Raw genomic sequence first — 228568 nt, 5'->3', positions numbered from 1 at the left:
CGACCCACTGGACCGCGTGATCACCCTCTCGCCAAAGGGCACGCTGCGCAACTGCTGGATGCTGGTGTGCCTGATGATGGGCACCACGCTGTTTCCGCTGCGCTATACGCTGATGTTTCCCATCTACGGCGCGTTGACGCTCAGCCGCTGGCTCACCTTCAAGACCTGCCGTGCGCCGGTGTTTCCGCCTGAGCTGGAGGCCGAGTGCGCCATTGCACCGGGTGATCCCTATGCATTGCCGGAACCGCGCTTCATGGCCGAGTTTGCCAGCGATCCGGCCATCTACGCACGGGCGCTGCAGCGGCATCGGGAGCGCATGTTGTGGCGTTGAATGTGTTCAGTTCCCTCACGCCAGACGATGGTCCATTGACGTGTTGACTGGCTGGAATCCCACTTTCAAGTATCACCGCGCATTGAGTCCGGATGAACTGGCACGGGAGCTACCCCAGAACGATACGCGCAATCTTTCACCGGACGACGCCTTGGGCCTGGTTCGATTCAACTCAACGTTCATGGAGTTTGTCGACAGGACGTTCAAATCCAAGGGGATGGTGGCTACTCTGTCAGCGATAGTCATCTCGTCGTTGCTACTCTTCGGGTTGTCGGCTCTTCTAGTCAAGGCCCACAAGATGCCGGGTGGATTGATTGCAGAAGCTATCCCCGTAGCCATCGTTGCAGCGGTTGTGCTCGGTGCTATGGCCATCTTCTGGACACTGCACTTGAAGAGGGATCTCTTCCAGTACACCCACTACCCGGTTCGCTTCAACCGCGTCACCCGCAAGGTCTACTTCTTCCGCCACAACGGTCCCGGTGGCGTGGTCGTCATGCCTTGGGGATCGCCGCATGCGTTCTTCCACATCGGCCGAGGCAGACAGGACCCCAATCTGCGCGATCTCCGCTGCCATCTGCTCGACCGCCACCGCCAGGTGCAGCAGACCTTCACGGTCGGCCACTTCTGGAACCACGACGACGACATCCGCGAGCAGTGGGCGCTGATCTGCCGCTACATGCAGGATGGGCCAGAGCATTGCTTCGACGATCCACTGGACCGCGTGATCACCCTCTCGCCAAAGGGCACGCTGCGCAACTGCTGGATGCTGGTGTGCCTGATGATGGGCACCACGCTGTTTCCGCTGCGCTATACGCTGATGTTTCCCATCTACGGCGCGTTGACGCTCAGCCGCTGGATCACCTTCAAGACCTGCCGTCCGCCGGTGTTTCCGCCCGAGCTGGAGGCCGAGTGCGCCTTTGCAGAGGATGATCCGCACGCCTTGCCGGAACCACGCTTCATGGCAGAGTTCGCCAGCGATCCGGCCATCTACGCACGAGCGCTGCAGCGGCATCGGGAGCGCATGTTGTGGCGGTGAATGTGTTCAGTTCCCTCACGCCAGACGATGGTGCATTGACGTGCTGACGGGCTGGTATCCCGTCTTCAGCTACGCCAGGACACTTGAGCAGATCGAGTTGGCGTTTGAACTTCATCAATTCGATCATGGCGAATTCTGTCCTGACGACGCGGTTGGAATGACGAGGCTGAACTCAACGTACCTTGAGTTTGTCGATCGAACTTTCAAGATCAAGGGGATGGCAGCCACGGCTATGTCTGCTGCCGGATCCATCTTCATGATTGCTGTGCTGGTGCAGGTCGCCATCACATCATTGGGTATGGAAGATGACGTCATCAGTTCTCTGATTGGAATCGCTGTGTTATCCGTGCCGGCGCTTGGCTTTCCGTTCTACTTCTGGCATGTCCACCTCCGAAAAGACCTCTTTCAGTACACTCACTACCCGGTTCGCTTTAACCGCGTCACCCGCAAGGTCTACTTCTTCCGCCACAACGGTCCAGGTGGCGTGGTCGTCATGCCTTGGGGATCGCCGCATGCGTTCTTCCACATCGGCCGAGGCGGACAGGACCCCAATCTGCGCGACCTGCGCTGCCATCTGCTCGACCGCCACCGCCAGGTGCAGCAGACCTTCACCATTGGTCACTTCTGGAACCATGACGACGACATCCGCGAGCAATGGGCGCTGATCTGCCGCTACATGAAGGACGGACCGGAACACTGTTTCGACGATCCGCTGGACCGGGTGATCACCTTGTCGCCGAGGGGCACGCTGCGTAACTGCTGGATGCTGGTGTGCCTGATGATGGGCACCACGCTGTTTCCGCTGCGCTATACGCTGGTGTTTCCCATCTACGGCGCGTTGACGCTCAGCCGTTGGCTCACCTTCAAGACCTGCCGTGCGCCGGTGTTTCCGCCCGAGCTGGAGGCCGAGTGCGCCATTGCACCGGATGATCCCTATGCACTGCCGGAACCACGCTTCATGGCAGAGTTCGCCAGCGATCCGGCCATCTACGCACGGGCGCTGCAGCGGCATCGGGAGCGGATGCTGTGGCGGTGAATGTGCACGCTTCCTTCATGCCGGACGTATGGCTGGCCAAGCGCCGGGCTCAGCCTGACTGCAGATGCTCCTGCGGTAGCACACTTGAGTGCCGGCCAAGATTGAGGGACGAGCGCCATTGCGCAGAAGGGAATAAATGCAGACCGTATGAGAAGGATAGCGGTGCACTGGCATGATGACCGGGTGGTATCCAGCATTCACGATGGAGCGTTCGCTGCTCCCTAGCGAAGAAGAATCTCTGCTTCTGAAAGACTCGCCAGGATCGCATGTTCCGGACGATGCGTTTGGAATGATCTCCTTCAATTCGACCTATCTTGAGTTCGTTGATCGTTCCTTCAAAGTAAAGGGCATGGCGTCAACGCTTTTGTTAATGGCGGGAGAGGTATTCCTGGCGTGTGTCTACATCTACTTCATTGCGCATATGGATGGGCGAGTGAGTGACTATGGTGACTGGGCAGCACTGGCTATGTTCACGCTGGGGCTCGCGACGTGCGTCGCCCTCCTATGGAATCTTCACCTTCGCAAAGACCTCTTCCAGTACACCCACTACCCGGTCCGCTTCAACCGCATCACCCGCAAGATCTACTTCTTCCGCCACAACAGACCGGGTGGCGTGGTCGTCGTTCCTTGGGGCTCGCCGTATGCGTTTTTCCACATCGGCCGAGGCGGGCAGGACCCCAATCTGCGTGATCTCCGTTGCCATCTGCTCGACCGCCACCGCCAGGTGCAGCAGACCTTCACCATTGGCCACTTCTGGAACCATGACGACGATATCCGCGAGCAATGGGCGTTGATCTGCCGCTACATGAAGGACGGCCCGGAACACTGTTTCGACGATCCACTGGACCGCGTGATCACCCTCTCGCCAAAGGGCACGCTGCGCAACTGCTGGATGCTGGTGTGTCTGATGATGGGCACCACGCTGTTTCCGCTGCGCTATACGCTGATGTTTCCCATCTACGGCGCATTGACGCTCAGCCGCTGGCTCACCTTCAAGACCTGCCGCGCACCGGTGTTTCCGCCGGAGCTGGAGGCCGAATGCGCCGCTGCCCCGGATGATCCACATGCATTGCCGGAACCACGCTTCATGGCCGAGTTCGCCAGCGATCCGACCATCTACGCACGAGCGCTGCAGCGGCATCGGGAGCGCATGTTGTGGCGGTGAATGTGTTCAGTTCCCTCACGCCAGACGATGGTCCATTGACGTGTTGACTGGCTGGTATCCCGCTTTCAAGTATCGCCGTGCATTGAGTCCGGAGGAGCTGCAGTGCGAGTTGCCTCAGATCGAGACGGGCACTCTCACACCAGATGACTCCCTAGGCCTGGTTCGATTCAACTCAACGTTCATGGAGTTTGTCGACAGGACGTTCAAAATCAAGGGAATGGCGGCGACTTTGTGCGCCATGGTGGTCTCGTCCATAAACATCTTTGGACTATCCGCCCTTGTGGTCAAAGCCCACGGGATGTCTGGCGGATTGATGCAAGAGGCGATTCCCGTGGGCATCGTTGCTTTGGCTGTGTTCGGTGCGCAGGCGCTCATCTGGACAGTTCACTTCCGGTGCGATGTTTTCCAGTACACCCACTACCCGGTTCGCTTCAACCGCGTCACCCGCAGGATCTATTTCTTCCGTCACAACGGTCCCGATGGCGTGGTCGTCGTACCCTGGGGCTCGCCGTACGCGTTCTTCCACATCGGTCGTGGCGGCCAGGACCCCAGCCTGCGGGATCTGCGCTGCCATCTGCTCGACCGCCACCGCCAGGTGCAGCAGACCTTCACCATTGGCCACTTCTGGAACCATGACGACGATATCCGCGAGCAGTGGGCGTTGATCTGCCGCTACATGAAGGACGGCCCGGAACACTGTTTCGACGATCCACTGGACCGCGTGATCACCCTCTCGCCAAAGAGCACGCTGCGCAACTGCTGGATGCTGGTGTGCCTGATGATGGGCACCACGCTGTTTCCGCTGCGCTATACGCTGATGTTTCCCATCTACGGCGCGTTGACGCTCAGCCGCTGGATCACCTTCAAGACCTGCCGTGCGCCGGTGTTTCCGCCCGAGCTGGAGGCCGAGTGCGCCATTGCACCGGATGATCCCTATGCACTGCCGGAACCACGCTTCATGGCCGAGTTCGCCAGCGATCCGGCGATCTACGCACGGGCGCTGCAGCGGCATCGGGAGCGGATGCTGTGGCGGTGAAGGCAAGGCGGCTCGCGCCGATCGGCGCAGGGCATGCGGCAGGCGCTGGAACGAAGAAGCCCGGCGGGTGCCGGGCTTCTTCAGGGGTGCTGCGTGCCGATCAACCGCCTTCCGGGGCGAATGCCAGGGTGCGGCGGGTGGTGACCGGGGCGCCGACGGGTTCAAACTTCCAGCGCTTCACGGCGTTGAGTGCCTCGCGATCGAACACGCGCGCCGGGTTGGCACGGAGCACGCGGGCGTTGGTCACCGAGCCGTCGGTACCGACGGTGATTTCCACCAGGACTTCGCCCGAGGTGCCCGAGCGCAGTGCGTCGGCCGGGTAGCGCGGTGCCGGGGTGCTGACCGGACGCAGGCTCGGCGCAGCGGCCGGGGTGGCCCGTGCGGCGGCGGCCTGCTGGGCGGCGGCCTGCTGCTGGCGCTGTTCGGCCTCGCGCCGTGCGGTGGCCTGGCGTTCGGCGTCCTGGCGGTCGGTATCGCGACGGGCAGCTTCCTGCTGGGCGGCAATCTGGCGTGCTGCTTCGGCTTCGCTGGCCTGCTGCTGGGCCTGGCGCTGCTGCTCCACCAACTGCTTGGCGCGGGTTTCGGCGTCCTTCTTGACCTTGTCGGTCTCTTCCTGCGTCCGCTTGAGCGCAGTCTGCATGCCGCCGGTGATGCCCTGCTTCAGACGCGGCAGCGCCGGTGCGGTGGCGTCGACCTTCTCGATCAGCGCGACCAGGCGCTGGGCTTCGTTGAAGTCTTCGCGGGTGAGGTTCTGTTCGGCCGCGATCAGCGTGTACGGCAGCAGGTCGGTCAGCGCGCTCTTCACCGATGCATCGTCCGGGGTCTTGTCGCGCAGCGCCAGGTAGTACTCCATCGCGTTGTCGCCCGCCGGGGCATACATGCGGTTCTCGCGCAGCGCCTTGCTGGCCAGTTCGCGCAGCTCTTCGGTGCCCAGCGACTGCACCTTGGCCGACACGGCCGGCGCGGCCGGTGCCGCTGCGGTGCCGGTGGCGGCGGGCGTGGCCGGTGCATCGGCGGGTTTCGGTTCGTCCTTGCCGGAGCAGGCGGCCAGCGCCAGCAGCAGGGTGACCGGCGCGAGCAGGCGCGTTTTGGCAAACGTGGTGACGTGCGACATCCAACTTCCCCTTGAATACGACGGTACGTAAGACCTGAAGCGGTCAGGCCGGCCGACGCCCCTGGACGTTTCCCGGCGTCCACGGCGCTGCTGCAGGTGTGCAATCTAGCATCACCGGGGCGGCGCAGGGGCCAGGCCGGTGGGACCAGCCGGCATCGTCGCCGATGCCGGCCGGGGGGCGCAACGTCAGTGCGCGTGGGCCTTGGACGACGAACCGGACATCAGCTTGTCGGTCCAGGCGATGCCGATCGCCGAGAGGATGAACACGCAGTGGATGATGGTCTGCCAGAGCACGCCGGCGCTGGTCATCGAGCTGCACTTGCTGGCACCGATGTTGGAAGCGGCCACGTTCATCAGTTCCGGCGGGCACAGCGGCAGACCGTCCAGGGCACCGGCGGCAATGAAGGTCTTGAGCAGGTGGATCGAGGAAATGCCGATGATCGACAGCGCCAGCTTGACCTTGAGCACGCTGGCGTTGACATGGCTCAGCCACTCCGGCTGGTCGGGATGGCCTTCCAGGCCCAGGCGTGACACGAAGGTCTCGTAGCCACCCACGATCACCATCACCAGCAGGTTGGAGATCATCACCACGTCGATCAGACCGAGCACGATCAGCATGATCTGCTGCTCGCCCAGGCTGTTGGCGTCGTGGATGAGGTGCCACAGTTCCTTCCCGAACAGGAATACGTAGACGCACTGGGCCAGGATCAGCCCCAGGTACAGCGGCAGCTGCAGCCAGCGCGAGGCGAAGATCAGGGACGACATGGGGCTGAGGCGGCGGGGCGGGGAGGGAGACATGCTGGAATGCTGCGTTGCGGGAGAGGCGGCAGCGTACCGGGCCGGATTGACCCTGCCAACCCAACTCACGCACTACACTCGGCCTTCGCCTTCGCCGAGCCCACGACATGATCGACCTGTACTACTGGCCCACCCCCAATGGCCACAAAGTCACGCTGATGCTGGAAGAAACCGGCCTGCCGTACCAGATCAAACCCGTCAACATCGGCGCCGGCGACCAGTTCAAACCCGATTTCCTGACCATTTCACCGAACAACAAGATGCCGGCCCTGGTCGACCACGAGCCGACGGACGGCGGTGCGCCGCAGAGCGTGTTCGAGTCCGGTGCCATCCTGCTGTACCTGGCCGAGAAGACCGGCCGCTTTTTGCCGGCCGACAGCCGGGGCCGCGTGGCGGTACTGGAATGGCTGTTCTGGCAGATGGCCGGGCTGGGGCCGATGAGCGGGCAGATGGGGCATTTCAATGTGTACGCCCCCGAGCGCATTCCCTACGCGATCGAACGCTACAACAACGAGGTGCGCCGCCTGCATGGGGTGATGGACAAGCGCCTGGCGGCCAGCGCCTACCTGGGCGGGGACAGCTACAGCATCGCCGACATGGCCAGCTACCCCTGGATCGGCGCCTACGACACGCTGCCGGTGGACTTCGCCGCCTTCCCCCACCTGAAGCGCTGGCACGACGCCATCGCCGCGCGTCCGGCCACCCGGCGTGCCTTCGCGCTGCGTGCGCAGGTCAATCCCGATGCCGGCAAACCGCTGGGCGAGGAAGAACGCAGGCACTTGTTCGGCCCGCGTTGAGGCCGGGTCGCGGCGCGCGCGGGTCCAAGGTCATGCTGCCTTCCCGCGCCGGCTTGGTTAGGATGAGGCGTTCCCTGCCGCGTGCGCGCGGTGGGGAGTCGCCCAGACGCTGCCGGAACCCTCCATGCGCCACCTGTTTGCTTCGCTCGCCCTGATGCTCGCCACGACCTCGCTCGCTCACGCCGAAAAACTCACGCTGGAGGCCATCACCGGTCCGCTGCCGCTGTCCGGCCCGACCCTGATGAAGCCCAAAGTGGCCCCGGACGGGTCGCGCGTCAGCTTCCTGCGCGGCAAGGAGGCCGACCGCAATCAGCTGGACCTGTGGGCCTACGACATCGCCAGCGGACAGACCCGCCTGCTGGTGGATTCCAAGGTGGTGCTGCCCGGTGCCGAGACCCTGAGCGACGCCGAGAAGGCCCGCCGCGAGCGTCAGCGCATCGCCGCGATGACCGGCATTGTCGATTACCAGTGGTCGCCGGACGCGCGCACGCTGCTGTTCCCACTCGGCGGCGAACTCTACCTGTACGACCTGGGCAAGCAGGGCCAGGCCGCCGTGCGCCAGCTCACCCACGGCGAGGGCTTCGCCACCGACGCCAAGCTCTCACCCAAGGGCGGTTTCGTCAGCTTCGTGCGCGCGCGCAATCTGTGGGTGATCGACCTGGCCAGCGGCCGGCAGATCCAGCTCACCCGCGATGGCAGCGACACCATCGGCAATGGCGTGGCCGAGTTCGTCGCCGATGAAGAGATGGATCGCCACACCGGTTACTGGTGGGCGCCGGACGATTCGGCGATCGCCTTCGCACGCATCGACGAAAGCCCGGTGCCGGTGCAGAAGCGCTACGAGATGTATGCCGACCGTACCGAGATGATCGAGCAGCGCTACCCGGCCGCCGGCGACCACAATGTCACCGTGACGCTGGCCGTGATCGCACCGCAGGCCGGTGCCGCGCCGCGCTGGATCGACCTGGGGCGCAACCCGGACATCTACCTGGCCCGCGTGGACTGGCGCGATCCGCAGCGTCTCACCTTCCAGCGCCAGTCGCGCGACCAGAAGACCCTGGAGCTGATCCAGGCCGACCTGGCCTCCGGCCGCCAGCACACGCTGGTCACCGAAACCTCGCGCACCTGGGTACCGCTGCACAATGACCTGCGCTTCCTCAAGCAGGGCGGGTTCCTGTGGTCCTCTGAACGCAGTGGCTTTGAACACCTGTATCGCGTGTCCGAGGATGGCAGGACGGTCACCGCGCTGACCAGCGGCCCGTGGCCGGTCGATGAACTGCTGGCCGTGGACGAGGAGGCCGGCAAAGTCTATTTCCGTGCCGGCATCGACTCCGCCCGCGAGAGCCAGATCTATGCCGTGCCGCTGCAGGGCGGTGCACTGCAGCGCCTGTCGCAGGCTCCCGGCATGCACAGCGCCAGTTTCGCGCGCAACGCCAGCGTCTACGTGGACAGCTGGTCCAGCACCACCACACCGCCGCAGATCGCGCTGTTCCGCGCCAACGGCGAGAAAATCGCCACCCTGGTCGAGAACGACCTGTCCGATCCGGCCCATCCCTACGCGCGCTATCTGGATGCACAGCGCCCGGTCGAGTTCGGCACGCTCACCGCCGCCGACAACCGCACCGCGCTGCACTACAGCCTGATCAAGCCGACCGGCTTCGACCCGGCCAAGCGCTACCCGGTGGTGGTGTACGTGTACGGTGGACCGGCCAGCCAGACCGTCACCGACAGCTGGCCCGGGCGCGGCGACCACCTGTTCAACCAGTACCTGGCCCAGCAGGGCTATGTGGTGTTCTCGCTGGACAACCGCGGCACCCCGCGCCGCGGCCGTGATTTCGGCGGCGCGCTGTACGGCGTGCAGGGTACGGTGGAAGTGGACGATCAGCTGCGCGGCGTGGCCTGGCTGAAGCAGCAGCCCTGGGTGGACCCGGCGCGCATCGGTGTGCAGGGCTGGTCCAACGGCGGCTACATGACTCTGATGCTGCTGGCCAAGGCATCCGACACGTACGCCTGCGGCGTGGCGGGCGCACCGGTCACCGACTGGGGCCTGTACGACACCCACTACACCGAGCGTTACATGAACCTGCCCGGCAACAACGCCAAGGGTTACGAGGAGGCCCGCGTGCTGTCGCACATCGACGGCCTGCGCTCGCGCCTGCTGTTGATCCACGGCATGGCCGACGACAACGTGCTGTTCACCAACGCCACGGTGCTGATGAGCGCGCTGCAGAAGCGGGGCCAGCCGTTCGAGCTGATGACCTATCCGGGCGCCAAGCATGGGTTGTCGGGCAGCAACGCGCTGCACCGCTACCGCCTGGCCGAGGATTTCCTGGGGCGCTGCCTGGCGCCCTGATCGCGTTGCCCCGCCACCGGCTCGACAAGGAGTACGCCGATGACACCGTCGCCCCCGATTCCCCCCGCCATCGCACGACGCAGCTGGTGGGCGCGCCACTGGCGCTGGGCCATGCCCGCGCTGGTTCTGCTGGTGGCGCTGGGTGCCGTGCTGGCGATCGGGTTCGCACTGGACCGCTGGTCGCAGTGGAGCCGGGGCAGCGAGCCGTACGTGGAGGCGATGCGCCGCGCGCGGTGCAGCATCGAGCTGGTGCAGGTGCTGGGGGAGCCGATCGACGACGGCTACCTGCCGGTGGGCACGCTGCAGCAGGGCAGCGACGGCAGCGGCCGGGCCGACCTGGTGCTGAAGGTGCGCGGCCCCCAGGCGCACGGCGACCTGTTCCTGGCCGGGCGCCGCCAGCAGGCGCAGTGGGACTACCCGGTGATGTACGTGCTGACCGGCGACACCCACACCATCGACCTGACGGCGCTGGATGACGCCGAGGCGGTGACCCGCTGCGAGCTGGCCGACTGCCGGGCGCAGGGCGACTGCCCGCCCGCGCCGGCGCATCCGCCCTCGGTCCCGCGGCAGGCGCTGGAGGCCTGAGCGGCGCATGACCTCCGGCCGATTGCCGCCCGTGCCCTGAGTGCGTAGGGTCGCAGGCATCTCTTCGCTGGAGTTCCCGCATGAAGCCGCTCGTCCTTGCCGTTGCGCTGGCCCTCTCCGTTCCCGCCGCCTTGGCCGCGCCGCCGGCGCTGGCCGCCGCGCCGGCCGCCGGCAAGGCACCCGCCAGCCCGGCCTGGGTGGTCCGCAGCAATACGCTCGCGCAGATCCTGCTCGATGCCCAGGGCCCGTTCCAGCCCGAGGAGACCGGCTTCTTCGGCGTGCCGGGGTACGACGACAAGGTGGCCGACTTCGGTCCGGACAACGGCGCGCGCTACCGCGCGGCAATGGCCAAGGCGCGCGCCGAGCTGCAGGGCAAGCTGGCCACCGAACGCGATCCCAACGTGCGCCAGGACCTGGCGATCATGATCGCCGCGGCCACCCAGAACATCGAGGGCAGCGAACTCAACGAGAAATATCTGCTGCCGTGGACGGACACGCCGCAGACGGTGTTCAGCGGCCTCAACCTGCTGCTGTCCGATCAGGTTCCCGCCGAGCGCCGCGCCAAGGCGCTGGACCGCCTGAAGCGCTACGCCGGCCTGGTGCCGGGCAGCCAGCCGGTCACCACGCTGTCGCGGCAGCGCTATGAAGAGCGCCTGGCCGACACGTCCCTGCTGCAGCCGACGAAGATCGAGGTCGAGCAGTCGCTGGCCAACGTGGACACCTACATCAGCGGCATCGAGCAGCTGTTCGGCAAGTACAACGTGGCGGGTGCCGATGAGGCGTTGAAGACCATCGCCACGCAGCTGCGCGAGTACCGCGACTGGACCCGCAGCGAGGTGCTGCCCAAGGCCCGCACGGATACCCGCCTGCCGGCGCCGTTGTACGCCTTCCAGCTCAAGCGCGTGGGCATCGACATCGCGCCGGCGCTGCTGGTGCAGCGCGCGCAGCTGGAGTTCATGGAAACCCGTTCGGCGATGCGCCAGCTGGCGCCGCTGGTGGTGCAGGCCAAGGGCCTGAAGGTGACCGACCCGACCGACCCGGTCGCGGTGGTGCGCGCGCTGAAGGGCGACAAGATCGCCGATGACCAGCTGGAGCACCATTACCGTGGCGTGATCGATGCCATCGACCCGATCATCCGCCGCGAGAAGATTGTCGATGTGCCGCAGCGGCCGATGCAGATGCGGCTGGGGTCGGCGGCCGAGAGCGCCGCTTCGCCGGCGCCGCACTTCCTGCCCGCACCGCTGGTCGGCAACACCGGTCAGCAGGGCACCTTCGTGCTGCCGCTGGGCAATCCCGCCGCCGGCGACAAGGCGGCGCAGTACGACGACTTCAACTTCGGCTCGGCCGCATGGACGCTGAGCGCGCATGAAGGCCGCCCGGGCCACGAACTGCAGTTCACCGCGATGGTCGAGCGCGGCATTTCGCTGGCGCGCACCATGTTCGCGTTCAACTCGGTCAATGTCGAAGGCTGGGCGCTGTATGCCGAAGCGGAGATGGTGCCGTATGAACCGCTGGACGGGCAGCTGATCGCCCTGCAGTTCCGCCTGCTGCGCGCCGCACGCGCGATGCTCGATCCGATGCTCAACCTGGGGCTCACCGATCGCGCCAACGCCGAACGCGTGTTGATCGACGAGGTGGGGCTGTCCAAGGCGATGGCCACCCAGGAACTGGACCGCTATACCGTGCGCGCGCCCGGCCAGGCCGGCAGCTATTTCTACGGTTACACACGGATCCTGGAGCTGCGCATGCAGACCGAGCTGGCGCTGGGCAACCGCTTCGACCGGCTGGCGTTCAACAACTTCCTGCTCGACCAGGGCCTGCTGCCGCCGGACCAGCTCACCGACGCGGTCAATGAGGTGTTCGTGCCCAAGCACCGCCAATGACCCTGCGGGCGAGGCCGGCCGCTGGCCGGCATCCCCGGGGGCGCATCACTTCTGCGGTGTGATCGTCTGCGCCGGCAGGCGGGCCGCCGGCGGCGGATTGGGTACCCAGATGGCCACGCCGGCCGCGCGCTTCTGCGTGGTCGGAATGCCGATACCCACGCCGCCGCCCACGTGCGAGCCGTAGCTGCCCGCACCCACGGACATGCCTACCGGCGAGCCGCTGGAGCCCACGCCCATCAGGATCACGCCGTTGGCGCCGAGCGCGGCCGCTTCGCGCTTGAGTCGCATCACGGCCGCGTCGGTCTGGCCCTGCGTACCGAAACCGACCGCGCTGGACGACTCCAGCTGGGCGATCTCGACCGACCCGGCCGGTGGCGTCGAATAGATCTGCACGGTGGCCGGGTCGACCGGCGCGCGCGCCTGGCCCAGCATCACCTTGGACGTACTGGCGCAGCCGGCCACGGACAGCAGCAGGCCCAGCAGTGCGATGGATCGGATGTTCATGGCATCACCCCTGATGGTATGGGCCGGTCGGCCTGTGGCGCGATCATCCGGGCTGGCAACTGAATCGGTGCCAACCTCGTGACCCGCACGCTAGCACCGTCGGGGTGACGCCGTCGCAACGGTTCCCTGGTCGGTGCGGCCCACGCGCGCGCAGGCCGGGCTTTAGGCTATGGTGGGCCAGGCAACCATCACAAGGAATCGCGGCATGGGATTGATCAGTCTGTTGTGGGGCATCCTGGCGCTGCTGTGGATGATCCTGGCGCTGATTCCGCTGTTGGGCTGGGGCAACTGGTTCCTGATTCCCTTCGCCGCGGTGGGGGCGATCATCGCCGCCATCGGCATCCTGTTCACGCATCCAAGCAAGCGCGGCCGGGCCTGGGCCGGGCTGGTCCTGAACGGCATCGTGGTGGTGGTGGCGATCCTGCGGCTGGGGCTGGGCGGCGGCATCGTCTGAGCCGGGTCCGCGTCGCCTGCGGCGGTGCGACAGACGGTCGCACCGTCATGGGCCCCGGCGCGCATCGGCGTAGAATGCCCGCTGCCGCCCTGGCTGCTGCCGGCGGCGCTACGCCCGTCCGGGCGCTTTTCCTGCACCGATGATCATTCGCCCTCGTCCCCACGGCTGGCAACTGCTGTACATCCTGCGCGGCTCCATCGTTCCGGCGGTGGCGCCCAAGGTGCTGACCATCCTGTTGCTGGCGGTGGCCGCGGCCACCCTGGCCGAGGTGTGGCATCCGCCGGGCATCGAACGCGTCTCGGTGGCCCCGTTCACCCTGCTTGGCCTGGTGCTGTCGATCTTCCTCAGCTTCCGCAACAACGCCTGTTTCGAGCGGTGGTGGGAAGGGCGCAAGCTGTGGGGCCAGCTGGTCTATGAATCGCGCAGCCTGGCGCGACTGTGCACCGCGCTGCTGGCCGACGACGCGCCGCGCCGCGATCGCATCTGCCGCCTGGGCATTGGTTTCGCACACGCCCTGGCCGCCAGACTGCGCGGGCGCGACGTCGCGTTGGCCGCGTTGCCTTGGGTAGCCGAGGCCGACCAGACGCGTTTCGGCGAGCGCCTGAACGCCCCCGATCAACTGCTGGCGATGATCGCCGCCGACTTGGCCGAGCCGCTGCGTGCCGGCCGTCTGGACCCGATCCTCTACGCCCGCTTCGAGACCCGCCTGCACGCGATGTCGAGCGTCCAGGCCGGTTGCGAGCGCATTCTGTCCACGCCGCTGCCATTCGCCTACACATTGCTGCTGCATCGCTGCGCGTGGATGTTCTGCGTGCTGCTGCCCTTCGGCCTGGCCAGTTCGCTGGGCTGGGCCACGCCGGTGGTGTCGGCGGTGCTGGCCTATGCCTTCTTCGGTCTGGATCAGCTCGGCGAGGAGATGGAAGAGCCGTTCGGGCTGGAGCCCAACGACCTGCCACTGGATGCGCTGGTGCGCACCATTGAAATCGACCTGCTCGACAGCCTCGGGGTGCAGCCGCTGCCCGAGCCGCTGCAACCGCGGCAGTACCTGCTGCAGTAACCCCGCATCCCGCCCCCGGAGCACTTCATGGCCCACCCCGACTATCGCCCCCGCCGCATGCGTCACGACGAATTCTCGCGCCGGCTGATGCGCGAGAACACGCTGACCACCGACGACCTGATCTACCCGGTGTTCGTGCACGAACTGGATGGCCGCGCGCCGGTGGCCTCGATGCCGGGCGTGGAGCGTCTGTCCATCGACGAACTGCTCAAGGTCGCCGAAGAGGCGCTGGAACTGGGCATTCCGGTGATCGATCTGTTCCCGGTGATCGACCCGGCCGGCAAGTCGCTGGATGCGGCCGCCGCGTGGGACGACAACGGCCTGGCCCAGCGCGCCATCCGTGCACTGAAATCGCGCTTCCCGGAGCTGGGCGTGATGACCGACATCGCGCTGGACCCGTACACCACCCACGGCCAGGACGGCATCATCGACGGCAACGGCTACGTGCTCAACGACATCACCGTCGAGGCGCTGGTCAGGCAGTCGCTGTCGCATGCGGCCGCTGGCGTGGACATCGTGTCTCCGTCGGACATGATGGACGGCCGCATCGGCGCCATCCGCCGCGCGCTGGATGCCGACAATCATGTCAACGTGCGCATCATGGCCTACTCGGCCAAATACGCCTCGGCGTTCTATGGCCCGTTCCGTGATGCGGTGGGCAGCTCGGCCAGCCTCGGCAAGGCCGACAAGAAGACCTACCAGATGGACCCCGCCAACGGCGACGAGGCGATGCGCGAGATCGCGCTGGACCTGGAGGAGGGGGCGGACATGGTGATGGTCAAGCCGGGCATGCCGTACCTGGATCTGGTGCGCCGGGTGAAGCAGCAGTTCGGCGTGCCGACCTTCGCTTACCAGGTCAGTGGCGAGTACGCGATGATGAAGGCCGCCTTCGCCAACGGCTGGCTGGACGAGCGCGCCTGCGTGCTCGAATCGCTGATCGGCTTCAAGCGGGCCGGCGCCGATGGCGTGCTGACCTATTTCGCCCCGCAGGTGGCGCGTTGGCTGCGCGAACGCTGACAATACGCGTCGACACGCGAACAGGACGACGATGATGCAGACGATGGGGTGGGTGCAGTGGATCACCTGGGGCACGGGCGTACTCGCCTTCGCGGTGGTGATCGGCCTGGTGATCGGCGGCGTGCGTCGAGCCGCCCGACGGGCGCCCGAGCAGCCATCGGCCGCCGCGCGCGTGGCCCGCGAAGCGCAGCTTTCACCGGCCCTGCAGGCACGACTGGCCGCGTTGAACCAGCGCAAGGACAACGGCGAGATCAGTGAAGCCGAGTACGAACGGCTGCGTGCAGACCTGTTGCAGCAGCCCTAGCGGCAGCGTGGGCCGGCCGCAGGTCGGCTGCTCCGCCCCTCACCGGCACCCGGCTACCGACGGTGTCCGGATCCGATACAGATCCACTCCGCCCGCCCGGGGCGCCCGCGCCTGACCCGCCAGCACCAGCTCGGATGGCTTGGACGCATCCACCACCGGCGCGCCGGTCTGGCCCTCGGCGGTGTTGAACGAGAGCGTCAGCGGCACCGCGGCCTGGCGGTGATCGCAGCCCACCAGCCACACCTGCGACTGGCCGTCGGCCACGCGGGTGATGGCCAGCGCACCGTCGTTGCCCAGCCATTCGCCACCCAGTTCGTCGGCTGGGCCATTGAGCGGGGCTGGCAACGCGGTCACCGCAGCGAAACCGCTGCCCTGCACCGCCGCCTGGAACAGATCGAACCCGCCGCGGGTGCCGGCGCCATCGCGCGCGAACAACAGGGCCTGCCCATCCGGGCGCAGTGCCGGGCGACGCTCGTTGGCCCGGGTGTTGATCGTGACCGGCAGCGCCATCACCGGCCCGAAACCGCCGTTGGCCTGTACCGCCACGGTGTACAGATCGACGCCGCCGCGCCCGCCGGGCCGGTTGGAGGCGAAGTACAGCCAGCGCCCGTCGTGGCTGAAGTAGGGATCGATTTCATCGCTGCCGGTGTTGAGCGCCAGCGGGGTGGGGTCCTGCCAGCGCCCGTCGCGCAGCACGGCCTGCCAGAGGTCCCAGCCCCCGGCGCCGCCGCTGCGGTCCGACGCCCATACGATGCGCTGCCCGTCCGGCGCGACGGTGGCCTGGGCCTCGTTGGCCTTGGTCGAAACCACGCCCATGCCTTCGATGCCGAACTCGGAAAGCGCCATCGCACCCGGTACGAAGAGTAAACTCAGGCTCAGCGCGAGCAGTGACAGGGGAGTGCGCATCGTCGCTTCCGTTGGGGTTTGCGTTCCAATCCAGGCCCGGAGTTTAAGACACCCATGACCGCCCGTTACGCCGTATTCGGCCAGCCCATCGCCCATTCGCAGTCGCCGCACATCCATGCCGCCTTCGCGCGCCAGGAAGGCATCGCGCTGGACTACCGCGCCATCGAGGCGTCGCCGGCAGGGTTCACCGCCGCGCTGGAGGCATTCGCCGCCGATGGCGGTGTGGGCGCCAACATCACCGCTCCGCTCAAGGAAGCGGCGTTCGCGCTGTGCCAGACCTTCACCTCGCGGGCCAAGCTGGCCGGCTCGGTCAACACGCTGCTGCGCAAGGGCGATTACTGGCACGGCGACACCACCGACGGCGTCGGCCTGGTCCGCGACCTCACCGAACGCCATGAGCTGGACCTGCGCGGCCGCCGCGTGCTGCTGCTCGGTGCCGGCGGCTCGGCGCGCAGCGTGGCGCCGGCCCTGCTCGATGCCGGCATCCGCGAGCTGGTGGTGGTGAACCGCACCACCGAGCGCGCCGACGCGCTGGTCGATGCCATCGGCGAACCGGGGCGCGCGCTGAGCCGCTACTGGGACGACCTGCGCGACCTGGGCGACTTCGAGCTGATCGTCAACGCCACCTCGGCCGGCCGCGACCGCGAGGCGAAGTTCGAGCTGCCGCTGTCGCTGGTCAACAGCATGACCACCGCGGTTGACCTCAATTACGGCGACGCGGCCATCGCCTTCCTGGCCTGGGCGCGTGCGGCGCAGTGCCGCAACACCGTCGATGGCCTGGGCATGCTGGTGGAGCAGGCCGCGGCCAGCTTCCAGCAGTGGCACGAGGTGCGCCCGCAGACCGACGCCGTGTATGCCGAGCTGCGCACCACGCTGGCGCCGCTGGCCGGGCAGGACTGACCGGACATGGATACCGGGATGTTGATGACGATGCTGAGTCTGGTGGGCGTACGCCTGCCGATCCTGATCGCGCTGGGCGTGGCCCTGGTGTGGGTGGTGGACAGCCCGCGCGGCGCGGTCCGCACCGCGGCGCTGTCCGGGCTGGGCATCCTGGCGGCCACCTGCATCCTCGGCATGGTGGTGTCGCTGCTGCCGGTGTGGTGGATACAGCAGAACCAATACGAGAACCTGCAGTCGCTCAGCCTGTGGCTGGGCGTCGCCCACTTCGGCCTGTCGCTGGCCGAGGCATTCGGCCTGGTGCTGGTGGTCTGGGCGATGACCCGCGCCCTGCGCCAGCGCGGCACGGCCGGCTGACCCTGCGTGCGTGGCGCCGCCGGCTGTGCCGGCGTGCGCCGCGTCGCGGAACTGAACCAATGCCGGCCACGGCCATGCCCTGGGCATGAGAAAATACCGGCCGTGATTCAGGCAGGACCCTCCCGGCGTGACCGAAAAAGTTGAAGCCCCGCGCGCGCTGAACGACGAGCTCAAAACCGTCATCCGCGATGCCTACGCCAAGCTGCAGGCCAATACCCCCGGCTTCAGCACCCGGCGTTCGCAGAGCCAGATGATCGGCGTGGTCTCGCGTGCGCTGTCGCACAGCGGCGGCGTTGGCGTGGTCGAAGCGCCCACCGGCGTGGGCAAGTCGCTGGGCTACCTGACCGCCGGCGTGCCGATCGCACTGGCCACGAAGAAGAAGCTGGTGATCAGCACCGGCACCGTGGCGCTGCAGTCGCAGCTGTTCGAGCGCGACATTCCCAATTTCCTCAAGGCCACAGGCATTGAAGCCACCGTGGCGCTGGCCAAGGGACGCACCCGCTACCTGTGCACGCGCAACGCCGCTGAGGCGCATGGCGATGGCGCGCAGGAAGGCATGTTCGAGGACGAGCAGCCGCTGTTCGATCGCCCGCTGGCACCGATCGAGATGGATCTGGCGCAGTCGCTGAGCAAGGCCTTCCTCGAAGGTCGCTGGAACGGTGACCTGGACAACGCGCCGGAATCGATCAGCAACACCCTGCGCTCGCGCATCACCACGCCGGCGTCGGGCTGTGCCGGGCGCAAGTGCGCGTACTCGGCGCAGTGCGCGGTGCTGCGCTCGCGCAACACGGTGCGTGAGGCGCAGATCGTGGTCACCAATCACGCGCTGCTGCTGTCGGCGCTGTCGATCGGCGACAGCGACAACGGCCAGCCGCTGATCGCCCCGCCCGGCGACATGCTGCTGGTGCTCGACGAAGGCCATCACATCGGCAATGTCGCCATCGATCAGGGCGCGGCCAGCCTGGCGATGGACGAGATGGCCAAGCGCACCGGCCGGCTGCAGATCGTGATCGCGGCGGCCTACCGCGCCGTGGACAAGGACAAGCTGGGCAATCTGCTGCCCAACGAAGCGATCGAGGTGGCGGCGCGCGTCAGCAAGCAGCTCAAGGCCTTCCGCGATGTGGTCGGACGCAGCTGGCAACCTGATCCGTCGGCGCAGGAGCCGATGTGGCGTGCCCCGAACGGACGCCTGCCGGACATCTGGATGGCCGACATCGAGGCGCTCGCCGACGACACCCGCGCGCTGTTCAACTGGGCCCATGCCGCGCATGCGCAGGTGGCCAAGGGCAAGCCAGAGGATGCCGCGCGCGAGCGCCTGCAGCGCACGCTGGGCATGGCGTTGGAAATGATCGAGCAGCAGCACAACCTGTGGGCGGCTTGGCGCCGCGAGGACAAGGACGGCCAGCCACCGACCGCACGCTGGGTCACGCTGTCGCGCGACGGCGACCTGATCCTGCACGGCTCGCCGGTGTCGGCGGCCAACGTACTGCGCAAGCTGCTGTGGGACGAGGTGGATTCGGTGGTGATGACCTCCGCTACCCTCACCGGCGGTGGCGACTTCCAGGCGCTGGCGATCGACAACGGCATCCCCGCCGAGGCGGAGATGGTGTCGCTGGCCTCGCCATTCGACCTGCCCAACCAGGCCGAGCTGATCGTGCCGGCATTCCCGGTGACGCCCGACGACCGCGAGCGCCACCCCAAAGAGGTGGCCAAATACCTGGTCAGCGAACTGGATTGGGGCAAGGGCAGCATCGTGCTGTTCACCTCGCGCTGGAAGATGGAGAAGGTCGCCGAGCTGATGCCGGCCGCCGAGCGCAAGCGGGTGCTGGTGCAGGGCGAAAGCGCCAAGCAGAAGATGATCGATGAGCACCTGCGGCGCACGGCGGCGGGCGAGGGTTCGGTGCTGTTCGGCCTGAACTCGTTCGGCGAAGGCCTGGATCTGCCCGGCGAGGCGTGCACCACCGTGGTGATCACCCAGGTACCGTTCGCGGTGCCGACCGACCCGCAGACCTCCACGCTCGGCGAGTGGTTCGAAAGCCGCGGGCTGAACGCCTTCAACCTGATCGCCATCCCCCACGCGCTGCGCACGTTGACCCAGTTCGCCGGCCGCCTGATCCGTACCTCGACCGACACCGGCCGCGTGATCATCCTCGACTCGCGGCTGCTGACCCGTCGATACGGCAAGCGCATCATCGACGCGCTGCCGCCGTTCAAGCGGGTGATCGGGTAACACGCGGCGCTTCGCGCGCACCGGTCCGGCGGCGCAGGCAAGGCGGCGAGCGTCGCGCGGGCGGGGGTCAGGGCCGGGCGGACCTTCTCGACGCAGCCGGGCTCAGTCCTCCAGCTTCGCCAGATCCCGCACCGCGCCCTTGTCGGCACTGGTGGCCAGCAGCGCATACGCCTTCAGCGCGCCGGTGACCTTGCGCGGGCGCGCCTCGCGCGGTTTCCAGCCCAGCGCGTCCTGTTCGGCGCGGCGTGCCGCCAGCGTGGCGTCATCCACCCGCAGATCGATGCGCCGTGCGGGGATGTCGATGCGGATGCGGTCGCCGTCGCGGACCAGGCCGATGGTGCCGCCCGAGGCTGCTTCCGGTGAGGCATGCCCGATGGACAGGCCCGAGGTGCCGCCGGAGAAGCGGCCGTCGGTGAGCAGGGCGCACTGCTTGCCCAGCCCCTTGGATTTCAGGTAGCTGGTCGGGTACAGCATCTCCTGCATGCCCGGGCCACCGCGTGGGCCTTCGTAGCGGATCACCACCACGTCGCCGGCCATCACTTCATCGGCGAGGATGCCGCGCACGGCGTCGTCCTGGCTTTCGAACACGCGCGCGGTGCCTTCGAACACGTGGATGGATTCATCCACGCCGGCGGTCTTCACCACGCAGCCATCCACGGCCAGGTTGCCGCGCAGCACCGCCAGCCCGCCTTCGGCGGAGTAGGCATTGGCGACATCGCGGATGCAGCCTTCGGCACGGTCCACGTCCAGTGTCGGCCAGCGCGTGGCCTGGCTGAAGGCGACCTGGGTCGGGATGCCGGCGGGACCGGCGCGGAAGAAGTCGTGGACCGTCGCATCGTCGCTCACGGCGACATCCCAGCGTGCGATCGCCTCGGCCAGCGTGCGGCTGTGTACGGTGGGTACGTCGGTATGCAGCAGTCCGCCGCGGGCGAGTTCGCCGAGGATGCCGTACACGCCGCCGGCGCGATGCACGTCTTCCATGTGGTACTTCGGCGTGTTCGGCGCGACCTTGCACAGCTGCGGCACGCGCCGCGACAGCGCATCGATGGCATGCAGATCGAAGTCCACCTCCGCCTCCTGCGCTGCGGCCAGCAGATGCAGGATGGTGTTGGTCGAGCCGCCCATCGCGATGTCCAGCGTCATCGCGTTCTCGAACGCGGCACGCGTGGCGATGCCGCGCGGCAGCGCGCGCGCATCCTCGCCGCCGTACCAGCGGTGGCACAGTTCCACGATCAGGCGCCCGGCGCGGCGGAACAGCTGCTCGCGGTCGGCATGCGTGGCCAGGGTCGAGCCGTTGCCCGGCAGCGACAGGCCCAGCGCTTCGGTCAGGCAGTTCATCGAGTTGGCGGTGAACATGCCCGAGCACGAGCCGCAGGTGGGGCAGGCGCTGCGCTCGTACTCGGCCACCTTCTCGTCGCTGGCGCTTTCATCGGCTGCGATCACCATCGCATCCACCAGGTCCAGCTTGTGCTCGGACAGCCGCGTCTTGCCGGCTTCCATCGGCCCGCCGGAGACGAACACCACCGGGATGTCCAGGCGCAGCGCGGCCATCAGCATGCCGGGGGTGATCTTGTCGCAGTTGGAGATGCACACCAGCGCATCGGCGCAGTGCGCGTTGACCATGTACTCCACCGAGTCGGCGATGATCTCGCGGCTGGGCAGCGAGTACAGCATGCCGTCGTGGCCCATCGCGATGCCATCGTCCACCGCGATCGTATTGAACTCCTTGGCCACGCCGCCTACCTGCTCGATCTCGCGCGCCACCAGCTGGCCGAGATCCTTCAGGTGGACGTGCCCGGGCACGAACTGGGTGAACGAGTTGGCGATGGCGATGATCGGCTTGTGGAAGTCGCCATCGGTCATGCCGGTGGCGCGCCACAGGGCGCGGGCCCCGGCCATGTTGCGGCCGGCGGTGGACGTGCGGGAGCGGTATTCAGGCATGGGGGCTGGCAGGATCTGGCGGGCGGTGGGGGCGCGTTTCGCCTCGATTCTGCCCAAAAATTGCGGTTGCGTTTGCAACCACCTGCCCCCGGCAGGCGACCGCTCCGATAGGCTGCATCCTGAAATGCCGTTCATCTTTTCGGCTTTGCCGATTTCGGTTGTTCGCGGCGATGAGGCATCATGGAGCGGATAACCGCACGAGGGGGCATGACGCCATGAAACGTTCCAGGACCACCGCGCTGCTGCTGATGAGCGCCGCGCCGCTGCTGTTCACCGCCTGCCAGAAGGACGAGGCCGTCCAGGTGCAGGAAGGGTTGTACACCTCGGTGCAGGCCTGCACCGACGCCACCGGCGACCCGTCCAGCTGCCGCGCGGCTTTTGCCGAGGCACAGAAGCAGTCGGCCGACGCCGCGCCGAAGTACGCCTCGCGCGAGGCCTGCGAGGCCGACTACAACGCCGAGCAGTGCGTGGAACAGAAGACCTCGACCGGCCACTCGTTCATCGGCCCGATGATGATGGGCTTCTTCATGTCGCAGATGCTCAGCAACCGCGGCGCCGGTCTGGCGCAGCAGCCCTCGGCGGCCCCGGCCTACCAGGACAAGGCCAAGGGCTGGGCGCGTCCGGCCCCGGGCGGCAGCGGCGGGCTGAATACCGCCAGCGGCATCGGTGCCGGCAAGGCGGGCCTGGCCCCGGTCAGCGCCACCCCGAACCGCGCGGTGACCGCCAGCCGTGGCGGCTTCGGCAGCACCAGCAGCAACCGCAGCAGCGTCGGCGGCTGATCGATGCAGCGCGTCCGTATTGCCGAGCGCAGCCAATGGCGCGCCCGGGCCGAGGAGTCGGGGTTCGCCTTCCACACCATCGATGGCCTGCCGTACTGGGATGAGAGCGCGTACTACGCCTTCACCCTGCGCCAGATCGAGCAGGACATCGAAGACCCCAGCGCCGAGCTGCATGCGATGGCGATGGACCTGGTCGAGGACGTGGTGGGCAGCCAGCAGTTGATGGAACAGCTGGCGATCCCGCCGGCGTTCCGCGACTGGATCGCCGACAGCTGGCGTCGGCGCGAGCCGCACCTGTACGGTCGGCTCGACTTCGCGTACGACGGCACCGGTCCGGCCAAGCTCTACGAGCTCAATTACGACACCCCGACCTCGCTGTTCGAGGCGTCGTTCTTCCAGTGGCAATGGCTGGAAGACCAGCGCAACCAGAACCGTCTGCCGCCGCACGCCGATCAGTTCAACGCCATCCACGAGGCGCTGGTCGAGCGCTTCGCCGCGCTGTCGGCGCAGCTGCCGCCGCCGCTGTACTTCAGTGCCGTGGGTGCCTCGGTCGAAGACCAGGGCACGGTGGCCTACCTGCGCGACTGTGCGGCCCAGGCCGGGCTGCGTGGCGAGTCCATCGCGATCGAGGACATCGGCCTGTCCGAGGACGGCCGCTTCACCGCGCTGGACGACACGGTGATCGGCAGCCTGTTCAAGCTGTACCCGCTGGAAGACCTGATGACCGAATCGTTCGGCCAGGCGCTGCCCGGCTCGGGCGTGCAGCTGCTGGAACCGGCGTGGAAGGCGATCCTCAGCAACAAGGGCGTGCTGCCGTTGCTGTGGGAGCGCCATCGCGGCCACCCCAACCTGCTGGCCGCCGACTTCGACGACGGCAGCGCACTGCCGGCCGGCTGGGTGCGCAAGCCGCTGTTCTCGCGCGAAGGCGCCAACGTGGCCATGCACCTGGCCGATGGCAGCTGGCAGGAAAGCGAAGGCCCGTACACCGGCCCGGCGATCCGCCAGGCCGCCCATCCGCTCACTGCGTTCGAGGGTGGCTATCCGCTGGTTGGCAGCTGGATCGTGGGCGACCAGGCCTGTGGCATGGGCATCCGCGAAGACAACAGCCGCATCACCCGCGACAGCGCCCGCTTCGTCCCGCACGCGATCATCGACGAAGCGCCAACCCGCATCTTCGTCTGATGGCGGTGGCGCGCAACCGCAGCCTGCGCCCCGGGCCAGTGGCGGGGCGCCACCTGGACGACGGGCATGGCTTGTGGCGCTACGCCGACCGCATCGCCGTGCGCTGCCACCGGTGTGCCGCGCCCGGCTGGGTGGTCAGGGGATCCAGGACGGCCGGCTTCCGCTGCCTGTCCTGCAGTCTGGTGCTCGAAGAAGGAAACGCCTGCGGCTGCGGCTGCTGTGGCGCCGGGACGTGGGTGGGGCCGGTGCGCTACAGCGGGCGGCGGCCCTGCGGCTACTGCGGGCACCAATGGCTGCACGCGCAGGCGCATCGCGCGGTGGCCTCCCCGCCCCTGGAGGCGCTTCCGGTTGCCTGCGCCCAATGCGGGCGCAGCAGCGATGTCAGTGTGAGCGTGCAGCCGGTGCGCGATGCCGAATCGAATGACCCGTACTTCGGCATGCCGCTGCTGCTGGTCGAGCGCACCCGCGCCGGGCTGCTCTGGGCCTACAACCAGGCGCATCTGCAGGCGTTGCACGACTATGCCGGTGCCGTGCTGCGCGAGCGCGCCGGTGTCACCAATGGCTCGATGTTCTCGCGCCTGCCGCACTGGATGAAGCTGGCCCGCAACCGCGCGCTGCTGCAGAAAGCCACCGCGCGCCTGATCGCCAAGGCCAACGCCATCCGCTAGGTACCGACCGCCCTAGAGCAACCCGTCGCGCTTGACCGCCAGATACCGCTCCACCAGTGCGCCAGGCAGCGCATCCGCAGTCACATCCAGCACCATCACCCGATGGCTGCGCAGCGCCTCATGCGCTTCATTGCGCTGTTGCAGGTAGCGCGCGATGGCGCCGGCCCGGATGGCGTCCTCCATGCTCTCCACCGGCTCGGCGAGCGCATCATCCAGTTCCCGCTCGCGCAGGCTGGCCACGCACACCAGGTGCTGGCGCTGCAGCAGGCGCACGGCCGCCAGCAGGTCTTCGATGTCTTCATCGCGCACGTTGGTGACCAGCATCACCAGCGAGCGGCGGCGCTGGCGCAGGCTCAGCTCGGTGGCCGCGGCCAGATAGTCGGTCGCTACCGGGCGTGCCTGCAGGTCGTGGCTGGCGCGCAGCAGCGTATCGATCGCGCCCATGCCGCGTTGCGGCGCGACCCAGCGCTGGTCGCCGCCGCTGGCGAGCAGCCCTACGCCGTCGCCCTGGCGCAGCGCCAGGTAGGACACCACCAGCGCCGCGTTGAGGACATGATCGAAGTGCGACAGACCGCCCTCGCTGGCCATCATGCGACGACCGGTATCGATCATCAGCACCATCTGCTGGTTCTTCTCGTCCTGGTACTCGCGCGAGATCAGCTTGCGCGCGCGCGAAGTCGCCTTCCAGTCGATCTGCCGCAGGCTGTCGCCGACGCGGTACTCGCGCATCTGGTGGAAATCGGTGCCTTCACCACGGCGGCGCTTCAGGTGCGCCCCGACCAGTCGCGAGGCCTGTTCGGCGCTGAACAGCGCGAAGCGGGTCAACGGCACAAAGTTGGGGTACACCCTCACCGCCAGCGTTGACGGCAGGGTGCGCCGTTGCCGCCACAGACGCCACGGCGCGTGCACGCGCAGGTGTACGCCGTCGAACAGGAAGCGGCCGCGCGCCGTCGGGGTCAGCGTGTAGTCCACGCTGCTGGCCACCATCGGCTTGAGCGACAACGCGCGCGGCAGGCCCTTCACGGCCCACGCGCCAGGAACCAGATCGAACACGTCCACGCGCTGGCGCAGGCTCGATTCCAGCCGCAGCGTGACGCTGCGGTCCACGTTCAGCGCCAGCGCTTCGGGCAGTGCGCGCTGCACGCTCGGAGAGGGCTGCCGCCACAGGCGCACCAGGTCGATCAGCGCGAGCCCGGCGATGCCGGCGGCGAGCATCCACCAGACGCGCACGGGCCACAGCCCGAACGCGACCGGCAGCCCGCACAGGCCCCAGCCGCACAGCAGTGCCAGCAGCGGCGGGGCCGGCCTCATTTGCGCGGCGCTTCCACCTTGGCCAGCAGCGCGCCCAGCGCGTCGTCGGCGGACTGGCCTTCGATCTGCAGTTCGGGGGCCAGCGCGATGCGGTGGCGCAGGGCGGGCTTGGTGATGTCGCGGACATCATCGGGGGTGACGAAATCGCGACCGGACAGCACTGCCTGTGCACGCGCGGCACGCACCAGCGCGATGCTGCCGCGCGGCCCTGCACCCAGCGCGATGCCCGGCCATTGGCGCGTGGCGGCAACGATGCGCACCGCATAGTCGATCACTTCGGGGTCCACGGTGATCGCTGCGGTGGCCCGCTGCAGTTCCACCACATCGGCCGCGCCGAGCACGCGGGGCACCTGCGACAGATCGAAGTCGCCAGCGCTGCGGCCGGTGGTGATCGCATCGACCATGCGCTTCTCGTCTTCCAGCGCCGGGTAGTCGATGATCACCTTGAGCAGAAAGCGGTCCAGCTGCGCCTCGGGCAGGGGATAGGTGCCCTCCTGCTCCACCGGGTTCTGCGTGGCCAGGGCCAGGAACGGCGGCGACAGCGTGAACGCCTTGCCCTCGATGGTGACCTGGCCTTCCTGCATCACTTCCAGCAGGGCCGACTGGGTCTTTGCCGGCGCGCGGTTGATTTCATCGGCCAGCAGCAGGTTGGTGAACACCGGGCCGCGGCGGATCTTGAAGCTCTCGGTCTTCGGGTCGTACACCGCATGGCCGCTGACGTCGCTGGGCATCAGGTCCGGGGTGAACTGCACGCGTCCGTAATCCAGCTCCAGTGCCTGGGCCAGCGCGCGTACCAGCAGGGTCTTGCCCAGGCCCGGTACGCCTTCGATCAGCACGTGGCCGCCGGCCAGCAACGCGATCAGGATCTGGTCGAGCACGTCGGACTGGCCGATGAACGCGCGGCCGACCGCCTCGCGCACGGCGTCGACGCGGTCGATCAGCGACGTGCCGGACACGGAGGCAGGTGAGGCATCGAGAGACGGTGGCGTGGAAGCGATGGGATCGGTCATAGCAGGTTTCTCATCTGGATCAGCAGGCGGATGCGGTCGCGCAGGCCGGCGACGTCGTGGGCAGCGGGCGGCTGCAGGGCAATGCGGACGCGGTCGTGCGACCACTGCAGCAGGGTGGCGATGGCGTGGATCCGGGCGTCGCCCCCCAGCGCCGCGGCGGTCGGTGCACGTCGGCGCAGGCGGTTGAGGAAGGCCTGCCGCACGGCGTCGTACAGCAGCGGTGCCTTGCCGTAGCGGAGCAGGTGCTCGCCGCTGGCGCGGACATGTTCGAGCAGCGAGCGGCGTTCGACTGCAGGCGAGGGCAGCAGGCTGCCCATGCGTTGCGCGCGCAGCCACAGCCAGCCCAGCAGCGCCAGCAGCAACGGCACCCACACCGGCCAGCCATCATGGAACACGCGCTGCCACAGCGAGGGCGGGCGCGTGCCATATACCAGCCATACCGTGCCCTTGCCGTAGTTGGGCGCGAGCACGTAGCGGGCAAGATCGCGATGGGCCTTGTCGTGGAGGCCGTCCACGCCCGGTGCCGCGCTGTTCTTCATGAAGTTCAGGTCGGCGAGCACATCCACGGTGCCGGCGGCACGGCGCAGCCGGACGAACACGTGGCCGTGCTCCTCATCGCGCCACGCCTGTGCCACCCGGATGCCGGTCGGTGGATCGACGTCGAAGCGTCGGCTGTCGCAGAACTCGACGTGGTTGACATCGTCGGCCACATGGAATGGCGCGCACGCGTTGCGTCGCGACGTCCCGTCGACGCCGAGCATATCCAGCAGCGGGCCATTGTCCGCTGTGTCGTCCGCCGCGTCGTCGGCGGTGAGCGGGGTCGTGCGGACGATCAGGTGACCGCCGCGCTCCACCCAGTCCAGCAGGGCGCGCGCCGTGGTCGGCGGCAGCGCGGCACTGTCCTGCAGCAGCACCACGGTGTCGTGCGGCTGCAGTGCCATCGCCGTCAGGTCCAGTCGCGGTCGCGCATTCGCCTCCAGGCCGTCGGCGCGCAGCGCCTGGCCGAGCACGTACAGCGGGTTGTAGCGGGCTTCGCCCTGCGGCGGCAGCGTCTCCACGCGGGTCACGCGCTCATGCGTGCGCAGGAACAGGATGGTCAGCGGCACTGCCACGACCAGCAGCAGGGCCACCGCCAGCAGCCAGCGCAGACGCGTCCTCATGCCTGCCACCGGAACTGCTCGCGCAGGCTGCCGGCGAGCGCATCGAACTCGGCGTCATCGGGCAGGCGGCCGGCGTACGCCGCGTACTGCCAGACCCGCACGACGCGGGCGAACGCTGTGCGGTCGCCTTCGTCGGGCATGCGTCGGGCCGCGCGCAGGCACTGCGCTTCGGTGGCGCCGGGCGGCAGGCTGACCTGCGCACGCTCGCTCATGCTCTCCACGCTGGCCCGGTACAGCAGCGCCAGGGCCTGGCGCGGCCGTCCCTGCTGCCACAGTGCGCGCGCGCGCGTTGCCACATCCGGCGGCACCACGTCGGGCAGGGTGATCGCGTCCTCCTGCACGGGCGTTGCCTCCTTCTCGCGCCGCCGACGGCCGCTGCCGCGCAGCCACGGCAGCCAGCGTCGTGTAGTCAACAGCAGAATCACCACCAGCACGCCCACGAACGCCCACAGACCCCATTCGGCGATCTGCGCCGACCACTGTGCCGCCGTTTTCGTGCGCGCGCTGCGTTCGGTCGGACGGGCATCCAGTTCCTTCTTCTTCTTCTTTTTGTCCGCAGCGTCGTCGGGAATGCGCCGCCATTCGGTGACGGTGCGGGTCGGATGCTGCAGCGGGTCCTCGTAGGCGCGCTCCACGGCCTGGCGGAAGCCGGCGGTGTCCACCGGATCGTTGCCGAAGATCGATGGTGCGTCGCGCGGCGGGGTCTGCCCGCCCTCACGGCGCTTCTGGATGCGCTCGCGGATCTGCGCCTCCTGTACGTCGGCATCGCCGCCGGTGGTGTCCGTATCGGGCGCGGTGTCGTCGACCGTGTCGGCGGGGGGTGCCTGCTGGGCATGCAGCACGCTGGCCGGCCAGGCAAGCACCAGCGCCAGCATCAGCAGCGGCGCGGCCTGGCGCAGGCGTTCGCGCAGACGTCGGAAGGCGATCTCCACATCCCACGCTTCCATCTCGGTGCGGCGGTTGAGATACAGCCCGAAGCCGGCGCCCACATGGAACGGGCCGATCAGCGTGGCGGCTGCCCAGCACAGCAGGTTGAAGCAGAGTTTCGCCCAGGCTGGCGTGTCTTCACCCACCATCGCCCATGCCGCACGCCACGAATCGGGCAGCTGTTCGAACGGCACCAGCATGAACACCCCGGCGATCGCGCCGACCACCAGAACCACCTCGAACGTCATCGCCACCAGGGTCAGCATCAGGCTGTGGCCGAGCGTGCCATTGAGGATTGCGCGGCGTCGGTCGCGGCGATGCACCGGGTCGGCGCCTTCAAGCAGGTTGACCGGCAGCATCACCGTGCGCATCGGACTCGGCCGGCGCCAGCCCAGGTAACCCCAGAAGCCCTGCCAGCCCCAGTGCCGCTGTGCGCGCAGCGTATCGAGCGTTCCGGGTGTTTCGCCGAACACGCCGCGGGAGATCACGTACAGTGCCACGCGCTCGAACAGGGGCTTGAGCCACCACATCGCCAGCCACGCCAGCGCGAAGGCATCGGCCCACCAGGCCAGGGTGTTGAGCGCCACGAACACCGGCAGCGCCAGCAACAGCCAGGGCGTCCAGATCGCCACGGCATGCCGGCGCACCAACGCCGTGCCCAGTTCCATCGCCTCCCAGCCCGAGCGCGCACGCAGGACCACGTTGAGCTGGTCAATCCGCACGCGCACCTCCGCGTCCGCCACGCCAGAGCCACAGCAGCACCAGCGTCCACAACACCGCGGCCACGCTGTACTTGCCCCAGGCCGGCACGTCGGCGATGGATGACCAGAACGCCTCGATGAAGGCGGCCACGAGCAGCATCGCCGCCACGCCCAGGCAGAGCCGGGCACCGATCACGCCACCCTCGACCAGCGCGTCGATGCGCCGTCGGCGGCCGGGCGCCAGCAGTTTCATGCCCAGCTGCAGACCGGCGCCACCGGCGATGACGATCGCGGTGAGTTCGAACGCGCCGTGGCCGACCACGAAGCGCCAGAAGGGATCACCGTGGCCGACCTGCTGCAGGTGGCCGGCGACCGCGCCGATGGTCAGGCCATTGAACAGCAGCACCAGCAGGGTGCCGACGCCGGCCAGCAGGCCGCTGGCGAAGGTGCGCAGACCGATGCTGATGTTGTTCATGATGTAGTAGCCGAACATCATCCAGTCCGTACCGCTGTCGCGCCCCAGGTGTGGCGATGACGGGTCGTACATGCGCTCCATGCGGGCGATCTCGTCGTTGCCCATCAGCAGATGGATCAGCTCGGGGTGCCATTGCAGCGCCGCGAAGGTGCCCACCAGCGGGATCACGAATACGGCGGTGGCCACCCACATCGCACGGGCCTGGCTGCGTACCAGCTGCGGGAAGTCGGCGAACAGGAATTCCACCGCACGTCGCCAGCGTGGTGCGGGCGTGCGGTAGAGCACGCCGTGGCCCTGCTGCATGAGCGACTGCAGGCGCGCCACCAGCTGCGGGCTGTAGCCGCGCCTGCGCGCCAGTGCCAACTGCTGACAGAGGCGACGGTAGCGCTGCGGCATGTCCGCATCGTCCAGGCCATCAGGGTCGGGGGTACGCCGCGCCCGGCGCGGATCGCGGCCGCGGATCGCCAGCCAGCGCTCCAGCGCCTGCCATTCGGGCTGATACCGGGCGACGAACTGTTCCTGCTTCATCGGCGACCCAGCAGCCAGTTGGCCATCGCATACAGGCGCAGCACGCCCACCTGGCCGTGGCCGCCGCTCAATGGCGTGAGCAGCCCGGCCAGTTCCTGCTGGCGCGGGCCGGGCAGGCGCGGTGCGCGTTCAGCGAAGGCGATCAAGGCAGCCTGTTCGGCCGGCTGCAGCGGCTGCGGCGGCGGCAGCACGCTGTCGATGGCCAGGGTCCCGCCATCTGCCGGCGCGCCGATGTGGATCACCACAGTGCGCGCCACCATGTCGCCCAGCCGCCGGCCATGCGCGTCGAACAGGCATGACAGCAGGCCCAGCGCGTAGCCGAACGGCAGCATGTCCACGGTGCGCAGGAGATTGCGGGTGATGGCGGCCATCCAGCCCACCGGTGCGCCGTCCTGCGCGACCACGCGCAGGCCCATCGCGCGCTTGCCGATGGTCTGGCCCCACAGCGCTTCCTGCACGATGGTGTAGGCCCAGAACATCAAAAACAGCAGCCCGAGGTACAGGCCCTGGCCGAAGTCGCCAAGGAAGGCCAGTGGAACGCTCATCACCGACAACGCGCCGAAGCGGATGGCGAAGTCGATGGCCCAGGCCAGCGCGCGCGGCAACGGGCCGGCGGCCGGCAGGTGCAGCGGCACGCCTTCGGGCGTGATCACTTCACGGTAGGTGTCCAGCATCGGTACGCTCATCGGCGCGCGCACCGGTGGGGCATGGCTCGACAGTGGTGGAAGGCGAAATGCCGGAATCCTCTCCGGTCGGCTGCCTGCACGGGCATGCGGTTCTCGACTGCGTCCTGGTCGGCTGAGGACTTTACCGTGCGCGACCGCCGATGCCCAGCGATGGCCAGGACAGCGAACGCAAGCCGACAGCGTGCGTCGCGATCAGGCCAGATACTTGTCCTTCAACCGCACGTAGTGATCGGCCGAGTAGTGCAGCGCCTCGATCTCTTTGTCGCGCAGCGGGCGTGCCAGGCGGGCCGGATTGCCGAGCCACAGCTCGCCCTCGCCGACCACCTTGCCCGGCCCGAGCACCGCACCGGCACCCAGGAAGCCGTGGGGCTTCACTTCGGCGCCGTCGAGAATGCACGCGCCCATGCCGATGAGGCTGTAGTCGCCGATGGTGCAGGCATGGATGATGGTGCCGTGGCCGACCGTGACACCTTCGCCGATCAGCGTCGGGTAGCCCCCCATGTTGAACGGACTGTGGTGGCTGACATGGATGATCGTGCCGTCCTGGATGTTGCTGCGCGCGCCGATGCGCACGTAATTGACGTCGCCCCGGATCACCGTGCCCGGCCACACCGAGACGTCATCGCCCAGCACGACATCGCCGATCAGGGTGCAGGCCGGGTCGATGTAGCAGCGCTCGCCGAGCACCGGCAGTGTGTCGAGGAAGGGGCGGATCGGGCTCACATGGTCTCCAGGCAATCGCACGCCACGGTGGGTGCATCGGCATGATACCGCGTGGCCTTTCCGCTCCCGGCGTGTGCACGCCGGTGGTGCATCACGCCACGCGGCTGCGGCGTGCGCGCTCCAGGTGCACCAGCAGCAGCGAGATGGCCGCCGGGGTCATGCCGGGGATGCGCTGGGCCTGGCCGATGGTCTGCGGGCGCACGCGCTCGAGCTTCTGCTGCACCTCGGCCGACAGCCCACGCACGCCGGCATAGTCGAAATCGCTGGCGATCGCGGTGTTTTCGTGGCGCTGCTGGCGCTCGATCTCCTCGCGCTGGCGGTCCAGGTAGCCGGCGTACTTCACCCCGATCTCGACCTGCTCGGCCACTTTGGGGTCGTCCACGGCCGGGCCGAGCGAGGGCACCTGCATGAGCGTGGCGTAATCCAGTTCGGGGCGCTTGATCAGGTCGAGCACGTTGGTCTCGCGGCTGACTGCCACGCCCAGGGTGGTTTCAACCTCGCGGCCCAGCGCATTGCCCGGGGTTGCCCACAGCGCCCGCAGGCGTGCCGACTCGCGGGCCACGGCCTCCTGTTTGGCCTGGAACGCCGCCCAGCGGCGGTCGTCCACCACGCCCAGTTCGCGGCCGATGCCGGTCAGGCGCACGTCGGCGTTGTCTTCGCGCAGCTGCAGGCGGTACTCGGCGCGGCTGGTGAACATGCGGTACGGCTCGGTCGTGCCGTGGGTGATCAGATCATCCACCAGCACGCCCAGGTAGGCTTCGTCGCGGCGCGGGCACCAGCCCGCTTCGTCGCGGCAGGCGCGCGCGGCGTTGAGGCCGGCGAGCAGGCCCTGCGCGGCTGCCTCCTCGTAGCCGGTGGTGCCGTTGATCTGGCCGGCGAAGAACAGGCCGGACACGCTCTTGGTTTCCAGGGTGTTGTTCAGGCCGCGCGGATCGAAGAAGTCGTACTCGATCGCGTAGCCGGGCCGGGTGATGTGCGCGTTCTCGAAGCCGGCGATGCTGCGCACCAGGTCCAGCTGCACGTCGAACGGCAGCGAGGTGGAGATGCCGTTGGGATAGATCTCCACCACATCCAGCCCTTCGGGCTCGACGAAGATCTGGTGGCTGGCCTTTTCGGCAAAGCGCACCACTTTGTCCTCGATGGAGGGGCAGTAGCGCGGGCCGATGCCCTCGATCTGGCCGCTGTACAGCGGCGAGCGGTGCAGTGCGCTGCGGATGATCTCGTGGGTGCGCTCGCTGGTGTGGGTGATCCAGCAGCTGACCTGGGCCGGGTGATCGGCTGCATCGCCCAGGAAGGACATCACCGGACGCGGGGTGTCGCCAGGCTGTTCGGCCATCACCGAATAGTCCAGCGAACGGCCGTCGATGCGCGGCGGGGTGCCGGTCTTGAGCCGGTCCACCACGAACGGGCGTTCGCGCAGGCGCGCGGCCAGGGTGGTGGCCGGCGGATCGCCCATGCGGCCGGCGGCGTACTGGGTCTGACCCACGTGGATCTTGCCGGCCAGGAAGGTGCCGGCGGTCAGCACCACCGCCTTGGCATGGAAGCGCAGGCCGGTCTGGGTGATGGCGCCGCGGACCGCATCGCCCTCGATCACCAGGTCGTCCACGGCCGCCTGGAACACGGTCAGGTTCGGCTGCGCTTCGACCATCCGGCGCACTGCCATGCGGTACAGGTTGCGGTCGGCCTGGCAGCGCGTGGCGCGCACGGCAGGGCCTTTGGAGGCGTTGAGGGTGCGCCACTGGATGCCGGCGCGGTCGGCGGCATGCGCCATCGCCCCGCCGAGGGCGTCGATCTCTTTGACCAGGTGACCCTTGCCGATGCCGCCAATGGCCGGGTTGCAGCTCATCGCACCGATGGTTTCCACATTGTGGGTCAGCAGCAGGGTGCGGGCCCCGCTGCGCGCGGCCGCCAGCGCGGCCTCAGTGCCGGCATGGCCGCCGCCGATGACGATGACGTCGTGATGATGGAAGGAATCGGACATGGCGATGGGGCTCGGGGGGACGGGGCCGAAGGGCCTTGGATTCCCCCCCGGGGAGGGGGAGGGGTGGCGATTTTAGCGCCAATCGGGCCCGGGTCGAAAAATTACCCTCAAGTTGGCACGCAATCTGCAGATAACCCAATAGCACCCATCGTGGCACGCGCCACTGGCACGACAGACCGGAATTGGAACAGGGGCTGGTCTACGCGCACGCTGGGGAAGCGAAGGGGCCGGTAGTCGGGGGACTGCCGGCCCTGTTTTTTTCAGCCTGCGGCCCAGCGCCGGTCTCCCCGAAAGACAGAAGGCCCCGCGCGAGCGGGGCCTTCTGCGTTTTGGGTGCCGACATCCGACAGGGCCGGAACAGGGGGGATCCAGATGTTCCTGTCGGATATCGACGTAGAGCTTGATGTGACGCGTTGTGTCGCTTTTGTCACTTTGCGACGGCGACCGTCACCACCCGGCTAGATTGAACCGCCCGGTGCGTGAAAATCAAGTCAGCTCAGCGCTCATTTGTGCGCTGGTTCGCATTGTTGAGCGTTCGCCACGGGGAACCGTTCATTCTTTGCCCCGCAGGACGCGGCGCCTGCGCCGGACGGGCCTGGGCCGGCATCGACGGGCGCTGCTGCGGCGCGGGCCGCTGCTGCGGGGGACGACCCAGCGAGTCCATGTTGCGCCAGGGGGAGCCACCGTTGTTGTCCGGGCGCGGCCGATCCGGGCGCGGCGGGCGGTCCGGCCGCGGGCCATTGCCGTGGTCGGGACGCGGCGGCGGGCGGTGGTTGTGCGGCGGGCGGTAGTTCGGATACGGCCGGTACACGGGGTAGCCGTAGCCGCCGCCGTAGCCGTAATAGCCGTAGCCGCCACCGTAGTAGCCGCTGCCATAGCCGTACGGATAACCGGCCGGGTAGCGGTATTCCACCGACGGTGCACCGTGGTAGTAGCCACTGCCGGCGCCACCGCCGACATAGTCGTAGGTCGCGCAGCCGGACAGGGCCAACATCAGGCCACCGGCAAGGATCAGGCGCATCTTCATGATCGGGTCCCCCCAAGGGTATGAGGCCAGCTTCGGCCTGCGGCATTGAATCGGCCCTTAATCCCGCCCGATCCGGATGAATGGCCGCCATGTTGGCATGTACGGGGGAGGCGATGCCAACCGGGGCCATACGTTAATCTTGCGTCATGAGCGATTCACCCTTGCCCTGTGTCGACGACGTGCTGGCCGCCGCCGCGCGCATTGCCCCACATGCCCGTGTGACCCCGGTGCTGCGGTCGCGCACGCTGGATGCGATGAGCGGTGCCGAGCTGGCGTTCAAGGGCGAGCACCTGCAGCGCGGGGGGGCCTTCAAGTTCCGTGGCGCCTGCAATGCGGTCTGGGCGATGGACGACGCACAGGCGGCGCGTGGCGTGGTCACCCATTCATCGGGCAACCACGGCGCCGCGCTGGCGCTGGCGGCCCGTACGCGCGGGATCGCCTGCCATGTGGTGGTGCCCGAGGGTGCGGTGGCCGCCAAGCTGGCCAACATCGTCCGCCACGGGGCCACCCTGTGGCGCTGCGAGGCCTCCATCGCCGCCCGTGAAGCAATGTGCGCGCAGGTGCAGGCCGAGACGGGCGGCACGCTGGTGCATCCCTATACCCACAGCCACGTGATCGCCGGGCAGGGCACTGCCGCGCTGGAACTGCTGCACGGCCACGGTCCGTTCGACACCCTGGTGGTGCCGGTGGGCGGCGGTGGCCTGGCGGCGGGCACCGTGCTGGCCATGCAGGCGCTGGCGCCCACCGCGCGGCTGGTGCTGGCCGAACCCGAGGGGGCGGCCGACACCGCGCGTTCGCTGGCCGCCGGCGAACGCCGCGTGGACATCACCCCGGACACCGTCTGCGACGGCCTGCGCGGCACCCTGGGCCAGCCCAACTTCGCGCTGCTGCAGCCTGCGGCGTCGGTGCTCACGGTGCGTGACGCCGACACCGTGGCGGCGATGCGGCTGATCTGGCAGGTGCTCAAGCAGGTGGTGGAGCCGTCGTCGGCGATCGCCCTGGCGGCCATTCTGGGCGCACCGGAACGCTTTGCCGGGCAACGGGTGGGCGTGGTGCTGTCCGGCGGCAATGTGGATCTTGACGCCCTGCCGTGGAGCGCGGCATGAGCCGCCGTGGCCGGGTGGGCCGGGTGGGCATCCTGGGCTGGCTGTGGCGCCTGTGCATCCTGCTGGTGGCCTGGCTGCTTGGGGTGACGGCCTGGATCGTCTGGATCGGTGAGCGTGACCAGGCCGCGCAGGCCGACGCCATCATCGTGCTGGGTGCGGCGGCGTACGACGCCAAGCCGTCACCGGTGTTTGAAGAGCGCATCCGCCACGGCCTGGACCTGTACCAGAAGGGGTACGCGCCACTGCTGATCTTCACCGGCGGCTACGGCGGCAGCGGCGCGCGCTTCTCCGAGTCGCAGGTGGCACGCCGCTATGCGCTCAAGCAGGGGGTGCCGGACGAGGTGATCCTGATCGAAACCGCCTCGCGGACCACCCGCCAGAACCTGATCGAGGCCCGCCGCCTGATGCAGCAACGCAAGCTGCACCGGGTCATCATCGTCAGCGATCCGCTGCACATGGCGCGCGCGCTGCGGCTGTGCAAGGAACTGGGCATTGATGCGCTGGCGTCCTCCACGCCGAGCACCCGTTTCCGCAGCTTCCACACCAGCTGGCGCTTCCTGGCGCAGGAAATCTATTTCTTCCACCGCGACCTGTTCCCGTCGTAACGCGCACCCGCGCCGGTGGGGCCGAGCCTGCGGTCAAGTGGGCCTGCGGCGGATCGGGATCGCCGACACCGGCACGCTGGCGATGTCGTGCCCGCGCTCGCGGATCGGCGCGCCCGGGTCGGGTGCCCAGGCATGGGCGTAGATCACTTCCCAGCTGCTGGGCAGCTTGCCATCCTCGCGCCGCAGCGGCTCATAGGCGGCGCGGGCGGCATCGAAGCGGCCCCGCCCGGTCAAGGTGTGGCGGCGGTCGTGGCGTGCGTTGGTGGCGCCGATCGCCTGCAGTTCGCGCATCAGCGCGGGCAGGTCGTCATAGGTCAGGGTGAACAGATCGCGGTCCAGCACCGGATCGCGGAAACCGGCCATCATCAGCGCATCGCCGAACTGGGCAATGGGCGCGAACCGGCTGACATGCGGCACCGCATCGGCCTGCGCGAACGCGTCGCGCAGCTCGATCAGGGTCTCCGGGCCGAACGTGGAGCACACCAGCAGTCCACCAGGCTTGAGTACGCGGCGGAACCCGGCGAATACCGCCGGCAGATCGTCCACCCACTGCAGGCACAGGTTGCTGTAGATCAGGTCCACGCTCTGGTCCTGCAGCGGCAGCGCCTGCGCATCGGCGCAGACGCGTGCGAACGGCTTCCACCAACCCGCCTGCTTCTTCGCTTCGCGCAGCATCGGCTCGGCCAGATCCAGTGCAATCACCTGCGCCTTGGGCCAGCGCTTCTTCATCGTCGCGCTGGCATGGCCGGTCCCGCTGCCGATGTCCAGCACCACCTGAGGCTGGCGCTCGCCCAGGTAATCCAGCGATTCCAGCAGGCGCTTGGCCACCTCGCGCTGCAACGCTGCGGCGGCGTCGTAGCGGCTGGCGGCACGCGAGAACGCGCGGCGGACGTGGTGGTGATCGAAACTGGACGTCATGGAAGGCTCACTGCATAATCGGGGGTGGGACGGAAGTCAGAAGGTGCCGGGGTAGGCACCGCCATCGATGAGCAGGTTCTGCCCGGTGATGTAGCCGGCATGCGCGCTGCACAGGAAGGCGCAGGTGGCGCCGAACTCGTCGGCGCTGCCGAAGCGTCCGGCGGGAATATGGGTACGCTTGCGGTCGGCCAGCTGGCCGGCATCGATGCCCTGCTGCTGTGCCAGGTAGGCGAAGTTGCCGCGCAGGCGATCGGTGTCGAACTGGCCTGGCAGCAGGTTGTTGATCGTGACGCCGTGGGCGACGGTGCGGCGCGCGATGCCGGCCACGACACCGGTCAGCCCCGAGCGGGCACCGTTGGACAGGCCCAGCACGTCGATGGGCGCCTTCACCGAGGAGGAGGTGATGTTGACGATGCGCCCGAAGCCGCGCTCGATCATGCCATCCACGGTCAGGCGGATCAGGTCGATGGGCGCCAGCATGTTGGCGTCCAGCGCGGCCAGCCAGTCCTCGCGGGCGAACTGGCGGAAATCGCCGGCGGGCGGTCCGCCGGCGTTGTTGACCAGGATGTCCACCTGCGGGCAGGCCGCCAACGCGGCCTGGCGACCTTCGGGTGTGGTGATGTCGGCGACCACGGCCACCACCTGGCGTGCGCCGGGCAGGGCCAGCAGTTCCAGACGCGCCCGTTCCAGCGCAGCCTCACCGCGCGCGGCGATCACCACGTTGACGCCTTCGCGCACCAGGGCCCGCGCGCAGCCCAGCCCGAGGCCTTTGCTCGCGGCGCAGACCAGGGCCCAGCGGCCGGCTATTCCAAGATCCATCGTCAGTCTCGCGGGAAAGGGCGGAAAGGCATTTTCGGCGATGCGTGGCGGTGATGGCTCAGCCCAGGCCGGAAACAAAGTGTTGCAGGTGGCGGGCAACCTCGTCTGCATGGCCCAGGAACGGGGCATGGCCGCCGTGGGCGATGGTGTGCATCTCTGCCGCCGGCGTCAGCGCGGCCGCTGCCTGCATCGTGCGCGCCGCCACCAGCCGGTCGCGTTGCCCGGCCAGCCACAGGCTGGGCGTGCGCAGGGTCGGCAGGGCGCCGCGCAGGTCACTGGCTTCCAGCAGCCGCAGGCCGTCGTTCAGCGCGTGCGGCGCGGGTTCGCCACGTGCCACCAGCATCTCGCGCAGCGTGCGCAGTTCCTGCTTGGCATGCTCGGAGCCCATTGCATCCAGGGCCAGGAAGCGTTCCAGGGTGCCACGATAGTCGCGGGCCAGGTCCTGGCCGAACTGTTCGAACACGCTCGCCTCGACGGCGTCGGGCCAGTCCACCGCGCGCACGAAGCACGGCGTCGCGGCGATCATCACCAGCGCGCGCACCTGCGGCAGCGTGGCCGCCGCATGCAGCGCGAACAGACCGCCGAGCGACCATCCGCACCACACTGCCGGCGGCGTGGCGGCAGCGATCGCGTTGACCACGTAGGGCAGCCGCAGGGGCGTGGCGTCGTCGCGGCTGGCGCCGTGGCCGGGAAGGTCGACCAGATGCAGCTGGAAGCGGTCGGCGAGCCGCTCGACCAGCGGCGCGAACACGCCGCCATGAAGGGCCCAGCCGTGGATCAGCACCAGTGCCGGTCCCTGTCCCACCACCTCGATCTGCATGCTTACCGCCTCTGCCTCATGCCGACAGGGCCTGCTGGTGCAGAACGCTGTCGCGTGCATGGGCGATGGCGTCGATCAGCGCGCGCACCTGGGCCGGGGTGTGCAGTGCCGACAACGTCACGCGCAGCCGCGCCTTGCCTTCGGGCACCGTCGGCGGGCGGATCGCGGTGACCAGGAAACCGGAGGTCTCCAAGGCGGCCGACATCGCCATCACGGTGGCCTCGGCACCGCACAGCAACGGCTGGATCGGCGTATCGGAGGCCATCAGGTCCAGCCCGTGCTGGCGCGCGCCGGCGCGGAACACGCCCACCAGTTCGGCCAGCTTCTCGCGGCGCCAGTCGTCACGACGGGCCAGCTTCACCGCGGCCAGCGTGGCGGCCGCCTGCGCCGGCGGGACGGCCGTGGTGTAGATATAAGGACGCGCGGTTTCGGCCAGGTGCTGGATCATCGCCTCGTCGCCGAGCACCACCGCACCGCTGCCGCCCAGCGCCTTGCCGAACGTGGCCAGCTGCAGCGGCACATCGTCCACGCCCAACCCGGCCTCGGCCACGCAGCCGCGGCCGTGTTGACCGATCACGCCCACGCCGTGCGCATCGTCCACGTACAGCATTGCGCCCTGCATCCGTGCCACCAGCGAGAGGGAGCGCAGCGGGGCAAGGTCGCCATCCATGCTGAACACGCCATCGGTGGCCAGCATCGCCGCGCCTTCCGGCGCATGTTTGAGCTGGCGCATCGCGCCTTCGGCATCCAGATGCGGGTAGCGGCGCAGGCGGCAGCCGGCCAGGCGCGTCGCATCGAGCAGGCTGGCATGGTTCAACCGGTCCTGCACGCAGACATCGTCTTCTTCGCTGAGCAGCGCCTGCTGCACGGCCAGGTTGGCGGCGAAACCGCTGCCAAACAGCAGCGCGCGCGGGTAGCCCAGCCACTCGGCCATCTCGCGTTCGAGCGCGTCATGCAGTGCGTGGTGGCCACAGACCAGGTGCGAGGCGGTGGCGCCGGCACCCTCGCGCGCAGCGGCGTCCTGCAGCGCGCTGACCACGCCGAACTGCTGGGACAGGCCCAGGTAGTCGTTGCTGCAGAAGCCGGTGAGCCACTGGCCATCGATCTCCAGCCGCACGCCGTCGCGCCGGGTCACCGTGCGACGCACGCGGATGCGTCCCTGGGCGTCGCGGAGCTTGCGCTGGGCCTGGATGCGGTCGTGCAGGTCGGGACGGGCCATGAGCGTGGTGGGCATGGGCGGCTGGGAAGATCCGTAGCGTACCCGGTTGCCGGGCCTGGCGCTGCCTGGCCCGGCCGGGCGGCCGATCGGCCGGATCAGGCGGCCCGCCCGCAGCCGCCGGACGTGGTGATCCCGGCGTGGACCGTGCCCGGGCGATCGTGGTCGGCGGCGTCCACCCGGACCGGCATCGGGCGCAGGCCCAGCCGCTCGAACAGGGCCAGGTCGCGCTCAGTATCGGGATTGCCGGTGGTCAGCAGTTTCTCGCCGTAGAAGATCGAGTTGGCTCCGGCCAGGAAACACAGCGCCTGCAGCTCATCGCTCATCGCCTCGCGCCCGGCCGACAGCCGCACCATCGCGCGCGGCATGGCGATGCGGGCCACGGCAATCATCCGCACGAACTCGAACGGGTCCAGTTCGGCGGTGCCATGCAGCGGCGTGCCGGCCACCTGCACCAGCCGGTTGATCGGCACCGAGTCCGGGTGCGCCGGCAGGTTGGCCAGCGCCAGCAGCAGGCCGGCGCGGTGCTCGCGGGATTCGCCCATGCCGACAATGCCGCCGCAGCAGGTCTTCAGCCCGGCCTCGCGCACGTGCTCCAGCGTGTCCAGGCGGTCCTGGTACTGGCGCGTGTGGATGATCGAATCATAGAAGTCCGGCGCGGTGTCCAGATTGTGGTTGTAATAGTCCAGCCCGGCGTCGCGCAGGGCGGCCGCCTGGTCGCCGCTGAGCATGCCCAGGGTGGCGCAGGTCTCCAGGCCCAGCGCCTTCACCTCGCGGATCATCGCCGCCACCTTGGGAATGTCGCGCGCCTTGGGCGAGCGCCACGCGGCGCCCATGCAGAAGCGCGAGGCGCCGGCGGCTTTGGCCTGCCGGGCCCTGGCAACCACGTCCTCGGTGGCCATCAGCTTCTGCGCATCCACCCCCGTGCTGTAACGCTGCGCCTGCGGGCAGTAGGCGCAGTCTTCCGGGCAGCCGCCGGTCTTGACCGAGAGCAGCGTGGAGACCTGGACTTCAGCCGGATCAAAGTGCGCGTGGTGCACGCTGGCGGCCTGGTGCAGCAACGCGGGCAGCGGCAGGGCGAACAGGGCCAGCAGTTCGTCGCGGTGCCAGTCGTGGCGGATGACGGAAGGCATGGGCAAGTCCTGACAGATAGTGGAACGAAAGGGCGGCAGTCTGGTGAGCGGACCGGCAACTGTCAACTACATGGACATTAGAAAAGTTTACGGAGCATGGGCGTGGCTGGGCCATCAGCTCCTGCCCCTGCGCTGCCTGCTGTGCGAGGCGCCCGGTGCGGATGGGCTGGATCTCTGCGCGGCCTGCCATGCCGGCCTGCCCTGGAACGATGCTGCCTGCCCGCTGTGCGCGCTGCCCTTGCCGGACGGCGAATGCACCGCGCGCTGCGGCGCCTGCCTGCGCACGCCCCCGCGCCAGCATGGCGCTGCCGCTACGTTTTTGTACGCCGCCCCGGTGGATGGACTGCTGCGCCGTTTCAAGTTCCACCATGACCTGGCGGCCGGCAGGCTGCTGTCGCAGCTGATGCTGCAGCGTGTACCGGCGTTCGTGGACGGCCCGCTGGCGCCGGTGCCGCTGCATCGGCAGCGGTTGCGCGCACGCGGCTACGACCAGGCGCTGGAACTGGCGCGACCGCTGGCGCGCGCGTTGGATCTGCCGCTGTGGCAGGGCGTGCAGCGCACCCGCCTGACCGCCCCGCAATCGGACCTGGAGGCCGATGCCCGCCGCCGCAATCTGCGGAACGCCTTCGGCGTGACCGGGCCCGCGCCGGCACGGTTGACCCTCGTTGACGACGTAATGACCACCGGCGCCACGCTGGATGCGGCCGCCAGCGCGCTGCAGGGCGCCGGCGGCACGCAGCTGCGGGTCTGGGTATGCGCACGCGTGCCGTGAGCAGGGCTTTCATGACCCGGCGCTAAGATGCCCATTCACCCTTCACACGGAGTGCGCTGCCGATGACTACCCCTCTTTCGCCGGTGCTGTCGCTGGTGGGCCGCAGCTGGTGGATCGTGCTGCTGTACGGCGTGGTGGCCGTGGTGTTCGGACTGATCGCGATCCTGCAGCCCCTGTCGGCCGCGACCGCGCTGGCATGGGCGATAGGCGTGATGGCGCTGGTGGAGGGCCTGATCAGCCTGTTCGCGGTGTTCGGCAACAGCGGCGTGCCGCGTGGCTGGCTGCTGCTCTATGCGGTGGTATCGCTCGGCTTCGGCGTGCTGGCGGTGCTCAATCCGCTGGCCACCGCCAGTGTGCTGATCCTGCTGCTGGCGGTCTGGCTGATCGTGGCCGGGCTGTACCGCATCGTGTTCGCCATCCGCGTGCGCAGGCACATCCGGGGCGAGTGGCTGCTGATCCTCAGCGGGCTGCTGGCCATCGTGCTGGGCGCGCTCATGGTGGCCAATCCCATCGCGGGCGTGGCTGTCACCACGCTGTGGATCGGCATCGGCAGCCTGATCTACGGCGTGCTGCAGATCGTGGTGGCCTTCCGCTTGCGACGGCTGCGCTGAGCCTGCATCCGGGCCACAATGCGCCAACAACCTCGAGGGAATGGCGATGCGCAAGGGATGGCGTTGGGGGCTGTTGTTGGGCGCGCTGGTGATGTCGGGGTGCAGCCAAGCGCCGTCGTCCGACGGGACGTTCACCCGGCCGGGCGCCCCGCCACGCAGCGGGGTGCGCATTGAAATGCGCGAGGCCGATACCGTGGCGCAGGCGGGCAGCGTGCCCGCGCGGACGCTGGATGGCACCCCCATCCATCTGGTTGGACCGCCGGTCATCACCGCGTCGGCCATTGCCAGTGTGCGCCAGGAGGTCGGACCCAATGGCCTGGCCACGCTTTACTACACTTTCACCGACGCGGCCGAACCGCGCATCCAGCGCGCGTCCGAGCGCCTGGTCGGACGCGTGATGGCGGTGAGCGTGGACGGTGACATCGTCAGCGTGGCGCATGTGAGCGCGCCGTTCGGCAAGTACATGCAGACCACCGGCCTGGCGCCGGACGATGCCGCACGCCTGGTGGAACGCATGACCGGCACGCCGGCCACACCCTGACCGGGTGTGGCGACGTGCTGCGATCAGCGGAAGTTGGCCTCGATCTGTTCCAGCGACTTGCCCTTGGTTTCCGGTAGCCAGAAGGCGGCGATCAGGAAGTACAGCAGGGTGCAGCCGGCCCAGAAGAAGAACATGCTGGCATAGCCGTGGTGGCCGACGGTGGGCAGGAAGATGGCCGCGATCACCGTGGACACGAACTGGTTGATCAACAGCGCGATGCTCATGCCGTTGGAGCGGATGCGGGTCGGCATCAGCTCGGACAGAGCCAGCCACACACACACGCCGGGGCCCACCGCGAAGAACGCCACAAACAGCAGGATGCAGCTGGCGACCAGCCAGCCGTGGGTGGGCGAGGGCACCGGGCCGATCATGGCGCGTTCGATCACCAGCGGTGCCTGCGCGGCCTGGGCGGGGTCCGGGAACGGATTGAGGTGAAGCCGGCGGAAGAACGCGCCGATCACACTGTCGTCCGACACCGCGTCGTTGCGACGGATCTCCAGCGTCGCATCGATCGGGTTGTCGCTGCGCAGCGCGCGCACGTTGCTGAAGCCGCCGTAGGCGTAGGACACGGTGAGCTGCTGCGGGCCAGCAGCGGCGCCGCCCTCCAGGCGCTGCCACTGTGCGGCATCCAGCGGCAGCGACAAGGTACTGCCTGCCACCTGCTGCTGCAGCAGCGGCTGCACATCCAGGCGGCCGCGTTCGCTCTGCACGAACAGCAGTGCGGCGGCCAGCAGCGCCACGGTGATGCCGCCGCTGCCCAGCATCAGCAGGAACTTGCGGCCCTTGCGGTCCACCAGCACGAGGGCGACCACGGTCATCACCGCGTTGAGCAGTTTGATCGCCACGTCGGCCCAGTTGGCCACCGCGCCGGGCAGGCCGGCCTGGTTGAGGATGTTCACCGCGTAGGCCAGCACCGAGTTGATGCCGGTGGCCTGGGTGAAGGCCAGCACCAGGCAGGCCAGCACGAACGGCCACACGTAACGGCGGCTCAGCAGCGGGTCGCGCGCGCCGGTGCCACGGCTGCGCACGGCCTCCGGGGCCTGCATGCGCTGCAGGGTCGGTTCGACCTCGGCGGCGGCAACGGTACGCTGCAGCGCGCGCCGCGCCGCGTCGACACGCCCGCGGCGTACCAGCCAGCGCGGCGATTCGCTGATCAGCAGCACGCCGGCGGTGAACACCAGCCCGGGCAGCAGGCAGCTCCAGAAGATGGTGCGCCAGGCATGGTCCTTGACATCGAACAGCAGCCGCTGCTGTTCCTCGCCTGGCAGGTGGCGCACGGCCGCGGCCGCTGCGTCCACCGAATGCGCGTGGTACAGGCCGATCACCGCCGCCAGCACCAGGCCGACGGTCAGCAGCAGCTGGAACATCGCCGCGCCGCGCCCGCGTCGCTCCGGGCTGAGCACCTCGGCCAGGTACAGCGGCACCACCACGCCGATCAGGCCGCCGCTGATGCCCTGCAGCAGGCGGCCCATCAGCAGCGCTGCATACCCGTCCGACAGCGCCATCACCGGAATGCTGGCGGTGAACAGCAGGCCGGCCAGGAACATCGCCCCGCGCCGCCCGATCAGGTCGGCGACCATGCCGGCGAACAGCGAGGACAGCACGCTGCCCAGCAGCACGGCGGCTACCACGAAGCCCAGCTGCTGGGTGGTCAGGTGCCAGCTCGCGGTTGCGGTGGCTTCCAGATACGGCAGGGCGCCGGCGATGATGCCGATGTCGATGCCGTAGAGCAGGCCGCCCATGCCGCCGATGAACAACAGATAGCGTATCGGCCAGCGCGGGGCGTCGGCGTACACGGGCTGGGCTGCGGAAACGTCGTTCATCGGGCCGGTCCTGTCCTGCGTTGCATGCGCCGCGACGGCGCGGGGTCGGCGCTCAGTCGAGCGCGATGTCTTGGCCTTCCACCGTCACGGCGCGCACGCGCAGGTCGCGGTCGAGGATCACCAGGTCGGCCCAGGCGCCGACGGCGATGCGGCCACGATCGGTGAGGCCGAGATAGTCGGCCGGGTAGCGCGATACCCGGTTGGAGGCGTCGGCAAGGTCCAGCCCCAGTGACACCAGATTGCGCAGCGCCTGGTCCATCGTCAGCGCACTGCCGGCCAGCGAACCGGTGGACAGTCGCACGCAGCCCAGGCACTTGTGCACGCGCTGTACGCCCAGCGCGTACTCGCCGTCGGGCATGCCGGTGGCCGCCGTGGCGTCGGTCACGCAATACAGGCGCGGAATCGCGCGCAGCGCGGTACGGATCGCGCCGGGATGCACGTGCTGCAGGTCGGGGATCAGCTCGGCGTACTGCGCATGCGCCAGGGCGGCGGTGGCGATGCCGGGCTGATAGTGGTCCACGCCGGTCATGCCGTTGAACAGATGGGTGAAGCCGGCCGCGCCCGCCTCCAGTGCGGCCACGCCATCGGCATAGCTGCCGGCACTGTGGCCGAGCTGCACGCGGATGCCGAGCGCGTTCAGCGCAGGAATCAGCGCGAGATGCTGGCCGATCTCCGGGGCGAGGGTGAGCACGTGGATGGGGGCAATCGCATGCAGGCGGCGCACGTCCTGCAGCGTGGCTTCGACCACCAGGGGCGGTTGCGCGCCGAGCCGCTCGGCACTGATGAAGGGGCCCTCCAGATGCACGCCCAGGACCCGTGCCATGCCCGGTGCCCGCGTGCCGATCGCACCGGCCAGGCCCTGCAGCGCCTGCACGATGTCGTCCTCGTGCGCGGTCATGGTGGTGCCCAGCATCGCCGTGGTGCCGTGGCGGGCATGCGCCCGCGCGACGGTGCAGGCGCTGTCGCCGCCCTGCATGATGTCCACACCGGCGCCGCCATGCACGTGCAGGTCGATGAAGCCGGGCAGGATCAGCGGAACCTCGTCGTCATCGCGCGGATCGCGGTGCGCGGTGTCGATGGCGCGTACACGCTGGTCGATGTGGAGGTCGCCACGCACCCAACCGGTGTCGGTGAGCATGCGGCCGTGCAGGGTGCGGGGGTCGGTCAAGGGGGCGACTCGGCGATGATCACTTCGACGCCCAGCCGCTGCAGCCCGTCCAGGTACTCGCTGTCGATGCTGGCGTCGGTGATGATGGTGTGGACCTGGTCCAGCCGCGCGATGCGGTGCAGGCTGACGCGGCCGAACTTGGAGGCGTCGGTCAGCACCACGATGCGGCGCGCGCGCTCGACCATGCGGTGGTTGAGGCTGGCTTCGGCCTCGTGGTGGGTGGTCAGGCCGAACTGCAGGTCCAGGCCATCCACACCGAGGAACAGGGTGTCGAAACTGTAGGTGTTCAGACTGGCCTCGGCCTGGCTGCCCTGCAGCGACAGCGACTGCTTGCGCAGCAGTCCGCCGGTCAGCAGCAGCTCCACGCCCGGCGCATTGGCCAGCTCCCAGGCGATGTTCAGTCCGTTGGTCATCACCGTGACGTCGCGGTGCCCGCGCAGGTGGCGCGCCAGCGTCATGGTGGTCGAGCCGGAGTCGATGATGATGTTGTCGCCCGGTTTGACCAGCCGCGCGGCGTGTACGCCGATGCTGTCCTTCAGCGGCAGGTTGAGCGCATCCTTCTCGTGGATGTCCTGCTCCTGCGGCGGCGTGCGCACCAGCGTGGCACCGCCATGCGTGCGCGTGGCCAACCCCTGCGATTCGATGTGGGTCAGGTCGGCACGGATGGTCACCGCCGACACGCCAAAGCGGCCCACCAGCTCGCTGACCTGCACGTTGCCGTGGTCGACCAGCAACTGCAGGATCTGTTGGCGGCGCTGGCGTGTGTTTCGCATGGGGGCGGTTCCGTCCGGAAAGGAAAGCCGAAGCTTACCGTTCCGAAAGCGCCTTGTTGCGATTGCAGGCCCGGGCGTACTCGGCCAGACGCAACGCAACCTTGTGCTGGATCAGCGCCAGCGGCTCGGCGCGCAGGGCGCCGGCTTCGATCGCCTTCTGCTGTTCCGGCAGGAACTGGCTGAGCAGGGTCTGCGGCGGCACGTGTGCGGTCAGGTTGGCCACCAGCGTGTCCAGCGCGGCCTGGACCGCCGGTTCTCCCCAGTAGTAGCGGCTGCGGTCGCTCAGCGAATACGCGCGCAGCAGGCGCAGTTCGTGTTCGTCGCCGTGGTAGTAGCTGCGCCAGCTGGCGGGCTTGTCGACCATGCAGCGGTCGAGCACCTCGATCAGGTTCGAACGCTGTGCGGGCGGCAGCAGTGCGTCCTCGATCATCGCCAGTGCGAACACGGCCTCGCGGAACGCATAGGTGGCAGCCGGGCCGACTTTGAGGATGGCGAAGTGGTCGCGCACCAGCGCGTGCAATCCCGCCTCGGTCTGGTAGTCGGTGGAGTGGGCTTCAAACACGATGCGCGGCTGCTGCTCGACGAAGGCCGACAGGTCCGCGGCGGCGGCCGGATCGTAGTAGTGCACGCTGCTGTGGTCGAAATCCACGCCTGGCTGCACCACCATCGCGATCACCCGCTCCCATGCCGGCAGCAGGTCCGGCGCGGCGAAGGCCTCGCGGTGAATCGCCAGCGTGGTGGCCGCCGCGGCCGGCGTGGTGACCTGCAGGCCGCCGGCCAGCGACGCTTCGCCGCCGGGGACCGGCACTTCGGTGCCGATCACGTAGACGGGCGGTGGCAGGCCGTGCTCGGCTGCGGTGCGCTCGGCGATGCGCGCCAGCTCGGCCGAGCGCGCCGCCACGATCGCGTCCGGCAGCGGCACCGGGTCATCGGCGCAGGACATGCTGCAGTCCAGATGGATCTTGTGGAAGCCGGCCGCCACGTACGCGGCAATCAGCGCGCGGGCATGGGCCATCGCGGTCTCGGCCGGGCCCTTCTGCCAGGCATTCGGGCCGAGGTGGTCGCCGCCGAGGATCAGGCGCGCGGCGGGGAAGCCTGCGCGGGCGGCCAGGGCAAGCACGTAATCGCGGTACTGCGGCGGGGTCATCCCGGTGTAGCCACCGAACTGGTCGACCTGGTTGGAGGTCGCTTCGATCAGCAGCAGGGTGTCGTGGCGCTGCGCGACCTGCATCGCGGCCAGCAGCACCTGTTCGTTGCTGCAGCAAACGCTGTACAGCCCGACGGGGTGGCCCTGGCGGTGGGCGGCGATCAGCGATTGGACGGCGGACATGGCAACTCCGGAGGCGGTATTCAGGGGGAAGGGTGGTGCTGGCGGGCGAGCAGGGCCGCGCCACGCGCGCCGCCGGCATCGCCGAAGGCCGGCGGCAGGATCGGGGGCACGCGCACCCCGGTGAACAGGTACGGGGCAATGGCGGCGGGCAGGTCCCGATAGAGCTGCTCCAGCTTCGACAGCCCGCCGCCCAGCACGATCACGTGCGGATCCAGTGCCAGGATCAGGCTGGCGAAGCTGTAACCGAGCAGGTCGCGGTGGATCGCCAGCGCCTTCTGCGCGACGGCATCGCCGGTCTGCGCGGACGCGACCACCGCGCTGGCGTCGAGGTCGTCCCCGCCGCAGCGCGCATGGATCATCGCCAAGCCGCTGCCGGAGACGTACCGCTCCAGGCAGCCACGCAGGCCGCAGCCGCAGTCCAGCAGTGGGAGGTCATGGCGATGCTGCAGCGTGGCCGGGAGGCTCCAGTGGCCCCACTCGCCGGCAATGCCGTTGCTGCCGGCGACCAGATGCCCGTCCAGGCAGTAGCCACCGCCCGCGCCGGTGCCGAGGATCACCCCGAACATGCTGCGGTAGCCCGCGGCGGCGCCGTCATGTGCTTCGGACAGCGCGAAGCACTGCAGGTCGTTGCCGAGCACCAGCGGCCGCTGCAGGCGCGCCTGCAGGTCCACGCCAACGGTGCGTCCGGTCAGGCCCGGCACGTTGGCACTGAGCTGGCGGCCGCTGTCGCGGTCGCGCACGCCGGGCAGGCCGATGCCGACGGCCACGCCGGGCCGGCCGAGCGCCGCATCGGCGGCCGTGACCAGGTCGTCCACCGCCTGCAGGAACGCAGGGTAATCCTGGGTCGGCGTGGCCACGCGCTGGCGGTGCTGCACGGCCAGCGCGGCGTCGCACGCCACCAGTTCGATCTTGGTGCCCCCGATGTCGATGCCGTACCAGGTGTGCATGCGTGCTCAGCCGTGGGAGTGGATGGTCACGCCCTGCACGACCCGGTTCACGGTGCCGTCCGGGAACGGATTGTCCGGGGTCAGGCCGAGCGCGGCGGAACGTTGCAGCGCGTAACACTGCGGCACCAGCAGCCACAGGGGCGCCAGCCACGGATCGGGCAGGTCGGCGACGTCGAGCACGAAGTCGCCCTCGGCGCGGTCGTCGCCGTCCGGTCCGATCGAGATCACCCGGCCGGCAATGCCGTCGCGGCGCAGCTCGTTCAGCAGGTCCTGCTCGTAACGGCGCGACAACGGCTGTGCGCTGCGCAGCATCACCACCAGCGTGTCGGCGTTGAGCGTGGACTTGGGACCGTGGCGGAACCCCAGCGGTGTGTTGGCCAGGGCCAGCACGCGCCCGGCGGTGAGTTCGAGCACCTTCAGCGCGGCTTCGCGCGCGGTGGCTTCCAGCGGGCCGCTGCCGAGGTAGATCACACGGGTATACGGTGCCTGTGCCAGTGCTCCCACAGCGGCGTCCCACGCGTGCAGGGCCTGTCCGCCGTGCGCGGACAGCTGCTGCAGGCGCTGCAGCCGCTGCGGCCACGGCGCGCGATCGAACGCACTGAGGGCGGCCAGCAGCATGCAGGTCAGGCTGCTGGTCATGGCAAATGCACGGTCGCAACTGGCCGGCGGCATCAGCAGCGACAGGGTGTCGCTGCGGCCCTGGCCGCGCCGGGCCAGTTCGCCATCGGCGTTGCAGGTGATGTCCAGAAAGCGCGCCTCGTCCACCTGGCCGCGCACCAGGTCCACCACCGCTACGCTTTCCGGGCTGGAACCGCTGCGCCCGAACGACACCAGCAGTGTCGGGCGGTCGCGGCGCAGGTACAGCGCCGGATGGGTGAGCAGGCTGGTGGTATGGATCGCGCGGATCTCCGCCGGCCACTGCGCGTTGAGCTGGTCGGCCACCATCTCGGCGATGAAACCCGAGCTGCCGGCGCCGGTGAAGATCACCCGCTGATCGGCATGGCCCAGGCGTTCGCCAAGGAAGGCATCGATGTCGGTCTGGCGGCGATCGAGCAGATCGGCCAGCGCGGCCCACAGGCCGGGCTGCTGGGCGATTTCTTCCGCCGTGTGGGCGCCGCCGAGGCGCTGCCAGGCGGGCAAGTCAGGGAGCAGAGAAGCGTCCATTCGCAATTCCTGTTGGGCGACCGCACCTTCTGCGCTTTCTTTCGAAATGTCAAATATCGAAAGAAAAAGAAAAGCAGGGTTCGTCACAATTTTCGATCGGAATCGGTTGAAACTTGGCGCAGATGGCGCACTGCATCAAGGTTTCAGGCGATACAAACCCAGTATTCAGGTGTTGTTTGGAAAGTGTTGCTTTGCATCATCTTTCGTTTATGAGAAAATATCCTTCATTTTTCTTTGCAATTTATTGACATCTTTCGAGGCCCTGCCCTAGAGTCGGCCGCAATGGTTTCGGATACCCGCCGAACGCGGGCTTGGGGGCAAGGTGGAAACCCGTATACGTCATGCCGGTCTGTCGGTGGCTGTGGTCGCTGCCTTGGCGCTGGCCACCGCGCCGGCCATCGCCGAGCCGCTGGGCAATCTGCGTACGATCGCCGCCGCCCCCGCCCGGGACGGCAGCCCCGGCTGGGAGATCCGCACCGATACCGGCGCGACGCTGCGCGTGGACCTGCTGCGCACGGATCTGCTGCGCGTGCAGGCCGGTCGCAACGGCACGCTGCGCCCGGCGGGCGACAAGGCCGCACCGATCGTGGTGCCGCAACCGGCCGCGAACGTCGCCTTCAAGCTGGAAGAAGATGGCAACGAAGTGCGCATCCGCACCGACGCCCTGGTGCTGCATATCCAGCGGCAGCCGCTGCGGCTGGCGCTGGATCGACGTGACGGCGATCGCGACGTGGCGCTATGGCGCGAGCTGCAGCCGCTGGACCTGGACACCGCACAGAGCGTGCAGGTGCTCTCCAGCGAAGCCGGCGAGCACTTCTACGGCGGCGGCCAGCAGAACGGGCGCTTCGAGTTCAAGGGGCGCGAGCTGGAGGTGTCCTACTCCGGGGGCTGGGAAGAGGGCGACCGGCCCAACCCGGCGCCGATGCTGCTCAGCGCGCGTGGCTGGGGCATGCTGCGCAACACCTGGAGCGATGGCACCTACGACCTGCGCCAGGCCGACCAGGCCACCCTGCTGCACCGCGAAGACCGCTTCGACGCGTACTACTTCGTCGGGCCTGACCTGCACACGCTGCTGGACCGCTACACCGCGCTGACCGGCCGCGCCGCGCTGCTGCCGCGCTGGGCGTTTTCGTATGGCGATGCCGACTGCTACAACGACGGCGACAACCGCAGGAAGCCCGGCAGCGTGCCCGACGGCTGGAGCGACGGCCCGACCGGCACCACGCCGGACGTGGTGGACAGCGTGGCCCGGCAGTACCGCGAGCACGACATGCCCGGCGGCTGGATCCTGCCCAATGATGGTTACGGCTGCGGCTACACGAAGCTGCCCGAAACCGTGCAGGGCCTGGCGAAATACGGCTTCAGGACCGGCCTGTGGACCGAAAACGGTGTCGACAAGATCGCCTGGGAAGTGGGCACCGCCGGCAGCCGCGTGCAGAAGCTGGACGTGGCCTGGACCGGCAAGGGCTACCAGTTCGCAATGGACGCCAACCAGTCCGCGTTCAACGGCATCCTGCACAATTCCGACTCCCGCCCGTTCCTGTGGACGGTGATGGGCTGGGGCGGCATCCAGCGTTATGCCGTGGCCTGGACCGGCGACCAGAGCAGCAGCTGGGACTACATCCGCTGGCACATCCCGACCCTGATCGGCTCGGGCCTGTCCGGCATGGCCTACGCCAGCGGCGACGTCGATGCGATCTTCGGCGGCAGCGCCGAAACCTTCACCCGCGACCTGCAGTGGAAGAGCTTCACGCCGGTGCTGATGGGCATGTCCGGCTGGTCGGGCAACGCGCGCAAGCATCCGTGGTGGTTCGATGAGCCCTACCGCAGCGTCAACCGCGACTACCTCAAGCTGAAAATGCGCATGACCCCGTACATGTACGGGCTGGCGCACGATGCGGCGACCACCGGCGCCCCGCTGCTGCGCGCGCTGATGTGGGACTACCCCGAGGACCCGCAGGCCTACACCGAAGCGCACAAATACCAGTTCCTGCTCGGCCGTGAGCTGCTGATCGCGCCTGTCTACCGAAGCCAGGCGGCCAGTCGTGGCTGGCGCCGCGACATCCACCTGCCGCCGGGTCGCTGGATCGACTACTGGGATGGCCGCCAGCTGCTGGCCGGTGCGCAGGGCCGTTCGCTGGACCGCCCGGTCGATCTGGCCACCATCCCGGTGTTCGTGCGTGCCGGCGCGATCATTCCGATGTACCCGGAGATGCTCTACGACGGGCAGAAGCCACTCGATGAAGTGACCTTCGATCTGTATCCACAGGGCACCTCGCAGTACACGCTGTACGAGGACGACGGTGCCACCCGTCGCTATGAAACGGGGGAGTCGAGCACGCAGGCGATCACGGTGCAGGCCCCGGCGCAGGGCAGCGGGCCGGTGCAGGTGCGCATCGATCCGGTGCAGGGGCGCTATGCCGGCCAGTTGCCGCAGCGCCGCTATGCGCTGCGCGTGCTCAGCCGTCAGCGACCGGCCGCGGTCACGCTGGACGGTCGTGCGCTGCCGAGGCTGGCAGACCTGGCCGCCTGGCAGGCAGCGGGCGAGGGCTGGTATTACGACGCGGCCGAACGCCGCGGCACCCTGCATGTGCGCACCGCGCCGGTCGACATCCGCCAGGCGCTTGCGCTGCAGCTGGATCTGCCCGCCACCGCCGCAGCCGCCGACGATGCCTTCCCGGCCGCCCCGGCACTGGGCCGCGCGCTGCCCTCCGACAGCCTGCTGGTGGTCAACCGTCCGGCCGAGGAACCCGGCTACGAGCTGGAGAAGGCGTTCGACGACGATCCGGTCACCTGGTTCCGCACGGTGCGCAATCAGGCGGTGAAGACCGGTGCGCACGAATGGGTGATCGGCTTCGGCGAACGCAGGCTGATCGACGGCATCGAACTGGCGCCGCGCAACGACCAACACTGGAAGCACGGCCAGGTGCGCGACTACGAGATCTACCTGGGTGACAGCAATGGTGAGTGGGGCGAGCCGATCAAGCGCGGCCGCCTGACCCTGCAGCAGGGCACGCAGCAGATCGACTTCCCTGCCCATGCCGGCCGCCTGCTGCGCTTCCGCGTGCTGGGCACGCAGAACCCGGACGGCGACGGCGCCAGCGGGGCCGACCCGATGGTCACCGCCGCGCAAGGCAGTGTGGCGCGCGCGGTCGATGCGCTGCAGCCCCGCGATGTCGGCCCGATCGTGCTGTCCACCTTCCGCGTGCTGGAACATCAGCAGACGGAGAAGCCCGCGCAGCAGCTGTACCTGTCCGCATTGCCGCTGCCGGCCGGACTGGCGTCGCAGGTCGCAAGCGACCACGCCTTCGGTGGCCAGGCCGACATGCGCATGAACGGCCTGCACTTCCGCCGCGGTCTGGGCGTGGGTGCGGCCAGCCGGATCGACCTTCAGCTCAAGGGCAACTGGCGCCTGCTGCGCGCCGACCTGGGCATCGACGACCAGTGCCGCGCCGCCGGGGGCATGCAGTTCCAGGTCTGGGGCGACGGTCGGCTGCTCTACGACAGCGGCCTGGTGAAAGCGCCTGGTGTGGTCAAACCGGAGCTGGACGTGCGCGGCCTGCAACGGCTGAGCCTGCGCACGCTCGGGGCGCAGGGCGACATGCCTGCGCAGGTCTGTGGCAACTGGGCCAACGCGGCCCTGATCGGACAGGAGGGCGATACCGCCAGCATCGTGTCGCCCTGACGCCGCACCCCGCGCGCGACCCACCCGTTTCTGAACTGCTCTCTCCGTTTCCCGTCTGCGGCCCTCCGGCCGCGGCACGGGGGACGTTTGCCTGACATCCACCCATCCACCGCCAGCCCCACGCTGCGGATCGAACAAGGAGACACAGATGTTGACCGAACGCCATCGCCATCGCTGCATCCCCGCCACGCCCTTGTCCATCGCACTGGGCCTGGCCCTGGCCGCCGCCGGCAGCGCCGCTGCGCAGGATGCCACGCCCGATCCCACGGCCACCGAGCTGTCGCGGATCGAAGTCACCGGCTCCAACATCCGCCGCAGCGATGTGGAAACCGCCTCGCCCGTGCAGGTGATCAGCAAACAGGACATCGAGAACATGGGCGCGCGCACCCTGTTGCAGGTGCTCGACAACCTGCCGGCCGCGCGGCCGGGCCAGCAGGATTCGCGCTCGCTGTTCACCGGCTCCGACGGTGCCTCGCAGGCCAACCTGCGTGGCCTGGGGGCACAGGGCACGCTGGTACTGCTGAACGGCCGACGCCTGTCGTACTACGGCGCACCGGCGGGTTTCCAGACCCAGTTCGTCAACATCGATGCGATCCCGGCGGCGGCGATCGAACGCATGGAAGTGCTCACCGACGGCGCCTCGGCCGTGTACGGTACCGACGCGGTGGCCGGCGTGATCAACGTGATCACCAAGCGCAACTATCAGGGGGCGGAAGTCAGCCTCACCACCGATACCTCTTCGCGCATCGATTCCTATGGCGAACACCAGGGCAGCATCACCGCCGGTTTCGGCGACCTGGACGAGGACCGCTACAACGTCTACGCCTCGGTCAACCTGTACCGGCGTGACGCGATTCCGCTGAGTGACTTCTACAACAAGCGGCCGCCGCAGTATTACGTCAACAACCCGAACTACATTCCCAACCTGCGACTGGGCACCGGCAGCAAGCCGGGCGAGTTCAATCCGGGCAGCTACTTCGCCTTCGACCCGGTCACCGGCCGACGCGTGCAGGAAGTCGCACCGGGCTGCAACAACGTGCTCACCACCGAAGCGGCCGGCCCGCGGTGCATCTGGGAAACCTGGATGAACAACGAGATCGACGCCGGCGCCAAGTCCGAACGCAACACCGCCTACGTCAACGCGCACTTCCTGATCGGCGACAGCACCGAAGCCTTCGCCGAAGCGACCTACACCGACATCGACCTGACCGCCAACGGCGGCACGCCGCGCGCCTATGGCACCACCACCGGCAACCCCACCAGCTGGTTCTCCCGCAACACCGGCACCACGGTCAACCAGTTCCTGTACCCGTACCTGGGGCCCAACAACGAGTACAACCATGCCAGCCCCGAGCTGAAGGCATTGATGGGCGGCGTGGTGGGCCTGCAGTACCTGCTGCAGGACGTGGGCGCCAACCACTTTGGCCAGCGCAATACCGACCAGAGCTACCGCGTGGTCACGGGCCTGCGCGGCACCGCCGGCGACTGGAACTGGGAAACCGCTTTCGCCACCGCCGGTTCCCATTCGGTGACCTACCAGACCACCAACGTCAACCTGGCCGGGTTCCAGAAGGCCTTCGGCCCTTACACCATCGATCCGGGTACCGGCCGGGTGATCATCTCCGACCATCCCGCCTACAAATTCGGTGAGATCAGCGACGCCAACGCCGCACTGATCCGCGAGGCCTTCCCCACCTTCGACATCGAGTCCTGGACCCGCCTGCACACGCTGGACGGCAAGATCGAAGGCCCGCTGTTCACCCTGCCGGCCGGTGAAGTGCGCGCGGCCTTCGGCTTCAACGCCACCCGCGAAACGTTCTACACGCCGGGCAACCCCGACGCGGCCAATGGCCTGATCACCCAGCAGGGCGGCTCGTGGTTCGACGGCAGGCGCAACACGTACGCGCTGTTCGCCGAAACCGTGGCGCCGCTGACCGACAAGCTGGAACTGGAAGCCGCGCTGCGCGTGGACAAGTACCCCGACTTCAGCGCCAACCTCGCCCCGAAGCTCGGCCTGACCTACCAGATGTTCGACCAGCTGATGCTGCGCGGCACCTATTCCGAAGGCTTCCGCGCGCCGAGCCTGGCCGAAGCGGGTACCGGCGGCGTGTTCGCGCAGATCGGCGGCTACCGCGACGAACTGCGCTGCAACGAAACCAACGCGATCGCCAACCTGCTGCGCCGGTCCGCGCGCCCCGGCGATGTGGACCTGGGCAATTCACTGCTCAACAGCGACTGCAGCCGCAACGTCGCCCGCATGACCCAGCCCAACCAGGACCTCAAACCGGAAAAGGCCAAGATCGCCACCGCCGGCGTCGTGTTCGAACCGACCCAGTGGCTGTCGGTGTCGGCCGACTACTGGTTCATCTACCGCCGCAACGAGATCGCCGCACCGGACTACAGCAAGGCTGAAGACATCCAGTCGATGACGCGCTCGCCAATCACCGAGGCCGACCTGGCCAACCAGGCGGCGCTGGCGGCCATGTGCGCCGACCCGGCCAGCGGCGTGGCATGCCCGGCCACCCTGCCGGGCTACAGTGCAGGCAACGTGCTCAGCGTGGTCGGCCAGTACAAGAACCGCGGCCGCACCCTGATCGACGGCTTCGACATCGACGCGCGCACCCGCTTCACGCTGGGTGACTGGGGCACCCTGAACGTCGGTGTTGCCGCCACCATCCAGCGTCGCAAGGAGACCTACACCGACGACGAGCTCGGCTGGTACTACGGCAACACCATCGGCTACTACGGCAACCCGCGCCTGCGCGCGACGTTGAACGCCGACTGGAACTACCAGGCCTTCACCACCAGCTTCTTCATCAACTATGTCGGCGGCACCAAGTGGGCGTGGGACCGTATCGATGCCGAGGACAACAATCCCGAGACCTGCACCGGTGGCTACCTGGCACTCAATCCGGCCCAGTGCGACGGCGTACCGTCGTGGTGGACCGCCAACCTGAGCGTGGCCTGGCGTCCCGACGCGCACTGGAACATCGGCTTCACGGTCAAGAACCTGTTCGATCGCATTCCGTTCTACGATCCGAACAGCTTCCTCGGCGACTCCAGCGATTACGCCACCATCTACGGCCGTGGCTACAGTCTCACCGTCGGCTACAAGTTCTGACGTTTCCACCGCGCCGGTGCCTGCCGGCGCGGTCTTTCGAGGAGGGTTTTTCATGCAACGTAGGGAATTCATTCTGGCCAGTGCCGCCGTGGCGGCCACCAGCCTGCTGCCGCAGACGCCGGCATGGGCGCGCGGTCGCAAGGTACGCCTGGGGGTGATCGGCACCGGCATGCGCGGTCAGGTCCTGTTGAAGGAACTGGTGCGCCGCGACGACGTGGAGGTGGTCGCGCTGTGCGACATCGAACCGATCATGCTCGGCCGTGCCGTGGAGATGGTGGCGAAGGCAGGCAAGCCTGCGCCGAAAACCTACGGCCAGAACGGCGACGTGAACGCCTGGAAGCGTCTGCTGGAACAGCGTGGCCTGGACGGTGTGATCATCGCGACCCCGTGGGAGTACCACGCGCCGATGGCCATCGCCGCGATGCAGGCCAAGGTCGCGGTCGGCTGCGAAGTGGTCGCCGGCATCACCCTGCAGGACCACTGGGACGTGCTCAAGACCCAGCTCGACACCGGCACGCCGTACATGCTGCTGGAGAACGTGTGTTACCGCCGCGATGTGATGGCGGTGCTGCAGATGGTACGCGCCGGCCTGTTCGGCGAACTGGTGCACCTGCAGGGTGGCTACCAGCACGACCTGCGCGGGGTGAAGTTCAACTCCGGCGATCCGTCCCAGCCTTACGACAGCGGTGTGGAGTTCGGCGCCAAGGGCTGGTCCGAGGCGCGCTGGCGTACCGAGCATTCCGTGCAGCGCAACGGTGAGCTCTACCCCAGCCACGGCATTGGCCCGTGCGCGATGTACACCGGCATCAACCGTGGCAACCGCTTCACCCACATCAACGCGTTCGCCAGCAAGGCACGCGGGCTGCACGAATACACCGTGGCCAAGAGTGGCGGCACCACCCATCCCAGCACCAAGGTGGCGTTCAAGCTGGGCGACATCGTCACCACCACGCTGGCCTGCGAGAACGGCGAGACCATCCTGCTGCAGCACGACACCTCACTGCCGCGTCCCTACTCGATGGGCTTCCGCGTGCAGGGCACCAAGGGCCTGTGGATGGACGTCAACCAGTCCATCCACATCGAAGGCCGCAGCCCGCCACACAAGTGGGAGCCGATCCAGGCCTACCAGGACCAGTACGAACACCCGCTGTGGAAGCAGCACGCCGCTACTGCCGCCAGCGCCGGCCACGGCGGCATGGACTGGTTTGTGATCCACGCCTTCGTCGAGGCGCTCAAAGCCAAGGCGCCGATGCCGATCGACATCTACGATGCCATCACGTGGAGCGCGATCACCCCGCTGTCCGAGCAGTCCATCGCCAACAGCTTCCAGACACTGGAGTTCCCGGACTTCACCGCCGGCCTGTGGAAGCAGCGCAAGCCGATCTTCGCCTTCGACGGCACCTACTGAGCCCGCGCCGTCACCGCGACGGCCACCACCAGAACCACAGCGCTGCCGCGCCGGTGCCCATTGCATGGTCGCCCCGGCCGGCGGCGATGTCGTTCACGCCCTGCCTGAGCAGGGCCAGGGCACCGGCGTTCAGACGCAGATGAGCCCGGTCGCCCTCGTGCTGCCACCCCCAGCCGTCCACAGTGGCGTCGTGTCCGATCTGGACCGAGACGGGTGCTTCCCACGCGGCACGGCGGTTGTTGGGGACGGCGAGCAGCGGCGGGGACGGCGGCGTCACCCGCACCGTGCGCGCCGCGCCGGTGCCATCGGCCAGCAACGCATCGATCAGCCCCTGCAACGACGCGCAGCCGGCCGCATCACAACTGAGGTGCCAGCCGGGGAAGTTGCGCTGATGACCGGTGTAGCGCCACAACGCGGTCGTGCCGTGCTGCTGCCAGGCGTGTGAGGTTCTCATTGGCGCATTCTGCCCCAGCGACCGGCCCACCGTGTCCGCGCGGACGCTCCCACTGGAGCGGGGTTGGAAACGAGCGTCCGTTGCTTTGTTCGGGCTGATTCGGAAAAACGCCTACCTGCAGCATGATCCATATATCACCGCTCCTTTCCTTAGGGCGAGTGAAAGCTGCTGTGAACTCATCTCCTTTTCAAGGCCTTTGATCTGCTGGACCGGTACCAACGATGGATCGGACAGTCGCACGGCCTCGAAATAGGCCCTGCTTGCAACAAGGTCCTCGTTCACCAGAACGCCGGCCTGATAAGCATTGCCAAGTTGCAACAGCGCGTCCGCACTCCCTTGCGAAGCCAGGCCTTCCAGGTAGCCTGTGGCCTTTCGCTTGTACTCCAGCGTGGCGTCTGGGTCGCGAAGCATCGCCGCTTCTCCGCCCAAGGCGGATGCAGGATCCATCGAATAAAAGAGCTGCGCTCCGATATTTCCCTGCTCAGCGGCCAGGCTCAGCCATTCTGTAGATGTGATTCCGTCGGCGGCCGAAAGCGCTTCGCATTGCTCAGCCGCGTCGTTGTCGCGAATCGGCAAGCCCTTTGCAGCGCGCATGTTGAGGGTGTTGCATTCGAACAACTTGAGGAAGATTGCGTAGGATGCCGCGCCGTCACCGGCCAGGGCCTGAGTTTTCAGCTGGGCAAGTACTTCGTTCACCGGCCCATTGGGGGCGGATCCGAAATCCCGGACTGCAAAGGCGCGCCCCGACAGGGGTTGAATCGTCACGTTCCTGTTGGCAGGCGAGGCGCGGGCGGAAGCGTTGCGGACTGCGGAGTCGCTCTCCGGCTCTGCGGCCAGCAACGTCTGCGCCGGCGCATCGGTGTGTTGCGGACGTTCCTGTTTGCATCCAGAGGCAAGCCACAACGTCGCCGCCAAAGGAAAAATCAGTATCCCTAATCTGTTCACGATCTGATTCAATTCAAAGAGCGCGCTTCCTGTCTCTCATGCACGTGGGACCCTGTCAATCAGCCTCCTGGATCTGCGTCACTCTGCAGGTGGTGAAAGAAGGGCCAGACGACGCGGATCCAAGACCTTGATGAGGCAGCAAGCAAGGTGCCGGTGAGTGAGCGGCGAACAGCGAAAATGAACGGCGGACTGGAGCGGTGCAAATGATCAAGATGGTCGATGAAGATTTCGAGTACTTCTACTTGGACAAGGACTTTGGACCGGCGGTTGACGCTCGGCCAGTGTCGAATTCCAAGCTGGACCATTACAGAGGAAAGTTGCCGGAGAAGCTGCTTGAGTATTGGCAGGCGTACGGCTTCGCCGGCTATGGCAATGGCTTGCTCTGGCTGACGGATCCTGACGATTATTCCGAGGTGCTCAACGCCTGGCTCTACGAAACCGAGTTCTACGGCAAGGACCACTTTTACGTGATTGGTCGAAGCGCCTTTGGAAAGCTCGAGGTATGGGGAGCGAAAACAGGCCCATGCATCACCATAAACTGTGCCTGGGGAATGATCTATCCCGCCGACCAATCCCGATGGATGAATCAAGGCAAAGGGGACTTCCTGATTTCAACATGGCTGTCCGGGATGCAGGCCCACAGCCTGGATCAGACTGACGAGAAGGATGCACCTCTCTTTGATCGAGCAGAGAAGCTGCTGGGCCCGCTGGCCCACGACGAAATGTATGGCTTCGTCCCCGCACTTGCGATGGGCGGGCCGTGCCGCCTCGAACATTTGAAGAAGGTCAAGGCCGTCGAACATCTGATGTTCCTGGCCCAGCTTGGAGAGCCTCAGATCATGCTGGACATCGTGAAGGAAACGAAGGACCGTGGGCTTTGGAAGTAACGGCTCTCTCGTTACTGTTGCCCGGCGTGGTGGAGGCTGCCCATCGGCTGCCAAGCAGCCGCCGTTGAGCGGCGGCGGTTAGCTACATCAGGATTGGACGCAAACAGACACAAAAAAAGCCGAAATCCTTGATGTGAAAGGAAAGTTCGGCCTTCATGGGATGGTGTAGACGTTCAGATGGTGCGCCCGGAGGAAGTTACATAGTCCTCGAAATCCATTGGCATTAAAGGGACTGAAGGTCAGCGGCTACCCGTATTACCGCCATAGTTGCCACCACGGTACAGGCGCTAGGTAGGTTGAGTCAGCATCAGCGCGGCCTTGGTGACGTGGAGAACTGCTCGACCAAGACGGCGAGGAAGCGGCACAGGACGCTGAGTCCCCATACAAGCGTGACGCCTACCGTCGCAAGCAGCAGGAGCGCGATGAGCGCGAATATCAGGTGTTCCATAGGGGGCAATCTACCAGCGCCTGACGGCATACGGGGCATGCGCCCGCGTCTGCGGCTGGCGACGAGCATGGCAACCGTCCTGGGGCGATTCAGCCGGGCGAAATGGCATCAAGAACATTGCGCCGTACCCCAGTTGCCTGCGAAGGATCTGCACCCGGCGCGCGCACTCGCTTCCCCGCCACGCCTGCGTTCTTCATGGAGTCTTCTGTGCACCATCTGCAAACACCGCAGTGCCGACGCAGCAACGCTATCGATGACACTGCAGGGGCATTCACCTACTTGGGAATCCCTGTGCCCAAGGCGTCACCGAGGATGCCAACCAAGTGCCAGGCGGACAGCTGAAAGCGGTGATCGGGAAGGAGCCGACGTCCCCCCACGATTCTGCGTCCATCGAAAATACTCTCGGCCGCCCATCCCCTGACCTTCGATGAATTCAGGCATGCTTTGGGTCAGCAGGGATGCAGCGGTGAAGGCCTGTTGGGCGGCGGCATCGAAGAACCCCACCAAGTAACCGCGTACCTTGGGGCTCGCCAAGTGCCCGGGGAAATCTTCAATACTCCGGCAAATGATCAACTCCAGAAGGAGCAGTTGTGCGGTCGCCTCGGCAACGTGGGATGGCCCTAGGCTTCTTGAGCCCGAATGTACTCTTGCGCTTGAACCATCCAAACATGAGGTGCCTACTACAACGGCGACCAGCCCAGCATGGGCGAGCATATGCCTTGTATCACATCGCAGGAGCCCTGATTTCACGCAGCTCCGCTTCTGGCTGCTGCCAAACGGCGTGGTGCCGCGATTACTCCATTTTTGCTGTTTGAGTGCCTTCGTGAATCCCGTGCTGTTTGGTAGGAAAATTCCGAATGGTCTATATCCTTGACCAGGATCACGCGCATCTTGTGTTGGTCGTCAGCAAATACCCCGAAACCATTGCTAGCCTGTCCTGTATGACCAAGGCTAAGGATATGGCGTGGCACGGATTGCAATTGTCGTAGGCGATAGCACCAGTAGCGGCGGCACGGTCCTCACCGGCGCGCCCTTCACCGATATCAATGGGATGGCGGTCGCCCGCGTCGGTGACAAGGCTTCCTGCCCCAAGCACAAGGGGGCTTTCCCGATTATCACGGGCGACCCGACCTTCATTGTCGATGGCAATCCCCTGGCCCGGCACGGCGACTATCTCGCCTGCGGCTGCCAGGTGCTGGCGGTCAAGCAAAGCACCGTATCGGTGGAATCCGGCGTCGGTGGAATCCGGCGGCAGTGGTGCGCCCCGTGGTGCAGCAGCCGCTGCGGTCAGCGCGACACCACCGGCAGGGTTTATGCCCCAAGGCACTACCCCGCAGGAATCTGTTGCCGCGCCCCCGCTCAAGCAGGACATCAGCCTGCACTATCATTATGGCGACCTCGACCGCACTCCCGTGCGGGGCGTCGGCTTCCAGGTGATGCTGCCGGACGACAGCGTGGTGACCGGTCGCCTGGATGATGAGGGCCGCGCACGCATTCCGGAGGTGACAGTCGGCCCGGCGCAGATGGTGCAGGTGTTGTTTCAGCCCGATGTGAGCGATGACGATGATGCGCCCATCCTGGCTGCCCGCGAACGACTCAAGGTTGCGTTGGATGCCATCGTGGCCCAGACCCGCACCGACATGGCCTCGGAGTGGCGGCAAAGGGACGACGCCGGTGCGGCCAAACGCTGGGGGGCTGCAGCGTGGCAGCCAGGCGCTGGGCACGGGCCAGGGCGCGTGGGACTACGTGGTCGGAACAGTAGAGACGGCGATGGATCTGGCCGTGCTTATGTACAAGACCGACCGCGAGATCAAGGAATGGACGCAGCTGCTGCTCACCGGCGATCGCAATGGACTGGACCGCAAGATCGCCGCGATGCGGGCTGCCGGTGGCAAGGTGATGGCGGTGGCCAGAAGATTGCCGACTTTGGCGACGGCCGGGTGAATTCGACCATCGGGTGGCAGTGGAAGAATGCCAAGAATGGGAAGAAGTCCCGAATAGGTGAGTTGGATGAGGCCGCGGCTAACGTCCCTGTGGGCGAAAGAAGCAAGACGAAGATGAACGGCGGATTGGAGCGTTGCAAATGATCAAGATGGTCGATGAGAACTTTCAGTATTTCTATCAAGAGAAGGGCTTTGGCCCTGCCATTGATTCGCGACCTGTTCCGCGTGCAAAAATTGAGTATTACCAAGGAAGATTGCCCAACAAGCTTCTGGAGTACTGGGATGCCTACGGATTCGGGGGATACGGCAACGGCCTGATCTGGATGACCGATCCGGATGAATATGCTGACGTTCTCAGCGCTTGGCTTTACCCGACCCGGCTCCACGCGACGGACAAGTTCTATGTGATTGGCCGCACTGCATTCGGCGAACTGATCGTTTGGGGCGCAAAGACCGGACCAAGCCTGACAATTCATTCGGTGCGGGGAATGATCTTTCCTTCTGATAAATCCCGCTGGATGAGTGAGGGCAAGGGCGACCTCTTGCTGGGCAACTGGATAGGGGGCATGCAGCGATCTCTCCTTGAGCAGAACGATGAAGGCGATAAGCCACTGTTTGATCGCGCACTAAAGGAGTTGGGTCCGCTGGGGCACGACGAAATGTATAGTTTCGTCCCCGCTCTTGGGATGGGCGGGCCGTGCCGCCTCGATCATTTGAAGAAGGTCAAGGCCGTCGAACACCTGATGTTCCTGGCCCAGCTTGGAGAGCCTCAGATCATGCTGGACATCGTGAAGGAAACGAAGGACCGTGGGCTTTGGAAGTAACGGCTCTCTCGTTACTGTTGCCCGGCGTGGTGGAGGCTGCCCATCGGCTGCCAAGCAGCCGCCGTTGAGCGGCGGCGGTTAGCTACATCAGGATTGGACGCAAGCAGACACAAAAAAAGCCGAAATCCGTGATGTGAAAGGAAAGTTCGGCCTTCATGGGATGGTGTAGACGTTCAGATGGTGCGCCCGGAGGGATTCGAACCCCCGACCAATGGCTTCGGAAGCCACTACTCTATCCGGCTGAGCTACGAGCGCGTTGTCTGCTGCTTCCCGCCGGGCAGCCCGTTGCGGGCGACCGGACCGTCGAGACGGCGCGGGAGTCGCATTCTAGCGGTAAACGCGGCGCAGGTCTCCCCCCTCTGCGATTGTGCCGTCCGGCAGCGCTCCGGGCGGGCCCAGGCGGTATCCTTTACCGATGGCTTACGAACGTTTTGAAACGCCCGGGCAGGCGGCACCGCCGCGCTGGCGGCACTACTGGAAACTGATGCGCGCCGATCGCCCGATCGGCACCCTGCTGCTGCTGTGGCCCACCTGGTGGGCGCTGTGGCTGGCCGCTGGTGGCCTGCCGCCGCTGTGGACCCTGTTCGTGTTCACTGCCGGCGTCTGGCTGACGCGTTCGGCCGGCTGCGTCATCAACGACTACGCCGACCGGTGGCTGGACCCGCACGTCAAACGCACCAAGGACCGTCCCCTGGCCAGTGGCGCCGTGTCCGGGCGCGCGGCGCTGGTGCTGTTCGCCGTACTGATGCTGGTGGCCTTCGCGCTGGTGCTGACCCTGAACGCGCTGACCATCGGGCTGAGTTTCATCGGCGTCTTTCTGGCCGCCAGCTACCCCTATCTGAAGCGTTACACCCACCTGCCGCAGGTCTATCTGGGCATGGCCTTCGGTTGGGGCATTCCGATGGCCTTCGCCGCCGTGCAGGGCGAAATTCCGGTGATCGGCTGGCTGCTGTATGGCGCCAACATCCTGTGGTCCACCGCGTACGACACCTGGTATGCGATGGTCGACCGCGACGACGACCTGAAGATGGGGTCGCATTCCACCGCGATCCTGTTCGGCGATCTCGATCTGGTCATCCAGGGCATCCTGTACGCGCTGTTCCTGGGCGCGATGGCGCTGGTCGGCGTACGTGCCGGGCTGGGGGTGGCCTACTGGGCAGGCGTGGCAGTGGCGGCCGGGCTGATCGCGTACGAATTCTGGATCGCCCGCAAGCGCGAGCGGGAGCCTTGCTTCAAGGCCTTCCTGCACAACAACTGGGTCGGCGCGGCCCTGTTTGCCGGTATCGCTGCGGCGTTGGCGCTGGGCTGAAGCCCCACCGGCCTAAGACCAATAGGCGACTGACAGCATCGCCGGCAGCGCCCAGAATCGGTGCCATTGAGACCTGGGAGGGTAACGATGGGTACCTCGACGACAGTGCAGGATGGGTGGATGGCGCGCGCGGCGCTGCGGTCGGCCGCATGGGCCGAGAAGTGGTTCCCCGATGCCTATGTGTTCGCCGTGCTCGGCGTGGTCATCGTGGCCGCCGCCGCGATCGGTTTCGGCGCCACCCCGCAGGCCACCGCCCGCGCTTTCGGCGACGGCTTCTGGAGCCTCATCCCGTTCACCATGCAGATGGCCTTCGTGGTGATCGGCGGCTATGCGCTGGCGACCGCGCCGGTGGTGGCGCGCTTCATCGACCTGCTGGCCCGGGTGCCGCGCACCGGTCGGGGGGCGGTGGTGTATGTCGGCTTGATCAGCATGCTGGCCTCGCTGCTCAGCTGGGGCTTCTCGCTGGTGTTTGGCGGTCTGCTGGTGCGCGCGCTGGCGCGCCGCGACGACCTGACGATGGACTACCGCGCCGCCGGTGCCTCGGCCTACCTCGGACTCGGCGCGGTGTGGGCGATGGGGCTGAGCTCGTCGGCCGCGCAGCTGCAGGCCAACCCGGCCTCGATGCCGCCGGGGCTGGTGGAGATCACCGGCGTGCTGCCGTTCACCGACACCATCTTCCTGTGGCAGTCGATCGTGCTGACCGCCGCGCTGATCCTGGTCTCCCTGCTGATCGCGTGGCTGACCGCCCCCGGTACGGCGACGGCCCGCACCGCAAAGGAATTCGAGGGCGCCGCCCAGGCCGAGGCGGTGCCGATGCAACCGCGCACGCGTCCGGGCGAATGGCTGGAGTACAGCCCGCTGCTGACGGTGCTGCTGTCGCTGCTCGCCTTCGGCTGGCTGTTCGGCGAATTCGCCAGCAAGCCGCTGGTCACCGCGATCGCCAACCTCAATACCTACAACTTCCTGTTCATTTCGCTGGGCCTGCTGCTGCACTGGCGGCCGCGCAGCTTCCTCAATGCAGTGGCCAAGGCGGTTCCGAGCACCACTGGCGTGCTCATCCAGTTTCCCCTCTACGGCGGCATCGCGATGATCCTCACCCATGCCACCGGGCATGGCGATGAAACCCTGGCGCATCGGCTTTCCAGCCTGTTCGTGCACGTGGCCACCACCGATACGTTCGCGCTGGTAATGGGCGTGTACTCGGCGGTGCTGGGCTTCTTCGTCCCCTCCGGCGGCGGCAAGTGGATCATCGAGGCGCCGTACGTGATGCAGGCCGCCAATGAGCTGAAGGCGCATCTGGGCTGGGCGGTGCAGGTCTACAACGCGGCCGAGGCGCTGCCGAACCTGATCAATCCGTTCTGGATGTTGCCGCTGCTGGGCGTGCTGGGCCTGAAGGCACGCGACATCGTCGGCTTCACCTTCATCCAGCTGCTGGTGCACATCCCGCTGGTACTGGGCCTGCTGTGGTTGCTGGGCATGACCCTGACCTACGTGCCGCCGGTCATGCCGTGAGCCAGGCCGGCAGGCCGGTCATGGCGCCGCGTCGGCCGGCAGGGTGAGGGCCACCTCGATCAGGCCTGCCAGCACGGCGTCCGCCCCGACCGGGCCGACCAGATAGGTCACGCGCGCATGCAGGCACCGGTGCAGCGCCACCCGGAACAGGTGCGGCAGGCGCGGCAACTCACGGCGGACCTTCTGCACCACGGCGTCCAGTTCTTCGGCCAGCGCCAGCAGCGGGGCGGCTTCCGGATCGGCGATGGACTCTTCCAGGGCCAGCCTCAGCACGCCATAGCAGGCACGGACCCCGCGCGCGGGTGACAGCGCTGCGGGCAGATCGGGGCGCTCGTTCTGCGCCCAGGCCGCGGCGACGGCCAACAGCTCACCATAGGCCGAAGGACCCGACAGCGCCGTCGCCAACGCCGCATCCCACTGACGGCGCGCGAAGGGATCGCCGGCCAGTGCGACGTCGCCCTCGCGGAGCAGCCGCTGATACAGGGTGGCCACGGCGTCGCGCTCCGCCTCGGGCGGCGTGGCCGCCTGCTCCAGCTCGCGCAGGGTGGCGTAGTCCATCAAGGGCTCGCGGATTTCCGGTACGTGGTGGCGCGCCCAATGCCGGATGCGGATGTCCGCTGGTGTGTAGCCGGCATCGTCGGCAGCCGCGGCGTTGACGGCGTCGCGCAGCACCGAGCAGAAGTGCAGGTCGCGTGCGTAGGGCTGCGCACCGGTATCGTCGACGCCATCGGCATCGCCACGCGGACGAGGGGCAGACGTGCTCTGCGCGGCCTGCAGCGATTCGCCGAACCGGGTCACGCGTTCGTGGAACAGACGCCGTGACCGCGCGATGGCCGGGACGGGTGGCGCACCGGCAGGTGACGGCGCCAGACGGCGGCGCGCGGCATGGAAGTCTCGGCCGTTGTCGCCTGCCACTGGCGCGCACATGCGGGCGTGCAGCCGGGGCAGGCCGGCGCTGGCGGTGTCGGTGGACTGCAGGGGCCATACCCCCAGGGACGTGGCTGCCGCGACCAGCGGTTCGGCGTCCTTCGGCACGCCTTGATAGTCGATCACCACCGCGTGGTGCTTGTCCGCATGCGGCGCATTGATGGTGGAGATCGCAGCGGCGAGCGCCTGCGCCGACAGCATCGCATCCACATACAGCAGCGCCTGTCTGGCCCGCGCCGGCACGGTGGGCATGTGCGCGGCCACCAGCTCCACCCCGGCCTCTCCCACGGAACGGGGGTGGGTGTCGGGCACGATGCCGCGCACGTGCACGGCGCGCCGCAGCGCGGCCTGGTACGCCGACCGCTGTTCATCGCGCACGATCACGCGCGCCAGCAGATCGCGCTCGGCCCAGCGGGTCTGTTCGGCATGGTGCCGGGCAATGTCGTTGGCAATGCCAACGACGCGTGCGGTGCCTGCCGCAGCGCTGTCGCCCGCTGTTTCCGGCCACGCATCGGCGCGCGACGCATGGAACACCGGCACGGTTACCCCGTCATCCACTGCGTCGGCAGCGCTGTAGACGTACAGCAGCTGGTCCGAGGTGTCGCCGCCCACGGATGCCGCCACGGGCAGAGACGCCAGTGTCACCCAGGCCGAACGCGGCAGTGCGGCGCGCAACCGCGCGCGCGCTGCCGCTGTTGCCGACCAGAAACCGGAGTCCATCCACAGCACGATCGCGTGGCCGCCATCGTCGGCGGGCAGTTCGCGCTGCACCCGCAGCACCTGATGCAGGCTGGCACTGACCGGACCGGATTCATCGCCCAGCAGGAACCGCGCCAGGGTGGCCGAGCCCACCCGAGGTGGCACCGGCCAGGCGGCGCTTCGGTGCCGGTCGATGCGCACCGCAGGGCCGGTGGCCACATGCAGTACCCGGCACCCACGCAACTGTGGGTCCTGCCGCAGTGCGTCCAGCAGCCAGTGCGCGGTCAAGCGCAGGCCGCTGCCGCTGGACAGACAGACCTGGCCACCGTTGCGGCGCCCGCCCGCATCGTGGGTGCGCAGCTGTGAGAGGACCGCCTGCACGGCGCCGAACTGGCCGGCGTGGGCGATATGCCGCTGCCCGTCAGGCCCGATGTGCGTGAAGCACCGCAACAGCGCCAGCAGCCGGGCTGGGGCCATCAGCCCGCGCAGCAGCCCCGCATGGGCGCCTCGCAGCACCGGATCACCGATGCCGTGCAGGCCATCGCGCGCGAGCGCCGCCTGCACGCTCGGGCGCACCACCAACCGCCCGGTACGCAATGGCCGCGCGGGGCGTTCCTGCCAGCGCCGCCAACCGGTCGCCGGCGTTCCCGCGGCGGCATAACGGCCGCCACGCCGATCCAGTGCAAGCAGCACCTGCGCGACGTCGTACAGCGCCCGGGTGGTGGCCCCCCGCTGGACGCCCAGGTGGCGTGCGATGGCGTCGTCATCGCGCGCCCATCGCCCCACGGCATCGCGCCCACTGCAGGCCATCAGCGCCACCGGCACGCCATTGATGTAGGCCACCAGGTCCAGCGACCGGGAGGCACCTGACGGTGACGAGCCGAGCGGCACGTTGGCACGGACATCGAAGCAGTTGGCGGTGACATCCTCCCAGTTCACGAGCGGCACGGCGACGTTGATGCGCTCACCATCTGCAAGCGTGTCCTCCACGGTGAGGCCGTGCAGGAGCCTCGGCATGTCGCCCGTGGCGGCGACCAGCACCGCCGCCACGACCTGCTCGATGGCGGCCTCCGACAACGGCCGGTCACCCGCGCCGTGGATGAAGCGGAACACCTGCAGGTAGCGGCGCAGCCGGTGCGTCAGCACGCTGCCGTCCTGCCGATGCCGGCGATCGTGCGGCAGATAGCGCCAGCCAAGGTGCAGCATCCAGCCCAATGCGGAGCGCTGCACCAGCGTGTCGAGGGAGTGGGAAGAAGGCGGCATTGACGCAGTGTGGACGACGCTGCGCCATGCCTGTTGTGTGCATCATTCCGATTCCTGCCGTCGCATCGCGCCGGTTCGAACTGGTTCCAGATTGATCTTCGCATCTTGATTGCATGCATCAATCCATACCCCCTCACCGCCGGCACGCGCCCCTTTGCCACTGCGCCCACGCAACGGTGTCACGGCCGGTCAGGTGCAAGTCCACGCAGATCCGCGTCGATGTGCTGGCCGATCTGCGACAGGGTGCGGCACAGTGCCCTGCGCTCGTCGCGCAGGGCAGCCGTGTCGGCCGGTGCGGTGTCCTGGGCGTCGGCGAGGTAGCGGGCGATGCTCAGCGAGCCCTCGTGCCGGGCCAGTTCGTCGGGCGTTGCACGGTGGGAGAATCCCGGCAGCGATACCCGCTGCTGGCAGGTGCTGATGACCCGTGCCACAAGGTCGGCCGGCAGCTTCGGGCCGCGCCGGCCGCGGCACGCGGCCCCACGTGCGTCGATGAACAGGACATCGGTGTCGTCGCGCGTTCGTCGCAGCACCAGCAGCGCCGTGGCCACCGGCTGCCCGGCGAACAGGCGGTCGGGCAGACCGATCACCGTCTCCAGCAGGTGGGCGTCGAGCAGGCGCTGGCGGATGGCGGCTTCTTCGCCACTGCGGAACAGCACGCCATGCGGGACGACGATCGCCATGCGTCCCTGCTGCGGGTCCAGCGCGTGCAGCATGTGCTGGATCCAGGCCAGGTGGCCGCGCTGACGTGGCGGAATGCCGAAGGCGAATCGTCCGTGCGGGTCGCGCGCCGCGATCGTCGGGTTCCAAGAAAGGTCGAAGGCCGGCCGCGACAGGCAGACCTGGACACGTTGCGGACCACCGTCGCCGGCCAGCGGTTGCTCCAGCGGCTCGCCGCGGATGAGGCCGTGAGTGTCTTCTCCGTGCAGCATCAGCCGCATGCGGGCGCGGGCCCACTGGACCTGGTCGCGCTCCCGCCCGTACACCACGTGCCGACAGGCGCCGTGGTGCGTGCGCGCCCACTGTGCGCAGGCCAGCAGCAGTGCGCCGCTGCGGCTGCCGGGATCGCAGATCGTGTCGTCCTCGCCAGGGTCCAGCAATGCGGCCATCAGGTGCGCCAGCGGGTCGGGTACGTGCCCGTCGGACGTCTCGGCAGGCGAACCGGCGGTACGGTCCAGAAGGCGATCCACCGCCGCGCCGATATCGCGGCGATGGCCACCGCGCAGGCATCGGAAGTCCAGCGCCGGCACCGCCATGCGACCCAGCAGGTGTGACAGGGCCGCCTCCTGGTGATCCTGACCGGGCGGCAGCGCGGCCTCCAGCCGCAGTGGGGTAAGGACGCCGGCCAGCGCAGCTGGATTGGCGGTTGCCAGGTCCTGCAGGGCAGCAAACAGCCGCTGGCGGTTACCGGCCACGAACCGTTGCCGATGCAGGCGTTCGAAGCGCGCGTTCGCGGGCACGTCGAGCTGCTGGGCACCGGGCGCCAGTGGGCTCCAGTCGAGCGGTGACAGCGCACTGGCAACCGGAGTGCTCGCCAGTGCCTGGTTGTCGCTGGCGATCTTGAGCATCAGCAGGGCCAGCACCAGGTGAACCGTGGCCTGCCTGTCCCGGGCGTCGGCAAGCGTGTCGCAGGCCGAGGTCAGGGCGGCAAGCGTGGCATGGGGACCTGCACCACGGGCAGCGGGGATCGCGTTCACGCGATCACGCCGGTCAGCACGTCCGCGGCGACGGCGGCGAACTGTTGCTGACGGTTGCGGATCAGAGCTTCCAGACACGCCTGTTCATCGCGTACACGGCGCGCCAGGGCAATGATCCGTTGTTGCTGGGGCAAGGGCGGCACCTGCACCGGCAACTGGTCCAGCACGCTGCGGCGGATGCTCCGCTGCCGCGACCCTGCCGACTGCCGGCGCAGATACTGTTGAGCCGGCGGCTGGTTGAGCTGCCAGGCCAGGAACGCCGGCAGCACCTGCTGCGGTTGCTCGACCCGGAGCACGTACAGATGGGGGCTGCACAGCGTGGCAGGAGGAGGATCACGCAGCAGCATGGCCAGCGGATGATTGCCTCGACCGGCAATCAGGATGTCCTGATCGCGCACCCAGTCCGGTGTCTTGCGGGCGCGCACTACGGTGCGCAGAAGCGGAACGCCGGGACGCAGTGCATCCACGGTGAGGTCCTTCAACTGGATCACCTGCACGTCGCCCTCCGCAATGGCACGGATGGCGCCGCGGAAGGGATGTCCCTGGCGGATGGTGGCGAGAGTGCCGAGCGGGTGGGGAGCGGTGACGGCGTGCATGTCGTGCACCATCGCGTGGCGCGTTCGATAGCGTCAACACGTGAAAGTGCAGCCTTTCGAATGGTGCAGAGTTGTAGCCACTCGAGCCTTGGAAGTGCGATGAAGCTCGCAGGAACGGGGCGTGATTTTCAACAGTTTCATCTCTTGATCTGTGCTTCACCCAATGCGGCATCAATTGAAATGACGCGACTGCGCAACGGCTGGTCCCTCACGCCGGTGCGGATCGGAGACCGCGGCCCTGTTCAGCACGTGTGCGGTCGCCGGGCATGACGACATGGCAAGGGGTGATCAGCCGTGGACACGCCTTGTGGCGCAAGGGTTCTTCGCGTTTCGTGGCGCGCAGGCAGGCGAATTGACGCCGTTGTATAAAAACGGCCACGCACCGTTAACCTCCCTCTGCACAGCATGGTCCCGACCGCGGCATTCCGCCTGCGGCACCCGGAGACCGGACATGGCACAGCAGCGCAATCAGACCCCGCAGCAGGACCAGGAACGCGGGCGCAATCAACAGCAGCAGCAACAGCAGGAACAGCAGCAGCGCAATCAGAACCAACAGCAGGGTGGGCAGGACGAAGAAGAGTGATGGCCTCCGGCCATGCTCGCCTGCGAAGCCCCGCATGACGCGGGGCTTCATGTTTCAGCGCGCCGTCACTCGCTGCGGAGCTGCCAGCCGAGCGCCGCGTCACCCAGCGTCGCGCCGGGTGTGATCCCGCCCAGATGCACCTGGATGCCATCCGCATTGGGCAGCGCGCGCTGTTCAGGGAACCAGCGGCGCGTGGCATCGACAATGATCAACAGGCCTTCGTCATCGCCCATCGGCGCGAAGTGCGGTGTAGGCGTAGAGAACGGTGCAAGACCGAACGTGGCCTCCACCTGGGCCTGCATGGCCTCCACGCTCAGCGCCGGCAGGCCGACCTCGCTGATGCAGGTCATTTCGCTGCCGTGGAAGATGCCGGTCCGCGCCGATGCGGGCAGGCGGCGGCGCGCGATCAGTTCCAGAATCAGCCCGTCCGGGCCGGTGAAATAGATCGACTCGGCATCCCAGCTGCCACCGAAGTCGAAGTGCTCGCGCCCCTCGGCGTCGCGCTGCCGCTGCGCGCGCGCGTCCAGCCAGGCGGTGGCCGCGACGAAGCGGTTGTGCGGCACGGTGAAGGCCAGATGCACGCCGCCCACCGGGCGATCCCCGGCGGGTTCGAGCTGGAGCGTGCTCCAGCCGATGCGGACCTGGTCCGCGTCGGTGTCCAGCTCCAGTACGGTGCTGAAGTAGCGGGCGACGGAGCCGGGGTCGGATACCGGCAGCAGGAGATGTTGGATGCGCATGCGGACAGGGTGCGACCGCGTTGCGCGCCTGTCCAGCGCAGGCGGCTACCGGCGGTCAAGTCATTGCAACAGGCTGCACCGTGACGCCTGCCCTGTGCTGCCACGCTGTGCCTGCCGTGCCTGCGTTGCGCAGTGCGGTGCAGGCGCGCGGTCTCCCCACCCCTTGAGGATGCCGCGCGACCTGCCTTGTCCACGGAGGAGGGAGCGGGATGGGCATCATCGATGGCAGGCCGCTGGGCCTGGCGGCGGAGGACGCCGCGCAGGCGCGGCTGGAATCGGACGTGATCTTCGGCTGCGTGTTTCTCGGCTTCCTGCATGAGGCGCTGCGACAGGGCGTGGTGCTGTGCTGGGATGTGGACCCGGCCGATCCGCCCGCGCAGGTGGAGCAGGGCATCCAGGCACTGCAGGCGGTGCTGGAGCGGCTGGTGGCACTGACCGGCATTCACACCGATACGGTGCGCGTCGGCCAGAGCCCGCGCTACGAGCCGGCCCGCCGCCAGATCGCGATCGCGGCCGTCTCGCGCCCGCACGGCGACGATGCAGCGCGGCAGGCCCGGCGCCAGATCCAGTGGACGCCCGAGGTGGAACAGCGCATCACCGAGCTGCTGGACAACGATCCGCTGATGGAACAGAACCTCGACACCGAGTTCGGGGCGTACTACGGCATCGTCGATCATCCCGACAACACCAACCCCTTGGTGATCAGCTCGGTACGCCGGTTGATTCCGTATGCGGATGAAGGCGGTCGCTGGAACCGTCGCGTGCCCGGGCATGGCCTGATCCACTACGACGACCCGGCATGGACGCTGGAAGAGGCCAGGCAACTGCCCAAGCAGGCCGGCTCGACCGAAACCGCGGCGCGCATCGCCACGTGGGACGGCAGCGGACACGTCTGCGGCTACTGCCACGGCATGGTCTGGGCGGTGGCCCAGGTGCGGTGCAACTTCCCCGATGGGCGTCCGTTCGAACTGGGGCTGGGCAGGAACACGCACAAGCTGGCGTCGTGCTTCGGCTGCAGCACGTTCCTGCACGCCAATGGCCTGGCTCCCAGCTCGATGCATCTGGGACGGTCGGATTCGTGGGTGCCGCTGCCCGAAGGGGAAGACGGCGTGGCCGTGTTCAACCTCGGGCTGGGCAACGAGGCGCGGCACCCCGGCATCGTTGCCGGGTTGAACGCGGCATGGGCGACGCACGTGGCCGGGTGGCTGGTGGCCGGTACGCGCATCGCCGCGCAGGACACCGCGCGGGTGCCTGCCGAGGTGCGTGCCGTGGCGCGCACGCTGCAGCGCGAGGCCATCGCGCGCGGGCGCGATACCCGTGCCGTGGCGAACCTGTTCCTGGATGCGCTGACGGTGCACCAGAAGGATCTGCATCGGCTGATGCGGTTTGTGGGATAGCGGGCCGTCCTCGGCATCATTGTGATCTTCTTCCCGCCCGGTATCGTGGCAACCATCCATGCCTGCCGCGTGTCGTCGCAGTTTCTGGCCGGCAACGTCGAGCGGGCCAATGCATCGTCGCGCAAGGCATTGCGCTGGTCGGTCGCCTCGCTGCTCACGATGCCGGCACTGCTGGTGGCGCTGGTTGCGTACGCGCTGCCGACGCGCGCATTCGCCTGAGCGCGCCGCATCACACACGCGCCCTGGCGGTCCGGCGGCCGGCATGGGGCAGGCCATCGGTGAGCGCCACCTGGATTCGCGCCCCCCTGTCTCACGTTCACGAGGAGAATGGCGTTATTCTCGGTCGCAGGACACAGGGGAATTCATCGGATGAAGAACAGACAACAGTACGTTGTGGTGGGCGTGGCAGCTCTCGCGTGGTGTCTGGTCGTCGGCGGCTACTGGGTGGGCAAGCGCCTGGCATTGGCCGAGAACTGTGACTCCGGCGTCAACGCGGTGGTCACGTGCCCGTCCCCTGCCGATCAAGCTGCCGGTAGCCGATAGCCTCGGCCAGGTGCGCGCGGCCGATGGCGGCGCTGCCCTCCAGATCGGCGAGAGTGCGCGCCACGCGCAGGATGCGATGCATTGAGCGTGCCGAGAGCTGCAGGCGCTCGACGGCGTCTTCGAGCAGATCCTGCTCCCTGCTGTCCAGCCGGCAGTGGATGGCGAGCAATGCCGGTGGCAGTTGTGCGTTGGGCATGCCGCCGCGCGCGAGCTGCACGGCGCGTGCGGCGATCACGCGCGCACGCACGCTGGCGCTGTCTTCGCCGGCCGGCGCGTCGTCGCGCATCGCGCGGGGTTCCAGTCGTGGCACATCCACATGCAGGTCGATGCGGTCCAGCAGCGGGCCGGAAACGCGGCCGCGATAGCGGGCGATGGCATCGGCGCTGCAGCGACAGCGGCCACTGCGGTCCCCGGCCCAGCCGCAGGGGCAGGGATTCATCGCGGCGATCAGCTGGAAACGGGCAGGAAACGTCTCGCTGCGTGCGGCCCGGGTGACCACCACGTGCCCGGATTCCAGCGGCTCGCGCAGCACTTCCAGCGCATGGCGGCTCCACTCGGGCAGTTCGTCGAGGAAAAGAACGCCGTTGTGCGCGAGCGAGATTTCGCCGGGGCGCGGATGCGAGCCACCGCCCACCAGTGACACCGCGCTGGCGGTGTGGTGAGGCGCGCGGAACGGACGCTCGCGCCAGCGTGACGGATCGATGCCGTGGGCGCTGCACGAGGCCACGGTGGCGGTTTCCAGCGCATCGGCGTCGCTGGGCGGGGGCAGGATGCCGGGCAGCCGTGAGGCCAGCAGGGTCTTGCCGCAACCGGGCGTGCCGAGCAGCAGCAGGTGGTGGGCGCCGGCGGCGGCCACCTCGAGCGCGCGGCGTGCCTGGTGCTGCCCGCGGACGTCGCGCAGGTCGGCGCTGGCCGGCGCGGGCGCGGGTTCGGCGGTGGCGGCGGGCAGCGACCGGCCATCGAGGCCCGCGCAGACCTCCAGCAGGGTGCGCGCGACGCGCACATCGGCATGTGCCGCGAGGGCGGCTTCGGCGGCGTTGGCCGGCGCGACCACCAGGGCGCGCTGCTCGGCAGCGGCGGCGAGCGCGGCGGGCAGCACCCCGTCGACGCCGCGCAGTTCGCCGGTCAGCGCGAGTTCGCCGAGGAACTCATGGCCGTCGAGCGCGCGTGGATCGATCTGGCCGCTGGCGGCGAGGATGCCCAGCGCGATGGCGAGATCGAAACGGCCGCCTTCCTTGGGCAGATCGGCCGGTGCCAGATTGATGGTGATGCGCCGCTGCGGGAACTCGAACTGGGCGCAGAGCAGCGCGGCGCGCACGCGGTCGCGCGATTCACGTACGGCAGCGGCCGGCAGCCCGACGATCTGGGTGTGCGGCAGCCCACCGGTAAGCATCACTTCGATGCGCACCGCAGGCGCATTGACACCCGCCCGCGCGCGGCTGTGCACCAGGGCCAGGCTCATCGGTGTGCGTTCGAGTCATCGGTCATACCGGCCACAATGGCCGTGCGTGCCGGTGTGTTCCATCAGCGCTTGCCGCACCCGGGGGTAGGCAAGCGCGGGCTCAGGCTGCCGGCGGTGGCCGATCGCGTGCCTCGAGCTCGGCCACGACCTTCTCCAGCGCCTCCAGCTTCTCCCGTGTTTTCAGCAGCACGGCGCGCTGGACGTCGAATTCCTCGCGGGTGACCAGGTCCAGCTTGCCCAGCCCGGCCTGCAGGGCGGTCTTGAACGTGGCCTGCAGTTCCTCGCGGGACTGGCGCAGGCCCGGCGGGACCATGTCGCTCAGGCGGCGGGCCAGGTCATCCAGATGGTTGAGGTCGATCATGCTGTGCTCCGCGGGGTATACGCTAAGGATAATCCGCCGCGACCGCGCCGGCACCGGTACGGGTGCATCGCGTTCACCGGCGGACAGGCGTTATCCTCGCTCGCCGGAAATACAGGAGCCCAGCAGATGAAGATGGTCATGGCGGTGGTCAAGCCGTTCAAGCTCGACGACGTGCGCGAAGCGCTGGCCGAGCGTGGCGTCACCGGGATCACAGTGACCGAAGTCAAAGGCTTCGGGCGGCAGAAGGGCCATACCGAGCTGTACCGCGGCGCGGAATACGTGGTCGACTTCCTGCCGAAGGTGAAGATCGAGGTGGCGGTCACTGACGGCCAGGTCGACGAGGTGGTCGAGGCCATCGTCAAGGCGGCCGGCACCGGCAAAATCGGCGACGGCAAGGTGTTCGTGTACGACCTCGGCAGCGTGGTGCGCATCCGCACCGGCGAGCTCGACGCCGACGCGCTGTAATGCCGGGCCCTGCCCGGCAGCTCATAACGCCAGACGCTGCCCGGCAACCGGCCCTCAGGCCGACTTGAACCAGCGATAGAAGCGCTTCCAGCCCACACGCAGGCTGGCCACCCAGCGCGGGTCGGCCACCAGCGCGGCCTGTGAGGGCGTGGGCTTCAGCCCGGTCAGGCGCTGGCGCATTTTCAGCAGGTTCTTCATGTCGCTGCGGCGCAACTGGCGCGAGACCGGGTGCACCGGCAGCCAGCGCGGGCTGCGCCATGCCGAGGTGAAGTCGACCAGGACCGGCACGCCACCGCTGACCATCACATTGGTGCCGTGCAGGTCGTTGTGCGTGATGCCGGCCGCATGCAGGCGGCTGAGGGCGTACTGGAGCTGTTCGAACACCTCGACCCCCACCGACTGGGCGGCGCTGAGCGTCTGGCCGGGAATGAACTCCATGCCCAGGGCCAGGCCACCGATGGTGCCGAGCAGGGCCGGGGCGTGTTTCCAGCCGCTCAGGCGTTGCAGGATGCGCGCTTCGCGGCGCACCAGCAGGCGCGCCAGCAGCGACAGCGGGGTGCCGCGGTAACGGGTGTAGTCCTTGACCACCGCCGGCTGGCCGTTGAGGCAGGTGCGGTAGACGTCGGGTTCGAGAAGGCGTTCGCCGCGCTTGAGCAGCTCGGCGGGGGCGGTGTCATCGACACACGGGGAGACGAAATTGTTCATGGGGGTCTGGGCGACCCGGCGGTCGGCGCGATGCGTCAGGCGTACCGGTGCTGCTGTCTAAGGCGGGAACTAAAGATTTCGTTAATTTTAGTACTGGCGAGTACACCAATCCAGCGTTTGTCGGAGAAATGTCGTAGGCGGGCGTAGAACAGTTCGTCACGCAGACGCGGACAAAAATGTCTCAATTGGAAATAAATCGTTTGTGGATCAGCCGGTTGCAGCCTCCGCCCGCAGGGGGCATCGGGCGCGCGCCGGCCCGGCGCCGGATGCGGATCGGTGTCGGCAGCGCTGGACATCGGCCAAGTCCAGGGCGCTGTCGGCCCCCGGCACGCTGAACCGGAGGCGAGGCCCGCTTGACCCCGACGCAGGCGCTGCCGACCATACGCTGTTGATTGCGACATTGGCGGCCGCCCCTCTACGGCACGTCCCCGCCCCCTGCCGCCTTGCCGGTGCCGGATTCTCCCGTGCCCCGTCCCCCCATTTCAGGTCCGGCCCTGCCGGAGGAACACTGATGATCAAGATTGTGCTGGCCGTGCTGTTCATCGCCTGCGTGCTGTACATCCATTACCGCGGCAAGGTGCGTGCGCGCTGGTCGCGTCAGCTGCTGGACCATTCCAGCTTCATGGCTCCGATCAACGTGATCATGTACATGTTCTCCAAGGTCCCGACCACGCCGTTCCTGGACCCGGGCAAGGCGTTCCCGCAGCTCGAACCGCTGCGCGAGAACTGGCAGATGATCCGCGACGAAGCGCTGGCGCTGCGCGATGCGGACAAGATCGCTGCGTCGAGCACGTTCAACGATGCCGGCTTCAATTCGTTCTTCCGCCGCGGCTGGAAGCGTTTCTACCTGAAGTGGTACGGCCCGTCGCACCCGTCGGCCAGGACGCTGTGCCCGAAGACCACCGCCTTGCTGGAGTCGCTGCCGGACGTGCGCGCGGCGATGTTCGCCCAGCTGCCCTCGGGCAGCGAGCTGCGCCCGCACCGCGACCCCTTTGCCGGCTCGCTGCGCCTGCACCTGGGCCTGGCAACGCCGAACGATGACGCCTGCTACATCGAAGTGGACGGCATCAGGAAGAGCTGGCGCGACGGCGAGTGGATGATGTTCGATGAAACCTACATCCACCATGCGCACAATGAGACGCCGGACGACCGGGTGATCCTGTTCTGCGACATCGCCCGCCCGCTGCGTTTCGGCCTGCCGGGACTGTTCAACCGTGCGGTGGCGTCCACGCTGCTGGCCGGTGGCGCCTCGCCGAACCTGCCGGGCGATCCCACCGGTGGCGTCAACAAGGCCTTTGGCGGCGTCTACAAGGTGCGCCTGAAGGCCAAGGCGCTGCGCGAGCGCAGTGTGGTGGCCTACCAGGTGATCAAGTGGGGCCTGGTGGTGGCGGTGATCGCGGGGATCTGGGCGATCTGAGGCCTTGCTGCCTGGGGGGGGGCCGGTCAGCGGCCTGGCACTACCGGACACAGAAAACCCGCGCTGTTGCCAGCGCGGGTTTTTGTTGGGCCACAGGCCACCGGCAGAGCCGACCAACGGTCGGCGTCCAACGCATCAGCCCTTCAGGGCGGCCGCGACGAACGGCGGGGTGACCAGCACGCCGGTATGCAGCGCGGCGGTGTAGTACAGCGTATCGAACGACTTGGAGGCCGAATCGGCCTGGCGGAAGTCGAAGCTGCTCTGGCCCTTGCGCGCCAGCGTCACGCTCCACCAGCCGGTGGGGTAGCACGGCTGCGGGAACGGCAGGGTCTTGAACGAACCGAAGCCGGCCTTGCCCATTTCGGTGCGCATTTCGTTGATCAGGTCCAGCTGCATCAGCGGCGACTCGGACTGCTGCACCAGGATGCCGTCGTCCTTGAGCGCCTTGAAGCAGCTCTCGTAGAAGGCCTTGTTGAACAGGCCTTCGCCCGGGCCGACCGGATCGGTGGAATCGACGATCACCACGTCCACGCTGCCGGCCGGGCAGTTGGCCATGTAGGCCACGCCGTCATCGAACATCAGCTCGGCGCGCGGGTCATCGTTGGACTCGCACAGTTCCGGGAAGTGCTTGCGGGCCATCACGGTGACCTGCTCGTCGATGTCGCACTGGGTCACGCTCTCCACGCCCGGGTGCTTGAGCACCTCGCGCAGGGTGCCGCAGTCGCCGCCGCCGATGATCACCACGCGCTTGGGCGCGGCATGGGTGAACAGCACCGGGTGGCTGATCATCTCGTGATAGAAGAAGTTGTCCTTGCTGGTCAGCATGATGGCGCCATCGATGGTCATCAGGTTGCCCCAGTCGCTGGTCGCGAAGATCTCGATCTTCTGGAACGGCGACTGCACTTCGTCCAGCTTGCCGGTCAGGCGGTAGCCGATGGCCGAGCCGGTGCGCTCGAAGTGCTCGATGTACCAGTTGTTGTTGTCAGTCATGGAGAAACGGTCCTGTTCGGGGTGTTGGAGCCGGGCTGGCGGCGGAGGCCGCGTGGCACTAGCCACATCCGGACGGGTCGGCCCGTTCAGGTTCTGACCTGGGCACGGGCGCGGGCGCGCATGATAACGGAGCTGTCGCCATATAGGCGTTATCATGCACCCCCTTTTTTACCAACCAGGCCCACTGAAATGACCGATTGGTCCCTCGACCAAGCCCGCAAGACCTACTCGATTCCGCATTGGGCGGATGGTTACTTCGACGTGGATCAGGCAGGACACATGGTGGTGAGACCGACTGGCCAGGACGGCCCGGTGGTGTCCTTGCCGAAAATCGTCGACGCCGCCCGCGAGGCCGGCGCGAAGCTGCCGCTGCTGGTGCGTTTCCCGGACATCCTGGGCCAGCGGCTGGGCAAGCTGCAGGCGGCCTTCGCCCAGGCGCAGGCCGATTGGGAGTACCCGGGCGGTTACACCGCCGTGTACCCGATCAAGGTCAACCAGCACCGCGGCGTGGCGGGCACCCTGGCCAGCCACCACGGCGAGGGCTTCGGCCTGGAAGCGGGCAGCAAGCCGGAACTGATGGCCGTGCTGGCGCTGTCGCGCCCGGGTGGGCTGATCGTCTGCAACGGCTACAAGGACCGCGAGTACATCCGGCTGGCCCTGATCGGGCGCAAGCTGGGCCTGCAGACCTTCATCGTGATCGAAAAGCCATCCGAGCTGAAGCTGGTGCTGGAGGAATCCAAGGCGCTGGACGTCAAGCCGGGCCTGGGCGTGCGCATGCGGCTGGCCTCGCTGGGTGCGGGCAAGTGGCAGAACAGCGGCGGCGACAAGGCCAAGTTCGGTCTGTCCCCGCGCCAGCTGCTGGACCTGTGGAAGTCGCTGCGCGACACCGAATACGCCGACTGCCTGAGCCTGCTGCATTTCCATATGGGCTCGCAGATCTCCAACGTGCGTGACATCGCCAACGGCATGCGCGAGGCCACCCGCTACTTCGTGGAGCTGTCGCGCCTGGGCGCGAAGATCACCCACGTGGACGTGGGCGGTGGCCTGGGCGTGGATTACGAAGGCACCCGCTCGCGCAGCTTCTGCTCGATCAATTACGGGCTGAACTCCTACGCCAGCAACATCGTGCAGCCGCTGGCCAACGCCTGCGAGGAGCACGGCCTGACCCCGCCGCGCATCGTCACCGAATGCGGCCGCGCGATGACGGCGCACCATGCGGTGCTGATCGCCAACGTGTCCGAGGTGGAAGAGGCGCAGGAAGGCCGTGTGCCGGACCAGCACGATGACGAGCCGGCGGCGATCCGCCACCTGCGCGAGATCCATGCCGAGCTCGACGAGCGCCCGGCGGTGGAACTGTTCCAGGAAGCCCAGCATTTCCATGCCGAAGGCCTGTCCAGCTACGCGCTGGGCCAGATCGACCTGCCGCAGCGTGCGCGCATCGACGACCTGTTCTATGCCATTGCCCACGCCGTGCGCGCGCGCCTGAGCTATGACGAGAAGAGCCATCGCCCGGCGCTGGACGAGCTGAACGAGCGGCTGGTGGACAAATACTTCGTCAACTTCAGCGTGTTCGAGTCGATCCCCGATGCATGGGCGATCGACCAGGTGTTCCCGATCGTCCCGATCGAGCGCCTGAACGAGCAGCCGGCACGCCGCGGCATCATCGCCGACATGACCTGCGATTCGGACGGCATGGTCAAGACCTATGTCGAAAACGAGAGCCTGGACAGCTCGCTGCCGCTGCACGCGATGAATCCAGGCGAGAGCTATCGCATCGGCTTCTTCATGGTCGGTGCGTACCAGGAGATTCTGGGCGACATCCACAACCTGTTCGGCGACACCGACGCGGTGGAAGTGCTGGCCGACGCCGATGGCTACGCCATCACCCAGCAGCGACGCGGCGATACCACCGATGTGATGCTGGACTACGTGGGCTACAGCCTGGCCGATCTGCGCGCGAGCTATGCCGCACGCGTGGCGGCGGCGAACCTGTCGCCGGCGCGTGCGCAGGAGCTGTCCGATGCGCTGGAAGCGGGTCTGACCGGCTATACCTACCTGTCCGACGAGCCGCTGGTCTGATCGGCGCGGTCCACCGCATCCGGGTCTGTGGCGCGGCGGCACGATGAGCAGCCGCGCCATCATTCACCTGTTGCTGCATGCCGCCGTGCCGGCGCTGCTGGCGTGGCTGTTCTGGCGCAAGCGGTTCGCCTCGGCATGGCTGTTGCTGCTGCTGGGCTGGATCATCGACCTGGACCACCTGCTGGCCGACCCGATCTACGCCCCCAACCGCTGCAGCATCGGCTTCCATCCGTTGCACACCGCGCCGGCAATCGCTGTGTATGCCGGGCTGTGCGTGCCAAAGAAGACGCGGTTGTTCGGCATCGGGTTGATCGTGCACATCGTGCTGGATGCCATCGACTGCTGGTGGATGCACGCAGGCAGGTGAGGGCAGCGCCGCCGTATCCCGTCGCTCAGCCTGCGGGCAGTGTCAACGTCGCGCGCAGGCCGGGATGTCCATTGCGCAGTACCAGCGTACCGCCGTAGCTCTCGGCGATATCGGCCACGATCGCCAGGCCCAGTCCGCTGCCGGGCATGCGTTCGTCCAGGCGCACGCCACGGCCGAGCGCGCGCGCCAGATCGTCCTCGGGCAGGCCGCTGCCGTCGTCGTTCACGTCGATGCGCATGCGGTTGCCGATGTGCGCCACGGTCACCTCCACCCGATGCGCGGCCCATTTGCCGGCGTTGTCGAGCAGGTTGCCGAGCATTTCCTCCAGATCTTCGCGCGCGCCGGCGAACAGCCCCTGCGCGTCCGGATCGTAGTGGAAGGACACCTCGCGCCCGACGTGCACGCGCTGCATCAGCCCGCACAGGCTGGCCAGCACCGGCGCCACCGGCGTCCGCTGCTGGCTGTCCGCACCGATGCCGGCGGCCAGGTAGCGCTCGATGCTGGCCTGCATCCGCGCGGTTTCGCTGCGCAGGGTCTGCCGCCAGTCGCTGCCCTCGCTTTCGGCCTCGGTGGCGAGCACGGTCAACGGGGTCTTCAGGGCGTGGGCAAGATCCTCGGCACTGCGGCGCGCGCGCAGCACCATGCGTGCATGGTGGTCGAGCAGATCGTTGAGCTGCGCCGCCAGCGGGGCGACTTCCTTGACCAGACCCTGCTGCGGGAAGCGCACCTGTTCGCCGTTGCGCACCTGCCCGGCAATGCGGCCGAGCTCGGACAGCGGGCGCAGGCCGTAGTGCACCTGGGTGACCAGCACCGCGAACCACAGGGCGATCAGCACGGCCAGGGCCAGCGCGGTGCGCTTGCGGAACGCGCTGACCTGGGCGTCGAGTTCACTGCGGTCGGTGGCCACCACCACCTGCAGCGGTGTCGACATGCGCGGCAATGTCACCTGCTGCGCCAGGGCGCGCAGCGGCTGCTGCAGCGGCCCGGTGGTGTCGTAGGCCTGCGCTGGGCCGGTCCGCAGCGTGGCGGGTGTCAGCAGGGTATCGTCCCACAGCGAACGCGACTGGCCCAGCGGCTGGCCCTTGGCATCCTGCACCTGCCAGTAGGTGCCGGAGAACACCCGCTGGTAGCGCTCGTCCGACAGTGCCCGGCGCAGCTGCAGGCCGCCCTGCGCGTCGCTTTCGGCCAGTGCCAGCACCGCGATCAGTTCGTTGCCCAGGCGCTGGTCCATCGCTGCGCGCGCCGAGCGCTCGAACATCGCGCCCAGCCACCAGGTGGCCACGGCCGAAACCAGAATCAACCCCAGTCCGCCGGCGAGCAGCAGGCGGGTGCGCAGCGAGCCGCTGGTCATGGCGCGGCCGACAGCCGGAACCCCTGCCCGCGGTGGGTGTGGATCAGCTCGGCGCCGAGCTTGCGGCGGATCCGCCCGATCAGCACGTCCAGCGTGTTCGAATCGGGGTCGAAGCCCGCGTCGTAGACGTGTTCGCCCAGGCGCGACCGGCTGATCACGATGTCCGGGTGATGCATGAAGTAGCTGAGGATGCGGTGCTCCTGCGGGCTCAGGTGCAGCAGCTCGCCGCCCAGCTCGAAGCGGCCGGCATTGACGTCCAGCAGCAGCGGCCCGCACTGCAGGCGCGGGCTTGCGTGGCCGGCGCTGCGGCGGATCAGGGCGCGCAGGCGCAGCAGCAGCTCTTCGGGTTGGAACGGTTTGGTCAGGTAGTCATCGGCGCCGGCGTCGAAACCGGCCAGCTTGTCGTGCCAGCGGGCCCGCGCGGTCAGTACCAGCACCGGGAACCCCTGGCCGGCCTGGCGCCAGCGCTCGATCACGCTCAGGCCATCCAGGCCGGGCAGACCGAGATCGACCACCGCCGCGGCAATGTCCTCGATCTGCCCCAGTTCTTCCACCGCGCGGCCCTCGGCGCTGTGCAGGACGACGTAACCGGCGTCCTCCAGCAAACGCTGCAGGCGGCTGGCGAGCAGGGGGTCGTCCTCGGCAAGCAGGATCCGCATCAGTCTTCTTCCATCTTCAGCAGGCGCCCGCTGCGGGCATCATAGTCGAGCTCCATCACCACGCCGCTGGGACCGAGAATCTCGATCTCGTAGCGGTCATCGTCCAGCTCCACCTCCACCAGCGTGCCCGGATAGCGGCGCATCGCGTCGGCGACGACCTGCTCCAGGGGCACATACCGGCCCTGGCGGACCGCCTGGCGTACCGCGTCCTGCTGGCGCGCGCCGCCGTCGAGCACCCGTGCGGGGTCCTGCGGGGCGATACCAAGCAACAGCGGCAACAGCAGCGGGAGGGCGGACATGGTCAATGATCGTGGGCGGATGCATACGGTATACGGTGCACGTCTAAACGCTGCCTAACAACCGGCCTCATGGTGCGGTTAGGCCCGCTTGCCAGACTGGCGGTGCCGGAATCGCCCGGCCACCCCTGGAGCCTCCCATGAACATTCCGATGCTGACTGCCGCCCTGACGGCGGCGCTGTTCTCCGCCCCGGCTTTCGCCGCCGATCTGACCGCTGCCGATGTGCAGGCCAAGCTGCGTGCGGCCGGCTACACGCAGGTGCATGAGCTGGATCGCGAGGACGGCGTGTGGGAAGCCGACGTCACCCGCGCCGATGGCACCGTCGACGACGTGATCGTCGATCCGTCCAATGGCGAGATTTTCGATGCCCGCGGCGGGCGCCCCGTGCTCGATGCCGGGCAGATCCTGGCGCTGGCCGGCAAGGCCGGTTTCCGGAAGATCGAGTCGTTCGAACGCGACGGCGCCACCTGGACGCTGGACGCCCGCAATGCCCGCGACCAGCGCGTGGAGGTGCGCATGAGCGGTTACGACGGCCGCGTGCTGTCGAGCCGTCGCGACCGCTGGTGGGACTGACCGCGCACGGCGGAAACGAGAACGGCCGGGGTGCCCCGGCCGTGGATGCTGGTGTCGCTGGCCGGCTTACCAGCCGATCGGCGGCGGGTCCCAGTAGCCCGGGCCACGCCCGTAGCCATACCCGCCATACGGACCGAAGAAGCCCGGCCCCTTGCCTTCGCTGACCTGGATGTTGACGTTGACCCCGCGGGTCTTGCCTTCATCGTTGGTGTAGTTCTTGCTGAGGTTGAGTTCGGCGGCGTTGAAATGCGTGTTGCCGTAGTTCTTCGCGTAGCCGATCCCGGTGGTGAAGCTGCCGTTGATGCGCAGCTTGTCGTCGGTGACCTCGGCGATGCCGTTGCCGGCGCGCTCGCTGACCCGGCGGCCGCTCTTGTCACCGTAGAAGGTGCCCGGCGGATCGCCGCGCAGCGACGGGTCGCCCAGATACTGCAGCGGCTGGTCGGGGATGGTCAGGTCCAGGCCGGTGGCCGACTGGGGGCCGGTGGCGCCTGCAGCGGACTGGGCCAACGCCACACCGGGCATGGACAGGCACAGCAGCAGGGCAAGCAGGCGGATCATGGGAAGCTCCGGGGCGGACAGGCGGGACGGCCGACAGCGCTGACGCTAGCAGCCGATTCTTGAAGGTTGCCTGTCATGCCGCCAGTTGCAAGGGGAACTCAGCCGAGGCGGTCGAATCCGAACAGCGCCGCCAGTGGATGCCCCCGGCGTTCGATCCGGGCCCGCAGCAGCCCGGCGCCGATCATCGAGTAGGTAATGCCGTTGCCGCCGTAAGCCATCGCGAACTGCACGCGCGGCCCCCACTGTTCATGCGTACCGAAGAACGGCAATCCGTCGGCGGTCTCGGCGAAGGTCCCGGCCCATGAGAATGCCGGCGTGGGGGCGAGCCGGGGGAACCAGTCCAGCAGCTGCTTCATGAGCTTGTCTGCCTTGCCTTCCACCCGCCGGTCGCGCCGTGCCGGAATGTCGATGGCATCGTCCAGCCCGCCCACCAGCAGGCGGCGGTCGCCGGTGGCACGCAGGTACAGATAGGGGCGTGCGCTTTCCCACACCATCGTGCGCTGCAGGGGACCCAGCACCGCGGCATCGACAGGATCGGTGATGAAGGCATAGCTGCTGCGGTTGCGTGCGACGCGCTGCCTGATCCAGCGCTGGTTGGCGTATCCCATCGCCAGCACCACATGCCCCGCGCGGATCGTCGCCCCGGATTCGGTCTGGGCCGTGACGCCCCGCGTGCCCGGCGTCAGCGTGTGCAGGACCGTGCGATCGTGAATGTGACCGCCGCGCCGGCGCACCCGCTTCAGCAGTCCATAGGTGAGGCAGTACGGGTCGACCCGCGCCGCCTGCCGGGTCAGCAATGCGCCGCCGGCATCCACATCGAAGCGCTCCGCCAGCGCCTCCGGGCCGAGCCAGCGGGCGTCCAGGCCGGCACTGCGACGTGCCTGGCCCTCAGCCATCAGGCGGGGTACGTCGCGGCGGCGACTGGCCAGGTACAGGCTGTCCATGCGCCGGAAGTCCACGTCCTTCAGGCCGCGCGCCACGTCGCCCAGTGCCGGGATCGCCTCGGCACAGGCGCGGTAGGCCAGCGTTGCCGCCTCGTGACCATAGCGCTGGGCCAGTTCCAGCAGATGGGTGTCGATCTCGTACTGCAGCAGCGCGGTGCTGGCGGCGGTGCTGCCCCAGCCGATGTCGCGCTGCTCGATCAGGGCGACCTCATGGCCGTGCCCTGACAGCTCATCGGCGATCAGCGCGCCGGTGATGCCGCCGCCGACCACCAGCACATCGCAGCGCAGGTCGCGCTCCAGCGGGGGAAATGCCTGGATCAGTCCGTTGCGTACAGCCCACCAGGGATAACCACTTTTCAGGTCCATGCGCTGCCTTTTGCAGAGTTGGTTTCATCCATGTCGGCTGGCTGAGCGTCCACGCCTGCCAGCCCATCAGGCGGTGGGATGGCCGGTGTGCGGTGTGTGGATCAGGTCGGTGAGGTCGAAGCCCTGTTGACGTGCATAGGCCAGGTAATGGTCCTGCACGGTGCGGTCCAGCGTCGGCGTGCGCGAGAGCAGCCAGAGGAACTTGCGGTCCGGGCTGCCAACCAGCGACACGCTGTAGTCCGGGGCGATCTGGATCACCCAGTAGTCGCCCTTGGTGAATGGCAGCCAGCGCAGGCCCTTGGGCAGGAAACTGACCGCCAGCCGCGCGCTGTCGTCACCGGTCACGCTCGCCTCGCCGATGGCTTCCTCGACCTCACCATCCATCCGGCACCGATTGCGTACCTGCACGTTGCCGTTGTCCTGCAGCGTGTAATGCGCCGAGACGTCGGTGCAGCCCTCCGGCTCGTGCCGCATCGGCAATCGCGCGATTTCGTACCAGGTGCCCAGGTAGCGCGGCAGTTTCAGGTGGGGCACGGTCTTGAGGTCGTCGGAGGTGTTCATCGCGGCCAGAGAAGGGAAGAGGCCTCCACGATGCCCACGCCACCGCCACGGGCGGGTGAAGCCCGGGCGAGCGGGGCGTCGAGACAGTGCGTTGTCGCGGTGGGGTGCTGCGGCCCGGGGGGCGGCGCTATGCTGTGGATGGACCAGAGCGAGGGAGGTGCGGATGTATCAGGTGATTCTGCTCACGAGCGACAGCGGCTTCGTACGCGACCGCTGGGATACGGTGGACGACGTGGTCGAGCACCAGGGCATCAGCTATTCGCTGCGCGCCGGGCCGCGCCAGCCGCTGCCCACCGACCACGCCTGGGACCCGATCGCGGTGTACGCCCCGGAAGAGATCACCGAAGAGGAATTCCAGGACTGGTACGCCCGTCTGCAGCCGCAGGTGGAAGAGCTCCGGCTGAAGTACTGAGCCGCGCATACCCGGTCTGAACGACGCCGGGTTTATAGTTCGCGCAGGCGCGGTGGTCCGCGCGAAGCCCGTGGTGCGCCGGTTTGTCTTCCCGTTTCCCTTCTTTCCTGTCGCGGCCACTGGCGTGGTTGCTGCTGCTGGTCTGGCTCGGCATGGCGCCGGTGGCGCTGGCCCAGAACGACGACCCGGCCGAGCCCGACCCGATCGCGCAGCTGGCGCAGGCCGACAAGGACCTCAAGCAGATCCAGGCGTCGCTGGACGACGGCGATACCCTGGACACCCTCAAGACGCTGTCCGACCGCGCACTGGCGGTACAGCGTGATGCGAAGGCGGCGCGCGACGCGCTCGATCCGCAGCTCAAGCAGGTAGACGGACGGCTGGCGCAGCTGGGCGAGGTGCCCGAAGGGGCGACCGAAGCGCGCGACATCGCCCAGCAGCGCAAGGCCATGACCCAGCAGCGCGCCGATGTCGCCTCGGCCATCGCACGGGCCAACCTGCTTGCCGACAACGCCAAACAGCTGAGCGCGGACATCGAAAAGATGCGCGTGACCCAGTTCAGCGAGGAACTGGCGCGCAAGGTCAATTCACCGCTGTCGCCTTCGCTGTGGCGGCAGTTCGCCACCCATGTGCCGGCCGACATCCACCGTCTGGTGCTGCTGTACCGGCAGGGCGAGAACACCGCGCGCAAAGCCATCGCCCGGCACGGCTGGAGCGCACCGCTGACGGGGCTGGTGCTGGCGCTGCTGATGTTCTTCCCGCTGCGCCTGTGGTTGCGCGCGCTGGGCCGCCGCTATGCCGCGTCCGAGCGGGCGCCGGATGGCCGCCTGCGCCGCTCCGGGCTGGCGGTGTGGCTGCTGGCGGTGGGAACGCTGCTGCCGGGGTTCGCGGCAGTGGTGCTGGTGGCCTCGCTCGAGTCGATCGGCGCGATTCCGCCGCGCCTGCAGCAGTTGGCGCTGCACTTCCAGGTCGCCACCTTCGTTGCCGCCTTCATCACCGCGCTGAGCGCCTGCCTGCTGGTGCCCAAGCGACCCTCATGGCGGTTGCTGGCGCTCGACGACAGCGCCGCGTGGCGCCTGCGCAAGTACGCCTGGGGCGCGGCAGGGCTCACCTTCATCGGCATTCTGCTGGTGGAGATCAACCGCGCCTCGCGCACCAGCGAGATCACCACCGTTGCGGTGGATGGGCTGGTGGCCATCACCTACATGGCGCTGATCATCGCCATCCTGGTGTCGCTGGCGCGGTTGCACCGCCGCCAGGCCGCCGAGGCGGCCGCCAAGCTGGACGCGCAGGAAGGCGACGGCAAGCCCAAGGGCGTGCCGCGCCGGAGCGGCTGGATCGTGCTGGCGCGCGTGGCCGGGCATGTGGTGGTGGCCGCGGCCGTCATCGCGACCCTGCTGGGCTACCTCAACTTCGCGCTGTTCGTGGCCCAGCAGCTGGTCTGGGGGGCGGTGGTGCTGCTGGCGGCCTCGCTCCTGCTGAAATTCGCCGACGACCTGGCCACCACGATGCTCTCGCCCAGCAGCCGGGTCGGGCAGACCATCGTACTGACCACCGGGCTGAGCGGTGCCCGGGTGGAGCAGGCCGGCGTGCTGCTCTCGGCGGTGCTGCGTATCGGCGTGATTCTGCTGGCGGTCCTCGCGCTGGCGGTGCCGTTCGGCAACCTCAATGCGTTCTACGGCGGGCTGGATGCGCTGTCGGGCGGATTGAAGATCGGTGAAACCACGCTCAAGCCCAGCAGCGTGGTATATGCGCTGCTGGTGTTCCTGGTGGTGTGGGCGGTCATGCAGGCGTTCCAGCGCTGGCTCACCGAGACCTACCTGCCGAAGACCGAGCTGGATGCCGGCGCGCGCAATTCCATCAGCACCGTCACCCGCTACCTCGGCATCATCGCCGCGGTGCTGTGGGGGCTGACCGCGCTGGGCATCGGGTTCGAGAAGCTGGCGCTGGTGGTCAGCGCGCTGTCGGTGGGCATCGGCTTCGGTCTGCAGGCGATCACCCAGAACTTCGTTTCGGGCCTGATCCTGCTGGCCGAGCGGCCGGTCAAGATCGGCGACTGGGTCAAGCTGGGCGACCAGGAAGGCGACATCAAGCGCATCAGCGTGCGCTCGACCGAAATCCAGGTCGGCGACAAATCCACCCTGATCGTGCCCAACTCGGAACTGATCACCAAGACCATCCGCAACATGACGATGGGCAATGCGCAGGGGCGCATCCAGATCCAGTTCTCGGTACCGCTGAGCACCGATGTGGCTGCAGTGCGGCAGATCCTGCTGGATACCTATGCCGCCCACGTGGCGGTCCTCGCCGATCCGGCGCCGTCGGTGTTCATCGATTCGATCGCCAACGGCCAGATCGCGATCAACAGTTTCGCCTACGTCTCCGGCCCGCGCGCGGTGTACGGCGTCCGCAGCGACCTGTACTTCAACATGCTGCAGAGCTTCGCCGCCGCCGGCATCGCGTTGTCCTCGCCGACGGACATCCACCTGGTCCGCGACCGGTAATGCCGGTCGCTGGCCGGCAACTTCCCACCGTCGCCGGGGTCCGTCAGCCGCGGTTGCCGCGGCGCGACGGCACCAGCGCGAAGGTATCCACGGCGAGCTTCTCGGCGTGGTTCAACCAGGCGCGGATCTCCAGGTCGTCCACTTCGTGATCCAGCCCGAAAGGCACGTTGATACGGCCATCGGCATCGGGCTGCACCCACTGCTGGGCGACCACCACCTTGCGCTGCGATGACACCGCCTCGATCCAGAAGCCGCGGTCGGGCGACTGCCTGGCCACCATCTGCAGCATGTACTGGCCGGCGCGGGTGCGGCGGCCCTTCTGCGTGATCATGTGCGCCTGGCGGATGCTCGGGCGCGGGCCGGTGCTCGGGTCGAGCGGACCGTCCACGGCGATCCCGGTACGCAGCTGCTCATCGCGGAACAGTTTGATGCCCTTGTCCTGGTTGACCAGCATCGCGCACCAGTCGCCATCGGCCGAGCCATCTTCGAAGGCGGTGCAACGATCCACATAGGCCAGGGTGTTGGCCGGGTCGGCCAGGTCGAACTGCTTGGAGGTGTTCTCCAGGTACACCGACTTCAGGTCCCACTGCTTGTCGTATTCCAGCAGCACCGGCGGTTGCACATGCTGCAGCCCGACCACGACCTGGTTGTCATCATCGATGCGCAGCTGACGGGTCTTGTCCCCCAGCCACAGCGAGCGTGAGAACGCCAGGTAACGCGGGTAGTCCCGTCCGTTGTCGCGGAAGGCCGCCGCGCTCGCACTGGCGCGGTCTGCCCGCTTGGGATCAAGCAGCGACCGACCGAAACCGATGGCGTTGATCTGCGGTTCGAGCAGACTCAGCAGGGTGGCACCCGAATCCAGCGTGGAGGCATCGGTGGCGGCCAGCTGGCGCGGGGCGATGTCCTTGCCGAGGAACAGCAGCAGGTTCTCGCGCGACTGCCTGGCCAGCACATGGCTGAGATCGTTGGGCATGGCCAGGTGGTCCGAGGCGATCACGATCAGCGTGTCCTCGCCATACGGGCTGGCCTGGATGCGGTCGACCAGGCGGGAGATCAGCCCATCGGTGCACTTGAGGGCGTTGAGCAGGCCGATGTTGCCGTAGTCGCTCTGGTAGCGGGTGCGCTTGCAGGCCACCGGCAGGTGTCCGGCCGGGTGATGGGTATCCATCGTGAGGGTGGTCAGCATGAACGGCTCGCCCTTGCGGGAGAGCTGCATGAAGCGGTCGTAGGCCTTGTCCAGCAGCACGTCGTCATGCACGCCCCAGGTGGAGAAGTGCGCGCGTGCGATCTTCTGCTGTTTGAACCAGGCCAGGTCGTCGACCGCATCGAAACCGTGCGTGGCCAGGAACTGGCCCTTGCCGGCGAACTGGCCGTTGGCGCCACCGAGATAGTGGTTGGTGTAGCCCTGCTGCTTGAGGTAGTCGCCCAGGCACACCGCTTCGGGCAGGAAGCTGCCCATGCGGCCCATGCTGTTCTCATCGCCCTGCGCGGTGGTGAGTGGTACGCCGCACATCGACGACACCAGCCCGGCGATGGTCCAGCCGCCGCCTTCGGCCGAGGCCAGCCCGCGCACGTCCAGCGACTGCGCCGCCAGGCGGTTGAGGTTGGGCATCAGGCCGGGGAAGGTGGCCTCATCCAGATAGGTGCGCTCCAGACTCTCACCGTAGATCCACACGATGTTGCGCGGCTTGCGCAGCGGCTGCTGCGGTACGCGGTACTCCGGCGCGACCATGCTGTAATCGACCGGGCGCATCTGCTGATAGAGACGCTGGCCATCGTGATACAGCGGGCTGACCAGGATCGCGCCGAACCACACCACCACGAAGCCGCCGAAGATGGCGCCGCCGTGGCCGCTGCGCTGCCAGCGGCGGATCCGCGTCATCGCCAGTGGCAGCAGCGACACCAGCGCCAGCACGACGAAGCCGGCGATGTAGCGCTTGAAGTCGGCGATGCCTGCGCCCTCCATGTCCGCACCCAGGTGATACAGGGTGGCGGCATTGAGGCCGTCGCCGGAGAGCTTGTCGATCAGCCACCACGCGCTGAGTGCCAGCATCAGCAGTGACATCAGGCCGGCTTTCCACCACACCCACGTACGTGATGCGAGCAACAGCCAGGCGAGCAGCAACAGCGACAGCAGCAGGATCCAGAGCATAGGCACATTTGGCAGCGGAGACAGGTGGTGATGGACGTCATGACGACGTGATTCCCATCCGACCGGCTGTCCAACCACATGTGCATGACAGGCCGATGACCCGATCATGCCTGCACGAACCTGACTGAAATGTTTGTTTGGAACGACAGCAGATGTCGTTTATCGCACTGCCATCTGCGATGTAAAACACGCGTGAAAACGCGCGTCGCGTGCGGGTGCGCTGTCACGTCCAGTCGGGTGCCCACCGCAGGTGGGCAACACTTCAACGATGCCCGCGTTCTTCCCTGGAACGTGCGCGACGATCGAATATCAGCGCACTGAGGATGATGCCAAGCCCGAGGAACACGCCGATCAACATCAGCGTGAATGCGATGGCCGGGTAGCCGAACAGGTGCCAGCCGGTGTCCACCTTCATCATCATTGCCGCCGCCAGGATCAGTGCGGCGGTGACGATGCCGGCAGCGACCCGGTTGGCGATTTTCTGCAGGTTCTCCATCAACCGCGATTCTTCCAGCCCCGTCACTTTCATCTGCAGGCGGTTCTCGGCCAGCAGGGCGAGAATGTCGGTCATCTTGCGGGGGCCGTCGCGCAGCAGCTGCTGCAGCTCCATCGCCTCGCTGGCCAGGTTGGCCGCCGACAGCGACTTCTTCAGGCGTGCGCGCATCACGTGCTGCAGCTGGCGCTCGACGATGCGGCGTGTATCCAGATCCGGGGACAACAGCCGGCACACGGTTTCCAGGTTGAGCAGCGCCTTGCCGAGCAGGCTCAGTTCGGGCGGTGTGCGCAGGCCGCTGGCGGTGGCGATGCGGACCAGGTCGAGCACCACACGGCCTTCGGAGAAGCTGCTGTTGGCGGCGTAGCGCGCGATCACCTGGCCGGTTTCGCGCAGGTAGCGCTCTTCATCGAACGACTCCAGCCGCGTGCTGATGCCGATGATCTCGTCGGCCACTTCTTCACCGCGACCGTCGACCGCAGCAAACAGCAGCTTCAGCAGCCGCTCGCGCAGCCGCGGCGGCATGTGCGCCACCATGCCCAGGTCGAAGATGGCCAGACGTCCTTCCGGCGTGACGCGCAGGTTGCCTGGATGTGGATCGGCGTGGATCTCCCCATGCACGAAGATCTGGTCGACATAGCCGCGGATCAGCGCCGCCGCCAGCGGTGCCATCGGTTGTTCGGTCCGGCGCACATCAGGAATCATGTCCACGCGCACGCCCTGGGCCAGCTCCATCGTCAGCACGCGATGGCTGCAGTAGTCCCAGATCGGCTGTGGCACCCACAACGGTTTGAACGGACGCAGATGCTGGCCAAAGCGCTGCAGGTTCTCCGCTTCGGCCTGGTAGTCCAGTTCCTGCATCAGGGTCTTGGCAAACTCGTTGAGCCAGTCGCGAAGGCGCACCCGGCGCCCGACCTGGGTGAGATGGTCGGCGGCCAGCGCGAAGCTGCGCAGCACCTCCAGGTCCGAGCGGAGCTGCGCGGCCACTTCCGGCTTCTGCACCTTGACCGCCACCTCGCGCCCGTCATGCAGCGCGGCGCGGTGCACCTGCGCGATCGAGGCACACCCCAGCGGCACCGGGTCGAATGAGGAAAACAGTTTGGACACCGAGGCGCCCAGTTCCTGCTCGATGATCGCGTAGATGCGCTCCACCGGGATCGGGGCGACCTTCTCCTGCATCCGCTCCAGTGCGGTGGCGAACTCCACCGGCACCATGTCGGGCCGGGTGGAGAGCATCTGGCCGAGCTTGACGAAGGTGGGGCCCAGCGCCTCCAGATCGGTCACGAACTGCTCCGGATTGCCTTCGGGCGGCAGGTCGTGCACGGCGCGGGCATCCAGGTTCATGCCCGAGAACACGCCGGAATGGCGGTAGCGAAGCAGCAGCCGCAGGATCTGGCTGCGGCGGCTCATGCCCTTTACCAGCGAGGGCGAACCGGGGGCGACAGGTGGCGTATTCAAGCAGGACTCCGGCAACGGCGATCCACCGCAGTGTGGCCGGGTCCCGGTGGTGGAGCGGTGAATCCGGCGGCATCTACCGCGAGCGGGGCTGGATAAGTCAGAATCGGCGCTTCGATCGATCCTTTGGAAGCCTCATGGCCGGTGCCAGTCTGTTCGCGTTGCTCGATGACATTGCGTCCCTGCTGGACGACGTGTCGGTGCTGACCAAGGTGGCGGCCAAGAAAACCGCCGGTGTGCTGGGCGACGATCTGGCGCTGAACGCGCAGCAGGTCACCGGCGTCAATGCCAACCGCGAACTGCCGGTGGTGTGGGCGGTGGCCAAGGGCTCGCTGGTCAACAAGGCGATCCTGGTGCCGGCCGCGCTGGCCATCAGCGCGCTGGAAGCCTGGCTGCGCGGCAAGGGCTTCCCGGTCCCGATCGTGGTGCCGCTGATGATGATCGGCGGCGCGTTCCTGTGCTTTGAAGGCGTGGAGAAGCTGGCGCACCGCTTTCTGCATTCCAAGGAAGAGGATGAGCAGAAGAAGGCTGAGCGGGTGAAGGCGCTGGCCGACGAGAAGGTGGACATGGTGGCGTGGGAGAACGACAAGGTGAAGGGCGCGATCCGCACCGACTTCATTCTCTCGGCCGAGATCATCGTGCTGTCGCTGGGCGTGGTCTCCGCTGCGCCGTTCCTCAACCAGGTGACCGCACTGGTGGTCATCGCGCTGGCGATGACCGTGTTCGTCTATGGCCTGGTGGCCGGCATTGTGAAGCTGGACGACCTCGGTCTGTACCTGTCGCGCAAGGGCGCGGCGCTGGCCGCGCTCGGCCGTGGCCTGCTGGTCGCTGCGCCGTGGCTGATGAAGTTCCTCTCGGTCGCCGGCACCGCCGCGATGTTCCTGGTGGGTGGCGGCATCCTGGTGCACAACGTGCCGGCGCTGCACCACCTGGTGCTGTCGCTCGGTGGCGAGGGCCAGTGGGGCTGGCTGGTCAACGCGCTGGGCAACATGGTCGTTGGCGTGATCGCCGGTGCGATCGTGCTGGCTGCAGTCACCGCCGTCCAGAAGCTGCGCGGCAGGCACGCCGCGCACTGATCCCCGCAGCGGGGGGTGGAACCCGGCGCTACGACCAGTCGCGCAGTCCGTCCAGCTCGGCGCGTGCCTGTGCCAATCGGCGCCCGGAAAGGGCGTCAACCGCGCGCTGCAGGCGAGGTGACTGGGGATCGCGGGCGAACCAGCGCCGCGCCAGGAGCAGCAGCGCCACCATCAGCGCCGTGCCGGCCACCAGTGACACCAGCAGCCAGCGCGCGGCATACACCGCGAGGTCCACGCCCCAGGCCTGCCAGGCCAGCAGTACCGGCACCGCCAGCCACAACCAGCACCAGGGCAGCCCCAGCAGCAGCTCGCCGAAGGCGGTGTGCATGCGCAGCGACGCCAGCACGCGCGACTGCTCCACCACGGGCTGGTCGGGCTGCAGTTGCCGGCGCAGGTGCAGCCGCGCGGCGCTGGCGATGATCACCGCCACGCTGTAGGCATGCAGCGCGAGCGCGCTGATCATCACCGCCAGCGGCGGCTGCTGCCACCACACGCTGCCGCAGTAGATCGCCAGCGCCAGCCAGAACAGCAGCTGCACGACCTGCAGTGTCCCGAAGGCCGACAACTGGCGCTGCACGGCGTGCTGCCGGTGGCGGCGCCAGGCATCCATCGCGGCGGGGCCCTCGTTGCCGTCGGTGCCGGCGTACTGCTGCCAGAGATGCTGGAGCGGGTCGGTGTGCATGGTGGTGCCCTCAGAGAATGGGGTCGAACCGCGCCCGCAGCTGCTGGCGCAGGCGGTGCAGGCGGGTGGAGACATTGGCGCTGCTGATGCCCAGGATCTCGGCGATCTGGCGGTGGTCGTGGTCATCCAGGTGCAGCAGCATCAGCGCCCGGTCCAGGGGCGGCAGCGCCCGGATCGCCGCCTCCAGCTGCCGCAGCGTCTGCCGGTGTTCAGCCGGCACACCGTCGTCGGCGGCCAATGCCGCCTCGTCCAGCACCGCGTGGTGGCGCTGGCGCAGCTGCTGGCGGCGCAACTGCGAGATGGCCACGTTCAACGCCACCCGGTACAGCCAGGTGGAGAAGCGGGCGCGCGCCGGATCGAAGCTGTCGAAAGCATCCCAGGCCTGCACGCTGATGTCCTGGATCAGGTCCAGCCGGTCCTCGTGGTGGGCGCAGTAGCCGCGGGCGATCTTCAGCACGATGCCGCGGTGCTGGGCCAGCAACGCGGCGAACTGGGCGCGGGGATCGGCAGGGGCGGTGGCAGTCATGTCCATACCCGGATGATTCGCAGGGACGCGGCCGATATCACACGGTGCGCTCAGCGCGGAGGATCGGCCGCCTGCACGCGGTTCTTGCCAACCCGCTTGGCCGCATAGAGGGCCGCATCGGCCCGGCGCAGCAGCGTGTCGGCGTCCTCGCCCGGCTGCCACTGCGCGATGCCGGCGCTGAAGTGCACCGGCACCCGCTGCTGGTCCAGAGGCAGCGGGCGCTGGGCCAGCGAGCGCTGCAGGCGCAGCAGGGTGGACATGCTGTCCGCACCCGGCGTTTCCGGCAGCAGCAGCACGAACTCATCGCCGCCCAGGCGCGCGATCGCATCGCTGCTGCGCAGGTGCAGCTGGCAGACCGCGACCAGGTGCCGCAGGACCGCATCGCCGCCGGCATGGCCGTGCGTATCGTTGGTCTGGTGGAAGTCGTCCAGGTCGATCAGGGCCAGCGCCAGCGGGTGGGCCTGCCGGGCGGCCCGGGCCAGTTCGCGCTCCAGCAGTTCATCGAAGCCACGGCGGTTGAGCGCGCCGGTCAGGGGATCGGTGCGGACCAGTCCGGAAACATCGCGCAGTTCCTGCTCCAGCTCGGCGATGCGCGCTTCGGCCTGTTCGACTTCGCGGCGTGCGTTGCCCAGGTGGTCGCGTGCCTGCAGGGCCTGTTCCTGGACCCGGCCGGTGTCCTGCAGCACATCCTGAAGCAGCAGGTTGAGGTCGGCGATGCTGCGTGCTTCCTTCAATGCCAGGGCATAGCTGCTGATCCGGTCGTGGTACTCGCCGGTACTGACCGCCATGCCGTCCAGGCGTTCGATGAAGCCTCCCATCAGGTGTTTCATGGCCGCCTTGGAGTCGCTGATGCCCTGCTTGAGCAGCCCCTGCTTGTAGATCACCTCGCGCAGGTTGGCGCGCGCCTGTTCCACCGAGTCGCGGTCCAGCGGGCCACCGATCAGGGCCCGCACCGCGTGCACCTGGCCGTGCAGCCAGCTGCTGTCGTCGAGCAGCTCGCCGATGTTGTCCAGCAGCAGGTCGAACAGGCTCAGCAGCAGCTCCTGCTGCTCCTGCCAGCCATCGCTGCGCACGCCGATCTGGTGGGTGAGCTCGCGCAGGCGCTGCTCGATCGGCTGCAGCGGCTGGCCGGGATGCCAATGGCGCAGGTCGCCGGCGATGCGCGCCGGTTCGTCCTTCAGCTCGGGCATGTTCTGCAGCAGGCTGGCCACCGTGACCCCGAGCGTGTGCCGCAGCAGCTCGCGCAGGCGCAGGCTGTCGGGCTGCCCGTCCGGGCTTTCCTGCTCGATGGTGCGGATGTACTTGTCGATCAGCTGGCGCATCGCGCGGCCGTAGCTGACCCAGTCGGCGCTGCGCTGCGCCGATTGCAGGCGCAGTCCCATGTCGCCCAGCTCGCCGGGCAGCGTGGACATGCCGTGGGCAAAGGCGGCCAGCAGCGGCTCGGGCTGCTCGGCCCCGGCGAACAGGCGCTGGAGCATCGCGCTGCTGCCGCCCTTGGGACCGGCGGCAGCGACGCCGGCCTCCTCGATCACGCGGGTGTCGACCTGGCGCCGCGACAGCAGCCGGCCCACGGCGGTACCGGGGCTGGGGGGAGCGTCGTGCGGGTCGGTCATGCGCAGGTCCTTGGCGGGTTTCCGGCGCGCGGGCCGGGCGGGTGGGAGGTTGGAACAGTATCGGCGCCGGGAACGCCGGCTTGAACCCACGGACCGGGCACGGCCGGTATGCCACGATGGTAGGCAATCGGAAAGCAGGAGCGTGCGATGAAGGTGATGCTGGCAGGGGCGACCGGGCTGGTCGGCGGGCAGGTCCTGCTGCAGCTGCTGGACGATGCGCGCTGCGATGCGGTGGTAGCGCCCACGCGCCGTCCGCTGGAGCAGAGCGACCCGGTCCTGGTCAATCCGGTGGTCGATTTCGAGCGGCTGCCCGTCGACGCGGACTGGTGGGCGGTGGATGCGGTGATCTGCGCGCTGGGCACCACCATCAAGCAGGCCGGGAGCCGCGAGGCATTCGCCCGCGTCGACCACGACTATCCGCTGCAGGTGGCCACCCTGGCGCAGGCGCATGGCGCCCATGCCTTTGTGTTGAATTCGGCGATGGGCGCTGACGCAGGCTCGCGGTTCTTCTACAACCGGGTCAAAGGCCGGCTGGAACAGGACCTGCGCGGCCTGGGATATCCGTCGCTGACGCTGGTGCGCCCAGGGTTGATCGGGGGCGAGCGCGCCGAGCGGAGGGCCGGCGAACACCTGGCCAGCATCGTGCTGGGCGCACTGGGCCCGGTCCTGCCGCGAGGCTGGCGGATCAACCCGGCGCACACCATCGCCGGAGAAATGCTGGAGGCGGCGCTGTCGCCGCGTCCGGGCGTCCACGTCATCGACTCGGCGCGGCTGGCGCCGCGTCGGTAGTGTCGGGCCGGGCTGACGCGATGAAAAAAAAGCCGGGCAATGCCCGGCTTCTTCGTGGTACCGACCTGCGGCCGGTACCTCTTCCTACCTGTGGATCAACTGGCCAAGGCCAGGTCGTCCAGCATCGCGCGCAGGAAGCGGGCGGCTTCGCCGCCGGTGGCCGCGCGGTGGTCAAAGGTCACCGACAGCGGAATCACCTTGTGCGCTTCCACGCCACCCATCACCGGGGTCATCTGGTGGCGGGCACGGCCGGCACCGACGATGGCCACGCACGGCGGCACGACGACCGGGGTCGCATAGCGGCCGGCGAACATGCCGAAGTTGGACAGCGAAATGGTGTAGCCACTCAGTTCGGAGGCGGCGATCGCGCGGGATTCCACCTGCTCGCGCAGGCGATTGACGCCTTCGCGGATGCCGCGTGCATCGAGCACGTCGGCATTGCGCAGCGCCGGCACGAACAGACCGTCGTCGGTGTCCACCGCGATGCCCACATCCACGTGCGCGTGCAACGTGCGGGTCAGGGCGTCGCCGTCGAACCAGGCGTTGAGCGCCGGCACCTTCTGGCAGCCCACCACGATCGCACGGACCAGGCGCGCGGTGACGTCGTTGCCCGGCACCCAGGCATGGATGTCGGCGTCGTCGTTCAACGTGGTCGGGACGACCTTGCTGTGCGCGTCGGCCATCACCCGCGCCATGTTGCGGCGCACGCCCTTGAGCTGTTCCGGCTGGCCCTTGGCGACAACGCCCGGCGGCTGGGTGCGCATCGGCTTGCCTGCCGCGGACAGCGGGGCGCGGGCCTCGCTCTGGCGGGCCACCGGTGCAGCGGCGGCAACCGGCGCGGCGGCGACCGGCGCCGGTGCGGCACCGACCTTGGCGCTGCCGTCGGCAGCAGCCTGCTTCACGTCGGCCATCGTCACCGCGCCATCGGCGCCGGTGGCGCGCACGCGGCTCAGGTCCACGCCCAGCTTGCGGGCGGTGGCGCGCACGGCCGGCACGGCCTTGACCCCGCCCACGGCCAGTGCCTGTTCGGCATGCACGGCGTTGGAACTCTGCATCGCACCGACCACGGTGCCGGCGTCATCACGCTCGGCGGCGGGCTTGGCGTCTTCCACCGCTGCCGCTGCCGGGATCGGCGGCGGAGTCGGGGCGGCGGCAGGTGCGGCATGCCCGTGGCTGTGGCCGGTGTCCTGGCCATCGGCGCGCTGCGGCAGGTTCGGGTCCAGCTGGAACTGCGCCAGCACGCTGCCGGTGGGGATGATGTCGCCCGCGCCGCCGGCCAGCTTCAGCACCGTGCCGGAGAACGGCGAGGGCACTTCGACGACGGCCTTGGCGGTCTCCATCGAGACCAGCGGCTCGTCCAGCTTGATCACATCGCCTTCCTTGACGAACCACTCGACGATGGTGGCGTCGGGCAGGCCTTCGCCGAGGTCGGGCAGGTGGAAATTCTTGTTCTCACTCATGTGCAGTTCTCTTCCAGCAGTTCGAGATCGCGGGCCGGCAGCCAGCCCGTCGCGCCGTTCGCGCGTTCGGACCACCACCAGCCACCGTGTTCGTGATGCAGTTTGACCAGTTCGCCGCTGTCCACGTCCAGTTCGCGGGCGTCGTAGTCGCGCAGAGCCTCTGCGCGACCATCGTCCAGCCGCTGCAACCATGCCACCGGTGCCCACCCGGCACGCCCGTCATCGGTGCGTACCCAGGCGAACGCCGGCCATTCCTCGTCGCGGACGCCCAGTTCGACGATCTGGCCGGCGCGGAACCGGAGCGGGTTGGGATACTGGCTGCGGTACGGGCCTAGGAGGCGGGCCCGCATGTCAGCCCGCCGCAACCGCGCGTCTGGCCGCGCTCACGATCCGGTCCACGCTCGGCAGGTACTTCATTTCCAGGCGGAACAGCGGAATGTGGGTGTCATAACCGGTGACGCGTTCGACCGGTGCCAGCAGGTCGTACAGCGATTCCTCGGCCAGGCGCGCGGCGATTTCCGCGCCGAAGCCCGCCGTCTTCGGCGCTTCCTGCACGATCACGCAGCGGCCGGTCTTGGCCACCGATTCGGCGATGGTGGCAAAGTCCAGCGGACGCAGCGTGGCCACGTCGATCACTTCGGCGCTGATGCCTTCGCCGGCCAGTTTGTCGGCCGCTTCCAGCGCTTCCTTGACCTGTGCGCCCCAGGTGACCAGGGTGACATCGGTACCGTCGCGCAGCACGAAGCACACGTCCAGCGGCAGGGCTTCGCCGTCATCGACGACGACTTCCTTGTACTGGCGGTAGATGCGCTTGGGCTCCATGTAGATCACCGGATCCGGTTCGCGGATCGCGGCCAGCAGCAGGCCGTAGGCGCGTTGCGGCGACGACGGCAGCACCACGCGCAGGCCCGGCACGTTGGTGAAGATCGCTTCGTTGGCTTCGCTGTGGTGCTCCGGCGCACGGATGCCGCCGCCCCACGGCACGCGCAGCACCATCGGGCAGTGGAGGCGGCCACGGGTGCGGTAACGCAGGCGTGCGGCGTGGCAGACGATATGGTCCACCATCGGGTACATGAAGCCATCGAACTGCGCTTCGGCAACCGGCTTCATGCCCTGCGCGGCCAGGCCGATGGTCAGGCCGGCGATAGTGGTTTCGTCCAGCGGGGTGTCCAGGATGCGGTCGGCGCCGAAGCGCTGCTGCAGGCCGGCGGTGGCGCGGAACACGCCGCCGTTGACGCCCACGTCCTCGCCAAGCACCAGCACCGACTTGTCGTGCTCCAGCTCCCAGGCCAGCGCCTGGGTGATGGCTTCGATGAGGGTGATCGGGGTGGTGGTCATGTTCGGTTCTCCGCGCGCGATGGCGGCGCTGTCGGCGGCATTGGTCTGCGCGCCCGAGGCGCTGGTGTGCTTGATCTCATCCATGACGCTGCTCCAGGGCGATCGCCTGTGCGCGCTGGGCCAGCAGATCCTGCGGCGGATCGGCATAGAGGAAGTCGAACATCGCTTCGACCGGCTGCACCGGGGTGTTGAGGTACAGGTTGACCTCGTCGTCCACGCGCTTGCCGCAGTCGACGGTCCACGCCGCTTCCTCTTCCTCGCTCCACACACCGGCATTGATGAGGTACTTGCGCAGGCGCAGCATCGGCTCGCGCTGCCAGGCATCCTTCACCTCGGCGTCGTCGCGATAGCGGCGCGCGTCATCGGCGGTGGTGTGGTCGGACAGGCGGTAGGTCATCAGTTCCAGCACGGTGCCACCGTCGCCGGCCAGCGCGCGCTCGCGCGCCTGCAGCATGGCCGCCATCACCGCGATCAGGTCGTTGCCGTCCACCTGCAGGCAGTGCAGGCCACCGGCCAGACCCTTCTGTGCCAGCGTTTCGGCACCGGTCTGGGCCGAACGCGGGACCGAGATGGCCCAGCCGTTGTTGACGATGCACAGGATCAGCGGCAGCTTGTAGGCGCCGGCCGAATTCAGTGCGGCGTAGAAGTCGGTCTTGGAGCTGCCGCCGTCGCCGCATACGGCCACCGCGATCTGCTTCTCGTTGTTGAGCTTGAACTTCAGCGCAGCGCCGGCGGCATGCAGGCACTGGGTGGAAATCGGCACGCAGAACGGGAAGTCCCTGGCGGCATTGCCACCGTAGTCGTTGCCACGCTCGTCGCCGCCCCAGTACATGAGGACGTCGCGCGGGCGCACGCCACGCATGAACATGGCGCCGTACTCGCGGTAGGACGGCGCGAACACGTCGTCCTTCTGCATCGACGCGCCGATGCCCACGTGTGCCGCTTCGTGGCCCAGGCAGGCCGCGTAGGTGCCCAGCTTGCCGGTGCGCTGCAGTGCGATCGACTTGCCGTCGAACACGCGCACGAACAGCATCTGCTTGAACATCGGCAGCAGGGCGCGCGGATCGCGCAGGGCTTCGGGCAGGTCATCGCGGACGAGCGTGCCGTCCGTGTCCAGGTACTGCAGGTATTCGATCTTGAACTCAGCGGCAACCGTCATTGCGTACTGCACCTTCGACAGGAAGTTACAAATGATATGAATTGCCATGTTAAGGAAGGCGTACGAAAAAGCCGTCCTGCGGCGCAGCAAGTGTCCCGGTGGACAGCGCCCCGGTATACCGCAGACAGGTGACGCAATGCCAATGACTACAACGTATTCAGTTGCCGGAACCGGGCATGAGCGACCCCCGGCAGCGCCCCCGCCAGACCGGCCTCCGCGCGCGGACCGCGCAGAAAACCGCCCCCGGACGCCGGCGTAGGGAGTCCCCCGGGCGGGCGATGCGGCGGTGCGCTACCCTTTGTCCCCCTTCTGCGGCGCCCGCCATGTCTGTCGACAAGAACCAACGCGATCTCGAAGCCGGTATCCACACCGATCTGGAGGGGCGCCTGACCTACGGCGGCTACCTGCGGCTGGACCAGCTGCTGTCGGCGCAGCAGCCGCTGTCCAACCCGCCGCACCACGACGAGATGCTGTTCATCATCCAGCATCAGACCTCCGAGCTGTGGTTGAAGCTGCTGGCCCACGAACTGCGGGCGGCGATCGGTTTCCTGCAGCGCGACGAAGTCTGGCAGTGCCGCAAGGTGCTGGCGCGCAGCAAGCAGGTGCTGCGCCAGCTGACCGAGCAGTGGTCGGTGCTGGAAACCCTGACCCCGTCCGAGTACATGGGCTTCCGCGACGTGCTGGGCCCGTCTTCGGGCTTCCAGTCGCTGCAGTACCGCTACATCGAGTTCCTGCTGGGCAACAAGAACGCGCAGATGCTGCAGGTGTTCTCGCATGACCCGGCCGGCCAGGCGCAGCTGCAGCAGGTGCTGGACGCGCCCAGCCTGTACGAGGAATTCCTGCGCTACTTGGCCCGGTTCGGCCATCCCGTACCCGCCGCCTACCAGGGCCGCGACTGGCAGCAGCCGCACGTGGCCGACGATGCGCTGCACCCGGTGTTCGAGCGGATCTACCAGAACACCGACCGTTTCTGGCGCGAGTACTCGCTGTGCGAGGATCTGGTGGACCTGGAAACCGCCTTCCAGCTGTGGCGCTTCCGCCACATGCGCACGGTGATGCGGGTGATCGGCTTCAAGCGCGGCACCGGCGGTTCCAGCGGGGTGGGCTTCCTGCGGCAGGCGCTGGAGCTGACCTTCTTCCCGGAGCTGTTCCAGGTGCGCACCACCATCCGCAACGACGATCCGATGCCGCCGGACGCCTGATCCGGCCGGGCGCCCCGGGCGCCCATTCATCATGACGCGATGATGACCGCCGGCGCGGGCGCAGGCCCCGCCGTTGCTGCGCCGACCGTCCGCCCGGGGGGCCGGAGCGTGCAAGTTCAGCGAGCGCGCGGCGAGCTGCACGAATCGGCGTGTATTTGACGTGAACGTGGTTGGTCTGGGATTCTCCCGCGCTGTTTCGCACATCGGACGTGCATGTCATCCACCGAACCCAGGAATCCCGCATGAGCGTAGACGCCGCCGCGAAATCCGTTCCCGAACCGGCGCTGCCGGAGTTCAAGACCACGCTGGGCCATCCACGCCCGTTGTGGATGCTGTTCATGACCGAATTCTGGGAGCGCTTCGCGTTCTACGGCATCCGCTGGGCGCTGGTGCTGTACATCGTCTCGCAGTTCTTCCAGGGCGACGCGGCCGGCCAGGCGGCCGCCAGCCGTACCTACGGCGCCTACCTGGCGCTGGTCTATGCCGCTGCGATCTTCGGTGGCTACGTCGCCGACCGGGTGCTGGGCTACCAGCGGTCGATCCTGACCGGCGCGGTGATCATGGCCGCCGGCCTGTTCATGGTCGCCATGCCCAACAAGGAGATCTTCGAACTGGGTCTGGCCACGATCATCATCGGCAACGGCCTGTTCAAGCCCAACATCTCCACGATGGTCGGCAAGCTTTACGGCCTGAAGGATGAGCGCCGCGATTCGGGCTTCACCATCTTCTACATGGGCATCAACATCGGCGCGATGATCGCCCCCGTGCTGACCCAGTACCTGGCCGAAGCGGTCTTCGGTACCCAGGCGATGCCGTCCTACAAGATGGTCTTCATCGCGTCGGGCATCGGCATGCTGATCAGCCTGGCATGGTTCTACGTCGGCCGTGCCGGCCTGAAGGGCATCGGCGCTCCGCCGGCAGGTGCCGAAGGGTTCGGCCGCATCATCATGGTGCTGGTCGGCTCGATCGTGGCCATCCCGGTCGCCTACTTCCTGCTCTCCACCGGCGCCACCGCGCTGGCCTGGATCCTCGGCGTGATGTTCGTGGCGCTGGGCGTGCTGCTGCTGGTCGAGGGCATCCGTGAGGGCAAGGTGCAGCGCGACCGCGTGATCGCGATGCTGATCATCTTCATCTTCAACGTGATGTTCTGGATGTTCTTCGAGCAGGCCGGCAGCTCCTTCACCTTCCTGGCCGACAACATCGTCAACCGCAACCTGGGCGGCTGGACCTTCCCGACCGCGTGGTTCCAGTCGGTCAACTCGGTGGCCATCATCACCCTGGCCCCGATCATCGCCTGGATCTGGATCAAGCTGGGCCGTGCCAATCCGTCGATTCCGCGCAAATTCGGCCTGGGCCTGCTGTTCAACGGCGCTGCCTTCGCCCTGCTGATGCTCGCGCTGTCGACGATGGTGGTGGACGGCAAGATCCCGTTCTGGACGCTGTTCATGGTCTACGTCATCCAGTCCGTGGGCGAGCTGTGCCTGTCGCCGATCGGCCTGTCGATGGTGACCAAGCTGGCCCCGGTGCGCCTGGTCGGCTTCGGCATGGGTGGCTGGTTCCTGTCCACCGGCATCGGCAACAACCTGTCGGGCATCTTTGCCGGCGTGGTCAGTGGCGAAGGCGGCATGACCGTCGAGTCGGCGCTGAAGGGCTACACCTTCGGCTTCTGGGCATTGATCGGCTCCGGCGCGGTGCTGTTCCTGATCGCCCCGCTGATCAACAAGCTGATGCACGGCGTCAAGTGAGGTCCGCGATGCGTACGACCCTGTGGTGGTCCCCGATGATCCTGGTCGGCCTGCTGGCCGCCTGTTCGCCATCGGCGCCCACTGCCGCGCCTGCGCAGCCGCTGGATACCTCCGAGCAGAAGCCACCGGTCGCCGATCCCGGCGAGCCGGTGGCCTCGGGCAACACCCCGGCCGCCGCGGATATCGCCGCGGTCGCCGCGCTCAACGCTCAGTTCGACCCGGGCCGCGATCCGGTCGCGGACCTGGCCACGGCCAAGGTCGAAGCCCAGCGCGGCGGCAAGCGCATCGTGCTGGACGTGGGCGGGGAGTGGTGCTCCTGGTGCCACCTGATGGACGCCTTCATCGAGGGCGATGCGGAGATCCGCAGCTTCCGCGATGCCCACTTCGTGTGGATGAAGGTCAACTACAGCGAAGACAACGAGAACACGGCGTTCCTGTCGCAGTTCCCGGCGATCAAGGGCTATCCGCACCTGTTCGTGCTCGACGCGGACGGCACGCTGCTGCACTCGCAGTTCACCGGCGAGCTGGAGGCCGACAAGGGCCAGCCGAAGGGCTATGACCGCACGCGGTTCTTCGCCTTCATGAAGGACTGGGCGCCGCCGAAGGCGCCATGATCGACAAGGCCGCGGATTCCGCGGCCTTTTTTGTTGCCGGTGGCGCGTCGCCTGCTGCCGGCCCTACAGGTTTCAGCCGGGCTGCCGTTACCTCCAAGGACGACATGCCGCGCAGTTCGTGGCGCGCACCCAACGGATTGAAACGCATGCAGCCGGGCACCAGCGACAGCAGTTCCGATATCTCCCTCGACGGACCGGCCGGCGTGAGCCTGCCGCCTGTCGATGTCCTGCTCGACGATCACGGCACGCTGGACACCCCGGACGCCGAGGCCGATACCCCTGCGCCCGGTGCGATACGTTACCGCCTGCCGCTGGTCGCGGTGCCCGACAATGTGCTGCTCAAAGCCGCGGTGCAGAAGCTGGTGGAGCAGAAGGCCCAGCTCGATGCGCTGGCCCGCAACCCGGCGCTGGCCGGGCTGCTGCCGGCCGAGTGGCTGGGCAGCGGGCTGCGCGCGGTCGATCTGCAGGGCTTCGTGCTCTCGGTGCTGCCGTTTCTGCACAACGCGGCCAAGGCCGAGACCGCACCGGCGCGGCTGCCGCTCAAGCACGTGCTGGGCGACGCCGGGCGCTGGGACCGCGACGATGTGGCCGAGCCCAAGTCGCTGGCGTTCTTCCTGGCCAGCGACGACCGCGCCAGTGCGGGCGTGAAGGATCCGGCGGAGGCCTACCTGGTCGGGGCGCTGGGGTTGGCGTGGGTCCACGAAGGACGCACCCGGCCAGGCTTCCTGCGCCAGATGGGCTACGACAGCATGGCGGCGCGGGTCAGCATGCTGGCCTACCCCGAACCGGGGCAGATGGCGCTGTACAGCGTGACCGCCCACGGTGTCAGCCAGATCTGGTGCGTGCTGGACCGGCGCAAGTTGCGGCCGCTGCTGGCGCCCTGGATCAGCGTGCCGCTGCTGACCGCCTACGGCGTGGCCGCACCCGTCGCCTGGCCCACGTCGTTCCCGGCGGTGGACGAAGTGGCGCAGATGCTGGCCACGGCACGCACCGGCAAGGGGCCGGTGGAAGTGGACCTGGGCAAGGTCGCGGCCAAGATCGCGCAGGACGCTTCGGCGGAAACCTGGATGCCGGTCAGCCTGCTGCAGGTGGGCACCTGGGCACCGCGCTGGCGTTACTTCATGGCCACCTTCATCGGCCTGCCCTCGCTGCTGCTGGTGGTGGCCGCCCTGGCGCTTCCCGGCGCCATCGAAGCGGCGGCGGTCGCCGCCTCACTCGGCTTCGCTGGCGGCGCCATCGGGGCACTGGCGGCCCCGTGGGTGCATGCGCGCCGCAAGCACCTGAGCTAGCAGAGCCCGGCTCTACCCTTCGTCCATGCGCTGCAGGCCTTCCCCGGCCAGGCGCAGGATCAGCGTTTCCAGCATCTGCTCCTCCTCCTCGCTGAGCACGGACATCAGCTTGCGGGTGATCTCGATCACCAGCGGCGCGATGGTCTCGTAGACCTCGAACCCGGCCGCCGACAGCGCCAGCACCGAACGACGGCGGTCGTCGCCGTGGGTTTCACGCTTGATGAAGCCCCGTTCGAGCAGTCTGGCCACGGCGCGGCTGACGGCCACCTTGTCCATCGCGGTGCGATCGGACACCTCGCTCGCCGACGACCCCGGGTACAGGGCCAGGATGGTGATGACCCGCCATTCCGGGATCGCCAGACCATACCGGTCCCCATACAGCTTGGCGATGTTGCCGCTGACCCGGTTGGACAGCACGCTGAGCCGATACGGCAGAAACTGCTCCAGATCGAGCAGGGCGTGCGAGGCGCGGATGCTGTGGCTGGTGGGATCGGGCGGGCTCATGCTGCGGTGCACCTTGATGGTGGTTTCATGTGAAACTATAAACCTTCAGTCCGGACTCCGCATTCTCGCGGGTCTGCCTTCCTCCCGCACCTGGTTTTTTCCGATGCGGACTTGCTTTGGAGCCACATCATGAGCAGCCAACTGAGCACCGCGTCCCACGCACCCAACCCGGGCATGCAGGTCACCACCTTCGAAAACCCGATGGGCATCGACGGTTTCGAGTTCGTCGAATTCGCCGCACCGGCCGGCCGTGGCGCCGAACTGCACGCCTATTTCCGCAAGATGGGCTTCTCCGCGGTGCTGCGCCACAAGCAGCGCGCGATCACCGTCTACCGCCAGGGCGACGTCAACTTCCTGGTCAACGAGGAGCCGGATTCGTTCGCTGCCGACTTCGCCGAGAAGCATGGCCCGTGCGCCTGCGGCTTCGCCATCCGCTTCCAGAAGCCGGGCGAGGAGGTGTTCCAGATGGCGCTTGGCAATGGTGCCGAGGCGATCGACTTCAAGCCGGAGACCAAGGCGGTGCCGGCACCGGTGATCAAGGGCATCGGCGACTGCATGCTGTATCTGGTGGATCGCTACGGCGCCAACGGCAGCATCTTCGACACCGACTACGCGCCGATCGACGGTGCCGAGCAGCGTCCGGTCGGGTTCGGCCTGACCTTCATCGACCACCTGACCCACAACCTGTATTTCGGCAACATGCAGCAGTGGTCGGACTACTACGAGCGCCTGTTCAACTTCCGCGAGATCCGCTACTTCGACATCAAGGGCCTCAAGACCGGCCTGGTGTCCAAGGCGATGACCGCGCCGGACGGCATTGTGCGCATTCCGCTCAACGAATCCTCCGATCCGAAGAGCCAGATCAACGAGTACCTCGATGCCTACAAGGGCGAGGGCATCCAGCACATCGCCTGCTTCACCGAGAACATCTACGAGACCGTCGAAGCGATGCGCGCGCAGGGCGTGGAGTTCCTCGATACGCCGGAGACCTACTTCGACGTGATCGACATGCGCGTGCCCGGTCATGGCGAAGACGTGGCGCGCCTGGCCAAAAACAAGATCCTGATCGACGCCGATCCGGAAACCAAGCAGCGCAAACTGCTGCAGATCTTCACCACCAACTGCATCGGTCCGATCTTCTTCGAGATCATCCAGCGCAAGGGCAACGAAGGCTTCGGCGAAGGCAACTTCACCGCGCTGTTCGAGAGCATCGAGCGCGACCAGATGAAGCGCGGCGTACTGTAACGTGGCACGGGGCGACCCGGTCGCCCCCCCGCCGCCGCACCGGGCAGCCGAGCGCGTCGCAACGCGCCGGGCTGCCGACGTGCACGAATGAACATACCGCCGGGAGCCGCCCGGCACCATGAGAGCCCGACCATGTCCACCTCCATCGCATCACGCGGCTACCAGACCGGCTTCGGCAACGAGTTCGCCAGCGAAGCGGTACCCGGCGCCTTGCCGGTCGGGCGCAACTCGCCGCAGCGGGTCGCGCACGGGCTGTATGCCGAGCAGTTGTCCGGTACGGCCTTTACCGCGCCCCGTGGCAGCAACCGTCGCAGCTGGGTCTACCGGATCCGCCCGGCGGTGACCCACGGCGAGTTCACCGCCTACGCACAACCGCATCTGCACAGCGACTTCGCCCACGGTGCGGTCTCGCCCAACCAGCTGCGCTGGAACCCGCTGCCGCTGCCGACCACGCCCACCGACTTCATCGACGGCCTGTACACGATGGGGGGCAACGGCGCGCCGGATGCGCATCACGGCGTGGGCATCCACCTGTACGCGGCCAATGCGGACATGCAGGGCCGCTACTTCTACAACGCCGACGGCGAGCTGCTGATCGTGCCGGAGCTCGGCCGCCTGCGCCTGCTCACCGAACTGGGCGTGATCGAGATCGAGCCGCAGCAGATCGCGGTGATGCCGCGCGGCGTCCGCTTCCGGGTCGAGCTGCCCGACGGGCAGGCACGCGGCTATATCTGCGAGAACTTCGGCGCGCTGCTGAAGCTGCCCGACCTGGGGCCGATCGGTTCCAACGGCCTGGCCAACCCGCGCGATTTTGAAACTCCGCATGCCGCCTTTGAAGACATCGACGGGGCGTTCGAGCTGATCGCCAAGTTCGGCGGACAGCTGTGGCGCGCGGACATCGATCATTCGCCGCTGGATGTGGTCGCCTGGCACGGCAACTACGCCCCGTACCGCTACGACCTGCGCCGCTTCAACACGATCGGTTCGATCAGCCATGACCATCCGGACCCGTCGATCTTCCTGGTGCTGCATTCGCCCAGCGACACGCCCGGGACCAGCAACATGGACTTCGCGATCTTCCCGCCGCGCTGGCTGGTGGCCCAGGACACCTTCCGCCCGCCGTGGTTCCACCGCAACATCGCCAGTGAATTCATGGGCCTGATCCACGGTGCCTACGATGCCAAGGCCGAAGGCTTCGTGCCGGGTGGTGCATCGCTGCACAACTGCATGAGCGGCCACGGCCCGGATGCGGCCACCTTCGACAAGGCCTCGGCAGCGGACCTGAGCAGGCCGGACGTGATCAAGGACACGATGGCCTTCATGTTCGAGACCCGTGGGGTGATCCGCCCCACCGCGCAGGCAATGGACGCTGCGCACCGGCAGCGCGACTATCAGCACTGCTGGCAGGGGTTGAAGGCCAACTTCCCCCGGCAGTAACCGCACGCGCCTCCACGCCGGTGTACGGCGTGGAGGCCCAATGAAGCCCGCGCCGCGCAGGCGACGGTCATGCGTTCCTAGCGTTTCTCGCCTTCCGCGACGGCATCGCGGGGTTACGCCAGACTGTGCTCGAAGCCGCCCGCGTGCGCCGCCGGCAGTACTTCCAGCAGGCGCTGCCGCACCCGTTCGGCGTAGCCGGGCGAGGTCAGTGCCGGTAGCGCCTGAAGAGCGCCGTGCAGCCCCTCGATCACGCCTTCATCGCTGCGTGCCTGCTGCAGGGCGTGGAACAGCGCTGCAGCGCGTGGATGACGCTGCAGTTCCAGAATGCCGAGCAGATAGATGCGCGCGGCCACCAGCGAGCGACGGCGCTCGACCGGGGCTGCCGCCCCGGTGCCGCGCGGCGCGGCGTTGGTGGAAGCCGGCACCGGTGCAGCCGCCGCAGGTGTGGAGACCAGGTACCCGGCTTGGATCAGCTGGATCACCATCGCCGCTGCCTCTGCGCCGACCAGGGCGGTCAGCTGCGGCAGGTCGCGCTGGCCGTCGCACAGGATCAGCAGGCGGCGCTGGCGCATGTCCAGGGGCGCACGGTGGGCCTGCAGAGCGGTGCGGGCGAGGTCGGTCTTGCGCGGTTGCATGGGCGAGGGGGTCGATGCGGTGCAGGCCGAGCCTGAACGCGGCAGGTGAAACGGCGATGACAGCCCTGCGCCCGCATGCAGCCACTGCACGGCGATCGCGCTAGGCTGCCCGACATCGACCGGAGGACACCGCATGAAGCAGCTGGGAAGCGTTCTGGCCCTGGGCCTGGTACTGGCCGTGGGGGCCTGCGGGCGAACCGCGGATTCCACCCCCACCAGCCCCATCGCTGCACCGGCGGCCGTGCCTGCCCCCGCGGCCGGGCCGGCGCGCCTTGACGGCTATGGCCCGGTGAGCCTGGACAGCACGCTGGACCAGGTGCGTACGGCCTGGAAGGAACCCCTGGACGGCGCGGTCCCCGATGACTACTGCCACTCGCTGCGGCCACAGGGCGCGCAGGCCGACGACGTGGTGTTCATGATCGAGGGCCGGCGCCTGGTCCGCTACGACGTGCACAACGACCGCATCGTCGCTCCGGGGGGTGGCAAAGTCGGGATGTCGCTGGGCGAGCTGCAGACGCTCTATCCGGACCGCGGCGACGTCACCCCGCACAAGTACGACGAGCAGGGCCACAACCTGCGCGTGCGCCCGGCCACCGAGGGCGGCGCGCTGATCAACTTCGAAATCGACCGCAACGGCACCGTCACCGACTGGCGGGTGGGGCTGCCGCCGCAGGTCGATTACGTGGAAGGCTGCCTGTAGGCCCGCCGTGGCTCTAGAATCGGCCCACGCCTGCCACCGGGGGATTTACCGATGATCGCTGCTGCCACATGGTTCGTACTGGGTCTGGTGCTGCTCGCGCTGGGCGGCGATTCGATCGTCAAGGCGGCCTCCGGGCTGGCGCAGCGCTTCGGCGCCTCGCCGTTCGTGGCCGGGTTGCTGCTGGTCGCCTTCGGCACCTCGCTGCCCGAACTGGTGGTCAACGCACGCGCGTTCGTGGTCGGTGCCGAGGCGCTGGCGCTGGGCAACGCCGTGGGCAGCAACATCGTCAACGTCGGCCTGACCCTGGGCATGGCCGCCCTCGCGGCGCCGCTGCTGGTGCGTGCACGGCTGCTCTCGCCGCTGCTGGTGCTGCTGGCGGTCTCCAGCCTGGCCCTGATCGTGTTCGGGCTGGATGGCGTGATCGCACGCTGGGAAGGCGCGGTGCTGCTGCTGGGCTTCGTGGCGGTGCTGGTATTTGTGCTGCGCCGCGCGCCGCACGAGTCCGAGCCTGTCCGCGAGGCGATTGCCGGCTACGCGATGACCCGTACCGGCCTGTTTCTCAACGTGCTGCGCGTGGTGTTCGCGGTGGTCTGCCTGTACTACGGCGCGCGCTGGATCGTGCAGGCGGCGCCGGTGTTCGGCGCGGGCCTGGGCTGGTCGCCGTTGCTGGTTGGCCTGCTGCCGGTCGCCATCGGCACCGCGCTGCCGGAAGTTGCCGCCGCCATTGCGGCCGCGCGCCGCGGGCAGGGCGACATGGTGCTGGGCCACGTCATCGGCTCGAGCCTGTTCAACCTGCTGGTGGTGGTGGGCGGCATGGCCGCGCTGCGACCACTGGCACTGCCCGAGTCGTTCGTGAAGCTGGAGCTGCCGGCGGCGATCGCCTTCGTGCTGGTGCTGTACCCGATGCTGCGCGGCGACCTGACCATCAGCCGCCGCGAAGGCGGCGTGCTGCTGGTGGCGTTCCTGGGCTGGGTCGCGTTGGAGCTGGCCCTGGCCACCGCGGGCTGACAGCGCGCGGCCACGGCCCTTTCACTGCGGTGTCAGGGGGTCTCGTCGCGGCGTGGTTCCGGCGGCGGCAGCGCTTCTTCCTTGGCCGTTTCATCGCCCGGCAGAGTGGGGCGCTTTTCCATCATCAGCGACAACGCGGCCTTGGCCATCATGTGTGCGCTGATCGGCGCGGTGATGAACAGGAACACGGTGATCAGCAGCTCGCGCGGCTGCGGGTCTTCGCCAAGGAAGATGTGGTAACACACCGAACCGACCAGCACGCAGCCCACGCCCAGCGTGCTGGCCTTGGTGGGGGCATGCAGACGCTTGAAGAAACTCGACAGTTTCACCAGGCCCAGCGCGCCGACCAGGATGAAGAAGCAGCCGAACAGCAGCAGGAGCGACAGCACGATCTGGATGAAGGTGATCATTCGACGATGTCCCGGCGCAGCACGAACTTGCTCAGCACCACCGTGCTGCCGAACCCGAGCATGGCAATGATCAGCGCCGCTTCGAAGTACACCGCCGAATTGAGGTACATGCCGAACAGCATCAGCTCGGCGATCGCCGTCACCGACAGGGTGTCCAGCGCGAGGATGCGATCAGGCACGGTCGGGCCGCGCAGCAGGCGCCAGGTGGCCAGCAGCATGGCCACGCCGACCACGTGCATGCACACCACCATCGTGGTCTGGATGAACATGTATCCGGTCATGGGAAAATCTCCATCAGCGGGGCTTCGTAGCGGGTCTTGATCTGCCGGATCAGCGCGTCCGGGTCGTCCAGGTGCAGTACATGCACCAGCAGGTAGCGGCGGTCGTCCGACAGCGCGGCCGAGACGGTGCCGGGGGTCAGCGTGATCATGCTGGTCAGCGCGGCGATGCCGTGGATGTTGGCGATGTCCAGCGGCAGCCAGATGAAGCCGGGGTGGATGCGTCGCTCCGGCCCCAGCACCTGGATCGCCACGCGGATGTTGGAGACCAGGATGTCCCACAGGGTCACCATCACCAGCTTTGGCAGCGGCCGCAGCGACCCGATGCGGGCGAACTCGCGGTCCAGCCGCGCCGCGAACAGCGGCACCACCAGACCCAGGAACATGCCGAGCACGAACTGGCCCACGGTGAAGCTGTCGGACATCAGCAGCCAGAACGCCACCACCATCATGCTCAGCGAGGGCGAGGGCAGCACGCGCTTGTACAGCGAAGGACGGGCGCTCATGGCTGGCGGATCTCCGGCGGGGTCGCGCGCAGGCCGTTCACATACTCCTGCGGCTGAAGCAGTTGGGTCGCCATCGCGTCGGTGTGCTGCATCAGCGGGCCGGCGAACAGGCTCATCGCGATGCCGTAGCTCAACAGCAGGGCCGCGGCGATGAGTTCGACGGTACGGGTGGGCGCCTTGCGCGCGGGCGGCGCGCCGTCCTCGGCTGCCGGCACGCGCCAGAACAGGCGGATACCGGCGCGGGTCAGACCGACGATCACCATCAGGCTGCTGCCCAGCACTGCCGTCCACACCACGCCGGTGTAGGCGGGGGGCATGCCGGCCAGCAGCGCGGCCTTGGCCAGGAAGCCGGACAGTGGCGGCAGGCCGGCCACGGCCACCGCGCCGATCAGGAACAGCACCGCCGGGGTCTGCTTGCCCGGCATTGGCGCGATGATCTCCTTGCGGTCGCTGGCGCCGCCTCGACGGCGTCGGATCAGGTCCGCCACCAGGAACAGTGCTGCGGCGACGAAGGTGCTGTGCGGCAGGTAGTACAACCCGGCCGACAGCACCTGCGGCGTGCGCACGGCGAAGGCGATGAACAGCGTGGCCGCCGACACCACCACCAGGTAGGAGACCAGCACCCGCAATCGTGCCGCTGCCATCACGCCCAGTCCGCCGAGGACCAGGGTGGCCACGCCGGCCCACAGCAGCCAGTCGCTGCCGTAGCCGGCCATCGCGCCGGCATCGTCGCCGAACCACAGCGTGCTCACCCGCAGCACCGCATACAGCCCAACCTTGGTCATGATCGCGAACAGCGCCGCCACTGCGGCCGGCGCGCGCGCATAGGCCTCGGGCAGCCACAGGTACAGCGGCATCAGTGCGGCCTTGCTGCAGAACACCAGCAGCAGCAGGCCCATCGTGGCCTTGACCAGCAGCAGGTGCGAAGGGGGCACCTCGGCGATGCGCTGGGACAGCTCGGCCATGTTGAGCGAGCCGAGCGAGGCGTACAGCAGGCCCAGCGCGATCAGGAACAGGGTCGAGGCGGTGACGTTGAACACCACATAGTGCAGGCCGATGCGCATGCGCAGGCCGCGCCCGCCACTGAGCAGCAGGCCGTACGAGGCGATCAGCATCACCTCGAAAAACACGAACAGATTGAAGATGTCGCCGGTCAGGAAGGCGCCGTTGAGGCCGACCAGCTGGAACTGGAACAGCGCGTGGAAGTGCGGCGCGCGACGGTCCCAGCCCGAGCAGGCGTGCATCAGGCAGGGAATGGCCAGCAGCAGTGTGGTGACCAGCATCCACGCCGACAGGCGGTCGGCGACCAGCGCGATACCCAGCCGTGAGGGCCAGTCGCCGAGCAGGTACACCGCGATGCTGCCATCGGCGGTCTGTGCGAACAGCAGTGCGACCGCCGCTGCCAGTGCCGTCAGCGTGATCCATGCCACGCTGCGCTGGACCTTGGGCCCGAAGCGGCGGTGCTCCACGAACAGCGAGCAGGCCGCGCCGAACAGGGGAATCAGGATCGGCAGGATCACCGCATGGTTCATGCGTCACCCTCCCGGCCAGACGCGGTATCGGTCGGCCCGCTGTCGGCGTCGTCTTCGTGCGCATCGACGTGGTCGCTATGGTTGTCGCTGCGGCTGCGCATGGCCAGCACGATGCTGACGGCGGTCATCGCGAAGGCGATCACGATCGCGGTCAACACCAGCGCCTGCGGCAGCGGATCGGTGTAGTTGCCCAGATCGCTGTCGATGCCCTCGCGCAGCACCGGCGCCTTGCCCGTGACCAGGCGTCCACCGGCGAAGATCAGCAGGTTGGTGGCGTAGGAGAGGAAGGTCATGCCGAGGATGACGTCGAAGCTGCGCGCACGCAGCAGCAGGTAAATGCCGATCGCGGCCAACACACCGATCGCGCTTGCCAGGGCCAGTTCCATCAGTGCATCTCCCCGGTTTTTGCCGAACGACGGTTGGGATCGATCTCGCCCTTGCGGGCGCTGCGGGTGCGTGACGGCTTGATGGTGCCCATCATCGACAGCATCAGCATCGCCCCGCCGAACACCACCAGGTACACGCCGGTATCGAACCCGATCGCGCTGGCCAGCGGCACCTCGCCGATCAGCGGGAGGTGCAGGTCCAGGTGGCCGCTGGTCAGGAACGGCACGCCGAACAGCATCGACGCGCTGCCGCTGATGATGGCGATCAGCAGGCCGGCACCGATGCAGCGGATGTAGTCGAAGCCGAAGCGCGATTCCACCGACGCGGTGCCCTGGATCACGTACTGGATCAGCAGCGGCACGGCCAGCACCAGGCCGGCGATGAAGCCGCCCCCCGGCGCGTTGTGGCCGCGCAGGAACAGGAAGATTGAGACGGTCATGGTCAGCGGGAACATGATCTGGGCCAGATCGGCCGGCACCGGCAGTTTCATCGGCGGCCCGGGCATGATCTGCTCCGGGGCCATCCGCGAACGCCGCAGCATCGCGTGCACCACCAGCGCAGCGATGCCGAACACGGTGATCTCGCCGAAGGTATCGAAACCGCGGAAGTCCACCAGGATCACGTTGACCACATTCTGGCCGTACGCTTCCGGCAGAGCGCGGGCGAGCAGCTCGCCGGCCATCGTATTGGGCGGCAGGGTCATCGCCGTATAGGCCAGCGCCGCCAGGCCGCCGCCACCGAGCACCGCGATCAGCACGTCTCGACCCTTGCGCCAGCGCGAGCGCTCCCGTGGCGACTGCGCCGGCAGGTAGTTCATGCCCAGCAGCATCAGCACCAGCGTGACCATCTCCACCAGCAGCTGGGTCAGGGCCAGGTCGGGGGCGGACAGGAACACGAAGGTGAGCGACACGATCAGGCCCACGCCACCCAGCAGCAGCACCGCCAGCAGGCGCTGGCGGTACTTGGACAACGCGCCGAACGCGCAGGCCATCATCACCAGCCACAGCCCCCAGCCGAGCAGCGGCAGCGGCTGCGGCGAGGGCCAGTTGGGCGAGACCGGCGTGGCCACGAACGGGGCCGCCGCGACGATGATCGCCACCACCACCAGCCCCAGCAGCATGCGCTGCAGGCTGCCGTTGGCCAGTGCCTGGGTCAGCCGATGGGCGAAGCCGAACACCAGGTCCAGCTGTTTGTGGAACAGATTGCGGCCGGTGGCGCGGGTGACCACCGCATGCAGATTGATCAGGCGGCGCAGGCCGAAATACAGGGCAATGCCGCCCAGCACGCCAACCGCGCTCATCGCCAGCGGCAGATTGAAGCCGTGCCATACCGACAGGCTGTAAGCCGGCATCGCCGGGCCGAGGATGGACGAGGCGGCGGCATGCAGCACCGGTGCGATGGTGATGGCGGGGGCGACGCCGACCGCCACACACACCACCACCAGAATCTCCACAGGCACCTTCATCCAGCGCGGCGGCTCGTGCGGCACGCGGTCCAGATCGTGCGGGCCCTTGCCGAAGAAGGTGTCGTGCACGAAGCGCAGGCTGTAGGCCACGCCGAACACGCCGGCCAGCAGGGCGGCGACCGACATGGCGATGCGCATCGCTTCCGGCCCCTCCGTGGTCAGCGCTTCGGCGAACAGCATTTCCTTGGACAGGAAGCCGTTGAGCAGCGGAATGCCGGCCATTGCCAGCGAGGCGATGATCGCCAGCGCGCTGGTGAAGGGCATCAGCCGACGCAGCCCACCGAGCTTGCGCATGTCGCGCGTGCCGGTTTCGTGGTCGATGATGCCGGCAGCCATGAACAGCGAGGCCTTGAAGGTGGCGTGGTTGAGGATGTGGAACACGCCGGCGACCACCGCCATCGGGGCGGAGAGCCCGAACAGCATCGTGATCAGGCCCAGGTGGGAGATCGTCGAGTAGGCCAGCAGGCCCTTCAGGTCGTGCTGGAAGATCGCATTCCACGCGCCGATCAGCAGGGTGATCGCGCCGATGCCGCTGACCGTATAGAAGAACAGGTCGGTGCCGGACAGGGCCGGGTGCAGCCGTGCCAGCAGGAACACGCCGGCTTTGACCATCGTGGCCGAGTGCAGGTAGGCCGACACCGGCGTCGGTGCGGCCATCGCGTGCGGCAGCCAGAAGTGGAACGGGAACTGCGCGCTCTTGGTGAAGATGCCCGCCAGCACCAGGAACAGGGCGTAGGGATACAGCGCACTGGCGCGGATCGCATCGCCGGCGGCCAGCACCGCGTCCAGCTCGAAGCTGCCCACGATGCGGCCGATCAGCAGCACGCCGCCGAGCAGGGCCAGGCCGCCGCCGCCGGTCACCACCAGCGCCATCCGCGCGCCCTCGCGGGCATCCTGGCGGTGCGACCAGAAGCCGATCAGCAGGAACGAGCTGATGCTGGTCATTTCCCAGAACACCATCAGCAGCAGCAGGTTGCCCGACAGCACCATGCCCAGCATGGCGCCCATGAACAGCAGCAGGTAGCAGTAGAAGCGGTGGGCGCTGTCGCGGGCGCTGAGGTAGTAGTGGGCGTACATCACCACCAGTGCGCCGATGGCCAGGACCAGGCCGGCGAACATCCACGCCAGGCCGTCCAGCCGCAGCGAGAATGCCAGCCCGATCTGCGGCAGCCACTGCCCGAAACTGCGGACGACCCCGCCGCCCAGGATGTCGGGGGTCAGGGTGGCCAGCAGCGCCAACCCACCCAATGGAGCGGCCGCGGCCAACCAGGCGGCCGTGGAGCGGGAGGTGCGTCGGAATGAAGCGACCGCCACGGCCATCAGGAAGGGCAGGGCGAGCAGCAGGAGCAGACTGGGATTCATGCAGGGAATGCGGGATTCACGAGCAGGTCGTTCAGTCTAACAGGCAGGCAATTGTCGCCGATACTCCCGAATACGCATCGAACTGCATGTAACGTGCGCTGATTCATTTTTTCAGCCTCGTCAGTGGGTCCATCCGGGAGCGTCGCGGGCCGTATGGAACCGATGGAGCGGCTTTGCCGAACGTGGCCGGTCGCAGGGGGTGCCGAGCGGGTTCCGGCCAGCAATGGCAGGGCCTGCGGAAGAAGGCGGACGGTCACGGAGCTGAACGCCAGCGTACCCGGATGGGGGCCTGATGGGGATGCTGGACGCCGGCGCGTGGACCGCCGGTGAGCATGTCGCCTCGTTCAGGAAAGTGCGTTCAGAAGCGCCAGTCCAGGCGACGGTAGACCTTGGCCATCACCCAGGCCGGGCCGATCAACAGGTAGACCAGATCGGTGAGGAAGCTGGGCTTGCGGCCCTCGAATTTGTGGCCGATGAACTGCGCCACCCAGGCCACGGCGAATACGCCCAGGCCCAGCCAGAACAGGCCACGCAGGCCGATTTCGGCTTCCAGCAGCCGGCACAGGCAGCCGCTGACGAAGAACAGGGCGAGCATCCCGTAGCCGAGCCGGCGTGACAGACGGTTGTAGTAGGCCCACGCGGCGAACATCGCCAGACCGGCCCAGATCCCGTACTGGAACCAGGTGATCAACGGCGGCAGGCACCACAGCAGCGCGATCACCGACCACATGATCGCCGGCACCGCGATCACATGGATGCGCTGGTTGATCGCATTGCGGTGGTCGTCGGAATAGCTGGCGAAGTAGCGGTCGATGGGCCGCTCAAGCTGGGTCGTCGTGGACATTGAGCCTCCGGAGTGGGCACAGGATACTCCCGGAGCCCGCCCATCGCGGCGTCGCGTGTCCCCGCCCACCCACGGTCGACGTCCCCCGTCGCCGTTGCGGCGACGGGGGACATGCATCAATCGACCGAGATGCCGGCCAGGCGCTGCAGCGCCTCGGCGTACTTGGCGCGGGTGCGCTCGATGATCTCCGCCGGGATGCTCGGGCCCGGAGCGGTCTTGCCCCAGTCCAGCGTTTCCAGGTAATCGCGTACGAACTGCTTGTCGTAGCTCGGTGGGCTGGTGCCCACCTCGTACTCGTCGGCCGGCCAGTAACGCGAGGAATCCGGCGTCAGCATCTCGTCCATGATGTAGAGGCGGCCATCGGCATCGGTCCCGAACTCGAACTTGGTATCGGCCAGGATGATGCCGCGCTCGCGCGCGTAGTCGGCGGCGAACTTGTAGATGCGCAGGGTGGCGTCGCGCACGCGCTCGGCCAGGTCCGCACCGACCGCCTTCACCATCGCATCGAAATCGATGTTCTCGTCATGGTCGCCCACGGCGGCCTTGGTCGAGGGGGTGAAGATCGGCTCGGGCAGCTGTTCGGCCTGGCGCAGGCCGTCGGGCAGATCGATGCCGCTGATCTTGCCGGTGCGCTGGTAGTCCTTCCAGCCGCTGCCGATCAGGTAGCCGCGGGCAATCGCTTCCACCGGCACCGGCTTCAGCTTGCGGGTCACCACTGCGCGCTTGGCGTACAGCGCCGGGTCAACGCCCTCGGGCAGCACGCTGGCCACGTCGATGCCGGTCAGGTGGTTGGGCATCAGGTGCGCGGTCTTGGCGAACCAGAAGTTCGACACCTGGCAGAGCATTTCGCCCTTGCCGGGAATCGGATCGGGCAGCACCACGTCGAAGGCCGACAGACGGTCGGTAGCGACCATCAGCAGGTAGTCCCCCGGCGGAGTGCCGGCGGGCAGCCGGTCGCGCGGAATGTCGAAAACATCACGCACCTTGCCGCGATGGCGCAAGGGCAGGCCGGGGAGATCGGATTGCAACAACGTGGTCGGCACGGGCACTCCTGAGGCTTCGTCAAGACAGCTGTCCAGGGGACCCGGAGGGCCCGCACAGACAGCGGGCGGCCTAGTGTAAAGCGGGTTGGGCCCGCTGTGACGTAAAATGAGGCTCCTTTGTCGACCCGGCCGCCCTTACGACCATGCGCTGGTACGGAAAACTGCTCGGATTCATCGCTGGCGCCCTGCTTTTCAGGCCCAATCCGCTGTTCGGGGCCGTGGTCGGCCTGTTGATCGGGCATGCCTTCGACGCCGACTGGTTCCGCCTGAACAGGGAGAACCCCTACCGGGAGCTGGGGCTGACCTCCGAGGCGACCGACGCCGAGGTCGATCTGGCCTACCGCCGGCTGATCTCCCAGTACCACCCCGACAAGGTCGTCGGCGCCGCCCCGGAGCTGCGCCAGCAGGCCGAGCGCAAGTCGCGCCTGCTCAACGCCGCCTACGACCGCATCAAGACCCTGCGCAAGCGCTGACCCCGCGCGGCGCCTCCCCGTCCACGTCCTGAAGGCCCCGGCCATGTCCAACTGCATCATCGCCCCCTCCATCCTGTCCGCGAACTTCGCCCGCCTTGGCGAGGAAGTGGACAACGTGCTCGCCGCCGGTGCGGACTGGGTGCATTTCGATGTGATGGACAACCATTACGTGCCCAACCTGACCATCGGCCCGATGGTCTGCCAGGCGCTGCGCAAGCACGGCGTCACCGCGCCGATCGACGTGCACCTGATGGTGGAGCCGGTGGACCGCATCATTCCGGACTTCGCCGAGGCCGGTGCCACCTACATCAGCTTCCACCCGGAAGCCTCCCGCCACGTCCACCGCACCATCCAGCTGATCCGTTCGCTGGGCTGCAAGCCGGGCATCGTGCTCAACCCGGCCACCCCGGTGGACATCCTGGACTGGGTGCTGGACGACCTGGACCTGGTGCTGCTGATGTCGGTCAACCCGGGCTTCGGCGGCCAGGCGTTCATTCCCTCGGCGCTGGACAAGCTGCGCGTGGTGCGCCAGAAAATCGATGCCAGCGGCCGCGACGTGCGGCTGGAGATCGACGGTGGCGTGAAGGCCGACAACATCGGCGCGATCGCCGCCGCCGGTGCCGATGCGTTCGTGGCCGGCTCGGCGATCTTCAACGCCACCTCCAGCTACCAGGACGTGATCGCGCAGATGCGCCACAACGTCGCCCAGGCCAGGGGCTGAGCCATGCCGGTGGCCACTGTGACCATCCGCGTGGCCACCGCCGACGATGCAGCGCTGATCCTGCGCTTCATCCGCGAGCTGGCGATCTATGAGAAGGCCGAGTCGTCGGTGCAGACCGACGAAGCCGGCATCCGCGCCAGCCTGTTCGGCGCCGATGCCAAGGCGCACGCGCTGATCTGCGAGGCCGGTGGCGAGGCCATCGGCTACGCCGTGTACTTCTACAACTACTCCACCTGGCTGGGCCGCAACGGCATCTACCTGGAAGACCTGTACGTCAGTCCGCAGCAGCGCGGCAGCGGTGCCGGCAAGGCGCTGCTGCAACACATCGCGCGTATCGCGGTCGCCGAAGGCTGTGGCCGTTTCGAATGGTCGGTGCTGGACTGGAACGAGCCGGCGATCAGGTTCTATGAAGCCGCCGGTGCGAAACCGCAGAGCGAGTGGACGGTGTACCGCATGGAAGGCGACGCGCTGCGGGAATTCGCCGCCGGCTGATGCAAAAAAAAGACCGCACCCTCTCGGATGCGGCCCTGGGAATATTCGGAGGCTGATCCTGCCTCCATCCGTCGTCCCTGCTATGGCCTTCCATTCTCCGGGCGCGCGATGACGCTTTGATGACGCATTCCCCGCTGCGTGCAGACGACGCAGAATCCTGTACCGCGGCGTCTATGTCGAAAGCGACAGCGCCACTCGCCCGCGCCGTGCTGGGCCACGCAGGCCATGCATGCACCGGCAACTGCGTGCATCCACGCGGCGTGCAGCGCATCGAGGCACGTCCACACGTCCCCGCTGCGGTTCGCGGGTACTCGTGTGAAAGGGGCGCGCCCTGTGCCATTTCAGCAGCGACGTCGCACTATCGAGAAAAGCAATCAACGGGCTTCAGAAGACGGCCTGACGGGCTGCTACAAGGGAGAGGCGACCGGCGAACGTCCGCCGTTTGCTTCACTGCCACACAAGGAGATCAACGTGACGCTTCGGACTGCGATGGTATCTGTGGTACTAGGAGGGGTGCTTGCCACGGCACCGGTTGCCGTATTGGCGCAACGCGCTGACCACCCTGTCAGCATCACCACGAAAACGACCTATCCGGCGGGGTCGGTCGACGCGGCATCCTGGCTCGACTGGATCGCGGGACGCTCGCAGGCGTACGCGCCGGTGTCCAGGCGCGGCACGGTCCAGGTGCTCACGACACGAGCAGGCTTGACCGGATCGAGCGTCGCGCGCGCGCCCAGCGCAGGCCCGCCCACGCCGCTGCCGAACGGCGGCAACCAAGGCGACGGGATGACCGTTACCTCCCGGGACGCGGCAGTAAGTACCGAAACCTGGGGCTACACCTTCCACAACGGCGCGTGGACACTGGTGGAGTACCACTACAAATCCGTCACCGTCGGCAAAGAGGATGCGCCGGAAAACCCAGGCGGCTGAATCGACGGTGTCCGGTTTCGTCGACACAGGGTGGCCCCGTGGGGCCGCTTTCCCACGCGTGATCGCGGCGTTCACCGCCCCCGACACAGCGCACTGCTAGCCTGCGCCTCCCTGATCCGTGGAAGTGCTGCATGCGTGGCAAGCGATGGCGTCTGATCCTGAACGGCAAGTCCACCGGCAATGCCGAGCTGCGCGAGGCGGTGCACGCGCTGCGTGAGCGCGGGGCCACGCTGGAAGTGCGGGTGACCTGGGAAGAGGGCGATGCCGAGCGCTATGTGGCCGAGGCGATCGCGCATGGCGTGGAGACCATCATTGCCGCCGGCGGCGATGGCACGCTCAGTGAAGTGGCCGAAACGCTGGCGCACCGGGACGAGGATGCCGATGCGCTGCCGTCGCTGGGTCTGGTGCCGCTGGGCACCGCCAATGACTTCGCCACTGCGGCGGAGATTCCCGACGACCCCGAACAGGCGCTGGCCCTGATCGAGCATGAGCCGCCGCGCCCGGTGGACCTGTTGCGCATCGACGCCGACGGCGAGCGCTGGTGGTGCGCCAACGTGGCCAGTGGCGGCTTCGGTACCGAGGTCACTGTGGATACCGACGAGGGCCTGAAGAAGATGCTGGGCGGCCTGGCGTACCTGGTCACCGGCATTTCGCGGCTGGGCCGCATCGAGCCGATCCAGGCGCGGGTCCGCGCGCCCGGCTTCGACTGGGAAGGGGGCTTCATTGCGCTGGGGGTCGGCAACGGTCGCCAGGCCGGGGGCGGGCAGGTGCTGTGTCCGGACGCGCACATCGACGATGGCCTGCTGGACCTCACCCTGATTCCCGAGCTCAGCGGCGAAGTCGCGTCCACCTTCACCGCGCTGGTCACGGGCGGCAAGCGTGGCGCGCTGGAGCAGGTGGCCGAACGCGTCCAGGCCCCCTGGGTGGAGATCGAGGCGGCCCAGCCGCTGACCCTGAACCTGGATGGCGAGCCGGTCCGTGCCCGCCGCTTCCGCATCGACTGCGTGCCGGGCCGGGTCCGGCTGCACCTGCCGCTGGACAGCCCGCTGCTGTCGCGGCGCTGACCTTCATGGCGGCGCCGGGTTCCATCCGGTGCCGCCAATGCGGTACAGTCGCCGCGTGTCCATTCTGACGACCCCGCATTCCCTTTCTTCCGCTCGCCGCTGGTGGCGATGGTGGCCTGTTGCCGTCGTCCGTCCCGCCACCGCCGTTTCCCGGAAGGAAAGTCGTCTTGATCACGCTCGAGCAGTTCCAGCAGCAGGCCGCTGAAGGCCACACCCGCATCCCCGTCGTCCGCGAAGTGCTGTCCGACCTGGACACGCCGCTCTCGGTCTATCTGAAGCTCGCCGACGGCCCGCATACCTACCTGTTCGAATCGGTCGAAGGCGGCGAACGCTTCGGGCGCTACTCCATCATCGGCCTGCCGGCGCGCCGGGTGTATGCCTTCCACGGCCACACCCTGACCGTCAGTGAGGCCGGCCAGGTCGTGGAAACCCGCGAAGTCGCCGACCCGTTCACCGAGGTCGAGGCGCTGCGCAGCGCCCACTCGGTACCCAAGCTGGCGGGCCTGCCGGGCTTCACCGGTGGCCTGGTCGGCTGGTTCGGCTTCGAGTGCATCGGCTACATCGAACCGCGCCTGGCACCGCCGCGCGGCCGCGATGAGCTGGGCACCCCGGACATCCTGCTGCTGCATTCCGAAGACCTGGCGGTGTTCGACAACCTCAAGGGCCGCCTGTACCTGACCGTGCACGCCGACCCGGGCCAGTCCGGCGCATGGGACGACGCACAGGCCCGGCTGGATGCGCTGGTGGCCAAGCTGCGCGCGCCCGGCGCGGGCTATCCGGCACCGATCACCCGCGACGTGCTCGACGAGAACGATTTCGTGTCCGGCTTCACCCGCGACGGCTTCATTGCCGCGGTCGACAAATCCAAGGAATACATCCGCGCCGGCGACATCTTCCAGGTGGTGCTGAGCCAGCGCCTGAGCGTGCCGTTCAAGGCGCGCCCGGTGGATGTGTACCGCGCGCTGCGGGCGCTCAATCCCTCGCCGTACATGTACTTCCTGGATACCGGCGATGTGCAGGTCGTGGGCTCTTCGCCCGAGATCCTGGTCCGCCTCCAGGACGGGGAAGTCACCGTGCGGCCAATCGCCGGCACCCGCCCGCGTGGCGCCACGGTGGAAGAAGACAACGCGCTGGAAGCCGAACTGCTGGCCGATCCGAAGGAGCGCGCCGAGCACCTGATGCTGATCGACCTTGGCCGCAACGATGCCGGTCGCGTTTCCCGGGCAGGCACGGTGGAAGTGGGCGAGCAGTTCGTGATCGAACGCTACAGCCATGTCATGCACATCGTCAGCGAAGTCACCGGCCAGCTGCAGCCCGGCCTGAGCTACGCCGACGTACTGCGAGCGACCTTCCCGGCCGGCACCGTCAGCGGGGCGCCGAAGATCCGCGCGCTGGAAGTGATCCGCGAGCTGGAGCCGATCAAGCGCAACGTGTACGCCGGCAGCATCGGTTACATCGGCTGGCACGGTGATGCCGATACCGCGATCGCGATCCGTACCGCCGTGATCAAGGACGGCCGCCTGCACGTGCAGGCCGGCGCCGGCATCGTCTACGACTCCGATCCGGGCAAGGAGTGGGACGAGACCATGAACAAGGGCCGCGCGCTGTTCCGCGCCGTTGCGCAGGCTGCCAAGGGCCTGTGAGTTCCTCTGCCGTGGCGCATGCCACGGCGTCCGCTGCATCATCCAGACAAGGAATACCGCATGAAGCTGCTGAGCGCATTGCTGTTGTCGACGACACTGGCCGCGGTCGCCCCTGCGTGGGGCCAGGCCAACACCATTCCGTCGCAGCCGCATCTGCTGGTGAAGGGCAGCGCCACCCGCACGGTGATGCCGGACCGTTTCACGGTGAAGGTGGCGCTGGAATCGGTCGACATGCAGACCGACACCGCGCGCGCCCGCGTACAGGCCAACGCCGAGCGCGTGCTGCAGCTGTTCGCCCAGCACGGCGCCATCGATGGCACTGTGAGCGCCGCCAATCTGCGCATTGCCCCCTCCACGCGCTATCGCAACGATGAGGAGGTGTTCAACGGCACCGCCGCCAGTCGCGACCTGAAGGCCGAATTCTCCGATGCGCAGGCGCTGAAAGCCTTCCTCGGCGATCTGAAAGCCAGCCGCGAAGTGCAGGTCAGCACCGCTGAACCGACCTACTCGGGCGAAAGCCGCCTGCGGGGCGAACTGAAGGCCGAAGCCGCCGCGCAGACGCGCGAATCGGCCAAGGGCCTGGCCGGCGCGTACGGCACGAAGATCACCGGCCTGTACAGCATTTCCGACGTCGCACCGAACTTCGCCTATGGCGTGCAGGCCGGCACCTGGGGCACGGCCGTCCGCGATGGGTTCGGCGGCGGCGAAAGCACAACGCTGGACAAAATAGCCGTGACCGGATCGCGCTACCGCGCGGCGTCGGGCGGCGAGCTGCTCACCGCCGCGCCCATCACGTACACCGAGAACGTGTACGCCATTTTCCTCATCCAAGACGGACCCTGACCATGTTGTTGATGCTCGACAACTACGACAGCTTCACCTACAACCTCGTGCAGTACCTGCAGACGCTGGGCGCCGAGGTCAAGGTGGTGCGCAATGACGCGTTGAGCGTCGATGAGATCGCCGCGCTCGCCCCCGAGCGCATCGTGATCTCGCCCGGCCCGTGCACGCCCAATGAAGCGGGCGTGTCGCTGGAACTGATCCGCCGGCTGGGCCCGACCACGCCGATCCTCGGCGTCTGCCTGGGCCACCAGAGCATCGGCCAGGTGTACGGCGGCGACGTGATCCGCGCCGGCACCATCATGCATGGCAAGACCTCGCCGATCCGGCATGAAGGCAAGGGCGTGTTCGCCGGCCTGCCGGACCGCTACCAGGCCACGCGCTACCACTCGCTGGTGGTGGACAAGACCACCTTGCCGGCATGCCTGGAAGTGACCGCGTGGACCGAGAACGAGGATGGCACGGTTGAGGAAATCATGGGCCTGCGGCATCGCGAGCACCCGGTTGAAGGTGTGCAGTTCCACCCCGAGTCCATCCTTACCGAGCACGGCCACGCCCTGCTGAAGAATTTCCTGCAGCGCTGAGCGCGCCGCCCCCGCACCGCAAAGGACCCCACATGACCTTCTCCCCCCAGGAAGCCCTGCAGCGCACCATCGAGCACCGCGAAATCTTCTTCGACGAAATGGTCGATCTGATGCGCCAGGTGATGCGTGGCGAGGTGTCGCCGGTGATGACCGCGGCGATCCTCACCGGCCTGCGGGTCAAGAAGGAAACCGTCGGTGAGATCGCCGGTGCGGCCACGGTGATGCGCGAGCTGGCACTGGCGGTGCCGGTCGAGGACCGCACCCACCTGATCGACATCGTCGGGACCGGCGGCGACGGCTCGCACACGTTCAACATCTCCACCTGCGCGATGTTCGTGGTGGCCGCCGCCGGGGCCAAGGTGGCCAAGCACGGCAACCGCAGCGTGTCGTCCAAGTCCGGCAGCGCAGACGCGGTCGAGGCGCTGGGCGCGATCATCGAACTGCGCCCGGAAGAAGTGGCCCGTGCGATCAGCGATACCGGCATCGGCTTCATGTTCGCACCGATGCACCACCCGGCCATGAAGGTGGTCGCGCCGGTGCGCCGCGAAATGGGCGTGCGCACCATCTTCAACATCCTCGGCCCGCTGACCAACCCGGTCGGTGCCACCAATGTGCTGATGGGCGTGTTCCATCCCGATCTGGTCGGTATCCAGGCGCGCGTCCTGCGCGAGCTCGGCGCCGAACGCGCGCTGGTGGTGTGGGGCCGCGACAACATGGACGAGATCTCGCTCGGTGCCGGCACGCTGGTGGGCGAGCTGCGCGACGGCAAGGTGCGCGAGTACGAGATCCATCCCGAAGACTTCGGCATCGCCATGTCGGCCAGCCGCAACCTCAAGGTGGCCGACCCGGCCGAATCGATCGCGATGCTGCGCGGGGTACTGGACAACCAGCCGGGCCCGGCGCTGGACATCGTGGCGCTCAACGCCGGTGCGGCGCTGTACGTGGCCGGCGTGGCCAACAGCATCGCCGACGGCCTGGCCCGCGCGCGGGCGGTCATTGCCGATGGCAGTGCGCGGCTGCGCATGCAGCAGTACGTCGAGGCCACCCACCGCATCCGCGCCGGCGGCTGAGCCGTTTTCGCTCCCTGTTTCACGCATTGCCCGCGCCTGGCCGATAATGGCCGGCCTGAAGGACCCCGACCGACATGAGCGACAAGAGCGACATCCTCGACACCATCCTGGCCCGCAAGGCCGACGAAGTCGCCGCGCGCCGTGCCCAGGTGCCGCTGGAGGCGCTGATCGCCCGCCTGGAGCAGGCCCCGCCGGTGCGCGGCTTCGCCGATGCCCTGCGTGCCTCGATCGCTGCGGGCAACCCGGCGGTGATCGCCGAGGTCAAGAAGGCCAGCCCCTCCAAGGGCGTGATCCGCCCGGACTTCCATCCGGCCGACATCGCGGTGAGCTACGAGTTCGGCGGTGCCAGCTGCCTGTCGGTCTTGACCGATGTGGACTTCTTCCAGGGTGCCGACGCCTACCTGCAGCAGGCCCGTGAGGCCTGCACGCTGCCGGTGCTGCGCAAGGACTTCGTGATCGACCCCTACCAGGTGTACGAGGCGCGCGTGCTCGGCGCCGACTGCATCCTGCTGATCGTGGCCGCGCTGGACGACCGCCAGCTGGCCGAGCTGTCCGACCTGGCCATGCAGCTGGGCATGGATGTGCTGGTGGAAGTGCACGACATCGATGAACTCGAGCGCGCCCTCCAGGTGCCGGTGCCGCTGGTGGGCATCAACAACCGCAATCTGCGCACCTTTGAGGTGTCGCTGCAGACCACCCTGGACATGCGCCAGGCCGTGCCGCGCGACCGCCTGCTGGTCACCGAGAGCGGCATTCTCGGCACGGATGACGTGCGGGTGATGCGCGAGGCGGGTATCCACGCCTTCCTGGTCGGCGAAGCCTTCATGCGCGTCGAAGAGCCCGGCGAGGGCCTGCGTCAGCTATTCTTCAGCGCATGACTGCGATCTACCCAACGCCGCGCGACGACGCCCCGCTGGTGGTCTTCGATTTCGATCACACCCTGTACGACGGCGATTCGGGCAGCCACCTGTTCGCCTCGCTGATCAAGCGCAACCCGCTGCGGCTGCTGGCCGCGCTGCTGGTCACGCCGATCGCAGGGCCGCTGGTGGCGATGCTGCCGACCCGGCGCGCCGGCATCTCGGTGTATGTGTGGATCGCCACGTTCGGCCTGCACCGCGCGCGCGAATTCAACCGCGTGATCGACGCCTACGTGCTCAAGCATGAGCCCGAACTGCGCGCCAAGCTGCTGCCGAAGGCGCTGGACGTGTTCGCCCGGCACCGTGCCAATGGCGATCGCGTGGTGGTGGCCACCGGCGCCCCACCGGAACTGGCGCGCGCGATCCTGGCCTTCGTCGCCCACCAGGGCGTGCCGGTGATCGGCAGCGAAGTCGGGCCGCGCCTGGGCGCGGTAGGTGCCACCCGCCACTGCCACAACGAAGAGAAGATGCGCATGCTGCGCGAGCGCGGCTATGGCGACATCGACATCGCCTACTCGGACAGCACCGCCGACCTGCCGCTGCTGCTGGCGGCCAAGGCGCCGGTGGTGGTCAATCCGAAGGTGTCGCGCGTGGCGTATTTCCGCCAGGTGCTCAAGCCCGGCACGCCGATCCTCAACTGGGGCTGCGAGGACCGCGGCGGCGACCGGTAGGGCGCATCGACCAACGGTCGACACCTGCCCGTGCTGCGTCGGTCGCTTACGCTCCCAGCCACCCGTGCACGGCGTGGCCGATCTGGAACAGGCTGATCGCCAGCACCAGCACGCCCACCGCCACCAGCACCCAGCGCTCCTTGACCTTCTTCACCAGCAGCGCCGCGACTGGCGCGGCCATCATGCCGCCGACCAGCAGGCCGGCGACGATGTTCAGGTACTGCAGGCCCATCGAGAGCAGGAAGGTGATCGACACCGCCAGGGTGACCACGAACTCGGCCGCGTTGACCGTGCCGATCGTGGTGCGGGCCTGGCCCCCGCGGGCCAGCAGGGTGGAGGTGGCCACCGGCCCCCAGCCGCCGCCGCCGCTGGCATCCAGCAGGCCGGCCACAAAGCCCAGCACCGGCACGCGCTTGACCTCCCGTGTCGGCATCAGCCGCCCGGCTGCGCGCAGCAGGATGAAGACCGCCAACACCAGCAGGTAGGCATAGATGAACGGGCGGATCACGTCTCCGGGGAGCTGGGTCAGCACATAGGCACCGAGCACGCCGCCGACCGCACCGGGCAGCGCCAGGCGCAGGAACAGCCGGCGATCCACGTTGCCTGCCACCAGGTGGGAGACCCCGGAGGCCCCGGTGGTGAAGACTTCGGCGGTATGGATGCTGGCGCTGACCGCAGCCGGTGGCAGGCCCATGCTGAGCAGGACCGACGAGGACACCAGCCCGAAGGCCATGCCCAGGGCGCCGTCGACCAGCTGCGCGCCGAGGCCGATCAGGATGAACCAATAGAATTCGCTGCCAGGCTCCATCCGCCCAGCCTAGCCTGAACGGGTGAAAGGTGCGGTAGTGCCGGCTGCGGGCCGGCACCCAGCGTCTGCCGGGCTCATCGGGTGCCGTAGAGGACGACCGTCTTGCCGCGGGCGTGAAGGAGCCCGTCGCTCTGCAGCTTCTTGAGCACGCGGCCGGCCATTTCACGCGAGCAGCCGACCAGGCGTGCCAGTTCCTGGCGCGAGACGCGCAGCTGGGTGCCTTGCGGGTGGCTCATGGCCTCCGGCTCGCGGGACAGGTCGTGAAGGGTGCGCACGATGCGGTCGGTGACGTCCAGGAACGCCAGGCGGCTGGCCTTGCGGCTGGTGTCGAGCAGGCGCTTGGAGATCTGCTGGCCGATGGCATACAGCAGCCGCGGCGCATCGGTGGACAGCGGGCCCAGGAACAGCTGGTGCAGGCGCTCGTAGCTGATTTCGGCCAGTTCGCACGGGGTCCGGGTGCGCAGGATGACTTCCCGCCGGTCCGATTCCACGAACAGGCCCATTTCCCCCACGAACTCCCCGGAGCCGAAATAGCCCAGGACCAGCTCACGGTCGTCATCTTCCTCGGCAATTATAGAAACAGAGCCGCTGATCACGTAATAAAGGGTGCCTGCGGGGTCCCCCGGCCGGAAGACGTCCGTGCGGGCAGGGTAGCGACGGCGATGGCTGTGGGCCAGAAAGCGGTCGATGGTGGCGATATCCAGGGCCAATGGACTTGTGGCAAGGCGCACAGATGACACGTTACGGCGCTCCCTTTGCTCATGAACAATTCACGGCTATGTCCCGGCAGCTTAACGATCACAATTGTTAAGGGCAAACAAAGCACAGGCAAACCTTTCAATGCAAGTTTCGCCCCCGATCACTTTGCCCCATAATTGTTCCTTTCCCACCACACACAGGATCGACCGCCGTGGTCAAGCCGTTGCCTCGCCTGAGGTTGCAGGGTTTCAACAACCTCACCAAGGCGCTGAGCTTCAACATCTATGACGTGTGTTACGCGCGCACCGAAGAAGAGCGTCAGCGTTACATCGAATACATTGATGAAGAGTACAACGCCGATAGGCTTACTCAGATCTTGACCGATGTCGCCGAGATCATCGGCGCCAACATCCTCAACGTCGCGCGCCAGGACTACGATCCGCAGGGCGCGTCGGTGACGATCCTGATCTCCGAAGAACCGGTGATCGACAAGAAGCTGGCCGGCAAGGAGCTGATCTCCGACGCCGTGGTCGCGCATATGGACAAGAGCCACATCACCGTCCATACGTACCCGGAAACGCATCCGCAGGAGGGCATCGCCACGTTCCGCGCGGACATCGATGTGGCTACCTGTGGCGTCATTTCGCCGCTGAAGGCGCTGAACTACCTGATCGAGAGTCTGGAATCGGACATCGTGATCATGGACTACCGCGTGCGTGGCTTCACCCGTGACGTGAAGGGCAAGAAGCACTACATCGATCACAAGATCAACTCGATCCAGAACTTCCTGGCCAAGAACATCAAGTCGCGTTACGAGATGTTCGACGTCAACGTCTACCAGGAAAACATCTTCCACACGAAGATGCACCTGAAGGACTTCGACCTGGACCAGTACCTGTTCGAGGAAAAGGCCAAGAACATCTCGTTCAAGGAACGCATGAAGATCGAAGCGCTGCTCAAGCGCGAGATCGAAGAGCTGTTCCACGGCCGCAATCTGTCCGAGTAAGACCCAGCGACCGCGTCCGGGGAGTCCCCGGACGCGCCGCAGAAGGCGGGACGGCCCGCCCTGTGGAACATCCGGATCTGCGCAGATTCGTGTTCCACGGATGCAACCCGACGACGGTCCGGTGTGAAAACACCGGGCCGTTGTGCGTTTTTACGGCCGCCTCGCGGGGCGACCGGTATCTGTTCTGTTCATGATGAGGAGTACCCCCATGCCCTGGATCTATCTGCTGCTGGCCGGCCTGTTTGAAATCGGGTTCGCCCTGGGCCTGAAGTACAGCGATGGCTTCACCAAGCCCTGGCCGACCGTGGCCACCATCATTTCGGCGGCGATCAGCCTGTATCTGCTGACCCAGGCGCTGCGGACCATCCCGGTCGGCACCGGCTATGCGATCTGGACCGGCATCGGCGCGCTGGGCGTGGCCACGCTGGGTATTTTCCTGTTCGGCGACAGCGCGTCGCTGCCGCGCCTGGCCTGCATCGGCCTGATCGTGGCCGGCGTGATCGGCCTGAAGCTCGTTTCCGGCTGAGGTCGCCCCGCCGGCGCCAAGCCGCTGCCGAGGGGCCTTACAGCCGGTAGGCGATGGTCTTCATGACCTTGGATGCCAGCGCCATCACGCCCGGAATCGGCGGGGGCAGCGTGCGGGCGCCGGCATGCTCGGCGTGGTCGGCATGGCGGGCCTCGTCGATTTTCATCACCTTGAGGATCTCGCGGCTGCGCAGGTCTGCCGGCGGCAGGGTGTCCAGGTGTTCGTCCAGGTGCGCTTCCACCTGGCGCTCGGTCTCCACCACGAAGCCCAGGTTCCAGCCGTCCCCACGCAGGCCGGCCAGGGTGCCGATGGTGTAGCTGCCGGCGTACCAGATCGGGTTGAACAGGCTGGGACGACTGTCCAGCTCGCGCAGGCGCTGCGCGCACCAGGCCAGGTGGTCGGTCTCTTCCTGGGCGGCGTCCAGCAGGTGGGCGCGGGTCTGCGCCTCGCGGGCGACGGCCGCCTGGCCGAAATACAGGCCCTGGGCGCAGACCTCGCCGACATGGTTGATCCGCATCAGGCCGGCGGCATGCCGGCGCTCGCGGTCGTCCATCTGCACGTCCGGGGTCGCCGCGGCCGGATACGGGCGGCTGGCCGGCGGATTGCCGAACACCGTGTCCAGCGCGCGTTGGGCTTCGGTGAGCAGGTGGTCGAGCGGGGTGGTCTGGCGGATCGCGGTCATGCGGGGGAGAGGCGTCGCGGCGGGGGTGGTTGATTCTCGCCCCCTGGGGCCGATGTGCCAAGCCGCGTGGCGGGGCGGCTTGCATGTGGCAGGAAGGGCCAGTACAATCCCGCCTCTTCACAACGCGTGGCAGAGTTCCGGCCGTTCAGCGCCGCAATGAGCCCGACCTACTTGAGTTCTTTCATGAGCACTTTCACTGCAAAGTCCGAGACCGTCCAGCGCGACTGGTATCTCGTCGACGCTTCCGGCAAGACGCTTGGCCGTCTGTCCACCGAACTGGCCCGCCGTCTGCGCGGCAAGCACAAGCCGGTTTACACCCCTCACGTTGATACCGGTGATTACCTGGTTGTCATCAATGCAGAAAAGATTGCCGTCACCGGCAACAAGCTGCAGGACAAGCTGTACCACCGCTTCACTGGCTACATCGGCAACCTGAAGACCGAAACTCTGGCCCAGGCGCTGGAGCGCCACCCGGAGCGTGTCATCGAGACCGCCGTCAAGGGCATGCTGCCGAAGGGCCCGCTGGGCCGCGCCATGTACCGCAAGCTCAAGGTGTACTCGGGTTCCGAGCACCCGCACGCCGCTCAGCAGCCTCAGGTTCTGGATATCTAATCATGGCTATCACGCAAAACTACGGCACCGGCCGCCGCAAGTCCTCCACCGCCCGCGTGTTCCTGCGCAAGGGCGCCGGCAACATCACCGTCAATGGCCGTCCGCTGGACGAGTTCTTTGGCCGTGAGACTGCACGCATGATCGTGCGTCAGCCGCTGGAACTGACCAAGAACACCGAATCGTTCGACATCATGGTCACCGCCGCTGGCGGCGGCACCACCGGCCAGGCCGGTGCGATCCGCCTGGGCATCGCCCGCGCGCTGGTCGAGTACGACGAAACCCTGAAGTCCGAGCTGCGCAAGGCTGGCTTCATGACCCGTGACGCCCGTGAAGTCGAGCGTAAGAAGGTCGGCCTGCACAAGGCACGTCGCGCCACCCAGTTCTCCAAGCGCTGATCCATCGCGCCTGGTGTGGGATCCCTCGGGATCCCCCTGGGAAAAGCAAAAGCCCGGCTTCGGCCGGGCTTTTGTCGTTCTGGATGACGGGGGGTGCGGGTCGCTGGCCGGCCACCAGGGGTTGCCTTCGATGTCCATGATGCGCCGGTCGCGGGCGGCAACCGGAACGTGCTGCCGATATTGCCCATTCAATGCGCACAAAACAAAAGGCCTGATCTTTCGATCAGGCCTTTTGTCATATTTGGCTGCCCCGGATGGATTCGAACCACCGAATGCCTGAGTCAGAGTCAGGTGCCTTACCGCTTGGCGACGGGGCAATATGTGCGTGCAAGTATTGCACTTTTTCCCTACAAAACCAAGCAGAACTTGGTGGCTATGGGTGGACTCGAACCACCGACCCCAGCATTATGAGTGCTGTGCTCTAACCGGCTGAGCTACATAGCCTAGGGAGCCGGTAATTCTGGAGATGTATTCGGAATCTGTCAACACTTTTTCACCGTGCTTGTGAGTGGGCAGCCGCCGTGGCACAGTCCCGGCCAGTAGATTTTTCTAGGAGTCCGCATCGTGATCGATCCGGACGGCTATCGACCGAACGTCGGCATCGTGCTGATGCGGCAGGACGGGCAGGTGTTCTGGGCACGACGTGTGCGCCGGGATGGCTGGCAGTTCCCGCAGGGCGGCATGAATACCGATGAGACGCCGGTGGAAGCCATGTATCGCGAGTTGCAGGAAGAAACCGGGTTGTTGCCCGAGCACGTCGAAGTGCTTGGTGCCACGCCAGGGTGGCTTCGCTATCGGTTGCCGGCACGGGCCATCCGCCGCAATGAACGTCAGGTCTGCATCGGCCAGAAGCAGGTCTGGTTCCTGCTGCGCCTGGCCGGCGACGAATCCCATGTGAAGCTGGACCACACCGACAGCCCCGAGTTCGATCAGTGGCGGTGGGTGGATTTCTGGTACCCGGTCGAGCACGTGGTGATGTTCAAGCGGGGCGTCTATGCGCGCGCGCTGCGGCACCTGGCGCCCCTCGCGCGGGGAGTGGCAGGGACCGGGGTGGAATCGATGCCCAAGACCGCACAGGAGGCCTGGATGCCGGGCAATGCGGCGGGCCATGACCGGCCCCGCAAGCGGTTGCCGAAGCGGGGCTACTGGCCGCGCAAGGCCAAGGGCGAGCCCGGGGCCTGACCCGGTACACTGAACCGTATCGAGAATGATTCAGCTTCGAAATTGACAACCATTCTCGTTTCGATTGGAATGGCGGCAGGCCATCCCGGCCTGCCTGCCGAGTCCGCACGTGTACGTCTGCATCTGCAATGGGGTAACCGACCACCAGATCCGCGAAGCCGCCCATAGCGGTGTCGCCAGCGTGTCCGAACTGACCATGCGCACTGGCTGCGGCGCCACCTGCGGTTCCTGCCTGGACATGGCGGCGGACCTGCTGGCCAAGGCCCGGGCCACCCACGACCTGCCGCTGCCGGTACTGGGTCTGGCGCAGGTCGCCTGACCGCGTCCGCCAGGCCGAGGCCTGGCTCCTCACGCACCTTCTCCACGCCGCACCCACGCCCGCGCAACTGGGGTTGATTCGCGTTCCTTCATGAGTCGCCGCGAAGCGCTACAGTGCGCGCGTTTCCACGCAGCAGGAGCACGCTCATGAAGGGCGACGCCAAGGTCATCGAATTCCTCAACAAGGTCCTCTACAACGAGCTGACCGCGATCAACCAGTACTTTCTGCACGCCAAGATGCTGAAGAACTGGGGCCTGAAGGAGCTGGCCGACCACGAGTACAAGGAATCGATCGAAGAGATGAAGCACGCGGACATCCTGTCCGACCGCATCCTCTTCCTCGAAGGGCTGCCGAACTTCCAGGCGCTGGGCAAGCTGCGCATTGGCGAGAACCCGCGCGAGATCCTGCAGTGCGACCTGGCGCTGGAGCGCGATGGCGTGGTCACGCTGCGCGAGGCGGTGGCGTATGCCGATTCGATCGCCGACTACGTGAGCCGCCAACTGTTCGTGAAGATCCTCGAATCCGAGGAAGAGCACATCGACTGGCTGGAAACCCAGCTGGATCTGATCGACCGCATTGGTGAGCCGAACTACCTGCTGACCAAGATCGAGGACTGAGCTGCCGGCGGCACGCGCCTCAGTGACCCTGGGGAGCGTGCAGGCGGGCCAGATACCCGCCCAGCGCGATGCGGGCGCGGGCGAATTCCGCGATGAGCAGCGCCACGGCCACGGCCGGGCGCTCCAGCGTGCCGGCGCGTGCGTCGTGTTCGATCCGGCGCGCGGCCGCCGACAGCGCCAGTGCCCCCACATTGGCGCTGGCCGACTTGAGGCTGTGCGCGAGCGCGCGCAGTTCGGGCAGGTCGGCTGCCACCGAGGCTTCCTGCAACTGGCGGATCAGTGGCGGCGTATCGTCGAGGAAGACGCCGATGATCTGCGCAGTGCCGGCGCCGATCACCTCCAGCAACTCATCCAGCACCTGGGCATCAAGGACGGGCAGGGCGGCGGACTCTTCGGCCGGATCGGCCGCGATGGCCGACAACAGCGCCGCGTCATCTTCCCAGGCCTGGGGCACGTCGGCCGGCGGCGCGATGGCGACGACGGCGTCCCCGAGCGATGCACGCGGCGCGTGCCAGCGCAGCAGGCAGGCCTGCAATGACTCGCGCTGGATGGGCTTGGAGAGATAGTCATCCATCCCGGCCTGCAGGCAGCGCTCGCGGTCGCCGGCCATCGCGTTGGCGGTCATCGCCACGATCGGCAGGCGCGCGGCATGGCTGCCGGCTTCATGTTCGCGCCAGCGCCGGGTTGCGGTGTACCCGTCCAGCACCGGCATCTGGCAATCCATCAGCACGATATCCACGGCATGCGCGTGCAGGTGGCGCAGCGCCTGTTCGCCGTCCTGGGCGGTGCTGACCTCGCAGCCCAGCACCTGCAACAATCGCTGCGCGACCAGCAGATTGACCGTGTTGTCCTCCACCAGCAGCACGCGCAGGCCGAGCGGCGACTCGCTGGGCGTGGCCGGGGCCGGCGCGGCATCGGCCAGCAGCGGCGCCGGGCGTGCCGAGGCGGCCTGGGGGCGCAGCAGCGCATGCAGGGCGGTGTCGGCGGCCTCACGTGGCAGGGCGTGTGCCTGGGCCATCAACGCGGCGCCGGGTGGCTCCTGACCGTGCAACCACAGCAGCTTCACGGGGGGCGTACGCACACCGTGGACCACTTCGCGATGCAGCGCCGCCGCACTGTGGCGCACCGCGTCGAGATCGGCGATTACCCATGCGAGGGTCGGGTCGATGCCCGGGCGCTGCGGCGCGCGCAATGCGTCCACTGCATCGGCGGCTGATTCCATCGCGTGCAGGCGGATGTCGTGGTGCTCGAGCACGCGCTCCAGCCGCTGGCGCTGCAGCGGGTCGCGACCGACCAGCAGGGCACGGGTGACGGTGATGCCTGCGGCGGGCAGGTCGCCCAGCACCTTGAGCAGGGGAATCTCGCACCAGAACGTGGCGCCGCGCCCGGGCGTCGAGCTGACCCCGATGCGGCCGTGCATCAGGTCGATGATGCGCTTGCAGATCGCCAGCCCCAATCCGGTGCCGCCGTACAGACGGGTGGTGGAGGCATCGGCCTGGCTGAAGGACTGGAACAGGCGCGCCTGCAGGGCTTCGTCGATGCCGATGCCGCTGTCCACGACCTCGAAGCGCAACTGGTGCTGGGCGTTGGTTTCGCCCTGCCGCAGGACGCGCAGCCGGATCTGGCCGCGCTCGGTGAACTTGATGGCGTTGACCAGCAGATTGCTCAGCACCTGCCGCAGCCGCACCGGATCGCCGCGTACCGACAGGCGCACTGCCGGGTCCAGCTCCAGCGAGACGCGCAGGCCTTTGGGCTCGGCCGCGCGCTGCATCAGCTGCACCAGCCCGTCCAGCAGCTCGCGCAGGTTGAAGGTGGTGATCTCCAGGTCCAGGCCGTTGGCCTCCAGCCGGGAGTAATCGAGGATGTCGTCGACGATGCGCAGCAGCTGCTGTGAGCTGGCCGTGGCGGTCTGCAGCATCTGCCGCTGGTCGCTGCCGAGCTGGCCACGCGCGATCAGGTCCAGCATCGGCAGAATGCCGTTGAGCGGGGTGCGGATCTCATGGCTCATCGTGGCCAGGAACTCGCCCTTGGCCAGGGCGGCGGCTTCGGCGGCCTGTTTGGCGGCGAGCAGCTCCTGCTCCAGCAGCTCCTGCTGCTGCATCCGCTGCTGGATACGGTCGCGCTCCTCGCCCAGTGCGTCGCTCTGGCGCTGCAACCGGGCAAGGCGGTCCTGCGCATCGCGCCAGCGATGGACGCCGACGATGGCCGCACCCAGCGTCAGCGCGGCGGTGGCGGCTGCGATGGCGGCCCACGGGCCGTTGGCACCGGCCACGGTCATCGCACTGGCGGTGGCCGACAGGGCCGCGGACATCGCGGCGATCCACAGGGCCACCGGCACCTGCAATGGCGTTGCCCGTCCGTGGGGCGCCATGATCACAACGCCGCGTTGTGGAAGTCGAAGTTCAGGTCGCTGCCCGCCGACTGCACCATGTTGCCCTGGATGAAGTCCACGCCGCCCATCCACATCGCAGCGGCGGCCTGCGGGTCTTCGATCTGCTGGCCGATGATCTGCAGGCCGGCACGGTGCGCCATCTCGATCGCCGCCCGCAGTTCGTCACGGGTCGTCTGGTTGGCGTGGCTGCTGGAGAAGCGCGCGGCCATGCGCACGAACGCGATCGGCAGCTGGGTAAGCAGCGCATTGGCCTCGCTGCCAGGCTCGAACTGGCTCAGGCAGAAGCGCACGCCGGCCGCGCTCAGGCGCAGGCAGAACTGCTGCAGGGTGACGGTGTGGATCAGGGCATCGGGCAGGCGCACATCGATCACCACCGCATGGCCCGGGAGCTGGCGCTGCGCCAGCGATTCGAGCAGCCAGTCGGCGAAGGCGTCGCGCGCCAGCGTACGCAGCGACTGCGACACGAACAGGTGCAGCGGCTGGGTGGCATGGCGGTACAGATCGAGCAGGCCCAGCGCATGGTCGAGCACCTGCTGGTCGAGGTCGGCGATGCGCCCGGCCGCTTCGGCCGCCGGGATCACCTGGCCGGCGGCCAGAACGGTGCCGTCGGCCTGGCGCAGGCGCAGCAGCACCTGGTACTGCGCGGTGTTGCCCCCGGCCACGGCCACGATCGGCTGGTAGGCCAGTTCCAGCTGGCCCTCGAGCAGGGCCAGGTGCTCCTGTGCGGCAACGTCCTCGCGACGCACGTAGGCGGCGATGCCAGCGCTGAGCAGGCGGGCCTGCAGCGTGGTGCGCTCGACCGCTTCCAGTGCGCTGCCCGCATCGGCGAAACCGGGCGAGAGCTGGGCGTGGCCGACCACGCCGCGCAGGTGCACCGACTCGTCGTCGCGGATCACGAACGCGCGGGCCGACAACTGCTCGCGCAACGCGTGGGCCAGGCTGTCCAGATCGTCTTCATCGATGCCGCGTGCGAGGACCAGGAAGCTGTTGTCGTTCAGGCGTGCCAGCAGGTGCGGTTGGGCGGCATCGGCCAGGCGTTGTCCGGCCTGCACCATCAGGCGCTCGAACGCGGCATAGCCATAGCGCTCGCGCAGGCCCAGCGCGCTGGCGATTTCAATGAAGTACAGGCCGCCACGGTCGCGGTGCGACAGCGATGCCGCCAACTGTTGCATCACGTGGTGGCGCGTGGGCAGGCCGGTCTCGGGGTTGTTCATGGCCGGCGCGCCGTGCGCACCCGGCAGCGTGGCGGCCTGAGCCCTCGCGCGGCGGATGCGGTTGGACACCGCCGCGATCAGATGACGTGGCCGGATCGGCTTGCTGAGGAAATCGTCGGCGCCGCTGTCCAGCACCTCGAACTGGCGCTCCGGGTCGGGATCGCCACTGAGGAAGACGATCGGCAGCAGCTGCTGGCCAGGCTGCTGGCGGATCAGCGCGGTCAGGCGCATGCCGTCCAGGCCGGGCAGGTGGAGGTCCATCAGGATCAGGTCGGGGCGGTGTTCGGCGATGGCCTGCTGCACGCCTTCCGCATCGGCGTGGACCAGTGCTTCCATGCCCGCGCCATGCAGCACGCTCTGCGCGAACAGCGCCTGCGAACGGTCGTCCTCGACAATCAGCACGCGGTAGGGAGCCTCGGCGGCCAGCGGCAGTGCGTCGGGTTCGACCGGGTGCAGCGGCGGCGTCGCTGCGCCCGGCCCGCCGGCAGGCATCAACGGCACCACGTTGCTGGGCAACGGTGGGGGTGCCGAAGCGCCCGGCGCATCGACCCAGCGCTGCCAGTGATCGGCGGGCGGGGTTTCGGCGCGCGTGGCGCGGGCGGATGCAGCGTTGTCGTTGACGGCCATCGGTACTCCCAGTGTGCGTCGCAATTATGCGACGAACCATCGCGTTGGTTGCGCGTCGCCCTGGCCGTCAGCCACCTGGCCCCGGGGGCAAAACGCCGGGATGTGCGCTGCTGCCCGTTTTGTCGGCGGGCTGACCGAGCAGCCAGCGCATGCCACGCCACAGGGCGCGCCACACCCACCACACGATCAGCGCCCCGATCAGACTGCAGGCGATCACCACGATCAGCGCCAGCCACGGATGCGCCAAGGCCAGTGCAAGGCCGCCCACCACCACCGTGTCTTCTGCCGCCGAGGCGATCCAGTTGCTGGCCGGCTCGGGCGAGGTGTTCAGCAGGGCGCGGGTGCCGGCCTTCAGGCCGTGGCTGGCCAGCGCGACCCCGGCACCGGCGGCCAGGGCGGTGCCGCTCAGCTCACCGTTGGGCGAGAGCGTCGCGGCGGCCAGGAAGGCGCCCGCCGGCACCCTGGCCAGGGTCTGGACCAGGTCCCAGGCCGAATCCACCCCGGGAATCTTGTCGGCGAAGAACTCGGCGATGGCCAGGGTCGCCGAGGTCCCCAGCACCCAGTACGACTCGGTGGCCTGCAGCGCGGGGGGCAGTTCCACCCACCCGAGCAGCCCGGCCAGGCCGACGCCGAACACGGTCAGGTACACCCGGATGCCGGCCAGCCACGCCAGCAGGATGCCGATCACAAACAGATGGGCGTCGGTCACGGCACGTGCTCCCGCTGCGAAATGTGCACAGGGCCACACTATCGGGGATGACGACGATGAACGCCACCGCCGCCTGTCCCGCCGGGTGGGGGAATTGGCGGCGTCCTGACTTACACTAGCCCGTCGATCGTTCCAACAGGGGCCGTGGCGGTGTCGCCGGACAGGCGGCGCAGCGGAAACAGCCATGAACAACCGCACACCTTCCCGTATCCAGATCCGACTGCCGGGCCGTCCGCCCGTGCAGGACCGCAAGCGCCTGCTGGTGCTGGGCGGCATCTGGCTGCTCAGCCTGGTCCTGGCCGTGCTGGCCGGCCGCTGGCTGGGCGCGCCGCATGGCGATCCCGGTCGCCAGCTCGATGCCGCCGAGGCGCGAGCCGAGACGCTGCAGAAGCAGGTGGTGGAGCTGCAGCAGCGGCAGGCCACGCTGCAGGCGTCCGACCGCATCAGCCGCGCGGCCAACACCGAAGTACAGGCCTCGCTGGCCGAGCGCGACGAAGAGATTGCGGGCCTGCGCGCCGATGTGGCGTTCTACGAGCGCTTGGTGGGCGCCACCAGCCAGCGCAAGGGCCTGAACACCCACTCCATTGAATTCTCCCCGGAAGCCGGCGGCACCTGGCAGTACGCCGTGGTGCTGACCCAGAACCTCAACCGGGGCGCCATCAGCCAGGGCCAGATGCGGTTCTCGGTGGAAGGCGTGAAGGGCGGAAAGCTGACCACGGTCAGCTGGGACGAGCTGCACCAGCGCACCAAGGTGCCGGGCCAGGACTATTCCTTCCGGTACTTCCAGCAGCTCACCGGCAGTGTGATCCTGCCGAAGGACTTCACCCCGCAACGTGTGCGGGTCACGCTGGGCAGCGCGGGGGGCGTTACCCAGGTATTCGATTGGAAGCAGGCGGGGACGCCGGCGAAAGGGGAGTAAGCATTCATGTTCGGAAGCAACAAATCCAACCGCGATGGTCATCTGGTGGTGGACGCCCTGATCGGCGCCCAGGTGGTGATCCGCGGTGACGTCGAGTTCAGCGGTGGCCTGTATGTGGAAGGCACCATCCTGGGCAAGGTGATCGCCCAGGACGGCGCGGCCAACGCCACCCTGACCGTGGCCGAGCACGGCACGATCGAGGGCGAGATCCGCGCCCAGGTGGTGGTCATCAGCGGCCGCCTGGACGGCGATGTGCATGCCACCGAGCGGGTCGAGCTGACCCCGACCGCCCGGGTCACCGGCAACATCCACTATCAGGTGGTGGAAATGAACGCCGGCGCGCAGCTGACCGGCCGCCTGATCCACGCCAGCGCGCCGCAGATGGCCCTGCCGCCCCCGGCCGACGAGGCCCCGGCCGGCAACGGCAAGGACGGCAGCGCCCGCAGGAAGCTGGCCGAGGCGATGGCCTGAAGGGCCTGCGCTTGAAACCGTGCTCATGCACCCCCATGCTGGTGGCATGAGCACGCTTGTTTCCCTGCCCGGCGCCCCCGCCGCCGCGCCGAACTACCAGTCGCTGGACCGTCCGATGAACTTCACCGAAGCCGCCGCGGCCAAGGTCAAGGAACTCATCCAGGACGAGGACAACGCATCGTTGGCCCTGCGGGTGTACATCCAGGGCGGCGGCTGTTCCGGGTTCCAGTACGGGTTCGAGTTCGACGAGAACCGCGCCGACGACGATCTGGCCGTGCAGACCAACGGCGTTACGCTGCTGGTGGATCCGTTGAGCCTGCAGTATCTGATGGGCGCCGAGGTGGACTACACCGAAAGCCTCACCGGTGCGCAGTTCGTTATCCGCAATCCGAACGCGAAAACCACCTGCGGGTGCGGCAGCAGCTTCAGCATGTAATCCGCGCCCGGGTGCCGATGCCGCTTGCCAGTATCGGCGAATGTGGGCAGGCTCTTCGGATGTCCAGACTTCCTTCGCAGCTTTCCGGTTTCGCCTTTGTGAGCGAACCGTTGGAGCGCGCCGATCCGCTGCGCGATGACGCCGATGCGTTGTCGCGGCTGTGGGCGGACGCGCGCATTCTCGTGCTCGACCAGGACGGCACCGCGCTGGCCGGTGATGACGGCCAACCCCTCGCGCTGACCGGTGCGCAGGTCGGTGGTGGCCCCGGCACGGCGATCTTCCTCGGCCTGCGCGGGCAACAGGCCTGGTTCTCGATGGAAGCGGCGGCGGTGGATGTCACCGCGCCGCAGCGCGTGGACCTGCGCCAGTCGGCCGTGACCTGGTCGGCCGCCGATGCCAGCGCGTTCTGCTATGCCCGCGGCATGTCCTATTGGCAGTCGCGCACGCGCTTCTGCGGCGTGTGCGGCGGCGGCATCACCTTCTCGCGCAGCGGCTTCATCGGCCGTTGCGGCCAATGCAGCACTGAGCATTACCCGCGGGTGGACCCGGCGGTGATCGTGGCGGTGGAAAACCAGGGCCGCCTGCTGTTGGGCCGGCAGGCCAACTGGGCGCCGCGCCGCTATTCGGTGCTGGCCGGCTTCGTCGAGCCGGGCGAGTCGCTGGAGCAGACGGTGGTGCGCGAAGTGTTCGAGGAAAGCCGCGTGCGCGTGCGCGACTGCCGTTACCTGGGCACCCAGCCGTGGCCGTTCCCCGGCGCCTTGATGCTGGGCTTCAGCGCAACCGCCGAGGACGACCTACCGACCGTGGACGGCGAGCTGGAGGACGCGCGCTGGTTCACGGCCGAGGAAGTGGGGGCGGCCCTGGCGCGCGACGTGCACGACGATGGCGAGGGCATCCGCCTGTCGCCGCCGATTTCCATTTCGCGCAGTCTGATCGAGCACTGGTACCGGCAGCAGGTGGCCTGATCCCGCCGGGCGTTGCCGCTGGCTGAACACGTGCCGGCGTACATTACCAACGGCCCGGGGAATTCCCCGGGCGCAGGGCATAGTAGCGGCGCGTTCCAGAACCCGAGCCGGAGGCTTACATGTTCACCACCCTGGTAGCCGTGCTGGTTGCGTTGGCGCTGGGCCACGTCGCGCCTTCGGCGGCGGTTGCGCTGCGCCGGTTCGGCCTGTTCCGGCGCTGGCTGCAATGGCTGGATGCGCATGCCGCCGACGGCGGCGTCTGGCGTGGCCGCTACGGCGCCATCGTCGCGCTGCTGCCGTTCGTGCTGGCGTTGGGGCTGCTGCAGTGGCTGCTGCACGACCGCCTGTTCGGCCTGCCCTCGCTGCTGTTGGGGGTGCTGGTCCTGGTGGTGTGCTGGGGCCCGCGTGACCTGGACCGGGACGTGGAAGCGGTGATCGACGCAGACGATGCGCACACCCGCCATGCGGCGATCGCGCAGTTGCAGGCCGCCGGAGGCAGCCTGCAGGAGGATGTGTCTTCGCTGGTCGAAGCGACCGTGGTGAACGCGCTGCGGCGCTGGTTCGCGGTGCTGTTCTGGTTCCTGCTGCTGGGGCCGGTCGGGCCACTGCTGTATCGCCTGCTGGCCCTGATCGCGGTGGGGCCGATGCGGTCGCTGGCCAGTGCCGAGAGCGTGGCCGGCGCGCGCGTGGCGCTGTCGTGGCTGGAATGGCCGGTGGCGCAGCTGATGTCGCTGTCGATGGCGCTGGTCGGCAACTTCGATACCGCCTTCAAGGCCTGGCGCAGCGCGCACGGCCATCAATGGACGCTGTCCACCGTGTTCCTCGGAGCGGTGGCGCGCGCCAGCGTCAGTGCCGAGCTGCGCGAGGATGCGCATGACTACAGCGATGCGGGCATGGTGCCGGTGTGGCGCCGCCTGCCGGAGCTGCGCGATGCGATGAGCCTGGTGTGGCGGATGCTGCTGCTGTGGATGGTGGTGCTGGCGCTGCTGGTGATGGCCGGCTGGGTGACATGAGCCGTACCCACCGTAGCGCCGGGCTCTGCCCGGCTAGCTGATCGGCGCAAGCGCGGTGAACGGTGCCCACGGCAGGTTGCGCAGCACGGCATAGCCGATCAGCAGCACCAGCCAGAACATCGGGCTGGCGAGGACGCGCATCAGCGGGTCCAGCGCACGCATGCGCACACCGGCACCGTTGAGCAGCATCAGCAGCAGGAACGGCAGCGAAATCACCAGCAGGGGATTCATTGCCATCGCGCCCTGCCAATCCAGGTGCACCAGCGAATAGAGGCAGCGGGTACTGCCGCAGCCCGGGCAGTACAGGCCGGTCAACGCGTACAGCGGGCAACCGGGCAGCGGGCTGTTGCTCGCGTACGGGCTGACGTGGCGCAGCACGACGGCCGCACCGGTGGCCAGGCTGGCGGAGATCGCCAGCGGCGCCCAGCGGGTCAGGCGGGACCGGGAAAGGGATGGGGACATCGGAAACGGCATCCTGCAAAGACGAACGGCCCGGTCCGGGCACCCTGCGGTGCACGGAACCGGGCCGTTGCGACCACGATCAGTAGCTCGAGCCGCTCAGCGCGCCCAGGCCGCCCATCGCCATGATGAAGCCGAAGTACAGCACCATGCCGACGACGGCGATGATGGCCGACCACATGGCCCACTTCTTGGCCTTGTCCGACGATTCACGGGCACCGGCGATGTCGCCAGCGGCCAGTTTGCCGTTGACCTGGGCGGCATACACGATCGACACAATGCCGGCCGGCAGGCAGCAGAACAGCGTGGTCAGGATGGCCCAGACGAGGTTGTTGGGTACTTGGGGTGAGGTGGCATTCATGGGTGAAACTCCATTTTTCTTGGGTGGGTTGAGCGAGGGTGGATCACAGGTCGGAAAGAGCGCCCAGCGCGGCCATGCCGCCGAACAGCCCGAACCACAACAACAGCAGTACCGGCGCGACAAGTGCGGACGCCAATGCCCACCACCCCGCCTTGCGGGATGCGTCGTAGGCGCCTTCCAGATCGCCGACCGCACGACGGCCGTCCACCTGTGAGGCGTACACGATCGACACCACACCCAACGGCAGGCAGCAGAACAGCGTCGTCAGGATCGCCCAGACCAGATAGTTGGGGACCACGACGGCCGGTGGGGTCAGTGGTGGCGGGTGGTTCAAGTGCTACTCCATTCCTTTGGTAGTCCGGCAACATCACCAAATGCCGTCCGGACACCCCCTATAGGGGGGTAATCTACCCGATGTTGCGACGCGATGTATGCGTTTACAGCGACGCCGATGCGCGGCACGTCGACCGGGGCCGTGCCGCAGACGGCACGCTCGCGGATTTTGCCGGCATTTGCGTCGCGATCCGGGCGCGTTGCGCACGTCCCGGCGGCCGGTCGTCAGCCCTGGTTGGCGCGCAGGACACGCACCTGCGCTTCCAGCTGTTCGGCGCTGGCGCTGGCGCCGTCTACCGGGGGGCCGGCAACGACCTCGACATGGGCGCGGAACCGGCGCGGCACCCGCATCCGGCCAAGCCGCGTGTCGCGACGGCTCCACATGCTGGCCCACATGCCCCGCAACGCCATCGGCACCACCGGCACCGGGCGCCGTTCGAGGATCTTCTCGACGCCGGATTTGAACGCGGCCATCTCCCCGTCCCGGGTCAGCGCCCCTTCGGGGAAGATGCAGACCAGCTCGCCCCCGGCCAGCGCGTTGTCCACCTCGTCGAAGGCCGCCTGCATCAGCGCGGGATCTTCGCGGGCGCCGGCAATCGGAATCGCTTTGGCGGTCCGGAAGATCCAGCGCATGACCGGAATGTTGAAGATCCTGTAGTACATGACGAAACGCACCGGACGCGGAATCGTCGCCGACAGGATCAGCGCGTCCATGTAGCTGACGTGGTTGCACACGATCAGTGCCGCGCCGTCGTCGGGGACGTTGGCCTCGATGCCGTGCAGGCGCAGCCGGTACAGGGTGCGCACCATGACCCAGCTGAGGAAGCGCATCAGGAATTCGGGGACGATGGTGAAGATGTAGATCGCCACCACGGCATTGGCGATTGCCAGGGCCAGGAACAGTTGCGGAATGGTCCAGTGCAGGAACTTCTGCGTGACCAGCGCGATCATCGCCGCCGCCACGATGAACCCGGAGTTCTGGATGTTCAGCGCCGCGAACACGCGCGACATCTCCGACTTCGGCGTGCGGCTCTGGATCAGGGCGAACAGCGGCACCACAAAGAAACCGGTGAACAGGCCGATGCCGATCAGGTCGATGATGATGCGCACACTGCCCGGTTGCGCGGCGAACTCGGCCACCCCGAGGCCCGCCGCCGTGGCGGTGCCGGCACGGGCGAAGTACAGGTCGAGCATGAAAGCGGTCATGCCGAACGCGCCGAGCGGCACCAGGCCGATCTCCACTGTGCGGCCGGACAGCTTCTCGCACAGCAGCGAGCCTGCGCCGGTGCCCACCGAGAACAGTGCCAGCGCGAAGATGTACAGGGTGGGCTCGCCGCCCAGGTTGACCACCGCGTAGGTGGGCAGTTGCGAAGTGAGCATGGTGCCCACGAACCAGAACCACGACACCCCGAGAATGGCGTTGCGCACGGCCTTCTGCTTCCTGGCCAGACGCAGCACGGCCAGTGATTCGGGCAGTGGGTTCCAGTTGATCCTGAGGTCGGGAGCGCCGGCATCGACCTTGGGGATCATCCGTGCGGTGACGTTTCCTGCCACCGCCAGCGCGATCACCGCGGTGGCCGCCACTACCGGCCCGTAGCTGCCGGCCAGGGTGAAGATGATGCCGCCGCTGATCATGCCGGTCAGGATCGACATCGAGGTGCCCATCTCGACCAGCCCGTTGCCACCGGTGAGCTCCTCGGGCCTGAGCACGGACGGCAGCACCGAGTACTTCACCGGCCCGAACAGCGTGGACTGCAGGCCGGTGCAGAACAGCGCCACCAGCAGCACCGGCATGCTCTGGGTCAGGAACCCGACCGCCGCCAGCGACATGATCGCGATCTCCATCGTGGTGGTGATCACGATCAGGCGCGACTTCTCCAGCTTTTCCGCGATCTGGCCGGCCAGCGCCGAGAACAGGAAGTAGGGCAGGATGAAGATGGCCGGCGCCAGCGTGGTGTACAGCGACTGTTCGGCCTGGCTGACGCCGAGGTAGAACAACAGGCCGATGATGGCCTGCCGGTACACGTTGTCGTTGAATGCGCCCAGCGACTGGACGATGAAGAACGGCAGGAAACGACGCTGCCGGAGCAGGGCGAACTGGCTATGGCCGGACATGGGGACTCCTTGCGAACCGGCAGACTACCATTCCACGGCGCAGCCATGACATCGGCACGGCGCCGGTCCATGTGCCGCCGCCGCGCTCAGCGCAGCGTGCGTTCGGCCTCGTTGGCGGCGCCACGCAGCTTGGGGAGCAGGCGCAGCATCAATCCCATCTGGGTGCGGATGAGCTGCAGCTTGGGCGGCATCTCCTCGCCGATCTGCTCCAGCTGTTCGGCCAGGGCGCGGTCGCCGTCGTTGTCGTTCTCGGCCACCGGCTGGCGCTGCTCGAGCGCGGCAGCGATCTGCTGCATGGCCTGCTCCACGCGCTCGCCGCCGGCCAGGGCCAGCGGGTCCTGCCCGTAGCTGTCCAACTGCGCGCGGTGCGCGCCCAGCGCCGAGAGATGGCCGAGCAGGGTGTTGGACAGCGCCAGGAAGCGGAAACCCGCATCCAGGTTGCGGCGGACGTGGCCGGGCTCGCGCAGCATGTTCGACAGCGCGGTGGACAGGGCGGCATCGGCGTTGTGCATGTCACGCCGTGCGATCCGGTACGCCAGGTCGTCCTGCATGCCACTGCCGTACTGGCCGAGCACGGCATGCAGGTAGCGTGCGCAGTTGGACAGCACCCGCGCCATCACTTCGTTGAGGCGCCGGCCCTGCCAGTCGGGCAGGATCAGGAACGCGGCCGCCGCGGCAATGCCGCAGCCGATCAGGGTATCCACCAGGCGCGGCCAGATCAGCAGGAAGCCGTCGCCAATCAGGTTGAAGCAGGTCAGGGCCATGACGGTGATCGCCGCCGAGGCCACCAGGTAGCGATCGCTGCGGGTAAAGAAGAACAGCAGCGCCGACAGCAGGGCGATCAGCAGTTCGATGCGCAGGTCCTGGAAAAGCTGCATCAGCGCCCAGGTCAGCACCAGCCCGATCAGTGTGCCGGCGATACGCTGGGCCAGCCGCTGGCGGGTCGCGCCGAAATGCGGGCGGCACACGAACACGATGGTGAGCAGCACCCACGAGCCGTTCTGCGCGTTGAACAGGCGGATGGCGGCAAAGCCCACCACCAGCGCCAGGGCCATGCGCAGGCCGTGACGGAACAGCACCGACCCCGGCGTGAGCTGCTGGCGGATGCGCACGAGCATTTCGCGCAACGTATGCGGGTTGGTGTCGCGCAGGCGGGTGTCGACGTTGTCCAGCGTGGATTCGGACTGCGCCGCTTCCGACAGCCGGCGCTCGATGCTCTGCAGGTTGTGGCCAAGCAGGTCCAGCGAGGACAGCAGGCGCTGCCACTGAGGGTTGTGCTGCGCCCGCAGCCAGGCAAGCGAATCGGTGAGGTCGGCATTGGCCTGGCGGGTCCGCTCGCCATACTCGAACGGGCGGCGCATGCGGATGGCCTGGCCAAGCTGGGCGCAGGCTTCGCCCTGCAGCGCCAGCAGGCGCTGGCAGCGGTATAGGACATCGCTGTGGAAGAAGGCGTCGGTGAGCGCGCCATAGGGGTAGTGGGAGGAGCTGGCGCGCTCGTGGAAATCCTGCGCCATGTAGTACAGGCGCAGGTACAGTCCCGACTGCACGCCGGGCCGGCCGGAGCGGCCAAACCGCGCAAGGATGGCGACCTTGGCGATGTTCAGCGCTTCGACCACGCGCCGGTTCTGTTCGGCCAGGGCAAGCTGGCGCTGCTGCAGGTCGGCATCGCGCACGGGTTCGAACAGGTCGGCCTTGAGCTGCAGGTAGCGGCCGAGTTCGACGAACAGGCGGGCCAGGCGTTCGCGCACCGGACGGTTGGCGAACAGGGCGGTCCACAGGATGGACAGCAGGCCATACCAGAGGGCACCGGCGAGCAGGTGGCTGACGGCGGCGATGGCCTGGGCACGGTCGCTGGCGCCATGCTGTTCCAGGCCGATCATGGTGTAGATGGCCAGGGTGACGGTGGCCTGCGCGATGGAGGCGTAGCGCTCCCCCAGTGCGCCGAGCAGGGTCAGCCCGAAGGTGGAGATGGCCAGGGCAGTGATGAACAGCCACGGCCACGGGAACAGTTCCACCACCGCGGCGGCGGCGATGACGAAGCAGAGCAGCGAGAGCGCGACCGATTTGGTGCGGCCCCACCAGTTGTCGTCGGTTTCGGCAATGGCGCTGGCGATGATGCCCAGGAACACGCCGGGCAGCGCGGGCAGCTGGTCCAGAGACCAGCAGAGCCCCATCGCCGCCGACAGCGCGATGAATACCCGCAGCCCATAGCTGGCTTTCTCATGGGCCCAGAGGCGGCTGAGGCGGGATTCTCGGACGGACATGCGGACTCGTGGCGCGGGGGCGCCTCATTATTGCGTCATTGCAGTGAATGCTGCATCCCGGCGCCGTCACGCCCTTCGATTACAGATCGAACCGCACGCTGACGGCGACGCTGCGCGGCAACCCGACACCGGCGTTGGACCAGTACGTCCTGTTGGTCAGGTTTTCCACGCCCGCGCGCCAGGTGACCGGATGTCCGTTGGCCTGCATGCGGTAGCCGATACCGGCATTGAACAGGGTGTAGTCGGGCAGCTTCAAGGTGTTCTCGACGTTGTAGTAGACATCGCCGTAGTAGCGGGCCAGTGCGTACAGGCTCAGGCCATCGATCTGCGGCACGCTGTAGTCGGCGTGCACGACGCCGTTCCAGCGTGCCGCACCACTGGCACGGTTGCCTTGGTTGGCGGCATTGTCGGGCGAGAGCCTGTCGTAGATCGGGTCGAGCCACGTGACGCCGCCGCCGACGGTGAGGGCATCGCTCAGGCGCACGGTGCCGCTCACTTCCACCCCTTCGTACAGGGTGACGCCGTCCTGCACCAGCTGCTTGCCGGCGCCGGTGAGCCGGTCGATGGTGGCGCCGCGCTCAAGGCGGAAGGCCGCTGCGTTTGCGTTCCAGCGCGGGGTCTCGATCTTGGCGCCGATCTCGAACTGCCTGCTGAGGGTGGGGTCGAGCACCTCGCCGGCGTTGATGTAGTCCGAACCGACCCGGCTGCCTGCTTCCAGCGATTCCACGTAGCTGGCGTACAGGGTGACGGCGTCGGCCGGCTTGTACATCACCGCGTAGGTCGGGGTGACCGGGTAGGTGTGGTAGGCGCCCTTGTTGTGGAAGTCGTTGTAGCGCGCACCGGCCAGCACCGACCAGCCGCGGCCGAGTGCCACGGTGTCGCTGACGAACACGGCCTGCTGCACGGTTTCGCTGCCGCGGGTCAGCACGCGCGAGCCGACCGGGTCATGGCGCAGGGTGGGGCGCTGGTAGAGGTTGCCGCGGCCAATGGTGTTCCATTCGTACGGGCGATCCCAGCCCAGGCTGGTCTGGTGCGACATACCGGCCACCAGCTGGTGCGACAGCGGTCCCGTGCGGAAGCGGCCCTGCACGATCGCCTGGGCCTGTTTCCACTCGCTCCTGCCGCCAAGCTCGTAGGTGTTGACGTTGTAGTCACCGTTCACGTCGTCGATGTAGGCGAAGACCTTGTTGACGTCGTTCCAGGAGGTGGTCACGCCGTAATTCAGGCTGGCCTTCCAGTCGCTGTTGATCTGCCAGTCCAGGCCGGTCGACAGCAGGCTGGAGCGGGTGTCGTAGTAGGTCCCGTCGATGCTGTTGTCGACGTCGCCGGCGATCGGGCGCGGCAGGGTGGTCAAGCCGATGAAGTAGTACTGCGGCGATTCGTTGCCGAGGTCGCGCTGCTGGAACACGCCGTCGAAGGTCCAGGTGAGCCGGTCGCTCAGGCGGGCATCCAGCGACACTGCACCGACCTTGCGGTCCACCTCGCCACCGTTGAAGGTTTCGCCCTTCTCCTGGTAGGCATTGAAGCGATAGCCGAACATGTCGTCGTTGCCACCGCGGCCGCCGATATCGATCTGCCCGCTGACGATGCCCTGCTCACGCCACCCCAACTGGGCGGCGAAGGTCGGGGTATCGGTGGGCTTTTTGGTCACATAGTTGACGATGCCGCCTGGCTGGCCGAAGCCGTACATGAAACCGCCCGGACCCTTGAGCAGTTCGACCTGGTCCATCACTTCCAGCGGCCACTCCGTGCCCCACGACGAGACCTGCAGGCCGTTGACCCGGTAGCTGTCGTAGCTGAGGTCGATGCCACGGTTGCGGACCGGCGAGCTCCAGCCGCTGGCATAGGCGCTGACCTGGGTGACCACGGACGGATCGGTCAGGAAAGCTTCGCCGAGCGCGACAACCTGACGCTTCTCGAGGTCGTCGCGGCCCACAACCGAGATCGCAAAGGGGGTATCGCGCACGGGGCGGTCGCCCAGTGCGCCGGTGGCGGTGTGGGTGCGCTCGGCGGTGACCCTGATCGCGTCCAGGTCGGTGGCCGAGCGTACGCGCGGAGCGCTGTCGGGAGTGGATTGCGCGTGGGCGGCGCAGGCAGCGGACAGGGCCACGGCCAGGGCGGCCAGACGGGGCAGGGGAGCGGACAGCATCGTTTTTTCCTTGGCGGACAGCACAGGACCGTCCGCGATCATGGGATGGCAGGAGAGGGGTCGATGGCTGGATCGCGCAGGCTGGCCGCAGAGGGGCAGCGGGTGCATCGCCGAGGGATGCAGGACCGTGGCTGGAGGCGAATTGTTGTTGTTTGGCTACCCCGGCGTCAAACCACCAGGGTTCATGCAGCGCTGCCGGCCCGAGGCCGGCAGCGGGTCAGGCGGGTCTGGCCCGCTTGAGCAGCTTCTTCTCGCGGCGGCGTTCGCGGCGCGCGACCCAGCGCTCGCGCAGGCACGAGAAGATCACGTACAGCGCCGGCGTGCTGAGCAGGGTCAGGCTCTGCGAGAACAACAGGCCGCCGATCATGGCGATGCCCAGCGGGCGTCGCAGTTCGGAACCTTCGCCCAGCCCGATCGCCAGCGGTACGGCGGCCAGGATGGCCACCATCGTGGTCATCATGATCGGCCGGAAGCGCACGATGCTGGCCTCGCGCACCGCATCGCGCGGGCTCATCCCGCGTTCGCGCTGGGCCACCACGGCGAAGTCGATCATCATGATCGCGTTTTTCTTGACGATGCCGATCAACAGCACCAGCGCGATCATCGAGATCACCGACAGCTCGGTGTTGGTCACAAACAGCGCCAGCAGCGCACCCACGCCCGCCGCCGGCAGGGTGGACAGGATCGTCACCGGATGCACCAGGCTTTCGTACAGCATGCCCAGCACCAGATACACGGTGATGATCGCGGCCAGCACGAGGATCAGCATCGAGTTGGGGTTGAGCTGCACGTTGAAGCCGCCCCCGTCGCTGATGCGGATGTCGCCGGGCAGGCGCAGCCCGTCCACGGTGGCCTTGACGATCGCCTCGCCCTCGCCGGTGCTGACGCCCGGTGCGAGGTTGTAGCTCAGGTCCATCGTGGTGTACTGGTTCTGGTGGGTGATCTGCGGCGGTGCCAGCCCCGGGACCTGGTGCGCCACTGCGGTCAGCGGAATCATCTCGCCATTGCCGGCGCGCACGTGGATTTCGTCCAGAGCCCGCGGGGTGGCCGTCTGCTCGGGCAGCGCGTTGACCACCACGCTGTACTGGTTGATGTCCGAGTAGATGGTCGAGATCTGGCGCTGGCCGAACGCGCCGTACAACGCGCCATCGATCGCGCCCACCGACACGCCCAGGCGCGCGGCCTTGGCGCGGTCGATCTGGATGTTCTGGCGCAGGCCAGCCGTATCCACATCGGTTCCAACGTCGCGCAGCTTGGGGTTCTTCTTCAGCGCGGCCTGCACCTTGGGCAGCCATTCCTGCAGCTGGGCCAGGTCGTTGCCCTGCAGGGACACGCGGTACTGCGCGCCCTGGCTGTTGCCGCCGCCGCCGTCGCTGGGCAGGTCCTGGATGGCGCGCAGGCGCAGCTGCAGGTCCGGATAGCGGTCGGCCTTGGCGCTCAACCGCGCCAGTGCCACGGCCGTGGTTTCCTTGCGGCCTTCCTTGCGCGTTTTCAGTTCGATGTTGAACTGCGCGCTGGAGCCCTGGCGGCCGCTGCCCAGGCGCACGCCGACGGTCTTCACTGCCGGATCGGCCATCAGCATGTCGGTGATGCGGCGCTGGCGGTTGACCATGTCCTCGAAGGAAACCGTGGCGCTGGAGTTGGCGCGGCCCCAGATCAGGCCGGTGTCCTGCGCCGGGAACGAGCCCTTCTTGACCGCGCCGCCAAGCATGACGGTGGCCACGATCAGCAGGATCGGGGTCAGCGCCAGCAGCAGCGCGTGCCGCAGCGAGAAGTCCAGGCAGACGGTGTAGAGGCGCAGCATGCGGTCGTGCATGCCATCCAGGAAGCGGCCGACCCGCGACGGCGTCTCCGGCGCGGCGTGCGCGCTCAGGAAGCGGCTGCACAGCGCGGGGGTGAGGGTCAGCGAGACGATCATCGAGACCACGATCGCCGCCACCAGGGTGATGGTGAATTCGCGGAAGAACGCCCCGACCATGCCGCTGGCGAACAGCAGCGGGATGAACACCGCGACCAGCGAGGCGGTGATGGAGACGATGGTGAAGCCGATCTCGTGCGCGCCGGTCAACGCCGCCTGCATGCGGGGCATGCCCTCGTCGAGATGGCGCATGACGTTCTCGATCACCACGATCGCATCGTCGACCACAAAGCCGATCGCGATCACCAGCGCCAGCAGGCTGAGGTTGTTCAGGGTGAAGCCGAACACGTACATCACCAGCGCCGCACCGGCCAGCGACAGCGGCACGGTCACCGCGGCGATCAGGGTCGGTGCCAGCCGGCGCAGGAACAGCGCCATCGTCAGGATCACCATCGCCAGGCTGATCAGCAGGGTGATCTGCACTTCATGCAGCGACGACCGGATGGTCGGCGTCCGGTCGAAGTACGGGGTCATCGTGGTGCCCGGCTGCAGGTAGTCGCGCAGCATCGGGATCTGCGCCTTGACCCGGTCCACCGTCTCCACGATGTTGGCGCCGGCACGGGTGAACACGTACATCACCACCGCCGGTTTGTGGTCGAACCAGGCGGCCTGGTAGGCATCCTGCTGGCCATCGTAGACGTTGGCCACGTCCTTGAGCCGGATCACGCGGCCATCGTCCTGGGTCTTGATGACCAGGTTGGCAAAGTCGGCGGCACGCGCCACCGAGTCGTTGGCGATGATCGCGGTGGTGGTGTTGCCGTCGGTGAGGAAGCCGGTCGGGGAGGTCACATTGGCCGCGCGCACGGCGTTGCGCAGGTCGTCCGGGGTCAGGTTGAGTGCGTTGAGCAGGCGCAGGTTGACGTCCACGCGCACCGCCGGGGTGGAGGCACCGGCGATGTCGACCGAGGACACCCCGCCGATCTGACGCAGCCGCTGGGCCAGCAGCGTATCGGCCACGTTATACAGCTCGTCGGCCGACTGGGTCTGCGAGGTCAGCGCGATGGCGATCACCGGATCGTCGTTCGGGTTGGCCTTCTGGAACATCGGCGAACCCAACCCGGAGGGCAGGTCGGACTGGGCCGAGTTGATGGCGGTCTGCACGTCCAGTGCCGCCGAGTCGATGTCCACGCCACTCTGGAAGATCATGAAGACCAGCGAGCTGCCTTCCGAACTCGATGAGCGCATCTGGTCCACGCCCGGCAGCTGGCCGAGGTGCCGCTCCAGCGGCGCGGTGACCGTCGAGGCCATCGTGGTCGCGTCCGCGCCGGACTGGCTGGCGTGGACGAAGATCACCGGAATCTGGATGTTCGGCAGCGCCGACACGCCCAGCTTCAGGTAGCAGAACAACCCGACCACGAACAGGCCGATGGCCAGCAGCGCGGTGCCGATCGGGCGACGGATGAACGGCCCGGAGATGTTCATGCGCGCCCCTCCAGAGCGTCGGACGGCAGGCGGCTCATGCGCGGTCCCGGGCGCTGGCGTGGCGCAGCGCGCGCTGTTCGCGGCGCTCGCGCAGCCATTCGGAGAAGCGTTCCATGTACAGGTAGATCACCGGCGTGGTGTACAGCGTGACCAGCTGGGACAGCAGCAGGCCACCGACGATGGCGATGCCCAGCGGGCGGCGCAGCTCCGAGCCGATGCCGGTGCCCAGCGCCAGCGGCAGCGCGCCGAGCATGGCGGCGGCGGTGGTCATCATGATCGGGCGGAAGCGCAGCAGGCAGGCGCGGCGGATCGCGTCGTGGGCGTTGGCCCCGGCACGGCGGGCCTCGATGGCGAAGTCCACCATCATGATGCCGTTCTTCTTGACGATGCCGATCAGCAGCACGATGCCGACGATGCCATCCACCGACAGGCTCAGGCCACACACCATCAGCGCCAGCAGCGCGCCGACGCCGGCCGGCGGCAGGGTCGAGATGATGGTGATGGGGTGGATGTAGCTTTCGTACAGCACGCCCAGCACGATGTAGATCAGCACCAGCGAGGCCAGCAGCAGCCAGATCACGTCGGTCTGGCTGCCGGTGAACTCGGCGGCCTTGCCGATGAACTGGGCATGCACCTGCGAGGGCATGTCCAGGCTGTCCCTGGTCTCTTCGATCGCCTTGACCGCATCGGACAGCGAATAGCCCGGCGCGATGTTGAACGAGACGGTCACCGCCGGCAGCTGCTGCTGGTGGCTGACCACCAGCGGGGTGCTGGTGATGCGGCCTTCGGCCAGCGCGGCGAGCGGGATGATGTTGCCGGCGCCGACCGTAATGCCGGTGTTCTGCGCGCCGATGCCGGTGGCGGTGGAGGAGTTGGACGAGGAGACCTGGCCGAAGTTGGTGGCGTTGCTGCCGGTCAGCGCACCGGCGCCATTGGAGGCCACCGCCAGCTGGTTCATCAGCGCGGTGCTGGTGCGGAACTCCGGCGCCACTTCCAGCACGACCCGGTACTGGTTGAGCTCGGTGAAGATGGTGGAGATCTGGCGCTGGCCGAAGGCGTCGTACAGGGTGTCGTCGATGGTCTGCATCGGTACGCCGAGCACGCTGGCCTTGTCGCGGTCGATGGTCAGCTCCAGTGCGCGGCCCTGGTTGGACAGGTTGTTGTCCACGTCGGCCAGTTCCGGGCGCTGGCGCAGCGCTTCGGTCAGGCGCGTGGCCTGCAGCGCGACCTGGGCGCCGTCCACGTCCGACAGCGAGTACTGGTACTCGGTAGCCGCCACGCGCGTATCCAGGGTCACATCCTGCACCGGCTTGAGGTACAGCGCCACGCCGGGAATGCCGGCCACGGCGTCCTGCAGGCGCGGCAGGATCTCATCGAGCCCGTCGCGGTCGCCGCGGGCCTTGAGCACGATCGACAGCTGGCCCTGGTTGAGGGTGGGATTCATGCTGCCGGCGCCGATGAAGGCCGACACGCCGGTCACCGCCGGGTCCTTGCGCAGCGCTTCGGCCACGGCCTTGGTGCGCTCTTCCATCTGCGGGAAGGCGATGTTCTGGTCGGCCTGGACCACGCCGGTGATCAGGCCGGTGTCCTGTTCTGGCAGCAGGCCCTTGGGGATGACGATGTACAGCACCACGGTCAGCACCAGCGCGCCGGCGGCCACGGCAAGCGTCATGCGCTGGTGGTCCAGCACCCAGTCCAGGCTGCGCTCGTACGCCCCCACGGTGCGCGTCCACAGGTTCTCCTTGCCAGCCGCCGCGGCGCGCTCGTGCGCGTCCTCGCCTTCGGGCAGGGCGTCAGGCTTGAGCAGGTAGGCGCACATCATCGGGGTGAGCGTCAGCGAGATCAGCATCGACAGCACCACTGCGATGCTCAGCACCCAGGCGAACTCATGGAACAGGCGGCCGGTGACGCCGGGCATCAGCAGCAGCGGCAGGAATACCGCCACCAGCGAGATGGTCAGCGACAGCACCGTGAAGCCGATCTGGCGCGCGCCGATCTCGGCCGCTTCCGGGCCGCTCTTGCCCTGTTCGATGTAGCGCACGATGTTCTCGATCATCACGATCGCATCGTCGACCACGAAGCCGGTGGCCACCACCAGCGCCATCAGCGACAGGTTGTCCAGCGACATCCCGGCAAAGGCCATGACCCCGAAGGTGCCGGCCAGCGACAGCGGTACGGCCACCGAGGGAATGATGGTCGCCCACAGGCGGCGCAGGAACACGAAGATCACCGCCACCACCAGACCGATGGTCAGGATCAGGGTGAACTGCACTTCGTGCACCGAGGCGCGGATGGTTTCGGTACGGTCGGAGAAGATCTCCAGGTGCACGTCGGCCGGCAGCACGTTCTGCAGCTGCGGCAGCAGGCTGCGGATGCGCTCCACGGTCTGCACGATGTTGGCGCCCGGCTGGCGGCGCACTTCCAGCAGCACCGCCGGCTTGCCATCGGCCCAGGCGGCGAGCTGGTCGTTTTCCACCCCGTCGACCACGTTGGCGACGTCCGAGAGGCGGACCGGGCGGCCGTTCCTGTAGCTGATGATGGTGTCGCGGTACTCGGCGGCGCTGGTCAGCTGGTCATTGGTGCCGATCGAGTAGGACTGGGTCTTGCCGTTGAGCGAGCCCTTGGGCGCATTGACGTTGGCCTGGGTCAGCGCGCTGCGCAGCTCTTCCAGGGTCAGGCCCATGTTGGACAGCTGCGCCGGGTTGACCTGGATGCGCACGGCCGGGCGCACGTTGCCGGCGATGGAGACCAGGCCCACACCCTGCACCTGTGACAGGCGCTGGGCCAGGATCGAGTCGGCGTAGTTGTTGACCTCGCGCAGCGGGCGCGTGTCGGAGGTGAGCTTGAGGGTGACGATGGCCGCGTCGGCCGGGTTCACCCGGTTGTAGACCGGCTGGTAGGGCAGCGAGGAGGGCAGGGTGGCCTGGCGGATCGCGGCCTGCACGTCCTGTGCGGCGATGTCGATGTCGCGGTCCATCGAGAACTGCAGGATGATCGTGGACAGGCCGGCCGAGGAGTCGGAGGTCATGATCTCCAGCCCGGAAATCTGCCCGAACTGGCGCTCCAGCGGGGTGGTGACCAGGGAGGCCATCGTGGTCGCGTTGGCACCCGGGTACTGGGTGGTGACCACCAGGCTGGGCGCGTCGATCTCCGGCAGCGCCGACACCGGCAACTGGCGGTAGCCGAGGATGCCGAGCAGCAGCAGGCCCGCCATCAGCAGCGAGGTGGCGATCGGGCGGCGGATGAAGATCGTCGAAAAGCCCACGGGCAGATCCTTGCTGTTACGTCATGCGGCGTTGAAGCGGGCGAACGCCGGCCAAGCGGCCGGCGTCAGGAACGGGAGACGGCCGCGATCAGCGCGGGCCGCCACTGCGGCGGCCACCGCCGCCCTGCTGCTGGGCGGCAGCCTTGAGTTCGGCGTCGGTCGGCGGGGCCGGGGTTTCGCCCGGCTTGAGTGCGGTGACCTTGCTGCCAGGCTTGAGCCGGAACTGGCCTTCGCTGACCACGCGCTCGCCGCCCTTGAGGCCTTCGGTGATCTGCACGTTGCTGTCGCCCACTTCCACGCCGCTCTTGACCGTCTGCATGGCCACGGTGTTGTCCGGCTTGACGATATAGACGTACTCGCCGTCCGGGCCGCGCATCACCGCCTGGGTGGGGATCACCACGCCACCGGCAATGGTGCGCAGCTGCATCCGCACGTTGACGAACTGGCCTGGCCACAGCAGGTTGTCGGCGTTGTCGAACACGGCGCGGGCGCGGAAGGTGCCGCTGTCGCTGCTGATCTGGTTGTCGACCACGTCCAGCCTGCCGCCATCGGTGAGTACATGCGAATCGTTGCGGTCCAGTGCGGCGATCGTCACCGGGCCGGCCTGCTGGGCCTGGCGCACGTCGGGCAGCTGGCGCTCGGGCAGGTTGAACACCACGTGGATCGGGTGGATCTGGGTCAGGGTGACCAGCGCGGTGCCGGCGCTGACCACGTTGCCGGCATCCACCGCGCGGATACCGGCGATACCGGAAATCGGGGCGGTGACGCGGGTGTACTGCAGCTGCACCTGGGCCGCGCGCATGCTGGCTTCGTTGGCGGCCACCGCACTTTCATACTGCGCCACCTGGTTGCGCTGGGTGTCCAGGTCGGTTTTGGCCACGTACTGGCGGTACTCGGGCGAGTTGGAGCGCTGGAAGTTCGAGCGTGCGGTGGCCAGCTGCGCCTGGTTCTGGCGCTTGGCCGCGGCGGCCTCGTCGTAACTGGCCTGCAGGGTGCGCGGATCGATCTGCGCCAGCAGGTCGCCCTTCTTCACTTCCTGGCCTTCCTTGAAGTTCAGGCTGATCAGCTGGCCGCCGACCTGCGGGCTGACGGTCACGGTGTTCATCGCGGCCACCGTGCCCAGCGCGCTGGCATAGACCGGCACGTCCTGGCGGGCCGCCTCGACCACGGTCACCGGCACCGGCCCGGCATTGCGCTCTTCCCCGCCGCCCCGTCCGGCGGCGGCGGCGGGCTTGCCCGCCTCGCCCTTGGGTTTGCCGCCGCCGAGCATGCGCATGCCGATGAAGGCCACCACCAGCACTGCGACCACCAGCAGCACGATCTTCCAGAAACGCGACATTCAAAACTCCTGAGGCTGGCGGAGGGCGGGGGGCCCGGTTGGCTAGGCGCAAAGCATACCCGTCGCCTGCGCGCTTTCATCCATGACGGATGGGACGGGCGATCAGACCGGACGTGACCGACCGGGTTCCGTGAATCAACGCCTGCGGGGGCAGAAAGTTACAGCGCCGGGCCCGCTGATGGCCTACATTCAGGTTCGTTCGTCCCTTGCCCCTCGTGGAGATCCGCAATGCCCCGTCTGTCGCTGCTGTTGTCCGCCCTGCTGCTGGCCTGCCCCGCGCTGGCCGCCGCCACGCCCGCCGAACGCCCGGAAGTGACCGCCGCGGCGACCCGCCTGAACGCCAGGGTGATCGACTGGCGGCGCGACTTCCACCAGCACCCGGAGCTGTCCAACCGCGAGGAGCGCACCGCCGCCAAGGTGGCCGAGCAGCTGCGCGCGATGGGCCTGAAGCCGAAAACCGGGATCGCCCACCACGGGGTGGTGGCGATCATCAAGGGCGCCAAGCCCGGCCCGCGGATCGCACTGCGCGCGGACATGGATGCGCTGCCGGTGACCGAGCAGACCGGCTTGCCGTTCGCCTCCAAGGCCACCAGCACCTACCGCGGCGAGACGGTGGGGGTGATGCATGCCTGCGGCCACGACGCCCACACCGCCACGCTGCTCGGTGTGGCCGACGCGCTGGTGAAGATGCGCGAGAACCTGCCCGGTGAAGTGATGCTGATCTTCCAGCCTGCCGAAGAAGGCGCGCCGCCGCCGGAGGAGGGCGGTGCCGCGCTGATGCTCAAGGAAGGCCTGTTCGCGGACTTCAAGCCGGAGGCGGTGTTCGGGCTGCATGTGTTTTCCAGCGTGCCTGCCGGCCAGATCGCGGTACGTGGGGGACCGTTGATGGCGGCGTCGGACCGTTTCGGGATCAAGGTGATCGGCCGCCAGACGCACGGTTCGGCGCCGTGGAATGGGGTCGATCCGATCGTGGCCACCGCCGACCTGGTCGGCACCGCGCAGACCATCGTCAGCCGACGCGCCAACCTGTCCAAGCAGCCGGCGGTGCTGACCTTCGGCGCGATCAAGGGCGGCATCCGCTACAACATCATTCCCGACGAGGTGGAGATGGTGGGCACCATCCGCACCTTTGACGAGGGCATGCGCCAGCAGATCTTCGCGGACCTGCGCAACGTGGCCGAACACACCGCCGCCGCGCACGGGGCCAAGGCGCAGACCGAGATCTACGAGTCGGAAGGCAACCCGGCCACGGTCAACGATCCGGCGCTGACCGCGCGCATGCTGCCCAGCCTGCAGGCGGTGGTGGGCGAAGCGAATGTCTACGAGCCGCCGCTGCAGATGGGCGCGGAGGACTTCTCGCTGTATGCCAAGGAGGTACCGGGCCTGTTCTTCTTCGTTGGCGCCACCGGCGAGGGGATCGATCCGGCCACCGCGCCGGCCAACCACTCGCCGAAATTCCTGCTCGACGAGAAGGCGCTGGACGTGGGCCTGCGCGCGCTGCTGCAGGTCAGCCTGGACTACCTCAACGGGGCGAAGGCCCCGGCGGGCTGAGGCCGGGCTCTGCCGGATGCCGGACGCCCTCCGTGGCGTCCGGCCGTTCTGCCCACCCCGCCCGGTTCCCCAGCCCTGCGGAACGGGGACGAGCGACGCCCGCCGGCGTAAAATGGCCGGATGAATACCCCCCAGGACTCCAGCCTCGGTCGTGAGGTTGCTTACCCGTCGCAGTACGATCCCGCGCTGCTGTTTCCCATTCCGCGCCGTGGCGCGCGCGAGGAGATCGGCCTGGACGAGGCGGCGCTGCCGTTCGTCGGCCATGACCGCTGGCAGGCCTATGAGCTGAGCTGGCTGGACCGGCGCGGCAAGCCGCGGATCGCGGTGGCCACCATCGGCGTTCCGTGCACCTCGCCGAACCTGATCGAATCCAAGTCGTTCAAGCTGTACCTCAATTCGCTCAACAGCACCCGCTTCGACGACGACGAGGCCGCGCGGCAGCGCATGGTCACCGATCTGTCGGCCTGCGCCGGCGCGGGGGTGACCGTGCAGTTCGGCGTGCCGCCGCTGGTGGAGGAGGGCGAGGGCGAGTCGCTGGACGAACGTGATGTCGCGATTGACCGCTATGGTCCGCCGGCCCCGGAGTACCTGTCCGCCGATGCGGACGCGGTGGTCACCGAAACCCTGGGCTCGGCCCTGCTCAAATCCAACTGCCCGGTCACCGGCCAGCCGGACTGGGCCAGCGTGAGCATCCGTTACCACGGTCCGAAGATCGACCGCGACGGTCTGCTCAGATACCTGGTCAGCTACCGGGAGCATGCCGAGTTCCACGAGCAGTGCGTGGAGCGCATCTTCAGCGAGATCAGCCAGCGCTGCCGGCCCGAGTGGCTCGAGGTGGAGGCCCGCTACACCCGTCGCGGCGGGCTGGACATCAACCCGTGGCGCGCCAGCCCGGGCATCGCGCAGCCCGCGCGCACCGTGCGCGACCTGCGCCAGTAACCAGGCTGGCGGCTGCGGCCGCCCTGCCCGGTGCGTGCCGACCGTGGGTCGGCACGCCGGGGTCCGGCCCCGTCTTCACATCCACGCCATGCGCCATTAACAAGGGCTGTGACACCGTGCGTTCCATGTCGTCAATGAAGACGGGAGTGTGTGGATGAGTACCGATAAGAAAGCCGATTTCTCCGGTGTCAAAACCAGCATCGACACCACTGCCGAGAAGGTCGAGAAGGCCGATTTCTCCGGCGTGTCCACGTCGATCGATACCACCGCCGAGGTGGTGGGTGGCAGCTACACCGTGCAGAAGGGCGACTCGCTGTCGAAGATCGCCAAGCAGGAACTGGGCGATGCCAACGCCTGGAAGAAGATTTTCGACGCCAATCGCGACGTGCTGGACGACCCGGACAAGATTTTCCCGGGACAGGTCCTGAAGTTGCCGCCCAAAGGCTGAGTCGCTCCGTCACTACCCATTCCAAGGGAGGAATTCCATGAAGAAGTCGTCCATCAGCACCGCTGTACTCGCCGGTCTCCTGGCCACTGTGGCCCTGGCTGGCTGCAAGAAGAAAGAAGACACCGCCGACAACAACGCCCAGCCGGCGGCGATGACCCCCGCGCCGACCCCGGCACCGGCACCCGAGCCGATGGCGGCCGCAGCGGCGGTGAATGTCTCCAGCGTCACCGTGGGCAAGACGGCCGCCGCCGACAAGACGGTTGCCCCGGCGGCACTGTTCGCGCCGAAGGATGAAATCCTGGTGTCGGTGCGTACCGACGGCACGGCCAACAACGTCACCCTGGCGGCCAAGCTGACCTACCAGGACGGCCAGGTGGCCGGTGAGCAGACCCACACGCTCAACACCACCGGCGCTGAAACCTCCAACCTGAAATTCACGAATGCCAATGGCTGGCCGGCGGGCAAGTACCGTGCGGAAGTCATGGTAGATGGCAAGGCGGCAGGAACGCCGCAGGAGTTCGAGGTCAAGTAAGCCCACGCCGACTCTCTCCCGGCAACAGGCTCACGATGGACGCAGCCGCGAGGCTGCGTCTTTTTTATGGCAGGTCGCCCCCCGCGCGTCGGACTGGTTGCAATCGATACCGTCTGTTCCAGTACGTTTGCGTATGGCGCCGCTTTGCTCCGGGGGGCTGAAAACGCGACAATGCGGAGGTTTCCCGCAGCGCGCGCCATGCGGCGCGATCCACGGGAAAAGTGCGGACCCCGCCCGGCGCGGCCTGCACGCGACACGGTTGCACGCGGCCCGGCATTGCCGACGGCCATCACTCCTCAGATCCGCAAGAGAGCATCAGTCCCCCATGTCGAATACGCCCAAGATTCTCTACACGCTCACCGATGAAGCCCCGTTCCTGGCCACCCAGTCGCTGCTGCCGATCGTCGAGGCGTACACCGCCACCGCCGGCATCGCCGTCGAAACGCGCGACATTTCGCTCTCCGGCCGCATCCTGGCGCTGTTCCCGGATTACCTGAAGGACGCGCAGAAGGAAGCCGACCACCTGGCCGAACTGGGCCAGCTGGCGACCACGCCGGATGCCAACATCATCAAACTGCCCAACATCAGCGCCTCGGTGCCGCAGCTGAAAGCCGCGATCAAGGAACTGCAGGACCAGGGCTATGCGCTGCCGAACTACCCCGACGTGCCGACCGACGACGTTTCGCGCGACATCAAGGCGCGCTATGACAAGGTCAAGGGCAGCGCGGTGAACCCGGTGCTGCGCGAAGGCAACTCGGACCGTCGCGCGCCGCTGTCGGTCAAGAACTATGCACGCAAGCACCCGCACCGCATGGGCAAGTGGTCCACCGAGTCCAAGTCGCATGTGGCGCACATGGACGGCGGCGATTTCTACGGCAGCGAAAAGTCGGCCACGCTGGCCACGGCTGGCAGCCTGAAGATCGAACTGCATCAGGCCGACGGCACCACCGTGGTGCTGAAGGACAAGACCGCGGTCAAGGCCGGTGAGATCGTCGATGCCGCCGTGATGAGCCGCAGCGCGCTGGCGGCCTTCGTGCAGGCCCAGATCGCCGATGCCAAGGCCAAGGGCGTGCTGTTCTCGCTGCATCTGAAGGCCACCATGATGAAGGTCTCCGACCCGATCATGTTCGGCGTGGTCGTTGAAGAGTTCTACAAGGACGTGCTGGCCAAGCACGCCGATGTGCTCAAGCAGGCCGGCTTCGATCCCAACAACGGCATCGGCGACCTGTACGCACGCCTGCCGCAGCTGCCGGAAGCCACCCAGGAGGCGATCAAGGCCGACCTGGCTGCCGAGTACGGCAAGCGCCCGGGCCTGGCGATGGTCAACTCGGACAAGGGCATCACCAACCTGCACGTGCCCAGCGACGTGATCGTGGACGCCTCGATGCCGGCCATGATCCGCGACTCGGGCGGCATGTGGAACGCCGAGGGCAAGCTGCAGGACACCAAGGCCGTCATCCCCGACCGCTGCTACGCCGGTGTGTACCAGGCCGTCATCGATGACTGCCGTACCCACGGTGCGTTCGATCCGGCCACGATGGGCTCGGTGCCCAACGTCGGTCTGATGGCGCAGAAGGCCGAGGAGTACGGCTCGCACGACAAGACCTTCCAGATCCCGGCCGACGGCACGGTGCGCGTCACCGACGATGCCGGCGCGGTGATCTTCGAGCATGCCGTGCAGACCGGCGACATCTGGCGCATGTGCCAGACCAAGGATGCCCCGATCCAGGACTGGGTGAAGCTGGCCGTCAACCGCGCCCGCCTCAGCAGCACCCCCGCCGTGTTCTGGCTGGACGCTGCGCGTGCGCACGACGCGCAGGTGATCGCCAAGGTCCAGACCTACCTCAAGGACCACGACACCACCGGCCTGGACATCCGCATCCTGGCCCCGGTGGAAGCCACCGCGTTCTCGCTGGACCGCATCCGCAAGGGTGAGGACACCATCTCGGTGACCGGCAACGTGCTGCGGGACTACCTGACCGACCTGTTCCCGATCATGGAGCTGGGCACCAGCGCCAAGATGCTCTCCATCGTGCCGCTGATGGCCGGTGGCGGCCTGTTCGAGACCGGTGCCGGCGGTTCGGCGCCCAAGCACGTGCAGCAGTTCGTGGAAGAGGACTACCTGCGCTGGGATTCGCTCGGCGAGTTCCTGGCCCTGGCCGCGTCGCTGGAGCACCTGGGCAACCGTTACGACAACGCGGGTGCTGCCGTGCTGGCCAGGACCTTGGACCAGGCCAACGGCCAGTTCCTGGACAACGACAAGTCGCCGTCGCGCAAGCTGGGTGGCATCGACAACCGTGGCAGCCACTTCTACATCGCGCTGTACTGGGCCCAGGCCCTGGCCGCGCAGAACGACGATGCCGCACTGAAGGCCCGCTTCGCCCCGCTGGCCAAGGCACTGGCCGACAACGAGCAGACCATCGTCGATGAGCTGATCGCCGTGCAGGGCAAGCCGGTCGATATCGGCGGCTACTACCGTCCGGACGTGGCCAAGGCGAGCAAAGCGATGCGCCCGAGCGCCACCTTCAACGGCGCGTTGGCCGCGCTGTAAACCACGCTCGGCGTCAACACCGCTTCAACGGAAACCCGCACCTCGGTGCGGGTTTTTTTCTGTGGAGGCCACTGCCTGCAAGGCGCTGTCACAGGTGACCCCCGTGTCGATGGAAATGTGACCTCTGTCGGCGGCCGTTCTCATCCCGCGCCCGCGTCCAATCCCGTCAAGAGGGCATGAAACTTGCCTGCGTCCCGTGCAACGGGCAGGGCGTCTCTCGCCCCTCAATCTGTGCAATCCATCACGATCGGCCCGATATCGATGGCATAGCCTAGCCACGGTCGTATCCGCAGCAGTGGTGGTCCTTCAGAACGCAGGGGAAGGCGATGGCCCGGGTGCTGGTAGTGGGATCGGATATCCAGGGGGAGCACGCCCTGCTGCAGCGGCTGCGCTCGGCGGCCGCGTTGCCGGGTGAGAGCGTGCGCAGTTGCCGCGATCTTGACGAGTGCGATCTGCTGGTGATCAAGGACACCCCCGCACTGCGCAATGCGGCGCTGCGGATGGTGCGCGAACGGCCGCAGATCCAGTTCTGGATCGAGGACCAGCAGGGGCGCCTGCGCCCCGGTCAGGGCCACGATCATGCGGTGCTGGACGACGAGGCGATCGAGCGCGCGCTGCGGCACATGCCGGCCGCGCCGGCACCAATCGATGAACCCTGTGCGGCGCGCGGGGCCAAGGCGATCACCCGCGCCCTGCGCGAACGCCTGCAGTCCCGTCAGGGGCACGCCGTGCTGGTGGCCGATGGCCTGCCCTGGCTGCTGCTGGATTTCGAACAGGATCAGATGGTCCTTCCCGACGGCGGCGCCAGCGTGGCGCAGCGGCTGTCGGACAACTTCGAGCGCCTTGCCCTGCACGGCATCGCATCCCGGCGCTACCAGCAGTTGGCCGGCGACCTGCCGCGGCAGCCGTTGCGGCCGCTGTTGTGGCAGTGGGGGCAGCAGCCTGCACACTGGCAGGACCTGGACGCACGGCTGCAGCGGCACGCGCGGGTCACGCTGCTGCGCTGGCCCGATTTCCGCGTGCTCGGCCACCAGCACGACAGCTTCCGGCTGTGCTCGCTGCTGCTCAAGCGCGCCTGCAGCGTGGACGAGTGCAGCCACCTGCTGGACATGCCGGCCGAGGCAGTACGTGCCTTCGTGCACCCGGCCTATCTGTGCGGCTATGCCGCGCTGGAGCCAGCCCCCGCCGAGCCCGTCGCGACGCGGGCGCCCGGCACGCCCGGCGGCTCGCTGCTGGCCCGGATGTGGCGCAGCGTGCGCCAGCGCGCTGGAGGCTGACGGTGCGCGAACACAAGATCGTGGTGCTCGGGGCGATGGGCAGCGGCAAGTCCACTCTGGTGCGCGCCATCGCCGCCGGCGCGGTGGTGGACACCGACGTGCACAACAGCGACCGCGCCGGTGCCGACAAAGCGTCCACCACGGTCGCGATGGACTATGCGGACATCGACCTGCCCAACGGCGATCGCCTGCGTCTGTACGGTACGCCGGGGCAGCAGCGGTTCGACTTCCTGTGGCCGATCCTGCTGCAGGGTGCCAGCGGCGTGGTGCTGCTGCTCGACGCCACCGACCCGGCGGCCGCCACCGCACTGGGCGCCTATCTTGACGTGCTGCAGCAGCATGCCGCGCAGGTCCCGGCAGTGGTCGGGCTGACCCGCCTGGATCTGGCCCCGGCGTGGGAGCTGGACACCTGCGCGCTGCAGGCCGGCCGCGGCGGACGCCTCCTGCCGGTGGTGCCGGTGGACGCGCGCGACCGCGAGGACGGCCTGCGCCTGATGGATGTGCTGATGAGCGAAATGGAAGCCTGCGAACTGGTGGCCGCGCATGCCTGACGGTCGCGACGTCCACCCCGTGGATGCACGCCAGCGCGAGGCGCTCGGCTGCCACCTGCAGGCCTTCTGCAACGATATCGACGGCGTACGCAGTGTGGTGCTGGCCAGCGTGGATGGCTTCGCCGTGGTTCCGGGCGCCGGCACCCACGGCAACGGCGAACGGCTGGCCGCCATGACCAGCGCGATGCTGGCGCTGGCCGGTGCGGTGGGCCGCGAGCTGGCGCTGGGGGAACTGGAAGTGCTGATGCTTGAAGCGGGGGGCGGCAAGGTGTTGATGCTGGCGCTGCCCAGCCAACCGGCGCCCCTGTTGCTGATGACCGCCTGCGACCAGCGCTGCGTGGTCGGCAAGGTGCTTTGGCGCGCCAAGGAATGTGGCCGCAACATCGTGGCCGAACTCAGCGGATCACGAGCCGATCCGCAGGGGCACATGGGGCTCGACAACCAACGGGGTGCAACATGGCAGGACTCGATCAGACCTTGAGCGCGCTGATGACCTTTGATGGCGCGCAGGCGGTGGCACTGGTGGACTACGAAAGCGGCATGCTGCTGGGCGAGGCCGGCACCGGTGTGGACATGGAGGTGGCAGCGGCCGGCAATACCGAGGTGATCCGCGCCAAGATGAAGACCGCCGCCTCGCTCAACCTCAACGACACGATCGAGGACATCCTGATCTCGCTGGGCCGCGCGTATCACATCCTGCGCCCGGTCGCGAAGCAGCAGGGGTTGTTCATCTACCTGGTGCTCGACCGCGGCAAATCCAACCTGGCTCTGGCCCGGCGCAAGGTACAGGACGTGGAAAGCCAGCTCGCGCTCTGAGTTCCCTCCGCCGCCGGCCGGGGCAGTACAGCGGCCGGCGGCGCTTCGCGTCGCACCCGCCGCGTGTCGTGCTTCTTCGCCGCCCACCATGCATTCCGCGCAGGCCTGCCGTAAGGTAGACGGCAGACCACCGGGGTGTGCCTGCATGCGCAACGCTGTCCGTCCTTGCCCTGCCGCGTCGCGATGAACGTGCCGGCATCGGCCTTGGCTGTCCTCATCCGCGACGGCTTCGAGGCCTATCACGCGCGCTTTGCGACGATCACCCGGCGCGCGCGCAGCCGCTTCGAGCAGCGCGACTGGACCGGCGCACGCCAGGACGCTGTTGAACGCATCGGCCTGTACGACATCTGCATCGCCGAGACGATGGCTGCACTGCGACGTGCCGCCGGAGAGGCTGTCGGGACCCGGGCCGTGTGGCTGGAGGTGCGGCAGGCCTATGCGCTGCTGGTGGATGGGCTGATCGACGCCGAGCTGTACAAGACCTTCTACAACACCCTGGCCCGGCGCCTGTTCGCGACCGAAGGCGTGGACGCGGCGATCGAGTTCATGGCGATGGATGTGGAGCCGTCCGACGCGATTACCCATCCGGTCGCGCGCCACAGCTACACGCTGTCGCCCACGCGTCCGGCCGAGGCGATCCTGCGGGTGCTCGGCGACTACCCCTTCCAGGTGCCCTATGCGCACCAGCTGCGCTGTGCAGCGGCCATCGCGGTGCGCCTGCAGGATGACCTGGCCCACTGGGGTGACTATCCGGTGCGCAGCATCGAGCTGCTCGACACCGTGTTCTACCGCGAGCGCCGCGCGTATCTGGTCGGCCGTGTGTTCGGCGAGCACCGCTTTTCGCCCTGCGTGATCGCACTGGTCAACGACGGGCAGGGGCTGCGTGCCGAAGCGGTGCTTACCCGTCGGCGCGATGTGGCCCACCTGTTCGGGGTCTCGCGCAGCTACTTCCAGGCCGATCTCGCCACGGTCGGCGATGCGGTGGTGTTCCTGCGCAGCCTGCTGCCGGCCAAACCCATCGACGAGATCTACACCGTGCTTGGCCGCGCCAAGCAGGGCAAGACCGAGCGTTACCGGACCTTCCAGCGGCACTTCCAGGAGCACCCGGAGGAGTACCTGGTACATGCCGATGGCACCCCCGGCATGGTCATGTCGGTGTTCACCCTGCCCAGCTATCCGCTGGTGTTCAAGCTGATCCGCGACCGCTTTGCCTGGCCCAAAACACTTACCCGGCACCAGGTTGAAGAGAAGTACGCGCTGGTATTCAACTTGGACCGGGTGGGGCGCCTGCTCGACGCACAACCCTACCGCCATCTGCGCTTCCCGCGCGCGCGGTTCTCGCCGGCATTGCGCGAGGAACTGCTCACCCAGTGCGCAGGCAGCGTGCACGAGGACGGCGATGCGCTGGTGATTGCGCTGTGCTACGTACAACGGCGCTTCCGCCCGCTCAATCTGTACCTGCGCGAGCAGCCGGCCGACGCGCGTCGCGCCGCCGCACTGGACTACGCGCAGGCCATCACCGACATGGCCCGCAACAACATCTTCCCCGGCGACATGCTGCCGAAGAACTTCGGCGTTTCCCGGCATGGCCGCGCGGTGTTCTACGACTACGACGAGGTCTGCCTGGTCAGCGACTGCCACTTCCGCCACTGGCCGGCGCCGCGCAACGCCGAGGAGGCGATGGCGGACGAACCGTGGTTCCACATCGCACCCAACGATGTGTTCCCCGAGCGCTTCTGGATGTTCATGGGCCTGGCCGCCCCGGAGCTCGCGGCGGTGCGCGAACACCATGCGCACCTGTTCGATCCGGCGTGGTGGCAGGGCCTGCAGCAGCGCTTCGCGCAGAACGACTATCCGGATACACCGCCTTACGCGGCCGCATTGCGGCTGGCGTGAGCGGCGGTGTCACCAGACGCCGGCACGGGTTGCAGGGCTCTTATCCCGCCTCCGCGTGGTGCGCTGTCCCGGCCAAGTGAAGCGCGCCGGTGGAACTGGGCATGCGCATCAACGGTGAGGTCGATGTCGCTGCCGATGGGCGTATCGCCGGATTGCGGATCGACGATGAGAAGAAGGTCTCACCGACCGTGCTGGGCAGGGTGCGCTGCCTCCGCCCCGCTGCTTGAGCCGGATGGCACGGTGCGCGAGGCGATGGTCGAGCAGGTCAATCTGCGGCTGGTCGGGGGCGAACGGGAGATGCGCGAGGTGCGCGAGACGTTCGCCAAGGCGGCGCTGCCGGCCACGCGGCCTGGATGGCGGTGTGCAGGGGCAGATTGCTGTCGCGCGCATCGGCTGGGCCGCAGTGCGCATCCGTGTGCGGTGCGGTAGGCTTCGGCCCATGTCTGGGACAGGGAGTCGCGCGCATGTGGAATCCGCATCGTGGAGGGCGCTGCCCGCGCCTGCTGTGGCTGGTACTGCTGGTGGGAGGGCTGTGCACGGGTACCGCACCCGCCGCGCCGTCGACGCCACCCGCGGGCGAACAGCTGGAAGTCAGCATGCTGCTGCGCGGCGCGTTGGATGTCAGCGCCAGCGGCGCGGTGGAAGCACTGCACCTGGGCGATGAGCGCCAGGTGCCGCCGGTAGTGGCCGGGTTCGTCCGCCGTGCGGTCGCCGGCTGGCGGTTTGATCCCTATCTGCAGGAGGGCCAGCCCCGTGCGATCCGGATACCGCTGATCCTGCGGGTGGTCGGCACGCCGCTGGATGACGGCAACCTGCAGATTGCCCTGCGCAGCGCCAGTTTCCAGAACTACGACCCCAACGACCCGACCCGGCTGACGTGGCAGAACGCCGCTCCGCCGCTGTATCCCGGCGGCGCCGGCATGTTTGGCGTCAATGGCGATGCGTATGTGCTGATGCGGGTGGGGCGCGACGGCCGCGTCCAGGACGCGATCGTGGAGCAGGTGAACATGCGCGTACGAGCCTCGCCGCGTCGCCTCGCCGCCTACCGCAAGCAGTTCTCGCGCAATGCGCTGGTGGCCGCGCGCACCTGGTCGTTCCGGGTGCCTACCGAGGGCGAATCCCGGGATGCGCCGTACTGGCTGGTGCGGGTGGGCGTGCGTTACGACGTCAAGGGCGAAGGCGAGCAGTTCGCACGCTGGTATCCCTACCTGCCGGGGCCGCGCCACCGCCCCACGTGGACCGATCCGGCCACGCTGCTGCTGGCCGCCGACGCCCCGGATGCGTTGCCTGCCGATGGCAGCCTGTACCAGGCCGGCCAGCGCGGACCGGTGCTGCGTACGCCGCTGGGCGGCGGCTGAGGCCGCCGCGGAGCCTCAGGCACCCCGGCCGTCGGGGTGCACCACGGTACGGTCGCGGCCCTGTTCCTTGGCCATGTACAGCGCCTTGTCGGCCAGACGCAGGGCCTGCAGCGGGTCTTCGTGGAAGGTCGGGTAATGGGCCACCCCGAGCGAGACGGTCACCGAGCCGACGTGCTCGAACACCTCGGCGGCAATCCGCCGACGCAGGCGCTCGGCGAACTGCGCGGCGGCAGTGGTGTCGATGCCCGGCAGCAGGATCAGGAACTCCTCGCCGCCGTTGCGGCACAGCAGGTCGGTCTCGCGCGAATCGGTGCGCATGAGCTGGGCGATGCGCAGGATCACCGCATCGCCTGCCGCGTGCCCGAACCGGTCGTTGATCGTCTTGAAGCGGTCGATGTCCATCGCGATGATCGCGAACGACTGCCCGCGCAGCTGCCAGTCCTCCAGCCCCTGCTGCAGCCCACGGCGGTTCTGCAGGCCGGTGAGCGGGTCGGTCATGCTGGCGCGGCTGAGCTTGCCGATGCGGTCCTGCAGCAGGTTGAAACTGGAGAGCAGCGCGGCCTTGAGCTGCGCGACCTCGTAATACCAGGCGCGGATGCCGGTAACGTGGCGGATGGCGATGCCGGTGTCGCGGTTCTGCACGTTGCGCGCGAGCTGCCACAGCGGCAGCGAAATGCGCCGCGCGAACCACCAGGTGATCAGCAGTGAGAGCACGCCCAGCGGGATCGCATTCCAGATCACCGAGGTCATCAGGCGCGACAGCGGTGCCAGGGTGGCCTCGGCAGGCCGCTGCGCCACCACCCCCCAGCCCACGACCGGGACCGGCGCGTAACCGGCCAGCATCGCCACACCGTGGCTGTTGCGCACCTGCTGCGCGCCCGAGTGGCCCTTGCTTACCGCGTGCACCACCGGGTTCTCCAGCGCGAACTGGCCGACCCGGCCGGGTTCGACGTGGTACAGGATGCGGCCATTGCGATCGACCACATACAGGTAGGAGCCGTCGCGGTAGTAGTGCTTGCCCAGCAGAGTCTGCAGGATGCTGCGCTGGCGCAGGTAGATGGTGCCGCTGACGTAGCCCTGGTAGTGTCCCTGCGCGTTGAAGATGGGGTGGGAAATGGCGACCAGCAGGCGTCCGGTGGCGGACTGGTAGGGATCACTGATGAAGGGCTCGCGCCGCGCCAGTGCTTCCTTGTTGCCCGGACTGCGCAGCAGCACGCCCTGCAGCGCCAGGCTCTGCGGCGAGGTGGCCAGCACGGTGCCGGCAGCGTCGACGATCAGCACCGAGTTGAAGGAATTGGTCTGCAGCTGCAACCGTGCGGCTTCGGCTTCCAGTGCGCTGCGGTCGTGCGGTTGCTGGCCCAGCGTGGTGGCGCTGTAGGCCAACTGCTGCTGCGCGGACTGGATGAAGTTCTGGGTGGTTTCCGCCAGCTTGCTGGCATATACCCGGTTGGCCTCCAGGGTATTGCCGATCAGCTGGTCGCGCTGCACGCGGTAGCTGGCATGCAGGGTATTGGCCAGCGCGATCAGCGCACTGAGCAGGGCCAGGGCGAGGATCAGCTTGCCGAGGTTCAGGCGGGTGGACAGCGGGCGCATTCGTTACATGGAAACCGGCAGGTGCTGCACCTACCCGGATTACGGAAGGAACGGCAACGATGAAGCGGTCAGGAGCGCAGCTCTGCCCCCGGGCGGCAAACAGATCACGGCGCGGATTATCACGGATTCCCCGCCGATGTGGGTGAAGCGGTGCTGGACCTGACGCAGGTGGCGGGCAACGCCTGAGGCGCAGCTAGCGCTCCAGACGACGACGCAGCACGTTGCGCACCGCCTCGGCGGTGGCCGGATCGAGCTCGCCGAGCACACCGCGTACCGCCGCCGGGATGTGGGCGGTCGTCGCTTCATCGGCATCGAACACGTAGTGGTCAAACAGGGCGCGCCAGTGCGCGCGCTGCGCCGGTGGCAGTGGGCGCACCGCCAGCAGCGCCAGCATCAGCGCGTTCATCGGCGCATCCGTCCACGCCGGTACGGGCCGCCACCAGCTGTTGACCAGCACGTTGAACGCGTCCAGCCCTTCCATGTGGTGCCACCACAGCGAGGGGATGTACACCGCATCGCCCGGCGCCAGTTCGGCGACCTGGGCATGCGCCATTGCATCGGCGAAGCGCGGAAAGCGGCCCAGGTCCGGTGCGGCGAAATCCACCAGGCTGACCGCCTGGCCCGCGGGAGTGAAATCCAGCGGGCCGATGTAGAGATTGTCTACCTGGTCAGGCGGGAACAGAGTAACGCGACGGCGGCCGGCGGCCACGCAGGCCAGGTTGTCGGGCACGTCCTGGTGGGCGGCGATGCGCGAGCGGTTGCTGATCCAGATGCTGGCCAGTGGATCGTCCACGCCCAGTGCCAGCGGGTTGTCGGCGGCAAAGCCGGGCAGGAAGGTGTCCAGCGTGGTCGATGCGACGTAGATCGACGGCGGCGCGGGATCAGGCAGGTACTTGAGCAGGGTGTCCAGCACCACGCGCAGGGGAATCTGTTCGCGGCGGAAATTGAAGCCGCTCATGTCGGCGTTGTAGAAGATCCGGCCGCCTTCCGACGGTGCCGCGGTGGTGGCCGTCACTGCCAGCCGGCCGTGGTCGAACCGCTTGAGGTAGGCCACCGCCGCCGTTGCCGATTGACGTGCGGCGGCCACCATCGGCCAGTGCGCGACCAGTCCGCGCAGCACCTTCGGCGTGGTCCAGCCGGCCAGCCGCGCCGGCAGCTGGTCCGGCGCGACATCGTGCAGTTCCTCGATCAGGCCGTGGGCAACGGGCATGCGCGGCGGGGGTCCGGGGTCAGAACTTGTAGCGTACCCCGAACATGTAGCGCGGGCCGGTCTGGGTGGCGTAACGCAGCATGTTGGTGTGGCGCGAGTACGTGCGCATGGTTTCGTCGGTCAGGTTGATCGCTTCCAGGCTCAGGGTGAGCTGGTCACTGAGCGCGTAGCTGATATTGAGGTCGAGCTGCCCGTACGCGTCGGTGTAGTTCGGGTTCGGGCCCTGCCCACCGATGCCGTTGAGGAACGTGTCGCGCCAGTTGTAGGCCGCACGCACCTGCCAGTTGTACTTCTCGTAGAACAGCACCAGGTTGGCCGAGTCGCTCAGGCCGATCATCGGGTACTGGTCACCCAGACTCAGGTTGTTGAAGGTCAGGCCGGATCTGACCTTGGTGTAGTTGGCGGCCAGGCCGAAGCCGGTCTGCCCGAACACCTGCTGCACGCTCAGTTCCCAGCCATCGAGATGGTCCGAGCGCTGGTTGGCCGGCAGGGTGATGTCGAACCCGGCGACCGGGTCGCCGGGCTGGCCGACGATGGTGCCGGTGAGCTGGCCGGCCGAGTTGGTGCCGGTGGCGGTCACGCCGGGATCGCCGTTGTGGTGGGTGAAGATGTAGTCGCGGATGCAGGGCATGTCGGTGACCCCGCAGCCCGCGGCCAGCGCCTCGTTCCAGTAGGTGCCGCCGACCGGCGTGTGCAGCCCCGCGCTGTCGTCGCGCACGATGGTGTTGCTGATGAAGTTCTTGATGTTCTTGCGGAAGAAACCGAGCGAGGCGTAGCTGGACTCGCCGTAGTACCACTCCAGCGACAGGTCGAAGTTGTCCGACAGCAGCGGTTCCAGGCCCGGATTGCCGCGCGACCCGGTGCCACCCTGGGTGCGCACGATATTGTCGAAGCGGCGGCCGCTGTCGATCTGGGTCCAGCCCGGGCGACCGATGCTGCGGCTGTAGCTGCCGCGCAGCGCCAACGTGTCGCTCATGTCCAGCTTGAGGTCCACATTGGGCAGCACGTAGTCGTACTTGCCCTTGCCGCCGATGAAGGTGCCTTCGGCGGCATAGCCCAGATTGAACTCGTTGGCCGAGCCCCAGTTGATGCTGGTCGGCACGCGCACCAGCGCGGTCGACTCCACCTCGGTCTGCTCGTAACGTACGCCGGCCGCCACATGCAGCGGCATCGACCCGTCGAAGGTGGTGCGGTACTGCAGGTAGGCGCTCCTGGAGGTTTCGGTGGTGCGGATGTCTTCGGTGTACTCGGTGGGCGCCAGGTAGCAGGTGGGGCAGGGCGGCTCGCCGTTGGCCGCGATCTGGCCGGCGCGCTCGCGGAGGCGATCGAAGTCGAACACCAGGAACTGTCCGGTCAGGCGCGGATCGCGGTGGCCGGAGAACGCATTGAAGTACCGGGCCATGTCATCGGCGTACCAGATGCTGTCGTCGTAGTCGGCCGGGCTGCCCAGACCACCCCAGCTGTCGCGCTGCATGATCGCCGAGGCCGAGCGGTTCTCCACCCGGGTGTGGCCCACGCCGAAGTCCAGTGCGGAATAGTCGGCGAACCTGAACGTACCGCGCCCCTGGTACTGCTGCACCTTGGACTTGTTGTAACTGTTCTGGAACACCGAGCCGGTCACCAGCGCGTCGGACGCCTGGACGCCGCCAGGCGGCAGCGCGATGTTGATGATCGGCAGATCACCGCTGTAGTCCACCGTGGTCTTGCCGCGCACGAAAGCGGCCACGCCGAGCACGCCGGCCGAGCCGTAGGGGCTGTCGGGCTTGGACTCGGCGGTGGAGTTGTGGACATCGAAGGACAGGTCCAGCGCGTCGTTGACCGCCCAGTCAACGTTGAAGCCGAGCGAATCCATCGCGTTCTTCGTGGCCAGCTTCATACCGCCCATCGACACGTCCGAGTTGACCATGTCCTCGCTGTAGATGATCGGTGCCGACACCGGGCCATTGGTCCACGTACTGTCGCCGGGCCCGTAGTTGAACCACACCGACAGCTCGCTGCGCTGCTGCTGCACCTTGTTCTCGACATGGGTGTAGTCCAGCGTGGTGATGATGTTGTCGGCCGGTTTCCACTGCAGGGTGGCCTGCCCGTTGGTGCGTTGGCGCTGCACCCCGTTGACGTTGTAGGCGGTGTTCTGCGGGCGTGCATACACGTCGGTTGGGCCCGGCCGGTTCTGGATGCGGTCCGAATAGCCCTGGCCTGGCTGCGGCAATGCGCGCCAGTCGGTGCTCTCGTTGCCGTAGAACGTGGCCCAGCCCTCGGCCACGGTGGCCTGGTTGAAGCCTGAATCGCGCTCCTGGTGGCTGGCGCTCAGCGCCACGCCGAAACGCCCGTCGGCGTATGTCTGGCTGAAGATGCCTGACAGCTCGCCAGTCACGTTGGCGCCCTGCAGGGTGCGCGGCAGGTTGTCGTTGGAGCTGTCGTTGACGGCCTTCAGGCCCAGGCTGATCACCGGCTCGGATTCGAGCGGGCGCATCGTTTTGATGTTGATGGTGGCACCGATGCCGCCGGTCGGGTTGTCGGCGCGGGTGGTCTTGTAGACCTCCACCGCCGAAATCGACTCGGAGGCGATGTTGGCGAAATCGAACGACCGCGAACCGGACAGACCACCGCCGCCGTTGCCGAGGTTGGAGGACGGCATCTGGCGGCCGTTGAGCAGCACCAGATTGAAGTCCGGCCCGATGCCGCGCACGGTCACCTTGGAGCCCTCGCCGCTGGAAGTGCGGTCGATCGACACACCGCTGATGCGCTGCAGCGATTCGGCCAGGTTGGTGTCGGGGAATTTGCCGATGTCCTCTGCGACGATGCCATCGACCACGCCCTGGCTGTCACGTTTGAGATTCATCGACGAGGTGAGGCTGCCGCGGATGCCGGTGACCTGCACGGTGTCCAGCGTGGTCGGATCCACATCATCGGCGGCGGCGCGCTGGCGGTCGGGCGGGTCCTGCGCCCAGGCCGGGCCGGCCAGGGCCGCGAGCAGCGCGGACGTGAGCATCGCTTTGCGGGGTACGGCCTTGTACGTCTTCATTGGAAGCTCCCTCCCCAGGGAATCGGTAATGGCGGTCTGACGGCGTCTTGCACGGTTCAACGGCACACCCGGCCGGATTGGAGCCACGGTTGACAGCGTTGTCAACAAACGGACGCATCCGCCGCACCGCCGGCCGCATCCGTGCCGCTCCCGGGCTTGCTGCATTCAGCGCGACGCAAGGGCGTAAAACATGGCAGTGCAGGCCGATAGCTGCATATTTCGCAGGACGTGTCGCGCTGGATTCAACGGGAGCGGATTGTGGTGCAGTGCAGAATGAAACTGCGCGGGGCACGCGCAGACCGCTGATCGCACGTCCGGCCGGATGACTGACCGGTTGTCTGACAGCGCTGGACATCCTTGACCGGACCATGTTCCATGTGTGGCCGCCGCGTGGCCGGCGTTCCCAACCTGGAAGGACATGCAATGGACACTTCTGCTGCCGTTCGTGGGCAACATGTGCAACGCAATGGCGTAGCACTGGCGGTCGTGACCGCCATCTTCTTCATGTGGGGTTTCCTCACCTGCCTCAATGACATCCTGATCCCGCACCTCAAGGCCGCCTTCGCGCTGACCTGGGTGCAGGCGATGCTGGTGCAGTTCACCTTCTTCGGTGCGTACTTCCTGATGTCGCTGCCAGCCGGCCGCCTGGTGGCCGCCGTCGGCTACAAGCGCGGCATTGTGGCTGGCCTGGCCATTGCCGGGCTGGGCGCCCTGCTGTTCTGGCCGGCTGCGCATGCCCACGTCTACGGTCTGTTCCTGGGGGCGCTGTTCGTCCTGGCCACGGGCATCACGGTGCTGCAGGTGGCGGCCAATCCGTACGTGGCGCTGCTGGGCCCGGAACGCACCAGTTCCAGCCGGCTGACCCTGGCGCAATCGATGAACGCGCTGGGCACCACGCTGGCGCCGCTGTTTGGCGGGCTGCTGATCCTGTCGGCCGAGCCGCGCACCGACGCGCAGCTGGCGCTGCTGCCGCAGGCCGAAGCACTGGCCTACCGCGTTGCCGAGGCGCAGTCGGTGCAGGTGCCGTACTTCGGGCTGGCGGTGGCGCTGTTCGTCCTGGCCGCCGCCATCTGGATGTTCCGACTGCCCACCATTCCCGGTGTGGAGGAGGGGGCGGGCCAGGGCCGGCTGCGCGATGCGCTGCGCCATCCGCACCTGCGCTACGGCGTGCTGGCGATCTTCTTCTACGTCGGCGCCGAAGTCTCCATCGGCAGCGTGCTGGTCAACTTCCTGTCCATGCCCGGCATCGGCGAAGGGCTGACCGAGCAGGAAGCCACCCGTTACGTGTCGCTGTACTGGGGCGGTGCGCTGGTCGGGCGGCTGGTGGGCACCGTGCTGCTGGCGCAGATCGATCCGCGCCGCCTGCTGGGGCTGTTCGCGCTCGTGGTGATGGGACTGCTGGGAGTCACCATGCTGGCCGGCGGCGGGCTGGCCAAGTGGGCGGTGGTGAGCATCGGTCTGTTCAACTCGATCATGTTCCCGACCATCTTCGCGCTGGCCATCGCGCGCCTGGGTGCATTGACCGGTCAGGGGTCGAGCCTGCTGGTGATGGCCATCGTGGGCGGCGCGGTGGTGCCGCTCGCGGTGGGCTGGGTTGCCGACCACCACGGCCTGCAGCTGTCGTTCCTGCTGCCGCTGCTGTGCTACCTGTACATCCTGTTCTACGCCTGGCGTGGGTCGCGGCTCACCGCGTGATCCCGCTCAGCGCCGTCGCGGCGCACGGGTCGATTCGCGGATCAGCACCGCATGGTCCACCGTGACCATGCGGCCGCCTTCGGGCGAGCGGATGCGTTCGATGAGCTGTTCGGTGGCGAGCTGCCCCATCGTCGAGGTGGGCTGCCGCACGGTGGTCAATGCCGGGTAGATGTGACCAGCGATGGGCGTGTCGTCGAAGCCGCAGACCGACAAGTCGCGCGGAATGCGCAGGCCGCGCTGGCCGGCCACACGGAATACCGCAGCGGCCATGTCGTCGTTGGCGGCGAAGATCGCGGTGGGCGGCGGGTCCAGATCAAGCAGCGCATTGGCCGCCACCACGCCAGACTCGAACGAGAACTCGCCATTCACCACCAGCGTGGGGTCGTAGGCGATGCCGGCATCCTTGAGCGCCTTGCGATAGCCGGCATGCCGCCACTGGCAGGCGCCATGCGCGCGCGGCCCTTTGATGTGCGCGATGCGCCGATGGCCCTGTGCGACCAGATGGCCGATCAGCTCGACCACGGCGGTGGTTTCGTCCATGCGCACGCCGATGCGGCCGTCCGGGTGGCGCGGTGCGATGCTGGTGAAGGGAATCTCGTGCTCTTCCAGATAGGACAGCACTACCGCGTCGTCGGTCAGTGGCGGAATCAGCACCACGCCATCCGGGCGCGAGTTCTCGAACAGCGCAGCGAGGTCGGGCAGGGTCGTCCGGCCGGTGCCGACCGGCCCCAGGATCAGGTTGTAGTGATGGGCGTGGCACGCCTCCAGCATGCCGTTCTGGATCTCCATCAGGTAGTTGCGCGACGGATTGTTGTAGACCAGCGCCAGCGCATACGAGCGCTGCCCCGCCAGGCTGCGCGCCGACAGGTTGGGCTTGTAGCCCAGCCGCGCGACGGCCGCCAGCACGCGGTCACGTGTTTCCACGCGCACGTTCGGCTCGTTGTTGAGCACGCGGGACACGGTCTTGATCGAAACGCCCGCAACCGCGGCGACATCCTCGATACGACTACGCATGGTGCGGGAGATCCTGTTGGGGGGCGGGTCGACGGATGCCGATGGTAGTGCGCCGGGGCGACCACCGTGTTGCTGATGCAGGCGGATGTTGCCACGACGCGATGGTGTTTGGCGCCCCCGTCAATCCGTGCGGCAATGCAGCACCCCGGGCGGGCGAGGAACATGCACGGTGGACCGCGATCCCCGTCACTGCAGGCGCGGCCCTGCGCAACGCGTCGCGGGCGGTTGACAGCGTTGCCGCGGCTTTGTATGACAGCGCTGTCAGACAGGGGCGCTGACCCGCACGATTCCACTGCAACGACGACGACGCGCACCGCGCGTGGTCGTCGGTGACGGCGGTGCCCATACCGATCTCGAGCCATTCCCACTGGAGGTAGATGTCGTGAACAGCCCCACCAAGACCCTGCTCGGCACCTGCCTGCTGCTGGCCCTGGCCAGCCCGGCGCTGGCCGCTCCTGCCAGGGGTGAAACGCTGAAGGATTGGCCGCGTGTGACCAGCGCGATCGCGCCGGACCCGGCCCTCGAAGCACGGGTCCAGCAGATCCTCGCGCAGATGACGCTGGCGCAGAAGATCGGGCAGATGACCCAGCCCGAGATCAAGACGATCAGCCCCGAGCAGGTGCGGCAGTACTACATCGGCTCGGTGCTCAACGGCGGCGGCTCGTGGCCTGGCATGGACAAGCATGCCTCGGTGGCGGACTGGCTGCGTCTTGCCGATGCCTACCGCGCAGCGTCGCTGGCCACGGATGCGAAGACCCCCATCCCGGTGATCTGGGGCACCGATGCGGTGCACGGGCACAACAACGTCTACGGCGCCACGCTGTTCCCGCACAACATCGGCCTCGGTGCGGCCGGTGATGCCGAACTGATCGAGCGCATCGGCGAGGCGACCGCGCGCGCCACCCGCGCGACGGGCATCGACTGGGTGTTTGCACCGACCCTGGCCGTGGCCCACGACCCGCGCTGGGGCCGCACCTACGAGAGCTTCTCGTCCGATCCGGCGCGCGTGCGCGAGTATGCGCGGGCCTACGTCAGGGGCGCGCAGGGCCGCTTTGCCGACGACGGCAACGTGGTGGCCACCGCCAAGCACTACATCGGCGATGGCGCCACCGAGCACGGCCGCGACCAGGGCGAGGCGCTGGTCGGCAAGGCCGCGATGATCAACGTGCACGGCCAAGGCTACTACGGTGCGCTGGGCGAGGGCGTGCAGACGGTGATGGCCTCGTTCAACAGCTGGAACGACCGCACCGCCGGCATGGATTACGGCAAGATGCACGGCAGCAAGGCACTGCTGACCGATGCGCTGAAGCACAAAATGGGCTTCGACGGCTTCGTGGTGTCCGACTGGAACGGCATCGCCCAGGTGCCCGGCTGCCGCAACGACAGTTGTGCGCAGGCGATCAATGCCGGCATCGATATGGTGATGGTGCCCGATGACTGGAAGGCTTTCATCGCCAACACCATCGCCCAGGTGGAAAGCGGCGAGATCCCGATGGCGCGCATCGATGATGCGGTTGCCCGCATCCTGCGGGTCAAGCTGCGTGCCGGCCTGTTCAACCACGCACCTTCCGACAGCCGTTACGCTGGCGACAGCAAGGCGGTGCTGCATCGCGACCTGGCCCGGCGCGCCGTGCGCGAGTCGCTGGTGCTGCTGAAGAACGAGAGCAGCGTGCTGCCGCTGCGCCGCGATGCGCGGGTGCTGGTGGTCGGCAAGAGTGCCGACAGCCTGTCCGACCAGGCCGGCGGCTGGTCGCTGACGTGGCAGGGCACCGACAACACCAATGCCGATTACCCGCAGGCCGACTCGGTGCTGGGGGCGCTGCGCGCGGAACTGGGGGCGCGGCAGGTGACCTACAGCGCCGATGGCGCCGGCGTCGATGCGGGACAGTTCGACGTGGTGGTGGCCGTGGTCGGCGAGACGCCCTACGCCGAAACCAACGGCGACATTCTGCATTCGGACAGCGTCAGCCACAGTCGTACCTACCCGCAGGACCTGGCGGTGCTGCGTGCCGCGCAGGCGACCGGCAAGCCGGTGGTCACGGTGTACTTCTCCGGGCGGCCGATGTACACCAACGACCTGCTCAACCTGTCGCAGGCGTTCGTGGCAGCGTGGCTGCCGGGCAGCGAGGGCAAGGGCATCACCGACGTGCTGGTGGCGGGCAGGAACGGCAAACCCGCGCACGATTTCCGCGGCCGCCTGAGCTTCCCGTGGCCGGGTATCCCGTGTCCGGCGCCGATCGACCAGCCCGACCCGAAGCGTCCGCCGCTGTTCGCGCTCGGCTATGGCCTGCGCTATGCGGCACCGGGCAGCGTGGGCCGCCTGCCCGAAGCCAACCCGGACAACTGCGGCGCGGTCACCACGCTGCCGATCTTCAACCGTGCCGATACTCCGCCGTTCGCACTGCACGTGGCCGCTGCCGGCGCCACCCAGCCGCTCGGCAACGACCTCAATGCCACCCTGCGTTGGCCCACGACCGCGCCGGTGGTCCAGGTGCGCACCGTGCAGGTGAACACCCAGCAGGACGCCAAGGAGGTGACCTGGCTAGCTCCCGCACAGCTGGTCGCACGCAGCAGCTCGCGCCGCAATCTCGGCGCGCTGGCGCGTACCGACGGCGCGCTGCAGTTCGACGTGCAGCTGGTGCAGCGCCCGACGTCAGCGGTGAAGGTGACCATGCAGTGCGGCACCGGCTGCGAAGGCGGCGTGGATATCGCGCCGGTGCTGGCCCGGATGTCGCCGGGGCAGAAGCAGACCATCACCGTGCCACTGGCCTGCTTCGCCAGGCAGGGCGTGGACCTGGGCGCGGTGGAAGCGCCGTGGGTGGTGAGTGCGGACAGGCCGTTCGCCGCGGCCTTCACCCAGGTGCGGGTATCGGTGGATGCGGCCAAGGCGGCCGGGGCAGTGCGCTGCCCGTAAGGTCCCGTGCATTGCCGGGAGCCGGCCGGCGGCCGGCACTACCGAGTAGTGGTCGCGGTGCCGTGCACCGGGAATCTGAAATGCCGCGCCGTCTCCACGTCGGGCCGCGGCTCCAGCAGCAATATCCGGACGCGGTTGCGGCGGCATTGTACGGTTCCCCCGTAGGCCAGCGTGCGGCCGGTGAGGCGCTCAAGCGCGAGGGTCATGGTGACATCTGACAGATGGCGCCGGGTGTCCAGCAGTGCCACGGCCACCAGAATGCCCCGGTCGCGCCGGAACCTGCCGCATCGCGCGCTGATGTGGATCTGACCGGGCTCGTGCTGCAGCAGCAGTGAGACGGCCTCGGCGATGCTCCGGTACGTCGCCAGCTGAAGGCCGATGCTCAGCTGGCACGGATCACCGCCAAGCCGGTGCAGCATCAGCCGATCGGTGTTCTTCCATGCCTCGTGGATCCCGCCGGTCTGCAGTGCCAGATACAGACCGACATGCTCCAGCGACGTGGGATACACCATCGTGATCTGCTCGCGGAACTTTCGTGAATGCACTGCCGATACACGGCGGAGACTGCTGGCGAGGTCCTGATGGCCCTGCATGTCGAGCCAGTCTGAAAGGTCGTCCAGCGAGTGCTCCAGACCGTCGCCCAGCTTTCTGATATCGAGCGCACGTGTGCGTAGATCCATCTCGGTGGCGATGTGCGTGATGCGTGCCAGCGAGGCGGCGTTTCTGCCGTCCTGATCGGTGGACCGATACCGACGGTAGTAGTAAGACAGGCATGATCCGACAGCCAGAAGTGCGATACCCACCACCGCCAGATTCTGTTGCACGGAGAATGCTGCTGGATCAAATGATTCTGCTACACCTGTGGACGGCATCGTCAGGCGCACAATTACGCTCCAGAGTGGGACGCTGATGGCGGCGCCCCGCCAGCCATGCATGCAGGTCAATGCGACGGCAGGAAGTGCCATCAACAGCAGCAGATCCGTCTTCGCCGCCGCCGAATCAAGGGGGATAAGGTGCGCAAGAAGGCCCAGCATGATCATCAGGATGAGACAGGCGGAGGTCAGAAGCACGTGTCCGCTCATCAATGTTGATTCGGTCTGTGATTCGCTATGCCGCTTGCTCCACAGCAAGGCAAGCGGGGCGATGGTCAGGATCCCGATGAAGTCACCGACGAGGAAACGTGTCAGCTTGGTGTCAAGATCCGTGACGGGCGGGGAAGGCCATAGGGCATGTGAGATGCCAAGATTGAGTGATGTGACAGCCATCGTTGAGGCGGCTGCGACAGAGATCAGCCATATGTCGGTCTTTGAGCTCATCAGCTTGCGATGCAGGTGGACGATTCCCATCACGGTCGGCATCAACAGAGCAGATCCAAGCACGACCCATGCCATGCCGTACTTTTCGATCATGGAGTAGCGCGCGGACGCGAAGTAGCAATATTCGCCCAAAAGCAGGTAGGGCCAATACCTGTACGGACAGATTAAAAGTGCTGCTATACGGACGCCTGCAGGGAGAAGGAACTGGTCTACAGACACTTCTCGCGCGGCCCAGTACGCGAGTGCGTACATCAGCGCTACGGCGAACCCAAATGGGTAGATGCGAAAGCTGAGTTCACAGGCATCCTTCCACCGCTCCAGTCGCATTCGCTCCTCCTTCTCATTGCGCTCGGCCTCACGCTTCCGGCGCGAGTCCAGGCAGTGTCGGCTTACCACCGTATGCGCAATCCGTGAGGCGGGTTATCGGAATATGACGAAAGTGCGCGCTGGATGATTCATGCGGCTTCAAGCCTGGTGTGTCGTGATCCGCCGTCCTGTCTGGTGTTTCGTAGCATTCCTAATGTCTTGCGGGATACGCATGCATACGATGCTTGGTGGCGCTGTCGCCGTTCGAATCAGGAGGGTGAGGTGAAGTCCATTAAAATCTACTGTGCAATGTCGATGCTTGCATTGTCGTCAATACCGATGCAGGGGAATGCACAGCTCAGCGACGATCATGGAATGAAGTTGGCGGCGCACGGATTGGGGCAGACGCATCCCTCGGCAATCAGCATGAGCCATGATCCGAACTGGGTGGTGTACGGGTTCGAACGAGATGGAATTTCCTACTATCAGGTGAACGATCTCGCCGGGCGTGTTCATATCGTCGTAGGCCGCGCTGGCGATACGTTCTGGGCCTTGCCTGCGGGCGATGTGCCTTTTCGCGCATCCCTGCCCTCCCGTCGGGTGAGCTTGCCGGAAGGTGCGACGCGCTCGGTCGTTCTGCGTCAACCAGCGTTCTCGATTCTGCGGTATGAAGTCGGTGGCGATGCCGTGTGGTCAATCGAAGTGCCGGGCGAGGTCCGATAGGCGAAGTCGCCGCTGGGTGCTGTTCAAGCGCAACGCTGGTGGGCATCTCATAAGTTGACTGAGACACAGGAGACGCCGGGAGCCGGCCGGCGGCCGGCACTACCGGGTAGTGGTCGCGGTGCCGTTGAAGACGCCAATAAAAAAGGCCCCGCGATGCGGGGCCTTTTCTGTTCGTCCGAAACGCGGATCAGCGCTTCATCGAACCGAAGAACTCGTCGTTGGACTTGGTGTTCTTCATCTTGTCGAGCAGGAACTCCATCGCGGCGATTTCGTCCATCGGATGCAGCAGCTTGCGCAGGATCCAGATCTTCTGCAGCAGCTCCGGTTCGATGAGCAGGTCTTCGCGGCGGGTGCCCGAGCGGTTGATGTCGATTGCCGGGTACACGCGCTTTTCGGCGATACGACGGTTCAGGTGCACTTCGCTGTTGCCGGTGCCCTTGAACTCTTCGTAGATCACTTCGTCCATCTTGCTGCCGGTGTCCACCAGCGCTGTGGCGATGATGGTCAGGCTGCCGCCTTCCTCGACGTTGCGCGCGGCACCGAAGAAGCGCTTCGGGCGGTGCAGGGCGTTGGCGTCCACACCACCGGTGAGCACTTTGCCGGAGCTGGGCACCACGTTGTTGTAGGCGCGTGCCAGGCGGGTGATGGAGTCGAGCAGGATCACCACGTCCTTCTTGTGCTCGACCAGGCGCTTGGCCCGTTCGATCACCATTTCGGCAACCTGGACGTGGCGCGCGGCCGGTTCGTCGAAGGTGGAGCTGATGACTTCGCCGCGCACGGTGCGCTGCATTTCAGTTACTTCTTCCGGACGCTCGTCGATGAGCAGCACGATCATGTGCACGTCCGGATGGTTGGTGGTGATCGCCGTGGCCACCTGCTGCATCAGCATCGTCTTGCCGGCCTTGGGCGGGGAGACGATCAGCGCGCGCTGGCCTTTGCCCTGCGGCGCCATCAGATCCATGATGCGGCCGGTGATGTCTTCGGACGACCCGTTGCCGCGTTCCAGGGTAAAGCGCTTGCGCGGGAACAGGGGAGTCAGGTTCTCGAACAGCACCTTGTTCTTGGACGCTTCCAGCGGCTCACCGTTGATGGTGTCCACGATCGACAGCGCGAAGTAGCGCTCGCCGTCCTTCGGGAAGCGGATGCGGCCGGACAGGTGGTCGCCGGTGCGCAGGTTGAAGCGGCGGATCTGGCTGGGCGAGATGTAGGTGTCATCCGGGCCGGCCAGATAGCTGGCTTCGGCGGCACGCAGGAAACCGAAGCCGTCCGGCAGGATTTCCAGCACGCCGTCGGCGGCAACGCCGTCGCCGTGGCGGGTCAGCACCTTCAGCAGGGCGAAGATCACGTCCTGCTTGCGGGCACGTGCCACGCCTTCGGAGATCTGCAGCTGCTCGGCAATCTCCAGCAGCTTCTGCGCCGGCATGCGCTTGAGGTCGCTCAGCGAGTAGACCGGGAAGCCTTCGGGCACGTTGGCCTGCTGGCTGCGCACGAACGGCTGCTGCGGTTCGTTGTTGTCCTGCGGCATGCCGTCATCGTTGTAGCGATCGCCACCGCGGTTGCGGTCGCGGCGATTGCGGAAACGGTCGCGGCGGTTGCCTTGGCCTTGGCCCTGACCGTGGCCCTGGTTCTGACCCTGACCCTGCTGGTACGGGTTCTGCCCGCCCTGCTGGTTCTGGTGGCGGCCATTCTGATTGCGCTGGCCACCGTCGCCGGTGTCCTGCTGACCACCGCCCTGCGCGGGCGATGCGTCGCCACCGGCAGACGCTGCCGGGGCCGATGCCTGCGGGGCTGCCGGAGCGGCAGCGGCCGGCGCCGGCGCGTCAGGCGCGGCAGCCAGGGGCAGGACGGGTTGTGCGGGGGGGGAACCGGCGTCGGTCGCGGTGGCGGCCTTGGCAACACGCGGCTTGCGCACGCGCTTCTCGGCGGGCGCGTCAGCGCTCCCGGGTTCGGAAGTAGTGATATCGGACAAGTGCTGGATTCCTCGCTAGAAGGTGCGAGCGCCCGGCAGGGCGGCGAACGTTGGGAAAGGATCTGGAAGAAACCGCGTCCAGAAGATGCGGCGCGCGAATGCGGCCGGATATGCCGACACTAACACCGGCTCGCGGCGGCGCGCAAGCCGGGTGGGGCAGGGTCATTCATGCGGGCGACGGGCCCGCGGGGCAGCCGGCTCGACCGGCTGCCTGCTGCGATCAGGCCAGGGCCTTGTCGAGCATGCCGGCCAGCTGGGCCTTGCCGACCGCGCCGATCTGCTGGGCCTGGACTTCGCCGTCCTTGAACACCAGCAGCATCGGAATCGAGCGCACGTGGTACTTGGCGGCCAGCGCACGGTTCTGGTCCACATTGACCTTGGCGATCTTGGCGCGGCCGTTGTAGGCGTCGGCCAGTTCGTCCAGGGCGGGGGCGATCATCTTGCAGGGACCACACCACTCGGCCCAGAAATCGACCAGGACCGGCTCCTTGGAATTCAGCACGGTGCTATCGAAGTCGGCGTCGCCGACATGTACAACCTTGTCGCTCATCTTGGTTTCTCGTCTGGAAATGCACCCGGCCAGGCCGGAGGAGGTTGAACCTGGACGACGCCTGGTGGGCGCCTTCCCCGTCTGCTGCCTCGTGGCCGCGTGGGCGGCCAGCGGTGCGTCAGGCCGGTTGCCTGGACGCGCACGGCGGGCAGTGTACCCCTATCGTCGCGAGCCGACAGGCGCGGGTTGGAAAGAAGCATCCCGTGACTGTCATCTCACTCTGCCGGGGCTGGCCTCTCAGATATGCGGGCCGGGAGGGCGCCTTCCAGCCCCCACCGGGGGGCTTGTTCAACTGGCGTCAGGGGCGATGAAGGCGGTGTCCTTTCTGGCGTCTCGCAGGCGCCTGCGACGGGTGAGCCCGGTTTGGCGCCGACATTGCGCTAAACTGCGCCATTGTGCGGCGCCCCAGGACCCCCGGTCCGGCCCCGCCACCTCCCGGCGCAGGGGCCGCAATGGCGACGGTGCCCTCCAAGAATGCTGCAAGCCAGCCGCACCTCTGCCGGCTGGCCTTACCAAGACGGACTCATGAGCGACAAACCGCTGACCGATTTGACCTTCTCCTCCTTCGAGCTGCACCCGGCCCTGCAGGCTGGCCTTGAAGGCGCTGGTTTCACCCGCTGCACCCCGATCCAGGCACTGACCCTGCCGGTGGCTCTGCCCGGTGGCGATGTCGCCGGCCAGGCCCAGACCGGTACCGGCAAGACCCTGGCGTTCCTGGTCGCGGTGGTCAACCGCCTGCTGACCCGCCCGGCGCTGGCCGACCGCAAGCCGGAAGACCCCCGCGCGCTGATCCTGGCGCCGACCCGTGAGCTGGCCATCCAGATCCACAAGGATGCGGTCAAGTTCGGTTCGGACCTGGGCCTGCGCTTCGCGCTGGTCTACGGCGGCGTGGATTACGACAAGCAGCGCGAGATCCTGCAGCAGGGCGTGGACGTGATCATCGCCACCCCGGGCCGCCTGATCGACTACGTCAAGCAGCACAAGGTGGTCTCGCTGCACGCCTGCGAAATCTGCGTGCTCGACGAAGCAGACCGCATGTTCGACCTGGGCTTCATCAAGGACATCCGCTTCCTGTTGCGCCGGATGCCCGAGCGCACCACGCGCCAGACCCTGCTGTTCAGCGCCACGCTCAGCCACCGCGTGCTGGAACTGGCCTATGAGCACATGAACGAGCCGCAGAAGCTGGTGGTGGAGAGCGAGTCGATCACCGCCGCGCGCGTGCGCCAGCGCATCTACTTCCCGGCCGACGAAGAGAAGATTCCGCTGCTGCTGGGCCTGCTCTCGCGCAGCGAAGGCGCGCGCACGATGGTCTTCGTCAACACCAAGGTGTTCGTCGAGCGCGTGGCGCGTTCGCTGGAGCGCGCCGGCTACCGCGTCGGCGTGCTGTCCGGCGACGTGCCGCAGAAGAAGCGCGAGAGCCTGCTCAACCGCTTCCAGAAGGGTCAGCTGGAAATTCTGGTGGCCACCGATGTGGCCGCGCGCGGCCTGCACATCGACGGCATCAAGTACGTCTACAACTACGATCTGCCCTTCGACGCGGAAGACTACGTGCACCGCATCGGCCGTACCGCCCGCCTGGGCGAGGAAGGCGATGCGATCAGCTTCGCCTGCGAGCGCTACGCGATGGGCCTGCCGGATATCGAAGCCTATATCGAGCAGAAGATTCCGGTTGAAGCGGTCACCAGCGAGATCCTGACCGCCCTGCCGCGTCCGGAACGCGCACCGCTGCCCGAGGGCGAAGCGGACGGCGACGAGAATGAAAGCGTCGGCCAGATCTTCCGCGAGGCGCGCGAAGCGCGTGCCGCCGAAGAGCAGCGCCGTGGCGGTGGCAGCAGCCGCGGCGGCAAGCCGTCCGGTGGCCGTGGCGAACGCCGCGGTCCGGGCGAGCGCAGTGCCGATGGCAAGCCGCGCCGCGAACGCAAGCCGCGTGTGGAAGGCGAGCAGCCGGCCGCCGAGGGTGTGTCCGCCGCGCCGCGTCCGGCGCAGGCCCCGGTCCAGGCCGATGGCCCGTCGGCGGCGACCAGCCCGGCGGTCGAAGGCGAGCGCGCACCGCGCAAGCGCCGTCGCCGCCGTCATGGCCGCCCGGTGGAAGGGACTGCCGAAGGCAGCGCCGCCCAGCCGGTGACCCCGGTGCAGGTGACTGCCAAGCCGATGCGCGCATCCGCACCGGCCGCGGATGCGGGCGCGTCGTTCCTGACCCGCATTGGTCGCAAGATCCGCCGGATGCTGTCGGGGTCGTAAGCCCCGGCGACGGTGACAGGGCCGGCCACTGGCCGGCGCTCCCGACCTCTACCCCCACCTGCACGCTGCCATCCTCGTCCTGCATAATCAGGGGATGAGCGTCCTGCGTTTTGACAATGTCAGCAAACAATATGCCGGCGGCCACCAGGCACTGGTGGACGTCAGCTTCGATGTCGCCCCCGGCGAGATGCTGTTCGTTACCGGTCACTCCGGTGCGGGCAAGAGCACGCTGCTGAAGTTGATCCACCTCGACGAGCGGCCCAGCCGCGGCGCGGTGCTGTTCGACGAACGCAACCTGCTCAAGGTGCGCGGCGGCAACATCCCGCGGCACCGCCGCGAGGTGGGCGCGGTCTACCAGGACCACCGCCTGCTGATGGACCGCAGCATCGCCGAGAACGTCGCGCTGCCGCTGATCCTGCGCGGTACACGCCGTGCCGAGATCGGCAAGCGGGTGCGCTCGGTGCTCGAACGCATGGGCCTGGGCCATCGCGAGAAGGCGCTGCCGTCGCAGCTGTCGGCCGGTGAGCAGCAGCGCGTCGGCATTGCCCGTGCCATCGTTGGCGAGCCCAAGCTGCTGGTCGCCGACGAACCGACCGGCAACCTCGATCCCACCCTCGCTGCGGAAATCATGGCGTTGTTCGCCGAGTTGCCCGAACGCGGCACCAGCGTGCTGGTGGTCAGCCACGATCTGGCCCTGCTGCGGCACATGCGCAAGCGCGTGCTGATCCTGGACCACGGTCGGCTGATCGACGACATCTCACCGCAGGACCTGGCCGAATGAGCGCACCGACCAACAAAGAAGCCGCGGCACCGTCGCGCCTCGGCGTGTGGCTGCATCACCACGGCCACAGCGTGGTGTTCAGCCTGGGCCGCGCCTGGCGCAAGCCGTGGGCGACGCTGCTCACGGTGATGGTCATGGCGCTCGCCCTGGCACTGCCGCTGGGCCTGTCGATCGCGCTGGACAACCTCAAGCACTTCGCCGGCAGCGTGCAGCAGTCGCGCGACATCAATCTGTTCCTGAAGACGTCCGTGGATGCCGCCGGCGCCAGCCAGGTGGCCGAGTCGCTGCGCGGGCGCGCCGATGTGTCGGCCGTGGCGCTGCGCACCCCGGCCGATGGCCTCGCCGAGCTGCGCGACAGCGCCGGGCTGGGCGAGGCGATCGACGCGCTCAACGACAATCCGCTGCCGACGCTGCTGATCGTGACGCCGGTGGCAGGCGCCGATGACGCGCGCCTGGCGCAGTCGCTGGAAGGGCTGCCGCAGGCCGACCTGGTGCAGCACGACGCGCTGTGGCGCAAACGCCTGGATGCGTGGCTGGGCTTCGGCACCCGCCTGGTGCAGGTGCTGTCGGTGCTGCTGGGGCTGGGCGCGGCGCTGGTGGTCGGCAACACGGTGCGGCTGGACATCCAGGCGCGCCGCGACGAGATCGGCGTGCTGCAGCTGCTGGGCGCAAGCGATGGTTTCATCCGCCGCCCGTTCCTGTACCTGGGCGCGTGGTACGGCCTGGGCGCCGGTGCGATCGCGCTCGGCCTGATCGGCGTGGCCGGGCTGGCGTTGCGCCCGCCGCTGAGCGCGCTGTCGCAGAGCTACGGCAGCCCGTTTGTGCTGCATGGGCTGGACCTGTTGCATTCTTCGCTCGTGCTGGCCGGCACCGTGGTGCTGGGCTGGCTGGGCGCGTGGCTGGTGACGGGGCATTTCCTGCGCCAGACCCGTCCGACCGAAACCTGAGGCCCGCATGCGCCCGCAAGCCCTGAAGCACCTGGTCGACGACGCACCGCGCGTGATGGTCGTCGACGGCTCCAAGCTGGTCCGCAAACTGATCGCCGATGTGCTGCAGCGCGAGCTGCCGGCGGTGGACGTGGTGGGCTGCGCCAGCATCGAAGAGGCGCGCGCGGCATTGGCAGCCGGCCCGGTCAGTCTGGTCACCACCTCGCTGACGCTCAGCGACGGCGATGGGCTGGCACTGGCGCGGCTGGTACGCGAAACCGCGGGCCAGGCCTACGTGCCGGTGATCGTGGTGTCCGGTGACGCGCAGCAGCACCTGGAACAGCGCCGCTTCACCGAGTACGTCACCGACTATTTCGACAAGGCGTTGGGCCATGAGGCCTTGGCCACCTTCATCCGTGGCTACGTGCAGCCGGAGACGATTCCCGGCGCGACGATCCTGTACGTGGAAGACAGCCGGGTGGTCGCCGAGGCGACCAAGCGCATGCTTGAACGGCAGGGCCTGAACGTACTGCACGTGCTGACCGCCGAGGAAGCCTTTGCGCTGCTCACCGCCGAATCGCTGGGCCGCAGCAGCCACCGCATCGACCTGGTGCTGACCGACGTGACCCTCAAGGGCGAACTGAGCGGGCGCGATGTGGTGCAGCGCGTACGGGTGGACTTCGGCTACGGCAAGCGCCGCCTGCCGGTGCTGGTGATGACCGGCGATGGCAATCCGCTCAACCAGTCCGGCCTGCTCCAGGCCGGTGCCAACGACCTGGTGCAGAAGCCGATCGAAGAACGGCTGCTGATCACCAAGGTGCTGTTCCAGCTGCGGCTGGCCCGACTCAACGAAAAACCCCTGGTGCGATGAACGACGACGTACAACCGAGCATCCAGCTCGAGCCGAGCTGGAAGGCGCGGGTCGGGGAGTGGCTGCTGCGACCGGAGATGCGCGAGCTGTCCGGCTTCCTGCGCCAGCGCAAGGCCGCCGGGGCACGGGTGTTCCCGCCCGGCCCGCAGATCTTCGCCGCGTTTGACGCCACGCCGTTCGAGCAGGTCAAGGTGGTCATCCTCGGCCAGGACCCGTACCACGGCGCCGGGCAGGCGCACGGCCTGAGCTTCTCGGTGATGCCGGGGGTGCCGGTGCCGCCGTCGCTGCTGAACATCTACAAGGAAATCGAGGCCGATCTCGGCCTGCCGCGTCCGGACCACGGCTGCCTGCTGCCGTGGGCGCAGCGTGGCGTGCTGCTGCTCAACGCCGTGCTGACGGTGGAGGAGGGCCATGCCGGCGCCCACCAGCGACGTGGCTGGGAAGGTTTCACCGACCATGTGGTGGACACGCTCAACCGCGAGCGCGAGGGTCTGGTGTTCGTGCTGTGGGGCGCCTACGCGCAACAGAAGGGCAAGGTGATCGACACGGGCCGGCACCGCGTGCTCAAGGCACCGCACCCCTCGCCGCTGTCGGCCCACCGTGGCTTCCTCGGCTGCCGGCATTTCTCGGCTGCCAACGAGTACCTGCGCCGGCGCGGGCACGGTGCCATCGACTGGTCGCTGCCGCCGCGCGCGCAGCTCGGGCTGGACTGAGCCAGTCGTTCAGCATTTCGATGATCGCGCGCGCAACCTGGCGTTTGCGCATGGGCATGCGACGCCACAACGACAGACTCCCGGGTTCCTGCGCAGCGCGCCGGATCAGCGGCAGGCGATGCGGCCAATGGCAGGTCGGTGCCGTCCTCGGGTCGCCCCGGTCACTGCCCGGCGGTTGATGAACGATGGGCAACCTTTTTTCAGATGAATGGGCGTGGTCCCGCGGGTCGTTCAGGCAAAAACGACGCCGTTCGCCGGTGTTTTCATGGCAACTTGTTGAAATAAAAGCAATATTCTGTTGATTCGATGCCACTCGCCACTGTCATCATTTCGCGGTACGTTATCCGGGTTATCGGTGCCATCGTTGCATGAACGGAACGCTGGAACTTCTTTCTCCTTTAGCAGTCCAAGTTTCCGACTGCTAAGATGCCCCTTATGAGCCAGAACATGTCTACTGCCCTTGTGGCAAACAATCTCCCGATTCCCAGTGCGCTCGGTTCGCTGGACGCCTACATCGGTGCCGTGCACCAGATTCCGGTGCTGTCGGTCGATGACGAGCAGGACCTGGCCCGCCGCTTCCGCGACGAGCAGGACCTGGACGCCGCGCGCGAGCTGGTCCATTCCCATCTACGCTTCGTGGTGCACGTGGCCCGTGGCTACAACGGCTACGGCCTGGCGCTGGGCGACCTGATCCAGGAAGGCAACATCGGCCTGATGAAGGCGGTGAAGCGCTTCGACCCGGACATGGGCGTGCGCCTGGTGTCCTTCGCGGTGCACTGGATCCGTGCGGAAATGCACGAGTTCATCCTGAAGAACTGGCGCATCGTCAAGGTCGCCACGACCAAGGCGCAGCGCAAGCTGTTCTTCAACCTGCGCAAGTCCAAGACGCGCCTGGGCTGGATGAACGCGGCCGAAGTCAGCGCGGTCGCCAAGGACCTGAACGTGTCCGAGCGCGAAGTGCTGGAAATGGAATCGCGCCTGTCCGGTCGCGACATCGGTTTCGACGCGTCCAGCGATGACGACGACGACCATGCGCCGCCGTCGCCGGCCGCGTATCTGATGGCCAATGACGAAGATCCGTCGATGGCCTACGAGCGCGCCGACAGCGAAGACAACCAGCTGCAGCTGCTGCGCGAAGGCCTGGCCGAGCTGGATGCACGTTCGCGCGACATCATCCGCCGTCGCTGGCTGGACGCGGACAGCAAGGTGACGCTGCAGGAACTGGCTGACGAATACGGCGTTTCCGCCGAACGTATCCGTCAGGTCGAAGCAAACGCGCTGAAGAAGATGAAGGCGCTGTTTACCGCGTAACGCGGGCTGCACGGTGTTGCATTGAAAAGCCCGGCCAATGCCGGGCTTTTTTGTGTACTGGCCTTTCCAGCATCAAAGCGCAGAGCGCCTCAACCGCGTTCGCGCACCACGGCGCGCCAGCCGATGTCGTTGCGATGGAACTCGTTGGCCCACGTCACCGCCGCCACACCTGCGTAGGCATTGGCCTGCGCGTCGCCCACGCTGTCGCCCAGCGCCGCCACGCACAGCACCCGGCCGCCCGCGCTGAGCACCTGGCCCTGCGCGTCAAGCGTCGTGCCGGCATGGAACACCTTGGCCGTCGAAGGCACCTGATCCAGCCCGTGGATCACATCGCCGGTGATCGGTGCCTCGGGGTAGGGCGCAGCCGCCATCACCACGCCCAGCGACGGGCGCGGGTCCCACTGGGCCTGCACGGCGTCCAGGCGCGCATCGATGGCCGCTTCGACCAGATCCACCAGGTCCGACTGCAGGCGCAGCATCACCGGCTGCGTTTCCGGATCGCCGAAGCGGACGTTGAATTCGATCACCTTCGGCGCGCCGCCAGCATCGATCATCAGCCCGGCATAGAGGAAGCCGGTGAACGGAATGCCGTCGGTGATCATGCCCTGTACGGTCGGGTTGACCACCTCGCGCATCACCCGCGCATGCACCTCGTCTGTGACCACCGGTGCCGGCGAATAGGCACCCATGCCGCCGGTGTTCGGGCCGGTATCGCCGTCGCCCACGCGCTTGTGGTCCTGCGAGGTGGCCATCGGCAATGCGGTGCGGCCGTCCACCATCGAGATGAAGCTGGCTTCCTCGCCATCGAGGAACTCCTCGATCACCACGCGGGCACCGGCATCGCCGAAGGCGTTGCCCGAGAGCATGTCGCGCACCGCGTCTTCGGCCTCGGCCAGGGTCATCGCCACGATCACGCCCTTGCCGGCGGCCAGACCATCGGCCTTGACCACGATCGGCGCGCCCTTTTCGCGGAGATAGGCCAGGGCCGGCTCCACCTCGGTGTGCACGGCATAGAAGGCGGTCGGAATGCCGTGGCGGGCCAAGAAGTCCTTGGCGTACGCCTTGCTGCCTTCCAGCTGCGCGGCGGCGGCGGTGGGCCCGAAGATGCGGTGACCCGCCGCGCGGAAGCGGTCGACCACGCCGGCCACGAGCGGTACTTCGGGGCCGACCACGGTCAGCGCCACGCCCTCGGCGGCGGCCAGCGCGAGCAGGCCGTCCAGGTCGGTGACCTTGATCGGCACGTTGCGGCACTTGGTTTCGGTGGCGGTACCGGCATTGCCGGGGGCGACCAGCACTTCGGTCACCTTCGTCGACTGGGCCAGCTTCCAGGCCAGGGCGTGTTCACGGCCGCCAGCGCCGATGACCAGGATCTTCAATGCACTTCTCGCGTAAGGGGGGGCAGACCGGCGATTTTACGCGGTGCCGGTGCCGGGTGCATGGCACGGTCGCCCGGACACGCGCCGGTCAGCTGCCGCCGCAGTCGTTCCGCTGCAGCGCCTCGGGCACCTGGTAGGCCCGCGTTGCCGGGTCGAACATCAACTGGTGGAACTCATGCGCCGCCCCGGCGCAGTCCTGGCCGCGGCCACGCACGGTGATCGGCCAGTAGCCGTCCACGGGCGCCTGCTGCTCCACCGTCGTGCTGAAGTCGATGTTGAAGACCGTGCCGTCGCAGTCGTCCGGATCGCTGTCGCAGTCGTAGCGGGTCAGGTTGTCGAGATGGTCGCGGTAGCGGGCCACCTCGCGCAGGCGGTTGCTGTGCAGGGCGACGTAGCTGCGGTCGACCAGCGAACCGCCGCGGCCATTCCAGCGCTGGGTGAGGTGGAAGGCGGGGCGCTGCGGCCCCAGCGTTGCGACCTGCACCGTACCGGGAACGCCATCGCTGCCGGCGTTGACCTGCAGGCGCTGGTCCACCACCAGCAGCGGCCACGGCTGGCTGTCGCCGGTGACGCCGCGCTCGCCGTCGCGCAGTACGAACAGGTCGACCCGTCCCGGTTCGACGGTCGCCGCATCCTCGATGGTCTGGCAGACCGCCAGCAGGGTGTGGGCCTGGTCATCGACCGTCACGTTGCGGCGGGCGCAGACCGCGCGCTCCACCGGCCGCATCGCCACCACCTCGGTGTCTTCCCAGCGGTCCTTCCAGGCGCCGTCCAGGCGCGCCCTGGCGCCATAGCGCTGGTGCAGGAAGGTCAGCAGGCGCGCGTCGGCATCGCCGCTGGCCATCACCGTCTCCACGATCGGGGCGGTGTTATCCAGCCGGGGTTTCGCCGTTTCCTGCACGGCCGGCACCTCCTTGCCGCACCCGGCCAGCAGGGCCACCGCCAGCGCGATGCAGGCGGGTGGAGCAGTGCGGTGGATGCCGGTTGTTGTCATGGTCATGGTGACGTCATCAGGAGAGGGCGCTGCCCTGCAGCGTAGTACCTACTCGCGGCAGTGTTCGCGCAGCAACGCGTCGGGGATCGGGTAGGCGCCTTTGGCCGGGTCGTATACCAGGCGGTAGTGCTCGTCGGTGGGGCCGGTGCATTCGGGTCCCTGGCCACGCACATCCAGCGCCGCGTAGCCGTCCTGCAGTGCCTGCATGTCCGCCGTCACGCTGAAATCGATGTTGAACAGCCGGTTGCCGCAGGCGGTCGGGTCTTCGTCGCAGTCGTACGCGCTGTCGTTGTCGATGTGGTCGCGGAAGCTGGCGACCGGGGTGAGGCGGGTGTCGTGCAGGGCGACGTAGGTGCGCGATACCAGCGAATAGCCCTGCCCGTACCAGCCGTCGGTGATGCGGAACGCCGGCCGTTCGGGCCCCAGCGTATCGATCGCCACGGTGCCGGGCATGCCGCGCATGCCCGAGTACATCAACAGGTGCTCGGCCATCCGCACCAGCGGGCGGGAAGCGGTACCAGGCGCCGCCTCGCCATCGCGCAGGACGTACAGGTCGATCCGTCCCGGTTCGACGCTGGCCGCGTCTTCGAGGGTCTGGCAGACCGCCACGAGATGATGCGGCTGCCCGGTCACTGCCACCGTCTGCCGGGCGCACAGGCGACGCTCCACCGGGCGCGTGGCGTCCTGGTCGGGGTCGTCCCACTGGTCCTTCCACGCCGTGTCCAGCGTGGCCTTGGGGCCGTAGCGGTCGTGCAGGAAGGCGAGCAGGCGTTGATCGTCGTCGACCGGCTCGGCAGGCGCCGGTGTGGCCGCTGCGTGGCTGTCGAGCCGACGCGCCGGTTTGCCCGGATCGGCCGGCGTGGCATCACCACAGCCGGCCAGCAGTACCGTCAGCGCCGCACCCAGCCAGGGGCGGGGGGCGCGGCGGTCGACATTCCCTGTCGTGGTCATCGTGACGTCAGTGGCGGAAGTGGCGCACGCCGGTGAACACCATCGCCAGGCCGTGCTCGTCGGCTGCGGCGATCACCTCGTTGTCGCGCATCGAGCCGCCCGGCTGGATCACCGCCTTGATGCCGGCGGCCGCAGCGGCATCGATGCCGTCGCGGAACGGGAAGAAGGCATCGGAGGCCATCACCGACCCGTCCACCACCAGGTTCGCATCGGCCGCCTTGATGCCGGCGATGCGGGCCGAGTAGACCCGGCTCATCTGGCCGGCGCCGACACCGATGGTGCGGTTGTCCTTGGCGTAGACGATGGCGTTGGACTTGACGAACTTGGCCACCTTCCAGGCAAACAGCAGGTCGGCAAACTGCTTGTCGGTGGGCGCGAGCTTGCTGACCACGGTCAGCTCATCGCGCGCCATGCCGCGGTTGTCGGCGCTCTGCACCAGCAGGCCCGAGCCGATGCGCTTGGTGTCGTAGTTGTTGCGGCCATCGCCATGCGGAATGCGCAGCACGCGCACGTTGGCCTTCTTCTGCGCGTACTCGAGCGCGGCCGGTTCGTAGTCCGGGGCGATCAGCACTTCGACGAACTGGCGGTCCAGGATCACCTTGGCAGTGGCAGCGTCGAGCGGTCGGTTGAAGGCGATGATGCCGCCGAACGCGCTGGTCGGATCGGTCGCGTAGGCCAGCTCGTAGGCATCGCCGTTGCCGGCGCCCACAGCCACGCCGCACGGGTTGGCGTGCTTGACGATCACGCAGGCCGGCGCGTCGAACTGACGCACGCATTCCCACGCGGCATCGGCATCGGCCAGGTTGTTGTAGCTCAGTTCCTTGCCCTGCAGCTGCTGGAAGGTGGCCAGCGTGCCCGGCACCGGGTACAGGTCGCGGTAGAACGCGCCGCTCTGGTGCGGATTCTCGCCGTAGCGCAGGTCCATCACCTTCACGAAACTGCTGTTCATCTGCGCCGGGAACTCGGTGCGCACCGGCACGGCCGCCTCGGTGCTGGCCACGGCGGACAGATAGTTGCTGATGGCCGCATCGTACTGGGCCACGCGGTTGAACGCGGCTACGGACAAGGCAAAACGCTTGCCGGCCGACAACCGGCCTTCGTGGGCGTCCAGCTCGGCAAGCAGCTCGGCGTACTGCGACGGATCGGTCGCCACCGCGACGCGCGCGAAGTTCTTGGCTGCCGAACGCAGCATCGCCGGGCCACCGATGTCGATGTTCTCCACCGCCTCGTCGAGCGTGCAGCCGGCCTTGGCGGTCACCGCCTCGAACGGATACAGATTCAACACCAGCAGGTCGATCGCGTCGATGCCGTGTTCGGCCATCACGGCCTCGTCCAGCCCGGCGCGGCCGAGCAGGCCGCCGTGGACCCGCGGATGCAGGGTCTTGACCCGGCCATCCATCATTTCCGGGAAGCCGGTGACATCGGCCACGTCCTTGACGGCCAGGCCGGCGTCGCGGATCGCCTTGGCGGTGCCGCCGGTCGACACCAGCTCGACGTTGCGGGCGGCGAGGGCGCGGGCCAGGTCGATCAGGCCGGTTTTGTCGGAAACGGACAGCAGGGCCCGGCGCACGGGCAGCAGATCGGAACTCATGGGGGCAGGAGATCGAAGCGGAGCGGGTGCATATTGTAGGCTCCCCGGCATCCGCCATGAACCACAGGACAGGGAATCGTGTCGATCTATGCGTTGAAGGGACGCTTCCAGGCCCTGCTGCGGCCCGCCGTAGCCGGCCTGTACCGGGCCGGGGTCACCGCCAACGTGGTCACGCTGGCGGCGGCGGTGGTCTCGCTGGCCGTGGCCGCCGCCGTGTACGTGTGGGGCCCGTCGCAGCCAATGGGGTATCTGGCGCTGCCGGTGTGGATGCTGCTGCGCATGGCGCTCAATGCCGTGGATGGCATGCTTGCCCGCGAATTCGGGCAGCAGTCGCGGCTGGGTGCCTATCTCAATGAACTCTGCGACGTCATCGCCGACGCGGCGCTGTATCTGTCGCTGCTGAGTCTGCCCGGGGTAGCCTCCGCTGCCCTGTGGACATTGGCGTGGCTGGCGGCGGTTTGCGAGTACGCTGGCGTCCTGGGCCTGATGGTGGGGGCAAGCCGTCGCTATGACGGTCCAATGGGCAAAAGCGATCGCGCCTTCGTGATCGGCGTGACAGGATTGTTGTTGGCCCTGGGCTGGATCGCAGCGCCAGGGGTGACCTGGATCGCGTGGGCAGCGGCCGCCTTGTGCGCGTGGACCACGCTGCGCCGGGTAAGGACAGGATTGGCGGAGGCCGGCTGACCCAGCCGGCAGCCGATCAACGGCGGATTCCGCCGGATGCACAACGGAGTGATGCATGCGCGCACAGCAACACCTGCAGTTCCACAGTTTCGATGCACAGCCGCTGTTCTACCGGCATTGGCCCGCCACCGACCCGACTCCGGCCTCACCCCGGCGCGCGCTGGTGCTGCTGCATCGCGGGCACGAGCATTCCGGGCGCGTGGCGCACCTGGTGGACGAGCTGGACCTGCCCGGGATGGACGTGTTCGCCTGGGATGCCCGCGGCAACGGCCAGTCGCCTGGTGCACGCGGCGATGCGCCCGGCTTCGACGCGCTGGTGCGTGACCTGGACAGCTTCATCGCGCACCTGCACGACCATCACGGCATCGCCGTGGAAGACATCGCCATCATCGCCCAGAGCGTGGGCGCGGTCGTCGCCGCGACCTGGGTTCACGACTATGCGCCGCCGCTGCGTGCGCTGGTGCTCGCCTCGCCGGCATTCAAGGTGAAGCTGTACGTGCCGTTCGCGCGCCCCGGGCTGGCGCTGATGCAGAAACTGCGCGGCAACTTCTTCGTCAACAGTTACGTCAAGCCGCAGTGGCTCACCCACGACCCGGAACGGGTGGCCAGCTACCGCACCGACCCGCTGATCACCCGGCCGATTTCGGTGCGCGTGCTGCTGGGGCTCTACGAAGCGGCCGACCGCGTGGTCGGCGACGCACAGGCAATCACCGTGCCGACCCAGCTGCTGGTTTCGGGCGCGGATTTCGTGGTCCATCGCGCGCCGCAGGACCGCTTCTACGAGCGCCTGCGTTCACCGATCAAAGAGCGCCACCTGCTGCCCGGCTTCTTCCATGACACCCTCGGCGAGCGCGACCGCGCCCCGGCCGTGGCCGCCATCCGCCGCTTCATCGGCGAGCGCTTCGCCGCGCCGCTGGTACGGCCCAGCCTGCGCAACGCGCATCGCCACGGCCCCACCTTCGATGAGGCCGAGGTGCTGGCGTGGCCCCCGCAGCGCAACAGCCTGAAGGATCTGTACTGGCGCTTCACCCGCGCCGGCCTGCGCGTTGGCGGGCGCCTGTCCGAGGGCATCGCGCTGGGCCTGGAGACCGGCTTCGATTCGGGCAGCACGCTGGACTACATCTACCGCGACCAGGCACGCGGGCGCGGTCCGCTGGGCCGGTTCGTGGATCGCAACTACCTCGACGCCATCGGCTGGCGCGGCATCCGCGTGCGCCGCACCCACGTGCGCGAGCTGCTGCAGCTGGCGGCGCTGCGCCTGCGTGGCGAAGGCCGGCCGGTGCGCGTGCTCGACGTGGCCGCCGGCCACGGGCGCTATGATCTGGATGCACTGGCCCAGGGCGAACAGCGCGCCGATGCGATCCTGCTGCGCGATTTCAGCGAGCGAAACGTGGTTGAAGGCCGCGCGCTGATCGAGGCGTTCGGCGCGGCCGACATCGCCCGCTTCGAGCAGGGCGATGCCTTCGATGCCGATGCGCTGGCCGCGCTGCCGGACACGCCGACGCTGTCGATCGTGTCGGGCCTGTATGAACTGTTCGCCGACAACGACGCGGTGGCGCGCTCGCTGCAGGGCATCGCTGCCGCCATGCGCGAGGGCGGCTACCTCGTGTACACCGGTCAGCCGTGGCACCCGCAACTGGAGTTCATCGCCCGCGCGCTGACCAGCCACCGTGCAGGCGCGGCCTGGGTGATGCGCCGCCGCACCCAGCAGGAGATGGACGAACTGGTGCGCCTGGCCGGATTCGAGAAGGTCACCCAGCGCATCGACCGCTTCGGCATCTTCACCGTGTCGCTGGCGCGCCGGGTGGGCCATGACTGAGGGCGGGCGTCCCTGGCGGCGCGCGCTGCTGTGGCTGGCCCTGCTGGGGCCGTTCTTCTTCCTCAGCTATGGCTTCGCCAATGCGATGGCCGCGCGCCTGCCGTTCGTGCCGTCGATCGTGTTCGACTGGGAAGCGCGCATTCCGTTCCAGGCCTGGACCATCGTGCCCTACTGGTCCATCGACCTGTTCTACGTGGCGTCCTTCTTCGTCTGCACCCAGCGCGCCGAGCTGGACGCGCACGCGCGCCGGCTGCTGACCGCGCAGCTGCTGTCGGTGGCGTGCTTCCTGCTGTGGCCCCTGCGCTTCAGCCTGGAGCGGCCCGACACCGGTGGCGTGTTCGGCTGGTTGTTCGATGTGCTGCTGGGCTTTGACAAGCCGTTCAACCAGGCGCCGTCGCTGCACATCGTGCTGCTGGTGGTGCTGTGGGTTCGCTTCCAGCAGCACCTGCACGGTCTGTGGCGGACCGCGCTGCATGTCTGGTTCGCATTGATCGGGCTGTCGGTGCTGACCACCTGGCAGCATCACTTCATCGACGTGCCCACCGGCGTGGCGGTGGGCTGGCTGTGCGTGTGGCTGTGGCCGCTGCAGGGGTCGTCACCGCTGCGGCACTGGCAGTGGGCACGCGAGCCCACGCGCTGGCGGCTGGCCGTGCTGTACCTGGCCGGCAGCGCCGGCTGTGCGGCCCTGGCGTGGGCCGTGGGCGGGTGGGCGATGTGGCTGGCGTGGCCGGCCCTGTCGCTGCTGCTGGTGGCGCTGGCGTACGCCGGCCTGGGGATCGCCGTGTTCCAGAAGCAGGAGGACGGGCGGCTGAGCATGGCCGCGACCTGGCTGCTGGCGCCGTACCTGGGTGCCGCCTGGCTCAATGCGCGCTGGTGGACACGACGCGCGCCGCAGCCACAGCTGGTGATCGACGGGGTGTGGCTGGGCCGGCTGCCGGACGCCGATGCCACGCTGACGGTGGCAACCGTGGTGGATGTGTGCGCCGAGCTGCCGTTCCGCACGCGGGTGCGGCATTACCGCAGCGTGCCGATGCTCGATCTGGCCACGCCATCGCCGGCCGCGCTGCGTCAGGCCGCCGATGCGATTGCGCATGGCCGCCGGCGCGGCGAGGTGCTGGTGTGCTGCGCACTGGGCTATTCGCGCAGCGCCGCTGCCGTGGCCACGTGGCTGTGCCGCAGCGGCCATACCGCCAGCGCCGATGCCGCCATCACCCTGCTGGCACAGGACTGCCCGCGGATCGTGCTGCACGCACGCCACCGCCGGGCGATTGAACAGGCGGTGCGCGAGGGCGCCGCCAATGGGCAGACACAGGTGAATGCATGAGCATGCTGTTCCAACTGCGGGTGATGACCGCCGTACTGCGCCAGGCACGCCTGGCGGCGGTGATATCCACCCTGCTGGCTGCCGCCGCGCTGCTGCTGGCAAGCGTGTCGTCCCCTGGCCTGGTGGCCATGACACTGGCGCTGGCCTCGCTGCTGGCTGCGGGGGTGCAGGCGTATTACGCCGCCCGCGTCGGTTTCGATGCGGCGCTGCTGGAGGCCATGCAGGCCTGCCATCCGGATGCCGCCCCCGGTGTGATCGACGATGTCCTGCAGAAGCTGGGCCTGCGTGACGCGTCGGCGACCAGCCGCGGCTGGCAGGCACGCTGGCAGGGCATGCGCCGGCTGATGCGCTGGCAGCTGCTCGCGCTCGGCGCGCAGGCGGTGCTGCTGCTGGCGGCACACCTGTGCCGGTGGGTGCCGTGGTGATCGCCGACCTGATCGCCCGCGGCTGCAGTGGCGCGATCCGCACGCTGACCGGCGCGCGGGCGTTGTGGCAGGGCTGTGCGCCGTCGAGCGACCACCGCGTGTACTACGGCAACCACGCCAGTCACGGTGACTTCGTGCTGATCTGGTCGGCGCTGCCGATCACGCTTCGCCGCCAGGTGCGGCCGGTGGCCGCGGCCGACTACTGGCAGCGCGATGCCCTGCGCCGCTACCTGATCCATGCCGTGTTCAACGGCGTGCTGATCGAGCGCGATGCGGCCAAGCGCGAGCACGACCCCATCGCCTGTCTGTGCCAGGCGGTGGACGAGGGCAACTCGCTGATCCTGTTCCCCGAGGGTACCCGCAACACCGACGAGGGCGTGCTGCCGTTCAAGAGCGGCATCTACCATCTGGCGCGGCAACGCCCGGAGCTGGAGTTCGTGCCGGTGTGGATCGACAACCTCAAGCGGGTGATGCCCAAGGGCCGCTGGCTGCCGTTGCCGCTGCTGTGCACCACTACGTTCGGCGAACCGCTGCGGCTGAAGGCCGACGAAGACAAGGACCGCTTCCTGGAGCGGGCCCGGCTGTCGCTGCTCGCGTTGGACCCGCAGCCACGCAGGCACCGCGCATGACCGTGTTCCAGGTGTTGTCCACCGACGTGGCCCAGCTGTCCACGCACGCGCAGACCCGGCTGCTGTTTGCCGGCATCGCCGCCGTGCTGGTGGTGGCCACGGTGATCGCCGAGACCCTGCGCTGGCGTGCGCGGCATGCGCCCAGCCCGGTGCTGGCCAACCTGGTCTCGCGCATCCGCGCCTGGTGGGTGATGGCCGCCGTGGTGGCGCTGGCGTTCTTCTTCGGGCGTACCGGCGTGGTGGTGCTGTTCGCGGTGGTGTCGCTGTTCGCCCTGCGCGAGTTCATCACCCTTACGCCGACTCGGGCCGGCGACTACTACGCGCTGCTGGCGGCGTTCTACATCGTGCTGCCCTGGCAGTACTGGCTGGTGTGGACCGACTGGTACGGCCTGTACACGCTGCTGATCCCGGTCTATGCGTTCCTGTTCCTGCCGATCCTGGCCACCATCGGTGGCGACACCACCGACTACCTGGAGCGCACGTCCAAGGTGCAGTGGGGCCTGATGATCTGCGTGTTCTGCATTTCCCACGTGCCGGCGCTGCTGAACCTGCGCCTGGCCGGTGTGGAACCGGCGCGCAACCTGCTGCTGTTCGCCTTCCTGGTGATCGTGGTGCAGTCCTCGGATGTGCTGCAGTACGTGTGGGGCAAGCTGATCGGGCGGCGGTTGATCGCGCCGAAGCTGTCGCCGTCCAAGACCGTGGAGGGGTTCATCGGCGGGGTACTGTCGGCCAGCGCGCTGGGCGCGGCACTGTGCTGGCTGACCCCGTTCACGCCGTGGCAGGCGTTCGGCATGTCGCTGGTGGTCAACCTGATGGGCTTCTGGGGCGGCCTGGTGATGTCGGCGATCAAACGCGACCGCGGCATCAAGGACTGGGGCCACATGATCGAGGGCCACGGCGGCATGCTCGACCGGCTGGATTCGGTGTGCTTCGCCGCGCCGGTGTTCTTCCACCTGGTGCGGTACTTCTGGAGCGGTTGATCCGCGTACCAACCACGGGTCGGTATCCGCCGCGAGAGACGGATCGGCACCGGCTCAGGTGGTGATGCCGTATTCCTTGAGCTTCTTGCGCAGTGTGGCGCGGTGGATGCCCAGCATCGCAGCGGCGCGGCTCTGGTTGCCTTCGCAGTGGTTGAGCACCTCCACGAACAGCGGAATCTCCATTTCACGCAGGACGATCTCGTAGACATCGTCGGCATCACAGCCATCCAGGTCCCGCAGGTACCGCCTCACCGACTGGGCTACATGTTCGCGCAGCGGTGGCTTGGGAGCGCCACGACTGGTGTCAGGACGAGGAAGGACAGCGTTCAAGGAGGATCCCGATGCAGGAGCCGGGGCGGACAACAGCCCTCGGCGGAATGATGATGGGGCCAGTCTACCGTGTGCGCCCGCAGGCTGCCACGCCGAACCGGACGAACGGCAGGGTCACAGGAACTCGAATGTGAATGCGACGGTCGATGCCGCAGGCTCGCGGACACGGAAGGCGATGCGCGCGCTCTGTCCCGGCTCCAGCACATGGCCGCTGGCGTTGGCGGCACCCAGGTAGTCGGCCGGCGCGAACTCGCCGGTGCCGATCAGGCGGCCATCGGCATCGGACAGCGACAGACGCAGCGCAGGCCATGCCTGTGCCCAGCGCGCATCGTTACGGAAGCTGGCCTGCACCTGCAGCGCACCCGGTTGTCCGGGTACAGGGCGGACATCGCGGCTGATCATGCTGAACGCTGCCGGTTCGCGCCACGCCGGCAACGTACAGCGCAGCACGCTGCACAGGCCGGCGATCCACGGGCGCGTACCGGCATCGGCGGCCAACCGGGCGCGGTCGGCCACCGCGATCTGCAACAGCAGCAGCACACCAAGGCCGGCGACCAGGCCCCATTGCCAGCGCGGCGTACGCAGGCGCGCACGGGGCGCCTGCAGGAAGCTCGGTGCGGTGGCGAGCGGCGCATCGTCGGCGCTCGCACCGGCCGTCAGCGCGTCGTCAGCCGGTGTCGCATCGGCCTCAACAACGGGCTCCGCGTCGGTCTCCGCATCGACCTCGGCGGGCGCTATCGCGATCTGCGGCAATGCGTCGCCCCACGGCGTGTCGCCGGTGCTGGCGGCGGTGTCGTCATCGGCACGACCATCAGCCGGCGCCGGCGGAAGGCCGTCGTCCACGGGCGCGGCGTCCTGCGCAGGGCGCAGGAAGGTGGCAAGCGGACGTCGCGGAGGCTGCGTGGGCTCGGACATGGGCGCGGGACCGGGCGAAGGACGCCTTATTCAAGCACGGCGGGTGCCGGTGATGCGCATCCAGTCCTCGTCCTGGGCCACTTCCAGCGCCTCGAACCACGGCGCGTAACGCTCCAGCAGTTCGCCTTCCTGGCCGTGCAGGATGCCCGACAGCGCAATGCGGCCACCGGGCGCGACGCGCGCAGCCAGCACCTCGGCCAGGGCGTCCAGTGCCGAGGCCAGAATGTTGGCCACCACCACCGGGTAGGTGGCCGGCGGTTCGTCGGCCGGCAGGTACACCGCGATGCGGTCCTGGAGGCCGTTGCGCTCGGCGTTGTCGCCGGTGGCGATCACGGCCTGCGGATCGTTGTCCACGCCCACGGCGCGGGCGGCGCCGAGTTTCAGTGCGGCCAGCGCCAGGATCCCCGAGCCGCAGCCGAAGTCGAGCACGGTCTGGCCATCCAGCGCGCCCTCGGCGGCCAGACCGTCGAGCCAACGCAGGCACAGCGCGGTGGTCGGGTGGGTGCCCGAGCCGAAGGCCAGGCCCGGGTCCAGCCGCACCACGGCCGCGTCGTCGGCCTGCGCGGCCTCGGGCAGGTCATGGTTCCAGGGCACGATCCAGGTGCGCTCGCCGAACGCCATCGGCTGGAACTGGTCCAGCCAGGCGCGTTCCCAGTCTTCGTCCTGGACCGCACGGAAGCTGGCGTTGCCCCAGTCCAGACCCGGGTCGAACGCATCCAGCGCGGCCAGCAGGGCCAGCGCGTTGGTATCGGCCGGGAACAGCGCGGTCAGCACCAGGTCGTTCCACAGCGGGGTCTCGCCCACGCCGGGTTCCAGGATGGCCTGCTCGTTGCTGGTGTCGGCGTCGGCATCGAGCAGGGTCACCGCCAGCGCACCGACGTCGTCCAGCGCATTCTCATAGCGGGGCTGCGTGGTTTCGGTGCAGCGGAGGGTGAGTTCCAGGAAGGGCATGGGGGCGAGGCCTGCGGAAAACCGTGCATGCTAGACCATTGCGCGCGGGCGGTCCCGGCGTGCCGATCGCGACATCGTCTCCCGAGTGGCTGAGATGCTGGCCGGGTGCCGGTTCAGACAGCCGCCAATGCGCTTGCTAAACTGGGCATTCCGTTGTCGGCCACTGGCAGTCCCGGCGTTCGTTCATGGCGCTTGTTCCTACCCTGAAAACCTGGCTGCTGGTCGTGCCTGCCCTGGCGCTGCTCGGGGTGGTGGGCTATCGCGCGGGCGATCGGGTGCGGCATGCCGACCGTCCCGGCGCGGACATGATCGATGCGTCCGCATCGGCGTCGCCGTCGATCCCTGTCGAAGCGCGGCAGCTGGCGCGCCGCTTGCTGGTGAACGAACGCGGCAACGCGATCGCCTCCGGGCTGCCGCTGGACATCCGCGCCGACATCGAAGGCGATACCGATCTGTACGCCTACGCCCAGCGCCTGCAGCTGCAGGCCGCCAACGGCAACGCCGAGGCGGCATGGATGGTCAGCCGGGTGTACGACTACTGCGCGCTGTATGCGATGGACCCCGGCGGTTACCAGCTGGACAACACCGTGCTGTCGGGGCTGGGCATGAAGGCCTCTGTCGGCATGGTGCAGGCGCGCGAACGCGTGGCACGCCGCTGCACGGGCTTTGTCAGCAGCGACAATCTCGGGCGCCAGCTGATTCTTGCCCAGCGCATGCGGGCGGCCAAGGCCGGCAACCTGGCTGCCGAAGCCTCGCTGTTCTCCGAAGGCAAGGCGCTGGATGATTCGCCGGGCTATCGGCGCGGGCTGGTCGAACGGGTGCTCGATTCGCGCGACCCGGAAGCCTACATGGCCCTGGCCTCGGGCATGGGCCAACGTGCCAGCGGCGACGCGGCGCTGCAGGGCCTGGTGGCCGGGGACCAGTTCAGCGAACTGGCCTGGCGCCTGGCAGCCTGCGAGCTGGGCATGGCGTGCGGGCCGGACAGTGTGTTGATGAACAATTTCTGCGCGAACGGAGGGATTTGTTCGCAGGACGGTGGGCAGGACTTTGCCACTTTCGTGTATGACGCCGCGGTATCGCGGCAAGGTGCGGGGAAAATGAAAGCGTTGGTGGAACAGCTGATCAAGCAGAGGAAAGGGCGATGAACTACCGTCGATTCCTGCATGGCGCCAAGTTCTGGTTCTGGGTGGTGTTGTTTGTCGCCTACTCGGCTGGCGCAGTGGGCCTGGTGATGATCGATACCTACGATGATCGATACCGGAGCCTGTCCAAGGTGCAGTTGACCTCGGTGAAGGCCGACGCCGACGTGCGTCGCGCCGGTGCCAGCCAGGTGGCCGCGGTGTACCGCGCGCAGAGCGGCATGCCGTTCGCGTCGCTGCCGGCCGGCAGCACCTTCCAGGTGGTGTGGCCGGACGGCTCCACCGAAACGATGGTGATCATGGACCCGACCTCCTCGTTGGGCGTGGAACCGGTCAGGAACACCCAGATCACGGCCGCAGACCGCAGCCGTTGATGTCTGAGGGCGAGGGCGCGCCACGCCAGGGCGCCCAGCGTGTACACGCGCGCCTGGTGGTGCTGCCGGGCCTGGATGCCACCGGTACCCAGCACGGCGCGTTCACCGCTGCGATGCAGCGGCACGGCATCGACACCACGGTGATCGCCTATCCGGTGGATCGCGCGGTGGGCTACGACGTACTGGCCGATATCGTGCAGGCGGCTCTGCCCCGGGACGAGGACTATGTGCTGCTCGGCGAGTCGTTCTCCGGCCCGTTGGCCCTGAGGCTCGCCGCTGCCCATCCGGCGCGTCTGCGCGGCCTGGTTCTTTCCACGACGTTCGCGCGCTCGCCCTGGTATGCGTGGCGTCGTCTGCAATCGCTTCTGTACTGGGCACCGGTACGCACGCTCCCGATGGGCGCGCTGTCCTGGCTGCTGCTGGGGCGCTGGAGCAGTGCCGCGCTGCGCGAAGCGCTGCGGGCTGCCCTGTCCCGCGTCCAGGCCGATGTGCTGCGCACGCGCGCGGTGGCCGCGCTGGGGGTCGATGTCGGCGCCTGCGCCGCTGCACTGCGCATACCAGCGCTGTGCCTGCATGCCGTTGATGACCGCCTGCTGCCGTCACGCTGCCAGCGCCACCTGTCCGCGCTGCTGCCGGCGCAGGACACCGTCTGGCTGGAGGGACCGCACCTGCTGCTGCAGGCGCGCCCGGATGCCGCTGCCGAGGCGATCGCCATGTTCGTCGCCACCGTGTCCCGACGCGACGTTCTCCCGCGGCGCTCGGGTATCTGACGCATCAACGCGCCGCCTGCGGGGGTGGCTGCGGTGTTCTGGGCGGGGAACTTTGCCGGACGTTCAACCGCATGGACCCGGCCGATATGCAGACCCGTCTGCGCGCTGCACTGGAGAAGGCCGAGGCAGAGGCCAGGGCAGGCCGCCGACGATGCCTGCAAGGCGACGGCGCACGCCGCGCTGTGGCGGCGGCCCGGAGACCAGGCAAACAAAAAGGCGGGGAGATCCCCGCCTTTCTGTGGTGTTGCATGACGCCGTCGATCAGGTCAACGCGATCGACTTGTTCTTGCGTTCGGCCAGGCGCTTTTCCAGATAGTGGATGTTCTGGCCACCGGCCTGGAAGCCCTTGTCGCGCATGATGCGCTGCTGCAGCGCGACGTTGGTCTTGATGCCGTCCACGACCAGTTCGCTCAGCGCCACGCGCATGCGCGCGATCGCGGTCTCGCGATCCGGGCCGTGCACGATCAGCTTGCCGATCATCGAGTCGTAGTTCGGCGGCACGCGGTAGCCACTGTAGATGTGGGTATCCACGCGCACGCCGGGGCCACCCGGCGGATGGAAGGCGGTGATCTGGCCCGGGCTCGGCACGAAGGTTTCGGCGTCTTCGGCGTTGATGCGGCACTCGATCGCGTGGCCGGTCAGCACCACGTCGCTCTGCTTGATGCTCAGCTTCTGGCCGGCGGCGATGCGCAGCTGCTCGCAGACCAGGTCGATGCCGGTCACCATCTCCGTCACCGGATGTTCCACCTGCACGCGGGTGTTCATTTCGATGAAGTAGAAACGGCCGTCTTCGTACAGGAACTCGAAGGTGCCCGCGCCGCGGTAGCCGATACGGATGCAGGCTTCCACGCAGACCTTGCCGATCTGCTCGCGAAGTTCAGCGGTGATGCCCGGTGCCGGTGCTTCTTCCACCACCTTCTGGTGGCGGCGCTGCATCGAGCAGTCGCGCTCGCCGAGGTGGATGGCGTTGCCCTGGCCATCGGCCAGCACCTGGATCTCCACGTGGCGCGGATTCTCCAGGAACTTCTCCATGTACACCTGGTCGTTGCTGAAAGCGGCCTTGGCTTCAGACTTGGTGGTCTCGATGGCGGCCTTCAACGAGGCCTCGGCATGCACCACGCGCATGCCGCGACCGCCACCGCCACCGGCAGCCTTGATGATGACCGGGTAGCCGATCTCACGGGCAATCTTGGTGTTGGCCACGATGTCGTCGCCCAGCGGGCCGCCCGAACCGGGCACGCACGGCACGCCGGCGGCCTTCATCGCGCGGATCGCTTCGACCTTGTCGCCCATCAGGCGGATGGTGTCGGCCTTGGGGCCGATGAAAATGAAACCGGACTCTTCCACGCGCTCGGCAAAGTCGGCGTTCTCCGACAGGAAGCCGTAGCCCGGGTGGATGGCCTGGGCATCGGTGACTTCCGCCGCGGCGATCAGGGCCGGAATGTTGAGGTAGCTCTCCGAGGACGGCGCCGGACCGATGCAGACCGACTCGTCGGCCATCGCCACGTGCTTGAGATTGCGGTCGACCGTGGAATGCACGGCCACCGTGCGGATGCCCAGGGTGTGGCACGCGCGCAGGATGCGCAGCGCGATTTCCCCTCGGTTGGCAATAACGACTTTGTCGAGCATGGACGGATCCTTAGCCGATCACGAACAGCGGCTGGTCGAATTCGACCGGCTGGCCGTTTTCGCCCAGGATGGCGACGATGGTGCCGGAGACATCGGCCTCGATCGGGTTGAACATCTTCATCGCTTCGATGATGGCCAGCGTTTCGCCGGCCTTGACCTGCTGGCCGACGGTGACGAAGGCCGGCTTGTCCGGGGACGAGGAGGCGTAGAAGGTGCCGACCATCGGCGCGCGCAGCACGTGGCCGTCCGGCAGGGCGTTGCCCGGCTTGGCGGTGCCGCCGGTGGAGGCTTCGGTGGGCGACTGCATCGGCATGGCCGGCGCGGCCTGCTGGGCCGGGGCCTGGGCAGGCGCCATCATCATCTGCGGCTGGGCCTGGACCATGCCGTAGCCGGAGACCGGGGCGCGCGACAGACGCACGGACTCTTCGCCTTCCTTGATTTCGATTTCGGCGAGGTTCGACTCTTCCAGCAGGTCGATCAGCTTTTTGATTTTGCGGAGATCCATAGGGGCCTCTTGGTTCTTGATGTCAGGGAGTGGGAAGCGCGGCGCGCTCGGGTCAAAGCAGTTCGTAGAAGTCGCGCAGCTGCCGGGTGCGGTCGCGCGCGTGAGTGGTCAGGCAGCGCAACTGCGCACCGTTGCGGGCGCTGCCGTCGGAATTGAGCGCGTACACCGCCTGGCAGTCGTGGTCGCGCAGCTGCACCCACGCCCGCTGTGCCACCACCAGTTGCTGCTCGGCGGTGCCACAGTAGCTGCAGGTGCCGCCGTTTTCGGGGGTGCGCAGCTGGCGGCGCGCCTGCGCGTATACCGAGTTGAGCGTGACGTCGGCGGCGGCCGCCACGTCCGAGGCGCACAGGTCGTGCTCCATCGTGGTGACCGGGTGCGCGCAGTCGATGCCTTCGTCCTCGCGGTCGGCGGCGGCGGCACCGGCGCACAGGCCGGCTGACAGCGCAACACAGGCAAGAGCGCGCAGCGGCAGCATCAGGCGCCGGCGTCCTGCAGCCGCACCAGCGCCGCATCCATCGCATAGCGATAGCTGTCCGCGCCGAACCCGCAGATCACCCCGACCGCCTTGTCGCTGAAATAGCTGTGCTGGCGGAACGGCTCGCGGGCATGCGGGTTGGACAGGTGGATCTCGATGAACGGCACGTCCACCGCCGCCAGCGCATCGCGCAGGGCGACCGAGGTATGCGTGAACGCGGCCGGGTTGATCAGGATGAAGGCGGTGCCATCGGTACGGGCGGCCTGCACCCGGTCCACCAGCACGTGCTCGGCATTGGACTGCAGGGCATCCAGCGCGTGCCCGGCGGCCTGCGCCTGGGCCACCAGGGCCTGGTCGATCTGCGCCAGCGTGGTGTGCCCATACACCCCCGGCTCGCGGGTACCGAGCAGGTTGAGGTTGGGGCCATGCAGGACCAGCAGTTTCGCCATGAGTGCCGAACGACGGGAAAGGGCGGCAGTCTGGCGGAACCGGCTGATCGTGTCCAGTTCGGCGAAGTTGCGCGTGTTTCAATCGAGCGTTTGAATTACGCGGAGAGGATTGGCCGGCGGGAGATCGGGCACCTTGTGCGGCTCAGCATAGTTAGTGGGAAATCCCACCAACTATGACGCGCGCTCACCATAGTTAGTGGTGATAGGGCCGCTAGTGGCCGATAGCGGACACGCGTTGGGGGAGGTGCCCATCTACGTTATTTTGGGCGATTCAGGTTGGTGTCGCCTTCCTTCCTGATCAGCTATGCCGGCCCCACCGACCGGGCTACGTTCAGGAAATAGGGTAATCAGATGCTTGTAATGGGGTATTTTTAGAGACAATACCCCATTTACTGGTTATGCTTGCGTCATTTGCATAGCTTCGGCTTACATTTTCATGCAATCGCTCACACCCGAGTACCTTGCTGCGCTTCGCTTCGATGGCGCCCAAGCCGCCGCGTTGCGTGCGCTTGGCGAGTATCAGGGTAAGCAGCAACTCTACGCGGCGTGGTCGCCCGAAGCCCTCAAGGGCCTGCGCCAAATCGCGGTGGTGGAGTCCACCGAGTCGTCCAACCGGCTGGAAGGTATTGTCATCGCACCCTCGCGGCTGAAGTCTCTGGTCATCCGCAACGCAACGCCAAAGAGCCGCTCGGAACAGGAAATCGCCGGCTACCGCGATGCCCTGGGACTGATCCGCGAGTCCCTCGCACACATGCCCCTCAATGAGGGCGTGATGCTGCAACTACACGCCCTGCTGTACCGCTACATGCCGCAGGCGGGCGGGCGCTGGAAGGCTACCAATAACGACATCATCGAGGGCCACCGGGATGGCACTTCGCGTCCGCGCTTCCAGCCAGTCGCTGCGCATCTCACGCCGACGGCCATGGCTGATCTGACCGGGCGCTACGCCACCGCACTGGATCAGCACCTAGCCGACCCGTTAGTGCTGGTGCCGCTGGCGATGCTCGACTTCCTGTGCATCCACCCTTTCCCGGATGGCAACGGTCGCATGTCCCGCTTACTGACCTTGCTGCTGCTCTACCATCTCGATTATGCCGTGGGCCGCTACATCAGCTTGGAACGCATCTTCGAAGATTCCAAGGAAAGCTATTATGAGACGCTGGAAGCAAGCTCGCAGGGCTGGCACCAGGGGCAGCATGACGTCAAACCCTGGCTCGACTATTTCTGGGGTGCCTTGCTACGGGCATATCGCGAGTTCGAGGAACGTGTCGGCACCATCGAGCGTGGCCGTGGCAGTAAAGGCGACCGGGTGCGAACGGAAGTTCTGGGGCGCACCCTGCCGTTCTCGATTTCCGAGATTGAAGAAGCCTGCCCGGGCGTGAGCCGGGACATGGTACGGCTGGTATTGCGGGCGATGAAGTCAGAGGGACTGATCGAATCGACGGGCAAGGGGCGCGGGGCAAAGTGGCTTCGCATCAATCAAGGGGATGAGAAATGAAGACTAGAAAAAGTATTTTCAGCCTCGACATCCGCGACAATCACACTTGCGGCAATGTGCCCGCGTTCCAGACCGAGGAAATGATCGCAGGTAGTAGCCAAGGCTTCCTCATCGCCAGGGAGGCTCGGCATGTCTAAATCCGAGGCACAGACACGAGCCGATTTGATCGACCAGCAACTCGCGTTATCAGGCTGGAACGTCAAAGACCCGACTCAGGTCGTCGAGGAATTCGACATCCTCACCGCCTTGCCAGCGGGCGTGGCCGAGCCGCGCCCCCCCTACGAGGGCCACCAATTCAGCGACTACGTCCTGCTCGGCAAAGACCGCAAACCCCTGGCAGTGATCGAGGCCAAGAAGACCAGCCGCGATGCCGCGATTGGCCGCGAGCAGGCCAAGCAATACTGCTACAACATCCAGAAGCAGCTGGGCGGTGAGCTGCCATTCTGCTTCTACACCAACGGCCACGAGCTCTATTTCTGGGATCTGGAGAACGCGCCGCCGCGCAAGGTGGTTGGCTTTCCCACCCGCGACGATCTCGAACGCTTCGTCTACATTCGTCGCAATCGCAAGCCGCTGACGCAGGAATTCATCAACACTTCGATTGCCGGACGTGATTACCAGATTCGCGCGATACGCTCGGTGCTCGAAGGCATCGAACAGAAGAAGCGCGATTTCCTGCTGGTGATGGCCACCGGCACCGGCAAGACCCGCACCTGCATCGCCATGGTCGATGCCTTGATGCGAGCTGGCCATGCAGAAAAAGTGCTGTTCCTCGTGGACCGTATAGCGTTGCGTGAACAGGCACTGGCCGCCTTCAAGGAGCACATGCCCAACGAGCCGCGCTGGCCCAATATGGGTGAAAAGCTGATCGCGACGGATCGTCGTGTGTATGTTGCCACCTACCCGACGATGCTCAACATTATCCGGGACGAGGCACAGCACCTGTCGCCGCACTTCTTCGATTTCATCGTTGTCGATGAAAGCCATCGCTCCATCTACAACACCTTTGGCGAAGTGCTGGGCTACTTCAAGACCATCACGCTGGGCCTCACGGCCACGCCGACCGACATCATCGACCACAACACCTTCCAGCTTTTTCATTGCGAAGATGGCATTCCCACGTTTGCCTACACCTATGAGGAAGCCGTGAACAACGTGCCGCCCTACCTCTGCAACTTCCAGGTCATGAAGATTCAGACCAAGTTCCAGATGGAGGGCATCAGCAAGCGCACCATTTCGCTGGAAGACCAGAAGAAGCTGATCCTTCAGGGCAAGGAAGTTGAAGACATCAACTTCGAGGGCACTCAGCTTGAAAAGCAGGTGATCAACAAGGGCACCAACACCCTGATCGTCCGCGAATTCATGGAGGAGGCCATCAAGGACGCTAACGGCGTGCTGCCAGGCAAGACCATCTTCTTTTGCGCCACCAAGGCCCATGCCCGGCGCATGGAAGAAATCTTCGACAAGCTTTACCCGCAGTACCACGGTGAGCTTGCAAAGGTGCTGGTGTCGGATGACCCGCGCGTCTACGGCAAAGGTGGGCTGCTCGATCAATTCACCAACAACGACATGCCTCGCATCGCCATCAGCGTAGACATGCTCGACACCGGCATCGATGTGCGCGAAATCGTCAACCTCGTGTTCGCCAAGCCGGTCTACTCGTACACCAAGTTCTGGCAGATGGTCGGGCGCGGAACACGCCTGTTGGAAGCCAGCAAGCCCAAGCCCTGGTGCCTTGAGAAGGATATGTTCCTGATCCTCGACTGCTGGGACAACTTCGAATACTTCAAGCTTAACCCCAAGGGCAAGGAGCTTAAACCGCAGTTGCCGCTCCCGGTGCGGCTGGTGGGCCTGCGCCTCGACAAGATTGAAAAGGCCAATGACAGCGGCCATGCCGACATCGCCACGCGTGAAGTCGCCAAGCTCCGCTTGCAGATTGCAGCGTTACCCAAAGAGTCGGTGGTGATCAAGGAAACCGCCGCCGCGCTGGCGCGGCTGGACGATGACAACCTCTGGATCAGCCTCAGCCACGAGAGCCTTGAGTTCCTGCGCGCAGAAATCAAGCCGCTGTTCCGCATCGTGTCCGAAGCCGATTTCAAGGCCATGCGCTTCGAGCGCGATCTGTTGGAATATTCACTGGCCGTTTTGAGCGAGGGGAAGGAACAGGCCGACACCCTCAAGGAAGGCATCGTCGAGCAGATCGGCGAATTGCCGCTCTCGGTCGGCTTCGTCAAGCAGGAAGAGGCCCTGATCCGCGCCGCGCAAACCAGCCACTACTGGGCCAAGGCGGATGAAGACGCCTTCGACGAACTGGTCGCCAAGCTCGGCCCGCTGATGAAATTCCGCGAGCAATCCAGCGACCAGGAGCAAACCCACCTCGATCTGGCCGATGAGCTGCACAAGAAGGAATGGGTGGAGTTCGGCCCACAGCACGAGGCGGTCAGTATCACCCGCTACCGCGAAATGGTGGAAAACCTGATCGCCGAACTTACCGCGCACAACCCGGTGCTACAAAAGATCAAGAACGGCGAGGCAGTGAGCAGTGAAGAGGCCAAAGAGCTGGCCGAACTGCTACACGAAGAACACCCGCACATCACCGAAGACCTGCTGCGTCAGGTCTACAAGAACCGCAAGGCGCGCTTCATCCAGTTCATCCGCCACATTCTGGGTATTGAGGTGCTCAGGAGCTTCCCGGACGAGGTCAGCGCCGCCTTTGACCAATTCATCCGCGCCCACACCACGCTCAGCAGCCGGCAAATGGAATTCCTCAATCTGCTGAAGGGCTTCATCATCGAGCGCGAAAAGGTGGAGAAGAAAGACCTGATCACCGCCCCCTTTACGGTCATCCATCCACAAGGCATCCGTGGCGTGTTCAGCCCACTGGAAATCAACGAGATCCTGCAGCTGACCGAACGGTTGGCTGCCTAAATAGCAGAGCACACCATGCTTCAAAACAATCCCGAACTCAAAAGCAAGATCGACCAGCTCTGGAACAAGTTCTGGAGCGGCGGCATCAGCAACCCGCTCACCGCCATCGAGCAGATCACCTACCTGCTGTTCATGAAACGGCTGGATGAACTTGATCAGAAGCGCCAGGCCGACGCAAGAGATGGCTGGAGCGATCCGTATCAATCTAAGTTTGAAGGCACTTGGATTCCACCCGAGGAGCGCAACTGGCCTGTGGCGGAACAGCGTCCCATCGACAAACGCACGCTGCGCTGGAGTGAGTTCAAGCGCATGCAGGCCGAAGAGATGCTGCAACATGTGCAGGGCAAGGTATTCCCCTTCCTGAAAGACCTGAACGGTGCTGAATCCAATTTCACCCACCACATGAAGAACGCCGTGTTCATCATCCCCAAGCCAGCGCTGCTGGTGGAGGCGGTGAAGACCATCGACGAAATCTTCGAGGTGATGGAGAAGGACTCACGGGAAAATGGTCAAGCCTTCCAGGATATCCAGGGCGATGTCTATGAAATGCTACTGGCCGAAATCGCTACCGCTGGCAAGAACGGCCAGTTCCGTACCCCGCGCCATATCATCAAGCTGATGGCCGAACTGGTACAGCCACAGCTAGGCCACAAGATAGCCGACCCTGCCTGCGGTACCGGCGGCTTCCTGCTTGGTGCCTACCAGTACGTGGTCACCCAGTTGGCCATCAAAGCAGGCACCAAGAACCTTGAGCCCGATGAAGACGGCTTTGTCCGCACCTCGGTCGCTGCCGCACTGACCGAAAAGGCTCAGACCATCCTGCAGGAAAGCCTGTACGGCTACGACATCGACGCCACCATGGTGCGCCTGGGCCTGATGAACCTGATGATGCACGGCATCGACGAGCCGCACATCGACTATCAGGACACCCTGAGTAAGAGCTACTACGAAGAAGCCGAATACGACATCGTGCTGGCCAACCCGCCCTTTACCGGCAGCATCGACAAGGGCGACATCAATGAAAACCTGCAGCTCTCTACCACCAAGACCGAGCTGCTGTTTGTCGAGAACATCTATCGCCTGCTCAAGAAGGGCGGCACTGCCTGCGTGATCGTGCCGCAGGGCGTGCTGTTCGGCTCTGGCGGGGCATTCAGGACGCTGCGTCAACTGCTAGTGGAACGCTGCGACCTCAAGGCCGTCATCACCCTGCCCAGCGGGGTGTTCAAACCCTACGCTGGGGTCAGCACCGCCATTCTGCTGTTCACCAAGGTTTGGGGGGCAAAGGACAAGGTCGCCAAGCCCGCCACCGAGCATGTCTGGTTCTACGAGATGGTCGCCGATGGCTACTCGCTGGACGACAAGCGCACCAAGCAGGAAGGCTATGGCGACCTGCAAGACATCATTGCCAAATACCACGCCCGCGATGCGGCGGCCGACGCTGACCGCACTACCAATTGCTTCATGGTGTCACGCACTGAGATTGCGGACGAGAAAAACAACTTCGACCTCTCACTCTCGCGCTACAAGGAGGACGTATTCGAGGAAGTGCACTACGACGCGCCGGGTGTGATTCTGGATCGGCTGATTCAGGCGGAAGTGGGGGATGTGGATGAGACGGAACTGGCCAAGGTGCAAAGCGGCATCGTGCGCGAATTGCTAGCGTTGAAGGAGATGGTGGGATGAAAAGCCGTTTCCCGATTGTTGAGCTGGGAAAAAACGTTCGACAGGTAAGCCAACGAAATCGGGCTGAAGCTGATGTCGAAGTGTTTTCTGTCACCAACTCAGAAGGATTCACAAGATCAACCGATTACTTCAGTAAAGAAGTTTTCAGTAAGGATGTCTCGAATTACAAGCTCGTCAATCCTGGTCAATTTGCTTACAACCCTTCACGCATCAACGTTGGATCGATTGACTACCTTCGACATGACAGGTCAGTACTGGTAAGTCCGCTGTATATCGTTTTCGAGGGCAAAAAAGATATTCACGCTGACTATTTGCTGCTCTATCTAAAAAGTGACTGGGGTAATGCTCAGATTAGGGCTAATACTGAGGGTGCTGTACGAGACTCTCTGAAGTTTAAGGGATTGGAGAACATCAAGCTTCCTTTACCGCCTCTCAACGACCAAATCCGCATTGCCCAGCTGCTCGGCAAAGTGGAAGGACTGATCGCCCAGCGCAAACAACACCTGCAACAACTCGACGACCTGCTCAAAAGCATGTTTCTGGAGATGTTTGGCGACCCAGTACGAAATGAGAAAGATTGGGACAAGCCCGCGTTGACGGCTTTCGGCAAGATTTCGACGGGTAATACGCCTCCTAGAAGTGAGTCAGCAAATTACGATAGTGATTTCATTGAGTGGATCAAGACAGACAACATTACAGGCGATGCTCTTTTCGTAACACCTTCTACCGAGCATCTTTCTCAGATTGGTGCGAGAAGGGCAAGAACAGTAACGAGCGGTGCGCTGCTTGTGGCCTGCATCGCCGGCAGCGTCGAATCAATCGGGCGCGCAGCATTAACAGATAGAACAGTGTCCTTCAACCAGCAGATCAATGCCATCCAGCCTGGAAAGGATGTCAATCCTTTGTACTTGTATGGTCTGTTTAAGTTAGCTCGGAGCTATATACAGAGTCACGCCACGAAGGGGATGAAGAAGATTCTGACAAAGGGCGATTTTGAGAAGATCACGATGATCAAGCCTCCCTTCGAGATGCAAAACCGATTCGCGGTCGTTGTTGAAAACATCGAAGGTATTAAGTCCAGATACAAACAAAGCCTCGTCGATCTGGAAACCCTCTACGGCGCACTAAGCCAGCAGGCCTTCAAGGGGGAACTGGATCTGTCGCGCGTGCCTATTCCCGCCCAGCTTGTCGCGCCTGTCTCCCTTGGAGATCAAGCCACCGTACCAGAACCTGTTGTGCAGACCGTGCCTGCTATTCATTTGCCCGATACCGGAAACCTGCTGGCAGCGTTGGAAAATTCCGGGGCCCGTAAAGCACTGATCGCAGAATGGCTGGAAGCCTATCGCCAACAACTGGGGGATGCGTCATTTTCGGTGCAAGATTTTATGGTGGCAGTGAGTGATCAACTCACAGAATGGCTGCAGGCTGTGGTGGAAGACGAAGCTGTCGCTGATGAGCAAAAGAACCGTTTAGCCGAGTTCTACCCGAGCAATGATGTTGGGCTTGACGTAAACGACTATGAACACATCAAAAAATGGGTATTCGAGGCGCTGGCGGCTGGCGCCCTGACGCAGGGGGGAAATAAAGTCGGCAACCGCATCGAACTCAAGGCTGTTCAGTCATGAAACTGCTCCGCCTCAAGATCACTGACCCGGCAGGCTTTCGTAGCTTGCTCTGTGGTTTTGAACATCACTTCCGCACTGAGTGGAGCTTGCAGGAAGAACTGGCCCAGCCCGAAGGTTTTGCACCCTTCGTGTGCGCCGGCCCCAACGGCAGCGGTAAGTCCAACCTGTTCGAAGCGTTGGCAGCGATCTTCTTTCAGCTGGAGGTGCAGCGGGTACGCCGCAATTTCTTGCCCGACATCTTTCAGTACGACCCTGATGACAATCCGGAGGGCATACAAGAGCACGAAGGCTATCCCAATGCCTATGAACTGGAATACCTGATTAAGTTGCCGAAGGAGCACCGTTCTTCCGGTAGTCCGGAGTTCGCCCACGTGGTCGTGATCAAGGAGAGGGACAAGTCGCCGTGGCTGCGCTGGGAGAACAACGAAGCATTCCCTATCGGGGGTTTTGCTTTCAGCACATTGTCTGATGAAGAGCGTGACCTGTTATTGCCGCAGTACGTACTGGGCTACTCCTCCGGCGAGAACGAGATTCTCAGCCTGCCGTTCTTCAAGATGCGTTTCATCCAGTTCGATGAGTACTGGAATGCTCTGGCCCGACAGCTCCCTTATCCCGGCCGTCCCGAAACGCGGCTGGCCTATCTGGACAGTGGCTTCAGCCAAGCTATTCTGTTGTGTAATCTTCTGCTTCAGGATGAAGCCACTCTCCAGCCCTTCCGCGAAGATGTTGGCATCGAGGCGCTACAGGAGTTCCGCATTGTCCTGCGCCGCAGTATTCCGGTCACCCATCAGCAGGTTGCTGCTTTCACTTCGGGTGAGTATGTTTTGCCCACTGAGACACAGGATGGTCGCTTTAAAGATACCAACGTGGTTTATCTTGACCCGGAGACTGGCGATTACAGGCTCTATCTTCTCCAAGGGCTGGAGGCAAATGAGCGCACTGAACGTACCGCCATTGTTGAGAAGCTCAAGCGTTGCGCCACGCTGCATTTTCACGATGATGCGACCGATACCTTGGTTCTGGACTACCGGGTCAATGAAGCAACCAAGCAGGCCTTTCGTGCCAACTTCGATGATCCGGTAGACCCGGCACTGGCCTTGTTTCAGGCCTTGCAGGTTTTGTTGACGCTCAACCTGTATAGCGTCAGCGACACCATCAAGGCTGACTTGTACCGCTCCACCAGCCACTACGTCAGTGAGACTGTGCCGACGCTGGCCTCCGACCAGCGCATCATGCGCTTCAAGAATTTTCACCTCACAAAGCAGGGCATAGAAAAGCCGATGCTGCTCAAGGATCTGTCGGACGGCGAGTACCAGATGCTGCACAGCCTCGGGCTATGCCTGCTGTTTCGCAGGACCAACAGCCTGTTCCTGCTCGATGAGCCGGAGACCCACTTCAACCCCCACTGGCGCGCCAGCTTCATCACCCGCCTGCGCCAATGCCTGCCCGATGTGGAGGATGCGGGACAAGAAATGCTGGTCACCACCCACACGCCCTTCCTGATCTCCGATAGCAAGCCGGACAAAGTGTTGGTGTTCGCCAAGGATAAAGCCAACGGCGAGGTCAGCATCAGCAAGCCGAACTACAACACGCTGGGTGCCTCGATCAACAAGATCACCATGAACACCTTCGGCAAGCGCGAAACCATCGGCGGTCACGCGCAGGCTGTCTTGGAGGCGTTGCGTGCCCGCTTTGAACAGGGCGGCGAAGACAGGGAGTCGTTGATCACGGAGATTCACCAGCAACTCGGCGATTCGGTGGAGAAGGTGCTGCTGATTAAGGCCATCCTCGAAGGCGATCAGCCAGACAATGGAGAGGAGCAGGGCTGATGTTGTTCTCGTATACCTATGTGCCGCATCAGATGGAGAAGATGCAGGTGTTCATTGACTTCATTTTTCATGAGGTCTGGTGCAAAGCACCGGTTGGCTTGGTCTTCCATCCGGACCTATTTGACGGCAGCCCTGAACTCAAGGAGGTCATGGGCGAGTTCGGCTTTTCCGCGAAAGCGGCAGAGCGAGGAAAGGCGTTTTACAAAGATGTGAAGGCAATCTACGATCTTTTCGCATCACTCTCACCGAGAGAGATTGACCAGTTCAAGCTGTGGTATCAGGGCAATAACGACCTGGAAAAAGTCTGTGCCAATGATCCTGCAACGCGCCTCGCCCGTTACGCCGACATCGACGTCAATCACGAAGGCCTTGCAGATCAACTCGGTATCTTCTTCAAGGGACTGTATTCGCAATCGCTTCTGGGTCTCGCTGCACTGCGCGCCAAGATCGGTGATATCGACGATCACTATCAAGCCTTCGTGTCCACCAACAAAACAGGGAAGTGTCCGTTCTGCGGTATAGGCGACATCAAGGGTGAGAATCACAGTAAACGCGAAGCCTACGACCACTATCTACCGAAAGCGCTATATCCATTCAATTCCATCAACTTTCGCAATCTCGCGCCCGCCTGCCACGAGTGCAATAGCACCTACAAGCTGAGCAAAGACCCCGCACACAATGCAGTTGGACGGCGCAAGGCCTTCTATCCGTATGCCGCTGTCAGCCACACCGTTGAATTGCAGGTTGCTTTGCTGCATGCAGACTTCGATAAATTGGGGCCTGCCGACGTCACAATTCAATTCGGCCCTGCGAAATTGGCTGAAGAACTCGACACATGGAAGGACGCATACGGGATTGAAGAACGCTATAAAGCCAAGTTCTGCGCGGAGAACGACGGCAAATACTGGCTGATGCAGGTGCTTGACGAGTGGAAAGAAGACGGTCGAGACCCTGCCGACTTCATGAATACGCTAGCGCGGCAGGTGCAGAAGAGCCCGTACGCTGAATGCAACTTCCTCAAAAAGCCGTTTCTCGATGCTTGCCGGCAGATCGGTGCTCTTTGATGAGTGATAGGTAGCCGACAAGTAGGTGGGGGACCTTTGGAGGCTCAGGCTTGAATCAGCTTCCTAGGTAGACCTCCTTCACCTTCACCCGTTGGTGCTAGAGTTCATAGCTGATTTGGTGGAGGCGCGTGGGTCGGCAAAACGTTGCGGCAAGTCGAAGTGAGCTGTGCCGGGCCCAGCTGCTATCGTTGATTTGCACCCGATCAGTGTTTCATATTGCCTCTGCGATTCGGCATCATCCGAGGCAAAGTTGAATTGCCCAGGATGCAGTAGACAGGCACCACGGTCACTGCGTGTCCGTTTTTGGCCGGGGTTCTCCCCCGTTTTCACGGACACTTGTAAGAAGGCCGATTCAGGCCATGAGGAGTGTTCATGTCGAAGCGAAGGAAGTTCAGCGCCGAGTTCAAGCGTGGTGCGGTTGAGCAGGCAAGCCAGTCGGGTGTGAGCTGCGCCTAGGTAGCCCGGGAGCTTGGAATCCGGGATACGTTACTGACACGCTGGAAGCGTGAGGCGCAGGGTCAGGGGCCGGTCGTATTTGCTGGTGCCGGGACGCCCCGGGACGAGGAACTTGCGCAGTTGAAGCGCGAACTAGTCCGGGTGAAGAAGGAGCGGGATTTTTTGCGAGAAGCGGCGACGTTCTTTGCCAAGGGATCATCCTGAGGTATCAGGTGATCGAACTTTGCCGCGACGAGTTTCCGGTTCGACTGATGTGCCGCCGTCTGAAGGTGTCGGCCAGTGGCTATTACGATTGGAGCAAGCGCCTGCCCAGTGCTGGTCAGCTCGAAAATCAGGGTTTGCTCGACCAGATCCGCGCGTTGCATGAGGACGGTCGGGGCACACTTGGCGCAGGCCGGATGCAGGAAGATCTGGCCGATGCCGGCCATAGCCTGAGTCTGAACCGGGTGGCGCGCCTGATGGCAGCTGACGGCTTGCAGGGCTGGCCACGACCGAAGCGCCGAGGCCAGCAAGGCAAGCCTGCGTTGACCCCGCCAGGCGTGCGTAACCGGCTGGAGCGTGACTTCAGCGCATTGGAGCCGGAGACCAAGTGGGTGACGGATATTACCGAGATCAAAACCCAGCAGAGCAAGCTGTATCTGTGCATCGTTCTGGATCTGTTTGATCAGCGAGTGGTGGGCTGGTCGATGCACCACCGCCAGGACCGTCAGATGGTGATTCGTGCGGTGCAGATGGCAGTCTGGCAGCGTCAAGAAAGTTACGAGGTGATCCTGCATTC

Annotated in this window: 203 protein-coding genes, 3 tRNA genes and 3 pseudogenes (1 of these 209 cut by a window edge); 113 read left to right on the top strand and 96 right to left on the bottom strand. The window is 67.2% G+C overall.

Annotated elements, in window-relative coordinates:
- From GDJ08_RS13915 to GDJ08_RS13895, 5 genes are all read left to right on the top strand, one after another.
- A protein-coding gene (locus tag GDJ08_RS13915; RefSeq protein WP_153165089.1) for a DUF6708 domain-containing protein crosses the window boundary here: on the top strand, window positions 1-331 show its final stretch. The gene continues 581 nt to the left of window position 1, outside the view; only the last 331 of its 912 coding nucleotides appear in the window; the start codon falls outside the window, past its left edge; its stop codon occupies window positions 329-331.
- 40 nt (window positions 332-371) lie between these two features.
- Entirely contained in the window at window positions 372-1367 is a 996-nt protein-coding gene (locus GDJ08_RS13910) for a DUF6708 domain-containing protein (protein WP_153165088.1), read from the top strand.
- A gap of 40 nt (window positions 1368-1407) precedes the next feature.
- On the top strand, window positions 1408-2403 hold the full coding sequence (locus GDJ08_RS13905) for a DUF6708 domain-containing protein (RefSeq protein WP_153165087.1): 996 nt from the start codon (window positions 1408-1410) through the stop codon (window positions 2401-2403).
- A gap of 202 nt (window positions 2404-2605) precedes the next feature.
- Window positions 2606-3568 (top strand): DUF6708 domain-containing protein, encoded by a 963-nt coding sequence (locus tag GDJ08_RS13900; protein ID WP_153165086.1) that lies wholly within the window; start codon window positions 2606-2608, stop codon window positions 3566-3568.
- Between the two features lie 40 nt (window positions 3569-3608).
- A complete protein-coding gene (locus GDJ08_RS13895; protein ID WP_153165085.1) occupies window positions 3609-4604 on the top strand; it encodes a DUF6708 domain-containing protein in 996 nt (331 codons plus the stop codon).
- Between the two features lie 100 nt (window positions 4605-4704).
- Here GDJ08_RS13895 and GDJ08_RS13890 read toward each other — a convergent pair whose 3' ends face one another.
- Both GDJ08_RS13890 and GDJ08_RS13885 read right to left on the bottom strand, forming a co-directional pair.
- Window positions 4705-5718 (bottom strand): energy transducer TonB, encoded by a 1014-nt coding sequence (locus tag GDJ08_RS13890; protein WP_017355901.1) that lies wholly within the window; start codon window positions 5716-5718, stop codon window positions 4705-4707.
- Window positions 5719-5904: 186 nt separating this feature from the next.
- Entirely contained in the window at window positions 5905-6516 is a 612-nt protein-coding gene (locus GDJ08_RS13885) for a TIGR00645 family protein (RefSeq protein ID WP_017355902.1), read from the bottom strand.
- Between the two features lie 107 nt (window positions 6517-6623).
- Here GDJ08_RS13885 and GDJ08_RS13880 point away from each other — a divergent pair, with 107 nt between their 5' ends.
- From GDJ08_RS13880 to GDJ08_RS13865, 4 genes are all read left to right on the top strand, one after another.
- Window positions 6624-7313, top strand: a complete 690-nt coding sequence (locus tag GDJ08_RS13880; RefSeq protein ID WP_017355903.1) for a glutathione S-transferase N-terminal domain-containing protein — start codon at window positions 6624-6626, stop codon at window positions 7311-7313.
- Window positions 7314-7437: 124 nt separating this feature from the next.
- Window positions 7438-9666 (top strand): S9 family peptidase, encoded by a 2229-nt coding sequence (locus GDJ08_RS13875; protein WP_017355904.1) that lies wholly within the window; start codon window positions 7438-7440, stop codon window positions 9664-9666.
- A gap of 39 nt (window positions 9667-9705) precedes the next feature.
- Complete coding sequence (locus GDJ08_RS13870) at window positions 9706-10251, top strand: cytochrome c oxidase assembly factor Coa1 family protein (RefSeq protein WP_136006035.1); 546 nt, start codon at window positions 9706-9708, stop codon at window positions 10249-10251.
- A gap of 80 nt (window positions 10252-10331) precedes the next feature.
- Window positions 10332-12134, top strand: coding sequence for a DUF885 domain-containing protein (locus GDJ08_RS13865; RefSeq protein ID WP_136006033.1), 1803 nt, complete (start codon window positions 10332-10334; stop codon window positions 12132-12134).
- Window positions 12135-12179: 45 nt separating this feature from the next.
- Here GDJ08_RS13865 and GDJ08_RS13860 read toward each other — a convergent pair whose 3' ends face one another.
- On the bottom strand, window positions 12180-12638 hold the full coding sequence (locus GDJ08_RS13860; protein ID WP_017354359.1) for a hypothetical protein: 459 nt from the start codon (window positions 12636-12638) through the stop codon (window positions 12180-12182).
- A 205-nt stretch (window positions 12639-12843) separates the two neighbouring features.
- Between GDJ08_RS13860 and GDJ08_RS13855 the strand changes: the two genes are divergently transcribed.
- From GDJ08_RS13855 to GDJ08_RS13840, 4 genes are all read left to right on the top strand, one after another.
- The gene (locus GDJ08_RS13855) at window positions 12844-13092 is read left to right on the top strand and encodes a hypothetical protein (RefSeq protein ID WP_017354360.1); all 249 of its coding nucleotides are present in this window, start codon (window positions 12844-12846) and stop codon (window positions 13090-13092) included.
- A 139-nt stretch (window positions 13093-13231) separates the two neighbouring features.
- Window positions 13232-14149, top strand: a complete 918-nt coding sequence (locus GDJ08_RS13850; protein ID WP_136006031.1) for a bestrophin family protein — start codon at window positions 13232-13234, stop codon at window positions 14147-14149.
- A gap of 27 nt (window positions 14150-14176) precedes the next feature.
- Window positions 14177-15166, top strand: a complete 990-nt coding sequence (gene hemB / locus GDJ08_RS13845) for a porphobilinogen synthase (protein ID WP_017354362.1) — start codon at window positions 14177-14179, stop codon at window positions 15164-15166.
- 31 nt (window positions 15167-15197) lie between these two features.
- A complete protein-coding gene (locus GDJ08_RS13840; RefSeq protein WP_017354363.1) occupies window positions 15198-15470 on the top strand; it encodes an SHOCT domain-containing protein in 273 nt (90 codons plus the stop codon).
- Between the two features lie 39 nt (window positions 15471-15509).
- Here GDJ08_RS13840 and GDJ08_RS13835 read toward each other — a convergent pair whose 3' ends face one another.
- Window positions 15510-16376: a TolB-like translocation protein gene (locus GDJ08_RS13835; protein WP_153165084.1), complete on the bottom strand. Its 867-nt coding sequence runs from the start codon at window positions 16374-16376 to the stop codon at window positions 15510-15512.
- A 54-nt stretch (window positions 16377-16430) separates the two neighbouring features.
- Here GDJ08_RS13835 and aroE point away from each other — a divergent pair, with 54 nt between their 5' ends.
- From aroE to dinG, 3 genes are all read left to right on the top strand, one after another.
- On the top strand, window positions 16431-17276 hold the full coding sequence (aroE, locus tag GDJ08_RS13830) for a shikimate dehydrogenase (RefSeq protein ID WP_017354365.1): 846 nt from the start codon (window positions 16431-16433) through the stop codon (window positions 17274-17276).
- 6 nt (window positions 17277-17282) lie between these two features.
- Entirely contained in the window at window positions 17283-17630 is a 348-nt protein-coding gene (locus GDJ08_RS13825; RefSeq protein WP_136006025.1) for a hypothetical protein, read from the top strand.
- A gap of 127 nt (window positions 17631-17757) precedes the next feature.
- On the top strand, window positions 17758-19860 hold the full coding sequence (dinG, locus tag GDJ08_RS13820; protein WP_153165083.1) for an ATP-dependent DNA helicase DinG: 2103 nt from the start codon (window positions 17758-17760) through the stop codon (window positions 19858-19860).
- 102 nt (window positions 19861-19962) lie between these two features.
- On the opposite strand, the gene ilvD is transcribed toward dinG, so the two are convergent.
- Complete coding sequence (gene ilvD / locus GDJ08_RS13815; RefSeq protein ID WP_153165082.1) at window positions 19963-21801, bottom strand: dihydroxy-acid dehydratase; 1839 nt, start codon at window positions 21799-21801, stop codon at window positions 19963-19965.
- Between the two features lie 215 nt (window positions 21802-22016).
- On the opposite strand from ilvD, the gene GDJ08_RS13810 reads away from it, so the two are divergent.
- Genes GDJ08_RS13810 through GDJ08_RS13800 form a run of 3 tightly spaced genes read left to right on the top strand, consistent with a single transcriptional unit; the run spans window position 22017 to window position 24430 of the window.
- The gene (locus GDJ08_RS13810; RefSeq protein WP_017354369.1) at window positions 22017-22580 is read left to right on the top strand and encodes a DUF1190 domain-containing protein; all 564 of its coding nucleotides are present in this window, start codon (window positions 22017-22019) and stop codon (window positions 22578-22580) included.
- 3 nt (window positions 22581-22583) lie between these two features.
- Entirely contained in the window at window positions 22584-23762 is a 1179-nt protein-coding gene (locus GDJ08_RS13805; protein WP_136006023.1) for a glutathionylspermidine synthase family protein, read from the top strand.
- Complete coding sequence (locus GDJ08_RS13800) at window positions 23762-24430, top strand: hypothetical protein (RefSeq protein ID WP_153165081.1); 669 nt, start codon at window positions 23762-23764, stop codon at window positions 24428-24430. The genes GDJ08_RS13805 and GDJ08_RS13800 overlap by 1 nt, the downstream gene beginning before the upstream one ends.
- A 12-nt stretch (window positions 24431-24442) precedes the next feature.
- On the opposite strand, the gene GDJ08_RS13795 is transcribed toward GDJ08_RS13800, so the two are convergent.
- The 9 genes from GDJ08_RS13795 to GDJ08_RS13755 form a co-directional block, all read right to left on the bottom strand.
- A complete protein-coding gene (locus GDJ08_RS13795; RefSeq protein WP_017354372.1) occupies window positions 24443-25741 on the bottom strand; it encodes a DUF58 domain-containing protein in 1299 nt (432 codons plus the stop codon).
- Complete coding sequence (locus GDJ08_RS13790) at window positions 25738-26751, bottom strand: AAA family ATPase (protein ID WP_051008548.1); 1014 nt, start codon at window positions 26749-26751, stop codon at window positions 25738-25740. The genes GDJ08_RS13795 and GDJ08_RS13790 overlap by 4 nt, the downstream gene beginning before the upstream one ends.
- Window positions 26748-27911, bottom strand: a complete 1164-nt coding sequence (locus GDJ08_RS13785) for a DUF4350 domain-containing protein (protein WP_136006018.1) — start codon at window positions 27909-27911, stop codon at window positions 26748-26750. The genes GDJ08_RS13790 and GDJ08_RS13785 overlap by 4 nt, the downstream gene beginning before the upstream one ends.
- On the bottom strand, window positions 27908-29560 hold the full coding sequence (locus GDJ08_RS13780) for a DUF4129 domain-containing protein (RefSeq protein WP_026070487.1): 1653 nt from the start codon (window positions 29558-29560) through the stop codon (window positions 27908-27910). The genes GDJ08_RS13785 and GDJ08_RS13780 overlap by 4 nt, the downstream gene beginning before the upstream one ends.
- Window positions 29550-30542, bottom strand: coding sequence for a stage II sporulation protein M (locus GDJ08_RS13775; RefSeq protein WP_136006014.1), 993 nt, complete (start codon window positions 30540-30542; stop codon window positions 29550-29552). Before GDJ08_RS13775 ends, GDJ08_RS13780 begins: the two co-directional genes overlap by 11 nt.
- On the bottom strand, window positions 30539-31228 hold the full coding sequence (locus tag GDJ08_RS13770) for an RDD family protein (protein ID WP_017354377.1): 690 nt from the start codon (window positions 31226-31228) through the stop codon (window positions 30539-30541). Before GDJ08_RS13770 ends, GDJ08_RS13775 begins: the two co-directional genes overlap by 4 nt.
- A 192-nt stretch (window positions 31229-31420) precedes the next feature.
- Window positions 31421-31951: a gamma carbonic anhydrase family protein gene (locus GDJ08_RS13765; RefSeq protein ID WP_017354378.1), complete on the bottom strand. Its 531-nt coding sequence runs from the start codon at window positions 31949-31951 to the stop codon at window positions 31421-31423.
- A gap of 91 nt (window positions 31952-32042) precedes the next feature.
- Entirely contained in the window at window positions 32043-33932 is a 1890-nt protein-coding gene (gene mnmG, locus GDJ08_RS13760) for a tRNA uridine-5-carboxymethylaminomethyl(34) synthesis enzyme MnmG (protein ID WP_017354379.1), read from the bottom strand.
- Between the two features lie 496 nt (window positions 33933-34428).
- Complete coding sequence (locus GDJ08_RS13755) at window positions 34429-34959, bottom strand: hypothetical protein (protein ID WP_153165080.1); 531 nt, start codon at window positions 34957-34959, stop codon at window positions 34429-34431.
- A gap of 146 nt (window positions 34960-35105) precedes the next feature.
- On the opposite strand from GDJ08_RS13755, the gene GDJ08_RS13750 reads away from it, so the two are divergent.
- Entirely contained in the window at window positions 35106-36065 is a 960-nt protein-coding gene (locus GDJ08_RS13750; RefSeq protein ID WP_017355746.1) for a pyridoxal-phosphate dependent enzyme, read from the top strand.
- Window positions 36050-36670 (top strand): YdcF family protein, encoded by a 621-nt coding sequence (locus GDJ08_RS13745; protein ID WP_017355745.1) that lies wholly within the window; start codon window positions 36050-36052, stop codon window positions 36668-36670. The genes GDJ08_RS13750 and GDJ08_RS13745 overlap by 16 nt, the downstream gene beginning before the upstream one ends.
- Window positions 36671-36703: 33 nt before the next feature.
- On the opposite strand, the gene bioC is transcribed toward GDJ08_RS13745, so the two are convergent.
- The 5 genes from bioC to bioB form a co-directional block, all read right to left on the bottom strand.
- Window positions 36704-37588, bottom strand: a complete 885-nt coding sequence (bioC, locus tag GDJ08_RS13740) for a malonyl-ACP O-methyltransferase BioC (protein WP_153165079.1) — start codon at window positions 37586-37588, stop codon at window positions 36704-36706.
- 36 nt (window positions 37589-37624) lie between these two features.
- Complete coding sequence (locus tag GDJ08_RS13735; protein WP_153165078.1) at window positions 37625-38407, bottom strand: SDR family oxidoreductase; 783 nt, start codon at window positions 38405-38407, stop codon at window positions 37625-37627.
- A 58-nt stretch (window positions 38408-38465) separates the two neighbouring features.
- A complete protein-coding gene (gene bioH, locus GDJ08_RS13730; RefSeq protein ID WP_153165077.1) occupies window positions 38466-39227 on the bottom strand; it encodes a pimeloyl-ACP methyl ester esterase BioH in 762 nt (253 codons plus the stop codon).
- Between the two features lie 16 nt (window positions 39228-39243).
- Complete coding sequence (gene bioF, locus GDJ08_RS13725) at window positions 39244-40446, bottom strand: 8-amino-7-oxononanoate synthase (protein WP_017355741.1); 1203 nt, start codon at window positions 40444-40446, stop codon at window positions 39244-39246.
- A 95-nt stretch (window positions 40447-40541) separates the two neighbouring features.
- On the bottom strand, window positions 40542-41576 hold the full coding sequence (gene bioB / locus GDJ08_RS13720; RefSeq protein ID WP_153165076.1) for a biotin synthase BioB: 1035 nt from the start codon (window positions 41574-41576) through the stop codon (window positions 40542-40544).
- A gap of 70 nt (window positions 41577-41646) precedes the next feature.
- Between bioB and GDJ08_RS13715 the strand changes: the two genes are divergently transcribed.
- The 3 genes from GDJ08_RS13715 to GDJ08_RS13705 all read left to right on the top strand — a co-directional run bounded on the left by GDJ08_RS13715 (window position 41647) and on the right by GDJ08_RS13705 (window position 43500).
- A complete protein-coding gene (locus GDJ08_RS13715) occupies window positions 41647-42348 on the top strand; it encodes a ComF family protein (protein WP_136005999.1) in 702 nt (233 codons plus the stop codon).
- Between the two features lie 62 nt (window positions 42349-42410).
- On the top strand, window positions 42411-42959 hold the full coding sequence (locus GDJ08_RS13710) for an HdeD family acid-resistance protein (protein ID WP_017355738.1): 549 nt from the start codon (window positions 42411-42413) through the stop codon (window positions 42957-42959).
- A 46-nt stretch (window positions 42960-43005) separates the two neighbouring features.
- On the top strand, window positions 43006-43500 hold the full coding sequence (locus GDJ08_RS13705; protein WP_136005996.1) for a SecDF P1 head subdomain-containing protein: 495 nt from the start codon (window positions 43006-43008) through the stop codon (window positions 43498-43500).
- A gap of 23 nt (window positions 43501-43523) precedes the next feature.
- On the opposite strand, the gene GDJ08_RS13700 is transcribed toward GDJ08_RS13705, so the two are convergent.
- From GDJ08_RS13700 to GDJ08_RS13675, 6 genes are read right to left on the bottom strand one after another with little or no spacing between them, the layout of a single operon-like run.
- Window positions 43524-45323, bottom strand: coding sequence for an MFS transporter (locus GDJ08_RS13700; RefSeq protein ID WP_017355736.1), 1800 nt, complete (start codon window positions 45321-45323; stop codon window positions 43524-43526).
- 52 nt (window positions 45324-45375) lie between these two features.
- On the bottom strand, window positions 45376-46491 hold the full coding sequence (locus tag GDJ08_RS13695) for an N-acetylglucosamine-6-phosphate deacetylase (RefSeq protein ID WP_017355735.1): 1116 nt from the start codon (window positions 46489-46491) through the stop codon (window positions 45376-45378).
- Complete coding sequence (locus GDJ08_RS13690; protein ID WP_017355734.1) at window positions 46488-47264, bottom strand: DeoR family transcriptional regulator; 777 nt, start codon at window positions 47262-47264, stop codon at window positions 46488-46490. The genes GDJ08_RS13695 and GDJ08_RS13690 overlap by 4 nt, the downstream gene beginning before the upstream one ends.
- Window positions 47265-47298: 34 nt before the next feature.
- Window positions 47299-48594, bottom strand: a complete 1296-nt coding sequence (locus tag GDJ08_RS13685) for a D-tagatose-bisphosphate aldolase, class II, non-catalytic subunit (protein WP_153165075.1) — start codon at window positions 48592-48594, stop codon at window positions 47299-47301.
- A 20-nt stretch (window positions 48595-48614) separates the two neighbouring features.
- Window positions 48615-49541 carry an ROK family protein gene (locus GDJ08_RS13680; protein ID WP_153165074.1) on the bottom strand — a complete coding sequence of 309 codons (927 nt, stop codon included), beginning with the start codon at window positions 49539-49541 and terminating at the stop codon, window positions 48615-48617.
- A gap of 6 nt (window positions 49542-49547) precedes the next feature.
- The gene (locus GDJ08_RS13675) at window positions 49548-50705 is read right to left on the bottom strand and encodes an SIS domain-containing protein (protein WP_153165073.1); all 1158 of its coding nucleotides are present in this window, start codon (window positions 50703-50705) and stop codon (window positions 49548-49550) included.
- Window positions 50706-51027: 322 nt separating this feature from the next.
- On the opposite strand from GDJ08_RS13675, the gene GDJ08_RS13670 reads away from it, so the two are divergent.
- From GDJ08_RS13670 to GDJ08_RS13660, 3 genes are all read left to right on the top strand, one after another.
- A complete protein-coding gene (locus GDJ08_RS13670; protein ID WP_153165072.1) occupies window positions 51028-54390 on the top strand; it encodes a TIM-barrel domain-containing protein in 3363 nt (1120 codons plus the stop codon).
- A 148-nt stretch (window positions 54391-54538) separates the two neighbouring features.
- Window positions 54539-57511 (top strand): TonB-dependent receptor domain-containing protein, encoded by a 2973-nt coding sequence (locus GDJ08_RS13665; RefSeq protein WP_153165071.1) that lies wholly within the window; start codon window positions 54539-54541, stop codon window positions 57509-57511.
- A gap of 52 nt (window positions 57512-57563) precedes the next feature.
- On the top strand, window positions 57564-58919 hold the full coding sequence (locus GDJ08_RS13660) for a Gfo/Idh/MocA family protein (RefSeq protein ID WP_017355728.1): 1356 nt from the start codon (window positions 57564-57566) through the stop codon (window positions 58917-58919).
- Between the two features lie 10 nt (window positions 58920-58929).
- On the opposite strand, the gene GDJ08_RS13655 is transcribed toward GDJ08_RS13660, so the two are convergent.
- Window positions 58930-59373: a hypothetical protein gene (locus tag GDJ08_RS13655; protein WP_153165070.1), complete on the bottom strand. Its 444-nt coding sequence runs from the start codon at window positions 59371-59373 to the stop codon at window positions 58930-58932.
- A 111-nt stretch (window positions 59374-59484) separates the two neighbouring features.
- Window positions 59485-60330: an SEL1-like repeat protein gene (locus tag GDJ08_RS13650; RefSeq protein WP_153165069.1), complete on the bottom strand. Its 846-nt coding sequence runs from the start codon at window positions 60328-60330 to the stop codon at window positions 59485-59487.
- Between the two features lie 191 nt (window positions 60331-60521).
- Here GDJ08_RS13650 and GDJ08_RS13645 point away from each other — a divergent pair, with 191 nt between their 5' ends.
- The 4 genes from GDJ08_RS13645 (at window position 60522) to GDJ08_RS13630 (ending at window position 64420) form a co-directional block, all read left to right on the top strand.
- The gene (locus GDJ08_RS13645; protein ID WP_153165068.1) at window positions 60522-61205 is read left to right on the top strand and encodes a GAD-like domain-containing protein; all 684 of its coding nucleotides are present in this window, start codon (window positions 60522-60524) and stop codon (window positions 61203-61205) included.
- A 1412-nt stretch (window positions 61206-62617) separates the two neighbouring features.
- Window positions 62618-63130 carry a PAAR domain-containing protein gene (locus tag GDJ08_RS13640; RefSeq protein ID WP_136004669.1) on the top strand — a complete coding sequence of 171 codons (513 nt, stop codon included), beginning with the start codon at window positions 62618-62620 and terminating at the stop codon, window positions 63128-63130.
- 197 nt (window positions 63131-63327) lie between these two features.
- Window positions 63328-63597, top strand: coding sequence for a hypothetical protein (locus GDJ08_RS20230; protein ID WP_165699810.1), 270 nt, complete (start codon window positions 63328-63330; stop codon window positions 63595-63597).
- A gap of 139 nt (window positions 63598-63736) precedes the next feature.
- Window positions 63737-64420, top strand: a complete 684-nt coding sequence (locus GDJ08_RS13630) for a GAD-like domain-containing protein (protein WP_153165067.1) — start codon at window positions 63737-63739, stop codon at window positions 64418-64420.
- Between the two features lie 178 nt (window positions 64421-64598).
- Here GDJ08_RS13630 and GDJ08_RS13625 read toward each other — a convergent pair.
- A tRNA-Arg gene (locus GDJ08_RS13625) sits at window positions 64599-64675 on the bottom strand.
- Between the two features lie 160 nt (window positions 64676-64835).
- Here GDJ08_RS13625 and ubiA point away from each other — a divergent pair.
- Window positions 64836-65729: a 4-hydroxybenzoate octaprenyltransferase gene (gene ubiA, locus GDJ08_RS13620; protein WP_017355723.1), complete on the top strand. Its 894-nt coding sequence runs from the start codon at window positions 64836-64838 to the stop codon at window positions 65727-65729.
- Window positions 65730-65849: 120 nt separating this feature from the next.
- Window positions 65850-67241: a short-chain fatty acid transporter gene (locus tag GDJ08_RS13615; protein WP_153165146.1), complete on the top strand. Its 1392-nt coding sequence runs from the start codon at window positions 65850-65852 to the stop codon at window positions 67239-67241.
- A gap of 18 nt (window positions 67242-67259) precedes the next feature.
- Here the strand turns inward: GDJ08_RS13615 and GDJ08_RS13610 are convergent, their stop codons facing one another.
- From GDJ08_RS13610 to GDJ08_RS13600, 3 genes are all read right to left on the bottom strand, one after another.
- Window positions 67260-70130, bottom strand: a complete 2871-nt coding sequence (locus tag GDJ08_RS13610; protein ID WP_153165066.1) for a type I restriction endonuclease — start codon at window positions 70128-70130, stop codon at window positions 67260-67262.
- Window positions 70131-70309: 179 nt separating this feature from the next.
- Window positions 70310-71824, bottom strand: a complete 1515-nt coding sequence (locus tag GDJ08_RS13605; protein WP_153165065.1) for an N-6 DNA methylase — start codon at window positions 71822-71824, stop codon at window positions 70310-70312.
- Window positions 71821-72420, bottom strand: a complete 600-nt coding sequence (locus tag GDJ08_RS13600; protein WP_136004659.1) for a restriction endonuclease subunit S — start codon at window positions 72418-72420, stop codon at window positions 71821-71823. Before GDJ08_RS13600 ends, GDJ08_RS13605 begins: the two co-directional genes overlap by 4 nt.
- Window positions 72421-72871: 451 nt before the next feature.
- On the opposite strand from GDJ08_RS13600, the gene GDJ08_RS20340 reads away from it, so the two are divergent.
- Window positions 72872-73003 carry a hypothetical protein gene (locus GDJ08_RS20340; protein WP_017355718.1) on the top strand — a complete coding sequence of 44 codons (132 nt, stop codon included), beginning with the start codon at window positions 72872-72874 and terminating at the stop codon, window positions 73001-73003.
- Between the two features lie 65 nt (window positions 73004-73068).
- Here GDJ08_RS20340 and GDJ08_RS13595 read toward each other — a convergent pair whose 3' ends face one another.
- A complete protein-coding gene (locus GDJ08_RS13595) occupies window positions 73069-73740 on the bottom strand; it encodes a VOC family protein (RefSeq protein ID WP_017355717.1) in 672 nt (223 codons plus the stop codon).
- A gap of 209 nt (window positions 73741-73949) precedes the next feature.
- Here GDJ08_RS13595 and GDJ08_RS13590 point away from each other — a divergent pair, with 209 nt between their 5' ends.
- Both GDJ08_RS13590 and GDJ08_RS13585 read left to right on the top strand, forming a co-directional pair.
- Window positions 73950-75137 carry a hypothetical protein gene (locus tag GDJ08_RS13590; protein ID WP_153165064.1) on the top strand — a complete coding sequence of 396 codons (1188 nt, stop codon included), beginning with the start codon at window positions 73950-73952 and terminating at the stop codon, window positions 75135-75137.
- A gap of 15 nt (window positions 75138-75152) precedes the next feature.
- A complete protein-coding gene (locus tag GDJ08_RS13585) occupies window positions 75153-75356 on the top strand; it encodes a CD225/dispanin family protein (protein WP_082316373.1) in 204 nt (67 codons plus the stop codon).
- Between the two features lie 280 nt (window positions 75357-75636).
- On the opposite strand, the gene GDJ08_RS13580 is transcribed toward GDJ08_RS13585, so the two are convergent.
- Window positions 75637-77142, bottom strand: a complete 1506-nt coding sequence (locus GDJ08_RS13580; protein WP_153165063.1) for a YifB family Mg chelatase-like AAA ATPase — start codon at window positions 77140-77142, stop codon at window positions 75637-75639.
- Window positions 77143-77242: 100 nt separating this feature from the next.
- Complete coding sequence (gene ubiK, locus GDJ08_RS13575) at window positions 77243-77503, bottom strand: ubiquinone biosynthesis accessory factor UbiK (RefSeq protein WP_136004651.1); 261 nt, start codon at window positions 77501-77503, stop codon at window positions 77243-77245.
- Between the two features lie 126 nt (window positions 77504-77629).
- On the opposite strand from ubiK, the gene GDJ08_RS13570 reads away from it, so the two are divergent.
- Complete coding sequence (locus tag GDJ08_RS13570; RefSeq protein WP_017355128.1) at window positions 77630-77968, top strand: P-II family nitrogen regulator; 339 nt, start codon at window positions 77630-77632, stop codon at window positions 77966-77968.
- 54 nt (window positions 77969-78022) lie between these two features.
- Here the strand turns inward: GDJ08_RS13570 and GDJ08_RS13565 are convergent, their stop codons facing one another.
- The gene (locus tag GDJ08_RS13565; protein WP_017355129.1) at window positions 78023-78673 is read right to left on the bottom strand and encodes an RIO1 family regulatory kinase/ATPase domain-containing protein; all 651 of its coding nucleotides are present in this window, start codon (window positions 78671-78673) and stop codon (window positions 78023-78025) included.
- Window positions 78674-79184: 511 nt separating this feature from the next.
- Here GDJ08_RS13565 and GDJ08_RS13560 point away from each other — a divergent pair.
- The gene (locus GDJ08_RS13560) at window positions 79185-80090 is read left to right on the top strand and encodes an aspartyl/asparaginyl beta-hydroxylase domain-containing protein (protein WP_165699813.1); all 906 of its coding nucleotides are present in this window, start codon (window positions 79185-79187) and stop codon (window positions 80088-80090) included.
- 135 nt (window positions 80091-80225) lie between these two features.
- Here the strand turns inward: GDJ08_RS13560 and speE are convergent, their stop codons facing one another.
- Window positions 80226-81080 carry a polyamine aminopropyltransferase gene (speE, locus tag GDJ08_RS13555; RefSeq protein WP_017355131.1) on the bottom strand — a complete coding sequence of 285 codons (855 nt, stop codon included), beginning with the start codon at window positions 81078-81080 and terminating at the stop codon, window positions 80226-80228.
- 189 nt (window positions 81081-81269) lie between these two features.
- Between speE and speA the strand changes: the two genes are divergently transcribed.
- Both speA and GDJ08_RS13545 read left to right on the top strand, forming a co-directional pair.
- Entirely contained in the window at window positions 81270-83159 is a 1890-nt protein-coding gene (speA, locus tag GDJ08_RS13550) for an arginine decarboxylase (protein ID WP_017355132.1), read from the top strand.
- Window positions 83160-83202: 43 nt separating this feature from the next.
- Window positions 83203-83526: a DUF6122 family protein gene (locus tag GDJ08_RS13545; RefSeq protein WP_017355133.1), complete on the top strand. Its 324-nt coding sequence runs from the start codon at window positions 83203-83205 to the stop codon at window positions 83524-83526.
- Between the two features lie 25 nt (window positions 83527-83551).
- Here the strand turns inward: GDJ08_RS13545 and GDJ08_RS13540 are convergent, their stop codons facing one another.
- The 3 genes from GDJ08_RS13540 to GDJ08_RS13530 are packed head-to-tail and all read right to left on the bottom strand — an operon-like array spanning window position 83552 to window position 85835.
- Window positions 83552-84877, bottom strand: a complete 1326-nt coding sequence (locus tag GDJ08_RS13540; RefSeq protein ID WP_017355134.1) for a sensor histidine kinase — start codon at window positions 84875-84877, stop codon at window positions 83552-83554.
- Window positions 84874-85536 (bottom strand): response regulator transcription factor, encoded by a 663-nt coding sequence (locus GDJ08_RS13535; RefSeq protein WP_153165062.1) that lies wholly within the window; start codon window positions 85534-85536, stop codon window positions 84874-84876. Before GDJ08_RS13535 ends, GDJ08_RS13540 begins: the two co-directional genes overlap by 4 nt.
- Window positions 85536-85835, bottom strand: a complete 300-nt coding sequence (locus tag GDJ08_RS13530; protein WP_017355136.1) for a PepSY domain-containing protein — start codon at window positions 85833-85835, stop codon at window positions 85536-85538. The genes GDJ08_RS13535 and GDJ08_RS13530 overlap by 1 nt, the downstream gene beginning before the upstream one ends.
- Window positions 85836-85972: 137 nt before the next feature.
- Between GDJ08_RS13530 and GDJ08_RS13525 the strand changes: the two genes are divergently transcribed.
- Window positions 85973-86407 (top strand): PepSY domain-containing protein, encoded by a 435-nt coding sequence (locus GDJ08_RS13525; RefSeq protein WP_017355137.1) that lies wholly within the window; start codon window positions 85973-85975, stop codon window positions 86405-86407.
- 66 nt (window positions 86408-86473) lie between these two features.
- Here the strand turns inward: GDJ08_RS13525 and GDJ08_RS13520 are convergent, their stop codons facing one another.
- The 3 genes from GDJ08_RS13520 to GDJ08_RS13510 form a co-directional block, all read right to left on the bottom strand.
- Window positions 86474-86965, bottom strand: a complete 492-nt coding sequence (locus GDJ08_RS13520; protein ID WP_153165061.1) for a hypothetical protein — start codon at window positions 86963-86965, stop codon at window positions 86474-86476.
- Window positions 86966-87063: 98 nt separating this feature from the next.
- The gene (locus GDJ08_RS13515) at window positions 87064-88275 is read right to left on the bottom strand and encodes an NAD(P)/FAD-dependent oxidoreductase (RefSeq protein ID WP_153165060.1); all 1212 of its coding nucleotides are present in this window, start codon (window positions 88273-88275) and stop codon (window positions 87064-87066) included.
- Window positions 88276-88341: 66 nt separating this feature from the next.
- Window positions 88342-88836 carry a lipocalin family protein gene (locus GDJ08_RS13510; RefSeq protein ID WP_017355140.1) on the bottom strand — a complete coding sequence of 165 codons (495 nt, stop codon included), beginning with the start codon at window positions 88834-88836 and terminating at the stop codon, window positions 88342-88344.
- A 163-nt stretch (window positions 88837-88999) separates the two neighbouring features.
- On the opposite strand from GDJ08_RS13510, the gene GDJ08_RS13505 reads away from it, so the two are divergent.
- Together GDJ08_RS13505 and GDJ08_RS13500 are read left to right on the top strand one after the other, a co-directional pair.
- Complete coding sequence (locus GDJ08_RS13505; RefSeq protein WP_017355141.1) at window positions 89000-89248, top strand: hypothetical protein; 249 nt, start codon at window positions 89000-89002, stop codon at window positions 89246-89248.
- A gap of 83 nt (window positions 89249-89331) precedes the next feature.
- Entirely contained in the window at window positions 89332-91749 is a 2418-nt protein-coding gene (locus GDJ08_RS13500) for a DUF3772 domain-containing protein (protein ID WP_206147355.1), read from the top strand.
- A gap of 43 nt (window positions 91750-91792) precedes the next feature.
- On the opposite strand, the gene GDJ08_RS13495 is transcribed toward GDJ08_RS13500, so the two are convergent.
- Both GDJ08_RS13495 and GDJ08_RS13490 read right to left on the bottom strand, forming a co-directional pair.
- The gene (locus tag GDJ08_RS13495) at window positions 91793-93901 is read right to left on the bottom strand and encodes a phosphoglycerol transferase I (RefSeq protein ID WP_153165059.1); all 2109 of its coding nucleotides are present in this window, start codon (window positions 93899-93901) and stop codon (window positions 91793-91795) included.
- Window positions 93902-94163: 262 nt separating this feature from the next.
- A pseudogene (locus GDJ08_RS13490) lies at window positions 94164-95810 on the bottom strand (ABC1 kinase family protein); the annotation flags it as partial.
- A 176-nt stretch (window positions 95811-95986) separates the two neighbouring features.
- Here GDJ08_RS13490 and GDJ08_RS13485 point away from each other — a divergent pair.
- Window positions 95987-96925 carry a DUF808 domain-containing protein gene (locus tag GDJ08_RS13485; protein ID WP_153165057.1) on the top strand — a complete coding sequence of 313 codons (939 nt, stop codon included), beginning with the start codon at window positions 95987-95989 and terminating at the stop codon, window positions 96923-96925.
- Between the two features lie 28 nt (window positions 96926-96953).
- On the opposite strand, the gene GDJ08_RS13480 is transcribed toward GDJ08_RS13485, so the two are convergent.
- The 3 genes from GDJ08_RS13480 to GDJ08_RS13470 are packed head-to-tail and all read right to left on the bottom strand — an operon-like array spanning window position 96954 to window position 99746.
- A complete protein-coding gene (locus GDJ08_RS13480; protein WP_153165056.1) occupies window positions 96954-97607 on the bottom strand; it encodes a hypothetical protein in 654 nt (217 codons plus the stop codon).
- A 10-nt stretch (window positions 97608-97617) separates the two neighbouring features.
- Window positions 97618-98133: an RNA polymerase sigma factor gene (locus GDJ08_RS13475; protein ID WP_153165055.1), complete on the bottom strand. Its 516-nt coding sequence runs from the start codon at window positions 98131-98133 to the stop codon at window positions 97618-97620.
- Window positions 98134-98183: 50 nt separating this feature from the next.
- Window positions 98184-99746 carry a GGDEF domain-containing protein gene (locus GDJ08_RS13470; RefSeq protein WP_017355148.1) on the bottom strand — a complete coding sequence of 521 codons (1563 nt, stop codon included), beginning with the start codon at window positions 99744-99746 and terminating at the stop codon, window positions 98184-98186.
- 147 nt (window positions 99747-99893) lie between these two features.
- Between GDJ08_RS13470 and GDJ08_RS13465 the strand changes: the two genes are divergently transcribed.
- Window positions 99894-100535 (top strand): Rossmann-fold NAD(P)-binding domain-containing protein, encoded by a 642-nt coding sequence (locus GDJ08_RS13465; protein ID WP_017355149.1) that lies wholly within the window; start codon window positions 99894-99896, stop codon window positions 100533-100535.
- A gap of 95 nt (window positions 100536-100630) precedes the next feature.
- Here GDJ08_RS13465 and GDJ08_RS13460 read toward each other — a convergent pair whose 3' ends face one another.
- From GDJ08_RS13460 to pdhA, 4 genes are read right to left on the bottom strand one after another with little or no spacing between them, the layout of a single operon-like run.
- Window positions 100631-101995, bottom strand: a complete 1365-nt coding sequence (locus tag GDJ08_RS13460; protein ID WP_136004636.1) for a dihydrolipoamide acetyltransferase family protein — start codon at window positions 101993-101995, stop codon at window positions 100631-100633.
- Window positions 101992-102345: an SH3 domain-containing protein gene (locus tag GDJ08_RS13455; RefSeq protein ID WP_136004635.1), complete on the bottom strand. Its 354-nt coding sequence runs from the start codon at window positions 102343-102345 to the stop codon at window positions 101992-101994. The genes GDJ08_RS13460 and GDJ08_RS13455 overlap by 4 nt, the downstream gene beginning before the upstream one ends.
- Window position 102346: 1 nt before the next feature.
- Window positions 102347-103417, bottom strand: coding sequence for an alpha-ketoacid dehydrogenase subunit beta (locus GDJ08_RS13450; RefSeq protein ID WP_153165054.1), 1071 nt, complete (start codon window positions 103415-103417; stop codon window positions 102347-102349).
- A complete protein-coding gene (gene pdhA, locus GDJ08_RS13445; protein ID WP_017354863.1) occupies window positions 103410-104492 on the bottom strand; it encodes a pyruvate dehydrogenase (acetyl-transferring) E1 component subunit alpha in 1083 nt (360 codons plus the stop codon). Before pdhA ends, GDJ08_RS13450 begins: the two co-directional genes overlap by 8 nt.
- 323 nt (window positions 104493-104815) lie before the next feature.
- On the opposite strand from pdhA, the gene GDJ08_RS13440 reads away from it, so the two are divergent.
- The 4 genes from GDJ08_RS13440 (at window position 104816) to GDJ08_RS13425 (ending at window position 109342) form a co-directional block, all read left to right on the top strand.
- Entirely contained in the window at window positions 104816-105694 is an 879-nt protein-coding gene (locus GDJ08_RS13440) for a tryptophan 2,3-dioxygenase (RefSeq protein ID WP_017354862.1), read from the top strand.
- A gap of 242 nt (window positions 105695-105936) precedes the next feature.
- Entirely contained in the window at window positions 105937-107439 is a 1503-nt protein-coding gene (locus GDJ08_RS13435) for a peptide MFS transporter (RefSeq protein ID WP_017354861.1), read from the top strand.
- Window positions 107440-107447: 8 nt separating this feature from the next.
- A complete protein-coding gene (locus GDJ08_RS13430; RefSeq protein ID WP_153165053.1) occupies window positions 107448-108053 on the top strand; it encodes a thioredoxin family protein in 606 nt (201 codons plus the stop codon).
- 146 nt (window positions 108054-108199) lie between these two features.
- Window positions 108200-109342 (top strand): hypothetical protein, encoded by a 1143-nt coding sequence (locus GDJ08_RS13425; RefSeq protein WP_229296524.1) that lies wholly within the window; start codon window positions 108200-108202, stop codon window positions 109340-109342.
- 12 nt (window positions 109343-109354) lie between these two features.
- Here GDJ08_RS13425 and GDJ08_RS13420 read toward each other — a convergent pair whose 3' ends face one another.
- Entirely contained in the window at window positions 109355-109846 is a 492-nt protein-coding gene (locus GDJ08_RS13420) for a MarR family winged helix-turn-helix transcriptional regulator (protein WP_051008562.1), read from the bottom strand.
- A 174-nt stretch (window positions 109847-110020) separates the two neighbouring features.
- Here GDJ08_RS13420 and hppD point away from each other — a divergent pair, with 174 nt between their 5' ends.
- A complete protein-coding gene (gene hppD, locus GDJ08_RS13415) occupies window positions 110021-111091 on the top strand; it encodes a 4-hydroxyphenylpyruvate dioxygenase (RefSeq protein ID WP_423666842.1) in 1071 nt (356 codons plus the stop codon).
- A gap of 132 nt (window positions 111092-111223) precedes the next feature.
- A complete protein-coding gene (hmgA, locus tag GDJ08_RS13410) occupies window positions 111224-112528 on the top strand; it encodes a homogentisate 1,2-dioxygenase (RefSeq protein ID WP_017354856.1) in 1305 nt (434 codons plus the stop codon).
- Between the two features lie 113 nt (window positions 112529-112641).
- Here the strand turns inward: hmgA and GDJ08_RS13405 are convergent, their stop codons facing one another.
- The gene (locus tag GDJ08_RS13405; protein ID WP_136004629.1) at window positions 112642-113163 is read right to left on the bottom strand and encodes a hypothetical protein; all 522 of its coding nucleotides are present in this window, start codon (window positions 113161-113163) and stop codon (window positions 112642-112644) included.
- A 133-nt stretch (window positions 113164-113296) separates the two neighbouring features.
- On the opposite strand from GDJ08_RS13405, the gene GDJ08_RS13400 reads away from it, so the two are divergent.
- Window positions 113297-113863: a hypothetical protein gene (locus tag GDJ08_RS13400; RefSeq protein ID WP_136004627.1), complete on the top strand. Its 567-nt coding sequence runs from the start codon at window positions 113297-113299 to the stop codon at window positions 113861-113863.
- Between the two features lie 51 nt (window positions 113864-113914).
- Window positions 113915-114871 carry a sodium:calcium antiporter gene (locus tag GDJ08_RS13395; protein WP_136004625.1) on the top strand — a complete coding sequence of 319 codons (957 nt, stop codon included), beginning with the start codon at window positions 113915-113917 and terminating at the stop codon, window positions 114869-114871.
- A 32-nt stretch (window positions 114872-114903) separates the two neighbouring features.
- Here GDJ08_RS13395 and GDJ08_RS13390 read toward each other — a convergent pair whose 3' ends face one another.
- The 8 genes from GDJ08_RS13390 to GDJ08_RS13355 form a co-directional block, all read right to left on the bottom strand.
- Window positions 114904-115281, bottom strand: a complete 378-nt coding sequence (locus GDJ08_RS13390) for a Na+/H+ antiporter subunit G (protein WP_017354522.1) — start codon at window positions 115279-115281, stop codon at window positions 114904-114906.
- On the bottom strand, window positions 115278-115562 hold the full coding sequence (locus tag GDJ08_RS13385) for a K+/H+ antiporter subunit F (protein WP_017354523.1): 285 nt from the start codon (window positions 115560-115562) through the stop codon (window positions 115278-115280). Before GDJ08_RS13385 ends, GDJ08_RS13390 begins: the two co-directional genes overlap by 4 nt.
- Window positions 115559-116065, bottom strand: a complete 507-nt coding sequence (locus GDJ08_RS13380; protein WP_153165051.1) for a Na+/H+ antiporter subunit E — start codon at window positions 116063-116065, stop codon at window positions 115559-115561. Before GDJ08_RS13380 ends, GDJ08_RS13385 begins: the two co-directional genes overlap by 4 nt.
- Window positions 116062-117597 carry a monovalent cation/H+ antiporter subunit D gene (locus GDJ08_RS13375; RefSeq protein WP_017354525.1) on the bottom strand — a complete coding sequence of 512 codons (1536 nt, stop codon included), beginning with the start codon at window positions 117595-117597 and terminating at the stop codon, window positions 116062-116064. The genes GDJ08_RS13380 and GDJ08_RS13375 overlap by 4 nt, the downstream gene beginning before the upstream one ends.
- Window positions 117594-117983: a Na+/H+ antiporter subunit C gene (locus tag GDJ08_RS13370; RefSeq protein ID WP_017354526.1), complete on the bottom strand. Its 390-nt coding sequence runs from the start codon at window positions 117981-117983 to the stop codon at window positions 117594-117596. The genes GDJ08_RS13375 and GDJ08_RS13370 overlap by 4 nt, the downstream gene beginning before the upstream one ends.
- Entirely contained in the window at window positions 117983-120811 is a 2829-nt protein-coding gene (locus tag GDJ08_RS13365) for a monovalent cation/H+ antiporter subunit A (protein ID WP_153165050.1), read from the bottom strand. Before GDJ08_RS13365 ends, GDJ08_RS13370 begins: the two co-directional genes overlap by 1 nt.
- A gap of 358 nt (window positions 120812-121169) precedes the next feature.
- Complete coding sequence (locus GDJ08_RS13360) at window positions 121170-121655, bottom strand: Mpo1 family 2-hydroxy fatty acid dioxygenase (RefSeq protein ID WP_153165049.1); 486 nt, start codon at window positions 121653-121655, stop codon at window positions 121170-121172.
- A 116-nt stretch (window positions 121656-121771) separates the two neighbouring features.
- Window positions 121772-122698 (bottom strand): phosphoribosylaminoimidazolesuccinocarboxamide synthase, encoded by a 927-nt coding sequence (locus tag GDJ08_RS13355; protein WP_165699812.1) that lies wholly within the window; start codon window positions 122696-122698, stop codon window positions 121772-121774.
- A 143-nt stretch (window positions 122699-122841) separates the two neighbouring features.
- On the opposite strand from GDJ08_RS13355, the gene GDJ08_RS13350 reads away from it, so the two are divergent.
- The 11 genes from GDJ08_RS13350 (at window position 122842) to GDJ08_RS13300 (ending at window position 132103) form a co-directional block, all read left to right on the top strand.
- On the top strand, window positions 122842-123171 hold the full coding sequence (locus tag GDJ08_RS13350; protein WP_017354530.1) for a J domain-containing protein: 330 nt from the start codon (window positions 122842-122844) through the stop codon (window positions 123169-123171).
- A gap of 43 nt (window positions 123172-123214) precedes the next feature.
- A complete protein-coding gene (gene rpe / locus GDJ08_RS13345) occupies window positions 123215-123892 on the top strand; it encodes a ribulose-phosphate 3-epimerase (RefSeq protein WP_136004616.1) in 678 nt (225 codons plus the stop codon).
- Window positions 123893-123901: 9 nt separating this feature from the next.
- Window positions 123902-124384: a GNAT family N-acetyltransferase gene (locus GDJ08_RS13340; protein WP_136004689.1), complete on the top strand. Its 483-nt coding sequence runs from the start codon at window positions 123902-123904 to the stop codon at window positions 124382-124384.
- Window positions 124385-124717: 333 nt separating this feature from the next.
- On the top strand, window positions 124718-125314 hold the full coding sequence (locus GDJ08_RS13335; RefSeq protein WP_153165047.1) for a hypothetical protein: 597 nt from the start codon (window positions 124718-124720) through the stop codon (window positions 125312-125314).
- A 131-nt stretch (window positions 125315-125445) separates the two neighbouring features.
- Window positions 125446-126378, top strand: coding sequence for a lipid kinase YegS (yegS, locus tag GDJ08_RS13330; protein WP_153165046.1), 933 nt, complete (start codon window positions 125446-125448; stop codon window positions 126376-126378).
- Between the two features lie 167 nt (window positions 126379-126545).
- Entirely contained in the window at window positions 126546-128021 is a 1476-nt protein-coding gene (gene trpE / locus GDJ08_RS13325; RefSeq protein WP_153165045.1) for an anthranilate synthase component I, read from the top strand.
- A 60-nt stretch (window positions 128022-128081) separates the two neighbouring features.
- Window positions 128082-128864, top strand: a complete 783-nt coding sequence (locus tag GDJ08_RS13320; RefSeq protein ID WP_153165044.1) for an SIMPL domain-containing protein — start codon at window positions 128082-128084, stop codon at window positions 128862-128864.
- A gap of 2 nt (window positions 128865-128866) precedes the next feature.
- The gene (locus tag GDJ08_RS13315) at window positions 128867-129445 is read left to right on the top strand and encodes an anthranilate synthase component II (RefSeq protein WP_017354538.1); all 579 of its coding nucleotides are present in this window, start codon (window positions 128867-128869) and stop codon (window positions 129443-129445) included.
- A 32-nt stretch (window positions 129446-129477) separates the two neighbouring features.
- Window positions 129478-130515 carry an anthranilate phosphoribosyltransferase gene (trpD, locus tag GDJ08_RS13310; RefSeq protein ID WP_017354539.1) on the top strand — a complete coding sequence of 346 codons (1038 nt, stop codon included), beginning with the start codon at window positions 129478-129480 and terminating at the stop codon, window positions 130513-130515.
- 74 nt (window positions 130516-130589) lie between these two features.
- Window positions 130590-131393, top strand: coding sequence for an indole-3-glycerol phosphate synthase TrpC (gene trpC, locus GDJ08_RS13305; RefSeq protein WP_017354540.1), 804 nt, complete (start codon window positions 130590-130592; stop codon window positions 131391-131393).
- Window positions 131390-132103 carry a haloacid dehalogenase-like hydrolase gene (locus GDJ08_RS13300; RefSeq protein ID WP_017354541.1) on the top strand — a complete coding sequence of 238 codons (714 nt, stop codon included), beginning with the start codon at window positions 131390-131392 and terminating at the stop codon, window positions 132101-132103. Before trpC ends, GDJ08_RS13300 begins: the two co-directional genes overlap by 4 nt.
- A gap of 46 nt (window positions 132104-132149) precedes the next feature.
- On the opposite strand, the gene GDJ08_RS13295 is transcribed toward GDJ08_RS13300, so the two are convergent.
- Window positions 132150-132911, bottom strand: coding sequence for a sulfite exporter TauE/SafE family protein (locus GDJ08_RS13295; RefSeq protein ID WP_136004603.1), 762 nt, complete (start codon window positions 132909-132911; stop codon window positions 132150-132152).
- Between the two features lie 74 nt (window positions 132912-132985).
- Complete coding sequence (gene crp, locus GDJ08_RS13290; protein ID WP_017354543.1) at window positions 132986-133651, bottom strand: cAMP-activated global transcriptional regulator CRP; 666 nt, start codon at window positions 133649-133651, stop codon at window positions 132986-132988.
- Window positions 133652-133821: 170 nt separating this feature from the next.
- Between crp and speD the strand changes: the two genes are divergently transcribed.
- Both speD and GDJ08_RS13280 read left to right on the top strand, forming a co-directional pair.
- Window positions 133822-134616: an adenosylmethionine decarboxylase gene (speD, locus tag GDJ08_RS13285; protein ID WP_017354544.1), complete on the top strand. Its 795-nt coding sequence runs from the start codon at window positions 133822-133824 to the stop codon at window positions 134614-134616.
- 208 nt (window positions 134617-134824) lie between these two features.
- Window positions 134825-135142 (top strand): DMT family transporter, encoded by a 318-nt coding sequence (locus GDJ08_RS13280; RefSeq protein ID WP_136004601.1) that lies wholly within the window; start codon window positions 134825-134827, stop codon window positions 135140-135142.
- Between the two features lie 37 nt (window positions 135143-135179).
- On the opposite strand, the gene coq7 is transcribed toward GDJ08_RS13280, so the two are convergent.
- A complete protein-coding gene (gene coq7 / locus GDJ08_RS13275; protein WP_017354547.1) occupies window positions 135180-135824 on the bottom strand; it encodes a 2-polyprenyl-3-methyl-6-methoxy-1,4-benzoquinone monooxygenase in 645 nt (214 codons plus the stop codon).
- 183 nt (window positions 135825-136007) lie between these two features.
- Between coq7 and rplM the strand changes: the two genes are divergently transcribed.
- Together rplM and rpsI are read left to right on the top strand one after the other, a co-directional pair.
- Window positions 136008-136436 carry a 50S ribosomal protein L13 gene (gene rplM / locus GDJ08_RS13270; RefSeq protein WP_017354548.1) on the top strand — a complete coding sequence of 143 codons (429 nt, stop codon included), beginning with the start codon at window positions 136008-136010 and terminating at the stop codon, window positions 136434-136436.
- A 2-nt stretch (window positions 136437-136438) separates the two neighbouring features.
- Window positions 136439-136831, top strand: coding sequence for a 30S ribosomal protein S9 (gene rpsI, locus GDJ08_RS13265; protein WP_017354549.1), 393 nt, complete (start codon window positions 136439-136441; stop codon window positions 136829-136831).
- Between the two features lie 242 nt (window positions 136832-137073).
- Here the strand turns inward: rpsI and GDJ08_RS13260 are convergent.
- A tRNA-Gln gene (locus tag GDJ08_RS13260) sits at window positions 137074-137148 on the bottom strand.
- Window positions 137149-137198: 50 nt separating this feature from the next.
- Window positions 137199-137275: transfer RNA gene (locus GDJ08_RS13255), tRNA-Met, on the bottom strand.
- Between the two features lie 120 nt (window positions 137276-137395).
- Between GDJ08_RS13255 and GDJ08_RS13250 the strand changes: the two genes are divergently transcribed.
- The 3 genes from GDJ08_RS13250 to bfr all read left to right on the top strand — a co-directional run bounded on the left by GDJ08_RS13250 (window position 137396) and on the right by bfr (window position 138949).
- Window positions 137396-138013: an RNA pyrophosphohydrolase gene (locus GDJ08_RS13250; protein WP_017354550.1), complete on the top strand. Its 618-nt coding sequence runs from the start codon at window positions 137396-137398 to the stop codon at window positions 138011-138013.
- 109 nt (window positions 138014-138122) lie between these two features.
- A complete protein-coding gene (locus GDJ08_RS13245; protein ID WP_026070525.1) occupies window positions 138123-138332 on the top strand; it encodes a (2Fe-2S)-binding protein in 210 nt (69 codons plus the stop codon).
- Between the two features lie 146 nt (window positions 138333-138478).
- Window positions 138479-138949 carry a bacterioferritin gene (gene bfr / locus GDJ08_RS13240; RefSeq protein WP_017354552.1) on the top strand — a complete coding sequence of 157 codons (471 nt, stop codon included), beginning with the start codon at window positions 138479-138481 and terminating at the stop codon, window positions 138947-138949.
- Between the two features lie 19 nt (window positions 138950-138968).
- Here the strand turns inward: bfr and GDJ08_RS13235 are convergent, their stop codons facing one another.
- From GDJ08_RS13235 to GDJ08_RS13225, 3 genes are all read right to left on the bottom strand, one after another.
- Window positions 138969-141269 carry an ATP-binding protein gene (locus tag GDJ08_RS13235; protein WP_423669138.1) on the bottom strand — a complete coding sequence of 767 codons (2301 nt, stop codon included), beginning with the start codon at window positions 141267-141269 and terminating at the stop codon, window positions 138969-138971.
- 53 nt (window positions 141270-141322) lie between these two features.
- Complete coding sequence (locus tag GDJ08_RS13230) at window positions 141323-143182, bottom strand: EAL domain-containing protein (RefSeq protein ID WP_017354554.1); 1860 nt, start codon at window positions 143180-143182, stop codon at window positions 141323-141325.
- 67 nt (window positions 143183-143249) lie between these two features.
- The gene (locus tag GDJ08_RS13225) at window positions 143250-143891 is read right to left on the bottom strand and encodes a DUF4126 domain-containing protein (RefSeq protein ID WP_017354555.1); all 642 of its coding nucleotides are present in this window, start codon (window positions 143889-143891) and stop codon (window positions 143250-143252) included.
- A gap of 184 nt (window positions 143892-144075) precedes the next feature.
- Here GDJ08_RS13225 and GDJ08_RS13220 point away from each other — a divergent pair, with 184 nt between their 5' ends.
- The 5 genes from GDJ08_RS13220 to ampE all read left to right on the top strand — a co-directional run bounded on the left by GDJ08_RS13220 (window position 144076) and on the right by ampE (window position 147695).
- Window positions 144076-144810, top strand: coding sequence for a DUF6776 family protein (locus tag GDJ08_RS13220; RefSeq protein ID WP_017354556.1), 735 nt, complete (start codon window positions 144076-144078; stop codon window positions 144808-144810).
- A gap of 6 nt (window positions 144811-144816) precedes the next feature.
- On the top strand, window positions 144817-145281 hold the full coding sequence (locus GDJ08_RS13215) for a bactofilin family protein (RefSeq protein WP_017354557.1): 465 nt from the start codon (window positions 144817-144819) through the stop codon (window positions 145279-145281).
- Window positions 145282-145327: 46 nt separating this feature from the next.
- Window positions 145328-145717: an iron-sulfur cluster insertion protein ErpA gene (gene erpA / locus GDJ08_RS13210; RefSeq protein WP_017354558.1), complete on the top strand. Its 390-nt coding sequence runs from the start codon at window positions 145328-145330 to the stop codon at window positions 145715-145717.
- Between the two features lie 59 nt (window positions 145718-145776).
- Window positions 145777-146682 carry an NAD(+) diphosphatase gene (gene nudC, locus GDJ08_RS13205; protein WP_153165043.1) on the top strand — a complete coding sequence of 302 codons (906 nt, stop codon included), beginning with the start codon at window positions 145777-145779 and terminating at the stop codon, window positions 146680-146682.
- Between the two features lie 119 nt (window positions 146683-146801).
- Complete coding sequence (gene ampE, locus GDJ08_RS13200; RefSeq protein WP_017354560.1) at window positions 146802-147695, top strand: regulatory signaling modulator protein AmpE; 894 nt, start codon at window positions 146802-146804, stop codon at window positions 147693-147695.
- A gap of 33 nt (window positions 147696-147728) precedes the next feature.
- Here ampE and GDJ08_RS13195 read toward each other — a convergent pair whose 3' ends face one another.
- The 9 genes from GDJ08_RS13195 to GDJ08_RS13155 all read right to left on the bottom strand — a co-directional run bounded on the left by GDJ08_RS13195 (window position 147729) and on the right by GDJ08_RS13155 (window position 163320).
- Window positions 147729-148157 carry a DUF2752 domain-containing protein gene (locus GDJ08_RS13195; RefSeq protein ID WP_026070527.1) on the bottom strand — a complete coding sequence of 143 codons (429 nt, stop codon included), beginning with the start codon at window positions 148155-148157 and terminating at the stop codon, window positions 147729-147731.
- Between the two features lie 79 nt (window positions 148158-148236).
- Entirely contained in the window at window positions 148237-148515 is a 279-nt protein-coding gene (locus tag GDJ08_RS13190; RefSeq protein WP_017354562.1) for a CD225/dispanin family protein, read from the bottom strand.
- Window positions 148516-148558: 43 nt separating this feature from the next.
- The gene (locus GDJ08_RS13185) at window positions 148559-148849 is read right to left on the bottom strand and encodes a CD225/dispanin family protein (RefSeq protein WP_026070528.1); all 291 of its coding nucleotides are present in this window, start codon (window positions 148847-148849) and stop codon (window positions 148559-148561) included.
- Window positions 148850-149073: 224 nt separating this feature from the next.
- Window positions 149074-150963, bottom strand: coding sequence for an MFS transporter (locus tag GDJ08_RS13180; protein ID WP_017354564.1), 1890 nt, complete (start codon window positions 150961-150963; stop codon window positions 149074-149076).
- 86 nt (window positions 150964-151049) lie between these two features.
- Window positions 151050-153227, bottom strand: coding sequence for a YccS family putative transporter (yccS, locus tag GDJ08_RS13175; protein WP_017354565.1), 2178 nt, complete (start codon window positions 153225-153227; stop codon window positions 151050-151052).
- A 79-nt stretch (window positions 153228-153306) separates the two neighbouring features.
- Complete coding sequence (locus GDJ08_RS13170) at window positions 153307-155376, bottom strand: TonB-dependent siderophore receptor (RefSeq protein WP_136004597.1); 2070 nt, start codon at window positions 155374-155376, stop codon at window positions 153307-153309.
- 217 nt (window positions 155377-155593) lie between these two features.
- Window positions 155594-158716 (bottom strand): efflux RND transporter permease subunit, encoded by a 3123-nt coding sequence (locus tag GDJ08_RS13165; RefSeq protein ID WP_017354567.1) that lies wholly within the window; start codon window positions 158714-158716, stop codon window positions 155594-155596.
- A 34-nt stretch (window positions 158717-158750) separates the two neighbouring features.
- Window positions 158751-161981 (bottom strand): efflux RND transporter permease subunit, encoded by a 3231-nt coding sequence (locus tag GDJ08_RS13160; protein WP_136004595.1) that lies wholly within the window; start codon window positions 161979-161981, stop codon window positions 158751-158753.
- A gap of 88 nt (window positions 161982-162069) precedes the next feature.
- Complete coding sequence (locus GDJ08_RS13155) at window positions 162070-163320, bottom strand: efflux RND transporter periplasmic adaptor subunit (RefSeq protein ID WP_153165042.1); 1251 nt, start codon at window positions 163318-163320, stop codon at window positions 162070-162072.
- A 228-nt stretch (window positions 163321-163548) separates the two neighbouring features.
- Between GDJ08_RS13155 and GDJ08_RS13150 the strand changes: the two genes are divergently transcribed.
- From GDJ08_RS13150 to GDJ08_RS13100, 12 genes and pseudogenes are all read left to right on the top strand, one after another.
- Window positions 163549-164871 (top strand): M20 family metallopeptidase, encoded by a 1323-nt coding sequence (locus GDJ08_RS13150; protein WP_017354570.1) that lies wholly within the window; start codon window positions 163549-163551, stop codon window positions 164869-164871.
- Between the two features lie 120 nt (window positions 164872-164991).
- Window positions 164992-165810 carry an NADPH-dependent 7-cyano-7-deazaguanine reductase QueF gene (queF, locus tag GDJ08_RS13145; RefSeq protein WP_017354571.1) on the top strand — a complete coding sequence of 273 codons (819 nt, stop codon included), beginning with the start codon at window positions 164992-164994 and terminating at the stop codon, window positions 165808-165810.
- A 154-nt stretch (window positions 165811-165964) separates the two neighbouring features.
- Entirely contained in the window at window positions 165965-166258 is a 294-nt protein-coding gene (locus tag GDJ08_RS13140) for a LysM peptidoglycan-binding domain-containing protein (protein WP_017354572.1), read from the top strand.
- A 37-nt stretch (window positions 166259-166295) separates the two neighbouring features.
- Window positions 166296-166790 (top strand): hypothetical protein, encoded by a 495-nt coding sequence (locus GDJ08_RS13135; protein WP_017354573.1) that lies wholly within the window; start codon window positions 166296-166298, stop codon window positions 166788-166790.
- A 325-nt stretch (window positions 166791-167115) separates the two neighbouring features.
- Window positions 167116-169341: an NADP-dependent isocitrate dehydrogenase gene (locus GDJ08_RS13130; RefSeq protein WP_017354575.1), complete on the top strand. Its 2226-nt coding sequence runs from the start codon at window positions 167116-167118 to the stop codon at window positions 169339-169341.
- Window positions 169342-169667: 326 nt separating this feature from the next.
- A complete protein-coding gene (locus GDJ08_RS13125; protein WP_017354576.1) occupies window positions 169668-170618 on the top strand; it encodes a hypothetical protein in 951 nt (316 codons plus the stop codon).
- Between the two features lie 2 nt (window positions 170619-170620).
- Window positions 170621-171169, top strand: coding sequence for a GTP-binding protein (locus tag GDJ08_RS13120; RefSeq protein WP_026070530.1), 549 nt, complete (start codon window positions 170621-170623; stop codon window positions 171167-171169).
- Window positions 171162-171575 (top strand): annotated as a pseudogene (locus GDJ08_RS13115) (roadblock/LC7 domain-containing protein); the annotation flags it as partial. The gene GDJ08_RS13120 and the pseudogene GDJ08_RS13115, both read left to right, overlap by 8 nt.
- Before the next feature lie 50 nt (window positions 171576-171625).
- The gene (locus GDJ08_RS13110) at window positions 171626-171985 is read left to right on the top strand and encodes a hypothetical protein (RefSeq protein ID WP_153165041.1); all 360 of its coding nucleotides are present in this window, start codon (window positions 171626-171628) and stop codon (window positions 171983-171985) included.
- 183 nt (window positions 171986-172168) lie between these two features.
- Entirely contained in the window at window positions 172169-173881 is a 1713-nt protein-coding gene (gene aceK / locus GDJ08_RS13105) for a bifunctional isocitrate dehydrogenase kinase/phosphatase (protein ID WP_153165040.1), read from the top strand.
- Between the two features lie 101 nt (window positions 173882-173982).
- Window positions 173983-174108 (top strand): hypothetical protein, encoded by a 126-nt coding sequence (locus GDJ08_RS20335; protein WP_267873512.1) that lies wholly within the window; start codon window positions 173983-173985, stop codon window positions 174106-174108.
- A 237-nt stretch (window positions 174109-174345) separates the two neighbouring features.
- Window positions 174346-175239 (top strand): energy transducer TonB, encoded by an 894-nt coding sequence (locus GDJ08_RS13100; protein ID WP_017354582.1) that lies wholly within the window; start codon window positions 174346-174348, stop codon window positions 175237-175239.
- A 15-nt stretch (window positions 175240-175254) separates the two neighbouring features.
- Here the strand turns inward: GDJ08_RS13100 and GDJ08_RS13095 are convergent, their stop codons facing one another.
- From GDJ08_RS13095 to GDJ08_RS13085, 3 genes are all read right to left on the bottom strand, one after another.
- Window positions 175255-176832, bottom strand: a complete 1578-nt coding sequence (locus GDJ08_RS13095) for a sensor domain-containing diguanylate cyclase (RefSeq protein WP_153165039.1) — start codon at window positions 176830-176832, stop codon at window positions 175255-175257.
- A 193-nt stretch (window positions 176833-177025) separates the two neighbouring features.
- On the bottom strand, window positions 177026-178042 hold the full coding sequence (locus GDJ08_RS13090) for a cupin-like domain-containing protein (protein ID WP_153165038.1): 1017 nt from the start codon (window positions 178040-178042) through the stop codon (window positions 177026-177028).
- 19 nt (window positions 178043-178061) lie between these two features.
- Window positions 178062-181067: a TonB-dependent receptor gene (locus tag GDJ08_RS13085; RefSeq protein WP_153165037.1), complete on the bottom strand. Its 3006-nt coding sequence runs from the start codon at window positions 181065-181067 to the stop codon at window positions 178062-178064.
- A 423-nt stretch (window positions 181068-181490) separates the two neighbouring features.
- Here GDJ08_RS13085 and GDJ08_RS13080 point away from each other — a divergent pair, with 423 nt between their 5' ends.
- Window positions 181491-182762 carry a sugar MFS transporter gene (locus GDJ08_RS13080; protein ID WP_051008551.1) on the top strand — a complete coding sequence of 424 codons (1272 nt, stop codon included), beginning with the start codon at window positions 181491-181493 and terminating at the stop codon, window positions 182760-182762.
- 6 nt (window positions 182763-182768) lie between these two features.
- Here the strand turns inward: GDJ08_RS13080 and GDJ08_RS13075 are convergent, their stop codons facing one another.
- Window positions 182769-183776, bottom strand: coding sequence for a LacI family DNA-binding transcriptional regulator (locus tag GDJ08_RS13075; protein ID WP_136004578.1), 1008 nt, complete (start codon window positions 183774-183776; stop codon window positions 182769-182771).
- A 382-nt stretch (window positions 183777-184158) separates the two neighbouring features.
- Between GDJ08_RS13075 and GDJ08_RS13070 the strand changes: the two genes are divergently transcribed.
- Complete coding sequence (locus GDJ08_RS13070) at window positions 184159-186690, top strand: glycoside hydrolase family 3 protein (RefSeq protein WP_153165036.1); 2532 nt, start codon at window positions 184159-184161, stop codon at window positions 186688-186690.
- 38 nt (window positions 186691-186728) lie between these two features.
- Here GDJ08_RS13070 and GDJ08_RS13065 read toward each other — a convergent pair whose 3' ends face one another.
- A complete protein-coding gene (locus GDJ08_RS13065; RefSeq protein WP_153165035.1) occupies window positions 186729-188333 on the bottom strand; it encodes an MASE1 domain-containing protein in 1605 nt (534 codons plus the stop codon).
- Between the two features lie 261 nt (window positions 188334-188594).
- Between GDJ08_RS13065 and GDJ08_RS13060 the strand changes: the two genes are divergently transcribed.
- Window positions 188595-189035 carry a hypothetical protein gene (locus tag GDJ08_RS13060; protein ID WP_229296523.1) on the top strand — a complete coding sequence of 147 codons (441 nt, stop codon included), beginning with the start codon at window positions 188595-188597 and terminating at the stop codon, window positions 189033-189035.
- Window positions 189036-189222: 187 nt separating this feature from the next.
- On the opposite strand, the gene rho is transcribed toward GDJ08_RS13060, so the two are convergent.
- Window positions 189223-191004: a transcription termination factor Rho gene (gene rho / locus GDJ08_RS13055; protein ID WP_153165034.1), complete on the bottom strand. Its 1782-nt coding sequence runs from the start codon at window positions 191002-191004 to the stop codon at window positions 189223-189225.
- A gap of 220 nt (window positions 191005-191224) precedes the next feature.
- Entirely contained in the window at window positions 191225-191554 is a 330-nt protein-coding gene (trxA, locus tag GDJ08_RS13050; RefSeq protein ID WP_136004572.1) for a thioredoxin TrxA, read from the bottom strand.
- Between the two features lie 525 nt (window positions 191555-192079).
- Here trxA and rhlB point away from each other — a divergent pair.
- From rhlB to rpoH, 6 genes are all read left to right on the top strand, one after another.
- A complete protein-coding gene (gene rhlB / locus GDJ08_RS13045) occupies window positions 192080-193795 on the top strand; it encodes an ATP-dependent RNA helicase RhlB (protein WP_136004571.1) in 1716 nt (571 codons plus the stop codon).
- 94 nt (window positions 193796-193889) lie between these two features.
- Entirely contained in the window at window positions 193890-194576 is a 687-nt protein-coding gene (gene ftsE, locus GDJ08_RS13040; RefSeq protein WP_017354631.1) for a cell division ATP-binding protein FtsE, read from the top strand.
- Window positions 194573-195523, top strand: coding sequence for a permease-like cell division protein FtsX (ftsX, locus tag GDJ08_RS13035; RefSeq protein ID WP_136004569.1), 951 nt, complete (start codon window positions 194573-194575; stop codon window positions 195521-195523). Before ftsE ends, ftsX begins: the two co-directional genes overlap by 4 nt.
- 7 nt (window positions 195524-195530) lie before the next feature.
- Window positions 195531-196373 (top strand): response regulator, encoded by an 843-nt coding sequence (locus tag GDJ08_RS13030; RefSeq protein ID WP_017354633.1) that lies wholly within the window; start codon window positions 195531-195533, stop codon window positions 196371-196373.
- Window positions 196370-197086: a uracil-DNA glycosylase gene (gene ung / locus GDJ08_RS13025; protein WP_136004567.1), complete on the top strand. Its 717-nt coding sequence runs from the start codon at window positions 196370-196372 to the stop codon at window positions 197084-197086. Before GDJ08_RS13030 ends, ung begins: the two co-directional genes overlap by 4 nt.
- 435 nt (window positions 197087-197521) lie before the next feature.
- Window positions 197522-198397, top strand: a complete 876-nt coding sequence (rpoH, locus tag GDJ08_RS13020) for an RNA polymerase sigma factor RpoH (protein WP_017354635.1) — start codon at window positions 197522-197524, stop codon at window positions 198395-198397.
- A gap of 89 nt (window positions 198398-198486) precedes the next feature.
- Here rpoH and purD read toward each other — a convergent pair whose 3' ends face one another.
- The 4 genes from purD to purH form a co-directional block, all read right to left on the bottom strand.
- Window positions 198487-199773: a phosphoribosylamine--glycine ligase gene (purD, locus tag GDJ08_RS13015; protein WP_136004565.1), complete on the bottom strand. Its 1287-nt coding sequence runs from the start codon at window positions 199771-199773 to the stop codon at window positions 198487-198489.
- 88 nt (window positions 199774-199861) lie between these two features.
- Complete coding sequence (locus GDJ08_RS13010) at window positions 199862-200773, bottom strand: hypothetical protein (protein WP_153165033.1); 912 nt, start codon at window positions 200771-200773, stop codon at window positions 199862-199864.
- A gap of 42 nt (window positions 200774-200815) precedes the next feature.
- A complete protein-coding gene (locus tag GDJ08_RS13005) occupies window positions 200816-201718 on the bottom strand; it encodes a hypothetical protein (protein ID WP_153165032.1) in 903 nt (300 codons plus the stop codon).
- A gap of 7 nt (window positions 201719-201725) precedes the next feature.
- A complete protein-coding gene (purH, locus tag GDJ08_RS13000) occupies window positions 201726-203309 on the bottom strand; it encodes a bifunctional phosphoribosylaminoimidazolecarboxamide formyltransferase/IMP cyclohydrolase (RefSeq protein WP_153165031.1) in 1584 nt (527 codons plus the stop codon).
- Window positions 203310-203384: 75 nt separating this feature from the next.
- On the opposite strand from purH, the gene GDJ08_RS12995 reads away from it, so the two are divergent.
- The 6 genes from GDJ08_RS12995 to GDJ08_RS12970 are packed head-to-tail and all read left to right on the top strand — an operon-like array spanning window position 203385 to window position 209170.
- A complete protein-coding gene (locus GDJ08_RS12995; RefSeq protein ID WP_026070539.1) occupies window positions 203385-203993 on the top strand; it encodes a CDP-alcohol phosphatidyltransferase family protein in 609 nt (202 codons plus the stop codon).
- Between the two features lie 55 nt (window positions 203994-204048).
- Window positions 204049-205812: a bifunctional alpha/beta hydrolase/class I SAM-dependent methyltransferase gene (locus GDJ08_RS12990; protein WP_153165030.1), complete on the top strand. Its 1764-nt coding sequence runs from the start codon at window positions 204049-204051 to the stop codon at window positions 205810-205812.
- The gene (locus GDJ08_RS12985) at window positions 205805-207136 is read left to right on the top strand and encodes a phosphatase PAP2/dual specificity phosphatase family protein (protein ID WP_153165029.1); all 1332 of its coding nucleotides are present in this window, start codon (window positions 205805-205807) and stop codon (window positions 207134-207136) included. The genes GDJ08_RS12990 and GDJ08_RS12985 overlap by 8 nt, the downstream gene beginning before the upstream one ends.
- Entirely contained in the window at window positions 207133-207561 is a 429-nt protein-coding gene (locus GDJ08_RS12980) for a hypothetical protein (protein WP_153165028.1), read from the top strand. The genes GDJ08_RS12985 and GDJ08_RS12980 overlap by 4 nt, the downstream gene beginning before the upstream one ends.
- Window positions 207558-208190, top strand: coding sequence for a lysophospholipid acyltransferase family protein (locus GDJ08_RS12975; protein WP_026071037.1), 633 nt, complete (start codon window positions 207558-207560; stop codon window positions 208188-208190). The genes GDJ08_RS12980 and GDJ08_RS12975 overlap by 4 nt, the downstream gene beginning before the upstream one ends.
- Window positions 208187-209170, top strand: a complete 984-nt coding sequence (locus tag GDJ08_RS12970; protein WP_017357620.1) for a phosphatidate cytidylyltransferase — start codon at window positions 208187-208189, stop codon at window positions 209168-209170. Before GDJ08_RS12975 ends, GDJ08_RS12970 begins: the two co-directional genes overlap by 4 nt.
- Before the next feature lie 54 nt (window positions 209171-209224).
- Here the strand turns inward: GDJ08_RS12970 and fis are convergent, their stop codons facing one another.
- The 3 genes from fis to prmA form a co-directional block, all read right to left on the bottom strand.
- Window positions 209225-209500 carry a DNA-binding transcriptional regulator Fis gene (gene fis / locus GDJ08_RS12965; protein WP_026071038.1) on the bottom strand — a complete coding sequence of 92 codons (276 nt, stop codon included), beginning with the start codon at window positions 209498-209500 and terminating at the stop codon, window positions 209225-209227.
- Window positions 209501-209614: 114 nt separating this feature from the next.
- Window positions 209615-210415, bottom strand: coding sequence for a DUF3426 domain-containing protein (locus GDJ08_RS12960; RefSeq protein WP_153165027.1), 801 nt, complete (start codon window positions 210413-210415; stop codon window positions 209615-209617).
- 30 nt (window positions 210416-210445) lie between these two features.
- Window positions 210446-211366: a 50S ribosomal protein L11 methyltransferase gene (gene prmA / locus GDJ08_RS12955; RefSeq protein WP_153165026.1), complete on the bottom strand. Its 921-nt coding sequence runs from the start codon at window positions 211364-211366 to the stop codon at window positions 210446-210448.
- Window positions 211367-211551: 185 nt separating this feature from the next.
- On the opposite strand from prmA, the gene GDJ08_RS12950 reads away from it, so the two are divergent.
- From GDJ08_RS12950 to GDJ08_RS12940, 3 genes are read left to right on the top strand one after another with little or no spacing between them, the layout of a single operon-like run.
- On the top strand, window positions 211552-212511 hold the full coding sequence (locus GDJ08_RS12950) for a hypothetical protein (protein WP_136004549.1): 960 nt from the start codon (window positions 211552-211554) through the stop codon (window positions 212509-212511).
- The gene (locus GDJ08_RS12945; protein ID WP_017356889.1) at window positions 212508-212879 is read left to right on the top strand and encodes a hypothetical protein; all 372 of its coding nucleotides are present in this window, start codon (window positions 212508-212510) and stop codon (window positions 212877-212879) included. Before GDJ08_RS12950 ends, GDJ08_RS12945 begins: the two co-directional genes overlap by 4 nt.
- Window positions 212879-213649, top strand: a complete 771-nt coding sequence (locus tag GDJ08_RS12940; RefSeq protein ID WP_153165025.1) for an alpha/beta fold hydrolase — start codon at window positions 212879-212881, stop codon at window positions 213647-213649. Before GDJ08_RS12945 ends, GDJ08_RS12940 begins: the two co-directional genes overlap by 1 nt.
- 261 nt (window positions 213650-213910) lie before the next feature.
- Here GDJ08_RS12940 and accC read toward each other — a convergent pair whose 3' ends face one another.
- Genes accC through aroQ form a run of 4 tightly spaced genes read right to left on the bottom strand, consistent with a single transcriptional unit; the run spans window position 213911 to window position 216707 of the window.
- Complete coding sequence (gene accC / locus GDJ08_RS12935) at window positions 213911-215278, bottom strand: acetyl-CoA carboxylase biotin carboxylase subunit (RefSeq protein ID WP_017356887.1); 1368 nt, start codon at window positions 215276-215278, stop codon at window positions 213911-213913.
- 10 nt (window positions 215279-215288) lie between these two features.
- Window positions 215289-215783, bottom strand: coding sequence for an acetyl-CoA carboxylase biotin carboxyl carrier protein (gene accB, locus GDJ08_RS12930; RefSeq protein ID WP_017356886.1), 495 nt, complete (start codon window positions 215781-215783; stop codon window positions 215289-215291).
- A 52-nt stretch (window positions 215784-215835) separates the two neighbouring features.
- Window positions 215836-216258 (bottom strand): lysozyme inhibitor LprI family protein, encoded by a 423-nt coding sequence (locus GDJ08_RS12925; RefSeq protein ID WP_017356885.1) that lies wholly within the window; start codon window positions 216256-216258, stop codon window positions 215836-215838.
- Window positions 216258-216707: a type II 3-dehydroquinate dehydratase gene (gene aroQ, locus GDJ08_RS12920; protein ID WP_153165024.1), complete on the bottom strand. Its 450-nt coding sequence runs from the start codon at window positions 216705-216707 to the stop codon at window positions 216258-216260. Before aroQ ends, GDJ08_RS12925 begins: the two co-directional genes overlap by 1 nt.
- Window positions 216708-217143: 436 nt before the next feature.
- On the opposite strand from aroQ, the gene GDJ08_RS12915 reads away from it, so the two are divergent.
- From GDJ08_RS12915 to GDJ08_RS12885, 7 genes and pseudogenes are all read left to right on the top strand, one after another.
- Window positions 217144-218205 carry a Fic family protein gene (locus tag GDJ08_RS12915; protein ID WP_153165023.1) on the top strand — a complete coding sequence of 354 codons (1062 nt, stop codon included), beginning with the start codon at window positions 217144-217146 and terminating at the stop codon, window positions 218203-218205.
- 129 nt (window positions 218206-218334) lie between these two features.
- Window positions 218335-221133 (top strand): DEAD/DEAH box helicase family protein, encoded by a 2799-nt coding sequence (locus tag GDJ08_RS12910; RefSeq protein ID WP_153165022.1) that lies wholly within the window; start codon window positions 218335-218337, stop codon window positions 221131-221133.
- A 15-nt stretch (window positions 221134-221148) separates the two neighbouring features.
- Window positions 221149-222816 (top strand): type I restriction-modification system subunit M, encoded by a 1668-nt coding sequence (locus tag GDJ08_RS12905; RefSeq protein ID WP_153165021.1) that lies wholly within the window; start codon window positions 221149-221151, stop codon window positions 222814-222816.
- A complete protein-coding gene (locus GDJ08_RS12900; protein WP_165699811.1) occupies window positions 222813-224441 on the top strand; it encodes a restriction endonuclease subunit S in 1629 nt (542 codons plus the stop codon). Before GDJ08_RS12905 ends, GDJ08_RS12900 begins: the two co-directional genes overlap by 4 nt.
- Window positions 224438-226270: a restriction system-associated AAA family ATPase gene (locus GDJ08_RS12895; RefSeq protein ID WP_153165020.1), complete on the top strand. Its 1833-nt coding sequence runs from the start codon at window positions 224438-224440 to the stop codon at window positions 226268-226270. Before GDJ08_RS12900 ends, GDJ08_RS12895 begins: the two co-directional genes overlap by 4 nt.
- Window positions 226270-227334, top strand: coding sequence for an HNH endonuclease (locus GDJ08_RS12890; RefSeq protein WP_153165019.1), 1065 nt, complete (start codon window positions 226270-226272; stop codon window positions 227332-227334). The genes GDJ08_RS12895 and GDJ08_RS12890 overlap by 1 nt, the downstream gene beginning before the upstream one ends.
- Before the next feature lie 372 nt (window positions 227335-227706).
- Window positions 227707-228568 (top strand): annotated as a pseudogene (locus GDJ08_RS12885) (IS3 family transposase); the annotation flags it as partial.

Source organism: Stenotrophomonas nematodicola (genome assembly GCF_009467805.1).
Lineage (GTDB): Bacteria > Pseudomonadota > Gammaproteobacteria > Xanthomonadales > Xanthomonadaceae > Stenotrophomonas > Stenotrophomonas nematodicola.
Note: the sequence above shows the minus strand (reverse complement) of the source record. Positions and strands in the feature narration are given on the sequence as shown.

Bases quoted from the DNA above. Each gene is read 5' to 3' on its own strand.
- GDJ08_RS13900 (WP_153165086.1), top strand. From the start codon at position 2,606: ATGGAGCGTTCGCTGCTCCCTAGCGAAGAAGAATCTCTGCTTCTGAAA.
- GDJ08_RS13890 (WP_017355901.1), bottom strand. From the start codon at position 5,718: ATGTCGCACGTCACCACGTTTGCCAAAACGCGCCTGCTCGCGCCGGTC.
- GDJ08_RS13885 (WP_017355902.1), bottom strand. From the start codon at position 6,516: ATGTCTCCCTCCCCGCCCCGCCGCCTCAGCCCCATGTCGTCCCTGATC.
- GDJ08_RS13880 (WP_017355903.1), top strand. From the start codon at position 6,624: ATGATCGACCTGTACTACTGGCCCACCCCCAATGGCCACAAAGTCACG.
- GDJ08_RS13875 (WP_017355904.1), top strand. From the start codon at position 7,438: ATGCGCCACCTGTTTGCTTCGCTCGCCCTGATGCTCGCCACGACCTCG.
- GDJ08_RS13870 (WP_136006035.1), top strand. From the start codon at position 9,706: ATGACACCGTCGCCCCCGATTCCCCCCGCCATCGCACGACGCAGCTGG.
- GDJ08_RS13865 (WP_136006033.1), top strand. From the start codon at position 10,332: ATGAAGCCGCTCGTCCTTGCCGTTGCGCTGGCCCTCTCCGTTCCCGCC.
- GDJ08_RS13860 (WP_017354359.1), bottom strand. From the start codon at position 12,638: ATGAACATCCGATCCATCGCACTGCTGGGCCTGCTGCTGTCCGTGGCC.
- GDJ08_RS13855 (WP_017354360.1), top strand. From the start codon at position 12,844: ATGGGATTGATCAGTCTGTTGTGGGGCATCCTGGCGCTGCTGTGGATG.
- GDJ08_RS13850 (WP_136006031.1), top strand. From the start codon at position 13,232: ATGATCATTCGCCCTCGTCCCCACGGCTGGCAACTGCTGTACATCCTG.
- hemB (WP_017354362.1), top strand. From the start codon at position 14,177: ATGGCCCACCCCGACTATCGCCCCCGCCGCATGCGTCACGACGAATTC.
- GDJ08_RS13840 (WP_017354363.1), top strand. From the start codon at position 15,198: ATGATGCAGACGATGGGGTGGGTGCAGTGGATCACCTGGGGCACGGGC.
- GDJ08_RS13835 (WP_153165084.1), bottom strand. From the start codon at position 16,376: ATGCGCACTCCCCTGTCACTGCTCGCGCTGAGCCTGAGTTTACTCTTC.
- aroE (WP_017354365.1), top strand. From the start codon at position 16,431: ATGACCGCCCGTTACGCCGTATTCGGCCAGCCCATCGCCCATTCGCAG.
- GDJ08_RS13825 (WP_136006025.1), top strand. From the start codon at position 17,283: ATGGATACCGGGATGTTGATGACGATGCTGAGTCTGGTGGGCGTACGC.
- ilvD (WP_153165082.1), bottom strand. From the start codon at position 21,801: ATGCCTGAATACCGCTCCCGCACGTCCACCGCCGGCCGCAACATGGCC.
- GDJ08_RS13810 (WP_017354369.1), top strand. From the start codon at position 22,017: ATGAAACGTTCCAGGACCACCGCGCTGCTGCTGATGAGCGCCGCGCCG.
- GDJ08_RS13805 (WP_136006023.1), top strand. From the start codon at position 22,584: ATGCAGCGCGTCCGTATTGCCGAGCGCAGCCAATGGCGCGCCCGGGCC.
- GDJ08_RS13800 (WP_153165081.1), top strand. From the start codon at position 23,762: ATGGCGGTGGCGCGCAACCGCAGCCTGCGCCCCGGGCCAGTGGCGGGG.
- GDJ08_RS13795 (WP_017354372.1), bottom strand. From the start codon at position 25,741: ATGAGGCCGGCCCCGCCGCTGCTGGCACTGCTGTGCGGCTGGGGCCTG.
- GDJ08_RS13790 (WP_051008548.1), bottom strand. From the start codon at position 26,751: ATGACCGATCCCATCGCTTCCACGCCACCGTCTCTCGATGCCTCACCT.
- GDJ08_RS13785 (WP_136006018.1), bottom strand. From the start codon at position 27,911: ATGAGGACGCGTCTGCGCTGGCTGCTGGCGGTGGCCCTGCTGCTGGTC.
- GDJ08_RS13775 (WP_136006014.1), bottom strand. From the start codon at position 30,542: ATGAAGCAGGAACAGTTCGTCGCCCGGTATCAGCCCGAATGGCAGGCG.
- GDJ08_RS13770 (WP_017354377.1), bottom strand. From the start codon at position 31,228: ATGAGCGTACCGATGCTGGACACCTACCGTGAAGTGATCACGCCCGAA.
- mnmG (WP_017354379.1), bottom strand. From the start codon at position 33,932: ATGTCCGATTCCTTCCATCATCACGACGTCATCGTCATCGGCGGCGGC.
- GDJ08_RS13755 (WP_153165080.1), bottom strand. From the start codon at position 34,959: ATGAAGATGCGCCTGATCCTTGCCGGTGGCCTGATGTTGGCCCTGTCC.
- GDJ08_RS13750 (WP_017355746.1), top strand. From the start codon at position 35,106: ATGAGCGATTCACCCTTGCCCTGTGTCGACGACGTGCTGGCCGCCGCC.
- bioC (WP_153165079.1), bottom strand. From the start codon at position 37,588: ATGACGTCCAGTTTCGATCACCACCACGTCCGCCGCGCGTTCTCGCGT.
- GDJ08_RS13735 (WP_153165078.1), bottom strand. From the start codon at position 38,407: ATGGATCTTGGAATAGCCGGCCGCTGGGCCCTGGTCTGCGCCGCGAGC.
- bioH (WP_153165077.1), bottom strand. From the start codon at position 39,227: ATGCAGATCGAGGTGGTGGGACAGGGACCGGCACTGGTGCTGATCCAC.
- bioF (WP_017355741.1), bottom strand. From the start codon at position 40,446: ATGGCCCGTCCCGACCTGCACGACCGCATCCAGGCCCAGCGCAAGCTC.
- bioB (WP_153165076.1), bottom strand. From the start codon at position 41,576: ATGCCTTCCGTCATCCGCCACGACTGGCACCGCGACGAACTGCTGGCC.
- GDJ08_RS13715 (WP_136005999.1), top strand. From the start codon at position 41,647: ATGGACATTAGAAAAGTTTACGGAGCATGGGCGTGGCTGGGCCATCAG.
- GDJ08_RS13710 (WP_017355738.1), top strand. From the start codon at position 42,411: ATGACTACCCCTCTTTCGCCGGTGCTGTCGCTGGTGGGCCGCAGCTGG.
- GDJ08_RS13705 (WP_136005996.1), top strand. From the start codon at position 43,006: ATGCGCAAGGGATGGCGTTGGGGGCTGTTGTTGGGCGCGCTGGTGATG.
- GDJ08_RS13700 (WP_017355736.1), bottom strand. From the start codon at position 45,323: ATGAACGACGTTTCCGCAGCCCAGCCCGTGTACGCCGACGCCCCGCGC.
- GDJ08_RS13690 (WP_017355734.1), bottom strand. From the start codon at position 47,264: ATGCGAAACACACGCCAGCGCCGCCAACAGATCCTGCAGTTGCTGGTC.
- GDJ08_RS13685 (WP_153165075.1), bottom strand. From the start codon at position 48,594: ATGTCCGCCGTCCAATCGCTGATCGCCGCCCACCGCCAGGGCCACCCC.
- GDJ08_RS13680 (WP_153165074.1), bottom strand. From the start codon at position 49,541: ATGCACACCTGGTACGGCATCGACATCGGGGGCACCAAGATCGAACTG.
- GDJ08_RS13675 (WP_153165073.1), bottom strand. From the start codon at position 50,705: ATGGACGCTTCTCTGCTCCCTGACTTGCCCGCCTGGCAGCGCCTCGGC.
- GDJ08_RS13665 (WP_153165071.1), top strand. From the start codon at position 54,539: ATGTTGACCGAACGCCATCGCCATCGCTGCATCCCCGCCACGCCCTTG.
- GDJ08_RS13660 (WP_017355728.1), top strand. From the start codon at position 57,564: ATGCAACGTAGGGAATTCATTCTGGCCAGTGCCGCCGTGGCGGCCACC.
- GDJ08_RS13655 (WP_153165070.1), bottom strand. From the start codon at position 59,373: ATGAGAACCTCACACGCCTGGCAGCAGCACGGCACGACCGCGTTGTGG.
- GDJ08_RS13645 (WP_153165068.1), top strand. From the start codon at position 60,522: ATGATCAAGATGGTCGATGAAGATTTCGAGTACTTCTACTTGGACAAG.
- GDJ08_RS13630 (WP_153165067.1), top strand. From the start codon at position 63,737: ATGATCAAGATGGTCGATGAGAACTTTCAGTATTTCTATCAAGAGAAG.
- ubiA (WP_017355723.1), top strand. From the start codon at position 64,836: ATGGCTTACGAACGTTTTGAAACGCCCGGGCAGGCGGCACCGCCGCGC.
- GDJ08_RS13615 (WP_153165146.1), top strand. From the start codon at position 65,850: ATGGCGCGCGCGGCGCTGCGGTCGGCCGCATGGGCCGAGAAGTGGTTC.
- GDJ08_RS13610 (WP_153165066.1), bottom strand. From the start codon at position 70,130: ATGCCGCCTTCTTCCCACTCCCTCGACACGCTGGTGCAGCGCTCCGCA.
- GDJ08_RS13600 (WP_136004659.1), bottom strand. From the start codon at position 72,420: ATGCACGCCGTCACCGCTCCCCACCCGCTCGGCACTCTCGCCACCATC.
- GDJ08_RS20340 (WP_017355718.1), top strand. From the start codon at position 72,872: ATGGCACAGCAGCGCAATCAGACCCCGCAGCAGGACCAGGAACGCGGG.
- GDJ08_RS13595 (WP_017355717.1), bottom strand. From the start codon at position 73,740: ATGCGCATCCAACATCTCCTGCTGCCGGTATCCGACCCCGGCTCCGTC.
- GDJ08_RS13590 (WP_153165064.1), top strand. From the start codon at position 73,950: ATGGGCATCATCGATGGCAGGCCGCTGGGCCTGGCGGCGGAGGACGCC.
- GDJ08_RS13580 (WP_153165063.1), bottom strand. From the start codon at position 77,142: ATGAGCCTGGCCCTGGTGCACAGCCGCGCGCGGGCGGGTGTCAATGCG.
- ubiK (WP_136004651.1), bottom strand. From the start codon at position 77,503: ATGATCGACCTCAACCATCTGGATGACCTGGCCCGCCGCCTGAGCGAC.
- GDJ08_RS13570 (WP_017355128.1), top strand. From the start codon at position 77,630: ATGAAGATGGTCATGGCGGTGGTCAAGCCGTTCAAGCTCGACGACGTG.
- GDJ08_RS13565 (WP_017355129.1), bottom strand. From the start codon at position 78,673: ATGAACAATTTCGTCTCCCCGTGTGTCGATGACACCGCCCCCGCCGAG.
- GDJ08_RS13560 (WP_165699813.1), top strand. From the start codon at position 79,185: ATGATCAAGATTGTGCTGGCCGTGCTGTTCATCGCCTGCGTGCTGTAC.
- speE (WP_017355131.1), bottom strand. From the start codon at position 81,080: ATGACTGACAACAACAACTGGTACATCGAGCACTTCGAGCGCACCGGC.
- speA (WP_017355132.1), top strand. From the start codon at position 81,270: ATGACCGATTGGTCCCTCGACCAAGCCCGCAAGACCTACTCGATTCCG.
- GDJ08_RS13545 (WP_017355133.1), top strand. From the start codon at position 83,203: ATGAGCAGCCGCGCCATCATTCACCTGTTGCTGCATGCCGCCGTGCCG.
- GDJ08_RS13540 (WP_017355134.1), bottom strand. From the start codon at position 84,877: ATGACCAGCGGCTCGCTGCGCACCCGCCTGCTGCTCGCCGGCGGACTG.
- GDJ08_RS13535 (WP_153165062.1), bottom strand. From the start codon at position 85,536: ATGCGGATCCTGCTTGCCGAGGACGACCCCCTGCTCGCCAGCCGCCTG.
- GDJ08_RS13530 (WP_017355136.1), bottom strand. From the start codon at position 85,835: ATGTCCGCCCTCCCGCTGCTGTTGCCGCTGTTGCTTGGTATCGCCCCG.
- GDJ08_RS13525 (WP_017355137.1), top strand. From the start codon at position 85,973: ATGAACATTCCGATGCTGACTGCCGCCCTGACGGCGGCGCTGTTCTCC.
- GDJ08_RS13520 (WP_153165061.1), bottom strand. From the start codon at position 86,965: ATGATCCGCCTGCTTGCCCTGCTGCTGTGCCTGTCCATGCCCGGTGTG.
- GDJ08_RS13515 (WP_153165060.1), bottom strand. From the start codon at position 88,275: ATGGACCTGAAAAGTGGTTATCCCTGGTGGGCTGTACGCAACGGACTG.
- GDJ08_RS13510 (WP_017355140.1), bottom strand. From the start codon at position 88,836: ATGAACACCTCCGACGACCTCAAGACCGTGCCCCACCTGAAACTGCCG.
- GDJ08_RS13505 (WP_017355141.1), top strand. From the start codon at position 89,000: ATGTATCAGGTGATTCTGCTCACGAGCGACAGCGGCTTCGTACGCGAC.
- GDJ08_RS13495 (WP_153165059.1), bottom strand. From the start codon at position 93,901: ATGCTCTGGATCCTGCTGCTGTCGCTGTTGCTGCTCGCCTGGCTGTTG.
- GDJ08_RS13485 (WP_153165057.1), top strand. From the start codon at position 95,987: ATGGCCGGTGCCAGTCTGTTCGCGTTGCTCGATGACATTGCGTCCCTG.
- GDJ08_RS13480 (WP_153165056.1), bottom strand. From the start codon at position 97,607: ATGCACACCGACCCGCTCCAGCATCTCTGGCAGCAGTACGCCGGCACC.
- GDJ08_RS13475 (WP_153165055.1), bottom strand. From the start codon at position 98,133: ATGACTGCCACCGCCCCTGCCGATCCCCGCGCCCAGTTCGCCGCGTTG.
- GDJ08_RS13470 (WP_017355148.1), bottom strand. From the start codon at position 99,746: ATGACCGACCCGCACGACGCTCCCCCCAGCCCCGGTACCGCCGTGGGC.
- GDJ08_RS13465 (WP_017355149.1), top strand. From the start codon at position 99,894: ATGAAGGTGATGCTGGCAGGGGCGACCGGGCTGGTCGGCGGGCAGGTC.
- GDJ08_RS13460 (WP_136004636.1), bottom strand. From the start codon at position 101,995: ATGAGTGAGAACAAGAATTTCCACCTGCCCGACCTCGGCGAAGGCCTG.
- GDJ08_RS13455 (WP_136004635.1), bottom strand. From the start codon at position 102,345: ATGCGGGCCCGCCTCCTAGGCCCGTACCGCAGCCAGTATCCCAACCCG.
- GDJ08_RS13450 (WP_153165054.1), bottom strand. From the start codon at position 103,417: ATGGATGAGATCAAGCACACCAGCGCCTCGGGCGCGCAGACCAATGCC.
- pdhA (WP_017354863.1), bottom strand. From the start codon at position 104,492: ATGACGGTTGCCGCTGAGTTCAAGATCGAATACCTGCAGTACCTGGAC.
- GDJ08_RS13440 (WP_017354862.1), top strand. From the start codon at position 104,816: ATGTCTGTCGACAAGAACCAACGCGATCTCGAAGCCGGTATCCACACC.
- GDJ08_RS13435 (WP_017354861.1), top strand. From the start codon at position 105,937: ATGAGCGTAGACGCCGCCGCGAAATCCGTTCCCGAACCGGCGCTGCCG.
- GDJ08_RS13430 (WP_153165053.1), top strand. From the start codon at position 107,448: ATGCGTACGACCCTGTGGTGGTCCCCGATGATCCTGGTCGGCCTGCTG.
- GDJ08_RS13425 (WP_229296524.1), top strand. From the start codon at position 108,200: ATGCAGCCGGGCACCAGCGACAGCAGTTCCGATATCTCCCTCGACGGA.
- GDJ08_RS13420 (WP_051008562.1), bottom strand. From the start codon at position 109,846: ATGAGCCCGCCCGATCCCACCAGCCACAGCATCCGCGCCTCGCACGCC.
- hppD (WP_423666842.1), top strand. From the start codon at position 110,021: ATGCAGGTCACCACCTTCGAAAACCCGATGGGCATCGACGGTTTCGAG.
- hmgA (WP_017354856.1), top strand. From the start codon at position 111,224: ATGTCCACCTCCATCGCATCACGCGGCTACCAGACCGGCTTCGGCAAC.
- GDJ08_RS13405 (WP_136004629.1), bottom strand. From the start codon at position 113,163: ATGCAACCGCGCAAGACCGACCTCGCCCGCACCGCTCTGCAGGCCCAC.
- GDJ08_RS13400 (WP_136004627.1), top strand. From the start codon at position 113,297: ATGAAGCAGCTGGGAAGCGTTCTGGCCCTGGGCCTGGTACTGGCCGTG.
- GDJ08_RS13395 (WP_136004625.1), top strand. From the start codon at position 113,915: ATGATCGCTGCTGCCACATGGTTCGTACTGGGTCTGGTGCTGCTCGCG.
- GDJ08_RS13390 (WP_017354522.1), bottom strand. From the start codon at position 115,281: ATGATCACCTTCATCCAGATCGTGCTGTCGCTCCTGCTGCTGTTCGGC.
- GDJ08_RS13385 (WP_017354523.1), bottom strand. From the start codon at position 115,562: ATGACCGGATACATGTTCATCCAGACCACGATGGTGGTGTGCATGCAC.
- GDJ08_RS13380 (WP_153165051.1), bottom strand. From the start codon at position 116,065: ATGAGCGCCCGTCCTTCGCTGTACAAGCGCGTGCTGCCCTCGCCCTCG.
- GDJ08_RS13375 (WP_017354525.1), bottom strand. From the start codon at position 117,597: ATGAACCATGCGGTGATCCTGCCGATCCTGATTCCCCTGTTCGGCGCG.
- GDJ08_RS13370 (WP_017354526.1), bottom strand. From the start codon at position 117,983: ATGGAACTGGCCCTGGCAAGCGCGATCGGTGTGTTGGCCGCGATCGGC.
- GDJ08_RS13365 (WP_153165050.1), bottom strand. From the start codon at position 120,811: ATGAATCCCAGTCTGCTCCTGCTGCTCGCCCTGCCCTTCCTGATGGCC.
- GDJ08_RS13360 (WP_153165049.1), bottom strand. From the start codon at position 121,655: ATGTCCACGACGACCCAGCTTGAGCGGCCCATCGACCGCTACTTCGCC.
- GDJ08_RS13350 (WP_017354530.1), top strand. From the start codon at position 122,842: ATGCGCTGGTACGGAAAACTGCTCGGATTCATCGCTGGCGCCCTGCTT.
- rpe (WP_136004616.1), top strand. From the start codon at position 123,215: ATGTCCAACTGCATCATCGCCCCCTCCATCCTGTCCGCGAACTTCGCC.
- yegS (WP_153165046.1), top strand. From the start codon at position 125,446: ATGCGTGGCAAGCGATGGCGTCTGATCCTGAACGGCAAGTCCACCGGC.
- GDJ08_RS13320 (WP_153165044.1), top strand. From the start codon at position 128,082: ATGAAGCTGCTGAGCGCATTGCTGTTGTCGACGACACTGGCCGCGGTC.
- GDJ08_RS13315 (WP_017354538.1), top strand. From the start codon at position 128,867: ATGTTGTTGATGCTCGACAACTACGACAGCTTCACCTACAACCTCGTG.
- trpD (WP_017354539.1), top strand. From the start codon at position 129,478: ATGACCTTCTCCCCCCAGGAAGCCCTGCAGCGCACCATCGAGCACCGC.
- trpC (WP_017354540.1), top strand. From the start codon at position 130,590: ATGAGCGACAAGAGCGACATCCTCGACACCATCCTGGCCCGCAAGGCC.
- GDJ08_RS13300 (WP_017354541.1), top strand. From the start codon at position 131,390: ATGACTGCGATCTACCCAACGCCGCGCGACGACGCCCCGCTGGTGGTC.
- GDJ08_RS13295 (WP_136004603.1), bottom strand. From the start codon at position 132,911: ATGGAGCCTGGCAGCGAATTCTATTGGTTCATCCTGATCGGCCTCGGC.
- GDJ08_RS13280 (WP_136004601.1), top strand. From the start codon at position 134,825: ATGCCCTGGATCTATCTGCTGCTGGCCGGCCTGTTTGAAATCGGGTTC.
- coq7 (WP_017354547.1), bottom strand. From the start codon at position 135,824: ATGACCGCGATCCGCCAGACCACCCCGCTCGACCACCTGCTCACCGAA.
- rplM (WP_017354548.1), top strand. From the start codon at position 136,008: ATGAGCACTTTCACTGCAAAGTCCGAGACCGTCCAGCGCGACTGGTAT.
- rpsI (WP_017354549.1), top strand. From the start codon at position 136,439: ATGGCTATCACGCAAAACTACGGCACCGGCCGCCGCAAGTCCTCCACC.
- bfr (WP_017354552.1), top strand. From the start codon at position 138,479: ATGAAGGGCGACGCCAAGGTCATCGAATTCCTCAACAAGGTCCTCTAC.
- GDJ08_RS13230 (WP_017354554.1), bottom strand. From the start codon at position 143,182: ATGGCCGTCAACGACAACGCTGCATCCGCCCGCGCCACGCGCGCCGAA.
- GDJ08_RS13220 (WP_017354556.1), top strand. From the start codon at position 144,076: ATGAACAACCGCACACCTTCCCGTATCCAGATCCGACTGCCGGGCCGT.
- GDJ08_RS13215 (WP_017354557.1), top strand. From the start codon at position 144,817: ATGTTCGGAAGCAACAAATCCAACCGCGATGGTCATCTGGTGGTGGAC.
- erpA (WP_017354558.1), top strand. From the start codon at position 145,328: ATGAGCACGCTTGTTTCCCTGCCCGGCGCCCCCGCCGCCGCGCCGAAC.
- nudC (WP_153165043.1), top strand. From the start codon at position 145,777: ATGTCCAGACTTCCTTCGCAGCTTTCCGGTTTCGCCTTTGTGAGCGAA.
- ampE (WP_017354560.1), top strand. From the start codon at position 146,802: ATGTTCACCACCCTGGTAGCCGTGCTGGTTGCGTTGGCGCTGGGCCAC.
- GDJ08_RS13195 (WP_026070527.1), bottom strand. From the start codon at position 148,157: ATGTCCCCATCCCTTTCCCGGTCCCGCCTGACCCGCTGGGCGCCGCTG.
- GDJ08_RS13190 (WP_017354562.1), bottom strand. From the start codon at position 148,515: ATGAATGCCACCTCACCCCAAGTACCCAACAACCTCGTCTGGGCCATC.
- GDJ08_RS13180 (WP_017354564.1), bottom strand. From the start codon at position 150,963: ATGTCCGGCCATAGCCAGTTCGCCCTGCTCCGGCAGCGTCGTTTCCTG.
- yccS (WP_017354565.1), bottom strand. From the start codon at position 153,227: ATGTCCGTCCGAGAATCCCGCCTCAGCCGCCTCTGGGCCCATGAGAAA.
- GDJ08_RS13170 (WP_136004597.1), bottom strand. From the start codon at position 155,376: ATGCTGTCCGCTCCCCTGCCCCGTCTGGCCGCCCTGGCCGTGGCCCTG.
- GDJ08_RS13165 (WP_017354567.1), bottom strand. From the start codon at position 158,716: ATGAACATCTCCGGGCCGTTCATCCGTCGCCCGATCGGCACCGCGCTG.
- GDJ08_RS13155 (WP_153165042.1), bottom strand. From the start codon at position 163,320: ATGTCGCGTTTCTGGAAGATCGTGCTGCTGGTGGTCGCAGTGCTGGTG.
- GDJ08_RS13150 (WP_017354570.1), top strand. From the start codon at position 163,549: ATGCCCCGTCTGTCGCTGCTGTTGTCCGCCCTGCTGCTGGCCTGCCCC.
- queF (WP_017354571.1), top strand. From the start codon at position 164,992: ATGAATACCCCCCAGGACTCCAGCCTCGGTCGTGAGGTTGCTTACCCG.
- GDJ08_RS13140 (WP_017354572.1), top strand. From the start codon at position 165,965: ATGAGTACCGATAAGAAAGCCGATTTCTCCGGTGTCAAAACCAGCATC.
- GDJ08_RS13135 (WP_017354573.1), top strand. From the start codon at position 166,296: ATGAAGAAGTCGTCCATCAGCACCGCTGTACTCGCCGGTCTCCTGGCC.
- GDJ08_RS13130 (WP_017354575.1), top strand. From the start codon at position 167,116: ATGTCGAATACGCCCAAGATTCTCTACACGCTCACCGATGAAGCCCCG.
- GDJ08_RS13125 (WP_017354576.1), top strand. From the start codon at position 169,668: ATGGCCCGGGTGCTGGTAGTGGGATCGGATATCCAGGGGGAGCACGCC.
- GDJ08_RS13110 (WP_153165041.1), top strand. From the start codon at position 171,626: ATGGCAGGACTCGATCAGACCTTGAGCGCGCTGATGACCTTTGATGGC.
- aceK (WP_153165040.1), top strand. From the start codon at position 172,169: ATGAACGTGCCGGCATCGGCCTTGGCTGTCCTCATCCGCGACGGCTTC.
- GDJ08_RS20335 (WP_267873512.1), top strand. From the start codon at position 173,983: ATGCGCATCAACGGTGAGGTCGATGTCGCTGCCGATGGGCGTATCGCC.
- GDJ08_RS13100 (WP_017354582.1), top strand. From the start codon at position 174,346: ATGTGGAATCCGCATCGTGGAGGGCGCTGCCCGCGCCTGCTGTGGCTG.
- GDJ08_RS13095 (WP_153165039.1), bottom strand. From the start codon at position 176,832: ATGCGCCCGCTGTCCACCCGCCTGAACCTCGGCAAGCTGATCCTCGCC.
- GDJ08_RS13090 (WP_153165038.1), bottom strand. From the start codon at position 178,042: ATGCCCGTTGCCCACGGCCTGATCGAGGAACTGCACGATGTCGCGCCG.
- GDJ08_RS13085 (WP_153165037.1), bottom strand. From the start codon at position 181,067: ATGAAGACGTACAAGGCCGTACCCCGCAAAGCGATGCTCACGTCCGCG.
- GDJ08_RS13080 (WP_051008551.1), top strand. From the start codon at position 181,491: ATGGACACTTCTGCTGCCGTTCGTGGGCAACATGTGCAACGCAATGGC.
- GDJ08_RS13075 (WP_136004578.1), bottom strand. From the start codon at position 183,776: ATGCGTAGTCGTATCGAGGATGTCGCCGCGGTTGCGGGCGTTTCGATC.
- GDJ08_RS13065 (WP_153165035.1), bottom strand. From the start codon at position 188,333: ATGCGACTGGAGCGGTGGAAGGATGCCTGTGAACTCAGCTTTCGCATC.
- trxA (WP_136004572.1), bottom strand. From the start codon at position 191,554: ATGAGCGACAAGGTTGTACATGTCGGCGACGCCGACTTCGATAGCACC.
- rhlB (WP_136004571.1), top strand. From the start codon at position 192,080: ATGAGCGACAAACCGCTGACCGATTTGACCTTCTCCTCCTTCGAGCTG.
- ftsE (WP_017354631.1), top strand. From the start codon at position 193,890: ATGAGCGTCCTGCGTTTTGACAATGTCAGCAAACAATATGCCGGCGGC.
- ftsX (WP_136004569.1), top strand. From the start codon at position 194,573: ATGAGCGCACCGACCAACAAAGAAGCCGCGGCACCGTCGCGCCTCGGC.
- GDJ08_RS13030 (WP_017354633.1), top strand. From the start codon at position 195,531: ATGCGCCCGCAAGCCCTGAAGCACCTGGTCGACGACGCACCGCGCGTG.
- ung (WP_136004567.1), top strand. From the start codon at position 196,370: ATGAACGACGACGTACAACCGAGCATCCAGCTCGAGCCGAGCTGGAAG.
- rpoH (WP_017354635.1), top strand. From the start codon at position 197,522: ATGAGCCAGAACATGTCTACTGCCCTTGTGGCAAACAATCTCCCGATT.
- GDJ08_RS13010 (WP_153165033.1), bottom strand. From the start codon at position 200,773: ATGACCATGACAACAACCGGCATCCACCGCACTGCTCCACCCGCCTGC.
- GDJ08_RS13005 (WP_153165032.1), bottom strand. From the start codon at position 201,718: ATGACCACGACAGGGAATGTCGACCGCCGCGCCCCCCGCCCCTGGCTG.
- purH (WP_153165031.1), bottom strand. From the start codon at position 203,309: ATGAGTTCCGATCTGCTGCCCGTGCGCCGGGCCCTGCTGTCCGTTTCC.
- GDJ08_RS12990 (WP_153165030.1), top strand. From the start codon at position 204,049: ATGCGCGCACAGCAACACCTGCAGTTCCACAGTTTCGATGCACAGCCG.
- GDJ08_RS12985 (WP_153165029.1), top strand. From the start codon at position 205,805: ATGACTGAGGGCGGGCGTCCCTGGCGGCGCGCGCTGCTGTGGCTGGCC.
- GDJ08_RS12980 (WP_153165028.1), top strand. From the start codon at position 207,133: ATGAGCATGCTGTTCCAACTGCGGGTGATGACCGCCGTACTGCGCCAG.
- GDJ08_RS12970 (WP_017357620.1), top strand. From the start codon at position 208,187: ATGACCGTGTTCCAGGTGTTGTCCACCGACGTGGCCCAGCTGTCCACG.
- GDJ08_RS12960 (WP_153165027.1), bottom strand. From the start codon at position 210,415: ATGTCCGAGCCCACGCAGCCTCCGCGACGTCCGCTTGCCACCTTCCTG.
- prmA (WP_153165026.1), bottom strand. From the start codon at position 211,366: ATGCCCTTCCTGGAACTCACCCTCCGCTGCACCGAAACCACGCAGCCC.
- GDJ08_RS12950 (WP_136004549.1), top strand. From the start codon at position 211,552: ATGGCGCTTGTTCCTACCCTGAAAACCTGGCTGCTGGTCGTGCCTGCC.
- GDJ08_RS12945 (WP_017356889.1), top strand. From the start codon at position 212,508: ATGAACTACCGTCGATTCCTGCATGGCGCCAAGTTCTGGTTCTGGGTG.
- GDJ08_RS12940 (WP_153165025.1), top strand. From the start codon at position 212,879: ATGTCTGAGGGCGAGGGCGCGCCACGCCAGGGCGCCCAGCGTGTACAC.
- accC (WP_017356887.1), bottom strand. From the start codon at position 215,278: ATGCTCGACAAAGTCGTTATTGCCAACCGAGGGGAAATCGCGCTGCGC.
- accB (WP_017356886.1), bottom strand. From the start codon at position 215,783: ATGGATCTCCGCAAAATCAAAAAGCTGATCGACCTGCTGGAAGAGTCG.
- GDJ08_RS12925 (WP_017356885.1), bottom strand. From the start codon at position 216,258: ATGCTGCCGCTGCGCGCTCTTGCCTGTGTTGCGCTGTCAGCCGGCCTG.
- aroQ (WP_153165024.1), bottom strand. From the start codon at position 216,707: ATGGCGAAACTGCTGGTCCTGCATGGCCCCAACCTCAACCTGCTCGGT.
- GDJ08_RS12915 (WP_153165023.1), top strand. From the start codon at position 217,144: ATGCAATCGCTCACACCCGAGTACCTTGCTGCGCTTCGCTTCGATGGC.
- GDJ08_RS12910 (WP_153165022.1), top strand. From the start codon at position 218,335: ATGTCTAAATCCGAGGCACAGACACGAGCCGATTTGATCGACCAGCAA.
- GDJ08_RS12905 (WP_153165021.1), top strand. From the start codon at position 221,149: ATGCTTCAAAACAATCCCGAACTCAAAAGCAAGATCGACCAGCTCTGG.
- GDJ08_RS12900 (WP_165699811.1), top strand. From the start codon at position 222,813: ATGAAAAGCCGTTTCCCGATTGTTGAGCTGGGAAAAAACGTTCGACAG.
- GDJ08_RS12895 (WP_153165020.1), top strand. From the start codon at position 224,438: ATGAAACTGCTCCGCCTCAAGATCACTGACCCGGCAGGCTTTCGTAGC.
- GDJ08_RS12890 (WP_153165019.1), top strand. From the start codon at position 226,270: ATGTTGTTCTCGTATACCTATGTGCCGCATCAGATGGAGAAGATGCAG.